Raw genomic sequence first — 230129 nt, 5'->3', positions numbered from 1 at the left:
GCGTGCAGCTGGAGTCTTATGCGGGCGTTGGTGAGGCGGTCGCCGCGGCCGCCGAGGACCACTCCGGCCACCACGCAGGACGTGACCCCGGAGGTGTGCGCGACCTCGGCCAGGAGATACGCGGCGTAGGGGGTGACCAGGGCTATCACGGTCTCCAGGACCGGTTCCTCGGTGCGCCGTCGGATCAGGGTCACCACCCCGGCCACCGCGCCGCCGATCACCGTGCCGCCGCCGGCCAGCAGCAGGAACTGGCCGCCGGCCGCGCCCCAGTTCGCCGCCGCCGACGCGATCGCGATGCCCGCCGCCACCCGGACCAGCACCAGGGAGGTCGCGTCGTTGAACAGGCTCTCCGCCTGGACGAGGACCTGCACCTTGGGCGGGAGCGCGAGTCTGCGGCCGAGTGCGGTCACGGCGACCGGGTCGGTGCTGGCCAGCACCGCGCCCAGGACCAGCGCCATCTGCCACGAGAGCGGTGTCACCGCCGCGGCCACCGCGGCCACGGCCGCCGCCGAGGCGAGGACCAGGCCGATGGCGAGGATCCCGACCGGTTTCCACACCGCCCGCAGCTCCCGCCAGGGCATGTCCTCGGCGCTCGCGTACAGCAGCGGCGGCAGCACGACGAGCCCGATGATCTCGGGGCTGATCTCGATCTGCGGGGTGCCCGGCAGCAGGGCCACGGCGAGGCCGGCGACGACGAGCAGGGAGGGCGCGGGGATGCGCCGGCGCTGCGCGAAGGTCGCGACGACGGTGGCCAGTACGACCAGTGCCAGAACCGTCCCTACGCCGCGCATGCCGTCCCCCTGGGGCTTCACGGAAGCCACACCGGCTCCCCGCCGACCAGACTTCCCGGCACACCGCTGTCACCCTATCCGGCCACCGCACGTCAAGACAGTGTCAAGGTCCCCCGGACCGGCGCCAAGGAAGCGCTAACGCGTGCACCCGCCCGAGCCCGGAAGCGCTTCCTTGAGAGCAGTGACCCGCCCTCCCGAGGGAGTCGAACCAGTGAGCGGAGCGCGTCGGCGGCGATGAGTGACGTACGGCCCGGACGACTGAAGGTCCACCTCGGCGCGGCCCCGGGGGTCGGCAAGACCTACCGGATGCTCGACGAGGGGCGGCGCCGTGCCGCCCGCGGGGCGGACGTGGTGGTGGGCTTCGCCGAGTGCCACGGGCGGCGGCCTGCCCATGGTCGTGTCGCTGCCCTTCGCCGAACAGCACGCGCATCCTCAGGGTGCGCAGAGCGTAGGAGGTGCCTGATGAGCACCGAGACCAGTACATTCCGTCCGCACCGCACCGGCCGGGCACGCCCGGTTCCGGGCGCGTGGCCGCTGCGGGACCGGCTCGCGCTCGCGGCGGGCGTCGTCGCCCCGCTCGTGGTGGCGGCGGCTCTCGTGCCGTTCCGTACGGACCTGTCGCGGACGAACGCCGCGCTGATCCTCGTGGTCGTGGTCGTCGCGGTGGCCGCGCTGGGCAGCCGTACGGCGGGCGTCGTGGCGGCGCTGTCGGCAGCGGCCTGGTACGACTTCTTCCTCACTCGGCCTTACGAGACGTTCGACGTCAGCGCGTCCGGCGACGTCGAGACGGCGGTCCTGCTGCTGGTGGTGGGCCTGATCGTGTCCCAACTCGCCGCCCGGGCCCGCCGCCTGGAGGTCGTCGCCGTGACCGACGCGGCGCACCTGGACCGGATCCACCGCACGGCCGCCCTCGCCCAGTCCGCCAACTCCGCGGACACCGTGGTCGACCACGTGCGCCGCGAGCTGACCGAGCTGCTCGGTCTGGGCGCCTGCCGCTTCGAGTACGGCACCCTCATCGGGCGCCCGCCGCGGCTGGAGAAGGACGGCACCCTGACGGTGGGCCGGCACACCTGGGACGTCGACACCGCCGGCTGGCCCGAGGACGAGACCGAGCTGCGGGCGTACGGCAACGGGCACTACCTCGGCCGCTTCATGCTGACCCCCGGCCCGGATCCCGTCCCCCCGCTCCAGGCCCGCCTGGTCGCGGTGACCCTGGCCGATCAGACCGGGGCCGCGCTGGACACCTCCGGCCCTCACCTGACCGCCCTGCCCTGTCGAGGCCGTCCGTCAAGGTCTCGTCAAAGTCGGACGGTTGGGCGCAAAGATGCAGCAAGGACCGGTCGGACCCGGTCGTGAACGGACACAACCTGGGTGCATCCGCGCACCGTTGGCCCTCGTGCGCGGCTGAAGGAAGCCGAAGCAAGAAGGAGCACGCACCCATGTCCGTCCTGACCCTGGAGCCGGGCGCCGCCCCCGCCGACGAAGAGCCCCCTGATGCCGGGGAACGGCATCGCCTCACCGCCGTCACCGGCCTCGCCGCGCTGTCGCTGGACGCCATGGCGTCGGTGGCGTACGGCCCGGAGGCGATCGTGCTGGTGCTGGCCGGCGCGGGCGCGCCCTGACGGCCGCCGCCTCCCTCGGCGACGAGGTGCGCGCGGTGACCGTCGGCTACCCCGACCCGGAAGACCGGACCCAGCTGCACGCCCTGGAGCGCGCCTGGGCCGAGTGGGACCCGGGAGTGCCCTTGGTCCGCCTGTCCTGCGAGCGGCGCAGCCTGGGGCGCCCCATCGCCGCGTACGTCCGCGAGGTGGTCGCCGCCGAGCCGGCCACGCGGGTCACCGTCCTGATCCCGGAGACGGAGCCCGAGCGGCTCTGGCAGCGGCTGCTGCAGAACCAGCGGGGCGCCGTCGTCGCGCACGCCGTACGGCGGGAGACGGACGCGGTGATCTGCCGGCTGCGCTTCCGGCTGCCCTGAGGGCGGCAGCCGTAAGAGACCCGTCAAAGGGATGCGGGCCGCCGTATGAGAGCCGTCAACGGGGGGTCGGATCCGGACAGCCAGGGGTTTTCCTCTAATCGTCCGTTTCCACCGAACCTCACTCCAGGAGTTCGCGATGGCCGATCTGGCCTTCGTCGTCACCGTGATCGCGGGATTCGCGCTGGTGGCTCTCGTCGCCAAGGGGGTGACCAAGCTGTGACCGTCGAGAACATCGTCGGCCTGGTCGTGGCCGTCGCCCTGCTGGGCTATCTCGTCCTCGCCCTGATCTTCCCGGAGAGGTTCTGAGAGCTGACATGGGTCCCGTACTGGCCGGCGTGCTCCAGCTCCTCGCGCTCATAGGCGCGCTGGCGCTCGTCTACGTCCCCGTTGGCGGCTACATGGCCCGGGTCTACTCCTCCGACAGGCACCTGCGTGTCGAGAAGTGGATCTACAAGGCCATCGGCGCCAACCCCGACGCCGAGATGACCTGGCCCGCGTACCTGCGCGGTGTCCTCGCCTTCTCGGCCGTAAGCGTCCTCTTCCTCTACCTGCTGCAGCGGCTCCAGGGCATCCTGCCCGGCTCGCTCGGCTTCTCCTCGGTCAACCCGGCGCAGTCGTTCAACACGGCCGTGTCCTTCGTGACCAACACCAACTGGCAGTCGTACTACGGCGAGCAGACCATGGGCCACGTCGTGCAGACGGCCGGGCTCGCCGTGCAGAACTTCGTCTCCGCGGCCGTCGGTATCGCCGTCGCCGTGGCCCTCGTGCGCGGGTTCGCGCGCTCGCGCACCGGTGAGCTGGGCAACTTCTGGTCCGACCTGGTGCGTGGCACGCTGCGGATCCTGGTGCCGGGTGCGGTCATCGCCGCGGTGATCCTCGTCGCCTGTGGTGCGATCCAGAACTTCTCCGGGATCCATGAGGTCGGTCAGTTCGTGGGTGGGTCGCAGCAGTGGAACGGTGGCGCGGTCGCCTCCCAGGAGGCCATCAAGGAGCTGGGCACCAACGGCGGCGGCTACTTCAACGCCAACTCCGCCCACCCCTTCGAGAACCCGACGCCGTTCACCAACCTCTTCGAGATCTTCCTGATCCTGGTGATCCCGTTCTCGCTGACCCGCACCTTCGGCCTGATGGTCGGCTCGGTGAAGCAGGGCTACGCCATCCTCGCCACGATGTTCACCATCTGGCTGGGCTTCGTCGCCCTGATGATGTGGACCGAGTTCGCCCACCACGGCCCGGCGCTGCAGGCGGCCGGCGGGGCGATGGAGGGCAAGGAGGTCCGCTTCGGGATCGGCGGCTCGTCGATCTTCGCGGTGTCCACGACGTTGACGTCGACCGGTGCGGTGGACTCCTTCCACTCCTCCTTCACCGGGCTGGGCGGCGGCATCACCATGCTCGGCATGATGCTGGGCGAGATCGCGCCCGGCGGTACCGGCTCCGGCCTCTACGGCATGCTGGTCATGGCGGTCATCGCGGTGTTCATCGCCGGTCTGATGGTCGGCCGTACGCCCGAGTACCTGGGCAAGAAGATCGGCGCCCGCGAGATGAAGCTGGCCGCCGCCTACATCCTGGTCACCCCGGCGCTGGTGCTCGTCTTCAGCGCGGCCTCCATGGCGCTGCCGACCCCGCCGCACTCGATGCTCAACCCGGGCGCGCACGGCTTCTCCGAGGTGCTGTACGCCTTCACCTCGGCGTCGAACAACAACGGCTCGGCCTTCGCCGGCCTGAACGCGAACACCGACTGGTACAACACGATGACCGGACTCGCGATGCTCTTCGGCCGCTTCCTGCCGATGGTGTTCGTACTGGCGCTGGCCGGCTCGCTCGCCGAGCAGAAGCCCGTCCCGGTCACCGCGGGCACCCTGCGCACCGAGAAGCCGCTGTTCACCGGCCTGCTGGTGGGCGCGATCCTGATCATCACCGGTCTCACGTACTTCCCGGCCCTCGCCCTGGGGCCGCTCGCGGAAGGACTGGCGTGATGAGCACCGACGTACAGAAGCACGAGGACTCGATGTCCACTCCCACTCTCGCGCCCCACCAGGACGCCCCCACCGGGCACAAGCCCGCCGAAAGCCGTGTCGGCGCGGGCCTGTTCGATCCCAAGGCTCTGGTCAAGTCGTTGCCGGACGCGTTCCGCAAGCTCGACCCGCGGGTGATGGTGAAGTCCCCCGTGATGTTCGTGGTGTGGATCGGCTCGGTGCTCACCACGGTGTTCTCCTTCAAGGACCCGGGCGACTGGTTCGGCTGGACCATCAGCGCCTGGCTGTGGCTGACCGTGATCTTCGCCAACCTCGCGGAGGCGGTCGCCGAGGGCCGTGGCAAGGCGCAGGCCGACACCCTGCGCAAGGCCAAGACCGACACGGTCGCGCGCCGGCTCGACGGCTCCGCGGAAGAGCGCGTCCCGGGCACCGAGTTGAGGATCGGCGACCTGGTCGTCTGCGAGGCCGGCGACATCATCCCCGGTGACGGTGACGTCATCGAGGGTGTCGCCTCGGTCGACGAGTCCGCGATCACCGGTGAGTCGGCTCCGGTCATCCGTGAGTCCGGCGGTGACCGCTCGGCCGTGACCGGCGGTACGAAGGTGCTGTCCGACCGGATCGTCGTCAAGATCACGACGAAGCCCGGTGAGACCTTCATCGACCGGATGATCAACCTGGTCGAGGGCGCCGCGCGTCAGAAGACGCCGAACGAGATCGCGCTGAACATCCTGCTCGCCTCGCTGACGATCGTCTTCCTGCTCGCGGTGGCCACCCTGCCGCCTTTCGCCGACTACGCGGGCACGCACCTGACGATGGTCGTACTGGTCGCCCTGCTGGTCTGCCTGATCCCGACCACCATCGGCGCCCTGCTCTCCGCGATCGGCATCGCGGGCATGGACCGCCTGGTGCAGCGCAACGTGCTCGCGATGTCGGGTCGTGCGGTCGAGGCCGCCGGTGACGTCTCCACCCTGCTGCTCGACAAGACCGGCACGATCACCCTCGGCAACCGCCAGGCCGCCGAGTTCGTGCCGGTGAAGGGCACCACGGAGGCGGAGGTCGCGGACGCGGCCCAGCTCTCCTCGCTGGCCGACGAGACGCCCGAGGGCCGCTCCATCGTCGTCCTGGCGAAGGAGAAGTACGGGCTGCGCGAGCGCCACCAGGGCGAGTTGGCGCAGGCCGAGTGGATCGCCTTCACCGCCCAGACCCGTATGTCGGGTGTGGACGTCGACGGCCGCCTGGTCCGCAAGGGCGCCACCGCCTCGGTCATCGCCTGGGTTCAGGAGCGGGGCGGCACGGTCGCCGAGGACGCCGACGCCATCGCCAACCGGATCTCCGAGGCCGGCGGGACCCCGCTGCTGGTGGCCGTCGAGGACGAGCGGGGCGCCCGCGTCCTGGGCGTCATCCACCTCAAGGACGTCGTCAAGGAGGGCATGCGGGAGCGGTTCGAGGAACTGCGCCGCATGGGCATCAAGACGGTCATGATCACGGGTGACAACCCGCTGACCGCCAAGGCGATCGCCGAGGAGGCGGGCGTCGACGACTTCCTCGCGGAGGCCACTCCCGAGGACAAGATGGCCCTCATCAAGCGGGAGCAGGCCGGCGGCAAGCTGGTCGCGATGACCGGTGACGGTACGAACGACGCCCCGGCGCTCGCGCAGGCGGACGTCGGCGTGGCGATGAACACCGGTACGTCGGCCGCCAAGGAGGCCGGCAACATGGTCGACCTCGACTCCAACCCGACCAAGCTGATCGAGATCGTCGAGATCGGCAAGCAGCTGCTGATCACCCGGGGCGCGTTGACCACGTTCTCCATCGCCAACGACGTCGCGAAGTACTTCGCGATCATCCCGGCGCTGTTCGCGGCGGTCTACCCGGGCCTGGACAAGCTGAACATCATGCAGCTGTCCTCGCCGAACTCCGCGATCCTGTCGGCCGTCGTCTTCAACGCGCTGATCATCGTCGCGCTGGTGCCGCTGTCCCTGAAGGGCGTGCAGTACCGGCCGGTGAGCGCGGACAAGATGCTGCGGCGCAACCTCGGGATCTACGGCATCGGCGGCCTGATCGCGCCCTTCGTCGGCATCAAGATCATCGACGTGATCATCTCCCTCATCCCCGGGCTGTAATTTTTTGAAAGCGTGCTGATCGCCATGAACAACTCCGTTACGAACACCGCCCGGTTGCTGGGGGCGGGCCTGCGGGCGCTGCTCGTGTTGACCGTGCTCACAGGCGTCATCTATCCGCTCGCCGTCACAGGTGTGGCGCAGGCGTTCTTCGCCAACAAGGCGAACGGCTCCGAGATCAAGGCGGACGGCAGGGTCGTCGGCTCGTCCCTGATCGGTCAACAGGGGTACGGCCTCAAGTACTTCCAGCCCCGCCCGGCGGCCGGACTGGGTGTGAACTCGGTCAACACCCAGTACAAGCTGATCCTCTCCGGCGCGACCAACCTGTCCGCCGACAGCAAGGTCCTGCTCAAACAGGTCGAGGACGCCAAGGCCAAGGTGGTCAAGGACAACTCGGTGCCCGGCTACGCCGTCAACCCCTCGGACGTCCCCGCCGACGCCGTCACCTCCTCCGGCTCCGGCCTGGACCCGGCGATCTCCCCGCAGTACGCCGAACTCCAGGTGCACCGGGTCGCCGCGAGGAACGGCCTGTCCGTCGCCGCGGTCGAGAAGCTGGTCAAGGACCACACCGAGGGCCGCACCCTGGGCTTCATCGGCGAACCGCAGCTCAACGTCCTCGAACTCAACATCGCGCTCAAGGACCTCGCGGCCGAGCAGTGACGGCCTCACGCGACCCGCACGGGAGCCGGCGGCCCGGGAGACATCCCGGCACCGCCGGCTCCCGCGGCCATGACAGGAGAGGCGTACACCCATGACCCGGGTGCTCGTGGTGGAGGACGACCCGCAGCTCGTACGGGCCCTCGTGCTCAACCTGCAGGCCCGCCGGTACGGCGTCGACGCGGCCCCCGACGGCGCCACCGCGCTCCGGCTGGCGGCGGCCCGCCGGCCGGACGTGGTGTTGCTCGACCTGGGGCTGCCCGACATGGACGGCGTCGACGTCATCAAGGCCGTGCGCGGCTGGACCCGGGTACCGATCCTGGTCCTGTCCGCCCGCCAGGCGTCCGACGAGAAGGTCGCCGCCCTCGACGCCGGCGCCGACGACTACATCACCAAGCCGTTCAGCATGGACGAACTCCTGGCCCGGCTGCGGGCCGCCGTCCGCCGCACCGAGGACCTGCCGCTCGTCCCGGAGACCACGCTGGTCCGGACGGACGGGTTCACCATCGACCTGCTCGCGAAGAAGGTCGTACGGGACGGCCGCGACGTACGCCTCACGCCGACCGAATGGCAGCTGCTGGAGATCCTGGTCACCCACCCGGGCCGCCTGATCACCCAGAAGCAGCTGCTGCAGGAGGTCTGGGGCGTCTCCCGGAGCAACAAGACCAACTATCTGCGGGTCTACATGGCCCAGTTGCGCCGCAAACTCGAGACCGACCCATCGAGCCCCCGTTACCTCATCACCGAGCCCGGCATGGGATACCGCTTCGAAGGGTGAGGCGGTCGGCCGCACGCTGCAACACGGCAGGGTCGGCCGTCCCGACACTGCCGGGATCCGCACAAGATCCGGCAGCGCACACGGACGGAAGCTGTGCACATGACGAACGCCCCGGAAGCAACCTGCCGTCCTCTTCACGAGCGCCCTCTGTGGTTCCTCGTCGTGCTCGGTGCGGCCGGCGCGGGCCTGGCGGCCGTCCGCCTGGCCGACCGGGGCGTGCCGGACGTATGGACGGCCGTCGGCCTGTCCCTCGCCCTGGCGGGCGTCGTCTCGCTCCACCACGTCACCACCCGGGTGAGCGCCGACGCGTACGGCGTGCACGCCCGGACCCTGCTGCGCCGCCGGAGCGTGGCGTGGGGTGACATCGCCGACGTGCGCGTCCTCCTGACGTACGCGCACACGTCCCGCGCCCATGAGAGCCGCCGGGTAGGCCTGGCCCTGCGGGGCGGACACCGGCTGCGCCTGCCCCTGCCGAGGAGCTGGTCGCCGGACGACCCGGACTTCGACGCGAAGCTGGACGCGTTCCGCGCACTGCACCGCCGGCACGGAAGCCCGGAGTCGAGCGACCTCCCGGTCATCTCGCACCGCACCGCGGGCGGCGGCTGGGCGGGGTCGCTCGCCCTCTGTGCGCTGCTGCTCGTGTCCGCGGGCGTGGCCGCGTGGTTCGTCCCGAACGCCGCGTCGGACGAGCAGGCCTGGCGCAGCGCCAGGCCCTGCACGGCCGAGACGCCCGCCGCCGGGCGCGACGACTGCCTGACCACCGCCTGGGCGGTGATCGCGCGCACCGACGCCAACCGGCCCAAGCAGCGCAGCTGGCTGTACTTCACGGACAGCCGGCCACTGCACCGGCTCGAGGTCTCACCCGAGGCCGCCCGGGACTTCCGGTCCGGCGACCACGTGGAACTGACCGTCTGGCGCGGGCAGGTGATGAAGGTGACCGGGGCGGGACACAGCTGGCACGAGCACATCACCACCGCCCGCTCCCTGGCCGTCGTAGCGGCGCTGCTGGCCCTGGCCGCGGGATACCCGGCGGCGAAGGTGCTGGTGCGCCTGCGGGGACGCCGGCTGCCCGACGACGAAGTCCTGCCCTCGGCCCTGCCGTTCGCGGGCGCGCTGGCGGGCACCGCCCTGTGGCTGCTGCCCCTCTGCTACCTCCGTCCCACCGCCCCGCTCTCCTCGCCCGCGCAGATCACCTGGGCGACCGCGGGCTCGCTGCTCACCCTGGCCCTGCTGATGGGGGCCTGGCGCGCGACCCGCGTCCGTACGCCCGAGGAAGCGGATGCGGCCGGACGGCCGGAGGAGGCCGAGGCCGGCGAAGCGGCCGAACAGCCCGAGCAGGGCGAGGTGTTCCTGTCCGCCCGGTTCCTGGAGCCCACCGACTTCAACCCGCACGGCTTCGGCACCCACATCGCCCTCGGGGACGGCGCCCCCGCGGTGACCCCCGGCCCGGGCCGCTTCGCGGCGAAGCGCATCCCGGTCGAGCGGCTCACCGTCACGAACGTACGACGGGCCCGGGGCAGCGACGGCGACACCGTCCCCCGAGGCTGGCACATCGCCGAACTCGACGACGCCGGCACCCCGATCCGGCTGGCCGCGGCCCCGGCCGACCTGACGCGCATCGTGCGCGCGCTGGGGTCGGCCAGGACCTGACCACGGTGCGAGAGCCGCTCAGCGCACGGTCACGGACGCCGTCGTGGCCGACCCGTTGGTCCAGCCGTAGCGGTGGGCGGTGACCTTGACCGTGATCTTCTGGCCCCGGTCGGCCTTCACCGGCACGTAGGTGGACTTGGTGGCGCCGGTGATGGTGTGGCCGTTGCGCTTCCAGGAGTACGTGTAGGAGGTGGCGGCCGGAGACCAGGTCCCGTGGGCCGCCGTCAGCTTGGCGCCGACCTTCGCGGTGCCGGTGACGGCCGGGGCCTTGGTGACCTTCAGGGCGGGGCCGACGGCGACCGTGAGGGCCGGTGAGGTGGAGCGCGTGGAGCCGGCACCGTTGCTGACCGTGATCCGGCAGGACACCTTGTGGGTGTAGTCGTCGGAGGTCAGGGTGCGGGTCTTGCCGGTGGCGCCCGAGATCGTCTTGCCGTCGCGCAGCCAGGACCAGGCGGCCGTCGTGTGGTAACCCGTCCAGGCCGCGTTGCAGGTGACCTTGGAGCCGGTGCGGGCGGTCCCGGTCACGGCGGCCTTGGAGGTGATCTCCGGCTTGGTCAGCAGCGTCTGGGACTGGGCGAACAGCTGGGAGGTGTAGCTGCCGGGGGACACGTCCACCGCCTTGCGCCACACCAGCGTGGCCCGGCCGTCGGGCCCGGCGGCGACGCCGCCCGTGAGCGCGTCCTCGTCGGGGACGTCGGCGACCGGCTCGCCGTTGAGGGCCGTCGCCTTGCTCCACGTGCCGTCGGCCCGGACCGCCCACTCCAGGTAGTGGTCGTCGCCGTTGTCGATGGAGGGCGTCTGCGGCCACACCACCTGGACGGTGCCGTCGGCGCCGATGGCGGCGGACACCTGCCAGTTGACGTACCCGGTGGACAGCGTCTTCGGCGCGGACCAGGTGCCGGTGGCCGCGCTGCGGGTGCTGGCCTGCACGACGGGGGTGCCGGCGCTGGTGCTCCAGCCCGCCCACACGTACGTCACGTCGCCGTTGGGGGCAGCCAGCGGGCCGCTGTCGTCGCGGTCGTCGATCGAGCCGACCGCGGTCTGCGCGGAGCCCCAGTCCCCCGTGGGCGACGTCCGGGTCGCGGACTTCAGATCGGTCTTGTTCGTGGTGGAGCTGCCGTCGTGCCACAGCACGGTGGTGCGGTCGTGGGCGTCCATCGATACCTGCACGCCGCTCGACGTGCCGGTGGTGCCGGGCAGGACCGCGGGGCTGCTCCAGTCGCCGCCGGCCGAGGAGCGGGTGACGGTGGAGACGACGTTCTTGCCGTCTTCGAAGCTGTTGCGGAACTCCCACACCGTGGTGGCCGTTCCGTCGGGAGCCACCGCGAGGTCGAGGTCCCAGACGGAGCCACCGGAGACGGAGCCCAGCGGCTCGGCCGCGGACCAGGCCGACCCGCCGGGGGCGAGGGTGGCGGTCATCACCTCGTAGTTGAGGGAGCCGTCGCCCTGGTTCCATACGGCGGTGACGGTGCCGTCGGCCGCCGCGGCGAGCCGGGGCGTGGACATGTACAGGCCGTCGTAGGCCGCGAGCGTGCCCGGGTCCGACCAGCTGCCCGTCCCCGCGTCCCAGGTGCTGAAGCGGGCGGCCACCGAGCCGTCGGCGCCGCTGCCGGTCAGCCAGGTCACCACGGCGCCGCCGTCGGCGGTCACCGCCAGCACGGCGTCGGCGCTCGCGGCCCGGTTCGTGACCAGCGCCTTGGGGGCGCTCCACGTCCCGCTTCCGGCGGGCCGGACAGCGGCCTGGATCTCCCAGCTGTCGGCCCCGGCCTGCTTGTCGCGCCACAGCGCGAAAGCGGTGCCGTCACCGGCCACCTTGACGTCGATCAGGCTCTGCTGGCCGTCGGAGCCGGTCAGGCCGACCGCGGTGCCCCACGGGCCCGCCGAGGCCGAGTACCCGGAAGCGGCGGCGGGCAGGGCGGGGCCCCAGACGACCGCGGCCGCCGCTGCTGCCGCGAGCGCCACGGCGGCGGCTCCCGGTCTCCGTATCTTCGATGCCACTACGACTCCTGATCCCCTGGACGACGGCGCCGTGCCCGGCGCCGGCTGGAGAATGACGGTATCCGGCCATGCTTGACATTGCCTGATCCCGGCAGTCTCGAGTGGATCAAGATTTCCGGATACTGCTACCCGGCAATGCGCACACGGGCGTCATTGCCGGGACGCGGACGCCTCGGGTATCGGGGTCAGCGTGCTGCCGTGGCGCGGAACCGCCGGTGGAGAACGGTTCCGCCGAGCAGCAGAGCCGCGCTCAGGGCGGCGGCGGGCAGCATGCCGTCCGTGCCGGTGTGCGCGAGCGGGATCGTGCTGTGGTGCGCGAGCGGGGTCATGCCCGCGTGCAGGGTGACGGTGCGACCCGGCCGCGGCTGCGGGTGGGTCGCCGGGGTGGGCGGCTTCTGCACCGGAGGCACGGTCTTGACCGGCGGCTGGTTCTTGACCGGCGGCTTGGGCTGCTCCGTCTTGGGCGGAGTGGGCTGCTCGGCATGGACGGAGGAGCCGGCGTTCACGGACGTGTTGCCGAACACCGGGTTGAGGACACCGCCCGCGTTCACCGTGTTGCCGCTGGCGTTCACCGGCAGATGCACGGGCAGCTGAACGCCGTTGCCGCTGATGACGCCCGGGGAGTCCTTGGCCTCGCCCACGGCCGTGGCCTCGCCGGACTTGCCGGCTCCGCCGCCCGCGTTGGCACAGGTGTTGCCCATGGCGGGGTTCAGCAGCCCCACCACGTTCACGGTGTTCCCGCAGACGTTCACCGGGAGGTGCACGGGGAGCTGGACGTTGTTGCCGGAGATCACACCGGCCGAACCGGCCGCGGAGCCGTTCGCCGTGGAGTCCGCCTGCGCCGACGCTGCCATGGCCATCGCACCCGAGGCGGCGACGACAGCGATCACGCTGTTTCGGGTAACCCGCTTCATAGGTTCCCTGCCTTCCATACATGGTCGCGGGCGCTCGCCCGCACAGGAAGAAACGGTGGTGTACCCGTCCGGGTTATGACGAATCAGCCTTTCGCACCGATGAACCGCACAACATGCACGTGGCAGGCCCGAACAGAATGTGCCGCCAAGTCGGCATCTCCTCGTACGTTCCTCTAGTAGCTTTGCTTCATGTTTCCGACGATTCCCCGGGACAGGCCTCCGGTCCGGCCGGCGGCGACGCATGACGCCGTCCTGGTCGTGCCCGGGATCATGGGCACGGAGTTATACGAGGCCGCCACGGGGCGCATGCTCTGGGGCATGCCCAAGGTGGCCGAGTACGCCGCCCGTTGGGACCTCGACAAGGGCATGGACGCGCTCGCGCTGACCGAGGACGAGCGCGCGGGCCGCCTCGGCCGGGTGGTGCCCGGCCGGCTGCTGCGCACGCCCGCCTGGATGCCGTTGACCGACGGGTTCGAGCCGTACACGCCACTGGTGAAGAGCCTGCGCAAGGTCGCCCATCCCGACGCGGTCGCCGAGTTCGGCTACGACTGGCGTCTGCCCGTCGAGCACAACGCCCGGTTGCTGGCCGACGCGGTCGACCGGCATCTCACCGCCTGGCGTGCCCACCCCGACTGCGTGGCGGCCCGCGACCGCGCCCCCGACCAGCGGCCCGCGCGGATCGTCCTCGTCGCGCACTCCATGGGCGGCCTGGTGACCGCGGCCCTCGCGCTGATCCCCGGCGCCGTCGACGAGGTGCGCGCCGTCCTCACCGTGGGCACGCCCTTCCACGGCGCCGTCAAGGCCACGGAGATCCTGAACAGCGGCCGCGGCATGCTGGGACTGCCCGCGAAGAACCTCAGCCGCCTGGCCCGTACCCTCCCCGGCGTGCACGACCTGCTCCCCAGCTACCGCTGCCTGGACACCGGGGACGACGTCGTGGCGCTCACCCCGTCCGACGTGGAGAGCATCGGCGGGGACCGCGAACTGGCCCGCGACGCCTTCGAGTTGCACGCCCGGCTGGACAAGGCCGTGCTGCCGGGCCACCGGATCGTGGAGGGCACGGCCCAGCCCACCACGCAGTCGCTGCGCATCCGCGCCGGGGTGGTCGAGGCCCGGCACGTCGGCTACGACCGTCACGACGACGGCGAACTCCTGCGCGACGAGATCGGCCGGCTGGTCGAGTACGACCACGGCGGCGACGGCACCGTCTACCGCTACTCGACCACGCACGGCGACGTGGACACGTACGCCGTGGCCCAGCAGCACGCCGCGCTCGCGGTCACCGGCTCGGTCGTCGACTTCGCCCGGGGGCTGCTCACCGGAGACCGGCGCGGCGCCCGGCTCGGCGGCACCGATGTGGGCCTCGACCTGCCGGACCGGGTCGCGGTGGGCACCGAGTTCGAGGTCGTGGTGCGCACCGGGCAGGACCCGGCCCGGGTCAGCTGCCTGGTGGAGGACGCCGGTGCCGAGACACTCCAGGGCCCGGTCCGCAGGCCCATGCTGATGCCCGTACCCGGTGCGGACGGTGTGCTCGGCGCCCGCGTCCTGCTCGACCGGCCCGGGCTGTACCGCGTGAAGGTGGGCGGCGGCAACGACCCGGTGACCCGGTTGGTCATGGTGGCCTGACCGGCCCGGGGACGCGCAGACGGTACGAGGCACGGGCACAGGCACGGGGGCTGGGGCTGTATGGACGGGGACGGACAGGACGAGGGCTTCGCCGTCGTCACGGTGGCGATGGACAGTTACGTCGACACCGACCGGTTCGCCGAGGTCCACGAGGTCGTGGCCGAGGCGGGCGGCGTCGCCGGGCTGCTCGGCGAGTGGGGCGGCGAGCACCGGGTCTGGAAGGGCGAGGAGCGCACCCTGGCCGCCACCCAGGTCCGGCTGCGGGAGTGGTCCGCGGCGAGCCCGCCGCGCAACTCCATGCTGCTGTGGTTCGGGCACGGCGAGTCGAACGAGGACGACGCCCTGCTCGCCGTGCGCGGCGCGGGCACCGACGGCGAGGACGACGCCCTCACGCCCGAGGATCTGGGCAGACACCTCGTACGCAACTTCCGGCACCGGGCACTCGCGGACCGCTGGGCGGTCGTGGTCGTCGAGGCCTGCGGTGCCGCCCGGTTCGTCGAGGAGCTGCTGGCCTACGTCCTGCGGCAGCGCGCCGCCGTCCGTCTGCTGCTCATCGGCTCGGGCGCGGACCAGGGCAGCGGGTACGTGGCCTCCTTCCGCGAGGTGCTCACCCGGGTGCTGGCCGAGTTCTCCGACAACTACAGCCACATCCGGCTTCGGGACCTGGCGCAGCGCATCCAGGACCTGCTGTCGCCGGGCCGGGTGCTGTGCCTGCTCGAAGGAGACGAGCAGGTGGTCCGCCGGCACCCGGCGGGCCGGCCCGTGATCATGACGCTGGAGGACTACGCCCGGCCGCGCGGGGAGCCGCTGCCGTCCCCGGAGCCGGCCGGGGCCGTGCTGCCCAAGCCGCGCACTCCGGTCGGGGCGGACGCCCCCACCGGCGAGCTGTCGTGGTTCTTCGTCGGCCGGACCGAGGAGCGCGGCCGGATCGCCGGCTGGCTGGCGACCGCCGACCACGGCCTGCTGGCGGTCACCGGACCGCCCGGCTGCGGCAAGTCCGCGCTGCTGGGCCACATCCTGTTACGGACCGACCGGTCCGCGGAGCCGCCCGCGGCCGGCGAGGCACCCCGGCACGAGCCGTGGCCCGAGGACGTCCCGCGTCCCCGGGCGGACACCTTCCTGAACCTCACCGGCGCCTCGGTCCGGCAGGTCGTCGGCCAGCTGGCCCGGGTGTTCGCCGTACCGGCCCCGCCCGACACCTCGGGCGACGACGAACGCATACGCGCCCTCCTGGACGCCGTCCGCCCCGACGGCCGGCGCAGGACCCTGTTCGCCGACGGGCTGGACGCGTCCGCCGACCCGAACCGGCTCGCGGACCTGCTGCGCCGGCTCGGCGCGCTGCCCGACGTACGGGTGGTGGTCGGCACCCGGCCGTCGTCCGCGGACAGCCTCGACGTACCGCGTGCCGTGACCGAGGACCTGCTCGACGGCCTGGGGTGCGTCGAGGCGAACACCCTGCGCCTGCGCCCGGATCCGCAGGATCTCGCCGTCTACGTGCACGAGGTCCTGCGCGCCGAACGCGCCGCGTTCCAGCACCTGGACATCGACCTCGAAGCGGCCGTGCAGCGCGTCTCCGTCCTCGTCTGCACACCGCAGCAGCCGGGCGCGGAGCGCGACTTCCTCTACGCCACGCTGGCCGTGCACGAGATCATCGCCGACCCGTCGTTGCTGCTGGACAGCAGACGGGCGGACCTGGCCGACCTGCTCGGCAAGGACCACCGCCGGCTGTTCGCCGCCGTCGTCCGGCGCCTGCAGGTCGCGCTGCCGGGCAGTACGGCGGTGCTGCGCGCGCTGGCCTTCGCGCAGGGCCACGGGCTCCCCTGGGCCGAGCGGATCTGGGCCACCGTCGCCTCGGCGCTGAGCGACACCCCCGTCGACGCCGGGCTCCTGGAAGCCGTGTCGCAGGCGGCGGCGCCGTACATCATGCTGGACGCCGAGGACGGGCAGGCCGTCTACCGCCTGGCCCACCGCACCTTCCGCGACTTCCTCCTCGGCGACGACACGCAGGACGGGGACGTCACCCAAGACACCGCCCGGACGCGCGACGACCGGCTCGGTGTCGTCACCGCCCTGGCCCGGCTCGCCGCGACGAAGGACGAGGGCATGACGGCCCTGCCCCGGCCGCACCCCTACCTGCTGCGCCATCTCGCCGCGCACGCCGCCGAGGCGGGCCCCAGGGGATGGCGGGTGCTGGCCGACCACCCCGGGGTGCTCGACCATCTCGACCCGGCGGCGCTGGCCGGCGCCGCGCTGCGGTCCGGCGCCGGGCTCGGTGCGCTGCCCCCGGCCGTCACCGGGGCGCTCGCCCTGCTGCACCTGGCCGTGACCGCGGACCCGGGCGACCGCAGGGGACTGCGCGAACTCGGCACCTGGCGGACCACGGGCGCCGCCCCGGCCCCGCCCGCCGAGGGTTACGACGGTCCCCTCGCGCCCTGGACCGTACGGTGGGCCGCGCTGCAGCCGCACGCCCCGCATGTGACCCTCGCCGATCTGCACGTTCCGATGCGGTCCCTGCGGGTGTTCGCCCGGCGCACGGACGGGCGGCAGCTGCTGGTCGGCGCCGGGGACGCCGGGGTGGTGCGGGCCTGGGACCTGAGCACCGGCCTGGAAACGGCGCCCGCGCTGCGCGGCGGGCCCCAGGACGGGGCCCAGTGGGTGCTCGCCCCGCTGCGCGGACCGAGCGGCCGGGACAGGCTCGCCGCCGCCGGGGTCGACCGGACGCTGCGGCTCTGGGACGTGCTGACCGGACGACCGGCGAACACGGCGTACTCGCTGCTCGGGGACGCCGTACGCGCCATGGCGCCGTTCGCGGGAAAGCTGGCGATCGGCGACCTCCAGGGCCGGCTCTGGCTGTTCGACCCGGCCGCGGGCCGGGAGGACCGGCCCCACCGGACCGGTCACCATGGCGCGGTGCACGGCATGACCGTCTACCCGCGGCCCGGCTCCGGCCCGGATCGCGAGCGTCTCGTCACGGCCGACGGCAAGGGCTGGGTCCTGGTGTGGCGGGCGGACCGCAGCCGCCCCGAGAACGAGTGGCGGGCCCACGACACCGGCGTGAACGCGGTGACGACGTTCACCGATCCGGAAGACGGAGTGGTGCTGGCGACGGCGGGCCAGGACGGGACCGTACGGCTGTGGGACCCGCGGAACAAGGACAAGGACCAGCGGGAGTTGGGCCGGTTGACGGGGCATGAGGGTCCGGTGCACGCGGTGACGGCGTACACGGATCCGGAGGACGGGGTGGTGCTGGCGACGGCGGGCCAGGACGGGACGGTACGGCTGTGGGATCCGCGCGGCGGGCGGGAGTTGGGCCGGTTGACGGGGCATGAGGGTCCGGTGCACGCGGTGACGGCGTACACGGATCCGGAGGACGGGGTGGTGCTGGCGACGGCGGGCCAGGACGGGACCGTACGCCTGTGGGGCCCGCGCGGCAGGAGCGCGGCCGGGCAGCCGGCGGCACCGCCGTCACCGGTGCGCGCCCTGGCCGAGGCCGCCGACCCGGCCGACGGCGGCCTGCTGTGCGTGGCGTACGCCGACGGCGGTGTCGCCCGCTTCGGCGCGTCCGACGGCGCCCGCCGCACCGCGCCGGACCCGGGCGGCCCCGTCGTCGCCATGGCGTCCCTGGAGGACGCCGAGGGCGGCTGGCTGCTGGCCACGGCCCACACCGACGGGAGCATCCGGATCGGCGGCGTCGCCGACCCGGGGGAGCGGATCGAGGTGGCCGTACCGCCAGGACCGGGGCCGGGTGACGGGCCGGTGACGTTCCTGGCCGGGCTCCGGCTCGCCGACGGGCAGCGGGTCTTCGCCGGGCTCACCGAGGCCGGCGCGCTGTGCTGGTGGGACGCGCGCACCGGCACCCCGCTGGGGTCCGCCGACACCGGGCTGCCCGGGCCGTTCACGGCGCTGACCGCGATCCCGTACGGCTCGACGACCGCCCTGGCCGTCACCGGCGAAGGCGGCCACCACGTCTGGTGGTCCGCCGGTCCGGACGGGCACTGGAACCCGCTGTTCCCCGGGCACACGGGTCGGCTGGTCGCGCCGGCCGTGGTCCGTGGCCCGACGCCCGGGGACCGGGCGCTGGTCACCGTGAGCCGCGAGGGCGAGCTGCGGGTGTGGGACCGCACGGGCACCCGGCTGCTGCACACCGTACGGCTGGGACTGCGCTGCCACGCCCTGAGCGCGCTGGGCGAGGGCGGGGTCGCGGTGGGGACGCAGGACGGGATCGTCGTCCTCGGCCTCGACCCGAACGCGTGGGAAGGCGCCGGCGAACCCGGCGGGGAGGACGCGGGGGCGAGCCGAGTCGTGTTGGGCGAACGAGCTGACAGGCCGTCGGGTGTCGCCTGAGAATGAATGGTGCGAAGTACGTCGAGGGGGACGGGCGCATTGAAGAACGTCGCAGAGTGCAAGGAACTCATCGACCGGCTCTTCTGCCGTGACGAGGCCCAGTTCGGGGGCTACACGCTGGTCGGGGACCCGGAGATCGTCGTCCCGGAACGCCTGGTGCGGGCGACCCTGAACCGCCGGACGGAGACCCACGGGCACGACGCCTACCAGCTCACCGTCTTTCTCCAGATCACCGGCCTGGCCGGGGAGTTATGGGAGCACACCGCCCGCAACCTGCTCCGGGTCGGAGCGCTGAACCACCCCGCCCTGCCGCAGATCGCCATGGGCAAGTTCGTCCCGAACGAGGACATCGCCTTCACCCTCACCCGGGAGCGCGGCAAACCGATCAACATCGACCACACCGTCGCCTGGGCCCGGCGCGCCCCGCGCAGGGCGCTGGAACACTTCAGCAAGCTGCTGGACGCCCTCAACGAGCTGCACTCGGCGGGCATCATCCACCGCAACCTCACCGCGGCCTCGCTCAACACCCATGTGATCGACGTCTGGGACCCGGACCGGGTCGAGATCGTGCTGTCGCGGTTCGAGATGAGCACCCTGATGGGGAACGTCATCCGGACCGTGGGCGCGGGCAGCAGCCCCGACACGGTGGCCGAGGTCCGCCAGTTCTACACGGCACCCTCCGGCATCCAGGCCGAACGCCATCTCGCCTTCCTCGCCCCCGAGTTGCACTCCTACCTGTTCGACGAGCACACCAGCGTGCGGCGGGACTGGGTGAGCACCGACGTCTACGGGCTGGGGGCCACGGCCTGGGAGTGGTTCTGCGGCCGTATCCCCGACGTCCTGCCCGAGCCGTACGCGGAGGTGAGACAGGCCGGCGCGGCGGACCGCAAGGACGCGCTGGCCAGGCTGCAGCGGGCCATGGTGTCCCACCTCGCCACCGCCAAGCTGCCCGAGGCCCTGGCCCACGTGCTGCGCCGCATGATGGAGCCCCACCCGGACAGCCGCTGGACCGCGTACACCGCGGCGAAGCACCTCGACGAGAACTGGCAGCAGATCCAGGCCCACTGGGCCGGGCCGGACGAGAAGACGCCCCGGCTGGTCGCCTTCATGCCGGACGAGAGCGTGCAGATGCTCTACGAGGAACGGCAGTGGATCCGGCGCTCCCCGGCCACCCCGGCCGGCCGGGACGAACTGCAGTTCTTCCTGGAGCGGGAACTGGAGGACGCCGAACTGGTCCACTCCGAGCGCGGGGCCCTGGGCTACGCCACCGGACCGGAGGACCGGCTCAAGGAAGCGCAGTGGGTGCTGATCGGGCAGCGCGCCGTCTGGTTCTGCGCCGTCCTGTACGACCCCGTCCCCATGACGAACACCCGCAAGCACTTCGAACAGGTCCTGGTCATCAAGTACCTGCGCGACAAGGACATCACCATGGAGCTGGTGACGGCCAAGCGCAGGCGCAGGATCGAGAGCCCGCTCCAGCTGATCCCCTTCCGGCCCGGACAGGACATGTCCAAGGTCGTCGAGGGCAGGCGCTCCTGGGCGGACCTGCAGGAGGAGGTGCGCGGGCACGCCGGCAGCGACACGCTCAACGAGATGTACCTGCGCTCCCTGCAGTTCCTCCTCAACTACCAGCGCGTGGTGCTCCAGGCCCGGTCCTACCCGTTCCGCGTGGTCGAGACCGCCCACCAACAGGGCACGGTGACCATCGAGTTCGACGAGGACGCGGACGCCGAACGCCGGCACGCCAACCCGATGCTGGCCGCCTACGCGCTCGACGAGCGGCGCCGGCCGCGGTTCGGGGACTTCTTCACCGGGCTCGACGGTGAACGCGAGGGCAAGGCCACCCTGCTGAACGTGGTGCGCCGCAGCTCCACCCGCGAGCCGTACTTCGGCGGCTCGGGGGTCACCGCGGTCTTCCGGGAGTACGTCGACCCCCAGACGATCAGGGTCACCGTGCAGGGTGCGGGCACCATCCCCAGGACGGGCTGGATCCGGCACGTCGACGACGGCGGCAGCGGCCCCCAGCTCGACCGGCAGGAACGCGGACTGGCCCTGCTGCGGGCGCAGCCGCTGCTCATCGAGTCGCTGCGCGCGCCGTTCTCGTTCGACCTGGGGCGCGGCCGCTGGATCGACCCCCATCCCAAGGAGGGCGAGGTCGACTTCGGCCCCACCACGCGCAAGCTCATCGAGCGGATGCTCGGCACCCACCCGCTCTTCGCCCTGCAGGGACCGCCCGGCTCCGGCAAGTCGACCCTCACCGCCGCCGCCGTACGCCGCAATCTGGCCGTGGAGCAGGGGGCCCGGATCCTGGTCACCTCGCAGTCCAACCACACCCTCGACGGCCTGGCCCGCAAGCTCATCCAGCAGCAGGGCCCGCGCACCCTCATCCTGCGCGAGACCCCCACGGACAGGGAGGACGAGGTACGGGACGAGCTGGTGCGTTCCCACACGCTCACCCACCTGACCCGATCGGTGCGGGACGCCTCGACCAAGCTGCTCAGGGCCAGGCTCGCCCGTAAGTCCTACGAGCACCCGCCCTACGCCGACGCCCCCTACCCCCGCGACCTCGTCGAGCTGGGCGCGCGCTGGTGGATCGACCTGCCGAACCTGCCCCCGCTGGAGGAGGCCCGCCGGGAGCTGGCCGAGCAATGGCTCAAGCACATCACCTCCAACCAGCTCGAACTCAGTGAGCGGATCCGCAGCGGGGCCAGCGTGGTCCTCGCCACCTGCTCCATCGCCGCGACGATCAACGACGGCCGCTGGGACCCGAGGGACCTGTTCGACTGGGTGATCGTGGAGGAGGCCGCCAAGGCGTGGTCGACCGAGGTCATCGTCCCGCTGGTCCTCGGGGTGCGCTGGACCCTCATCGGCGACCACCTGCAGCTCGGGCCGCACCGCGAGGAGGAGCTGGAGGCCTTCCTCGACTCGCTGCGCGGCCACCGGGACCCCCTGGTGGCCCTGGAGTACGAGCAGAAGGACGACCATCTCAAGGCGCTTCGGCTGTTCCAGCAGATCTTCGCGGACAAGACCGAGCGCGACTACCAGCAGATGGACTCGGCCGTGGGCCGGATCGAGAAGCAGTTCCGTATGGACAAGACCATCGCCGAGCCGGTCAGCCGGGCCTTCTACCCCCGCGTCCCGCCGCGCGAGGAGAACGGGCTGCCCGTCAGCTTCCTGGAGACCGAGTGGTACAAGCCGCACGACCTGACCGCCCCGCACTTCCTGCGCGGCCGCTCGCTCGTCTGGGTCGACACCAGCGGCTGCGAGGGGTTCGGTGACGAACCCCGCTGGCGCAACATGGGGGAGGTGGACCTGGTGGACCGGATCGCCCAGTGGATGCAGCCGTCCTCCGCGCCTCCCGACCGCCTCGACGACGACGGCAGCCTCGCCGTACTCACGCCCTACAAGGCCCAGCTGGACCTGCTGGGCGGCCGGGACTCGCTGCGCGGCCGCGAGTACACCGTGCACTCCTTCCAGGGCCGGGAGGCCGACCGGGTCATCGTGTCCCTGGTGCGCAGCACGGCCGACCCGAGCGGCCGCATCGAGCGGAACGTCGGCCATGTGGGCCGGCGTGAGCTGATCAACGTGCTGATGTCACGGGCCAAGCGGCTGCTCGTCGTCGTCGGCGACCTGCAGCACTTCGCCACGTACGGCGGTGAGCACTGGGCGACGGTCACCAAGGTGCTGCGGCACTACGGCACCGTCGTCTCGGCCGACGAAGTGGGGCGGTCCTGATGAACGACCTGGTCCAACTGGCGCTGCCGTGCCGCATGCTGACCCTCAAGATGCAGGTCGGCCCGGAGGACGGCGAGACCACCCTGGAGACCCTCGTCACCAAGGCGATCGGCACCGGGCTGACCAAGGTGCAGGACCTGGCCGACCTGTTCGTCCTGCCGTACCGGGTCGTGCTCGACGTGGTGACCTCGCTGTGGGCACGCGGGCTGGTCACCATCGACCTGCAGAGCGGCGACCTCGCATTGAGCGACGGCGGCCGCGACAGCATCGGCACGGGCTCCGGGACCGCCGACGAGAACGGGGTGCAGGAGAGCCGGTCGTACCTCTTCGAACCGATCACCGGCAGCTTCTACGCGGAGCGGGAGGGCACGGCCAAGGCACCGCCGGGGGCCCTGCGCGCCCCCGTGGACCACGGGCTGAAGGCCTCGGACCTGCCGCAGCGCGACCTGCTGGCCGCGGTCCGCGCGGCCACCCGGTACGGCGGCGGGGCCGGCTTCCGGCGCCGCATCCTCAACGTCAGCTTCGGCAACCCGCTGCTGCAGCCGCCCCAGGAGATCCGCTGGTACACCGTCGGGGTCCAGGTCCGGGCCGACGACGACAGCGGGCGGCTGACCGTGTCCGTCGCCGACCCGGGCAAGCGGTTCTGGAGCGCCCGTGCCGAGGCCCGCTTCCAGGAGTACTTCGCCCGGCTCGGCGACGAACAGCCGGACAGCGCTCTGGTGCAGGCGCTGCGCGGGCGGGCGAGCCGGGTCCTGCTCGAACCCGAGGGCGTCCCGCAGCTGCTGACCCGGCTGGCCGCCCAGGTCGAGAAGCTGCCGAAGGTCGAGGCCGTCCACGCCGGGCAGCACCAGCAGAAGCTGGAGGACGTCGGACGCCAGATCCAGCAGCGGCTCAGGGGACTGCTCCAGGCCCGCGCGCACGTGGAGCCGATCGAGAACGCCCAGGGCCACGAGTGGGCGCTGAAGCACCTGCTGGCCAAGGCGGGCAAGCAGGTCGTCATCGTCTCCCCGTCGATCCGCTACTCCACCCTGAAGGACCTGCTGCCCGACCTGCAGGACGCGCTCAAGCGCAGGGTCCGGCTCGTCTTCTCCTGGGGACGCACGATCGGCGACTCGATCGCCCCGGAGGTGCGCACCGCGCTCAGCGAGCTGGCCGCCAAGTACCCGGGGCGGGTGCTGCTGTCCGACGCGAGCGTGCGCACCGCGGCCTGTGTCGTGATCCAGGACAACGTGCGCGCCTACGTCAGCGCCCACGGCCCGCTCGACCTGGTGAGCGGCTCCGGCGGCCAGCTGACGGGACTGCTGATCGAACCGTCGAAGTACGGTCCCGAGCTGCCCGCGTGCGTCGCGGAGCTGCTGCTGTGGGTCCGCCGGACCGGGTTCGCCGGTCAGGAGCGGCTGCAGGTCCTCACCCACCAGGACGAGTTCCCCGCGGCCGACGACGTCGAGCCCGTCGGCGCCGAGATCGCCGAGACGCCGCTGCCGGAGGGGCCCACCGACACCACCCCCGAGATGATGCGGATCTGGGCGGCGAGCTGGCACGAGCACCGCGCCGCGCTCGCCGACGCCGTGCGGCAGGCCACGGACGAGGCGCCGAGCGTGGAACTGGTGGAGGACGGCGCCCACCAGGACTACCTGTGGCAGGCGCTGCACGGCGCCACCGACAGGCTCGTCCTCGCCGACGACCGGATCAGCGCCCGCGCCGCCACCGAACGGGTCGCCGGCGCGCTGCGGGAGTGCGCCGACCGGGGTGTCGCGGTCCACCTGGTGCAGCCCTCCCCGGGCCGCGACGCCGACGCCGTCAAGGCGTTCACCAAGGTCGTCGAGGGAACCCGGGGCATCACCGTGCACCGACGGCGCTCCGGCGTCCGGCTGGTGGCCCGCGACGACACCCTCCAGCTCGGCAGCTTCGCCCCGCTGGGGCGCAGCACCGCCCGGGTCGAGGGCACGGGCAGCGCCAGCCAGCTCGGGGTACGGGTGCACGGCTCCCGGTTCGTGACCGACCTGCTCTCCCGGCTGGGCGTCGAGCAGGACCCGTACCCCGCACCGCGGGACCAGGAGTCCGCGCCCCCCGCCCCGCCGGTCACGGACGGCGCGACCGCCGCTTACGGCGCGCTGGTGACGGCGCGTCAGGCGGATGCCGAGGGCCGGTACGGCGAGGCGCTGACGGAGATCCTGCGCGACCTCGACGACCCCTGGCGGGTCCTGGAGGTCTGGCAGGAGCGCAAGGTCTCCGCCACCGATCTGCGGCGCGGCGCCGCCACGCTGCTGCGCCTGGGCGATCGGGTGCCGTCCGCGCACCGCAGGCGCTGGTGCCGCTGGCTGGTCGCTGACGCCTGGAGCCGGCACGCCTACTTCGAGGCCGCGCTGGTCGGGCGCCTGCTGCCCGACAGCGGCGAGCGGCTGACGGCGGCCGTGTGCACGGCGGCGCTGCCGCTGGAGTTCGGCCCGGTCGGCATGGCGCTGGAGCACACCGCCCTGGAGATCGAGGACGAGGGCGACCGGGCCGTCGCGGCCGTCGGCGGGCTCGCCGAGACCCTGCTGTGGGGCGGCCCCTCCGGCGGCCAGGTGGTCGACCTGCACGGCGAGACGCTGTCGCCCCGATGGCGTGAACTGGCCGCCGCCGTGCGCGAACTGGGCCTGCCCGAGGGGCGTGGCCTGCCGCTGGACGCGTTCACCGCGGAGCTGGCCACGACCCTGACGGCCGCCGAGGCGGAGGAGCGCTGGGCCGTGCTGGCCCGCAGGATCGACGAGATCCGGCGGCGCCGCGGGCGCTTCAACTTCGGCGCGGGACAGGCCTGGCACGACGGGATGTTCGCCGCGGACGGCGTCCTCACCCGCATCGAGGCGGCGACCACGGACCTCGCGCTCCGCCCCGGGCTGGGCTCCGAGCTGCCCTCCGACGTCCGCCGCCACGTCGACCGGCTGGTCGCCGACGCCGGGGAGGAACCCATCCAGTGGCGCAAGCAGATGTCGCACCTCAACCGGATAGAGGAGCTGGTCCTGGAGGCGCGCCGGCTGTCCGCCGGCACCGTGCGCCGGGCCGACGCCGGTGAACCGGTCCTCGCCCCCTTCCGGAGCTTCGCCGCGCTCACGGCCCAGGCCTGGGACGGGCTGTTCAGCGAGGCCGACGTCCTTCAACCGCCGTACCGCCACCCCCCGCTGGCGCTGCTGGAGCGCCTGAAGCCGGTGGCCAACTGGGCAAGGGTGCACGCATGACCGACGACCCCGTGATCGAACTGCTGGGCCGGTGGCCGGGCCGCTTCCGCTTCGGCCGGCTGGCGGTGGAGCTGCGCAGGCCGGAGCGGCTGGACGACGCCTCCCTCACCGATGCCGTGCTGCGCGGCATCGCCGAGGACGAGGACGAGCAGTCGGTCTTCGAGAGCCTGCTGCGGGAGGGGGAGGTGGAGGCCGCCGAGTACCTGCTGGAGCACGGCCCGCTGCCGGACCAGGCCCACCTCTCCCGCCGCCTGCAGGCCATCACGGCCCGCCGGCAGGAGCTGCTGGACGAACTCCGCTCCCGTCGGGCGGCGCTGCAGAAACGGGCCCTGGAGGCGGACCTGCCCCTGCCCGACCTGGACCTGGCGGAGCTGGAGCGGCGGTGCGCCGTCTCCTGGCCGGAGACACTGCCGCTGCTGGAGCAGGCCGAAGCCGACTTCAGTGAAAGGCTGCGGGCCGGGCAGCAGGCGCTCCGGGACCGGCTGGCGGAACGGGAGGCCGAGGGCACGACCGACCCCGCGGGGGCGGAGTCGAGCCGCGCGCTGATCGAAGCGGGGCTGCTGCGGGCCGCGGCCCGGCAGATCGACGACGGTACGCGCAGCTCCGGCCCGGAGCGGGTGCCCGCGCTGCCCGCCTGGATGCCGGAGGTGTCCCCGGAGCAGCTCCTGGAGTGGCACCTCGATCCCGTTCAGCAGCAGCGGCAGGCGCGCTTCGTCCGCTGGACACCGGCCGACGACTCGGCCCGGCAGCTGCTGGAGGCGTACGCCTCCCTGGCCGACGGCGGCTTCGACACGGCCCAGCGCTTCGCCACGGCACTCAACTCCTTCCTGAACCGCGACGACGCCGAGGACATCAGGCCCGACGAGGTCACGGGCGGCTATCTCACCACCGTGTCGCGGGCGTTCGCCGATCCGGAGATCGCGCGGTTCCGGCCCCTGGACAACCTGGACCTGTTCATCGGCGGGCCCGAGACCCGGGAGCCGGAAGGGATGGAGAAGGTCGCCCCGTTCGTGGCCGCGGGCCCGGCCCTTCGGGCACCGGCCGGCCGCGGCGGGTACGCGGTGCTCGGCCTGCGCGCGCTGCTGCAGCTGGCCACCCTGCGCACGGGACGCTCCACGGCACTGCTGCGGGTGCTGGGCCCCCAGTGGCCGCTGGCCGCGTTCGCGGGCCGTACGCCGGACGAACTCGACGAGCTGCTGGGGCCTGACGAGTCCTCACGGTGGCTGACCCTGCGCTGGATGCTCGACCTGACCGGCCTGGGCGGCATCACCGTCGCCGACGCGCTCGCCTACGCGACCGGCTGGGACCCGGCGCTGCTCCACCTCTTCCTCCAGGCCCTGGCCGAGCGGCAGGGCCGGGCCGGGGGCGGCACGCAGTGGCTGTCCCAGTGGCGTCAGGACCGGCCGTTCACGGCGGCCGTCGAGGACACGGTGCTCAGGCCGCTCGGCCCGTCCCTCGTCGCGCGGATCGCGTTCTGGGCCGCGCTCGCGGCGGCGCCGCCCGGTGAGGAGGTCACGGCGGAGGAACTCCTGACGGAGGCGCAGTACGCGGCCGACGTGATCCCCGACGCCGAGGCGGTCAGGGCCGCCATGGCCGGGCTCGTCCGGCTCCGGTCGGCGAAGGAGGCGTCCGCCGACCGCGTCCGGTTCCGCCGCTGCGGTGTCCTGGCCGTCCTCGGCGACCAGGCGCAGCAGCGGCTGGAGGCGGCCCTGCGGGACTGGGAGGCCCGCCCGGAGGACGCGGCGCCCGAGGACGACGGCCACGCCGTACGCCAGTGGGAGGCCCGGCGGCACGGCCTCAGCCCCGGATACGACGACTACATGGCGGCCCTCGCCGGCTCCGCTCCCGCCGCCGACCTGGACACCCGGCTGGCCGAGCTGGCGGCGCGGACCGCCGAGAACACGGTGGACGGGCAGCGCGTCGAGGGCACCACGGACCTGGTCCCGCTGCTGCGGGAGATGGCCGGCATGTGGCAGCAGGCGTTCCCCGGCCCGCAGGTGGAGATCGGCGCTCCGGCCGCGGCCGTGGCCCGGATCGGCACCCGCGCCGCGCAGGTGCTGCTGTACGAGCTGCTGGCGAACGCGGGCGAGGCGCTGGCCGGTTCGGACACCGGACGCGTCGCGATCCAGGTCGAGCCGTCCGGCGGCGAGTGGGTCGTGGACGTCCGGGACAGCGGCCCGGGAATCGGCGCCACCTACCCGCAGGGCCGCGAGGACCTGGTCTTCCGTGCGGGCCGCTCGACCAAGGGAGAAGGCCGCGGAGACGGCCTCCACCGCGTCCGGCGCATCGCCGAGGCGGTCGACGGCGACGTCCTGCTGGCCGCACGCTCACACGGCCACCCCGTCCTGAAGGGGGCTCACTTCCGTCTGATCCTGCCGATGGGCTGAGCGGGTACGACCCCGCTCAGCCCATCGGTCACGGGTTCAGCGCAGACGCAGGGCCTCGCGGATCGTGGTGAACAGGTCGGTCTGGTTGGTGACGCCGAGGACGCGGTACGCCTGCGCGCCCTGGGCGGCGATGCGGACCTGGGTGCCGGTGTGCTCCTGGGACTGGCCCGGGGTGTTGGTCGAGTAGTTGACCTTCAGCTGCTGGCCCTCGTTGGTGACGAGGGTGGAGGACAGGCCGGGCGGGGTGGCCTCCAGCGGGACGATCTGGCTGGTGTGGCCGTGGTCGGCGGTGGTGACGACCAGGGTGTCGGGGTGCTTGGCCGCGTAGGCGCGGGCGACCTTCACCGCGCGGTCGAAGGCGGCGGTCTCTCCGATCTGGCCGCACGGGTCGGCCGCGTGGTCCTGCTTGTCGATCGAGGCGCCCTCGATCTGCAGGAAGAAGCCCTGGGTCGAGTGCTTCGCCTTCTGCTTGGCCTCCAGCAGCTGGATGGCCTTCGTGGCGGAGTCCGCGAGGCTCGGGGTGGCGGCCGGGCGGTTGGGGTTGGAGGTCACGCAGCGCTGCGGGTCGGTGCCGCCGACCGCGGCCGCCTTGCCGGTCCACTCGACGGGCACGTTGCCCGTGGCGAACAGGCCCAGGACCGGCTTGCCCGGCTTCACGCTCTTCAGGCCCGCCTTGTCGGTGACGACCTGGTAGCCGAGCTTCTGCGCCTGCTCGGTGACGGTGAGGCCCTTGTACCTGCCGTCGGTGACCTTCTGGTCGAACCGCTGCTTGCCGCCGCCGAGGAGGACGTCGACCTTGTGGTTGACGGACTGCTCGGCGATCGAACCGGGGCCGCCGGCCGCGAGGGTGTCGGTGGGGCACTTGGCCATGTCGGCCGGGCCCTGGCAGGAGCGGTCGGTGACGTGGGAGTCGAGCACCGCCGGGGTGGCGTCGGTGAGTTCGGCGGTCGTGACGTTGCCGGTGGCGTAGCCGTTCTTCTTCGCCGGCTCCAGCAGGGTGGGGACGGCCTTGTCGGTGCCGGGGGTCTTGGAGATGCGCCCGTTGACCGTCTTGACGCCGGTGGCCCAGCCGGTGCCGCTCGCGGCGGAGTCGGTGACATAGTCCGGCGTGCCGTCCGCGTGGACGGCGTACGTGGTGTAGGCGCCGGTGAGCGGGAACTTGTCCACGAAGGCACCGGCGGAGGTGGCGACCGCGACGGCCGTGGTGGCGGCGACCAGCGCGGTGGCGACGGGGGGCGCCCCGGGTCCCGGGGAGTCTTTAATGGTTGCGCAATCCGGGAACTATTAGACTCGCCAGTCCTCAACCGCAGTTCACGGGGGGACACATGTCGCGTGCCGGACCGTCGGTGCCGGAGACCGCCGTTGTCTTCGAGCGTGCGCTCGACCAGGCTCTGAACTCCCAGCAGGTCCTGGACGCCCTCGTCCGCGCCAAGGGAGTGGCCGACCGGGAGCAGCTGCGCACCCGGGCGGTGCGGGCGCGTACCGCCATCACCGCGGCGGCGGCCGTCGAGTACCAGGAATACCTCCGGGCCCGGACCGCGGTGGAGGGCGCGAACCGTGAGCCGGTGGCCCGCATCGTGCCCGGCTGGTCCGCCGCGAGGGCCGCCTTGCGGTGGGTGGCGGCGAAGCGTGACCGGGCCGGTGCGAGCGACGTCCCGGCCGAGGACGTTCCGGCCGACGACGTTCCGGACGTGACACGAGCGCGGGAGGCGTGGGAACTCGCCCTGCTGGAACGGGGGGTCGTGCCCTTCCTGCTCGGTCGCCTGGAGGAACTGCTCATGGGGCAACGGGGAGGGCGGGCCGCACGTTAGAAGGCCGCCCGGGTACCCGCCCTTACGATGGGCGGGCGCGTATGTGCGTCGGCTGTGGGCGGGACGGGAGAGGACTGTGACGGAGAGCGCCGGTGGCTTCGAGGACCCGCCCGCCGAGGTGCTGGCGGCTGCGGCCGCCGCGTTCGGGCTGCTCGCCTCGTCGGCCCGGCTCCACCTGATGTGGGCCCTCTCGCAGGGTGAGTGCGACGTGACGCACCTCGCCGACCGGGTGGGCGGTGCGCTGCCCGCGGTCAGCCAGCACCTGGCCAAGCTGAAGCTCGCCGGGCTCGTACGCTCCCGGCGCGAAGGCAGACGGCAGGTCTACTACATCGACGACCCCGACGTCGTCACGCTGGTCCGGGTGATGGTCGGGCAGCTGACGGCGCGGACGCAGCAGGCCTCCGCACCGGTACACCGGCTGCGCGGGATCGGTGGCTGAGAGCACAGCGCCCCCGGGCCCGGACGCCGAGGCGCCGGACGCCGGTGCCCCGGCGGCGTTCGGCGGCGACCGGGCCGCCGCCGCGCCGTCCCGTCCCGGGCGCTCCGCGCCGACCGTGCTCGAAGTGCTGCGCGAGCTGGACGCCGGTCCCCGGGGTCTGACGGAGACGGAAGCGCAGGAACGGCTGGCCCGGTTCGGCGACAACGTGCTTCCGGCCCGGCGGGAAGCCTCCTGGCCGCGGCTGTTCGTCCGCAGCCTGCGGGACCCGTTCACCGCGGTCCTGCTGTGCCTGGGACTGGTGTCCGCGGCCGTCTTCGCCTGGGGGACCGCATCGGTGATCCTCCTCCTGGTCGTGGTGAGCTGCGTGCTGCGGGCCACCGGGGAGCACCGGGCCGACCGGTCCACGGCCGCCCTGCGGCACCTGGTCGCCACCACCGCCACGGTGGTGCGCCGCGCCGACGCGGACGCGGCGCCCACGAGCCGGGAACTCCCGCTGGACGAGCTGGTCCCGGGGGACGTGATCCGGCTGGGTCCGGGCGACCTGGTCCCGGCGGACGTACGACTCCTGCGGGCCCACGGCCTGACGGTGCACCAGTCCGCGCTGACGGGGGAGTCGGCGCCCGTCGCCAAGTCCGCCTCGGACACCCCGCACCCCGTCGGCGGCGGGGTCTTCGAGCAGCGGCAGTACTGCTTCCAGGGCAGCAGCGTCGTCTCCGGAAGCGCCACCGCGGTCGTCACCGCGACCGGTGCGCGGACCCGGTTCGCCGCCGCCCACAGCCGTCCGGCCGAGCGGCGGGAAGCGAGCGCCTTCGACCGCTCAGTCCACGGCATCTCCTGGATCCTCATCCGGTTCATGCTGCTGACCCCGCCGCTGGTCCTCATGGCCAACGCGGCGCTGCGCGGACGCGGCCTGGAGACGCTGCCGTTCGCCGTCGCGGTGGCCGTCGGACTCACCCCCGAGATGCTGCCGGTCCTCGTCACCACCTGCCTGGCCCGCAGCGCCGCGCTGCTCGCCCGGACCCACGGGGTGATCGTCAGACGGCTGCCCGCGCTGCACGACCTCGGCGCCGTCGACGTGCTGTGTCTGGACAAGACCGGCACCCTCACCCAGGACCGGCCGGTGACGGACCGCGCCCTCGGCCCCGACGGCCGGGACGACACCGAGGCGCTCCGCTGGGCCGCCGTCAACGCGTGGTGGACCCTGCACCTCGCCGACCTGCCAGAGCCCGACGCACTGGACGAGGCGCTCCTGGAGGCCGCCGACGAGGACGACCTGATGGCGTACGACGGTGTGGCGGCCGTTCCGTTCGATCCGGTGCGCCGGCTCGCCACCGCCGTCGTCCGCACCCCGGGCCGCCTCGGCCGGCACACCCTGGTCGTGAAGGGAGACGTCCAGGCCGTCCTGGAGCGCTGCGCGCTGACGGACGAGGAGCGCGGGAGCCTGACCGCACACGCCGCCGCGCAGGCCGACGACGGTCTGCGCGTCCTGGCGGTCGCCACCGCCGAACGCCCGGCGCGCACCCGCGCCTACACCCCGGCCGACGAACGCGGCCTCACCTTCCGCGGCCTGATCACCCTGCGCGACGCGCTCGCGCCCACCGCCGCCGACGCGCTGAGGAACCTCACCGACCGCGGTGTCACCGTGAAGATCCTCACCGGCGACCACCCCGGCACCGCCGCCCGCGCCTGCCGCGACCTCGGCATTCCCGTCACCGGGGACGCCGTTCTCACCGCCGACCGCATCGACACCCTCACCGACGCCGACCTCCCCGCCCTCGCCCTCCGTACGACCGTCTTCGCCCGCTGCACCCCGGACCACAAGGCCCGGATCACCCAGGCACTGCGCACCGCCGGACACACGGTCGGTTTCCTCGGCGACGGCGTCAACGACCTCCCCGCGCTGCACGCCGCCGACGTCGGCATCGCCCCGCGCGACGCCGCCGACGTGACGCGCGAGGGCGCCGACGTCGTCCTCGCCGAGAAGGACCTCACCGCGCTCGACCACGCCATCGCCGCGGGCCGGCACGCGGGCGGCAACATCGCCACCTACCTGCGCATCACGCTCTCCTCCAACCTCGGCAACGTGATCGCGATGCTCTCCGCCGGCCTGCTCCTGCCCTTCCTGCCGATGCTCCCGGCCCAGGTCCTCACCCAGAACCTGTGCTTCGACGCCGCCCAGCTCACCTTCGCCCACGACCGCCCGCACCCCTCGGTGCTGCGCCGGCCGACGGAGCTGCGCCCACCCGACCTGCTGCGCTTCATCACCGGCTTCGGCGTGCTCAACGCGGTCGCCGACCTCGCCACCTTCGCCGTCCTCGCGCTCGCCCTGCACGGGCCGGGCACCGGGGACGACGAGGCGGTGTTCCACTCCGGCTGGTTCACCGAGAACCTCCTCACCCAGGCCCTGGTCATGCTGCTGCTCCGGGCCGGCCGCCGCGGTGCGCAGGGCCGCAGGCCGGGCCCCGTCACCTGGGCCGCGCTCGCCCTGGCCGTCATCGGCCTGGCGCTTCCGCCGTCACCCCTCGGCCCGGTGCTCGGCCTGACCGGCCTCCCGGTCCTGTACTACGCCCTGCTCATCGCCGTCCTGGCCGTGTACGCGGCCGGTCTCCTGGCGGCCGGGTCCCGCGCCGCGCGCAGGTGGGCGTCCCAGGAGACGCCTCACCTGTGAATTCTGTGTGGATCTGTGCTGCTCGGGCCACGGCTTTGTTAGATTGCGCAATCACGCAACCGAGGTGATGGATCCGACCGTCCATGGGAGTGGGTAGATGAGCGAGCCGTGGGACGGCCGGGGTGGCCAGGCCACGCGCGGTCGCACCGCCCGGGTGCCGGGACAGCGTACGGGCGGGCCCGACGGACCGCGCCCGGGCGGCCGGGCCGCGGCCAGGGCCGCCGCCTCCCGCTCACGCGGCGGCACCCGTTCGCACGGCGGCTCACGTTCGCGGCGCCGGGCCCGTCCCGCAGGGCGCGGCAAGCGGGTACTGAAGATCCTCGCGATATGCCTGTCCGTCCTCGTCGTGGTGACGGCCGGTGCGGGTTGGTGGTTCTACCAGCATCTGAACGGCAACATCCAGAGTGTGTCGCTGGACGGCAAGGGCGGCACGGAGAAGGCGGACGCGTTCGGCCGGACGCCGATCAACATCCTGGTGATGGGTTCGGACGGCCGGACCAGCAAGGCGGACTGCAAGCTCGGCGGCGGCTGCTCGAAGACCGGCGTGCAGACCGGCAGCAACGCGGACGTGCAGATGGTGGTGCACATATCCGCCGACCGCTCGAACGCGACCGTGATGAGCATCCCGCGGGACACGATGACCCGGGTCCCGGCCTGCAAGGACAGCGCGAGCGGCCAGTCCACGTCCGGGTACTACGGGCAGATCAACAGCGCGCTGCAGTACGGCCCGGCCTGCCAGGTGGCCACCGTCCACCAGCTCACCGGCATCCCCATCGACCACTTCGTCAAGCTGGACTTCTCCGGTGTGGTGAAGATGTCGGACGCGGTCGGTGGTGTCTCCGTGTGTGTGAGCGACGACGTGTACGACACCTACTCGCATCTGAAGCTGTCCAAGGGCGGCCACACCCTCAAGGGGGTCGCGGCGCTGGAGTTCGTGCGTTCCCGGCACGGTTTCGGGGACGGCAGCGACCTGGGCCGCACGGTCTCGCAGCACATCTTCCTCAGCGCGATGATCCGCAAGTTCAAGAGCGCGGGCACGCTCACCGACCCGACCGCGGTCTACGACCTGGCCGATGCGGCGACCAAGGCGCTGACGGTGGACGACGGGCTGGGCAGTGTGAAGAAGCTGATCTCGCTGGCGGCGGACCTGAACAAGGTCCCCACCAAGCGGATGACCTTCACGACCATGCAGACCGGCGCCGATCCGAACAACAGCGACCGGGTGGTGGTGGGCGCGGGCGCCAAGACCCTGTTCGCCACCATCGCCAACGACCAGTCCCTGACCACCGGCTCGGGCAAGAAGTCCGCGGCGGCCTCCGCGACGGCCAAGGCGACGGCGTCGGCGGTGCCCGCAGCGCAGATCGCGGTGACGGTGGCCAACGGCACCACGGTCACCGGCCGGGCGTCCGCGATCGCGACCGCGCTCACCGATCAGGGCTTCAGCCCGGAGACGACCACGGCCAACGCGCCCAGCCCCGCGACCACCACCACGCTCACCTACGGCACGGGTGAGAAGGCCCAGGCGCAGACGGTCGCGAAGGCGCTGGGCCTGTCCGCCGCGCATCTGAAGCAGGGCGCCGGCGGCGGCCTGACCCTGGTGATCGGCAGCGACTGGCCCAGCGGCACCAGCTACGGCGGCGGTACGTCCTCGCCCGCGCCCGCCGACACCAAGGCGGCGGTCTCCAACGCGCACGCCCAGACCGCCGACCAGGCCAAGACCTGCGCCAAGGTCAGCCCCTACAAGACGGTCAGCCTCAACGGTGTCCCCATGACCCCGGCCCAGGCCTACGCGGCGGCCCGCAGCAAGCCCGACTCCGACGCCTGATCCGACCTCTGGGTTGTACAGTTGCGCAAGGTAGCAATCATCGAGAAGGGGTGGGCGGCATGCTGCGCAACGGGCTGGAACCCTGGCACCTGCTGATCGTGGCGATCGTCGTCATCGTGCTGTTCGGCTCCAAGAAGCTGCCCGAGGCCGCCCGCGGGCTCGGCAAGTCGATGCGCATCCTCAAGAGCGAGGCCAAGGCCATGAAGGCCGACGACAGCGCCGGCGACACGGCACACTGAGGCTCGCTCGCCGCGTAGGTCAGGGGCTGGCGACGTCGAAGCCGTACCGCAGGGGCTCGCCGTCCACCGTGTAGACCCGGCGGTAGAGGTACACCGCGTCCGCCCGCACACCGGTCGACGACGCCTCCATCTGGCAGGGGTACGTCACCTGGATCACCCGCGGCCGGCCGGAGACCTTCATCCGCACTCCGTCCGCGGGCCCTCCGTCGAGCACCGCCGTCTCCCAGCCCGTCGTGTCGGTCGTCTCCATGGGGAACATTTTAGGTGTTGCGCAAGTAAGCGCAGAGGGGAGCGGGGCTTCGAGAGAAGTCGGTCGCGATCGCGGGTGAGTTCCGGCCTGTTGCCGTGGCCTGGATCACAGGGCACGGTGTGAGGGAGCATCAGACCGATTTCCGTACCCACCGGTGACCATGGAAGCGCGGATGCGAGGATGGGGCCGCCATGACTACAGGGTGGTGTTCTCGCACGGTACGGGCCGCGGTGTTCGCGGCCGTCTGCGTGCTGCTCGCCGCCCTGGGCCACATCGTCATGTCGGGAACCGCGGTGCCCTGGTGGGCCCTGGCCGCGGGTGTCGTCGCGACCGGCGCCACGGCCTGGCGGCTGTCCGGCCGGGAACGCGGACCGCTGCTCGTCGTCTCCGTCACGGTGGCCGCCCAGGCCGCACTCCACTCGTTGTTCGGTCTTGCCCAGGCCGTCGTGCAGCCGGCACCGTCCGGCGCGTCCGGCGGGGCATCGCTGGCCCGGCAGTGGCTCACCTACGTCCTGTGCGGCTCGCTGTCGTCGGGATCGGGGTCGGGGTCGGGAGCGGGCGCGGAGCAGCACGCGATGTCCGGGTCGACGGGCTCCATGGGCGCCATGCAATCCATGGGTTCGATGGACCACATGGGCGCCATGGACCACATGGGCGCCATGGACCACATGGGGTCCATGGCCTCCCTCGGCCGTGACATGGGCGGCATGTCCGCGACCGGCATGCTCGCCGCCCACCTCCTGGCCGCGCTGCTGTGCGGCCTGTGGCTGGCCCACGGCGAACGCGCCGCCTTCCGGATCCTGCGGGCCGTAGCAGGCTGGCTCTTCGCACCGCTGAGCCTGCTGTTCCGCTTGCCCGCGCCGCCGCACCGGCCGCGGGTCCGCGCCCGCCGAGCGAGGTCGGACCGGGCGCCGCGCAGCCTTCTTCTCTCCCACGCGATCACTTCTCGGGGTCCGCCCGCCGGGGTCGCTGTCGCCTGACGACAGCTGGTTCCCCGAGGCACTCCACCCAGAGCCGTCGAGCCGTCGAGCCGCCGGTTTCTCCGCCTCGGGCACCGGCCGCGCGCTCCCGCGCCCGGCCGTCCACCCCGGCACCGGTTCCGCCGTGCCGCCCGCTGCCCTGCGGCGCGCGCCGGCCGGACACCGGACACCTGATTCCCGAGAAGGACAGAACACAGGTGATCACTCCTGCCCTGGCGCCATCGCGCGAACAGTCGAGAACAGACTCGAAAACGGGCTCGAAAACGGACTCAAGGACGAACTCGAGGACGGACGCGAGAGAAGAGTCGATCACGGCCTGGGCGCTCGCCGCCCGCAACGGTGACCCCGACGCCGTCGACCACTTCGTACGCGCCCTGCACCGAGACGTCCGCCACTACGTGACGCACCTCGGTGCCGACCCCCAGAGCGCCGACGACCTGACCCAGGACACCTTCCTGCGCGCCCTGGGCAGCCTGCACCGGTTCGAAGGCCGCTCCTCGGCCCGCACCTGGCTGCTCTCCATCGCGCGCCGCGCGGTCGTCGACAGCATCCGCTACCACTCCTCCCGTCCCCGCCTGTCGGACACGGACGACTGGGAGTCGGCCGCCGAACGCACCCAGCCGCGCGACCTGCCCGGCTTCGACGACGGCGTCGCCCTCACCGAACTGCTGGACACGCTCCCCGACGACCGCCGTGAGGCGTTCGTCCTCACCCAGATGGTCGGACTGCCCTACGCGGAGGCGGCCCGCGTCAGCGACTGCCCGGTGGGCACGGTGCGCTCGCGGGTCGCCCGTGCCCGCACCTCGCTGATCGCGTGGCTGGACGAGGCCGAACACCTGGCCCCCATGGCCCCCATGGCCCCCATGGCCGCCGTGGCCTGACCGGTCGTACGGCGACGGCAACGGCCCGGATCACCGACCGATCCGGGCCCCGACGCGTAAGGAAAGTCAGAGATGACCAGGTGGTGCGCGGGCCGCATGGCAGCATCGGATGCCATGAGGGTCTCCCCGGCGGTACGGATGCTGCGTGCGACGGTGTTCGCCGTCCTGTGCGTGCTGCTCGCCGCCGGGGCACATGTGCTGGCCACGGGCCAGGCGCCGCCGGTGTGGGTGCAGATCGCCGCGGTCGTACCGGTCTTCGCGGCCGGCTGCCTGCTGGGCGGCCGCGAGCGGTCGCTGGCGGGCATCGGCGGGGGAACCCTGGCCGCCCAGTGCGGGCTGCACCTCGTGTTCCACGCCGCCCAGCCGCACCACCACACCACGATGGCCATGCAGGCCATGCACGGCATGTCGATGAGCCACCCGCACGCGCTCACCCCCCACGCCACCGCGGTCCACATCGGAGCAGCCGCTGTGCTGACCTGGTGGCTGCGACGCGGTGAGGCCGCGCTGTGGTCGCTGCTGCGCTGGGCGATCGCGCTCGTACCGGGGCTCGCCGCCTGGTGGCAGGTGGCCCGAGGCGTGCGCGTCGTACCGGCCGAGGCAGGTCTCCTACGGCGGGCCGCGGACGAGGCGTGGTCGCTGAGGCGGATGCGGCTGCGGTACGCCGTGCACCGGCGCGGACCGCCGGCGGGGATGTCGTACGCCGTCTGACCCGACATCCCTCCTCAGGTACGGAGATCCACTCACTCATGTCCACGACACGCACCCGCACCGCCCTGCGCCGCGCCGCGGCCGTCACCGCCCTCGCCGCAGCCGGCGTCCTCGCCGCCGCGGGCATCGCCTCCGCGCACGTCACCGTCCACCCGGAGAGCTACGCCAAGGGCGCCACGGACGGCGTACTGACCTTCCGCGTCCCCAACGAGGAGGACGGCGCGAGCACCACCAAGGTCCAGGTCTTCCTGCCCACCGACCACCCCGTCCTCGGCGTGCTCGTCTCGCCGCAGGACGGCTGGACCGCCAAGGTCACCGACACGAAGCTCAAGACCCCGGTCAAGACCGACGACGGCACCATCACCGACGCGGTCTCCGAGATCACCTGGACCGGCGGCAAGATCGACCCCGGCCACTACGAGGACTTCAACGTCGCCTTCGGCCAACTGCCCGACGACACCGACCAGCTGACCTTCAAGACGCTCCAGACGTACTCCGACGGCAAGACCGTGCGCTGGATCGAGGAGGCCCAGCAGGGCGGGGACGAGCCGGAGAACCCGGCGCCGGTCCTCAAGCTCACGGCGAAGGGCGCGGAGAGCGAGGGCAGCGGCGCCTCGACCGCCTCCTCGGCGGCGCCGGACAGCTCGGGCAACCCGGGCAGCTCCAAGTCCACCGCGTCCAGCAGTGACTCGACGGCCCGCGGGCTCGGGGCCGCCGGCCTGATCGTGGGCGTGCTGGGCCTGGCAGCGGCGGCTTTCGCCGTCGTGCGGGGCCGCTCCGCGGGATCCCGGGGCGAGTGATCCGGCCTGCCCTGCCGGTGTGTGTGAGGTGCCTGTCTCTCGTGTGACAGGCATCTCACACCTGTTCCGGAACTCGGCCTCTGGCCGGTCCGACCCCTGAATCGGTACGGCGCGATCTGAGCGATGCCGTACGACGTGACCTGGAGACGCGGTTGATGGACGAGTCCCGGCAATCCTTCCCCGCGGGCGCGAGCGCGGCCCTGCGGAAGATGACGCCCCCGCCTGCGCTCTGTGGCTTCCTCCTGCTCCTGGCCCTGATGTTCGCGGTGTCGTACACCGTCGGGTCCGCCGCCGGCCCGGTCGCGCCCGGTATGCACGGCACCGGCACCCCGGGGCAGGGCGGCGGGAGCGGGGACACGGGGGACGCGGGAGACATGGACATGCACGGGGGAGGCGACCATTGAACGCCGAACCGGCGACCGCCCTGATGACGACGGATCTGAGCGTCGGCGGCATGACCTGCGCAGCCTGTGTGAAGCGGGTGGAGAAGAAGCTCGGCAAGCTGGACGGAGTCACGGCGACCGTCAACCTGGCCACAGGGCGGGCCCGGGTCAGTCACCCGGCGCAGGTCAGCCCGGCGGAACTCGTCGCCACGGTCGAGAAGGCGGGCTACACGGCCGCCCTGCCCGAGCCGCCCAAGAAGCAACGGCGAGACGAGGACCAGGCAGACGAAGCAGGCGAGGAAGCCCGGCAGGAGCGCCACCGACTGCTGGTGACAGCGTTGCTCGCGCTGCCCGTCCTGGTGCTGTCGATGGCGCCCGCCCTGCAGTTCCGCAACTGGCAGTGGCTGTGCTTCGTGCTGGCCGCCCCGGTGGCCGTATGGGGCGCCTGGCCCTTCCACCTGCGTGCGGTACGCGCTCTGCGCCACTCCACGGCGACCATGGACACGCTGGTCTCGCTGGGCGTCGTGGCCTCCTTCTCCTGGTCGACGTACGCGCTCTTCCTCGGCGGAGCCGGTGACCCCGGAATGCGGATGCCGTTCACGCTCGTCCCCACCGCCTCCGACGGCGTGGCGCACATCTACCTCGAAGCGGCCGTAGGGGTACCGCTGTTCGTGCTGGGGGGCCGCTTCCTGGAGGCGCGCGGCCGGCGCGGCACCGGGGCGGCCCTGCGCTCGCTGGCCCGGCTCGCCACCAAGGAGGTGGCCGTACGGGACGGTACTGCCGAACGGCTCATCCCGCTGGAGGAGTTGCAGGTCGGGCAGGTCTTCGTCGTACGGCCCGGCGAACGGGTCGCCACCGACGGCGAGGTGGTGGAGGGCAGTTCCGCCGTGGATCTGTCCCTGGTCACCGGGGAGAGCGAGCCGGTGGAGGTCGGGCCGGGCTCGGCCGTGGTCGGCGGGGCCGTCAACGCCGGCGGCCTGTTGCTCGTACGGGCCACGGCAGTCGGCGCCGACACACAACTCGCCCGTATCACCCGCCTGGTGACCGAGGCCCAGGCCGGCAAGGCGCGCGCCCAGCGGCTGGCCGACTCGGTGGCCGGTGTCTTCGTACCCGTCGTGCTGGCGCTCGCCGTCACGACCCTCGGCTTCTGGCTCGGTGCCGGTGCCGAGCCACAGGCGGCGATCACGGCCTGCGTGGCCGTCCTGGTCGTGGCCTGCCCCTGCGCCCTGGGCCTCGCGACCCCGACCGCGCTGATGGCCGCGACCGGCCGGGGTGCCCAACTGGGCGTCCTGGTCACCGGCCCACAGGCGCTGGAGGGGCTCCAGCACCTCGACGCCGTCGTCCTCGACAAGACCGGCACGCTCACCTCCGGCCACATGAGCGTCGCCCGAGTCACCGCCGTACCGGACGGCCTCGGCCGCGACGCGGTACTGCGCCTGGCGGGGGCCGTCGAACAGGGCTCGGAACACCCGCTCGGCCGGGCGGTCTCCGCACACGCCCGGCGCGAACTGGGCGAGCGGCGACTGCCGGACGTGACCGAGTTCAGCGCCCTGCCGGGGCGGGGCGTGCGCGGCCGGGTCGAGGGCCGGCTGATCGAAGTCCTCGCCCCGGACGACGAGTTGACCGCCACGCTCGCGGACGCCCTGCCACTGGCCGAAGCCGCCGCCCACACCCCCGTACTGGTCCGAGTGGACGGAGTGACGGAAGCCCTGATCGAGATCGGCGACGTCGTACGCCCCGGCAGCTACCGGGCAGTCGACCGCCTACGACGCCTCGGTGTCCGCCCCGTACTCGCCACCGGCGACCGCGAGGCACCCGCCCGGGCCGTCGCCTCCGCCCTGGGCATCGACGAGGTGCACGCCCGCCGCACACCCGAGGACAAGGCTGCCCTCGTCCGGGACCTGCGCGAACAGGGCTACCGGGTCGCGGTCGTCGGCGACGGCGTGAACGACGCCGCCGCACTGGCCGGTGCGGACCTGGGCATCGCCATGGGCAGCGGCACGGACGTCGCCATCGGCGCAGCCGACGTCACCCTCGTACGCGGCGACATCGAAGCCCTCGCCGACGCGATCCGCCTCGCCCGCCGCACCCTCGGCACGATCCGCGCCAACCTCCTCTGGGCCTTCGGCTACAACGTCGTCACCGTCCCCCTGGCCATGGTCGGCCTGCTCAACCCGATGCTCGCGGCGGCGGCCATGTCGGCCAGCTCGGTGCTGGTGGTCACGAACAGCTTGCGGTTGCGGGCATGGCAGCCGTCGCGCGGGGCGGGGAGGGGGATCCGATGACCGACCAGGCCCTCTGGCGCCCCACCCGCCGCAGGCTCACCGACACCCTGCTCGCCGCGTTCGCGCCCGTCGCCGTATGCGGCCTCGCGCTCGGCGGTCTGAGCATGTGGACCGCGTACGGCAACGCGGGCGGCCCGGCCCGTATCGCGGTGGGCGAGAGCCGGGTGCTCCTGCCCTACGGAGACAACCGGGACACGGCGGCCTTCTTCCGGATCACCAACAGCGGAGGCTCGGCGGACCGGTTGCTGAAGGTGACGTCCGCCGAGGCGGCCGACGGCGCCCTCACGCTGAGCCGGCACCGCATGAGCGGCGCCGGCTCGGCCTCCGCGCGGACGGTGTCCTCGGCCACCGTTCCGGCCGGCGACAGCCTTGCCATGTCCCCAACCAGCCTCGACGTGATCGTGCCGGCGAAGGCAGGCTGGCAGTCCGGCGATCTCGTCGAGTTCACCCTGCACTTCGAGCACAGCGGGGCGGTGAAGACGCTGGCGGTGGTGGTACGTGCGGGCCAGGACGGAACGTGAGTCCTGCCAGACGTGGAACTGGCGGGAGGACCACGCACCACGCGCCCCCGTACAACCTTCCGACTCGACAGGTCGTCCAACTCGCGCCCGGTGCTGGTCACTGTGCCGGGGTCCCATCTGGGGGATGACATGAGTTCTGTCTCCGTCGGGCGTGTGCTGCGTCGCGGAGCCTGTGCCGGAGCCGTGGGGGCGTTGATCCTGCGCGCCAGCCGGATCCGGTTCCACTCGGTTTCGTCCTCGCCGGTCACCCGGAGCAGACCGAGGAAGAAGTCCCCCCTTCGCCCGCCCGCTGTACTTCAGGCTAAATCCCTCGGGGGCACACTGCCGGGCCGCGTACAGCGATGATCACGAAAGTCCCGGGGCACCTCGTCGCGGCGAGTGCCGGCCGACGGCTTGTCCTGCACGCCATGCACAGCGTCGTGGACTGGCTGGCGTTCGCCATATGGGAGGACGGGCGCCTCGTCCGCTCCCTGAGCCTGTCCCCGGACAGTGGCGTCATCGAGAACATCGGCGAACCACTCCCCTTTGAGCTGCCCTACTGGGCCGGAGACCGCCCGGCCGACATCGTCCCGTGGCCCGGCGAGGAGGAAGAGCCGTACGCTCTGCCCTTTCACCCTTTGGATCTGGGCGAAGACGCGCTGCGGGCGCTCTGCGGCTTCATCCAGGAGGGCCGTCCCGAGCCGGATGACGTCGACGCGGACGCCATCGAGCTGTACGGATTCCATGTGCGAGAGCCCCACGGGCCTGATCCTCCGGAACAGGAAGCGGAGCTGCGAAGGGCCGTGGAAGCGATGGATCCGCCGCGCTTCTACACACTGGGCCCTGATGGCTCGCTGATCGAGCGCGACAGCCTATAGCTCACGACCTCTTCGTCCCGAACAAGGTCCGGGGAAGTTCTGCGCCTGACCTCGATCACGTCTACGCAGGTCAGGCGCTTGGTTTGGTGGGGCTCAGGAGCAGAGATTCACGTGTCGGACGGCCAGGACGTGTCCCGCCGCGTCGATGAGTCGGCTGCGGGAGAGGTGTCCGCCGGCCACCGCGTTGGTGATCGCCGTTGCGATCGAGGACGTCTGGGAGCTGACATTGCTCCCCAGGTCGAACAGGACCATGTCGGCACCTGAGCGCAGGGCCTGGACGGCGGCGGCGGGGACGCTGAAGCCGGCGGCGGAGATTGCCTTGGCGCTGAGGGAGTCGGTGATCACCAGCCCCTTGAAGCCCAGCTGGCCGCGCAGCACGGTGTTGATGTCGGTCGGTGACAGGCTCGCCGGATTGGTGCCCAGGCCCGGAACGATGTTGTTGGAGACCATGACGGCCGGGGCGCCGGCCTTGATGGCCGCTGTGAACGGCGGGACAGCCACCTTTTGCAGGGTGGACCAAGGCAGGGTGCGGGCGGGGCCGAAGTCGGAGTTGTAGCTGGAGCCGCCGAGGCCCGGGAAGTGCTTGACGACGGGTATCACGTGTCCGGCGCGCAGCCCGTTCATGTACGCGACGCCGTCCTCGGAGACCACCGAGGTGGTGCCGCTGAAGGACCGCCATCCATCGGGGTTGGTCTTGCTGGGGGCCACGTTCCTGCCGTCGACGTCGATCACCGGTGCGAGGTCCATGTTCACCTGGGCGTCCGCCATCTTCGTGGCGACGGTGGTGACGTTCTGCTGGATCTGGGCCGGGGTCCAGTGCGCGCCCATGTACGCGGGCCAGGGCAGGGATCCGACGAGGTTTGCCATGCGCTGGATGCCGCCACCCTCCTCGTCGGTCATCACCAGCAGGCCCAGGTGGCCGGGTACGTGCGACTTCAGGGTGGTCAGCCGGGAGCCGAGGTCGGACGGTGCCTTGCTGCCGAACAGGATCACACCGCCCGCACCGGCGCTCACCTCGGAGGTGACGTCGGACACCGAGGTCTCCGACACCGGGACGGCGATCGTCAGCATGGCCAGCCGGCGGTTCGACCACCCGGCCAGCTTCGTGCTGTTGGTGCAAGCGGCGGCTGCCGCGCGGTCCGGAGCGAAGGACGCCGGGGAGTGGGAGGGCGGGGCGGGGGGCGCGCTGGGGCCACTGCGGTACGGGAACGCTGTGGGGGTGCCCGCACACCAGCCCGCCAGGAGCATCGCAGCCACGGCGGTAGCGCTCAGTCTTCTTGCGTTCCTGGCCCGGCTGGGGAGCCGCGATGGTGCTGTCGTGCTTCTGCGGTCACGGTACGACGGGAGGTTCATCGCTTGGCCTCCTTCGGGAAGTCGCGACGGTGCCCGTCGCGCTGAGGGCCGTAGGAGCTGAGGTGGGCTCTACGAAGCGTGAGATGCGCTTCGGCCCGTATTTGTTCGAGGCTCCGCCGTCGGCGTACTACCAGAATCTCGCGTCTCGGAGTCGGCGGAAACTCAGCCGGCGCGAGCGGGCCTCCCTCAACGAGTAGCCCTCGCTACGCCTACCGGCAGCTTTACAGCGGGCTAAGTCCGCTTCAGTGACCTGCAGGTTTGCCTCTGCATGCTGCTGCTGGGCGATGCCTGGGGGAATCGGCGTCTGTTCCAGGTCTGCTCTGTGTCGCGAACAGCCGGTGGCCGGGGTGGGTGCGCGGGTACGGTCGGGGTGCTGGATCCGACCGTGTTCGAGGGGGCTTGGGGTGGCGGGCGGGGAGGCGCGGTACGGCGCTGAGGGCGGGGACCACGTCGATTTCCGCGGTGGTGTGTTCATCGGCCCGGTCACGGGCAAGGGCGACCACCATCACTACTACGGGGCCCGGCGGCCTGCGGCCGTGTGGCCGCATCAGGTGGGGGTGATCCCGCCGCGGGCGGGCTGTTTCCAGACCCGCGCGGAAGTGGTTCGGCTGCGTGAAGCACTCACGGGTGGACAGGCCGCGGTCCTCGTGGGGCAGGACACGGTGCACGGTCAGGTGCTGGCCGGGATGGGTGGGGTGGGCAAGACCCAGCTGGCCGCCGACTACGCCCGCACGGCCTGGCAGGCCGGTGAGCTGGACGTGTTGGTGTGGATCACCGCGAGCAACGCCACCGCGGCCGCCTCCGGTTATGCGCAGGCCGCCGTGGAGATCCTGGGCGCCGACCCGGCGGACCGGGAAACGGCCGCGCGCGCGTTCCTGGCCTGGCTGGAACCCAAGGCGAACGCGACGCCGTGCCGGTGGCTGGTCGTCCTCGACGACGTCACCGACCCGGCCGACCTGAACGGACTGTGGCCACCGGCCGGCCCGCACGGCCGCACCTTGGTCACCACGCGCCGCCAGGATGCCGCCTTGGCCGGCCGTCTGATCAAGGTCGGACTGTTCACCGAGGCCGAATCCCTCGCCTACCTCACCTCAGCGCTGGGCGCCCGTGACCGTCGTGAGCCCGACGAACAGCTCACCGCGCTCGCCCGGGACTTAGGGCATCTGCCGCTCGCACTGTCACAAGCCGCCGCCTACCTGATCGACGCGGGCATCAGCGCCGCCGCCTACCGAGCCCTGCTGGCCGACCGTGCCACGCTGCTCGCCGACGCCGCCCCCGAGGTGCTGCCCGACGGTCAGACCCAGAGCACGGCGGCAGCCTGGTCGCTGTCCGTCGACCGCGCCGACACCCTGCGCCCAGCCGGCCTGGCCCGCCCGATGCTCCAGCTCGCCGCGTTCCTCAGCCCCAACGGCATCCCCGAAACCGTCCTGACCAGCACGCCCGCCCTCGCCCACCTGACCCGGCATCGCACCGAAAACGGCTCGCAGCCGTCGCCCCAGAACGCACCACGGTCAGAACAGCAGGACAAGACTCCCGCGCGCGTCTCTGCGGGCGAGGCGGTCGGTGCTTTGCGGGCGCTGGCTCGGCTCAGCCTCATCGACCACGCCCCCGCCACCCCCCACCAAGCCATCCGCGTCCACCAGCTGATTCAGCGCAGCGTCCGTGACACGCTCACCCCCGACCAGCACGACCAACTCGCCCGCACCACCGCCGACGCCCTCACCTCCGCCTGGCCCGCCATCGAACGCGACACCGAACTCGCCCAGGCCCTGCGCGCCAATGCCACCACCCTCACCCGAACCGCCGAAGATGCCCTGTACCAGCCCTACACGCATAGGGTGCTGTACTGGGCCGGAAGCAGCCTCGGCGATGCCGGTCAGGTCACCGCCGCCACAGCCCACTTCCATCACCTGACGGAAACCAACAGCCACCGCCTCGGCCCCGACCACCCCGACACCCTGACCGCCCGCAGCTACCTCGCCCGGTTGCGGGGGGAGGCAGGAGACGCGGCCGGCGCCGCAGCCGCCCTCGAGGAACTGCTGGCCGACTGGCTGCGGGTGCAGGGGGAGGACCACCCCGACACCCTGACCACTCGCCACGAGCTCGCCCACTGGCGCGGGGAGATGGGAGACGCGGCCGGTGCCGTAGCCGCGTACGAACAGCTGCTCGCCGACCAGCTGCGGATGCTGGGTGAGGATCACCCCCACACCCTGGCCGCCCGCCACGACCTCGCCCACTGGCGCGGGGAGACGGGAGACGCGGCCGGTGCCGCAGCCGCCCTCGAGCAGGTGCTGGCCGACCGAGTTCAGGTGCTGGGGGAGGACCATCCCGACACCCTGACCACTCGCCACGAGGTCGCCCACTGGCGCGGGGAGATGGGAGACGCGGCCGGTGCCGTAGCCGCGTTCGAGCAGCTGCTGGCCGACCAGGTTCGGGTGCTGGGTGAGGATCACCCCAACACCCTGGCCGCCCGCAGCAACCTCGCCCGGTGGCGGGGGATCTCGGGAGACGCGGCCGGTGCCGCAGCCGCGTACGAACAGCTGCTCGCCGACCAGGTTCGGGTGCTGGGTGAGGACCATCCCCACACCCTGGCCACCCGCAGCAACCTTGCGCGGTGGCGGGGGGAGGCGGGGGATGCGGCCGGTGCCGCAGCCGCGTTCGAGCAGCTGCTTGCCGACCAGCTGCGGGTGCTGGGTGAGGACAACGCTCACACCCGGGCCACCGGCATCCTCCTCCACTACTGGCAGTGGAAAGCGGGAGAGACGCCCCGCGCCTGAAGGCTGGCGGGGTCCGACGCCGTCCCCGAGCCCGACGCGCTGGTCGCATAGGACGGTCTACGACGAAATGGCTCTGCGCCCCGGCTGCGCGCACGTAGGAGCGGTTTTCAAGAGCGTTGCGGTATCGGACTACCCCTGCCACCTGACCTGCGCCGATTCCGCAAGATTTCCATGGGATCGGTACGTTGGCCCACAGATGGCCCACAGTAGGGCTCCGTTCACACTGCCCTGGAGACGAATCCCAAGATCTTCTCCAGGATTTCTCCAGAGAGCCCCCAACGAACAGGTCAAGGCCGGTCTCCTCAGCGGAGAACCGGCCCTGACCTGGTACTTCTCTGTCGGGGTGGCGGGATTTGAACCCACGACCTCTTCGTCCCGAACGAAGCGCGCTGCCAAGCTGCGCTACACCCCGATGCCGCTGCTGCTCGCGGCGACGTCGTTTACTTTAGCCCACCGGTGGCCGGAGACGAAATCCGGTTTAGGCGCCGTGGCGGACCGGGGTCGGGCGGGTGTGGTCCAGGGCGATCAGGAGGACCGCCAGGGCGTACATCGCCAGGCCGATGAGGAGGGCGTTCGCCAGGGTGCTGCGGTAGCCGTGGGCGTCGACGTCGAGGAACGGGTAGAGGTAGCGGGCGGGGGTGGATGGGGGGAGGACCGCTGCCCGGATGAGAGAGAAGGCCAGGTAGGTCAGGGGGTAGAGGAGCCAGGTCGCCGCCTGGCGGAGGTGCAGGCGGGCCGCGGGGGTCAGGAGGAGCCAGTCCAGGACGGCCGCCAGGGGGACCACCGTGTGGAGGACCTGGAGTGCTGCCCACTGGGCGTGCCAGCGGACGGGGGGTGCGGTCGCGTCCGTCATGGCGAACGGGGGTGTCGTGTGCGCCAGGAGCAGGTGGTAGACCAACGCGGTGATCACGGCGTAGAGGAGTGTGGCGCCTGTCACGGACGAGGGGAGCGGGCGGCGGGCCCGCCAGGCCCTGGATGCCGACAGGAGCATGACCACTGCCAGCAGGATGTTGGTCTGGACGCTGAAGTAGCTCAGGGTCCGGGCGGGGGTGCCCAGGAGGAGTTCCAGGGCGACACCGGCCGCCGCGGCCAGGGCGGTCAGGAGTCGGAATATCGCTACCAGGGGGCGACGGACCGGGGCCACCACCGCCGTGGCCGGGACCGGGGCGGGCAGCAGGAGGGGCGGGCCCGGGACCGCGGGCAGGTCCGGGATCTCCCTGGGTATGGGGGCGGTCATGCCCTCACGCTAAGCAAGAGGGAGGAAAGGGGCTATCCGGGGCAGTCCGGGTGGGTTACCCGGGTGGGTTACGTCGGTCCCGTCGCGCCCCCAGTCCTCTTACTCCCGCCCCACCAACGTCAGCAACGTCGCCTCCGGCGGGCAGGCGAAGCGGACAGGGGTGTAGCGGTTCGTTCCGCAGCCCGCCGACACGTGGAGGTAGGACGTACGGCCCTCCGCCGTGTGCGTGGACAGGCCCTTCACGCGGTCCGTGTCCAGGTCGCAGTTGGTGACCAGGGCGCCGTAGAAGGGGATGCACAGCTGGCCGCCATGGGTGTGGCCGGCCAGGATCAGGGGGTAGTCGTCCGCCGTGAAGGAGTCGAGGACGCGCAGGTAGGGGGCGTGGACGACGCCCATCGAGAAGTCGTACGTGCCGGAGGGGCCGCCCGCCACCCGGGCGTAGCGGTCGCGCTTGATGTGGGGGTCGTCCAGGCCGGTCAGCTCGATCGACACGCCCTCGACCTTCAGCACACCCCGCGTGTTCGTCAGGTTCAGCCAGCCCGCCGCGTCGAAGCCGTCCCTGAGGTCCTCCCAGGGGTTGTGGATCACGCCCACCGCCGGCGGGTTGCCGTTCAGGCCGTGGCGGCCGCTGGTCTTCTCCAGCAGGTAGCGGGCGGGGTTGCGGAGCCTGGGGCCGTAGTAGTCGTTGGAGCCGAAGACGTACGCGCCCGGGAACTCCATCAGCGGGCCGAGAGCGTCGAGGACCTCGGGGACGCCCTCGGGGTCCGAGAGGTTGTCGCCCGTGTTGATCACGAAGTCGGGGCGCAGGCCCGCCAGCGACTGCAGCCACCGCTGCTTCTTGCGCTGGCCGCCGACCATGTGGATGTCGGACACCTGGAGCAGGCGCAGCGGGCGCATGCCCGGCGGGAGGACCGGGACCGTCACTCGTCGGAGGCGGAAGGAGCGGGCCTCGAAGCCCGCCGCGTACGCCAGTCCGGCGGCGCCTGCCGCCATGATTCCCAGGGGTACTCCGTATCGCGCGCGCATATGACCATCGTGTCAGACCCCGGTGTCCCCCAAAGACCGGCGGCCACCTCCGGACAACCCCGGGACCGGCCGCCGGGTGACCACAAAGGCTCCCGAAGCCGGCCGCCCTGTAAATGCGCGGGCGCCCCCGGTGTCGTACCTGCGACAATCGACCCCATGACCACCACGCTCAAGGCGAAGCTGCACGACGACCTCAACGCCGCGATCAGGGAGCGCGACGAGCTCCGCTCCTCGACGCTCCGGCTGACGCTGACCGCGATCACCAAGGAGGAGGTCGCGGGCAAGGAGAAGCGCGAGCTCTCCGACGACGAGGTGCAGAAGGTGATCACCCGCGAGGCGAAGAAGCGCCGTGAGGCGGCCGACGCCTTCGCGCAGGGCGGTCGTCCCGAGCAGGCCGAGCGGGAGAAGGCGGAGGGCGAGATCCTTGCCGCGTACCTGCCCAAGCCGCTGTCCGACGACGAGCTGAACGCGATCGTCGCCCAGGCCGTCGAGGAGGCGAAGGCGGCCGGTGCCGAGGGGCCGCGGGCCATGGGTGCCGTGATGAAGATCGTGAACCCGAAGGTGGCCGGCCTGGCCGAGGGCGGCCGCGTCGCCGCCGCGGTGAAGAAGCTCCTCCAGGGCTGAGCCCGTTCGGTAGGAGTACTACTACTCAGGAGTACTCCCACTTACGGGTACTACTACGGCGGGGCCGCACCTCGGTGATGAGGTGCGGCCCCGCCGTCATGCCAGGAAGGTCCGGGCTAGCCCCGCGTGCCCCCGTTCCCGTTCCCGTTGTTCCCGCCGTTGGTCTGCCCCTCGACGAAGCCGCCGGGGAGGGAGAACGTCGGCGTGGGGAAGGTGCCGCCGGTGGTGTCACCCGTGGTGCCGCCGGTCGTGCCCCCGTCAGTGACGCCGCCGATCAGTCCGCCGATCAGCCCGCCCGTGCTGTCCCCGTTCTTCCCGCCGCCGTTCCCCCGTCCTTTTCCCCGGCCTTTCCCGTTGGTGTCGTCGTCGGGGATGTCGACCAGGTTGAAGTCCGGGGCCGCCTTGCCCGCCAGGGCGCCGGTCATGGCGTCCTTCCAGATCGGGCCGGGGACCTGACCACCGAAGACGAGGTCGTGGTAGACCCCGCCGATGGTGATCTGGGTCATCTTCACGTTCTGCTTGGCGCTGCCGACCCAGACCGCACCGGCCAGGTTGGGCGTGTAGCCGACGAACCAGGCGTTCTTGCGCTCGTCCGTCGTACCCGTCTTGCCCGCGCTCTCCCGGTCGCTCAGGCCCGCCTGCTGGCCGGTACCGGAGTCGACCACGCCGCGCAGCAGGGTGTTGACGGTGTCGGCGGTCTTCTCGCTCATCGCGCGCGAGCAGGTCGACTTGGGGACCTCGAGCGACTTCTGCTCGTTGCCGATCTTCTGGGTGATCGACTCGATGGCGATCGGGGTGCAGTACATGCCCCGCGCGGCGAAGGTGGCGTACGCGTTCGCCATGGTCAGCGGGGAGAGGCCGATCGAACCGAGGGCGATGGAGGGGGTCTCCGGGAGCTTCGAGCCGTCGCCCTGCACCACGTGCAGCGCGTCGGTCATCTTCACCACCGGGCACAGACCGATGTCGGAGATCAGCTGCACGAAGTAGGTGTTGATGGACTTCGCCATCGCCTCCTTCATGCGGTACGGGCCCCGCTCCGACTCGTTCTCGTTCTCGACGGTCTCGGCCTTGGTGTTGACGTAGGGGTTGCTGCTGCACCGCTGGACCGGGCTCGGGTAGTTCATCTTGTACGGCGCCGAGTACTCCTGGGTCGCCGGCTTGCCGCCCTCGATCGCGGCCGCCGCCACGAACGGCTTGAACGTCGAACCGGTCGGGAAGCCGTAGTTGGAGCCGCCCATGTCCCGGTTGACCGAGAAGTTGTACTCGGTCTCGTTGTTGCCGTAGCCGAAGGGCTTCGACTGGCCCATCGCCAGGACCTTGCCGGTGCCGGGCTCGACGAGGGTGGCGGCCGCGGCGACGCTGTCGGACTTGTAGACGTGTTCCTTCAGGGAGGCCTGCACGGACTCCTGCGCCTGCGGGTCCATCGTCGTACGGATGGTGAGGCCGCCGCGGTTCCAGAGCTTGGCGCGCTCCTCGCGGGTCTTGCCGAAGGTCGGGTCGGTCAGGAAGACGTTCTCGACGTACTTGCAGAAGAACGCGGCGCCCTTGGTGGCCGTGATGCAGCCGTTCTTCGGCTGGCTGACGTGCAGCCCGAGCGGCTTCTCCTTGGCCTGGTCGGCCTCCGCCTGGGAGATGTCGCCGACCTCGGCCATGCGCTGCAGGACGGTGTTGCGGCGCTTGGTGGCCTCGGCCTCGTCGTTCACCGGGTCGTAGCGGCTCGGGGACTGGACGATGCCGGCGAGCAGCGCCGACTGCTGCAGGTTCAGGTCCTTGGCGTGCTGGGAGAAGTAGCGCTGGGAGGCGGCCTCGACACCGTAGGCCTGCTCGCCGAAGAAGGTGATGTTCAGGTAGTTCTCGAGGATCTTCTTCTTGCCCAGCTTCTCCTCGATCTGGATCGCGTACTTCAGCTCGCGGACCTTGCGCCCGAGGGTCTGCTGGGTGGCCTCGGCGACCTTGGTGGGGTCGTCGCCGGCCTCCTCGATGAAGTAGTTCTTCACCAGCTGCTGGGTGAGCGTGGAGGCGCCCTGGGCGACCCCGCCGCTCTGCGCGTTCTTGTTCAGGGCGCGCAGCACGCCCTTGAGGTCGATCGCGCCGTGCTTGTAGAAGCGGGAGTCCTCGATCGCGACGATCGCCTTCTGCATGTACGGCGAGATGTCCTTGAGCTCCACCACCGTACGGTCGCGGGAGTAGACGGTCGCGAGCTGGTTGCCCCGGCTGTCCAGTATGGTCGTGCGCTGGCTGAGCTGAGGACTCTTGAGGTTGGCCGGGATCTCGTCGAAGCCCTTGACCGATCCCTTGGCCGCGAGTCCGAGCGCGCCGGCGGCGGGCAGCGCGATGCCCGCCATCACGGCTCCCGCGAGCACACTGACACCGAGGAACTTGGCGGCCTGCTGCGTTGCCGACAGGCCACCGCCCGAGCGCTTCTTTGGCATGGGGGCAGCCTAAACCGTTGTGATGAGCGGTCCATCACGGCACGGCAAAGCGGGTCGCGTACCTTCTCATTCGCCGGACACGCGCGCAGGCCTTGGCCTAAGCTGCTCTCAACTGTCACAGCAGTGCGGCCACGTATCAATACGTCCGGCGACCCCGAATCGTTCCGGAAGTACCCCGACTTTCTGGTGGGGGCGTGTCCGAATCCGCCTCGTGTGTCACTTGGCGCCCGGTGTGGCGCATCACAGCTGCCCCGGTTTGCCGGGATGATCACGCATGTCGCCAGCTCACTCCCGCGGGTGATCTGCCGCTTACCCATAGTCCGTTCGGGCCATTCAAGATTGGGCCCGAAGGGGGTGTTGCGCTGTCCCCACCTTCCGTAACGTCCTCAACTGGCGGCGGTGAATATGCCGCTGCCGCCGTGGGGGAGCCTCGATTCGGGAGAGGACGGCGCCGGTATGGGCTGGGTAACCGACTGGAGTGCGCAGGCTGCCTGCCGCACTACCGATCCGGATGAACTGTTCGTTCAAGGAGCAGCGCAGAACAGGGCCAAGGCGGTGTGCACCGGATGCCCGGTACGCACCGAATGTCTGGCTGATGCGCTGGACAATCGCGTGGAGTTCGGCGTGTGGGGAGGCATGACGGAGCGGGAGCGCCGCGCACTGCTGCGCAGGCGGCCCACCGTGACCTCCTGGCGCAGGCTGTTGGAAACCGCCCGCTTGGAGTACGAGCGCGGCGTCGGCATCGTGCCCCTCGACAGCGACGAGGTGTACGAGAACTACGCGGCGGTGAGCTGAGGGCATCGCCCTTGGCGCAGACCCGGAGCCACTCCGACCGGCCATGAGGCATGGGAAGCAACGGTCGGACGTGAGTCTTGGGGGCACACCCGCTGAACACCTGCCGTGCCGGGGCGCGCCCTTGAGGCGGCGCCCGCCGGGCAGGCGGGTACGCGCGGCGACCCGTCGGCGCACAGCTCAGTCAGCCGTGCGCCCGTATGCGACCGGGGCCATGACGGCCGAGCCATCCGGGGCGAGTCCTACGACAGCTCCGTTCGCCCCGCCGCCAGCCGGTCCCCGATGTCGCGCAGGCCCGTGAGGTCGTGCACGTCACCCGGCAGTGCGGGTACCTCGACGACCGCCACCTCGGGGTGGCGGGCGGTGAAGCGGTCACGCGTGCGCTGCTCGCGCGAGAGCAGTTGCATGCGCTCCGCGTGCAGCCTCAGCAGGCCTGCGGTCAGCTGGTCGACGGAACGCTCAGCGTCCGCGCCCGTGCCCGCGTTCGCGTCTGGGGAGCTGTCGTCCGGTGAGTCGCTCTCCACAGCCGGTGAGTCGTCGTCCGAGGCGGGGGAGCCGTCGTCCGGAGCCGCTGTGGCGGAAGCGGGAGATTCTGAACTGCCGTACGTGTCGGGAGAGTTACGAAGTCCAGCTTTCCCGCCCCCCTGATCCACAATGCGGGGCTCCTCAAGATTTTCCGCGGCGGCGAGCGCCCGCTCGGCCGACAGCCGGCCGGCGCCGCTGCCATGGACCCGGTTGAGCACCAGCCCCACCAGCGGCATGTCCTCCGCGGCCAGCCGCTCCACGAAGTACGCCGCCTCGCGCAGCGCGTCCCGCTCCGGGGCCGCCACCACCAGGAACGCCGTACCGGGCGCCTGGAGCAGCTTGTACGTGGCGTCCGCGCGCGTACGGAAACCGCCGAACGTGGTGTCCATCGCGGCCACGAAGGTCTGTACGTCCTTCAGCAGCTGGCCGCCCAGCAGCTTGCCCAGCGTGCCGGTCATCATCGACATGCCGACGTTCAGGAAGGCCATCCCCGCGCGGCCGCCGAGCTTCGCCGGAGCGGTCAGCAGACGGATCAGGCGGCCGTCCAGGAAGGAGCCGAGCCGCTTGGGCGCGTCCAGGAAGTCCAGCGCCGAGCGGGACGGCGGGGTGTCGACCACGATCAGGTCCCACTCGTCCCTGGCCCGCAGCTGCCCCAGCTTCTCCATCGCCATGTACTCCTGCGTGCCCGCGAAGCCCGCCGAGAGCGACTGGTAGAAGGGGTTGGCCAGGATCGCGGCCGCCCGCTCCGGGTCCGCGTGCGCCTCGACGACCTCGTCGAAGGTGCGCTTCATGTCGAGCATCATGGCGTGCAGCTCGCCGTCGCCCTCGGTCCCCTTCACCCGCCGGGGCACGTTGTCGAGGGAGTCGATGCCCATCGACTGGGCGAGCCGCCGGGCCGGGTCGATGGTGAGGACGACCACCTTGCGGCCCCGCTCGGCCGCCCTGAGGCCCAGCGCCGCCGCGGTCGTCGTCTTGCCGACCCCGCCCGAGCCGCAGCACACCACGATCCGGGTCTTCGGGTCGTCCAGCAGCGGGTCGATGTCGAGCACGCGCGCGGCGGAGAGGTGCGGGCGGGCGGCGTCCTGCGCCTTTGCCGGGTCCGGACTCATGACAACCCCTGCTTCCGCAGCTCGGTGGCGAGTTCGTACAGGCCCGCGAGGTCCATGCCCTCGGCGAGCAGCGGCAGTTCGTGCAGCGGCAGGTCCAGCTCGCCGAGGACCGCGCGCTGTTCCTGCTCCAGCGCGTGCCGCTCGGCGTACTCCGCGGCCTGCTGCAGCAGCGGGTCCACCAGCCGCTCGGCGTTCCCGCCCCGCCGCGCCCCGCCGAGCCCCGCGGCCGACAGGGCCTGTGCAACGGAAGAACGCGGCACGGTCCGTACGAGTTCCAGGTCGGTCGCGTCCAGCATCTGGGGCCGGACCATGTTCACGATGACCCTGCCCACCGGCAGCCGGGCCGCGTGGAGTTCGGCGATGCCGTCGGCGGTCTCCTGGACGGGCATCTCCTCCAGCAGCGTCACCAGGTGCACCGCCGTCTCCGGCGACTTCAGCACCCGCATCACCGCCTGCGCCTGATTGTGTATCGGGCCGATCCTCGCGAGCCCGGCGACCTCGTCGTTGACGTTGAGGAAGCGGGTGATGCGCCCGGTGGGCGGGGCGTCCATGACGACGTAGTCGTATGCGAACCGCCCCGACTTGTCCTTGCGCCGCACCGCCTCGCACGCCTTGCCGGTGAGCAGGACGTCCCGCAGGCCCGGCGCGACGGTGGTGGCGAAGTCGACCGCGCCGAGCTTCTTCAGGGCCCGGCCCGCGCCGCCGAGCTTGTAGAACATCTGGAGGTAGTCCAGAAGGGCCAGTTCGGGGTCGATGGCGAGGGCGTACACCTCCCCGCCGTCCGGAGCGACCGCGATCTTCCGCTCCTCGTAGGGCAACGCCTCCGTCTCGAAGAGCTGTGCGATGCCCTGCCGGCCCTCGACCTCCACGAGAAGCGTCCGCTTCCCCTCGGTCGCGAGGGCCAGCGCGAGTGCGGCGGCGACCGTCGTCTTTCCGGTCCCGCCCTTGCCGCTGACGACCTGGAGCCTGCTCACGCCTTCGAGACTAACGAGTCCGGCCGACGGCCACGCGGGAGGCTGTGGATAAACGGCGCTCACGGCCGTCCGCCGGTCCCGTGGGTGACAGCGGATACAGTCGCCACCATGACCAAGAAGTGGGAATACCAGACCGTGCCGCTGCTCATCCATGCCACGAAGCAGATTCTGGACACCTGGGGCGAGGACGGCTACGAGCTCGTCCAGGTCGTGCCCGGCCCCAACCCGGAGTCGCTCGTGGCCTACCTGAAGCGGGAGAAGCAGGAGAAGCACGCGTGAGCGCGGTCGAGGCCAAGCTGGCCGAACTGGGCCTGACCCTGCCGGAGGTCGTACCGCCGCTGGCCGCGTACCAGCCGGCCGTGCAGTCGGGCGTGTACGTCTACACCGCCGGCCAGCTGCCGATGGTGGAGGGCAAGCTGCCGGTCACCGGCAAGGTGGGCGCCGAGGTCACGCCGGAGGAGGCCAAGCAGCTGGCCCGCACCTGCGCGCTGAACGCGCTGGCCGCCGTGAAGTCCGTGACCGGCGACCTGGACCGCATCGCGCGCGTGGTGAAGGTCGTCGGCTTCGTCGCCTCGGCCGCCGACTTCACCGGGCAGCCCGGTGTCGTCAACGGCGCCAGCGAGCTGCTCGGCGAGGTCCTCGGCGACAAGGGTGTGCACGCCCGCAGCGCGGTCGGTGTCGCGGTGCTGCCGCTGGACGCGCCGGTGGAGGTCGAGATCCAGGTCGAGCTGGTTCCCTGAGTTCCCGCAGCCCCGCTGACCTCGGGTACCTCTCGAACATTCGCCCTACACGGGATAGCCTCCGGCCATGGCGAATGGGCAGTGGTACCCCCAGGAGTGGCCGGACCGCATCCGCGCGCTCGCGGACGGAACCCTCACCCCGGTGTCCCCCAGGCGCGCGGCCACGGTGCTGCTCCTGAAGGACACGGCGGCCGGCCCGGTCGTCCACATGCTGCGCAGACGTGCCTCCATGGCCTTCGCCGGAGGCGCGTACGCGTACCCCGGTGGCGGTGTCGACCCGCGTGACGACGACCGTCAGGTCCGCTGGGCGGGCCCCACGCGCGCGTGGTGGGCGAACCGGCTCGGCGTCGACGAGGCCGGCGCCCAGGCGATCGTCTGCGCGGCCGTCCGGGAGACGTACGAGGAGGCGGGCGTCCTGCTCGCCGGCCCCGACCCGGACTCCGTCGTCGGCGACACCACCGGGGACGACTGGGAGACCGACCGCGCCGCCCTCGTCGCCCGCGACCTCTCCTTCGCGGAGTTCCTCGACCGCCGCGGCCTGGTGCTGCGCTCCGACCTCCTCGGTGCCTGGACCCGCTGGATCACCCCGGAGTTCGAGGCCCGCCGCTACGACACCTGGTTCTTCGTGGCCGCCCTCCCCGAGGGGCAGCGCACCCGCAACGCCTCCACGGAGGCCGACCGCACGGTGTGGATCCGCCCCGAGGAGGCCGCGGCCGGGTACGACAAGGGTGAGCTGCTGATGATGCCGCCCACCATCGCCACCCTGCGCCAGCTGCTCCCGCACCCCACCGCCGCCGAGGCGCTCGCCGCCGCGCCCGCGCGCGACATGACCCCGGTCCTGGCGCGCGCTCGTCTGGAGGACGGCGAGATCGTGCTGTCCTGGCCGGGGCACGACGAGTTCACCAAGCACATCCCGACCGCTCCGAGCACCGGTGGAGGCCCCGCATGACGGATGCAGCAGCCCTGCCCGGCCAGCCCCGGGGCGGTGTGCTCTCGGGCCCCGCGACCGCACGGGCCGTCAACGTGCTGGCGCCCAACGCCTCCGCGATGACCCTGGACGGCACCAACACCTGGATCGTCACCGAGCCCGACTCCGAGTCGGCCGTGGTGATCGATCCGGGCCCGCTGGACGACGCCCATCTGCGCAACGTCGTCGACACGGCGGAGAAGGCCGGCAAGCGGATCGCCCTCACCCTGCTCACCCACGGCCACCCCGACCACGCCGAGGGCGCCGCCCGCTTCGCCGATCTGACGGGCACGCGCGTGCGTGCCCTCGACCCGGCGCTGCGGCTCGGTGACGAGGGCCTGGCCGCCGGGGACGTGATCAGCGTCGGCGGCCTGGAGCTGCGGGTCGTACCGACCCCCGGGCACACCGCGGACTCGCTGTGCTTCCATCTCCCGGCCGACCGGGCCGTGCTGACCGGCGACACCATCCTCGGGCGCGGTACGACCGTCGTGGCGCATCCCGACGGCCGCCTGGGGGACTATCTGGACTCCCTGCGCCGGCTGCGGTCCCTGACCGTGGACGACGGCGTGCACACGGTCCTGCCGGGCCACGGGCCGGTCCTGGAGGACGCCCAGGGCGCGGTCGAGTTCTACCTCGCCCACCGCGCCCATCGCCTCGCCCAGGTCGAGACGGCCGTAGAGGACGGCTATCGCACCCCGGCCGAGGTCGTCGCGCACGTGTACGCCGACGTGGACCGCTCCTTGTGGCCGGCGGCCGAGCTGTCGGTGCGGGCCCAGATGGACTATCTCAGGGAGCACGGGCTGATCTAGTCCGGCAGCGGGGCTTCCGCTGATCCGGCCGTGGGGCCTCCTCTAGTCCGGCCGTGGGGCTTTGACGCCGTGCACGCGCGCGTACTCCGCGGCGAGCCAGGGGCCGAGGTCGTCCACGTACGACCGCAGGACGTCCGGGTCGCCGGCGGGCTCGTAGCCGTACTCCGCCGCCCTGCGCAGCTCGGTGGCCCGCTCGGGGTAGTACGCGCCGAACACCTCGGCCATCTCGCGCAGCTCGCTGGTCCAGCCGTTCCAGCGGGGCATGACGAGCGTGAAGCCCGTGCGGACCAGGTGCCGGGACATGAAGCGCACCAGGCGCCGCCTGGCCTCCTCCGAATCCCCGGCGGCGGCGATCCGCTCCCGCCAGCGGGGGAGGAGCAGCGCGAGGTCGCCGTTGGTCTCCCGGGCGAGCAGGGAGCCGGGGCGGTAGCGGGGCAGGTACTCGGCGAGGTCGTCCCCGAGCAACGGGGTGCACAGACAGGCCACGAACCAGCCGAGGTCGTACGTCTCCAGGTCGCTCAGCAGCCGCGCCCGGCTGTACAGCAGCGTGCCCACGCCGTCGATCTGCGCGAACTCCTTGTCGAGCGCCTCGCCCAGGACACGGACGGTCTCCCGGTCGGCGTCGGCGGGCTCGTCGAGCAGGGCGACCAGCAGGTCCAGGTCGCTGCGCCCCACGCGCGCGGTGCCGCGCGAATCGACCCGTAGAGGTAGGCGCTGTGCAGCCGCGTCCCGAAGACGTCCAGCAGCCGGTCGCGCGCGGCGGCCACGACCGGACGGAACGCGTGCGGCACGCGCGCGAGGGAGCCCTCGCGCTCGATGAAGCCCTGAGCGTCGAGGCCGTGCGGGACGGGGGGTTCGGGCATGGGCTCACTGTGCCCTGAGGGGAGCGGTCGAGCCGCTTGTTTTTCGGCGCCGGTGAGCACGATCAGCCCGTCCGGCGATCGAGGACGAGGCCGTTCAGGCCGACAGCGGGGGCCTGGGGGCGGCAGCCCCCAGACACCTCAGCGGGAACGCTTGGCGAGCCGTTCGACGTCCAGCAGGATGACCGCCCGCGCCTCCAGGCGGAGCCACCCGCGCTGGGCGAAGTCCGCCAGCGCCTTGTTCACGGTCTCGCGCGAGGCGCCCACCAGCTGGGCCAGCTCCTCCTGCGTGAGGTCGTGGACGACGTGGATGCCCTCCTCGGACTGCACGCCGAAGCGGCGGGAGAGGTCCAGCAGGGCCCGCGCCACACGGCCGGGCACGTCGGAGAAGACCAGGTCGGACATGGCGTCGTTGGTCTTGCGCAGGCGGCGGGCGACGGCGCGCAGCAGGGCGCCGGCCACCTCGGGGCGCACGTTCAGCCAGGGCTGGAGGTCGCCGTGGCCGAGACCGAGCAGCTTGACCTCGGTCAGCGCGGTCGCGGTCGCCGTACGCGGGCCCGGGTCGAACAGCGACAGCTCGCCGATCAGCTCGCTGGGGCCGACGACGGCGAGCATGTTCTCGCGGCCGTCGGGGGAAGTGCGGTGGAGCTTGACCTTGCCCTCGGTGACGACGTACAGCCGGTCGCCGGGGTCTCCCTCGTGGAACAGCGAGTCGCCGCGTGCGAGGGTCACCTCACTCATGGAGGCGCGAAGCTCCGCGGCCTGCTCGTCGTCGAGAGCCGCGAAGAGCGGGTTGCGCCGCAGAACGTCGTCCACGAGTTCTCTCCTTGTCGACCTGCTCAGGGGATCTTGCTCCCCCTTGGTACCAGGGGACCGTGCTCCCCATTTTGCCGGACGGTCCAAACAGTGTGATCTGTCACAAGGATGCCGCACAGGTGTCCCAAGGTAAGCGGCAGGGGTCCAATCGGGGGCTGATCTTCCGGGTCCGGGGCGGATGTCAGTGCGTGGCTTTAGGCTGGCCGGGTGTCCAAAACGCCGGTGAGAGCACAGGCCAAGGGGGCTGGGCGGGTGGTTGTACGTCGGGATTCCGCCGTGGGCGAACAAGCCTCTGGCGGAAGTAATAAAAGCGTGAAATCAGGACAAAAGGTACCTCGCAAAAAACCGGCTGCCAACGAGTCCCGCACCGCACTGGTCCGCCGGGCCCGCCGGATCAACCGAGAGCTGGCCGAGGTCTACCCGTACGCCCATCCCGAGCTGGACTTCGAGAACCCCTTCCAGCTGCTGGTCGCCACGGTGCTGTCCGCCCAGACCACCGACCTGCGCGTCAACCAGACCACCCCGGCGCTCTTCGCCAAGTACCCCACCCCCGAGGACCTGGCCGTCGCCAACCCGGAGGAGGTCGAGGAGATCCTGCGCCCCTGTGGCTTCTTCCGGGCCAAGACCCGGTCGGTGATAGGGCTCTCCAAGGCCCTCGCCGAGGACTTCGGCGGCGAGGTGCCCGGAAAGCTGGAGGACCTGGTCAAGCTGCCCGGCGTCGGCCGCAAGACCGCCTTCGTGGTCCTGGGCAACGCCTTCGGGCGGCCGGGCATCACCGTGGACACCCACTTCCAGCGGCTGGTGCGGCGCTGGCAGTGGACCGACGAGACCGACCCCGACAAGATCGAGGCGGCTGTCGGCGCGCTGTTCCCCAAGAGCGACTGGACCGACCTGTCCCACCACGTGATCTGGCACGGCCGCCGCATCTGCCACGCCCGCAAGCCCGCCTGCGGTGCCTGCCCCATCGCCCCGCTCTGCCCGGCCTACGGCGAGGGCGAGACCGACCCGGAGAAGGCGAAGAAGCTCCTGAAGTACGAGAAGGGCGGCTATCCGGGTCAGCGTCTGAACCCTCCGCAGGCCTACCTGGACGCGGGGGGCAAGCCGGCGCCGCCGCTGGGGGCCGGATGACGGAACGATCTCGGGGCCCTCGGGCGTTGGACACGGCAGGACGGGGGTGGCGATGACGTACACGCACGACACGCACAAGGGTCCGGTCACGCTGAGCAAGAAGGGCCTGCCGGGCTGGCTGGACCCGGTGGTGCGGGCGGCGGAGACGATCGAGCCGCTCCAGCTCAGCCGCTTCCTGCCGCCGGAGAACGGCTCGGGCCGCCAGTCGGCGGTGCTGATCCTGTTCGGCGAGGGCGAGCACGGCCCCGAGCTGCTGCTCATGGAGCGGGCCGGCTCCCTGCGCTCCCACGCCGGCCAGCCGTCCTTCCCCGGCGGCGCCCTCGACCCGGAGGACGGCGACGCGCACGGCGAGGGGCCGCTGCGGGCCGCGCTGCGCGAGGCCGAGGAGGAGACCGGCCTCGACCCCGCCGGCGTGCAGCTCTTCGGCGTCCTGCCCGCCCTCTACATCCCGGTCAGCGGCTTCGTCGTCACGCCCGTGCTCGGCTGGTGGCGCGAGCCCAGCCCGGTCGGCGTCGTCGACCCGAACGAGACCGCCCGTGTCTTCACCGTCCCCGTGGCGGATCTCACGGACCCCGGCAACCGCGCCACCACCGTCCACCCCAGTGGTCACCGGGGCCCGGCATTCCTGGTCGAATCGGCTCTGGTCTGGGGATTCACGGCCGGAGTGATCGACCGCCTGCTGCACTTCGCGGGCTGGGAGCGCCCCTGGAACAGGGAGAACGAGGTCCCGCTCGACTGGCGGTCATGACAGGGTGTCGTCCGTGAACGTGCTGGACATCTTGTTGCTGGTCGCCGCCGTGTGGTTCGCGGTCGTGGGCTATCGCCAGGGCTTCGTCGTCGGCATCCTGTCGGTGATCGGGTTCCTCGGCGGTGGTCTCGTCGCCGTGTACACGCTGCCCGTCATCTGGGACGCCGTGACCGACAACGCGGAGGTCGGCACCACCGCCGCCGTCGTCGCCGTGGTCGTCGTCATCGTCTGCGCCTCCATCGGCCAGGCCCTGACCACCCACCTGGGCAACAAGCTGCGCCGCTACATCACCTGGTCCCCGGCCCGCGCCCTGGACGCCACCGGCGGCGCCCTGGTCAACGTCGTGGCGATGCTGCTCGTCGCCTGGCTGATCGGCTCCGCCCTCGCCCAGACCACGCTGCCGACCCTGGGCAAGGAGGTCCGCAACTCCAAGGTGCTCCTGGGCGTGTCGGAGGCGCTGCCCGCCGAGGCCGACACCTGGTTCAAGGACTTCACCTCGGTCCTCGCGCAGAACGGCTTCCCGCAGGTCTTCAGCCCCTTCTCCAACGAGCCGATCAAGGACGTGGAGCCGCCCGACCCGGCCCTGGCGAACAGCCCGGTGACCACCCGGGCCCAGCGGTCCATCGTCAAGGTCACCGGCACCGCCCAGAGCTGCGGCAAGGTCCTGGAGGGCACCGGCTTCGTCTTCGCCGACCGCCGCGTCATGACCAACGCGCACGTGGTCGGTGGCGTCGACGCACCCTCCGTGCAGATCGGCGGCGAGGGCCGCAAGTACAACGCGAAGGTCGTCCTGTACGACTGGAAGCGCGACATCGCCGTCCTCGACGTACCGGACCTGAAGGCGACCGCCCTCCGGTTCACCAACCAGGACGCGGCCGGCGGCGACGGCGCGATCGTCGCGGGCTTCCCGGAGAACGGCTCGTACGACGTCCGAGCCGCGCGCGTGCGCGGGCGCATCACGGCCAACGGCCCGGACATCTACCACCGCGGCACGGTCAGCCGCGACGTCTACTCCCTGTACGCCACCGTCCGCCAGGGCAACTCCGGCGGCCCGCTGCTCACGCCCGACGGCAAGGTGTATGGCGTGGTGTTCGCCAAGTCCCTCGACGACGCCGACACCGGCTACGCGCTCACGGCCGACGAGATCCGGCAGGACATCGCCCAGGGGCGTACGGCGAACGAGCAGGTGGGCACCGACAGCTGTGCCCTGTAAGGGGGTTGGGGAAGCGTCCCGCGAGGTTCAGCCGCGCGGGTGACGCAGGCGCACGGAGACCCAGCGGGCCCGGCGGCGCAGGATGCGCGGAATTCCCACCCTGAGGTCCGCCTCCGCGAGCTGCGGAGCGCCGCGCTGTGAGGAGCCAGGCCCTGCGGCCGAGCGGCGGTTGCGGGGTGCGTCACTGTAGTCGTGCGTCCAGCCCATACCCCGACGTGTGCCCCTGCCCCAAGGTCGATAACCGCCTCCGCGCCCCCCAATTGGCCTATGCGGCAGGCATGTGGCCGTTCGAGGGACAACTGTTCAGGAACCGGATACTCCACGCATCGAACCGGTCACCGATCGGGCTCGGGATCCTTGAGCCAGTTGATGAGTTCGGAGGAGAAGGCCGCCGGGTCCTCCTCGTGAGGGAAGTGCCCGAGGCCGTCGAACAGGCGCCAGCGGTACGGGGCTTCGACGTACTCGCCCGAGCCGGCCGCGCTGCGCGTCCGGGTCACCGGATCCAGTGAGCCGTGCAGATGGAGTGTCGGCACCCGGACCGGGCGCTTCATCCTGCGGTTGAACTGGATGCCGTCCGGGCGGGCCAGCGAGCGCACCAGCCAGCGGTACGGCTCGATCGCGCAGTGCGCGGTGGACGGGATGCACATGGCCCGCTGGTACGTCTCCACGTCCGCGTCCTCCGGCAGCCGTGGGCCGGACCACTCCCGGATCAGACGGCCCACCAGCGCGCCGTCGTCGGCGGTCAGCTGACGCTCCGGGATCCACGGCCGCTGGAAGCCCCAGATGTAGGAGCTGGCGGCCGTCTGCCGGGCGTCCCGGAGCATCGCGGAGCGCCAGCGCCGGGGGTGCGGCATCGAGACGACCGCGAGCCGTCGTACGAGCTTGGGCCGCATCGCCGCCGCCGTCCACGCCAGATAGCCGCCCAGGTCGTGGCCGACCAGCGCGGCGTCCGGCTCTCCGAGCGAGCGGATCACGCCCGTGACGTCCAGGGCGAGGTTGGCCGGGTCGTACCCGCGCGGGGTGCGGTCGCTGCCGCCGACGCCGCGCAGGTCCATGGCCACCGCCCGGTACCCCGCGTCGGCGAGCGCGACCAGCTGGTGCCGCCACGTCCACCAGAACTGCGGGAAGCCGTGCAGCAGCAGTACCAGGGGGCCGTCGCCGAGTTCGGCGATGTGGAAACGCGCGCCATTGGCGGCGACGTCCCGGTGCGTGACCTTCTCCCCGTGGGGGAGGTCGATCCTTACGGCCGATGCCGCGGCGGGCTCCGTCATGACGACGAGCGTGCCACAGCCTCGATGGCCTCGGGCGCCCGGTCCTGCGGCAGCTCCGGGCGCGGGTGCGGCTTGGCGTTCTGCAGGACGCCCGCCGTCTCCTTCATCGACGCGGCGACCATCTGCGGGCTCTGGCTCTTCTTGAGCTTCTTCGCGAACATCATGCCGATGAGCGCGAGCAGGCCGGCGACCAGAACGTTCGCCGCGAAGGACAGCACGAAGCAGATGGCGAGGTTCCAGCCGCTCCAGGTCCGAATGCCGTACGCCAGAGCGAAGTTGAGCATCGGCAGGGAGAACAGCAGCACCATGCCGGCCGCCGCGAACGCGCCGCCGCTCGTCGCGCCGCGCTTGACGTCCTGCTTGAGCTGGGCCTTGGCCAGCGCGATCTCGTCGTGCACCAGCGCCGACATTTCGGTCGTCGCCGAGGCGAACAGCTGGCCGATGCTGCGTTCGGCGCCGACCGGGCTGCCGTCGGGTGCGCTCATCGCGTTCTCCCTCTGAAGTCTTGTCTGCCGTCTTGACGGCCGTCTCGAAGGCCGTCTTGATTTGTACCGTCTCGTCAGATCATGCCGGACGACCGTCCTCCTCGCCTGCCCCGCCCGGCACTTCCTGAAGCCCGTGGCGCGCCGCGGCGGCCTTCTCGGCGGCGATACGGCGGTGCTCGGCGGCCTTGCGTTCGAAGATGTCCGCCATCCGCAGGTGGTAGGCCGGGTCGTCCTGCTCGTAGACGTCCGGGATGCCGTCCCGGTCGTCGTCGCGCTCCTCGTCCTCGCACAGCCTGCGGTAGCGGGCGTTGCGTATCTTCAGCAGCACCGTGGCACACACGGCCGCGATCAGCGATCCGGTGAGGACGGCCGCCTTCACCTCGTCGGTCAGCACCGCGTCGCCCGCGAAGGCCAGCTCGCCGATGAGCAGCGAGACGGTGAAGCCGATCCCGGCGAGGGCGGCCACCGCGAAGACGTCCGCCCAGGCCAGGTCCTCGCTGAGCGAGGCCCGGGTGAAGCGCGCGGTCAGCCAGGTGCCGCTGAAGATGCCGAGCGTCTTGCCGACGACCAGCCCGAGCACCACCCCGAGCGTCTCCGGCTTGGTGAACACATCCCCGAGCGCCCCGCCGGAGACCGACACTCCGGCGCTGAACAGCGCGAACAGCGGTACGGCGAGACCGGCCGACAGTGGCCGCACCAGGTGCTCGATGTGCTCGCCCGGCGAGCTCTCCTCACCCTCACGGGTGGTGCAGCGCATCATCAGGCCCATCGCCACGCCGGCGATGGTGGCGTGCACGCCGCTGTTGTACATCAGCGCCCAGACGACGACGGCCAGCGGCACGTACACGTACCAGCCGCGTACGCCCTTGCGCAGCAGCAGCCAGAAGACGACCAGTCCGGCGACGGCCCCGCCGAGCGCCGCGAAGTTGATCCGGTCGGTGAAGAAGATCGCGATGATCAGGATCGCGAACAGGTCGTCGACGACCGCGAGGGTGAGCAGGAAGGCGCGCAGGGCACTGGGCAGCGAGGTGCCGATGACCGCGAGGACGGCGAGCGCGAAGGCGATGTCGGTGGCGGTGGGCACCGCCCAGCCCTGGGTGGAGCCGTGCCCGGTGAGGTTGGTGAGGGTGTAGACGAGCGCCGGTACGGCCATCCCGCACAGCGCGGCCGCCACGGGCAGCGCCGCCGCCCTGGGGTCGCGCAGGTCCCCGGCGACCAGCTCGCGCTTGAGCTCGATACCGGCGACGAAGAAGAAGACGGCGAGCAGGCCGTCGGCGGCCCAGTGGGCGACGGACAGGTTCAGGCCGAGGGCGGCTGGGCCGAAGTGGAAGTGGCTGACCGCCTCGTAGCTGTGGTGCAGGGCGGGGATGTTCGCCCACACCAGCGCAGCCACCGCGGCGACGAGCAGCAGGACACCGCCGACGGTCTCGGTGCGCAGCGCGTCCGCGACGAAGGTCCGCTCGGGCAGGGACAGGCGTCCGAGGACCTTGCGGGCGGTGTTCGGGATGCGGGGCGCGGCCACGGCGGGGACCTCCGGTGGGTGGGCAGGCGGGAGCACATGCCGACCAGGCTTCCCGGCACACCTTGAGGATCGTTTCGCGTTGTGGGCTTTGTTTAGTTTACCTAAGGTTGACGCGGGATGCATCCGGTGATCTGCACGATATGCGCGTTATGTACAAAAGGGGCGCTCGGCGTGTGTGTTCCGCCGGGCGCCCCTTCCGCCGTAGGCCCTAGTCCTCGCTCGGCGCCGCCGGGAGCTTCGCCTGGATGAGGTCCATGACCGTGGAGTCGGTCAGCGTGGTGACGTCACCGAGCTGGCGGTTCTCGGCGACGTCCCGCAGGAGCCGGCGCATGATCTTGCCGGAGCGGGTCTTCGGCAGCTCGGCCACCGGCAGGATCCGCTTCGGCTTGGCGATCGGGCCGAGCGTGGCGCCGACGTGGTCACGCAGCTCGCCGATCAGCTTGTCGTCCTCGGACGCCGTACCGCGCAGGATGACGAAGGCGACGATGGCCTGGCCGGTGGTCTCGTCGGCGGCACCGACGACGGCCGCCTCGGCGACCGACGGGTGCGAGACGAGCGCCGACTCCACCTCGGTGGTGGAGATGTTGTGCCCGGACACCAGCATGACGTCGTCCACCCGGCCCAGCAGCCAGATGTCCCCGTCGTCGTCCTTCTTCGCGCCGTCACCGGCGAAGTACTTGCCCTCGAACCGCGACCAGTAGGTGTCGATGAACCGCTGGTCGTCGCCCCAGATGGTGCGCAGCATCGACGGCCACGGCTCGGTGAGGACCAGGTAGCCACCGCCGCCGTTGGGCACCTCGTTCGCCTCGTCGTCGACGACGGTCGCGGAGATGCCGGGCAGCGCGCGCTGCGCCGAACCGGGCTTGGTCTCGGTCACGCCGGGCAGCGGCGAGATCATCATCGCGCCCGTCTCCGTCTGCCACCAGGTGTCCACGACCGGCGTCCTGTCGGCGCCGATGTGCTTGCGGTACCAGACCCACGCCTCGGGGTTGATCGGCTCACCCACCGAGCCGAGGATCCGCAGGGACGACAGGTCGAACTGCGCGGGGATGTCGTCGCCCCACTTCATGAACGTACGGATCGCGGTCGGCGCGGTGTAGAGGATCGTGACCCGGTACTTCTCCACGATCTCCCAGAACCGGCCCTGGTGCGGGGTGTCCGGGGTGCCCTCGTACATGACCTGCGTCGCGCCGTTGGCCAGCGGCCCGTACACGATGTACGAGTGCCCGGTGACCCAGCCGACGTCCGCCGTGCACCAGTAGACGTCCGTCTCCGGCTTGAGGTCGAACACCGCGTGGTGCGTGTACGCCGCCTGCGTCAGATAGCCGCCGGAGGTGTGCAGGATGCCCTTCGGCTTCCCCGTCGTACCGGAGGTGTACAGGATGAACAGCGGGTGCTCCGCCTCGAACGCCTCCGGGCTGTGCTCGGCGGACTGCCGCTCCACCAGCTCGTGCCACCAGACGTCCCGCTCGCTGTTCCAGGCGACCTCCTGGCCGGTACGGCGGACGACGAGCACGTGCTCCACGTTGTCCACCCGGTCGATCGCGTCGTCGACGGCCGGCTTGAGCGCGGAGGGCTTGCCGCGCCGGTAGCCGCCGTCGGCGGTGATGACGACCTTGGCGTCCGCGTCCTGGATCCGGGTGGCGAGCGCGTCGGCCGAGAAGCCGCCGAAGACGACCGAGTGCGCGGCGCCGATACGGGCGCAGGCCAGCATCGCGATCGCGGTCTCGGGGATCATGGGCATGTAGATCGCGACCCGGTCGCTCTTCTGGACGCCCAGCTCCAGCAGCGCGTTGGCGGCCCTGGAGACCTCGTCCTTCAGCTCCGCGTAGGTGATCGCGCGGCTGTCGCCGGGCTCGCCCTCGAAGTGGATGGCGACCCGGTCCCCGTGCCCGGCCTCGACATGCCGGTCCACGCAGTTGTACGCGATGTTCAGCTCGCCGTCCTCGAACCACTTCGCGAACGGCGGGTTCGACCAGTCCAGCGTCTGAGTCGGTTCCTTGGCCCAGGTCAGCCTGCGGGCCTGCTCGGCCCAGAAGCCGAGCCTGTCAGCCTTGGCCTGTTCGTACGCCTCTGCCGTGACGTTGGCGTGCGCGGCCAGGTCAGCCGGCGGCGCGAAGCGTCGCTCCTCCTTCAAGAGGTTGGCCAGGCTTTCGTTGCTCACGACATCTCCCTTTCCCAGGGTGTCCGTTGTGTCCCAGGCCACAGCTCATCAGACACGGGGGGCCGATGACAAGGGTCGACGGCAAAATTGGTTTAGACCTGTCTGATGGGTGGCCGCTCACACCGGACTGCGCACCTCCTCCACTGCTCTTCCGTCCTCTCTCCCGTCCTCCCTCACGTCCTCGAACACCTGGCCGTCCCCGGTCCCGCCGAGCAGATACGCCTGCGCCTCGCCCACGTGGAAGTACATCCCGTGCAGCTCCAGCTCCCCGGCCGCCAGAGCCCGCGCGACCGAGTCGTGCGCCCGCAGGTGCTCCAGCTGCTGGACCACGTTGGTCAGGCACAGCTGCTCCACCGCGTCGGCGGGTGCCCGCCGGGCCAGCCGGGGCCGGGCGCGGCGGTCGCCGGCCATCCGGGCCAGGCTCGGCAGCCCGTGCCTCAGCCACCGCTTCAGCGGGGTCTCCGGCTCACCGGGCTCGGCGGTCAGCAGCGCCTGCATCGCCCCGCACCCGGAGTGGCCGCACACCGTGATGGACCGGACCCCGAGCACCTCCACCGCGTACTCGATCGCGGCCGCCACCGAGTCGTCCCCGTGCTCCTCCCCCGGCGGCGGCACCAGGTTGCCGACGTTGCGGACGACGAACAGGTCACCGGGACCACTGGAGGTGATCATCGACGTGACGAGCCGGGAGTCGGCACAGGTGAGGAAGAGCTGCGCGGGCCGCTGCCCCTCCCGTGCCAGCCGTGCCAGCTCCGCCCGTACCAGCGGGGCGGTGTTGCGCTGGAACGAGCTGATGCCACGGGCCAGTTCATGGGATGCCGGGGCGGCGGGGGCCGACGGGGTCCCGGCGAAGCAGGCCTGGTGGTTGCGCCAGGGCGTCCAGGGCCGGCACCGGCACACCGCGGGTAGGGCCGGGTCGGCGGTCCGGACTCCGCTGCGCCGGCCCGCCAGCTCGGCGGAACCGCCCCGCGCGGTGTGGGCGCTCTGCCAGTCCTGCAGTGACTCGTACGCCGCGTGGTCCATGAACGACCCGTCCAACTCCACGACGGCGTGGGCGCCTTGGGGTACGAGATGCAGGGCTCTGCTGAGCCGGGGCACCGCGAGGAACGTCAGCTGGCCTCGTACTTGTACGTGATGGACTCCTTCCTTCTCCTCATGCGTGATACGGGTGCGGGCGAGGCGGTGCAGGGCGAGGGCGACCGCCACGGCGACCCCGAGGGCCACGCCCTCCAGGACACCGAGGAACACCACGCCGAGTGTGGTGGCGGCGTACACCAGCACTTCGCGGTGGCGGGTCACCGTGCGGATGTGGTGCAGGGACACCATCCGGATGCCGACGGCCATCACCAGGGCGGCGAGCGAGGCGAGCGGGATCTGCTCCAGGAGCGGGACCATCAGCAGCGCGGCGACTACTACGAAAACGCCGTGCAGCATCGTGGAGTTCCGGCTCACGGCACCTGAATTCACATTCGCCGAACTCCGCACGGCCACCCCCGCGACCGGCAGTCCGCCGAGTGCCCCGGAGACGATGTTGGCGGCGCCCTGGCCGAGCAGCTCACGGTCGAGGTCCGAGCGCCCGACATGGGCCTGGGGCCCGGTCCGGGCGGCGACCAGCTTGTCCACGGCGACCGCACCGAGCAGCGACTGCACGCTGCACACCAGGGTGGTGGTGAGCACGGCGGCGGCGATGCCGAGCACCGGGCCCTCGGGCAGCCCGGCCAGGGCGTGGCTGCTCCAGGACGGCAGGTCGACCCGGGGCAGGGTCAGCTCGGTCAGCGCGGCGGTGGCAGTGGCCCCGGCGACGGCGACCAGGGCGGCCGGGACCCTGCGCAGCAGGCGGCCGAGGCGGCCGGGGATGCGCGGCCAGGCCAGCAGCAGGGTCAGGGTCAGCACGCTCATCGTCACGGCGGCCGGGTGCAGGTCGGCCAACTGGGCGGGCAGGGCACGCAGGTTGGCGAGCACGGAGCTGTCGGGACTGCCGCCGAGGACGATGTGCAGCTGGGCCACGGCGATGGTGACGCCGATGCCGGCGAGCATGCCGTGCACCACGGCGGGGCTGACGGCGAGCGCACCGCGGGCCACGCGCAGGCAGCCGAGGCCCAGTTGGGCCAGTCCGGCGAGGACGGTGATGCCGCAGGTCGCCTGCCACCCGTAGCGGTGGATCAGGTCGGCGGTGACCACCGTGAGGCCGGCGGCGGGGCCGCTGACCTGCAGCGGGCTGCCGCCGAGCCGGCCGGCGACGAGCCCGCCGACGGCGGCGGCGACCAGGCCGGCCTGGAGCGGGGCGCCGGTGGCGAGGGCGATGCCGAGAGACAGGGGCAGGGCGATCAGGAAGACGGCGACGGACGCGGACAGGTCGGCGCCCGCGACGAGGAAGCGGCGGCGCGGGGCCTGTGGGGGGCTGTGGGGTGGGTGGGGGTGCTGGGTGCGAGGGGGTGCGCAGGCTGACATGGTCCCGTCTCCTCCGGGCGGCGCGGTCGCGGACTGGGGGGTTCCCCGCGGGTTGGGGGCTCGATCGCGGCCGTGGGGTCACGGCGTGCAGCGGCGGGATGAAATCAACGCTTAGTAAATGAACCGTAATGCAGAGTAAAGGTCATACATAGCTTTTCGGGGCAAATGGCGCATTAGGTCACTCCGATGGGTGAAGCGATCATTTCATCGGCTTGTCGTACTAATTCCTTCTCGGCCCCGTGCGACCTTGGCGGCGCTGTCGGTTCAACCCGGCAGATCACCACAAAACGCCCTCGTCAGCGTTGGGCTGAGAGAAGGAAGAAGGTGGGCGGAATATGGCCGCCACCCAAAGGATCGCCGCCGGCGCCGTGGCCGCCGCGGCCTGTGCCGCGTCGCTCGCCGGTTGCGCGAGTTCCAGCGGCACGAAGGAAGGGGCGTCCGGCCCGAGAAAGGGAGCGCCGGCGCCCAACAGCGTGCTCCGTCTGATCGGCGACGGGTCCACCGCGTTCACCGGTGCGCAACCGCACCTGCCCAGCCCCGAGCGGCTGAAGCCCGGTGAAAAGCCCCCGCAGTTCGTGGTGTTCTCCTGGGACGGCGCGGGTGAGGACAGCCAGAAGCTGTTCTCGCACTTCCGCAAGGTCGCCAAGGAGAACCACGCGACGATGACGTACTTCCTCAGCGGCGTGTACATGCTGCCGGAGGAGAAGCGCGACCTCTACCGCCCCCCGCAGCACTCGCCGGGCAGCTCTGAGATCGGCTTCAACGACGAGCAGGGCATCGCCGACACCCTCAAGCAGGTGCGGCTGGCCTGGCTGGAGGGCAACGAGATCGGCACCCACTTCAACGGCCACTTCTGCGGCCCCGACGGCGGGGTCGGCGAGTGGTCGGTGAAGGAGTGGAAGAGTGAGATCGCCCAGGCCAAGGAGTTCGTGAAGACCTGGAAGACCAACACCGCCATGAAGAACGCGGCCCCCCTGCCCTTCGACTACGACAAGGAGCTGATCGGCGCCCGCACCCCCTGCCTGGAAGGGCAGAAGAACTTCATGAAGGCGGCCCGCCAACTGGGCTTCCGCTACGACTCCAGCGGAGTCAACGACCAGGTCTGGCCCAAGAAGAGGGAGGGCCTGTGGGACGTGTCCATGCAGCTGGTCCCCTTCCCCGGGCACACCTATGAGCAGCTGACCATGGACTACAACTTCATGGTCAACCAGTCCGGCACGCAGACCCAGGGCGACCCCGACAAGTACGACTACTGGGGCGACCAGATGCGCGACGGCCTGCTCAAGGGCTTCTACCGGGCCTACGACGGCAACCGCGCGCCCCTGATCATCGGCAACCACTTCGAGTCCTGGAACGGCGGCACCTACATGCGGGCCATCGACGAGGTGGTGAAGGAGGTGTGCAACAAGTCCGAGGTGCGCTGCGTCTCCTTCCACCAGCTCGTCGACTGGCTGGACGCCCAGGATCCGCAGACGCTGGCGAAGCTGCGCACCCTGGAGGTGGGCGAGGCGCCCCGGCAGGGCTGGGCGTCCTTCCTCTCCAGCCACCCGGCTCCGGCGCCGAAGGGAGTCCCCGGGGCGCCGGCGGTCAAGCAGTAGACGTCAGACGGGAGTTGCCACACTCTCGCCGAGCATGAACCCGGGGTCGACCTGCGCCGCCAGGTCGACCCCGGTGCGCTCGTTGCCCCACGCCTCGGCGTTCTTCAGGTGGAAGTGCACCATCTGGCGTGTGTAGCGCTCCCAGTCGCGCAGCTCGTACGTGGCGTCGGCGGCGGCCCGGAGGGTGCGCAGGGCACGGGAGTTGTCCTCCTCCAGGAGGTCGAACCGGGGCGGACGGCCCTTCTCCATCGCGCGCACCCAGTCGGAGTGCCCGACCGTCACGAGCAGGTCGTCCCCGACCTCCGCGCGCAGGAAGTCGATGTCGTCCGGTGCCTGGATCTTGTTGCCCACGACCTTCAGGGCGACGCCGAAGTCGCGGGCGTACTCCTTGTACTGGCGGTAGACGGAGACCCCCTTCCGGGTCGGCTCGGCGACGAGGAACGTCATGTCGAAGCGGGTGAACATGCCGGAGGCGAAGGAGTCCGAACCCGCCGTCATGTCGACCACGACGTACTCGTCGGGGCCGTCGACGAGGTGGTTCAGGAACAGCTCCACCGCTCCCGTCTTGGAGTGGTAGCAGGCGACCCCCAGGTCGGCGTCCGTGAAGGGGCCCGTGACCATCAAACGGGCGGCGCCGCCGTCGAGTTCCACCGGGCGCGCGCAGGCGTCGTACACCGGGTTGGGCTCCCGCACCCGGACCAGCCGCGAGCCCTCGCCGGGCGGGGTCGTCTTGATCATCGTCGCGGCGGAGGAGATGCGCGGGTTGGAGCCGCGCAGGTGGTCCTTGATCAGGGACAGCCGTTCGCCCATGGCGGGCAGCGCGGCCGCTGCCGCCTCCTCCAGGCCGAGCGCGGGGCCGAGGTGCTGGTTGATGTCCGCGTCGATGGCGACCACCGGGGCGCCGGAGGCCACCAGATGGCGGATGAAGAGGGAGGAGAGCGTGGTCTTGCCGCTGCCGCCCTTCCCGACGAAAGCAATTTTCATGTTCACCAAGGGTAGTCAGCTGATAGCTGTATGTGTCAGTCGGAGTGAAGAAGACCACTCCTTCGTGGGGTGAGGGGGAGGTGTGCGTAATGTCGTACTCATGAGTACGACAGGCGCGACCGCCGATCCGCTCGCGGCCCTGGGCTCGCTGCCCGGTGTGGCCGAGTCCGTGGAATCCGTGCGCAAGGCCGTGGACCGGGTCTACGGACACCGGGTCATGCGGCGCCGCAGCAACGAGATCACCTCCGAGGCCGCGCTGCGCGGCGCCCGCGGTTCGGCGGCGCTGTCCGGTGCGGACTGGGCCCTGGAGGAGGTGCGGCGGCGCACCGACTTCAGCGTCGACGCCGAGGCGCACGTCATGGGCGCGGCGCTGCGGCTGACGGCCGAGGCGGGGCAGCTGCTGTCCATCTGGCGGCAGACACCCCTCAGGGTGCTGGCCCGGCTGCATCTGGTGGCCGCCGCGGACAAGGGTGACGAGGTCGGCCGGCCGCGCCAGGCGGGCGAGCCGGTCGACGAGCCGCTGATCGAGCTGCCGCTGCCGGACGCCCGGGAGGTGTCCGGCCGGCTGGAGGGCCTGGCGGACCTGATCGTCGCGGGGACCTCCGCTCCCGCGCTGGTGACGGCTGCCGTGGTGCACGGCGAACTGCTCGCGCTGCGGCCCTTCACCTCGCACAACGGCCTGGTCGCGCGCGCGGCCGAGCGGATCGTCCTGATCGGCAGCGGTCTCGACCCGAAGGCGATCTGCCCGGCCGAGGTGGGCCACGCCGAACTGGGCCGCGCCGCCTACCTCGCCGCGCTGGACGGGTACGTCTCCGGCACCCCCGAGGGCGTGGCGGCCTGGATCGCCCACTGCGGCCGGGCGGTCGAGCTGGGCGTACGCGAGTCCACCGCGGTGTGCGAGGCGCTGCAGCGTGGGGCGGCCTGAGGGAACTCCCCGGACACGGGTTGCGGCGGTACGAGAACTCGTACCGCCGCTGGCATGTTCACCCGGTTACCAGGCGTCCTCGATATGTGCCCATCAGGTCGGGAACTTTGCCCGTCACCTGGTGCGGCTGGCCCGTAATCGACGGGTCGACGTCGCGTGGGTGCCCAGTGTTCATGCAAGGGTCCGTGGGGCCATGTGCGTAGCGTCAGGGAATCCTCTCGGATGGCCTTTGGTCTCGCGGGCCTAAATCCTTTCTACTGCAAGCGGGGAGTGAGCGGAACCCTCGCCTGCACTTCTTTACTTTCAGTATCAAACAGGGCAAATGGGTTACGAGGCGATGCTGCGGCGTCGGCTGGCGTACCAGACGAGGCCTGCGGTCGCGGCCGCCGCTCCTATGGCCGCCGCCGCGACCAGGGCCGGACGCGGCGGTACGGAGAGCGTGGGGAGCCGCTGCTTGAGCCGGACCGGCCGGCGGAACTCCAGGACCGGCCATCCGCGCGCGAGGGCCTCGCGGCGCAGTGCGCGGTCCGGGTTCACGGCGTGCGCGTGCCCGACCGCCTGGAGCATGGGCAGATCGGTCGCGGAGTCGCTGTAGGCGTAGCAGCGGTCGAGGTCGTACCCCTCGGACGCGGCCAGCTCCCTGATCGCCTCGGCCTTGGTCGGGCCGTAGGCGTAGTACTCGACCTCCCCGGTGAAGCAGCCGTCCTCACCGACGACCATGCGCGTGGCCACCACCCGGTCGGCGCCGAGCAGCTCGCCGATCGGCTCGACCACCTCGGCGCCCGAGGTGGACACGATCACGACGTCGCGGCCGGCCGTGTGGTGCTCCTCGATGAGGGAGGCGGCCTCGTCGTAGATGATCGGGTCGATCAGGTCGTGCAGCGTCTCGGCGACGATCTCCTTCACCTGCTGGACGTTCCAGCCGCGGCACAGTGCGGACAGGTACTCGCGCATGCGCTCCATCTGGTCGTGGTCGAGGCCGCCGACCAGGAAGACGAACTGGGCGTATGCGGTACGCAGTGCGGCCCTGCGGTTGATCAGACCGCCCTGGTAGAACGACTTGCTGAAGGTGAGCGCGCTCGACTTCGCAATGACCGTCTTGTCCAGGTCAAAGAAGGCTGCTGCGCGGGGCAAGGAGTGGTTTTCCACGCCCCTGAGCATAGGCGCCCACCATTCGGCGTAAGGTGGGACGCGTGGGTTTGCCTGAGAGGGCTCTCGGGTACACCATGGAAGTCACGGATCGTTCGCGACCGTGCTAACCCGGTCCGGCTCCTCCCCCCCCGAGTCGGCCGTGGAGACGACCCCCACTCTCCCCCCCGGTGGGGGTCGTCGCATGTCCGGGCGGGTTTTCTTCCTTCTTCAACGGTCGCGGGACCGGTAGCGGGCGGCATGGGCCGCCCCTTCGTCATGCCCGCGTTTCGTTACTCGCGGTAATCGCAGCGCTGCTCTGTGGAAGTCGCACAGGGGCCAGTACAGGGGTCACCGGTATGGGTGACGGCGATATTCACAACCACTGAGTTGTCCACGGTTTTCGACCAAGATCCACACGATTTCCCGGTTCGCTGCACCGTGATTCCTGCGCGCTCCGACCGCGGCGAGTTCATGGCCGGTTCTGATTGCCGGGGCGTGTATGGCCGGTTCCTATCGGCCGTTCATATGGAGGCCGGTTGCCGGTTCTTCACATCTTTGGGAATCGCGGGGCCGCAGAGGCTGCGCGGAAGACACAGCGAAGGGGGAGCACACGTGTCCGGAACCGTCACCCATGACCCGCCGCCCGCCACCGGAGGCCGGCCGGGACGGCCGCTCATCGTCACCGAGGACGCCGAACTGCTCGACGATCTGCTGCGCCTGTGCGCGGCCGCGGGCGCCACACCGGAGGTCCACCCCGGCGTGCCGGACCACGGAGGTGGCTGGGAAGCGGCCCCGCTCGTCCTGGTCGGCGACGACGCCGCCCGCCAGGTGCGCGGTGGCGCGCGCCGGCGCGGTGTGGTGCTGGTCGGCCGCGACCAGGACGACTCCGGGGTGTGGAAAAGGGCCGTCCAGATCGGCGCCGACCACGTCCTGATGCTGCCCGACGGCGAGCAGTGGCTGGTCGACCGGATCGCCGACGTCGCCGAGGGCGTCGGCCGCCCGGCCCTCACCGTCGGGGTCATCGGCGGCCGGGGCGGGGCCGGCGCGTCCACGCTGGCGTGCGCGCTCGCCGTCACCTCCGCGCGCGAGGGACTGCGCACCCTGCTCGTGGACGCCGATCCTCTGGGTGGCGGACTCGACGTCCTCCTCGGCGGCGAGAGCGCCGAGGGACTGCGCTGGCCCGCCTTCGCCGCCTCGCGCGGCCGGGTCGGCGGCGGCGCCCTGGAGGAGTCGCTGCCCCAGCTGCACTCCTTGCGCGTACTCAGCTGGGATCGCGGCGACTGCGTCGCGATCCCGCCCCAGGCCGTGCGCGCGGTGCTCGCCGCCGCCCGGCGGCGCGGCGGCACGGTCGTGGTCGACCTCCCGCGCCGCCTGGACGACGGGGTCGCCGAAGCCCTCGCCCAACTCGATCTGGCGCTCCTGGTCGTCCCGGCCGAACTGCGCGCGGTCGCGGCAGCGGGCCGGGTGGCCTCGGCGGTCGGCATGGTCGTACGGGACCTGCGCGTGGCGGTCCGTGGGCCGTACGCACCCGGCCTGGACGACCGCGAGGTGTCCCGGCTGCTCGGCCTGCCCCTGGCCGGCGAGGTGCCCGTCGAACCGGCGCTGCTGCGCCCCCGGGGAACCGCGAAACCGCCCGGCGCGACCGGACGCGGCCCCATGGCCCGCTTCTGCACCACCTTCTGGGAACAGGCGCTGGTCGAGGCGGGAGGCCCGCGATGACGCTCCCCGGGCTGGACCGGGCCGACGGCGCGGCCCTGCTCGACGGAGTCCGCCGCCGGCTGGCCGAGAGCGGCGCCGAACCCACCCCCGCGCGCGTGGCCCAGGCACTGCGCGAACAGGGCCGGGTACTGGGCGACGCCGAAGTGCTCGGCGCGGCCGAGCAGTTGCGGTCCGAACTCGTCGGCACCGGCCCCTTGGAGCCGCTGCTCGCCGACCCGGGCGTCACCGACGTCCTGGTGTCCGCCCCGGACCGGGTGTGGGTGGATCGCGGTGGCGGACTGGAGCGGGCCCCGGTGACCTTCCCCGACGCGGCCGCCGTACGACGCCTCGCGCAGCGGCTGGCAGCCGTGGCCGGACGCCGGCTGGACGACGCGAAGCCCTGGGCGGACGCCCGGCTGCCCGACGGGACCCGGCTCCACGCGGTACTGCCTCCGGTGGCCGTCGGCTGCACCTGTCTGTCCCTGCGGGTGGTGCGGCCCCGGGCGTTCACCCTCGAGGAACTGGTCGAGGCGGGCACCGTGCCGCCCGGCGGGGACCGGATCCTGCGGGCACTGCTGGCGGCCCGGCTGTCCTTCCTCGTCAGCGGGGGCACCGGCAGTGGCAAGACGACCCTGCTGAGCGCCCTGCTCGGCCTCGTCGGGCCCGGTGAGCGGATCGTGCTCGCCGAGGACTCGGCCGAGCTGCGACCGGAACACCCGCACGTCGTACGGCTGGAGACCCGGCCGGCGAACCAGGAGGGCGCCGGCCTGGTCACCCTGGAGGACCTCGTCCGGCAGGCGCTGCGGATGCGGCCCGACCGGCTGGTCGTGGGTGAGGTGCGCGGCCCCGAGGTGGTCCATCTGCTGGCCGCGCTCAACACCGGCCACGAGGGCGGCTGCGGCACCGTGCACGCCAACACGGCCACCGACGTACCGGCCCGCCTGGAGGCGCTCGGGACGGCGGCCGGGCTCGACCGGGCCGCGCTGCACAGCCAGTTGGCGGCCGCGCTGTCGGTGGTGCTCCACCTCGTGCGGGACAGGTGCGGGCGGCGCCGGATCGCCGAGGTGCACGTGCTGGAGCGGGATGCCTCGGGGCTGGTGCGGACCGTACCGGCACTGCGGTGGGGCGCGCGGGCCTTCGCCCGGGAACGCGGCTGGGAGCGGCTGCGGGAGCTGCTGCGCGGTGAGTTCGGGAGCGAGAGGAGCGACGGAAGTGAGCACTGAGATGTCCATGGGCGCGGCGGCGGCCTGCGCCGGGGCGGCGGTCTGGCTGCTGGGCGGACGGCACTACGGGATGCGGCGGGCGCGGCTGCTGCTGGCCGGCGGCGGAGTGGTGGAGGCCGGTCCGCCCTCGTGGGAGCAGGCCGTGGCCGAACTGCGGCGGCTGCGCGGGAGGGTGGGCGCCGAGTGGTGGTCACTCGCGGCCGGGCTGCTGCTCGCGCTGCTGGGTGCCTCGGTGATTCCGGCCGTCGCGGGGGCGGCCGGGGTGCCGGTGCTGCGCCGGATGCGGCTGGCCCGGCAGGCCGGGCGGGCCCGGGAAGGTCGCGCGGATGCGGTGATCGGCCTGTGCGGGGCGCTCGCCGGGGAGGTGCGTGCGGGGCGGCAGCCCGCAGAGGCACTGCTGTGGGCCGCGCGGGACTCCGGCGGGCTCGGGGACGCGCAGGCGGCCGTGGTCGCGGCGGCGCGGTTCGGCGGGGACGTGCCGGGCGCGCTGGCCGTCGCGGCTCGCCAGCCGGGTGCCGAGGGACTGCTGGGGCTCGCCGCCTGCTGGCGGGTGGCCGTGGACCAGGGCGCCGGACTCGCCGCCGGCCTCGACCGGCTCGACGCGGCCCTGCGTGCCGAACGGGACCAGCGTGCCGACCTGCGTGCCCAGTTGGCGGGCGCCCGGGCGACGGCACTGATGCTCGCCGCGCTGCCCGTCCTCGGGCTGCTGCTCGGCTCGGCCATGGGTGCCGATCCGCTGCGGGTGCTGCTGCACAGCGGGGCCGGGCTGGGCTGCCTGGTGGCCGGGGCGGTGTTCGAGGGCGCCGGGATGTGGTGGGCGGCGCGGATCGTACGGGGAGCTGAGGCGGTATGAGCGGAGAAGTCGTCCACAGGCTGGGGACGGCCACGGCCGTCGTGCTGGCCCTCGGCTGGGCGGTCCTGCGGCTGGACATGACCCGGCGCCGCCGTCGGGCGCGGCGTCGGGTGGCCGAACTGCTGGCCCTGGAGACGGCCGCGTCCGGGCCGTCCTTCGAGGCCGGCGCGGCGGTACGGCGGTGGCTGCCGGTGGCCGGAGCGGTGTGCGGTGCGTGGGTGCTGGTCGGCGGGGTCGCCGGTGCGGTCGTGGGGCTCGGTGTCGCCGCGGGACTGTGGCGATGGCGGCGCCGGCAGGCGCAGGCGGGCCCGGCGGAGGAGATCGACACGGGCCTGGCCGCCCGCCAACTCCCGCTCGCCGCCGACCTGCTGGCGGCCTGCATCGCGGCCGGCGCCGGTCCGGTGATCGCCGCGCAGGCGGTGGGAGAGGCCCTCGGTGGACCCGTCGGGGACGCCCTGGCGTGGGGTGCGGCGGAGGTACGGCTCGGTGGCGAACCGGGCGACGCCTGGCGGCGGTTGGCCGCGCTGCCCGGCGCCGGGGCCCTGGCCCGGCTGCTGGAGCGGGCCGACGAGTCGGGGCTGCCCGCGGCGGCGCCCGTCGCCCGCCTCGCCTCGGACGCGCGCGGGGAGTGGGCTCGCGATGCCACGGCCCGGGCCCGCCGGGCGGCCGTCATGGTCTCCGCGCCGGTGGGGCTGTGCTTCCTGCCCGCGTTCATCGCGATCGGCGTGCTGCCCGTGGTGATCGGGCTGGCGGGCGGAGTGGTGGGAGGGGGCGGGGGCTGACGAGGCGGCGACGAGCACGGGTGAGTCGGACATCGGACAACAGAGCTGGAACGAGAGGAGTTTGAGGTGCGGAACCTCAAGGTGTGGGACAGGGCCGGAAAGCTGTGGGTGCGCCTGCGGGAGCGGTGCCGCGGGGACGCGGGAATGGTGACCTCCGAGTACGCGATGGGGATCATCGCGGCGGTCGGGTTCGCCTTGCTGCTCTACGAGGTCGTCACCAGCGGCCAGGTCAAGGCGGAGCTGCAGGCCATCGTGAAGCGAGCCCTCAGTGCGCGGATGTGAGCGAGGGGTGGACCGGGGGTTCGTGACCGCGGAGTCGGCCATGGTGCTGTCCGTGCTGGTGGCGTTCACCATGGCGCTGGTCTGGGCGTTGCTCGTGGTGGCGGCGCAGATCCAGTGCGTGGACGCCGCCCGCACGGGCGCCCGGGCCGCCGCCCGGCAGGACCCGCCCGACGCCGTGGTGGAGGTGACCCGGGAGGCGGCCCCGCGTGGGGCGCGGGTGACGGTCGGCCGGGAGAACGACCAGGTCCGGGTGACGGTGGTGGCCAAGCCGCCGCTGCTGACCGGGGTGCCGTTCGAGGTGCGGGAGGAGGCCGTGGCGCTGGCGGAGGAGACCGTTGGGGCGGGCCAGGGCCAGGGTCAGGGCCCTGGCCCGGGTGCGGCGGCGGGGACGGGGGAGGTGGGGCGATGACGCGCCGGCCTCGCGATGGCTGTGCGGGCCTGAGAGGTGGGGCCGTGGATCGCGGCCCTGGCTGCGGGGACTTGGGTGGTGCGGCCGTGGATCGCCGCCGTGGTCACGGGGACTTGGGAGGTGGGGCTGTGGATCGCTGCCTCGGTCACGGGGACCTGGGAGGTGCGGCCGTGGATCGCAGTCCTGACCCCGGGGACCTGGGAGTTGGAGCCATGGATCGCCACCCCAGCCCCGCGGACCTGGGAGGTGGGCCATGAAGTGCCGTCGGCGAGAGCTTCGGTACTCGGATCGTGGGTCCGCCACCGTCTGGAGCCTCGGGGCGATTGCCGTGCTCTGTGTGGTCTTCGGTGCCGTGCTCGCCCTCGGGCAGGCCGTGGTCGTGCGGCATCGGGCGGCGGGCGGTGCGGATCTGGCGGCGCTCGCGGCGGCGGACCACTGGGCCGAGGGCGGTGCGGAGGCCTGTGCCCGAGCGGAGCGGGTGGCGGCCGCTCAGGGGGCCCGGTTGGTGCGGTGCGCGATCGTGGGCGAGACCTCGGACGTGACGGCGGCGTCGGGACGGGGGCCGTTCGCGGCGGAGGTCAGGGCCAGAGCGGGGCCGGCGGGGCCGGAGCCGCCAGGACCGGTGCCGTCCGCCCTGCGGTGAGGCACCTGACCCGGCCGCGGGTGAGGTACCTGCCCCAGGACGCGGGTGAGGCACCTGCTCCGGCCGCGGATCAGGCACTCGCCCCGGCCGCAGGTCAGGTACCTGCCCCAGACGCCGCGCCCCTCAGCCCTCGTCCGGCTTCTCCTCCGGCGCCCCTCGCAACAGCACCGTGAGGAGCCGTACGGCCCCCCGCTTGTGCAGCGGATCGTTGCCGTTGCCGCACTTGGGGGACTGGATGCAGGACGGGCAGCCGGACTCGCACTCGCAGCAGGCGATGGCCTCCCGGGTGGCGGCGAGCCAGGCGCGGGCGGTGTGGAAGGCGCGCTCGGCGAAGCCCGCTCCGCCGGGGTGGCCGTCGTAGACGAAGACCGTGGGCAGGAGCGTGTCGGGGTGGAGCGGCACCGACACGCCGCCGATGTCCCAGCGGTCGCAGGTCGCGAAGAGGGGCAGCATGCCGATCGAGGCGTGCTCGGCGGCGTGCAGGGAGCCGCCGAGGATCTCCGGGTTGATCCGGGCCTCGTCGAGCTGGTCCTCGGTGACCGTCCACCACACCGCGCGCGTGCGCAGCGTACGAGGAGGGAGGTCGAGTTTCGTCTCGCCCAGCACTTCGCCCGTGATGAGTCGTCTGCGAAGGAAGGAGACCACCTGGTTGGTGACTTCGACGGAGCCGTAGCAGAGGCGGCCGGCGCCCCAGGGCACCTCGATGTCCGTCTCCAGGACGGAGATGGACGTGGTGTCGCGGGCGACCGTCGAGTACGGCGGATCGGCCTGCTCGACCAGGGCGACCGAGTCCTCCAGGTCGAGGGAACGGACGAGGTAGGTGCGGCCCTGGTGCAGGTGCACGGCGCCCTCGTGGACCGTGGAGTGGGCGGCGGCCGCGTCCACCGTGCCGAGCAGCCGCCCCGTGCCCTCCTCGACGACCTGCACGGGCCGCCCGCCCGCGCCCCGGATGTCGGTCAGGTCGGCGGCCCGCTCCCGGCGCGTCCAGTGCCAGGCCTTCGTCCGGCGGCGCAGCAGCTTCGCGGCCTCCAGCTGCGGCAGCAGCTCTTCGCACGCGGGGCCGAAGAGGTCCAGGTCCTCCTCGGTCAGCGGGATCTCCGCGGCGGCGGCGCACAGGTGCGGGGCGAGGACGTAGGGGTTGTCGGGGTCGAGGACCGTGGATTCGACCGGTTGGTCGAACAGGGCCTCCGGATGGTGGACGAGGAAGGTGTCCAGCGGGTCGTCGCGGGCCACCAGCACCGCCAGGGCGCCCTGCCCGGAGCGGCCCGCGCGGCCCGCCTGCTGCCACAGGGACGCCCGCGTGCCCGGGTACCCGGCGATCACCACCGCGTCCAGCCCCGAGACGTCCACGCCCAGTTCCAGGGCCGTCGTGGCGGCGAGGCCGAGGAGTTCGCCGGAGTGCAGGGCGCGTTCGAGGGCGCGGCGCTCCTCGGGGAGGTAGCCACCGCGGTAGGCCGCGACACGCCGGACCAGGGAGCGGTCGACCTCGGCGAGCCGCTCCTGGGCGATCACCGAGATCAGCTCGGCGCCACGCCGGGAGCGCACGAAGGCCACGGAGCGCACGCCCTGCACGGTGAGGTCGGTGAGCAGGTCGGCGGTCTCGGCGGTGGCGGTACGCCGGACGGGCGCGCCCTTCTCGCCGTGCAGCTCGGTGAGCGGGGGCTCCCAGAGGGCGAAGACGAGTTCCCCGCGCGGGGAGGCGTCGTCGGCGACCTCGACCACCGGCAGGCCGGTCAGCCGGCGGGCGGCGACGGCGGGCTCGGCGGCGGTCGCGGAGGCCAGCAGGAAGACGGGCGAGGCGCCGTAGCGGGCGCACAGGCGGCGCAGGCGGCGCAGCACCTGGGCGACGTGCGAGCCGAAGACGCCCCGGTAGGTGTGGCACTCGTCGATGACGACGTACTTGAGCGACTTCAGGAAGGAGGACCAGCGGGGGTGGGACGGCAATATGCCCCGGTGCAGCATGTCGGGGTTGGTGAGGACGTAGTTCGCGTACTGGCGGATCCACTCGCGTTCCTCGAACGGCGTGTCGCCGTCGTACACGGCCGGGCGTACCGAGGTGCCCAGCGGTTGTGAAAGTTCCTTCACCGACCGGCACTGGTCCGCCGCGAGCGCCTTGGTGGGCGCGAGGTAGAGGGCGGTGGCGCCGCGGCCGTTGGGGGCCTCGGAGCCGTCCAGGAGGGCGGACAGGACGGGCACGAGGTAGGCGAGGGACTTCCCGGAGGCGGTGCCGGTGGCGACGACCACCGAGTCGCCGTCCAGGGCGTGCTCGGCGGCCAGCGCCTGGTGGGCCCAGGGGTGCTCGATGCCGCACGCCTGCACGGCCGCGATCACTTCCGAGCGAATCCGATCAGGCCAGACGGCATGCCGACCCGCGCGCGGGGGCAAGTGCTCCGTATGAGTGATGCGCGCGGAGCGGCTCGGCCCGGAGGCGAGCCGGTCCAGAACGGTGCCCGGAGACGGGCGGGACGCCGGGTCCGCCAGGGGTCGATCGGATCGGTGATTCTTGGCCATCGGCACCGAGTGTGTCACTGGCGTAGCGGACAATGGAGCCAAGGCGTCGTGCACGCCTGCCGGTAAGTGATTGAATGCCATCGCGGCTGGCGTTGCGTCCCGGGGGCCGCAAGCCGAGGTGTCCCGAGGGGCGACCGCTCGATAGCAAGGTGCTGGAGGATCCGTGGACCTGTCCCTGTCGACCCGTACCGTCGGCGATCGTACGGTCGTCGAGGTCGGTGGCGAAATCGATGTATACACCGCGCCCAAGCTGCGCGAGCAGCTGGTCGAGCTGGTGAACGACGGCAATTTCCACCTCGTCGTCGACATGGAGGGCGTGGACTTCCTCGACTCCACCGGGCTCGGCGTGCTGGTCGGCGGCCTGAAGCGGGTGCGTGCCCACGAGGGCTCGCTGCGCCTGGTCTGCAACCAGGAGCGCATTTTGAAGATCTTCCGTATCACCGGCCTCACCAAGGTGTTCCCGATCCACACCTCGGTCGAGGAAGCGGTGGCGGCCACCGACTGACACCGGGCCGATCGCCGGGTCCGGGCCGCCCATCGGTCCGGACGCCGGTCGGTCCCGCCCCGGGCCGGTGTGTCCGGGGCCCAGATGTTCATCAGGGGGTGTGGGCTTTCGGCGGCCCCGCCCCCGGACCGCACGCCCGTAGTCGTGAGGGGGATGCATGGCCACCGTGGAACTCCGCTTCAGCGCGCTGCCCGAGCACGTCCGGACCGCCCGGCTGGTGGCGGCCGCGGTGGCGCGCAGGGCCGGAGTGGACGAGGCCGTCCTCGACGAGGTTCGGCTCGCCGTCGGCGAGGCCTGCTCCCGTGCCGTCGGGCTGCATCAGAGCAGTGGCATCACGGCACCCGTGAAGGTCGCGCTGATCGAGGAGGAGAAACAGTTCTCCATCGAGGTCGGCGACGAGGCCCCGCATGCCGCCCCCGCCGAGCGGGTGGCCGGTGGTGCCGCCGCGGACGCGGATGTGGAGGCGGAGGAGGACGAGATGGGCCTCGCCGTCATCAGCGGCCTCGTGGACGACGTGGAGGTCAGCACGGGCGAGAACGGCGGGCTCATCCGCATGAGCTGGCCCACCGCCCCGCCGGCCGCGGCACTCGCCTGAACCCCCGCGCACAGCGCATCGAAGGGCCCTGCTGAACAGGGCCCTTCGTGTTGCTTCCAGCCCCGTTTCCGGCGACCCTGGAATTCGTGAAGCAATTCACGATCGATAGCCCGATAATTCGATCAAGCATCAATGTGGTCGTCAATGCCTTTGAGGCATTACCACTTTCGGGTTCCCTGGCGTGACCTCGATCATTTGCTGAAGAGCACAAGAAGGCCAATTTCGTTTACCGCGCCCTGTTTAGATCACGATCGGGTACCTACAATCCGTCCACATCTTGAGCTCAGCCCAAGCGTCAAGGAGGACGAATGGCGGGGCTTTCTACCCCTCATCAGTTGGGTCATCCCACAACCTTCGCAGCAGCGGTCCTGACCGACGACAACCGGATCATCGTGGCGGTGATCGCGGCCGTCGCCCTGGCCGCGCTCGTGGTCGCGGGCGTCCTGGTGCGCCAGGTGCTGGCAGCGGGCGAGGGCACCGAGAGCATGAAGCGGATCGCCGAGGCGGTCCAGGAGGGTGCCAAGGCGTATCTCGCCCGGCAGTTGCGCACGCTCGGCGTATTCGCCGTCGTCGTCTTCTTCCTGCTCATGCTGCTGCCCGCGGACGACTGGAATCAGCGTGCCGGACGGTCGGTGTTCTTCCTGATCGGTGCGGTGTTCTCGGCGGCCACCGGCTATATCGGCATGTGGCTGGCCGTGCGCAGCAATGTGCGGGTCGCCGCGGCGGCCCGGGAAGCGACCCCGGGCCCGGGTGAACCGCAAAAGGATCTCACCACCGTTTCGCACACCGCGATGAAGATCGCATTTCGCACCGGCGGCGTCGTCGGCATGTTCACGGTGGGGCTCGGCCTGCTGGGCGCCTCCTGTGTGGTGCTGGTGTACGCGGCCGACGCGCCGAAGGTGCTCGAGGGCTTCGGCCTCGGCGCCGCCCTGATCGCCATGTTCATGCGTGTGGGCGGCGGCATCTTCACCAAGGCCGCCGACGTCGGCGCCGACCTGGTCGGCAAGGTCGAACAGGGCATTCCGGAGGACGACCCGCGTAATGCCGCGACCATCGCCGACAACGTGGGCGACAACGTCGGCGACTGCGCCGGCATGGCGGCCGACCTGTTCGAGTCGTACGCCGTCACCCTGGTGGCCGCGCTGATCCTCGGCAAGGCCGCCTTCGGCGACTCCGGGCTCGCGTTTCCGCTGCTCGTGCCCGCCATCGGTGTGCTCACCGCCATGATCGGCATCTTCGCGGTCGCCCCGCGGCGCGCCGACCGCAGCGGTATGACGGCGATCAACCGCGGCTTCTTCATCTCCGCGGTGATCTCCCTCGCGCTGGTCGCGGTCGCGGTCTTCGTCTACCTGCCCGCGAAGTACTCCGACCTCGCCGGCGTCACCGACGCGGCGATCCGGGGCAAGAGCGGCGACCCGCGGATCCTCGCGCTGGTCGCGGTCGCCATCGGCATCCTGCTCGCCGCCGTGATCCAGCAGCTGACCGGCTACTTCACCGAGACCAACCGCCGCCCGGTCCGGGACATCGGCAAGACCTCCCTCACGGGCCCGGCCACCGTCATCCTCTCCGGCATCTCGCTGGGTCTGGAATCGGCCGTCTACACCGCCCTGCTCATCGGCCTCAGCGTGTACGGGGCGTTCCTGCTCGGCGGTACGTCGATCATGCTGGCGCTGTTCGCGGTCGCGCTGGCCGGCACCGGTCTGCTCACCACGGTCGGCGTGATCGTCGCCATGGACACGTTCGGGCCGGTCTCCGACAACGCGCAGGGCATCGCCGAGATGTCCGGCGACGTCACGGGCGCGGGCGCGCAGGTGCTCACCAACCTGGACGCGGTCGGCAACACCACCAAGGCCATCACCAAGGGCATCGCCATCGCCACCGCCGTCCTAGCGGCCTCGGCGCTCTTCGGGTCCTACCGGGACGCGATCACCACCAACGTCCAGGACGTCGGGGCGAAGCTCACCGGGCCGGGTTCGCCGCTGAGCCTGTCGCTGGACATCTCGCAGCCCAACAACCTGGTCGGCCTCATCGCGGGCGCCGCGGTCGTCTTCCTCTTCTCCGGACTCGCCATCAACGCCGTGTCGCGGTCGGCCGGTTCGGTGGTGTTCGAGGTGCGGCGGCAGTTCCGCGAGCACCCCGGGATCATGGACTACACCGAGAAGCCCGAGTACGGGCGCGTCGTCGACATCTGCACCAAGGACGCCCTGCGCGAGCTGGCCACGCCCGGTCTGCTCGCCGTCATGGCGCCGATCTTCGTCGGGTTCACGCTCGGCGTCGGCGCGCTCGGCTCCTACCTCGCCGGCGCGATCGGCGCGGGCACGCTGATGGCGGTGTTCCTCGCCAACTCCGGTGGCGCCTGGGACAACGCCAAGAAGCTGGTGGAGGACGGTCATCACGGCGGCAAGGGCAGCGAGGCCCACGCGGCCACGGTGATCGGCGACACGGTCGGCGACCCCTTCAAGGACACCGCGGGGCCGGCGATCAACCCGCTGCTGAAGGTCATGAACCTGGTCTCGCTGCTCATCGCACCCGCGGTGATCAAGTTCTCCTACGGCAGCGACAAGAACATCGGGGTACGCATCGCGATCGCGATCCTGGCGCTCGTGGTGATCGTCGTCTCGGTGTACGTCTCCAAGCGCCGCGGCATCGCGGTCGGCGACGAGGAGAGCAGCGAGCGGGTCTCCAACTCGGCTGATCCGGCAGTGGTTTCGTAGGCCCTCTCCACCGGGCCTGGTCAACGGGCGGGCGGGCGGCGCGTACTGACGCGCCGCCCGCCCGTCTCGCTGTGTGGGCTCGCCCACGTCGTGAGCCTTCTCTCCATGGTGTAAAGAGTCACAAAAGCTGACTTACAGGGCGTTCGGCATGTGGAGGGCGCGGGTCCGCGTGTAGATTCCGGGGGCCGAGAGCCATGGAAGGGACCAATCCGGTGAACAAGAAGCTCGCGGCCGCACTGTCCGGCGGTGCGGTACTGGTAGTGGCGCTGTCGGGATGCAGCAGCAAGAAGGACAGCGCACCCGATCCCAAGCTGGTGGCCTGGGCCAAGACGGTGTGCGACGCGGTACCCGCGCAGGACGCCAAGATCAGGTCTGCCAACGCGTCGATCGCCAAGATCGCCACGGACAGCGACCTGCCGCCCAAGACGGCCAAGGCGACGTACTCGCAGGCCTTCCAGGACATGGCCGACGGCTACAAGGCGCTCGCCGCCGCCATCAGCGGCGCCGGAGCGCCCCCCGGGGTCGACGACGGCGCCAAGCGGCAGCAGGACGCCGCCAAGAACCTGAGCGGCCTCTCCTCCTCGTACGCCGGCCTGAAGAAGCAGGTCGACGAGCTCGACACCAAGGACCAGGGCAAGTTCGCCCAGGGCCTGCGCGGGGTCGCCGACCAGACGAAGCAGATCGGCGAGCAGAGCAACAGCGGCACGGAGGCGCTGAAGCGGCTGGAGCAGGGCGACGTCAAGGCGGCCATGGCCAAGCAGCCCAGCTGCCAGGTCGCCGCGTCGGCGTCGGCCTCGGCCACGACAGGCTGACATCGGTCCACGGCTCGCGCTGAGGCAGCCTCCGGCAACCCGCGCGGGCCACAATGGGGGGCGTGACAGACTCCGGCCTCGCCCCCCTGCCCGCCACCGACCGGCCCGACGTCGCCGCACGCCTGCGCGACGCCCTGCTCGCCGCCTCCTTCACCGCCGACGGGCTGCTCGATCTGCTCGGCGCCCCCGCCTACGCGGCGCTGGCCCGCAGCGAGACCGTGCCCGCCCTGCGGGCCACCCGCGGCGACACGCCGCTGGAGACACTCGTACGGCTCTTCCTGCTCCAGCAACCGGCGCCGCACGCGCGCGTGGCGGCCGTTCTGCCGGTCGAGGAGGCCCTGGAGAGCGGGTGGCTCACCCGCGTGGGCGGCGACGAGGTGGCCGCCACCGTGGATGTACGGCCCTACGGCGGTCCCGGCGGCGAGGACTGGTTCATCGTGTCCGACCTGGGCTGCGCGGTCGGCGGTGCGGGCGGCATCGGACAACGGGACGAGGCGGTCGTCCTGGGCGTGGGCGGTGCCTCCACGACCCTGGCCGGCATCACCGTCCGTACGCCTGTCGCCGCCGCGCTCGACCTCGGCACCGGCTCCGGTATCCAGGCGCTGCACGCCTCCCAGCACGCCACGCGGGTGACGGCCACCGATCTCAACCCGCGCGCGCTGCACATCACCGCGCTCACGCTCGCGCTCTCCGGCGCGCCGGCCGCCGACCTGCGCGAGGGCTCGCTGTTCGAGCCGGTGCGGGACGACGAGACGTTCGATCTGATCGTGTCCAACCCGCCGTTCGTGATCTCGCCGGGTGCCCGGCTGACGTACCGGGACGGCGGCATGGGCGGGGACGATCTGTGCCGCTCGCTCGTTCAACAGGCGGGGGAACGGCTGAACGAGGGCGGGTTCGCGCAGTTCCTCGCCAACTGGCAGCACGTCGCAGGGGAGGACTGGCAGGACAGACTCAGGTCATGGGTGCCGCGCGGGTGCGATGCCTGGATCGTGCAGCGCGAGGTGCAGGACATCACACAGTACGCCGAGCTGTGGCTCAGGGACGCCGGCGATCACCGCGGTGACCCCGCGGAGTACCAGGCGCGGTACGACGCCTGGCTCGACGAGTTCGAGGCACGCAAGGTCAAGGCCGTCGGGTTCGGCTGGATCACCCTGCGCAGGACCGGGGCCGCCGAGCCCTCGGTCACCGTGGAGGAGTGGCCGCACCCGGTCGAACAGCCGCTCGGAGAGGCGATCCGGGCGCACTTCGACCGGCTCGACTTCCTGCGGGAGTACGACGACGCGGCCCTGCTCGAAGGCCACTTCAGGCTGGCCGCCGAGGTGGTCCAGGAGCAGGTCGGGCTGCCCGGCGCCGAGGACCCCGAGCACGTGGTGCTGCGTCAGCACCGCGGGATGCGTCGCGCCACGAAGGTGGACACGGTCGGCGCGGGCTTCGCGGGGGTGTGCGACGGCACGCTGAGCGCCGGCCGCATCCTGGACGCCATCGCCCAGCTCGTCGGCGAGGATCCGGTGCTGCTGCGCGACCGCACGCCGGCGCAGATCCGGCTGCTGGTGGAGCAGGGCTTCCTGGAACCGGTGGTGTGAGGCGGACCGGTGGTGTGCGGCGGGGTACGGCGGCCGGGCCGGGTGCCGTAGCCCGGCTACCCGAGCCGTCGTACCCGCGTCCGGATCGGCGTCGTATGCCGGTGGCACGGGCCGGGACGCGCCGCTGCCGGTAAAACGGCCGGAAAAGGACGGGTGCCGGGCCGGGGCGATCTTGTTCGAGTGTGTGTTCGAAGTCACGTCGACCTTCCGTTCACCCCGATGTCGCTCTCCCGTCTCTCACGCGTGCCACCCTCCCCGCGCTGGGTAGGGGCGGACGGCACGAAAGGGGCGGGCGGGCCATGGAGAGCGGGCCGGCGATCTTCGCGGGAGTGGTGTTCGCCCTGTTCGGGGGCGCCCTGCTGGTGTGGACGGGCGCCCGGGTGCGGCGTGGCGAACCAGTCGCGCAGGGTGTGAGCCAGGTCGCATCGGCCACCCTCGCCGGCGCTGCCGGCGTCCTCGCGCTGGGCCTCGGCGCGTACTGCCTCACCCGCCTCTGACGTCGGCGGCCGTACTGCCGTACGAGTAAGGGGAGTGTCACGCTCCGGACAGGGGACGGGGGTCGCCGGACACTCCGGGCGGCAGGAATGCCGGTAGTCGGGTTACCGTTCGAGTGGCCGTTGTGGGCTTTTCCCGTTTGACACGGGGGCGGGATGTACCGTCACACTCCGCAGCGTCACACGAGCCAGAAGCACGCCGCGAACCCCGGGACACAGGCCTGGGGAGGCCCCAGCGTCGACCGGAGAGAAGAGCGAAGTTGTCCCCGACCAGCGAGACCGCACAGGGCGGCCGCCGACTCGTCATCGTCGAGTCGCCTGCCAAGGCGAAGACGATCAAGGGCTACCTGGGCCCCGGCTACGTAGTCGAAGCGAGCGTCGGGCACATCCGTGACCTTCCCAACGGCGCCGCGGAGGTGCCGGAGAAGTACACCGGCGAGGTCCGCCGCCTCGGCGTGGACGTCGAGCACGACTTCGAGCCGATCTATGTCGTCAACGCCGACAAGAAGGCCCAGGTCAAGAAGCTCAAGGACCTGCTGAAGGACTCCGACGAACTCTTCCTCGCCACCGATGAGGACCGCGAGGGCGAGGCCATCGCGTGGCACCTCCTGGAGGTCCTGAAGCCCAAGGTCCCGGTCAAGCGCATGGTGTTCCACGAGATCACCAAGGACGCGATCCGCGAGGCCGTCGCCAACCCGCGCGATCTCAACCAGCGCATGGTCGACGCCCAGGAGACCCGCCGCATCCTCGACCGCCTCTACGGCTACGAGGTCTCGCCGGTCCTGTGGAAGAAGGTCATGCCCCGCCTGTCGGCAGGCCGGGTCCAGTCCGTCGCCACGCGACTCGTCGTGGAGCGGGAACGCGAGCGCATCGCGTTTCGTTCTGCCGAGTACTGGGACCTGACGGGCACCTTCGCGACCGGCCGCGCGGGGGATCCGTCGGACCCGTCGTCGCTGGTCGCCCGCCTGCAGACCGTCGACGGCCGCCGGGTCGCGCAGGGCCGCGACTTCGACTCCCTGGGACAGCTCAAGAGCGAGAACACCCTCCACCTCGACGAGGCGAACGCCCGCGCCCTCGCCGCCGCCCTGGAGAACACCCGCTTCTCGGTGCGCTCGGTCGAGTCCAAGCCGTACCGCCGCTCGCCGTACGCCCCGTTCCGTACGACGACGCTGCAGCAGGAGGCCAGCCGCAAGCTCGGCTTCGGCGCGAAGGCCACGATGCAGGTCGCGCAGAAGCTGTACGAGAACGGCTACATCACGTACATGCGTACGGACTCCACGACGCTGAGCGACACCGCGATCACGGCAGCCCGCGCCCAGGTCACGCAGCTGTACGGCGCCGACTACCTGCCCCCGCAGCCGCGCACCTACGCCGCCAAGGTCAAGAACGCCCAGGAGGCGCACGAGGCGATCCGCCCCTCGGGTGATCGTTTCCGCACTCCGGCGGAGACCGGCCTGACCGGCGACCAGTTCAAGCTCTACGAGCTGATCTGGAAGCGGACCGTCGCCTCCCAGATGAAGGACGCGACCGGGAACAGCGTGACCGTGAAGATCGGCGGCACCGCCGCCGACGGCCGGGACGTCGAGTTCAGCGCCTCCGGCAAGACGATCACCTTCCACGGCTTCCTGAAGGCCTACGTCGAGGGCGCCGACGACCCGAACGCCGAGCTGGACGACCGCGAGCGCCGCCTGCCGCAGGTCGCCGAGGGCGACCCGCTGTCCGCCGAGGAGATCACGGTCGACGGGCACGCCACCAAGGCGCCGGCCCGCTACACCGAGGCCTCCCTGGTCAAGGAGCTGGAAGAGCGCGAGATCGGCCGCCCGTCGACGTACGCGTCGATCATCGGCACGATCCTCGACCGCGGCTACGTGTTCAAGAAGGGCACGGCCCTGGTGCCGTCCTTCCTGTCCTTCGCCGTGGTCAACCTCCTGGAGAAGCACTTCGGGCGGCTCGTCGACTACGACTTCACCGCCAAGATGGAGGACGACCTCGACCGCATCGCCCGCGGCGAGGCCCAGGCCGTGCCGTGGCTGAAGCGCTTCTACTTCGGCGAGGGCACGGTCACGGGTGCGGCCGAGGCCGGCAACGGCGACGGGGACCACCTCGGTGGCCTCAAGGAGCTGGTGACCGACCTGGGCGCGATCGACGCGCGCGAGGTGTCCTCGTTCCCGGTGGGCAACGACATCGTGCTGCGCGTGGGCCGCTACGGCCCGTACATCGAGCGCGGTGAGAAGGACGCCGAGGGCCACCAGCGTGCGGACATCCCCGAGGACCTCGCGCCGGACGAGCTGTCCGTCGAGCTCGCCGAGGAACTGCTCGCCAAGCCGAGCGGCGACTTCGAGCTGGGCACCGACCCGCAGACCGGCCACCAGATCATCGCCAAGGACGGCCGCTACGGCCCCTACGTCACCGAGGTGCTCCCCGAGGGCACCCCGAAGACCGGCAAGAACGCGGTCAAGCCGCGCACGGCCTCCCTGTTCAAGTCCATGTCGCTGGACACGGTGACCCTCGCGGACGCCCTGCAGCTGATGTCGCTGCCGCGGGTCGTCGGCACCGACGCCGACGGCGTGGAGATCACCGCGCAGAACGGCCGCTACGGCCCGTACCTGAAGAAGGGCACGGACTCGCGCTCGCTGCAGACCGAGGACCAGCTCTTCACGATCACGCTGGAGGAGGCGCAGGCGATCTACGCCCAGCCGAAGCAGCGTGGCCGGGCCGCCGCCAAGCCGCCGCTGAAGGAGCTGGGCGAGGACCCGGTCTCCGCCAAGCCGGTCGTGGTCAAGGACGGCCGCTTCGGTCCGTACGTCACCGACGGCGAGACCAACGCGACCCTGCGCTCCGGCGACAGTGTGGAAACGATCACTCCGGAGCGTGGCTTCGAGCTGCTCGCCGAGAAGCGGGCGAAGGCGCCCGCCAAGAAGACGGCGAAGAAGGCCACGGCCAAGAAGGCTCCGGCGAAGAAGACCGCCGCCACCGCCAAGAAGACGGCGGCGAAGAAGACGACCGCGGCCGCGAAGAAGACCACGGCGAAGAAGACGACCGCCAAGAAGGCGACGGCTTCGAAGGCGACGGCTCCCGGCACCGAGGACTGACGCTCCTTCGGGTCGCGGGACCGCTCTCAGGCTTCGCGAAACGAACGCCCCGGCATCACTTTGGTGTCGGGGCGCGCGCATGTCCGGGCGGCCTGGGTGTGGTGTCGGTGGCTGCCGATAGGCTGAACGCATGACGCGAGCCGAGCAGCCAACGGCCCCCACCACAGAACCGGACGACGCCCTGGTCGCGGACTCCCGCGAGCGCGCCGTCCGCTCCCTGCTGCGCCGGCCGGAGCTGCGGCGCCTGTGGAGCGCGCAGCTCGTGAGCGGTGTCGGCGACACCCTCGCGCTGCTCGTGCTGGTTCTCCTGGTCCTCCAGACGGCCATCGCCGAGGGCTCCTTCGGCGGCGGCTACCGCGGCGTGGCGTTCGCAGTGGCGACCGTCTTCGCCGCGCGCATCCTCGCCGCCCTGCTCTTCGGCGCGGTGCTCCTCGGCCCGCTGACCACGCTCACCTCCCAGGACGGCCCGCTCGACCGCCGCTGGACCATGGTCGGCGCCGACGGCCTGCGGGCCGCGCTGCTGATCGTCGCGCCCCTGTGGATCGACTGGACCCCGGACAACGCGCTCGCCGTCCTGCTGGTCACCGTCTTCGTCACCGGCGTCGCCGAACGGCTGTGGACGGTGTGCCGGGAGAGCGCGGCCCCCGCCCTGCTGCCCGCCCCGCCCCGGAGGGGGCGACGGTACGGCCGCTCCCCGACCACCTGGACGCCCTGCGCCGCCTCGCGCTGCGCACCAGCTTCCTGGCGGTCCCGCTGGCGGCCGCCGCCCTGGTCGTCGCCGCGCTGCTGAACAACCTGCTCGGCACCGTGGTGGTCTGGTTCGACCAGCACCAGGCGGCTCTCGGTTCGTATGTGGCGGCTGGACTGTTCGCCGCGTCCCTGTCCGTGGTCACCTTCCTGGAGCTGCCCGACACGCGCACCCCGCGCCCGCGCTCCCCGCTGGAGGGCCTGCGCCGGCCGCGCACCGGCACGGGCGTCGACAAGGGTCGTACGGGCGCCATCCCGCTGCTCGTCCCGGCCTGCGCCGCCGTGGCCGGCGCCATCGCCGCCGCGGTCTCGGTGTGCGTGCTGCACGCCAAGGACCTGCGCGGCGGCCCGGTCCTGTACGGCCTGCTCGTGCTGGGCCTGACCGGCGGCGTCGCCGTCGGCATCCGTACGGCGTCCTCGGTGCTGCCCTCGCTCTCGCGCCGCCGGCTCCTGGCCCTCGCGATCGCCTTCACCGGCATCGCCCTGCTGGCCGCCGGACTGGTCCCGGACGTCACCACGGTGCTGCTGATCGTCACGCTGGCCGGTGTGACCGCCGGCGTGGCGGCCAACACCGGGCACGCCCTGCTCGACCAGGAGACCGAGGAGTACCGCAGGGCCCGCACCACCGAGCACCTGCACGCGGTCGTGCGGGTCTTCATAGCGCTCGGCGCCCTGATCGCGCCCGTGGTCGCGGGGCTCATCGGCCGGCACCGGCTGGAGAACGGCAGGTTCGTCTTCGCGCACGGCGGCGCCTCGTTCACGCTGATGCTGGTCGGCGCGCTGCTGCTGCCGGTGGCCGCGCTCGTCCTCGCCAAGGTCGACGACCGCTCCGGCATCCCGCTGCGGCAGGATCTCAAGGACGCGCTGCTCGGCGGCGACGACCCGGTCACGGCACCCGCGACGAACGGCTTCTTCATCGCCCTGGAGGGCGGCGACGGCGCCGGCAAGTCCACCCAGGCCGAGGCGCTCGCGGAGTGGATCCGGGACAAGGGCCACGAGGTCGTCCTCACCCGCGAGCCGGGCGCCACCCCCGTGGGCAAGCGGCTGCGCTCGATCCTGCTGGACGTGTCCTCGGCGGGCCTGTCGCACCGCGCGGAGGCGCTGCTCTACGCCGCCGACCGGGCCGAGCACGTCGACACCGTCGTACGACCCGCCCTGGAGCGCGGCGCGGTCGTCATCTCCGACCGGTACATCGACTCGTCCGTGGCCTACCAGGGCGCGGGCCGCGACCTGTCCCCGACCGAGATCGCCCGCATCAACCGCTGGGCGACCGACGGGCTCGTCCCGCACCTCACCGTCCTGCTGGACGTCTCGCCGGAGGCCGCCCGCGAGCGGTTCACCGAGGCGCCGGACCGGCTGGAGTCGGAGCCCGCCGAGTTCCACGCGCGCGTGCGGGCCGGTTTCCTCACGCTCGCCGCCTCCGACCCCGGCCGCTACCTGGTCGTGGACGCCGGGCAGGAGCCCGAGGCCGTCACCACCGTGATCCGGCACCGGCTCGACACCGTGCTGCCGCTGTCCGAGGCCGAGGTCAAGGCCCAGGAGGAGGCGCGGAAGCAGGCCGAGGAGGAAGCCCGCCGCAAGGCCGAGGAAGAGGCCGCACGCAAGGCCGAGGAGGAGCGCCTGGAGCGTGAGCGCCAGGAGCAGCTCGCCAAGCTGCGCGCCGAGGAGGAGGAGCGCAAGCGCCGCGAGCTGGAGGAGGCGCAGCGCCGCGAGGCCGAACGGCAGGCGGAGGAGGCCCGGCAGCGGGCCGAGGAAGCCGCGCGCCGGGCGGAGGAGGAGCGGCTGCGGCTCCTCGCCGAGGAGAAGGCCCGCGCCGAGGAAGAGGCCCGCCGCAGGGCCGAGGAGGAGCGGCGGCGCAGGCAGGCCGAGGAAGAGGCCCGGCTGCGCGCCGAGGAAGAGGCCCGGCAGGCCCGGCTGCGTGCCGAGGAGGAAGCACGTCGCCTGGAGAAGCAGCGCAAGGCCGAGGAGGCCCTGCTGCGCGCGGAGGAGGCCCGCCGTCAGGCGGCCGAGGCCGCGGCTGCCGCCGACGCGGCGGCGCTCAAGCCCAGCACCCCGCAGCCGCCGGTGCGGGGCGTGACCCCGGACGCGGCGACGACCGTGCCGACGCCGGTGGTCTCGCCGGGCGCGGAGGAGACGGTGCCGACGCCGGCCGTGTCTCCCGGCGCGGACGAGACGACGGTGCTGCGGCCGGTGCGCGAGGAGCGGGCCGGAGACACCCGCCCGGCCCAGGCCGGCCCCGACTCCGAGGTGACGGCCGAGCTGCCGCAGCCGCCGGTCGCGTCTCCGGGTGCGGACGAGACGGCGGTACTGCGGCCGGTGACTCCAGGTGCGGCGGACGAGACCACGGTGCTGCCGCCGGTGACCCCGGGTGCGGCGGACGAGACGACGGTGCTGCCGCCCGTGACCCGGGGTGCGGCGGACGAGACGGCGGTGCTGCCGCCCGTGTCCGCCGAAGAGACGGCCGTACTGCCGCCGGTGGCCCCCGGCGCCGCCGACGAGACCGCCGTACTGCCACCCGTGCGGGGCGACGCCCCGGCGGACCGGGTGCCGCCCGGCTTCTTCCGGGACGAGCGGCCGGCCGCGGGCCCTGACGGCTCCGAGGGCCGTACGCGCGAGATGCCCCAGGTCGACGCGGACGGCGCACCCCGCCGCCGGCCGCGCCCGGACTGGGCCGAGGAGACCCCGCTGGACGACCTGCCGTCGCTGGCGGACGAGCTGCTCGGGTCGTACGACGAGCAGCAGTACGGGGAGCCCGGCGAGGACCAGGGCCGGCGTGGCCGGGGTCGCCGCGGCTGAGCAGGAACAGCGGATCTCGGGCGGCGCCCGTCGGAGCACCTCGGTGCGCTGACGGGCGCCGCCCTCGTTGTCAGTGCGGACCCGCACAATGGATTCCGGAACGCGGAATGTGACGGAAGGGCGGCGTGACCCATGACCGTGTGGGACGACCTCGTCGGGCAGGAGAAGGTGAGCGCGGTGCTCGACGCCGCCGCGCGGGACGCCGACGCCCTGGTCACGGCCGCCGCGGCGGACGAGCCGCTGCCGGAGGCGTCGAAGATGACCCACGCCTGGCTGTTCACCGGCCCGCCCGGCGCGGGCCGGAACCAGGCGGCGCGGGCCTTCGCCGCCGCCCTGCAGTGCGTGAGCCCCGACCGCGCCCTCGGCGGATCCCCCGGCTGCGGCTTCTGCGACGGCTGCCACACCGCGCTGCTCGGCACCCACGCGGACGTCACCACGGTCGCCGCCGTGGGCGCCGAGATCCTGGTGAAGGACATGCGGGACACCGTCCGCAAGTCGTTCACCTCCCCGGCGAACGGCCGCTGGCAGATCATCCTGGTCGAGGACGCCGAGCGGCTGAACGAGAAGTCGGCCAACGCCGTCCTCAAGGCCGTCGAGGAGCCCGCCCCGCGGACGGTCTGGCTGCTGTGCGCCCCCTCGGTCGAGGACGTCCTGCCCACGATCCGCTCCCGCTGCCGCCACCTGACCCTGCGGACGCCCTCGGTCGAGGCGGTCGCCGACATGCTCGTACGCCGTGACGGCATCGAACCCGAGGTCGCCGCGGCCGCCGCCCGCGCCACCCAGGGCCATGTCGACCGGGCCCGCCGGTTGGCCACCGACCCGGCGGCCCGCGAGCGCCGTGCCGCCGTGCTCCGGCTCCCGCTGCGCCTGGACGAGGTGGGCGCCTGCCTCAGGGCGGCCCAGGAGCTGGTCGACGCGGCCGCCGAGGACGCCAAGCAGCTCGCCGAGGAGATGGACGGCAAGGAGACCGAGGAGCTGAAGGCGGCGCTCGGCGCGGTCCAGGGCGGCCGGCTGCCGCGCGGTACGGCGGGCGTGATGAAGGACCTCGAGGACATGCAGAAGCGCCGCAGAACCCGCACCCAGCGCGACAGCCTGGACGTGGCGCTCGGCGACCTCACCGGCTTCTACCGCGACGTCCTCGCCCTCCAGCTCGGCTCACGGGTCGCCATCGCCAACGGCGACACCGAGGACGCCCTGGAGCGGTTGGCCCGCGGCAGCTCCCCGGAGGCCACGCTGCGCCGCATCGAGGCGATCGCCGCCTGCCGCGAGGCCCTGGACCGCAACGTGGCTCCGCTGCTGGCGGTGGAGGCGATGACGATGGCACTGCGGGCGGGGTGAGCCGGGCGTACGGTGGTTGACGGACCGCGTCCCTCGTACGAGGCCACAGTCCGAACGCGCCGCACCCATCCCGTCGCTCAGCGTTACGCTCGTCCGATGCACACCTGGCCTTCCCCCCGCCGGAACCGCAGCACCCGGACCCGGATCGGAACTGGGACCCGAAACCGGACCCGGGCGACCGCGCGCGTCTCGGGCAGCCTGCTCGCGGCCGCCGCGCTGCTCGTGTCCGCCTGTTCCTCCGGTAGCTCGACCACGTCGTCCGGCAACGCGGCGGAGGCGGCGCTGGCCGCGCTGCCGCGGTCCACACCGCCGGCGCTGTCGTCGTACTACACCCAGCACCTGCACTGGCGCAGCTGCGGAGCCCCCGGCTTCCAGTGCGCCACGATGAAGGCGCCACTGGACTACGCCAAGCCCGGCGCGGGTGACATCCGGCTCGCCGTCGCCCGCAAGAAGGCCACCGGCAAGGAGAAGCCGATCGGCTCGCTGCTGGTCAACCCCGGCGGCCCGGGCGGCTCCGCGATCGACTACCTCCAGCAGTACGCGGGCATCGGCTATCCCGCCGAGATCCGCGCCCGCTACGACATGGTCGCGATGGACCCACGGGGCGTCGCCCGCAGCGAGCCCGTCGAATGCCTCGACGGACCCCGGATGGACACCTTCACGCAGACGGACAACACGCCCGACGACCAGCGGGAGACGAACGCGCTGGTGGGCGAGTACAAGACGTTCGCCGACAGCTGCGGGGCGCACTCGGCGAAGCTGCTGCGGCACGTGTCCACCGTCGAGGCGGCGCGGGACATGGACATCCTGCGGGCGGTGCTCGGCGACCCCCGGCTGAACTACGTGGGGGCGTCGTACGGCACCTTCCTCGGGGCGACGTACGCCGGGCTGTTCCCGGAGCGGGTGGGCCGCCTGGTGCTGGACGGGGCGATGGACCCCTCCCTTGACGCCGAAAAGCTCAACCTGGGCCAGACGGCGGGCTTCGAGACGGCGTTCCAGGCGTTCGCGAAGGACTGCGTACGCCAGCCCGACTGCCCGCTCGGCGGCAGGGGCACGACACCCGCCCAGGTCGGCGACCACCTCGAGGCCTTCTTCCGCAGGCTGGACGCGCACCCCATCCCCGGGGGCGAGGCGGACCACCGCATGCTCGGCGAGGCGCTGGCCACCACCGGGGTGATCGCGGCGATGTACGACCAGGGGACCTGGGAGCAGCTGCGCGAGGCGCTGACCTCGGCGATGGAGAAGAACGACGGCGCGGGCCTGCTCGCCCTCTCCGACAGCTACTACGAACGCGACGCGCACGGCCGCTACAGCAACCTGATGATGGCCAACTCCGCCGTGAACTGCCTCGACCTCCCGCCCGCCTTCAGCAGCCCCGAGCAGGTGGAGAAGGCCCTCCCGCAGTTCGAGAAGGCGTCCCCGGTCTTCGGCAGGAGCCTGGCCTGGGCCTCGCTGAACTGCGCGTACTGGCCGGTCAAGGCCACGGGCGGGCCGCACCGCATCGAGGCGAAGGGCGCGGCACCCATCCTCGTGGTCGGCACCACCCGCGACCCGGCGACCCCCTACCCCTGGGCCCAGTCCCTCGCCCGCCAGCTCTCCTCGGGCCGCCTGCTGACCTATGTCGGCGACGGCCACACCGCCTACGGCCGCGGCAGCTCCTGCATCGACTCGGCGATCGACACCTACCTCCTCCACGGCACCCCGCCGCCCCCCGGAAAGCGCTGCTCATAGCCCCTCCAGCCCGCCCCGGACCCCCGCGCTCCGGGGCGTGTACGAAGCACCTCCGGAAACTGTGTAGACTTACCGACGTTGCTGATCGCACCATAAGTGCGGACGGCGTGCCGCTTTAGCTCAGATGGCCAGAGCAACGCACTCGTAATGCGTAGGTCTCGGGTTCGAATCCCGAAAGCGGCTCTTCTGGACCCCAGGTCGGACAGTGTCTGACTTGGGGTTTTCTCGTTCATCGCGGTGTGTCCGGTGCTCTGCTGGCTAATCTTCAGGCGTGACCACCGAGTTGACGTTGTTGCCCCGAGTTTCCTGTCGTGGACAGGAGATAACGGCGCCTCGGCTGCGTGGACTGCTGGCGCTGCTCGCTGCGGATCTGCGGGCCGGGTGCAGTACGGGGCGGCTGGTGGAGGGGCTGTGGCCGGACGAGTTGCCGGAGCGGCCGGGCAAGGCCGTGCAGGTGCTGGTGTCGCGGCTCAGGGCTCAGGTGGGTGCCGGGCTGATCGTGAGTACGCCGACGGGGTACCGGCTCGCGCTGGGCGAGGCGCAGGTCGACAGCTCGGCGCTGCTGTCGTACGAGGCCGCGGGCGCCGAGCGGGCACGGGCGGGGGACCACGCGGGCGCTCTGGCGCGGGCAGAGGCGGGTCTGGCGCTGTGGGACGGCGGTCTGGGGGCCGGAGAGGGCGAGGAGCTGCGCGATCCGGTCACCGCGCTGCGTGCCGACCGGGTCCCGGTGTTCCGTTCGCTGGTCCGGTCCCGGGCGCTCGCGCTGGCCCGGCTGGGGCGGACGGAGGAGGCTGCGGCGCCGCTGGCCGAGCTGGTCCGCGAACTGCCGCGCGACGAGGAGGTGCTGGCGGAGCTGCTGCGCTGCGAGGCGGCCACGGTGGGCCGGGCCGCGGCGCTGACCCGGTACGACGGCTATCGGCGCGGGCTGCGCGATGAGCTGGGCATGGATCCGGGGCCCCGGCTCAGGGCCCTGTACCAGGAGTTGCTGCGCGCGGACACACCGCCCGTCCGGCACGGCGTGCCGCATGAGCCGAACCCCCTGCTGGGGCGGGACGCCGACGTCGCCGCCGTCGCCGGGCTGCTGCGCGAGGCGCGGGTGGTCACGGTCGTAGGCCCCGGTGGGCTGGGCAAGACGCGGCTCTCCCACGCGGTGAGCCGGGCGGCCGAGCAGCCCCTGGTGCACTTCGTCACCCTGGTGGGTGTCACCGCCGACGAGGACGTGGCGGGTGAGGTGGCCTCGGCGGTCGGCGCCGGGGAAGGCCGGCAGTTCGCCGGTGGCGGGGACGCGGTGAGCGGCGTCGTCGCCGCGCTGGGGCCCGGCCCCGCCCTGCTGGTGCTGGACAACTGCGAGCACGTACTCGCCGGTGCGGCCGCTCTCGTACAGGCGCTGGTGTCGCGGTCGAAGGAGCTGCGGGTGCTGGCGACCAGCCGGGCGCCGCTGGGGCTGACCTCGGAGTCCGTGTACGCGTTGCCGGAACTGTCCCTGGCCACGTCCGTCGAACTCTTCGCGCAGCGGGCGCGGGCGGCCCGGCCCGGCGTGGAGCTGCCCGCCGACCGCGTGGCCGAGATCTGCCGTCACCTGGACGGGCTGCCGCTGGCCGTGGAACTCGCCGCGGCCCGGGTGCGGGTGCTCTCCGTGGCCGACATCTCGCGCCGGCTGCGGGACCGTTTCGCGCTGCTGCGCGGCGGCGCCCGGGACGCACCCGAGCGGCATCGCACGCTGCGGGCCGTGGTCGAGTGGAGCTGGAACCTGCTGGAGGCCGACGGCCGGGCCGCGCTGCGCGCGTTGTCGGTGTTTCCCGGGGGCTTCACCGAGGACGCGGCGGAGTACGTGCTCGGTGAGACCGGGGGCGCGCTGGATCTGCTGGAGCAGCTGGCCGGTCAGTCCCTGATCAAGGTGAGCGAGGGCCCCTCCGGGAGTCCCTCCGGGAGTCCCTCCGGGAGCCCTTCCGGGGTGCGCTTCCACATGCTGGAGACGCTGCGGGAGTTCAGCGCTGCCCGGCGCGTGGAGGCGGGCGAGGGGGAGGCGGTGACCGGCCGGTTCCTCTCCTGGGCCCGGGACTTCGGCCGGGCGCACCACGACGTGCTGTTCAGCGGCGACGCGTCGGCCTCCTTCCACCGCGTCCGTGCCGAGCAGGACAACCTCGTCCTGGCGCTGCGGCACGCCCTGGCCCGCGCCGACGGGTCGGCGATCGCCGCCCTCACCGCCGCACTGGCCTCCCTGTGGTCCGTCGGCACCAGCTACACCCGGCTCGCCACCCTCGCCGCCGAGACCGGTGGGCCGCTGTCCCATTTCCGTCCGGGGCCGGAGGACGTCGAGGCGGCCCGGAGCGCGGCGGTGGTGTGCACGGCCGCTCTGTTCATGGGCCACGGCCCGCACGCCGTGCGCCAGCTCGCCACCCTGCGCCGACTGCCGCCCGCCCCGCCGGACACCGTGCCGCGAGCACTGGCCGTCGTGCTGTGTGCCGTCCCGGACATACGCGCGCCGCAGTACACGCGGCTTCAGGAACTCTGCGACGCCGACGAGCCCATCCTGGCGGGCATCGCCGCGGGCGTCGCCAGCTACGTGTGGGAGTCCGAGCACGAGACAGAGCGCGCGCTCGCGTGCGCCCGTCGGATGCTCGCCGCGCTGGGGCCGCTCGGCAATCCGTCCATGACGCTGCTCAGCCATGGGCGGATCAGCGAGTTGTGCCTCCAGTCCGGGCACGGCGCCGAGGCGTACGAGCATCTGCGCGCCGCGGACGCGCTCGGTGAGGTCGGCGGCTGGTCGGACTCGATGGGCGTCCGCTGGGGTCTGGTGCTCGCCTGTCTGCAGCGCGGGGAGGTCGACGAGGCGGAGTACTGGCTGGGCCTCGCCGCCCTGGAGCAGCAGCCGGAGTCCGCCCGGATCTACTCTCCCGATCTGTCGGCCCGCGCGGAGATCGCGTTGGCCCGGGGGCTGACCGAGGTCGGGCTCGGGCTGTGGCGGCAGGCGGTCGAGCGGATCCGGGAGGACAGCGTGCCGTATGCCGGCGATCCGTTCGTGGATCCGTGGTGGCTGCGGATTCAGTCGACCGCGCTGGCGGCGCACGCGCAGCACGGCCGGCTGGAGCCGGTGGCCGGGCTGGCCGGGCAGCTGCGGGAACGGCTGCTCGCGATGTTCTCCGGCTCCTCGGGCGACGGATCTCCGGTGGAACTGCCGGTGTACGGCACGGTGTTGCTGGCGCTCGGACTCACCCGGCTGGCCGGGGGCGACACGGCGGCCGTACGGCTGCTGGCGCTGGCGGAGCGGATGCCGGTGACGCGGGATTTCCCCACCCTGTCCGCGGCGCGGGCCCGGCAGGCGGCCGAGAACGCCGACAGGGCGGCGTACGCCGATGCGAGGTCGGCGTACGCCACCCTGGGGCAGGAGGAGTTGCGGGCCGCGGCGCTGCGCGAACTCACCGACGGGGCTCACGGTTGAACTTCGCCTTGGACCACAGGTAGCCCACCACGGTCAGCCCCAGGCACCAGGCGACGGCGAGCACCGCGTTCTTGGTGCCGATCTCGCTGCCCAGCAGCAGCCCGCGCAGGGTCTCGATGGTGGGCGAGAACGGCTGGTACTCGGCGAACCAGCGGAACCAGCCCGGCATGAGGTGCACCGGCACGAACGCGCTGGACAGGAACGGCAGCATCGTCAGCGGCGTCCCGAGGTTGCTGGCCCCCTCGGCGTTGGGGCTCACCAGGCCGATGCCGACCGCGATCCAGGTCAGCGCGAGGCTGGCCAGAGCCAGCAGCCCGGCCACCGCGATCCACTCCACCGGTGTCGCGTCGGGCCGGAAGCCGATGGCCAGTCCGATGCCCAGGACCAGCACCAGAGACATCAGCGTCTGGATCACGCTGCCGATCACGTGGCCGATCAGCACGGAGGCGCGGGAGATCGCCATGGTGCGGAACCGGGCCATGATGCCCTCGGTCATGTCGGTGGCCACGGACACCGCGGTGCCGAGCGAGGTCATGCTCATGGTCAGGAACAGGATGCCGGGGACGAGGTAGGCGACGTACTCGGCGCGGTCCGCGTGGCCGCCGTTGATGCCGGCGCTCATCACGTTGCCGAAGACGTAGACGAACAGCAGCAGCAGGATGACCGGGGTGAGCAGGAGTTGCAGGGTGAGGGAGGGGTAGCGGCGGGCGTGCAGGAGGTTGCGCCGCAGCATGGTGAGGTTGTCGCGGAAGGCGTAGGTGGCGGTACTCATCGGACGGTCTCCTTGTCGGCGGAGTCGGCGGAGTCGGCGGATCCGGTGGATCCGGTGGATCCGGTGGATCCGGTGGATCCGGTGGATCCGGTGGATCCGGTGGATCCGGTGGATCCGGTGGATCCGGTGGAACCGGTGGAACCGGTGGGCTGGGCGGGTACGGGGCTCCCGGTCAGGGCGAAGAACACGTCGTCCAGGTCCGGGGTGTGCACGGACAGCTCGTCGGCCTCGATGCCGGCGGAGTCGAGCCAGTCGAGGATGGCGCGCAGCTCGCGCTGAGTTCCGTCGCTGGGGATCTGGAGGGCGAGCGCCGTGTCGTCCCGGGTGGTCTCGCGCAGTGCGGTGGCCGCCTGTTCGTAGGCGACCGGGTCGGAGAAGCGCAGCCGTACATGGCCGCCGGGGACGAGCCGCTTGAGTTCCTCGGCGCTGCCCTCGGCGACGAGCCTGCCGCCGTTGAGCACCGCGATGCGGTCGGCGAGCTGGTCGGCCTCCTCCAGGTACTGCGTGGTGAGGAAGACGGTGGTGCCGCCGGAGACCAGCTCGCGGATGATCTGCCACATGGTGTGGCGGGAGCGCGGGTCGAGGCCGGTGGTCGGCTCGTCGAGGAAGATGATCCGCGGGCTGCCGACCAGGGTCATGGCGATGTCGAGGCGGCGCTTCATGCCGCCGGAGTAGGTGGAGGCGGGCTTCTTCGCGGCCTCGACCAGGTCGAAGCGCTCCAGCAGCTCGGCGGTGACCTGCCGTCCCTCGCGCTTGGAGAGGTGGTGCAGGTCGGCCATCAGGAGCATGTTCTCCTCGCCGGTGATCAGGCCGTCCACGGCGGAGAACTGGCCGGTCACCCCGATGGCGGCCCGTACCGCCTGGGCCTCGGCGGTGAGGTCGTGCCCGGCGATCCGCGCCTGTCCGCCGTCGGCGGAGATCAGCGTGGACAGGATGTTGACCGCCGTGGTCTTGCCCGCGCCGTTCGGCCCGAGGAGGGAGAAGATCGTGCCGGCGGGCACCTGGATGTCGATGCCGTCGAGGACGGTCTTGTCCCCGTAGGACTTGCGCAGCCCGGTGGCCGCGATCGCGAGTTCGTGGTCCGTCGTCATGCCGCAGAGCGTGCGGCCGAGGCGGTTCAGCGCGGTTTCAGCGTGGTTTCAGCCCCGGCCACGCAGCCCGTGACCTGGCCTTTCACATGGCCTACCGAGGGGCTCGGCCCGTGCTGCGGCGGACGATGAGTTCCACCGGGACGACTGGATCGACCGGGGAGTCCTCCGTACGGCCGATGCGGTTGACCAGGAGGTGGAGGGAGCGTCGGCCGATCTCGGCGAAGTCGGTGCGGACGGTGGTCAGGGGCGGGAGCAGGTGTGCGGCCTCGGGGATGTCGTCGTAGCCCACGACGCTGACGTCCTCGGGGACACGGCGGCCGGCTTCGTGCAGGGCGCGCAGGACGCCGAGTGCCATCTGGTCGTTGGACGCGAACACGGCGGTGACATCGGTCCGGTCGGCCAGTCGGCGGCCCAGGTCGTAGCCGGAGTCGGGGCTCCAGTCGCCGAAGAGCGGGGCCGGCACGGGGGCGCCGGCCGCCTTCAGGGCGGCGGTCCAGCTCAGCACACGCCGGTCGGCGGAGGTCCAGCCCTGAGGGCCCGCGACGTGCCAGACGGTCTCGTGTCCGAGAGCGAGGAGGTGGTCGGTGGCGGCGCGCGCGCCTGCCCAGGAGTCGGCCGTCACCCAGGGGGTGCCGTCCTCCAGGTCGTTCTCCAGCACCACGAGAGGGACGTCGAGGGCGGCCTCCGCCAGGGCCTTGCCCACCCAGAGCTGCGGGGCGATGGCGATCACGCCGTCCGCCCCCTCGGCCCCGAGGCCGTCCACCGCGCGCACCACCGTGTCCCGGTCGGCGGTGTCGAGGGCGATGGAGCTGACCAGGTAACCGGCCTCCTGCGCCGCGCCGTTGATCGCCGTCAGGATGGAGGCGGGACCGAAGCGGGCCGCGTCGAAGGAGATCACGCCGAGCATGCGGGTCCGGCCGCTGGCGAGCGAGCGGGCGCTGCGGCTGGGCCGGTAGCCGAGGGTGCGCATGGCCTCCAGGACCGCCTCCCGGGTCTCCGGGCGGACGGCGGGGTGGTCGTTGAGGACCCGGGAGACGGTCTGCTTGGAGACGCCCGCCAGTTTGGCCACGTCGTCCATCACGGGACGCGTTCCCGCGAAGCTGCGTCGGCTGCGGCCTCTGGGCGCCGGCCCGTCGTCAGTGCTGCGAGACATGACGCGCGTTTCCTTCGTGCTTGCCTGTTGTCGTCCTGGCGATCCTCCCGCACGGCGGTTCCGGGGGGTACGGCGGTCTAACCGAGGTGGCGTCCACACCGGACTCGGCGGGGATGCCGGTGACTGTCAGGCTGCGTTGAGGGTCAGGACCCGGGCGACGATCACCTCGGTGTCGTAGACCGCCCTCGTGTACGGCCGTCACGCCGCCCGCCTTCATCTTCAGCAGCTCCAAAGGGCTCAAGGGGCTCAGGGGGCTCAGGGGGCTCAAAGCGTTCAACGGACCCGAGTGGCGCGGATCAGCCAGAGCGTGGTGGCCAGGCACAGCGCCGACACGCCGCACAGCAGCAGCGGTACGGCCCTGATCCCGGACCACTCGATGGCCTTGCCGAGGGCGGGGCCCGCCACGACACCGCCGACCATGGACGCGGCGATGACCAGCGCGCCGGCCTGGCGGGCCCGTGGCGCCGCCCGGTTCAGCCACGGCAGGCCGGTCGGGAAGATCGGCGCGATGAACAGGCCGACCCCCGCGTACGCGTACGGGGCGATCCCCGGCACCACCGCAAGGAGCAGGCAGCCGGTCATGCCCGCGCAGGACACGGTGATGATGGACTGCGCCGAGAACCGCAGGGCGAGCGGTGCCACGAGGAACCGGCCCACCGTCATCATCAGCCAGTACACCGAGGTGGCGGTGGCCGCGGCCCCGGCGCCGTAGCCGACCGTCTCCAGGTGGGTGGGCTCCCAGCCGCCGACCCCCGCCTCGATGCCCACGTGCAGGACGTACAGCGTGACGAACATGGCGAGCACCGAGGCCAGACTGCGCCTCAGGGCCCCGTCCCCACCGGCCTGTTGAGCCTCCTCCGCCGGGTCCGGTGCCTGGTCGCGCACGCCCTTCAGGCACAGCAGCAGCGGCAGGTTGGCCGCGGCGAAGGCGAGGAAGACGGCCGGGTAGTGTCCGGCCCCGACCGCGCCGATCAGGGCCGGGCCGAGGATGGCGCCGACGCCGAAGTGCGCGTTGAGGACGTTCAGCATCGCGGCCGAGCGGCGCCCGAAACCGACGGCGAACAGCTGGTTGAGGCCGTAGTCGATGCCGCCGAAGCCGAGCCCCGCGAGCAGGGCCATGGCCAGCGCGACGGGCCAGTTCGGCGCGAGCGCGAACCCGACGGCACCGGCGGCCATCAGCACGTAGGAGCTGCCCAGGATCTGCCGGTTGCCGATCCGGCCGTACAGCCGGTTGAAGAGCAGCACCCCGGCGACCCCGCCGACGAAGTGCGCGCTCAGGCCGAGCCCGGCGACCGAGGGGGACAAGCCGAACTCCCGCCGCAGCGGCGGGATCGCGGGCCCGTACAGCGCCTGGAGCGCACCGATGAGGACGAAGCCGACGCAGGAGGCGACCACTGCGGCGGTACTGAAAGCGGGGGCCGCCTCAGCGGTCGGTGCTCGCGTTGCCTGCTCGCTCACGCCGACTCCGGATGACGGCCCACGATCTCGCGGGCGAAGGACCTGATCGTTCCCTGCGGGCTGATGCCCGGGGTGCCCGGCAGCACGCTCGCGTCGCACAGGCGCAGGTTGGTGAAGCCGTGCGGGCGGCCGGCCTCGTCGCAGACCCCGCCGCGCTCGGGCAGGGCCATGGGGCAGCTGCCCATGCCGTGCACCGACACCAGCTCCCGGTCGCCGGGCCGGACCCGGTCGCAGGTGTCGTCGGCGCTGCCGTCGTCGACGTGGATCAGCTCGCAGTCGAACGCGGCGAGCGAGGCGAGGACGCGGGTCGGGCGGGCGTGGGTCTGGGCGAGGACCTCCGCCTCGTTGGAGCAGGGAACGACCACGCTGAGCGTGGGGCGCTTGTGGTCGAAGACTCGAATGTTCCGCGGCACAGCACACCTTTCGCGCAAGGAACACGTAGGGAAATGAACTGGTGGTACGCGGTTCTCCGCGGCACCTCGGGCGCTGCGGCGTCGATGATTGTTACCGGTAACATCAACCTCGTCAAGATCTTCTACTCGCCTGTCGTGGAGGGCTGTTGAGGGCAGGTCCGCGCTGTGACGGGTCAGCGGTGCCTCTGTGACGCGTCACCGGGTGCGGCGGGGGCGCCCGGTGTGAGGATCGTCGGCGTGACAGACGGTGAGCGGGAACGGCAGGACTTCGTGGACGCCGAGCGGGGCTTCGTCGCCCGGCTGACCCCGGGGGTGGTGCGGGCGCCGGACGGCCGGGTGGTGTGGAACGCGGACGCGTACGGCTTCCTGGACGAGGAGTGCCCGGCCACCGCGCATCCCTCGCTGTGGCGGCAGAGCCGGCTCGTGGCCCGGCAGGGGCTGTACGAGGTCGTGCCCGGCATCCACCAGGTGCGCGGACTCGATCTGTCCAACATCACCTTCGTGGAGGGTGAGCGCGGTGTCATCGTCGTCGACCCGCTGATCAGCGAGGAGGTCGCGGCCGCCGCGCTCGCGCTGTACCGGGAGCACCGCGGCGCACGGCCGGTCACCGCCGTCATCTACACCCACTCGCACGTGGACCACTTCGGCGGCGTGCGCGGTGTCGTGGACGCGGCCGACGTGGCCGCCGGGCGGGTGCCGGTCATCGCGCCGGCCGGCTTCCTGGAGCACGTGGCCGGCGAGAACGTGTTCACGGGGACGGCCATGGCCCGCCGCGCCGCCTACATGTACGGCGCCGCGCTGCCCAAGGGCCCGGCCGGGCAGATCGGCTGCGGGCTCGGGCAGACGACGTCGACCGGTGGCGTCGGCCTGATCGCGCCCACGCTGGACATCACCGCCACGGGCCAGGAGGAGACCGTCGACGGGGTGCGGATCGTCTGCCAGCTCACGCCCGGCACCGAGGCACCCGCGGAGATGAACTTCCACCTCCCCGACCTGCGGGTGCTGTGCGTGGCCGAGAATGCCTGCCACACCCTGCACAACGTGCTCACGCTGCGCGGCGCGCTCGTACGGGACCCGAGCGCCTGGGCCCGCTATCTGACGGAGACGATCCGGCTGTTCGCCGACACCACCGACGTCGTCTTCGCCTCCCACCACTGGCCCACCTGGGGCCAGGGCCGTGCGGTCCGCTTCCTGGAGGAGCAGCGGGACGCCTACGCCTACCTGCACGACCAGTCGGTCCGGCTGATCAACGCCGGGTACACGGGCGCCGAGATCGCCGAGGAACTGCGCTTCCCGCCCGCGCTGGAACGGGCGTGGCACACGCGGGGCTACTACGGGTCGCTCAGCCACAACGCCAAGGCGGTCTACCAGCGCTACATGGGCTGGTTCGACGGCAACCCGGCCCATCTGTGGCAGCACCCGCCCGTCGAAGCCGCCCGCCGGTACGTGGAGTTCATGGGCGGCACGGACGCGGTGGTCGCCAAGGCCCGTACGTCGTACGACGCCGGGGACCTGCGGTGGGTGGCGGAGGTGCTCGGGCACGTGCTGTTCGCCGAGCCGGACCACGCCGCGGCCCGGGAGCTGCAGGCCGCGGCCTTCGAGCGGCTCGGACACGGCTCGGAGTGCGGTCCGTGGCGCAACTTCTTCCTCATGGGGGCGGCCGAGCTGAGGGACGGCATCCTCGGCACCCCGACCCGCAGCGCCCCCGACCTGCTCGCCGCGCTCACCGCCGGGCAGATCTTCCAGTCCATGGCCGTACGGATCAACGGCCCGCGCGCCGCCGAGGCCGGACTGCTGCTGCTGCGCTGGGAGTTCACCGACACCGGTGAGACCTGGACCCTGCTGCTGTCCAACGGGGCGCTCACTCCGATCTGCGGTGATGCCCCGCGCGGTGAGCAGCCCACCGCCACGCTCCGGCTGGCCCGCGCCACGCTCGACGCGGTCCTGGGCGGGCGGACGACGTTCGCCGACGAGATCGCGGGCGGTGCGGTGGCCCTCGACGGCGACGCCGGGGCGCTGCTCGCCTTCGGGACGCTGCTGGACAAGCCCGACCCTGACTTCGCCATCGTCACGCCTTGACGGGGGCGTCTTTGAGCAGCAGGGCCGCCAACGCCAGCGCCGTGTCGCGCGGGTCGGCCAGGTCCAGGCCGGTCAGCTCCTGGATGCGGGTGAGGCGGTTGTCCACGGAGTTGGGGTGCAGGCTGAGCAGGCGGGCGGTGGCCCGCCGGTCCTGACGCTGGGCGAGGTGCGTGCGCAGGGTGTCCAGCAGGTCGGGGCGGCCGGCGAGCGGATCGAGCCGGGCGGCGATCCGGCCGCTGCCCTCGCTCGGGCGGGAGAGGTGGTACTCCAGCAGGACGTCGTCGAGCCGGTGCAGCCCGGGCGGCCGGCCGCACGCGGCGGCGATCCGCACGACCTCCGCCGTCAGCCGCGCGGCACGCGGGATACCGGCGGTGTCCGGTACGGCATCGGCGGCCAGCCGCAGACCCGGCCCGGCCACCGCCTCGCGCAGCACCTCCCCGATCCGGTCGGGCAGTTGGGACGTCCCGGGTACGACGACGTGCCCGCCCGTGGCGTCGAGCAGGGCGAGGGCCTCGGTGCCGAAGGCGCGGTCGAGCGCGGTCTGGACGCGCCGGTGCAGCCGCCGTACGGCCACCGGTGACCGCGCGTCACGGGCGTCCGGGAAGCTCAGGTGGAGCACGAGGGCGGGCCCGTCGGGAGCGGAGGCGTCCGGGGCCGCCGTACCGTCGAGCAGGGCCCGGGCGCGGGAGCGGCGCCGTTCGTGGCGCTCGGCGGCGAGGGCGGCCTGCTCGTCTAGATAGCTCTCGGTGACCGCGCCGACGACGCGCTCCTCGGCGGCGAAGAGGGCCTCGGCCAGCTCGGCCAGCGCGGGTTCCTCACCCGGCCGGGCGGCGGAGCGCAGGGCCTGCCACAGCTGGTGGATACCGAGGCAGTAGGTGCGCAGCAGCAGGTGCAGCGGCATGCCCTCCTCGGCCCGTTGGGCGGCGCGCTCCTCGAAGAACTCCAGGCCCTCCGAGGGCGACCCGTGGACGGCGGTGCGCAGGAACAGCCGCAGGGCGTGCCGGGCCGTGGCCGCGATCTCCACGTCCTTGACGTCGGCGGGCAGTTCGGCATAGCCGCGCAGCTGCTCGAAGGCGCCCCGGGCCAGATGCCGGGCCAGCTCGTTCACCCGCGGTTCGCACTGGGCGGCCAGCGCCCGCGCGGCGGGGGAGAGGGCGGGCGCCCCGGGACGGCGCGGTGGTTCGTCTCGGGCCATGGATCACCTCGCGCGTTGTGATCCGTCACAGTAGCGGGCCGCCAGGACTGTGATGGCGACGGCTGTCCCGCCCTGCCCGCTGCCAGCAGGATCGACGCCACGCCGACGCCGCCGTCCTCTGGAGGAGCCCTATGACGCAGCACATGACGGGGTGGCGGACCACCTGGGCGCTGCTCGCCTTCATGCTGGTCGACTTCGCCGACAAGACCGTGCTGGGACTGGCCGCCCGACCGGTCATGGCCTACCTGGGGATCGGCCGGGAGCAGTTCGGCACCGCGTCGGCGGCCTTCTTCGCGCTCCTCAGCGTCTCGGCCCTGGCGGTGTCGTACCTGACCCGCACGGTGCGCACCACGGTGCTGCTGCTGGCCCTGGCGCTGCTGTCGTCCGCCGCCCAGCTGCCGATGCTGTGGCCGGCGGCCGGCTTCGGCACGCTGCCGGCCACCCGGGTGCTGCTCGACGCGGCCGAGGGCCCGGCCCCGCCCGTCGCCACCCACCATCTGCACGGCTGGTTCGAGCAGCACCGGCGCACCCTGCCCACCGCGGTGCTGCTGACCGGCGCGGTGCACGAGCGGGACGCGCTCGTACTCGCTGCCGAAGCCCCGAGGCTCAAGGAAAGGTGTGCACAAAACCGGAGCAAAGGGCCCGCAAAGTGAATCTGCGTCAGGTGAACCAGCGCACCTGAGGCAACATCTTGGTGAACGGCGAGCGCCGCGCGGTCAGGACGCCGGAGCCGCCGTTGGCCGGATGGGGTGAGGGACGTGGTGGAGCCGAGGATCGCCGTCGCCGTGGTGACCATGGGCAACCGGCCCGCCGAAGTCGACGCCCTGCTGGAGTCCGTGGCCAAACAGGACGTCGCCCCCGCCCGCATCGTGATCGTCGGCAACGGCTGCCGGCTGCCCGAGTTCGCCGAGCGGCTGTCCCTGCCGGGCGAGGTCACCACCCTCGACGTCGAGGAGAACCTCGGCTGCCCGGGCGGACGCAACGTCGCCCTGGCCCGGCTGCGGGAGTACGGCGACGTCGACATCGTCGTGGAACTGGACGACGACGGACTGCTCGTCGACCCCGACGTGCTGCGCCGGGTGCGCGAGCTGTACGAGGCCGACCCGCACCTCGGCATCATCGGCTTCCGCATCGCCGACGAGAACGGCGAGACCCAGCAGCGGCACGTGCCCCGGGTCGGCAAGTCCGATCCCCTGCGCGGCGGTTACGTCACGGGCTTCCTCGGCGGCGGCCACGCCTTCCGCATGGCGATGCTGGCCGAGACCGGGGACTGGCCCGCCGAGTTCTTCTTCGCGCACGAGGAGACCGACCTCGCCTGGCGGGCCGCCGACGCCGGCTGGAAGATCCTCTACGCCCCCGAGCTGCTGCTGCAGCACCCCAAGACCTCGCCGGCCCGGCACGCCATCTACTACCGCGTCAACGCCCGCAACCGGGTCTGGCTCGTCCGGCGCCGGCTGCCCCTGCCGCTCATCCCGGTGCATCTGGGGGCGTGGCTGCTGCTCACCCTCGCCCGCACCCGCTCGGTGGCCGGGCTGCGGGCCTGGTTCGGCGGGTTCGCGGAGGGGCTGCGGGAGACGCCCGGCGAGCGGCGGCCGATGCGCTGGCGGACGGTGTGGCGGCTCACCCGGCTCGGGCGCCCGCCCGTCATCTGAGCGAAGGGCAGCACAGGGCGCGGAGAGCCCGGAAGGGACGGGACAGGGCCCCGGTCGTTCACCTCCGCCGACCGGGGCCCTTGCGTCCCCGGATCAGGCCTGCGGCGACACTCCCCCGAGTTACGCGACACCGCGCGCGCCGTCGGGCCTGATCCGATGGAAAGATCACATCAGGGCCCGCCAACAGATCGCTAACATGTGGCCAACGGTTCGTCCGCAGGTCGCGGTTCGGTTGGCCGGAAGTCGCCGGGCGACCGGGGCAGTAGGCAGGAACCCTAACGGATTCCGGCCCCGGCCAACAGGTGCAGGCTGGCGGGAAACCATTGTGAATGGGGCGGAATTCCGCCAGGGACCGGCGGGCACACGCCCGCCGCGCAGCACGGTCGAAGGGGACCGCGCGGGAAGGCAGTGGAGCGGGATGCGGCGGTGCGAGCTGCGGTTCGGACTGCTGGGACCGCCCGTCCTGTACGACCGACACCCGTACGACATTTCGTACGACACCCATGTCGACCCCCGTGACGGCACCCATGTCGACCCCCGTGACGGCACCCATGTCGACGCCCCGGACGTCACCCCTGACGACACTCCCGACAACCACGTCCGAGCCATCGGCAGCCCCAAGGTCCGCGCTCTGCTCGCCGCGCTGCTGCTGGAGGCCGGCCGGGTCGTCTCGGTCGAGTCGCTGAAGGACGCCCTGTGGGGCGGGGCACCCCCCGTCTCCGCGCAGGCCTCGCTGCACAACCATGTCGCCCGGCTGCGTCGGCTCCTGGACGACCCCGAGCGGCTCAGGGCCGTGGCCCCCGGCTATCTGCTGCGCGTGGACGACGGCGAGTTGGACGTGCACGTCTTCGACACCCGGGTCGCCGAGGCGCGTGCCGCGCACGCCCGGCGGGACTGGGCGGGTGTCGTGCGCCCCTGCACGGCCGCGCTGGCGCTCTGGCGTGGCACCCCGCTGAGCGGACTCCCCGCCGACCTCGGCGGCTACGCCCTCGTGCAGCGCCTGGAGGAGGCGCGGCTGCTCCTGCTGGAGTGGCGGCACGATGCCGAACTCGCGCTCGGCGGAGCCCGGTTGGCGGGACTCGTCCCCGAGCTGGCGGCCCTGGTCGCCGAGCATCCGCTGCGCGAGGCGTACCACCGCCAGCTGATGCTCGCCCTGCACCGCACCGGCCGCCAGGCCGAGGCCCTGGCCGTCCACCGCGACCTGCGAGCCCGCCTGGTGGAGGAACTGGGCATCGAACCGGGCCCATCGGTCCGCGAGGCCCACGTGGAGGTCCTGCGGGACTCCTCGACGCCGGAGGCCGGGGGAGCGGCTCTGAGGGTCCCCGCACAACGCACGTACACACCCGCAGCCGCCGACGCCGAGCAACCCCCACAGGGGCCACCCGCACTCGACAACGAAAGCCGCACGGGCGGTACGGGCGGTACGGGTGGGAACCCAAACGCGGCCGAAGACCGGGTGCAGTCCCACACGCCCGCACCAGCCCAACTCCCGGCGCCCCCCGCAAACTTCACCGGCCGAGCAGCAGAAATCAACGCCCTGCACGACACCCTCGCCCACCGGCGGAGCCAAGTCGCCGTGATCAGCGGCATGGCCGGCGTAGGCAAAAGCGCCCTCGCCCTACACGTCTCCCACGAGTTGAGGGAACGTTTCCCCGATGGCCAGCTGTACGTCAACCTGCACGGCGCGACCCCCGGGATGACCCCGCTCACCTCGGCCCAGGCCCTCGTCGCCCTGTTGCGCGACCTCGGCGCCGAGCCCCGCAACATCCCCGAACACCCCGATGCCGCAGCCGCGTTGCTCCGCTCCCTGCTCGCCCCCGCCCGCATCCTGCTGGTGCTGGACGACGCGGCGAGCGCGGCCCAGGTACGGCCCCTGCTGCCGGCCGGGCCCGGCTGCGCCGTGATCATCACCAGCCGCTCCCCGCTGACCGCCCTGGACGGCGCCCGGCGCTTCCCGCTCCCCCCGCTGACCGGAGAGGACAGCGCGGCACTGCTGCGCGCGGTGAGCGGACGCGAGGGGCTCGACGCCGGCCACCCCCTGGTCGAGCTGACCGGCAGGCTGCCGCTCGCGCTGCGGGTCGTCGCCGCCCGGCTGGCCGCCCGCCGGGCCCTCACCCCGGACGTGCTGGCCGGTCAACTGGCCGCCACCGAAGGCCGCCTGCACCACCTGGAGTACGACGACCTGAGCGTCCGCCGGTCCCTGGCCGTCGCCCACGACGCGCTCGCCGCCGCCGAGCGCGAGGCCGACCGGGACGCGGCCCTGGCCCTGCGCCGCATCGGCGCGCTGGACCTGCCCACCTACGGCGCCCCGCTGGTCGCCCGCCTCACCGGCACCGACGCGCGCCGCGCCGAGGCCGCCCTGGACCGGCTGGTCGACGTGGCCCTGCTGGAGGAGACGGAGTACGGCCGCTACGCCCCGCACGACCTGGTCCGTGACTTCGCCCGCGAACTGGCCGGCCAGAGCCCCGAGCCGGCCGGCGGCGCCGATCCGGACCTCACCGCCCTGCGCTGGTACGCGGCCGCCGCCGAGCGCGCCCTCGTCGCCATCGTGGAGCCCGGTCTCGACCAGGAGGACCGCCTGCGGCCCACCTCCGCGCAGCCGCCGGAGCACGCGGCGGACGTGGCGACCCTGGGCACCTTCGAGTCCGCCGAGCGGGCGTTCGCCTGGGGCGATGTGGAGCTGGAGAACATCGTCGCGCTGGTGGAGCGCAACGCCGGCCCGGGCGACGACCTCCGGGCCGCCCATCTCTCCACGCTCGTCCGGCTGTTCTTCCCCTACGCGCAGCGCAGCGGCCGGGTCGCCGAGATGGAGGTGCTGGGGCGGGTCGCGCTCGGCGCGGCACGGCGGCTCGGGGACGCGGCGGCCGAGGCGTACGCCCTGGGCGACCTCGCGGGCCTGCACTTCCTGACCGGCCGCCAGAACGACGCCCTCGCCCTCACCGACCAGGCCCTCGTGATCTGGCGGCGGCTCGGCACGGTCTCCTGGATCCGGCGCTGCCTGAACAACCGCGGGCTGCTGCTGGAGGGGCTCGGCCGGTTCGAGGAGTCCGGGGAGGCGCTGCGGCAGAGCCTCGCCCACTCCCGGCAGCTGAACGACCCCTACGGCGAGGCCGTCACCCGCAGCCACCTCGGCAACCTCTACGAGCACACCGATCCGCGGGCGGCCATCGAGCAGCACCGGCGCTCGCTGGCGATCGGGGACGCGATCGGCGCGGTCATCGTGCAGCACTCGGCGCACTGCAACATCGGATACGCCCACCTCACCCTCGGCGAACCGGCCGCAGCCGCCGAGCACTTCCAGGAGAGCCTGCGCATCCTCGGCGCCCACGGAGACTGGCACGGCGAGTCGCAGACCCGGCTCGGCCTGGTCCGCGCGCTGCGCCGGCTGGGCGAGGCCGAGCGGGCCGCGGCGGAGTGCGCCGAGCTGCTGCGCCGGGCCGACGCCCGTGCCGACCGCTACATGGGCGGCCTCGCCCGCCACCAGCACGGCCTGCTGCTGCGCGAGCAGGGGCGGCGGCCGGAGGCACACGACGCCTGGCGCGCGGCCCTCGTGGCCCTGGACGGCACGGACGAGCAGGCGGTGCTGGAGGAGCTGCGCGAGCTGCTGGCCGAGGCCGCGGCTCCCTGAGGGGCGCTCACTTGGCGTCGGCATAGCACTCCACCACCGCCGTCGTGAACGGGAAGCGCACCGGGGTCTCGCCGAAGGTCAGCCGTCCGGCGAGTTCGGCGGCGTCCCGGATGGCCCGGACGACGGTCTCGGCCTCCTCGGCGGGACAGTGCACGATCACCTCGTCGTGCTGGAAGAACACCAGTTCGGCCGTCAAGCCCGCGCAGGACCGGCGCAGCGCGGCGAGCAGCAGCAGGGCCCAGTCGGCGGCGCTGCCCTGGACGACGAAGTTGCGGGCGAAGCGGCCCCGCGCGCGGGAGTTGGTGGAGGCGTAACCGGGGACCCATGCCTGGGCGTCGGGGTCGTCCTCGCCGACGGGGATGCCCGCCTCCTCCTCCGCGTCCTCGCCCGGCCGGGCGGCGGGCGGGCAGGTCCGGCCCAGCCAGGTACGTACGAGCCGGCCCTCCTCACCGGCCCGCGCGGCCTCGTCGACGTAGGCCACCGCCTTGGGGAAGCGGCGGCGCAGCGCGGCGAGGTTCTTCAGGCCGTCGCCCGAGGTCTGGCCGTAGACCGCGCCGAGCACGGCGAGCTTGGCCTGGGCGCGGTCGCCGGAGAAGGCGCGGTCGGAGACGGACTGGTAGAGGTCGCTCTCGCGGCCGGCCACCTCCATCAGGCCGGGGTCGCGGGAGATCGCCGCCAGCACGCGCGGCTCCATCTGGTCGGCGTCGGCCACGACCAGCCGCCAGCCGGGGTCGGCGACCACCGCCCGCCGGATCACCTTGGGGATCTGCAGCGCGCCCCCGCCGTTGGTCACCCAGCGCCCGGTGACCGTGCCGCCGGCGAGGAACTCGGGCCGGAAGCGGCCGTCGCGGACCCAGTCCTGCAGCCAGGACCAGCCGTGTGCGACCCAGATGCGGTACAGCTTCTTGTACTCCAGCAGCGGTTTCACCGCCGGGTGGTCGAGGGATTCGATCTCCCAGCGGCGGGTGGACTTCACCTTGATCCCGGCCTGGGCGAAGGCCTTGACGACGTCGGCGGGCAGATCGGGCCGGACCCGGCGGCCGAAGGCGGCGGACACCTCGTCGGCCAGCTCGGCCAGGCGGCGCGGCTCGCCGCCGCCCGCGTACCGCTCGCCCAGCAGGTCGTGCAGCAGCTCGCGGTGGACCTCGGCGCTCCAGGGGAGGCCGGCGTGGTTCATCTCGGCGGCCACCAGCATCCCGGCCGACTCGGCGGCGGTCAGCAGCCGCATCCGGTCGGGGTGGGCGGTCCGTTCGTGCCGCCGCTGCTGGTCGGCGTAGACGGCGAGCAGGTCCGCCAGCGGCAGCCGGGTGCCGGACGGCTCGAACAGCGGGGACTGGGCGCCCGGTTCGGCCGGGCGCAGCGGTGGATCGGGCGGTACGGGGCCGCCGCGGAGGCGGGCCAGGGCGGCGGCTGCCGAGCGCGGCTGGCCGGACCGGCCCTCGTGGCCCAGCAGAAGGGTCTCGGCGTCCTCGATGTCGTAGCACCGCTCCACTCGCACCCCCGTGGCGAGCAGACGCGGATAGACCTCGGGGGTCGACCGCCACACCCAGCGCGTCACCTCCGGACGGCTCCGCACCGCCCCGGCGAGATCGCTCTCCCGCCGCACCGGACCGGCGGGCAGCCCGTCCGGGCCGAGGGGGGCGACGTCCACGCCACCGTCCTCGGCCGGCGCGAGAGCCCACCGGTCCGTCATGACTGCGAGTGTGGCAGGCGGCACTGACAATGACCCTGACCTGCGCATTCGCCTCGCGGGGCAGAGTGCTCCCGGAGTGCTGTGCCGGCCCCGGCTCAGTCCGCCGGTCCGTCGGTCGCGGCCTCCGCCGCGTCCGAGGCCGCCTTCTTCTGCTCCAGCAGCAGCGCCAGCACCCTGCCGACGTACTCCTCGGTCCCCGCCTTGGTGATGCCGAGTCCGCTGAGGACGCCCGCGCCGTTCTCGTGCTCCAGCAGGGCCAGCAGAAGGTGCTCGGTGCCGATGTAGTTGTGGCCGAGCCGGAGGGCCTCGCGGAAGGTGAGTTCCAGGACCTTCTTGGCCTCCGGGCCGTAGGGGATGAGGTCGGGGACCTCCTCGGCGGCCGGCGGGAGCGCGGCCGTCGCGGCCTGGCGTACGGAGTCCAGCAGGACGCCCTGCGCGGTGAACGCCTTCGCGGCCAGGCCCTCCGGCTCGGCCAGCAGCCCCAGGACCAGGTGCTCGGGTCGGCCCTCGGGGTTGCGCGCGGCCACCGCCTCGTTGTGCGCGGCCATGACCACGTTCCGCGCGCGCGGGGTGTAGCGGCTGAAGCCCTGGCTGGGGTCGAGGTCGGCCGACTCCTTGAGCACGAACCGCTTCTGCGCCGCCTGCCGCGTCACGCCCATGCTCTTGCCGATGTCGGTCCAGGACGCCCCCGAGCGGCGGGCCTGGTCGACGAAGTGACCGATCAGGTGGTCGGCCACGTCACCGAGGTGATCGGCGGCGATCACCGCGTCCTGGAGCTGGTCGAGGGGTTCGGCGTGAACCTTCTTGATCGCCTCGATGAGGTCGTCGAGGCGTACGGATGCCGTGATGTTCGGATTGGTCGCCATGTGTCAACCGTAGGTTGCCACCCCCCTGCTGTCAACCGAAGGTTGACAGTCCAGTTCTCCTGCCCACAGCGGCTACTTGGGGACGGCCGCCAGACGCACCGCCAGCCCGGCGAACACCGTCCCGCTGAAGTAGTCGAGCCCCCTCGCCACCCGCCGGCTGCGCTGCAGCAGCGAGGCGAGCTTCCCCGAGAGCAGCCCGACCGAGCCGTCCACCAGCAGGCCCATCACGGTGATCGTGAACCCCAGGACCAGGAACTGCTCGCGTACGTGCCCGAGGTCCGGGTTCACGAACTGCGGCAGGAACGAGACGTTGAAGAGGATCACCTTGGGGTTGAGCAGATTGGTGACGGCTCCCCGCCAGAAGGCCCGCCGGCGCCCCGACCGCGGCGCGTCCTCCGCCTCGACGGAGCCGCCGTCGCCGCGGAACGCCCTGACCGCGAGGAACAGCAGATAGGCCGCGCCCGCCCAGCGCAGCACGTGATACAGCGTCGGCAGGGTCAGGAAGAGCGCCGACAGGCCGAGCGCCGCGGCGACCGCGTGCACGAACATCGCACAGGCCACCCCGACGGCGGCCGTCACGCCGGTCAGCGGGCCGCCCCGGCCGCCCATCGCCACGATGAACATCATGTCCGGACCAGGAGTGACACAGAGCGCGAAGGCGGCCACCAGAAAGGCCGCGTAGAGAGACATGTCCATCATGGGGTCATGCTCGGCGCGCTCCCGCGCGCGGGAGGCCGAATTCCGTGGAGTGAGACGCCGAAGCCCTGGAGCCGACCGCCCGCGCCGGAAGCCGTCTGTCCACAGGGTGTGGACGACCTCGGCCCGCTGTCACCGGCGCATGGCACGATCGACACCGTGACCAGCACCTCCAGCACCGTCGAGCGGGCCTTCCGGGCCGCCCTGTACGACGACACCGACGCCGGACTCGACACGGGCGCCTCCCTGCTCGCCGCCGACCTTGCGGCGGACGCCGAACTCGCGCGGCGGGGCGAGGAGTTCGTCGCCACGGCTTGGCAGCGCGGCTGGCAGCCCGCCGACGTCGTACGGCTCGTACGGCGCGAGCTGGAGGACGGCCACGTACACCTGGCCGCGGGGCTGATCCGGGCGCAGGCCGGGCAGGACCGCCCGCGCGGGCGCCGCTGGGCCGCCCAGCTGGAGGCCCTGCCGCAGGACCCCGCGCGCGGCAGCGACCGTTTCTCGCACGCCACCGCCGTCCTCCAGCTGTACCGCCTGCTGCTGCGGCTGCCCGCCCTGGAGCCCCTCGAAGAACCCCGCCGGGAGCACGGGCCCGCCGCCTCCCGCATGCTCACCCGTATCCGCGCCCTGCTCGCCAAGGCCGAGGCGACCGGCTATCCGGAGGAGGCGGAGGCGCTCAGCGCCAAGGCCCAGGAGCTGATGGCCCGGCACAGCGTCGACGAGGCGCTGCTCGCCGCCGGTGCCCCCGCGCCGGACGCGCCCGGCGCCTGCCGCATCGGCGTCGAGCCGCCGTACGAGCAGGCCAAGGCGGTGCTGCTGGACGCGGTCGCCACCGCCAACCACTGCCGCGCGGTGTGGAACGAACCGCTGGGCTTCTCCACGGTCGTCGGCTTCGAGGCCGACCTGGAGGCGGTCGAGCTGCTCTACACCTCGCTGCTGGTGCAGGCCACGCACGCGATGACCCGGGCGGAGGCCGCCCAGAGAGCCGGCGGCCGCAAGCGGACCAAGACCTTCCGGCAGTCCTTCCTCGCGGCCTACGCCCACCGCGTCGGCGACCGCCTCGCGACCGTGGCCGAGACCCAGGTGACCCAGGACCTGCTGCCCGTGCTCGCCACCCGGGAGATAGCCGTCACCGACCGGCTGGAGCGCATGTTCCCCGAGACCACCACCACCCGGCTGCGCGGCGTGACCGACGCGGCGGGGTGGACGGAGGGTGCCCGGGCGGCGGACGAGGCCCAGGTCAGGGCCCGCCCCAGGCTGCCGTGAGGGTCAGTCCCCGACCTGCTGGAAGGCGCTGACGGAGGCGTTCGGGGTGCCCTGGGCGCCGTTGGCGGCGATGGGCCCGTACGACCACGGGAAGCTCCGGGTGGCGGTGGAGCCGGGCAGGGCGATCTTCACGGTCTTCGCCGCCACGCTGCTCTTTTCGCCCGCCTTGCCGCGCACATAGCTGATGCTGAAGGTCGCCGAGTCGCCCTTGGCGAGCTTCAGCTTCTGGGCCTTCGCCCCCTGCTGCACGGGCACGGTGACCTCGGCGTTGCCCGTGTTCAGCACGGCGCTCGCGAACTTGTCCAGGGTGCAGGGCGCGCTCTGGTTGGTGATGCTGACGGGCACCTCGCCCGTGTCACCGGCGGCCGGGGCGACGCTCGCCGACCCGATCTGCACGGAGACCCCCCCGATCTCGCAGGCGGAGCTGCTCTTCCCGTTCTTGCCTCCACCGCCGTCGTTGCAGGCGGTCAGCAGCAGGGCGGCGGCGAGGGCGGTGACGGTGAGCGGAATGGCGCGCATGAGCAGATCCCCATCGAGGTCGTGACGGTCTCCCCGCATCATGGCCCCTCGGCCCGGGGCGCGATCACGCGCCCCGGGCGAATTCACTGCTTCAGGGGGCTCCTACTGCTTCACGGGCGCCGTCGGCAGCCCCGACGGCAGCTTGCCGCCCTCGGCCTTGGTGTAGGTCTCCTGGCCGAGCTTGCCCGACCAGGTCACCTTCATGGCGTCCTTGGTCGCCGAGTCGACCATGCCGGTGACCCGGTCCTTGCTGCCGTCGGCGCAGGTCAGATGAATCATCTGCATGCCCGCCTCGGTGCCCGCGGCGCCGCTGCACACGGCCCCGCCGGTCGCGAAGAGCCCGGCCTTCTTCCCGGTGATCACCAGGGCCACGACGGCGCCCTTGCTGGTGGTGATCCAGCTGCCCTGGAGCTTGCCGGAGGACCCCGTCACGGCGCCCGTACCCGTGGACGTCGGGGTCGCGCTCGGGGTGGGCGAGGAGTCGTCCTTGGAGCCGCCCCCGCTGCACGCGGTCAGCGCCAGCGCGCCCACCAGCCCCGCGGCCGCGGCCGCGGTCCGGACCCTTGCAGTCGCCGTAGTCACGTCAAGCTCCCAAGCTGTAGCGGGCCGGCCGCCCGGGGGCCGTCGGCCCGTCGCGGACGCCGTCCCCCGGACCGGAGGGACCGCCAGCAAGTTACCAGCCGTTACCAGGAGGACTTCCGGACGCCGGGCAGGAATCCGTTGTGAGCCTGCTCGCGCAGGTTCACCCGGGACAGGCCGAAGGTGCGCAGGTAGCCCCGGGGACGGCCGTCCACCTGGTCGCGGTTGCGGATGCGGGTGGCGCTCGCGTCCCGTGGCTGCCTGCGCAACTCCCGCTGCGCGGCCAGCCGTTCGGCCTCCGTCGTGGCGGGGTGCCGGATGATCTCCTTCAGCTCGGCGCGGCGCTCGGCGTACCGGGCGACGACCTGCCGGCGCTGCTCGTTCTTCGCGATCTTGCTCTTCTTCGCCATCAGACCCTCACCCCCCGGGCGCGGATCCGGGCCACGGCCGCCTCGACGCCGATCGTGTCCACGGTCCTGACCGCCTTCGCGCTCAGCCGCAGCCGGACGTACCGGCCCTCGCCGGGCAGCCAGTAGCGCTTGGTCTGGATGTTGGGGTCGAAGCGGCGGGAGGTGCGCCGGTGGGAGCGGGAGATGCGGTTGCCGAAGCCGGGGGCGGCCCCGGTGAGCATGCAGTGGGCGGACATGGTGACGTACCTCTCGCACTCAGTGATTGGTAATGGGATTCATTTTCAGTAACATAGCAGCATGGCACGCAACGAACTCCGCCCGGTCATCAAGCTCCGGTCCACCGCCGGGACCGGCCACACCTACGTGACCCGCAAGAACCGCCGCAACGACCCCGACCGCCTGACGCTGCGCAAGTACGACCCCGTCGTCGGCCGGCACGTCGAGTTCCGAGAGGAGCGCTGAGGCACCACCATGCGCAAGGGAATCCACCCCGGCTACGGGCCCGTCGTGTTCCGTGACCGGGCCGCGAACCACACCTTCCTCACCCGATCGACCATGACGAGCGAGAAGACGATCGAGTGGGAGGACGGCCACACCTACCCGGTCGTGGACGTCGAGATCTCGAACGTCAGCCACCCCTTCTACACCGGCACCGCCCGCGTCCTGGACACGGCCGGCCGGGTGGAGCGCTTCGAGCGCCGGTACGGGAAGCGGGGCGGGGCGTGAGCCTGTCGGTGGCCGTCGTCGGCGGGCTGCATGCCGAGGCCCGCCGGGCGGCCGTGGCGCGGTTGCTCGCCGACGTGCCCGGCAGTGTCGTACTCCACCACGACCTGGCGAGTGCCGTCGGCGGCACGGTCGTCCGCACCGTCCGCGACCGCTCCGGCATCCGCTCCGCCGGCGAGACGCCCCTGGTCAACGACTGCGCCTGCTGCGCCCTGCGGGAGGACCTGGTGCCGGAGCTGCGCCGCCTCGCCGAGGACGGCACGACCCGGCTCGCGATCGTCGAGCTGTGGGACTCGGTCGAGCCCAAGGCGATGGCCGAGGTGGTCACGGCCGGCGGCCTCACCGTCACGGGCGTGATCACCGCCGTCGACCCGGCGCTGGTGCTGCCGTACCTGGGCAACGGCGACGACCTCGCCGAAGTGGGCCTCGCCGCGGCCGCCACCGACCAGCGCACGGTCGCCGACACCTTCGCCCGGCAGCTGGAGTACGCCCCCGTCCTCGCCGTGGCGGACTCCCCGGAGGCCGACGACGAGGACCGCGAGCTGCTCGCGCAGCTCCATCCGACGGCCCGCCAGGTTCCGATCGGCCACGGTGGCCTGGCGGGCGCACCCGCGTCTGCACGTGCATCCGCTGCGTTCTCCCCGCTGGCCGCAGCCGCCCTCGCCGGCTTCGACGTGGAGGCCGCGGCGGCCGCCCAGCACCCGGCCTGCGCCCTGCTGCCCGCCGAGGCCGACAACCACGGCGTCTCCACGCTGGTCTGGAACCGGCGCCGCCCCTTCCACCCCGAGCGGCTGTACGCCGCGCTGGAGGACCTGACCTGCGCCGCGGCCCGCAGCCGGGGCCGGTTCTGGCTCGCCGACAAGCCCGACGTGCTGCTGCACTGGGACGCGGCCGGCGGCGCGCTGTGCGTCGAGAGCGCCGGGCCGTGGCTGGCCGCGCTTCCCGACGCGGCCTGGGAGATGGTCCCGCCGGTACGCCGGGCCGCCGCCGCGCTGGACTGGCACCCGGAGCACGGCGACTGCGGCAACCACCTCGTGTTCACCTCACCCGGCCTGGACCGCGACGGACTCGCGCACCTGCTGGAGTCCTGCCTGCTCACCGACGCCGAGTACGCCGCCGGGCGGGATGCCTGGAAGAGGCTGCCGCCCGCCTTCGACACCCTGCTGGAGGTCTGATGCCCCGCAAGATCGACCGCAAGCCCGCCAAGAACCGGCCCAACCCGCTGGACCAGGCCGGGATCACCTACATCGACTACAAGGACACGGATCTCCTCCGGAAGTTCATCTCCGACCGCGGCAAGATCCGCAGCCGCCGCGTCACCCGGGTCACCGCGCAGCAGCAGCGCCTGCTGGCCCGCGCGATCAAGAACGCCCGCGAGATGGCGTTGCTGCCGTACTCCAGCCGCTGAGGCACCGGACACCCCCGCCCCGGCCCCGACCCACAACCCCTCCGCGGGCGCACCACGCACCCCCACCGAACCCGCACATCGCCGCAGGCACCCCGGCCAAACCGCCGGAGGCACGGGCGGACACCGATCCCGCCCATCCCACGGACCGGACCCTCACATGGACGCTGGAACAGGAACGGCGCGGAACGCGTCTCTTCCTAGTGCACGAGGGATTCGATCCGGACGACCCGGCGCAGATGCCGGCGTGGAAGATCATGGACAGACGCTGGAACAATTTCGGTAAAGCGGGCGTCAAAGCTGTAATCGCGGGACCACCCCCCGTGCACGTGCATCTGCTCATGCAACTGCACGTGAACGGGGTTATGATCCGGGTCAGTTGACTACAGCATCCATGGCCACACCAGCCAGTGCACCACCGGGGAGCGACCTGTGGACCGCGACGTTGACGGCGTGTACGGGGGGTACGACGTGTACAACGACGACGTGTACAACGGCATGGCTGCCACGCAGCTGGCGGGAGTGGCCTGGCAGAAGAGCAGGCACAGCAACTCGCAGGGTTCCTGCGTGGAGTTCGCGCGCCTGCCGGGCGGCGAGGTGGCCGTACGCAACTCGCGCTTCCCGGACGGGCCCGCGCTCGTCTACACGCGCGCGGAGATCGAGGCCATGCTTCTCGGCGTCAAGGACGGCGAGTTCGACCATCTGATCGCCGGCTGAAACGACTCACCGGCCGGTTCGGCCGAGGCGGTCGCGACAGCCGGGTGACGGCCGGGCGAAGTCGGGGTGTACGCGCGTAGAAACGCGGCGTCGGTCGACGCCGCGTCGCGTCAGCCGGCGGTCCCGAGCCGGAACAGCGCCCAGACGACCTTGCCGTCGAGGCTGCCCGCGAGCGGGTGCCAGCCCCAGCTGTCGGCGAAGGAGTCGACCAGGAACAGCCCGCGGCCCGACTCGGCCGAGAAGTCGTCCGAGTCGCGCGGGGCGGGCGACTCGTGGCTGGGGTCGCGGACCGCGCACACCAGCCGCTCGGCCCAGCGCAGCAGGTGCAGCCGTACCGAGGGCGCGTGCTCGGAGCATGCCGCGTCCGCCGGCAGCGCATGCCGCAGGGCGTTGGTGACGAGTTCGGAGACGACGAGACATATGTCGTCGAAGCGGTCGCCCACGTCCCACTGGTCCAGGGTGGAGCGGGTGAAGCGGCGGGCCTCGCGCACCGCTTCGTAGCGGGCGGGCAGGGCGCAGGAGGCGGCATCGGACACGGCCGCGGGATCCAGCGGCGGAAGGCCCTGCCGTAACGGCTTGAGCATGGTCGATCCATTCGTTCCCATGCGGGGCACTCCCGGGAATTCGCGGTCGTTGCGATGCAGCGGTGGCGCTGCACCATGGTTTCGGATAGGGAGGGCAGATGCAAGGGCAGATGCACGTGCACGCGACCGAATTGAACCTGCCCGTACCGCTTCTTGGCCATTTTTTCCGCCAACTTGGATCGCTCGACTGCCAGAGGTCCTGACCTCTTCCTGCGGAAAACGGCTGACCTCTTTCCGTTTCCGTAACCGGATGAGTACTGCTCGAAGTGTTTTAGTGGCAGACTTCGGCCCCAAAGACGGTTGGGGAGGCTGGCGAACGTGAGCGCGGGAGAGCCCGGATCGGTGGTGCGGCGCATGCTGCTCGGCTCGCAACTCAGGCGACTGCGTGAAGCGCGGGGGGTCACGCGCGAGGCGGCGGGGTACTCGATTCGTGCGTCCGAGTCGAAGATCAGCCGGATGGAGCTGGGCCGGGTGAGCTTCAAGACCAGGGACGTCGAAGACCTGTTGACGCTGTACGGCATCAGCGACGAGGCGGAGCGCGAGTCGCTGCTCTCCCTCGCCCGGGAGGCCAACGTCGCGGGCTGGTGGCACAGTTACACCGACGTGCTGCCCAGCTGGTTCCCCACCTATGTGGGCCTGGAGGGCGCCGCCTCCCTGGTCCGGGTGTACGAGGTGCAGTTCGTGCACGGTCTGCTGCAGACCGAGGAGTACGCCCGCGCGGTGGTGCAGCGCGGTATGAAGGGCGCGAGCGCGGCCGACGTGGAGCGGCGGGTCGCGCTGCGCCTGGAGCGGCAGAAGCACCTGCTCGACGAGAAGGCGCCCGAGTTCCACATCGTCCTGGACGAGGCCGCCCTGCGCCGTCCCTACGGCGACCGTGACGTGATGCGCCGCCAGTTCCAGCACCTGATCGAGGTCTCCGAGCGGCCCAACGTACGGCTGCAGATCATGCCGTTCGGCTTCGGCGGGCACTCCGGCGAGAGCGGTGCCTTCACCATTCTCAGCTTCCCCGAGTCGGACCTGTCCGACGTGGTGTACATGGAGCAGCTGACCAGCGCCCTCTACCTGGACAAACGGGAGGACGTCGCCCAGTACGAGCAGGCGCTGAAGGAGCTGCAGCAGGACAGCCCGGGCCCGTCCGAGAGCCGGGACCTGCTGCGCGGTCTGCTGCAGCTGTCTTGAGAGGTCTCCTCCAACTCTCTTGAATCACAAGTACGATGACGAGCGATCAGACCGTGACCAGGATCTGGCATCGCTAGTGATTGAGGGATCACATGTCGTCCTACTTCAGCGAGCTGGCCCAGCAGTACATCGACGGTGAATGGCGCCCGGGCACCGGTTCCTGGGACGTCATCGACTTCAATCCGTACGACGACGAGAAGCTGGCCTCGATCACGGTGGCCACCGTCGACCAGGTCGACCAGGCCTATCAGGCGGCCGCTCGGGCCCAGAAGCAGTGGGCCGCGACCAACCCGTACACCCGCCGCGCCGTCTTCGAGCGGGCCCTGAGACTGATCGAGGACCGCGAGCAGGAGATAGCCGACCTGATCATCGCGGAGCTGGGTGGCACCCGCGTGAAGGCGGGCTTCGAGCTGCACCTCGCCAAGGAGTTCCTGCGCGAGTCGGTCCACCTGGCGCTGCGCCCCGAGGGCAAGATCCTGCCCTCCCCGGCCGACGGCAAGGAGAACCGCGTCTACCGGGTGCCGGTGGGTGTGGTGGGCGTGATCAGCCCGTTCAACTTCCCGTTCCTGCTGTCGATCAAGTCGGTGGCCCCGGCCCTCGCCCTCGGCAACGGCGTGGTGCTCAAGCCGCACCAGAACACCCCGATCGCCGGCGGCACCCTGGTCGCGAAGATCTTCGAGGAGGCGGGCCTGCCCGGCGGCCTGCTCAACGTCGTCGTCACCGACATCGCCGAGATCGGCGACGCCTTCATCGAGCACCCGATCCCCAAGGTCATCTCCTTCACCGGCTCCGACAAGGTCGGCCGGCACGTCGCCACCGTCTGCGCCTCGCACTTCAAGCGCTCGGTGCTCGAACTGGGCGGCAACAGCGCGCTGGTGGTCCTGGACGACGCCGACATCGACTACGCGGTGGACGCGGCGGTCTTCAGCCGGTACGTCCACCAGGGCCAGGTCTGCATGGCCGCGAACCGGGTGCTCGTGGACCGCTCGGTCGCCGACGAGTTCACCGAGAAGTTCGTCGCCAAGGTGAAGACCCTCAAGGTCGGCGACCCGCGCGACCCGCAGACGGTCATCGGCCCGGTGATCAACTCCGCGCAGGCCAACGCCATTTCGGGTGCCGTCGAGCAGGCGCTCGCCGAGGGCGCCACCGCCCTGGTGCACGGCACCACCACCGGCAATCTGGTCGAGCCCAGCGTGCTCACCGACGTCCCCGCCGACTCCGCCCTGCTCCAGCAGGAGGTCTTCGGGCCGGTCGTCTTCCTCGTCCCCTTCGACGGCGAGGAGGAGGCGGTCCGGATCGTCAACGACACCCCGTACGGCCTCAGCGGCGCCGTCCACACGGGTGACATCGAGCGCGGTGTGGCCTTCGCCAAGCAGATCGACACGGGCATGTTCCACGTGAACGACGGCACCGTGCACGACGAGCCGCTCGTGCCCTTCGGCGGCGAGAAGCACTCCGGCCTCGGCCGTCTGAACGGCGAGACGACCCTGGAGGCCTTCACCACGATCAAGTGGATCTCGGTGCAGCACGGCCGCAGCGGCTTCCCGTTCTAGGTCTCCTTCGAATGGCGGGCCCTTGCGGACAGAACCTGACCGCAAGGGCCCGTAGCTTCATCGGTGTCAGGGAAACGGACCCGATGAAAGGCGGCCGGTCATGGTCACTCATGTGGCGGCGGAGACGCAGGGCGACGAGCGCGGGGCGCTGCTGGCGTTCCTGGAGGAGCAGCGCGGCGGCATCCGCCGGGCACTGCTGGGGCTGACCGAGGAGCAGGCCCGCTCCCGCCCCAGCGCCAGCGAGCTGTCCCTGGGCGGACTGCTCAAGCATGTCGCCGAGGTCGAGCAGGGCTGGGTGGCCCGCGCCCGGCAGGAGCCGCCGGCGGTGCACCGCGACGAGTCGAACTGGCACGAGTGTTTCCGGCTGACCGACGACGAGACGGTCGCCTCGCAGCTCGCTTACTGGGCGGAGGTCGCCGCCGAGACGGAGAAGCTCATCCGCTCCGCGCCCAGCCTGGACGAATCCTTCCCGCTGCCGCCCGACCCGTGGTTCCCGCCGGAGGGCCGCGTCTCGCTGCGCTGGCTGTGCCTGCATCTGATCCGCGAGACGGCCCGGCACGCCGGTCACGCCGACATCATCCGCGAGTCCCTGGACGGGAAGACCGCGTTCGAGCTGGTGGCCCTGGAGCAGGCGGGCTAGTTCTGCGGCAATAACCTGGACCGCATGTCAGCGATCCGTCTTCTCGTGCTCGGTGCGGTCCGCCAGCACGGGCGGGCCCACGGCTACCAGGTGCGCAACGACCTGGAGTACTGGGGCGCGCACGAGTGGTCCAACGCCAAGCCGGGCTCGATCTACCACGCCCTGAAGCAGATGGAGAAGCAGGGGCTGCTGCACGCGCACGAGATCGCGCCGTCCACGGCCGGGGGCCCGCCGCGCACCGAGTACGAGATCACGGACCGGGGCGAGGAGGAGTTCTTCCGGCTGTTGCGCGAGTCCCTGGTCTCCTACGACCAGAAGATGGACATCCAGTCGGCGGCCGTCGGCTTCCTGGTCGAGCTGGAGCGGGCCGAGGCGCTGGCCCTGCTCCGGGAGCGGATCCGGCGGATCGAGGAGTGGCGGGCCGCCGTCACCGAGCACTACATCCCCGAGGGCGGCCCCGGACAGCTGGGCCACATCGGCGAGATCATGAACCTCTGGGTCCACACGGCCGACTCCGACGCGGCCTGGACCCGGGGGCTGATCGACCGCCTGGAGGCCGGCGCGTACACCTTCGCCGGTGAGGGCGAGCGCTTCGTGGGCGTGCTCGTCGAGGGCCAGGAGAACCCGTACGCGACGGGGGAGCGGCATCCGAAGGACGACCGCTAATCAAGTTTGACCAATGGGCCTGCTGCCGTTACTTTCGATGAAGTAGTCAAGTTTGACTAGCGAGGGAGCGGCACGTGGCCGACACGGCGATCACCGTCGAGGACGCACGCAAGACCTATGGCACCAAACCCGCCCTGGACGGGCTCGACCTGCACGTCACCCGCGGCACCGTGCACGCGGTGCTCGGCCCCAACGGGGCGGGCAAGACCACCCTGGTCCGGATCCTGTCCACCTTGCTCAGGCCGGACGGCGGCCGTATCGAGGTCGCCGGGCACGACGTGCTCACCGAGGCCCGCGCGGTACGGCGGCGCATCGGCCTGCTGGGCCAGTACGCGGCCCTGGACGAGCAGCTGGACGGTCGGCAGAACCTGGAGATGTTCGCCCGCCTGCACCACCTCGGCGCCCGCCACGCGCGCGTGCGCGCCGCCGAACTCCTGGACCGCTTCGACCTCACCGGCACCGGCCGCACCCCGGTCGCCGGCTACAGCGGCGGCATGCGCCGCCGCCTCGACCTCGCCGCCTCCCTGATCACCGACCCGGAGGTGCTGTTCCTGGACGAGCCGACGACCGGCCTGGACCCGCGCGGCCGCGCCGAGGTCTGGGCGGCCGTCCGCTCCCTGGTCGGCGGCGGTACGACCGTGCTGCTCACCACCCAGTACCTGGAGGAGGCCGACCAGCTCGCCCACCGCATCGCGTTCGTGGACCACGGCCGGGTCGTCGCCGACGGCACCCCCGACGAGCTGAAGAGCCTCACCGGCGGCGACCGCATCGACGTCGTCCTGCGCGACGCGGGCCGGCTCGGCGCGGCCGTCGCCCTGCTGCCTGTCACCGGCGTCACGGTGGACACCGACCGCCGACTGCTCAGCGCTCCGGTCACCGACCGCATGAGCGCGCTCTCCGGGGTCGTACGCGCCCTGGAGGCGGCCGGCATCGAGGCGGCGGACGTCGCCCTGCGCCGGCCCACGCTGGACGAGGTGTTCCTGCACCTGACCGGCGACGCGAACCGAGCGAAGGAGGCAGTGTGACCGCCCACGTCCTGACCGACTCCTGGACCATGACCCGACGCGAACTCGCCCACTGGGCACGGCAGCCCGGGCAGGCGCTGGTCGCCCTGGTCTTCCCGGTGATGCTGCTGCTGATGTTCGGCTACCTGATCGGCGGCGGCCGGGGCGTCGCCGGCGACTACATCGACTACCTGGTGCCCGGCATGCTCGCGCTCACCATGGCCTTCGGCCTGGAGGGCACGATGCTCAACGTCACCCAGGACCTCACCAGGGGCGTCATCGACCGCTTCCGTTCCCTGCCGATGACCAACGGAGCGGTCCTGGTGGGCCGTTCGGCGGCCGACATGCTCCAGTCGGCGGTGGCGCTCGCGCTGCTGACGGCAGTGGCGTGCGCGCTCGGCTGGCGGGCGCACGGCGGCCCCGGAGCCCTCCTGGCCGCCTTCGGTCTGCTCCTCCTGCTCCGCTTCGCGATGCTGTGGATCGGCATCCACCTCGCCCTGGTCGCCGGCCGGCCCGAGATGGTCCAGGCGGTCCAGATCCTCGTCTGGCCGGTCGGCTTCCTCTCCAACGCCCTCGCCACCCCGGACGCCATGCCCGACTGGCTGGGCACGGCCGTCCGGTGGAACCCCCTGTCCCAGACGGCGACGGCGGTACGGGACCTGCTCGGCGGCCAGGGCGGCGAGCCGGGCCACGCGGGGGCGGCCGTGGCCTGGCCGCTCGTCCTGCTGGCCGTGTTCTTCCCGCTGGCGGTACGGAAGTTCGCGCGCCTGGGCCGCTAGTGATGGAAGCCGGTGGCCGCCGCCTTGTCCCGGGTCAGGGGATGCGGCTGCCGGCGCAGCTCCGGCACCAGGCGGGTCAGGTCCTCCACGAACAGGTCGGCGAGGTCGTGGGAGAAGCCGTTGCGGCACACGATCCGGATCACGGAGAGGTCCTCCCGGTTGGGCGGGAAGGTGTACGCGGGCACCAGCCAGCCGCTCTCGCGCAGCCGCCGGGAGATGTCGAAGACGTCGTACGACGTCACGTCAGGAGCGGTGGTGAAGGCGAACACCGGCAGCTCGTCGCCGTTGGTGAGCAGCCGGAAGTCGTCCAGCGCCCCGATCTTGCCGGCGACGTAGCGCGCCACGTCCCGTGTCGACTGCTGCACCGCCCGGTAGCCCTCCCGGCCCAGCCGCAGGAACGTGTAGTACTGCGCCACCACCTGGGCGCCCGGCCGGGAGAAGTTGAGCGCGAAGGTCGGCATGTCGCCGCCCAGGTAGTTGACCCGGAAGACCAGTTCCTCGGGCAGCGCCTCCTTGTCCCGCCACAGGGCCCAGCCCACGCCCGGGTAGACCAGGCCGTACTTGTGGCCCGAGGTGTTGATCGAGGCCACGCGCGGGAGGCGGAAGTCCCACACCAGCTCCTCGTCCAGGAAGGGCGCCACCATGGCCCCGGACGCGCCGTCCACGTGCACCGGAACGTCCAGGCCGGTGCGCTCCTGGAGGTCGTCCAGGGCCGCGCACAGGTCCGCGATCGGCTCGTAGGACCCGTCGAAGGTGGAGCCGAGAATGCCGACGGCCCCGATGGTGTTCTCGTCGCACATCTCCGCCGCCGCCTGCGGATCCAGGTGGTACCGGTCGCCCTCCATGGGGACCAGCCGGGCCTCCACCTCCCAGAAGTTGCAGAACTTCTCCCAGCAGACCTGGACGTTGACGCCCATGACCAGGTTGGGGCGCGCTCCCGGGTAGCGGTCGGCGTTGCGCGTCGCCCAGCGCCGCTTGAGCGCCATCCCGGCGAGCATGCAGGCCTCGCTGGACCCCGTGGTCGAACAGCCCACGGCGGCCGACGGGTCCGGCGCGTTCCACAGGTCGGCGAGCATCGCCACGCAGCGCCGCTCCAGCTCGGCCGTGCGCGGGTACTCGTCCTTGTCGATCATGTTCTTGTCACGGCACTCCGCCATCAGCATCCCGGCCTGCGGCTCCATCCATGTGGTGACGAACGTGGCCAGGTTCAGCCGGGAGTTGCCGTCCAGCATCAGCTCGTCGTGCACGATCTGCGCCGCCGTGGTGGGAGGCAGGGGCGTGTCGGGGAGCCGGTGCTTGGGCGGGGCCTCGGCCATTTCGACGACCGGGTTCGCCTCCCCGAAGAACGGGTTGACCGACATCGGCCGCTCGTCGTGCTTCCCGGGACCTTTGTGCAGGGCCATTTACGTGCCTCCAGAGAGAGGGGGAGTGAGTCAGCGGATCGGTGTGCCGTCCGTCCGCAACTGCATCTGCGGCCGCCCGGTCACCAGCAGCCAGGCCGGCAGCGAGGCGATGCAGAGCAGGGCGAGGATGACGGGCGAGGCGACCAGGACGGCCGCGGTGAACAGGCTCACCCAGCCTTGCCGGGTGACGGCCAGGAGCATGCCCAGCACGCCCGCCGCCACCCCCACGGCGGGCGGGACAGCGGGCACCAGGGCGTGGGCGCACAGACCGAGGGCGGTGCCCACGAACACGGAGGGGAAGATCCGGCCGCCGCGGAAGCCGCAGGTCGCGGCGACCGTCATGGCGGCCAGTTTCACCACGGTCATCGTGGCGAACTGCCCGGCCGACCAGCCCTCGGGGTCGCGCGCCAGCTCCGCGACCTGGTCCAGCCCCTTGAAGAGCGTCAGCGGGCCGCCCAGGGCCCCCAGCGCCCCCAGAACGGCCCCGCCCACCGGAAGCATCAGCATCGGGTGCCGCAGCCGCTGGAAGGCGCGGTGGAGGTACGGGAAGGCGTGGACCGCGCACATGCCGAGCAGTGCGCCGACCGACGCGACGACGATCGCCGCCAGTACGTCGCCCGCGTCCGGCCGGCCGATCGGGGGCAGATGGAGGTCGAAGGTCGCGTGGTGGACCAGGTCGGTGGTCAGGGCGCCGGCCGCGGCGGCGGCGAGTGGGGCGAACAGGTTGTCCCAGAGCAGCCCCTTGATCCGCTGCCCGGCCAGCGCCTCCGAGATGACCAGGGCGGCGGCCACCGGGGTGCCGAACAGCGCGCCGAGCGTCGCCGCCTCCGCCAGTGCCATCCACAGCGGACCCGGCAGCTCGGGCAGGAACCGGCGGCCCAGCCACACCGCCAGCCCGACGTTGGTCGCGATGATCGGGTTCTCCGGGCCGAGGCTCGGGCCGCCCGCGAGCATCAGGGCCGCCGCCAGCAGCAGGCTGGGCAGCACGACGGGCGGCAGCGCGGGCGCGTTCAGCCCCATGGTGGCCGGGTCGGGCCCCGCGTGCCCCGGCACCTTCCACACCACCAGACCGACCGCGATACCGGTCGCGATGAGCATGACGAAGATCCACAGCACGGAGTAGCGGCCGATTCCCAGGGCGTCGGGCAGGTTCTGCCACAGCACGCCCTGGAGTTGTTCGGCCCCGACGCTCACCCCGACGAAGAGCAGGCTGGACACCACGCCCACGACGAGAGCGGGCAGGATCAACGGCAGCAGGGCGCGCGCGGGGGTCGCGGGAGCGGTGGTGGGCGCCTGCGCGCTGTCCTGGGCCACGGGCTCACCATAAGCGGAATAAGCGGACAAAAGATGTTGAACATCCCGAAGGGAAACCGGCTTGCACCTCACGTTGCGTGAGGCCTCAGCGTGAAGGGCGTACCGACGACAAGGAGCGGAAAAGTGAGTTACTCCGTGGGACAGGTCGCGGGGTTCGCCGGGGTCACGGTGCGCACCCTGCACCACTACGACGAGATCGGCCTGCTCGTGCCCAGCCAGCGCACCCACGCCGGCCACCGGCGCTACGGCGACGCCGACCTCGACCGGCTCCAGCAGATCCTGTTCTACCGGGAACTCGGCTTCCCGCTCGACGAGGTCGCCGCCCTGCTCGACGACCAGGCCACCGGCAGAGCTGACCCGCGCGCACACCTGCGCCGCCAGCACGAACTGCTGACCGCCCGGATCGAGAAGCTGCAGAAGATGGCGGCGGCCGTGGAGCACGCCATGGAGGCACGCACGATGGGCATCAACCTCACGCCCGAGGAGCGGTTCGAGGTCTTCGGGGACAAGGATCCCGAGCAGTACGCCGAGGAGGCGGAGCAGCGCTGGGGCGGCACGGAGGCGTACGCCGAGTCGCAGCGCCGCGCCGCCACCTACACCAAGGAGGACTGGAAGCGGCTCATGGCCGAGGCCGACGACTGGAGCGAGCGCTACGTCGCCCTGATGACCGCCGGTGAGCAGCCGTCCGGCGAGGCGGCCATGGACCTGGCCGAGGAGCACCGCCGGCACATCGGCACGTGGTACTACGAGTGCCCGCACGCCATGCACCGCTGCCTGGGCGCGATGTACGTCGCCGACGAGCGCTTCAAGGCGTTCTACGACTCCATGCGGCCCGGGCTCGCCGACCACCTGAGCCAGGCGATCACCGCGAACGCCGACCGGCACACCGCGTGACCCCTGGCCCGGGAGGGCTACTCCCGGGCCAGGACCACAGCCGTGCCGTACGCGCACACCTCGGTGCCCACGTCCGCGGCCTCCGTCACGTCGAACCGGAACGCCAGGACGCCGTTGGCGCCACGCGCGCGTGCCTGCTCCACCAGCCGCTCCATGGCCTGGGTGCGGGTCTGCACGAGCGTCTTGGTGCCCTTCAGCTCGCCGCCGATCATCGACTTCAGTCCGGCGCCGATCTGGCTGCCCAGGTGCCGCGAGCGCACGGTGAGCCCGAAGACCTCACCGAGCACCTGCTGCACCCGGTATCCGGGCACGTCGTTGGTGGTGACGACCAGCACGTCCGGCTGGGGCCCCTGGCCGCCGCCGTAGTCATCGAGTCCCATGGCTCACAGCTTTGCCCCAGTTGCCCCACAGTGCATCCTGGAGTCACCGGTGGAACCTGGGGCGGACACATCGCGTTGATAGCTTTGTGCGCCCGCACAAGGACGCCGTAGCCGCCCTCACCCCCACAGGAGCCCGGACCCGTGATGACACTCGCCCTCGGCCCGAGCTGGCTGGATCCCAACTACCTGCTCGACACGTACAGCATCTGGGGCCTGCTGCTCATCGTCTTCGCCGAGTCCGGTCTGCTCATCGGTTTCTTCCTGCCGGGCGACTCGCTGCTGTTCACCTGCGGCCTGCTGATCACGTCCGGGGACCTGGACTTCCCGCTGTGGGGCGCGATCGCCCTGATCTGCCTCGCCGCGATCCTCGGCGACCAGGCGGGCTACATGTTCGGCAAGAAGGTCGGCCCGTCCCTCTTCAACCGCCCGGACTCCCGCCTCTTCAAGCAGGAGAACGTCACCAAGGCGCACGAGTTCTTCGAGAAGTACGGCCCCAAGTCCCTGGTCCTGGCCCGTTTCGTGCCCATCGTGCGCACGTTCACGCCGATCATCGCCGGCGTCAGCGGCATGAAGTACCGCTCGTTCCTGACCTTCAACGTCATCGGCGGCGTCCTGTGGGGCGCGGGCGTCACCCTGCTCGGCTCCTGGCTCGGCAACATCGACTTCGTCAAGAAGAACATCGAGGCGATCCTCATCCTGATCGTCCTCATCTCGGTGGTCCCGATCGCGTTCGAGTTCCTCCGCGCGCGCGGCAAGGAGAAGAAGGCCCGGCAGGAGACGCCTCAGCCTCCCCAGCAGCCCCAGTACCAGCACCCCCCGGTCATGGACGACGCCACGACTCAGCTCCGCCGCATCGAGCCGGAGGAGCCCTACCAGCAGCCGTACCAGCAGCAGCCGTACCAGCCGCAGCAGGACCAGCAGCAGTACTGGAACCAGGGCTACGACAACCAGGGGCAGCAGGGCCACCAGGGTTACGACGACCAGTACTACGACCAGCAGCAGTACCCGCAGCAGCAGTACGACCAGAACGGGTACCCCCGGAACCACTAGGCGGCTCAGAACCCCCTGGTCCGCTTGGCGGCCCGGCGCTTGCCGGCGGAGCCGACCCGCAGGAACAGCCGGGAGATCTCCGAGCCGAGGTTGACCCCGATGGCGATGGCCATGGCCAGCGAGGCCGCCTTGGCCAGGGACACCAGCCCCTTGTCGACCTCGTTCTGCGCCATGGACAACAGCCCGAAGTACGTGGCCGAACCGGGCAGCAGCGGCCCGATCGCGGCCGTCGTGTAGGGCAGCGCCGACGCGAACCGGTACCGCGACAGCAGCTGCCCGAACAGCCCCACCAGCCCCGCCGCCACCGCCGTGGAAGCGACGGGGGAGATGCCGCCCGCGTAGTGCATGGCGCCGTACACCGACCAGGCCACACCGCCGTTGAGCGTCACCGCCAGCACGGTGGATCGTTCCTGCTGCAGCAGCACGGCGAACGTCAGCGACAGCAGCATGGACGCGGCGATCTGGATCAGCGGTCGCTCGGAGATGTTCAGCGCCGCGTCCGGGTTCAGCTTGCCGCCCACCTTCACACCGAAGTACAGGACGACCAGCACGCCGATGACGATGCCGACGAAGAAGTACATGACCTCCAGCAGGCGGGCGGCCGCGGTGATGTAGAAGCCCGTCAACCCGTCCTGCACGCCCGCCACCAGCGCCCGCCCCGGCAGCAGCGCGAACAGCCCACCGGTGACGACCGCGGACGCCGCCACGTCGACGTGCGCCAGCGCGAACGCCACACCGATCGCCGCAGGCGGCATCGCGGCGATCGTGAACTGGTAGAACTCCGGCAGCCCCCGCCCCGCGCACAGCCACGCCAGCCGGTCGCCGAGCATCGCGCCCAGCGCCGCCGCGACGAACACGATCAGATCACCGCCGACCAGCACTGAGGCCGCACCCGCGAGCAGCCCGCTCGCCAGGGTCAGGGCCCAGCCTGGGTAGGGGTGCCGGTTGCGGCGGATCTCCGCCAGGCGCCGGTAGGCCTCCTCCAGGGAGACATGGGCCTCCGGGTCGGTCAGGTCGTCCACCAGCCGGAACACGGCCGCGAGCCGGGTGTAGTCCGTGCCCCGCCGGCGTACCGTCCGCGACGCCGTGACCGGGTCCTCCACCAGGGACGGCTGGTGGGAGATCGACAGCAGTGTGAAGGTGACGGTCGGCTCACAGCGGTCCAGGCCGTAGGACCGGCACACCGCGAACATCGCGGCCTCCACGTCCTCCGCGCCCTCACCGCCCGCCAGCAGCAGTTCCCCGATACGCAGGGTCAGGTCCAGCACGCGCGGGATCGCGGGCCCGCCCTCCTCGGCCCGCTGCACCGGCTCGAGCGCCGGCCGTTCGGCCACCGGCATGCGCAGCATCGTGCGCATCCGGTCCTGCCAGGGCGCGTCCTTGATCAGGCTGACCGCCGGTATCCCGGTCGCCGGGGTGAACGCGGGCGGGGCGTCCTGGGCGCTGTAGGTGCTCGGCAGGGTGAAGGCCGACCCCTCCGGCTCGGCACCCGGCTGCTGCGGCGCCTCCAGCCCCTTCGGCACGGCGAACTCGGACGTGGTCTCCGGCTCACCGCCGCCCTCGGGGACCTCGATGCCCTGGGGAATGGCGAACTCGGACGTGATCTCCGGGTCGTACCGCGCCTCGTCGGACCGCGGCTTGCGGTCCTCCGCCTCCGTCACCTCGCACCGCTCCCTGAACGCAACATTCCGTCAGGGCTCAGTATGCGCATGGGTGCGCGAACGGGCCGCACGCGTGCGCGTGCGGCCCGTGGCAACAGGGAGCCTCAGTCAGTGGCCGCCCTGCTCCTTGAAGCGCTTGTAGGACCGCTCGATCTCGATCTCGGCGTCCGTGCGGCCCACCCAGTTGGCACCCTCGACCGACTTGCCGGGCTCCAGGTCCTTGTACACCTCGAAGAAGTGCTGGATCTCCAGGCGGTCGAACTCCGACACGTGGTGGATGTCGCGCAGGTGCTCCACCCGCGGGTCGGTGGCCGGAACGCACAGCAGCTTGTCGTCGCCGCCCGCCTCGTCCGTCATCCGGAACATGCCGATCGCGCGGCACTTGATCAGGCAGCCCGGGAAGGTCGGCTCGTCCAGGATGACCAGCGCGTCCAGCGGGTCGCCGTCCTCGCCGAGAGTGTTCTCGACGAAGCCGTAGTCGGTCGGGTAGGCGGTCGAGGTGAAGAGGCGACGGTCCAGGCGGATCCGACCGGTCTCGTGGTCCACCTCGTACTTGTTCCGCGAACCCTTCGGGATCTCGATCGTGACGTCGAACTCCACCGGTGGCTCCTCCATGATCAGCACATAGTTCTGGTGGTTAAGTGTCCCTCACGCAGGTGTGTGATCGCGAAAGGGGCTGGTGGTCGTGCCAGAGCTGAGGCCTTGGCGAGCCGCGAGGCCGCATGTGGTGCGGATCGCGAACGCCGTACGACCGCGACTGGCGCGCGCCGCGACGGCCGCGCAACCACGGATCGCGCGGCTGACGAAGGCAGTGCGCCCCGGGTTTGCACACCTCCCTGGGCCGCGAGCCGTCAGGACCTGGCAGTACACCGCGGGCGCGGCCACCGCCGGGCTGGCGCTGGCCGCCGGTGTGGTGACCGTCGCCGGTCCCTGGGACGCCAACGGTCAGCGTACGGCCGAGCGGGACCGCGCAACCGCTCTGGAGCGGTCAGGTGGCGCAGATCACGGCGACTCCGGCACGCGCGCGCAGGGGCCTCGGCCCGCACCGAGCGCCCCGGCCGTTCTTACGGGCCTGGGCGGCACCACGGGCACGGTCAGCACCAAGAAGGCCCCGCCGGGCCAGAAGGCCCTCGCGGACGTCCTGGGGCCGCTCCTGGACGTCCCCGCGCTCGGCGGCGGCCACGCGGCGGCCGTCGTCGACGTCAGCACCGGCAAGCAGCTGTACGGCACCGCCGCCGGCCGGGCCTTCACACCGGCCTCCACGACCAAGATCGCCACCGCCGTCGCCGCCCTGTCCGCCCTCGGCCCCGACCACCGCCTCACCACCCGCGCCGCGCTCGAACCCGACACCGGAGAACTGGTCCTGGTCGGCGGCGGCGACCCCACCCTCACCGCCCATCCGAATGCCGAGGGCTGGGCCAGCCTGCGCACGCTCGCCGCCGACACCGCCGCCGCCCTGAAGAAGCGCGGCATCCACAAGATCACGCTCTCCTACGACACCACGCTCTTCTCCGGCCCCGCCGTGCACCCCGTCGGCGTCAACGACAACCTCGCCCCGGTCAGCGCCCTGACCGCCGACGAGGGCCGCACCAACGACTCCACCAGCGGCCCGGTGGCCCGCGTGAGCGATCCGGCGGCGGACGCGGCCGGCAAGTTCGCGGACTACCTCCGCAAGGCCGGCGTCAAGACCACACCCCCCGGCCCCTCCAAGGCAACCAACCGCGCCGAGACCCTGGCCACCGTCTCCTCGCCCCCGCTGTCCGCCCTGGTCGAGCGCATGCTGACCAACAGCGACAACGACATCGCCGAGGCCCTGGCCCGCCAGACCGCCCTGGCGAGCGGCCGGGCGGCGAGCTTCGACGGCGGCGCGAAGGCCATCGCCACCCAGCTGACCAAGCTCGGCCTGCCGATGTCCGGCGCCGCCTTCCACGACGGCAGCGGCCTCAACCGCGACGACCGGCTCACGGCGAACCTCCTCACCGCTCTGCTGGTCAAGGCCGCCGACCCGGCCCGCCCCGGTCTCCGCCCGGTCCTCACCGGCCTGCCCGTGGCCGGCTTCACCGGCACCCTGGCCGCCCGCTACACCGACGGAGCCGCAGGAGTCGTACGAGCGAAGACAGGAACCCTGACCGGCGTGAACACCCTCGCGGGCACGGTCGTCGACCAGGACGGCCACCTCCTGACCTTCGCCTTCCTGGCCTCCAACACGACCAACGCCCAGGAGGCCCAGTCGGCCCTGGACAGGACGGCCACGGCGTTGGCGGCCTGTGGCTGCGGCTAGTTGAGAAACCGCACCTCACCCGACCCCCACTCCCTGCCCCAAGCGGGAGCGCTCACGTACCGTTGACACATGACGAGCTTCGGTGGCACCGCATCTCCCGGGATGGTCGACTGGAACCTCGCGGTGGCGACCGCGACACGGCTCGTACGACCGGGCCCCGAGGTCAGCCGCGACGAGGCCAGGGCCGTCGTGGCGGAGCTGCGCCGGCACGCGAAAGCCTCGGAGGAACACGTCCGGGGCTTCACTCGTATGGGCACCGCGGAAACCCACGACACCCCCGTCCTCGTCGTCGACCGCCCCGGCTGGGTCCGCGCGAACGTCGCCGGCTTCCGGGAGATCCTCAAGCCCCTCCTGGAGAAGATGCAGGAGCGCCGCGGCAGCAGCCCCGGCAACGCCGTCCTCGGCGCCGTCGGCGGCAAGGTGACCGGCGTCGAACTGGGCATGCTGCTGTCCTTCCTCTCCTCCCGCGTCCTCGGCCAGTACGAGACCTTCGCCCCCGCCTCCCGCGACCTCCCGGCCGGCGGCTCCCCTGATTCACCGAGTGGCGGCGGCCGCCTTCTCCTCGTCGCGCCGAACATCGTCCACGTGGAGCGCGAACTCGACGTCGAACCCCACGACTTCAGGCTCTGGGTGTGCCTGCACGAGGAGACCCACCGCACGCAGTTCACCGCCGTGCCCTGGCTCCGCGACCACCTGGAGGGTGAAATCCAGTCGTTCTTGGCGGAGACCGACGTCGACCCGATGACCGTCCTGGAACGCGTCCGGGAAGCCGCCCAGTCCCTCGCCGGCGGCCGCCCCGAGGGCGAGGAGGACGACGGCGGACGCTCCTTCGTGGAGCTGGTGCAGACCCCGGCCCAGCGCGAGATCCTCGGCCGCCTCACCGCGGTCATGTCCCTGCTGGAGGGCCACGCCGACTTCGTCATGGACGGGGTGGGCCCGAGCGTCGTACCGACCGTCTCCGAGATCCGCGAGAAGTTCCAGCAGCGCCGCGCCAGGGGTGCCTCCCGCCTCGACCTCGCCCTGCGCAAGCTGCTCGGTCTGGATGCCAAACTCAGGCAGTACCGGGACGGCGAACGCTTCGTGCGTGCTGTGGTCGACCACGTCGGCATGGACGGCTTCAACCGTGTGTGGACATCTCCCAACACCCTGCCCACCAAGGCGGAGATCGCCAAACCGGCGGACTGGGTCGCACGGGTGCACCGCAAGGCCGAGTCGTGAACCGCATGAGGAAGTCGTGAAACGAATCCGGCCGACGGCAGGCGAACGCCCCTTCAATCACCCGTCCGAGGGACCGTGAGCCATGGGTAGGCGTGCGATGCTCGGGGAACGGCCCGCTTCTGTCACCATCTACACACTCTGAGTGACCGAACCTCGGGCTCACCCCCCGAAAACTTCATGAAGGGAACCGGACATGGGTCCCCATCCTGCGGTCGCGGCGATACGCCTGGCGGTCCGCCGCGTCCTCCACGACCTCCTCACCGACCTCAGCCGCACCACCGATGAACCCCGCGAACCCAGCCGGCGCGAGCGCACCCCCTCCCCGCTCGTGCTCGTCGCGTGCTCCGGCGGCGCCGACTCCATGGCGCTCGCCTCGGCCCTCGCCTTCGAGGCTCCCAAACTCGGCATCCGCGCCGGCGGCATCACCGTGGACCACGGCCTTCAGCCCGGCTCCGACCTCCGGGCCGAGGAGGTCGTCCTCAGGCTGCGCGAACTCGGCCTCGACCCCGCCGAGTCCATCGCCGTGACCGTCGGCCGCGAGGGCGGCCCCGAGGCCGCCGCCCGAGACGCCCGCTACGCCGCCCTCGACGCCGCGGCCGAGCGCCACGGCGCCGCCGCGGTCCTGCTCGGCCACACCCGCGACGACCAGGCCGAAACCGTCCTGCTCGGCCTCGCCCGCGGCTCCGGCATCCGCTCCCTGTCCGGAATGGCCGCGGTCTCGGGGGCCGGCGGCCGTTACCGGCGGCCCTTCCTGCACCTCGACCGGCAGACCGCCCGCAAGGCCTGCATGGTCCAGGCCCTGCCCGTCTGGGACGACCCGCACAACGCCGACCCCGCCTACACCCGCTCCCGGCTACGGCACGAAGGCCTGCCCGCCCTGGAGAAGGCCCTCGGCAAAGGCGTCGTGGAAGCCCTCGCCCGCACCGCCCAGCTCTCCCGCGACGACGCCGACGCCCTCGACGCCTGGGCCGGCCAGGCCGAGGCCTCCGTACGCGACGCCACGGGCCTCCTGGAGTGCGCCAAGCTCTACGCCCTCCCGCCCGCCGTACGCCGCCGCATCCTGCGCCGCGCCGCCATCGAGGCCGGCGCCCCGGCGGGCTCCCTCTTCGCCCGTCACATCGAGGAGGTCGACCGGCTGATCACCGGCTGGCGCGGTCAGGGAGCCATCAATCTCCCGGGCAAAGTCGTCGCCCAGCGTCAGGGTGGCAGACTGGTTATCCGGCAAGGCTGAATCCCGACCCACGGAGCGACCCTCCGACGGGCCGGACAGCCGGTGGCCGTAAGAGCGGCCGTAAGTGCGGGACGACCGAAAGTGATGCGGGTGGACGCGAAAGACATGGGTGCCGACCTCAAGCAGGTACTCATCACCAAGGAAGAGATCGACGCGAAGCTGGTTGAGCTGGCCGCGAAGATCGACGCGGAGTACGCGGGCAAGGACCTGCTCATCGTCGGCGTCCTGAAGGGCGCCGTCATGGTCATGGCGGACCTGGCCCGGGCGCTGTCCACCCCCGTCACCATGGACTGGATGGCCGTGTCCTCCTACGGCGCGGGCACCCAGTCCTCCGGTGTCGTGCGGATCCTCAAGGACCTCGACACCGACATCAAGGGCAAGCACGTCCTGATCGTCGAGGACATCATCGACTCCGGTCTGACGCTGTCCTGGCTGATCAACAACCTCGGCTCCCGCGAGCCCGCCTCCCTCAAGGTGTGCACGCTGCTGCGCAAGCCCGACGCCGCCAAGGTCGCCATCGACGTGGAGTGGGTCGGCTTCGACATCCCGAACGAGTTCGTCGTCGGCTACGGCCTCGACTACGCCGAGAAGTACCGCAACCTGCCGTTCGTCGGTACGCTCGCGCCTCACGTCTACGGCGGCTGAGCCAACCGGGCCAGCCCTTGTAAGACGATCGGGAACCCCAGCGGGTTTCGCGCCGTTGGAGCAAGCAGAGACGGGAATGCCAGCCGTCCGTGCCACTCCGTGCGGCTTCGGGCAACAATGCTGGGGTACCGTCAGAAGAACTGTCTTATCAAACTCACTATGGCAGGAGGGACGGGGCGGCACCGCTCCGTATGGATGGACGTGAAGCGATACTTCCGTGGGCCGGTCATGTGGATCGTGCTGGCCGTCCTTGCCGTGGTCGTGTTGATGCAGGTCGTCGGCTCGTCCGGCGGCTACAAGACGGTGGACACCGGCCAGGTCGTGGCGGCGATCAACGAGAACAAGGTCGAGTCGGCCAAGCTCACCACCGGTGACGAGCAGACCATCAAGGTCACCCTCAAGGACGGCCAGAAGGTCGAGGGCAGCTCGAAGATCCAGGCGAGCTACATCGGCGACCAGGGCGTGGCCATCGCCGGCACATTGCAGACCAAGTACCAGGACAAGCAGATTCCGGACGGCTACACCGTTTCGCCGTCCAAGCAGAACCCGTTCCTCGGCGTCCTGCTCTCCCTGCTCCCCTTCGTCCTGATCGTGGTCGTCTTCCTGTTCCTGATGAATCAGATGCAGGGCGGCGGCTCCCGGGTCATGAACTTCGGCAAGTCCAAGGCCAAGCTCATCACCAAGGACACCCCGAAGACGACCTTCTCCGACGTCGCCGGCTGCGACGAGGCCGTCGAGGAACTCCACGAGATCAAGGAGTTCCTCCAGGAGCCGGCCAAGTTCCAGGCCGTCGGCGCCAAGATCCCCAAGGGTGTGCTCCTCTACGGCCGCCCCGGTACCGGCAAGACGCTCCTCGCGCGCGCCGTGGCCGGCGAGGCCGGAGTGCCCTTCTACTCGATCTCCGGTTCCGACTTCGTCGAGATGTTCGTCGGTGTCGGTGCCTCCCGAGTCCGTGACCTCTTCGAGCAGGCCAAGGCGAACGCCCCGGCGATCGTCTTCGTCGACGAGATCGACGCGGTCGGCCGCCACCGCGGCGCCGGCCTCGGCGGCGGTCACGACGAGCGCGAGCAGACGCTGAACCAGCTGCTCGTGGAGATGGACGGCTTCGACGTCAAGGGCGGCGTGATCCTCATCGCCGCGACGAACCGGCCCGACATCCTCGACCCGGCGCTGCTGCGCCCCGGCCGCTTCGACCGCCAGATCGCGGTCGACCCGCCGGACCTGCAGGGCCGCATGGAGATCCTCAAGGTCCACCAGAAGGGCAAGCCGGTCGCGCCCGACGTCGACCTGGCCGCCGTCGCCCGCCGCACCCCCGGCATGACCGGTGCCGACCTCGCCAATGTGCTCAACGAGGCCGCGCTGCTCACCGCCCGTGGCGACCAGAAGCTGATCGACAACAAGGCTCTGGACGAGGCGATCGACCGCGTGGTCGCGGGCCCGCAGAAGCGGACCCGGATCATGTCGGACAAGGAGAAGAAGATCACCGCGTACCACGAGGGCGGTCACGCCCTGGTCGCGGCGGCCTCGCCGAACTCCGACCCGGTCCACAAGATCACGATCCTCTCCCGCGGCCGCGCCCTCGGCTACACGATGGTGCTCCCGGACGAGGACAAGTACTCGACCACCCGCAACGAGATGCTCGACCAGCTCGGCTACATGCTGGGCGGCCGTGCCGCCGAGGAACTGGTCTTCCATGACCCGACCACCGGCGCCGCGAACGACATCGAGAAGGCCACCAACCTGGCCCGCGCGATGGTCACGCAGTACGGCATGACCGAGCGGCTCGGCGCGATCAAGTTCGGCGGCGACAACAGCGAGCCCTTCCTCGGCCGTGAGATGGCTCACCAGCGTGACTACTCGGAAGAGGTCGCCGCGCTGGTCGACGAAGAGGTCAAGAAGCTCATCGAGAACGCGCACAACGAGGCCTGGGAGATCCTGGTCGAGAACCGCGACGTGCTCGACCAGCTCGTCCTTCACCTGTTGGAGAAGGAGACCCTGGGCAAGGAGGAGATCGCCGAGATCTTCGCCCCGATCCACAAGCGCCCGCCGCGGCCCGCCTGGACCGGCTCCTCCCGCCGCACCCCCTCCACCCGCCCGCCGGTGCTCTCCCCGAAGGAGCTGGCACTGACCAACGGAGCGAACGGAGCGACGGCGGCGATCAGCACGGCCAAGTCGACGGCGTCGGAGTCCGCCCCGGTGACGGACAAGACCCCGGAAGACCGCCCCGAGAGCTGAACACTTTCAGCCACTAGGCCGGAATGAATGCCGCGGCCCTCAGGTTCTAGCCTGGGGGGCGCGGCATTTCGCATGTCCGCAGAGAGCGCGCGTGGACGCACGCGTGACAGGTACAGGAACGAGGAACCAGATGACCGACCCCGTGACCCTGGACGGTGAGGGCACCATCGGCGAGTTCGACGAGAAGCGCGCCGAGAACGCCGTACGGGAACTGCTCATCGCGGTCGGTGAGGATCCGGATCGTGAGGGCCTCAGGGAGACGCCGGCCCGGGTGGCGCGGGCGTACAAGGAGATCTTCGCGGGCCTGTGGCAGAAGCCCGAGGACGTCCTGACGACGACGTTCGACCTGGGGCACGACGAGATGGTCCTCGTGAAGGACATCGAGGTGTACAGCACCTGTGAGCACCATCTGGTGCCGTTCCGGGGCGTCGCCCACGTCGGCTACATCCCGTCCGTGACCGGGAAGATCACCGGCCTGTCCAAGCTGGCCCGGCTCGTGGACGTCTACGCCCGGCGCCCGCAGGTGCAGGAACGACTCACCACGCAGATAGCGGACTCCCTGATGGAGATCCTGGAGCCGCGGGGTGTGATCGTGGTGGTCGAGTGCGAGCACATGTGCATGTCGATGCGGGGCATCCGCAAGCCGGGCGCGAAGACGATCACCTCGGCGGTGCGCGGTCAGCTGCGGGACGCGGCGACCCGGAACGAGGCGATGAGCCTCATCATGGCGCGCTGAACGACCTGCGCCGAACGATCCCGCACGACCCCTCCGGAGCCGGTGGTCAGGCCGCCGGCTCCGCGCCCGTGTGGTTTTGGTCCTCGTCCTCGGGGAGCTTGCAGACGCGCTCCAGGAACAGGGCCGCCGCTATCACGCCGATGCCGGCCAGGACCGAGAAGCCGGCGTAGAAGGCCTGGTCGCGGCGGGCGGGGAGGTCGAGAAGTTCCAGCAGGAAGACGCCCGTGCCGCCGTACATACCGGCGACCAGGGCGGCCACCAGGGCGCTGGCCTGGCCGAAGACGACCGCTCGGGCGGCCATCAGGGGGTCGACGCCCTTGGCTCCGGGGCGGCGCTCGCGCTGGGCCTTGAAGCGGGCGCGCAACGAGAACGCCGTGGCGAGCAGGACCACCGCGATCAGGGCGAGGACGATGGGGGCGGCCAGGGGGACGCTGGGGAGTGTCCCGATCGAGTTCCAGAGGCGGGCGCCCGCCCAGGACAGGACGCCGGCCACGACGAACACGCCGGCCAGCACCCTGATACGCAGCTCTCTCACGGTGTCCCTTCAGCTCCCCCGGACCGGTCCCGGACTGTGGTCGTCTTGACCTTAACGACTACTCGGGCAGTCGGAGTTCCAGGTCCTTGCGGGCCTCGATGCCGTTGCGCGTGACGGCCGACAGGAGTTCGGCCACCGTGCCCCGGCCGGGCAGCTGGGCCTGCGGGTCGATGTCGTGCCAGGGCGCGAGCACGAAGGCGCGCTCGTGGGCGCGCGGGTGGGGGAGGGTGAGCCGCGGGTCGTCGGAGGTGACGTCCGCGTAGGCGACGATGTCGACGTCCAGGGTGCGCGGTCCCCAGCGCTCGTCACGGACCCGGTTGAAGGCCTCCTCGACGGCGTGGGCCCGCTCCAGCAGGGAGGACGGGGGCAGGGTGGTCTTCAGGACGACGACGGCGTTGAAGTAGGAGGGCTGGCTGCCCGGCTCGACGCCCCAGGGTTCCGTCTCGTAGACCGGCGACACGGCCTTCACGCGGACGCCGGGGGTGTCCTCCAGGGCGTCCACGGCTCCCTGGAGGGTCTCCAGGCGGTTGCCGAGGTTGGAGCCGATGGAGATCACGGCCCATTTCGGGTTGCTCAGTGTCGTGTCGGCGGCGTCCACCTGCTCGACGACCGACGCGGGCACCGGCTGGACGGTCGGGTCGCTGTGACCCTGGGCGAAAGGTCGGGTCATACTCGGCTCCGGGTGATGGTGACGGTCACGTCGTCGAAGGGGACGGTGATCGGGGCGTCCGGCTTGTGGACGCGGACCTCGACCTCCTGGACTCCTTCGTGCTTCAGGCAGGTCTGGGCGATCCGCTCGGCGAGAGTCTCGATGAGGTTCACCGGCTCGCCCTCGACCACGGCCACGACCTCTTCGGCCACGATGCCGTAGTGCACGGTCTTCGCCAGGTCGTCGTCGGCCGCGGCCGGCCGGGTGTCCAGGCCAAGGACGAGGTCCACGATGAAGGTCTGGCCCTCCTCGCGCTCCTTGGGGAACACACCGTGGTGCCCGCGGGCCTTCAGGCCGCGCAGCGCGACACGATCCACGCGAATCACTCCTGCAATCGTCGGGAACGGCCGGTCGGTGTCGCGTGCGGGCGGCACACCGGCCTCTGACGAATCTACCTGCGGGCGCCGACACAGCCGGGTGACGAGGGCGCGTGCCCGGGCGGGCACCCGGAGGCTTCACCGTGTGTTTCCCCTGGGGAACCCGGCCGCGTCATGGGCCGGTAGCCGCACATACCCCCGGGTAGGTGATTCCAACCACTTCTTGGTCCGTGTGGGGTGCGTACCCGGTCACCCGAGAGGGTTTTCATCCGGATCCATGCCGTTCGTTCCGTTCTGGTCGTTTTCTTCCTCCTCGTCGGTTTCGGCGAGCACGGGGGAGGCGTGGTGCGACCAGAGCTTCCAGCCGGCGGGGGTGCGCCGGAACACGTTCGTGGCGACGACGAGCTGACCGACCAGGGGGCCGAGTTCCGCGCCGTCCTCGGGGGCGGGGCCGCCGCTGAGGATGTTCTCGGTACAGGTCACGAGGGCCGTGTTACCCGTGACGGAGACGTGCACGTCGGTGAGGAAGAACTGGATGTAGTCGGTGTTCGCCATGATCAGCGCGTACGACCTGAGGACCTCGGAGCGGCCGGTGAGCACCGGCCAGCCGGGGTGGACGCAGGAGATCACGCCGGTGTCCGCCGGGTCGTGGTACTCCTCGTCGACGCCCAGGTCGGAGGGCGTGAGCCAGAGCGAGGACAGTTCCTCGAAGTCGCCGCGCTCCATCGCCTCGTAGAAGGCGGTGTTGGCGGCCTCCACCTGTTCGACGTCCGTGTGGGGGGCGCTCACCGGGCTCCTTCAACGGCTCGCGCGACCCGTACCGCGTCCGCGGTAGCGCGTACCTCGTGCACACGCACCGCCCATGCGCCGGCGTGCGCCGCGAGCGCGGAGACGGCGGCCGTGGCAGCGTCGCGCTCGCGGGCCGGCGGGGGCGCGGCCTCCGGGCCGGCGAGGACGCGGCCGAGGAACCGCTTGCGGGAGGCGGCGACGAGCAGCGGGTGGCCGAGGGCGTGCAGGCGGTCGAGGTGGGCGAGGAGGGTGAGGTCGTGTTCGCCCTCCTTGGAGAAGCCGAGGCCGGGGTCGACGACGATGCGGTCGGGGGCGACGCCGCCCTCGAGAACGGCCTCCACGCGCGCGTGCAGTTCGTCCATGACTTCGGCGACGACGTCCTCGTACACGCCCTCGACGTTGCCGCCCTGGAGGAAGCCGCGCCAGTGCATGACGACGAAGGGGGCGCCCGTGGCGGCGACCACGGGGATCATCGCGGGGTCGGCGAGGCCGCCGCTGACGTCGTTGACGAGGGCGGCGCCGGCGGCGAGGGCCTGTTCGGCGACGGAGGCGCGCATGGTGTCGACGGAGACGACCACGCCTTCGGAGGCGAGGCCGCGCACGACGGGGATGACGCGCCGGAGTTCCTCCGCCTCGTCGACGCGGGTGGCGCCGGGGCGGGTGGACTCGCCGCCGACGTCCACCAGGTCCGCGCCCTCGGCGACCAGGTCAAGGCCGTGCTTGACGGCGGCGGTCGTGTCGAACCAGCGGCCGCCGTCGGAGAAGGAATCGGGGGTCACGTTCACGACCCCCATGACCGCACACCGGTCCCATGCCGGAAGGCCTGTCACTCGGCCGCGCCCGCTGAGGTTGTTCATACGTTCAGCGTAGGCCCAGGGGGGTGCCCTCAACGCGCGGCGGCCCGGGCGGAAGCCCCCGGTGCTGGAGGGGGTGGGGCTTCCGCCCGGGCCGGTCGGGCGCCGGGCCGGGCTCTGCGGGTGGGCAGAGCCGGGGTCAGGCGGCTCGGACGTCGCGTTCCGCGACCGAGTGCGCGCAGGGGCGCTCGGCGGCCGCCCTGCGCCGGCGCAGGAAGCGCGGGAGCGGCAGGGCGAGATTGACGAAGCCCTCCGCCTGCATGGCGGCGAAGCCGATGCGGGGCAGGTCGGCGGAGGCGCGGTAGACGACGAAGCGCGGCTCCCAGCGGGGCTGGAACTTGGCGTTGAACTTGTACAGCGACTCGATCTGGAACCAGCGCGAGAGGAACACCAGCAGTCCGCGCCAGGCGCGCAGCACCGGACCGGCGCCGATCTTCTCCCCGCGCGCGAGGGCGGAGCGGAACATCGCGAAGTTCAGCGAGACCCGCGCGATGTCGAACTTGGGGGCGGCCTGCAGGGCGGCGACGATCAGCAGTTCGTTCATGCCGGGGTCGGCGGTGCGGTCGCGGCGCATGAGGTCCAGGGAGGCGCCGTCCTCGCCCCAGGGCACGAAGTGCAGGATCGCCTTGAGGTCGCCGTACTCGCCGGGCTCGTCGTCCTGCTTGTGGGCGGTGGCGATCAGGCAGTCGCCGTCGGTGGGGTCGCCGATGCGGCCGAGCGCCATGGAGAAGCCGCGCTCGGTGTCGGTGCCGCGCCAGTCCTCCGCCGCCCGGCGGATGCGCTCCAGCTCGGCCTCGCCGAGGTCACGGATGCGCCGCACCCGGGTTTCGTAGCCGGCCCGCTCGATGCGCTTGACCATCTGGCGCACGTTGCGCATCGCGCGTCCGGCGAGCGAGAAATCCGCCACGTCGACCACCGCCTCGTCGCCCAGTTCCAGGGCGTCCAGGCCGGTCTCGCGGGTCCACACCTCGCCGCCCGTCTCCGAGCAGCCCATGACGGCCGGGGTCCAGGAGTGGGCCTTGGCCTCGTCCATGAAGCGTTCGATGGCGCCGGGCCAGGCCTCGACGTCGCCGATCGGGTCGCCGCTGGCGAGCATCACGCCGGAGACGACCCGGTAGGTGACCGCCGCCTTGCCGCTGGGCGAGAAGACGACCGCCTTGTCGCGGCGCAGCGCGAAGTGGCCGAGGGAGTCGCGGCCGCCGTGCTTGTCCAGCAGGGCGCGCAGCCGGGCCTCGTCCTCCTCGGTGAGGCGGGCGGCCGGGTGCTCGGGACGGAAGGCCAGGTAGATGGTGGTGACCGCGGTCAGCCAGCCGAGGGCGCCGAGGGAGAAGGCGACCGTCCAGGAGGTGTTGCCGTCGTAGTCCAGGGGGCCCTCGAAGCCGAACAGGCCGTAGACGACGTGCGTCAGGCGGTCGGCCAGGCTCGGGTCGCCCATCATGCGGTTCGGGTGGACGCTGACGATGACCAGCCCGAGGGCGAGGGAACCGGCGGCCATGAGGACGAAGTTGGCGAGTGCGCGCCAGCGGCTGCGCGGGTCGGGCAGGGCCGCGAACTCGTCGCGGTGGCGCAGCAGCGGTACGAGCAGCGCCAGCGAGATGAGCATCCCGATGAGCGAGTGCCGGTACACGAACTCGGCGGCGGCGCCGGCCGGCAGCAGCGCGACCGCGGCGCGCCAGGCCCGGCGCTTGCGCCGTTTGAGCCCGTGCGCGAGCAGAAGCAGGAGCACGCCGGCGCTGAGCGAGAGCGCAGCGGCGAAGGGCCCGAAGGAGCCGGGCAGTACCTCGGCCAGGGTGTGCATCCGGCTGTGACGGAAGCGCGGGAACACGCCCGCGGCAATGTCCAGCACGCCCACGAGGGCGCACGCCCTGGCGACCAGAGCGGGGACGGCCTCGGGGCGCGGGCCGCGCAGTATGCGCCGCGCCCGGCTTGATCGGCCCGGAACCCCGCCCGACATTTCCCCATCTATCCTGACAGACATCGCATCCCGTAGTTCTGCGAGAGACCTTGAACCCGGTGCCGATCGGGGCATCCGGCGACATTGCGCCCTCTAGGACGGTGTCTCGGGGAGAGAGGTTCACTCCCCTCCGGAAAGTCGGGTCAAAGGCCAAGGAAAGCCCCGGGCAAGCCTTCGCAACGATGCTGGGCGGGCCAAGGGCAGAAAGCGCAGGCAGGAACAGCCCATGGGTCTCACGAGCAACAAGGTGCTGGCGCTTGCGGTCATGTTCGCCGCAGCGCTGTTCGTCGCAACGGTGTGGCTGTGGCCGCGGCTCGCCCGGCGGAGCTGGCGTGCCGTCAGCGGGCGTGTCGGCCTGCTCCTCGCCACCCAGCTCGCCCTCTTCACCTCCCTGGGGATCGCCGCCAACCAGGCCTTCGGGTTCTACGCCAGCTGGGCGGACCTGTTCGGCCGGGAGACCGACCAGGGTGTCGTGATCAACCACACGGCCAACTCCGGTACGGGCGGCCCGTTGCAGGTGCTCTCCACGTCCCTGGTCCAGGGCGTGAAGGGCTCGCGCCCGCAGACGGCAGGACAGGTCCAGAAGGTGGACATCGTGGGCCGTAAGACCCACATCGCCACACCGGCGTACGTCTATCTGCCGCCCGAGTACTTCCAGCCGCAGTACCGCACGCGTACGTTCCCCGCGGCCGTCGTACTGACCGGCTACCCCGGTACGGCCCAGGCGCTGGTGGACAAACTGCACTACCCGCGTACGGCGCAGGAGCTGGCCAAGGACGGGCGGATGCAGCCGATGATCCTGGTCATGCTGCGGCCGACCGTGGCGCCGCCGCGCGACACCGAATGCGTGGACGTCCCGGGCGGGCCGCAGAGCGAGACCTTCTTCGCCAAGGACCTGCCCGAGGCCGTACTCGCGCACTACAGGGTGGGCAAGCGGCCCGGCAGCTGGGGCATCGTCGGCGACTCAACCGGCGGCTACTGCGCGCTGAAGCTCGCCATGCACAACCCCAGCGTCTACGCGGCCGCCGCCGGTCTCTCGCCCTACTACAAGGCGCCGATCGACCCCACGACCGGTGACCTCTTCCAAGGTGACAGGAATCTGCAGAATCGTGCCGACCTGTGGTGGCTCCTCAAGCACGAGCCGGCGCCCGACACCTCACTGCTCGTCACCAGCAGCAGGATCGGCGAACACAACTACAAGGACACCCTCAAGTTCATAGAGGGTGTGCAGGCCACGAACCTGACCCGGATCTCGTCGATCATCCTGGACAGCGGCGGGCACAACTTCAACACCTGGCGCCGGGAGATCCCGCCGACGCTGCAGTGGCTCAGCGGGCGGCTCAGCGACCGCTGAGCCGACGGGTGCCCGATGCCGGGTGAAGCCTCCGGTGTGGCTGTGTTTTTACGGGGCGGGGGTCCACGATTCGCCTACGCGCGGTAAGTTTCTGGCCATGCCACGTGGACGCCACCGCCATTCACCGCCTCTGCACCGGCTGTTGCCTCCGTCGGCGATCGCCGGCGTCTCCGTCGTCTGCGCGCTGGGTCCCTGGGTGTTCTCCGAGGTCACGGTGTTGCGCACGCTCGCCGCGGCCGCCGCGGCGACCGCTGTCGTCGGCGCCGTCGTGATGCGCCGCTGGGACTCCCAGGCGGGCAAGCACGTCGCCGACCTCACGCGCGCGCGTGTCAGCGACGAATGGCGCTACGACGAGCGGGTCGCCGAACTGGAGACCGACCTGGAGGAGTCGCGCGAGCTGCGCACCAAGCTCGAACAGCGGCTGCGCGCCAAGCGCGCGGAGCTGGCCGGGCTGCGCAACGAGCACGCGGCCCTGCTGCGCCGGTACGCCACGGCGGAGACCGAGCGCGCGAGCGCCCTGGAGGGGCGCCGGCTGCTGGAGATCGAGGCGGCCGTGCCGTCCGGCGCGCCGGCGCTGCCGCCTGCGCGCAGCGGCGAGCCGGAGGCGGCCGAAGTCGCCGAGCCGGAGGCCGCCGAGACGGCCGGGTCCGCCGAGGCTGCCGAGGAGAAGCCGAAGGGCGGTCCGGTGTTCTCCGTCGAGGGCGCCCAGCTGTTCCTGCAGGCCGCGGTGGCGCTGTCCCGGCTCGACCGTGATGGGGCGTCAGGCAAGAGTGAGTCGGCCAAGGCTGGGTCCGGCGAGGTTGAGTCCGCTCAGGCTGAGTCCGCCAAGGTTGAGTCTTCCAAGGCCGGGTCCGTCGAGGCCGAGCCGGTCAGGCCCGAGGCCGCCAAGGTCGAGTCCACCAAGGTCGAGTCCACCAAGACTGGGTCCGCCAAGGCCGAGCCGGTCAGGTCCGAGCCCCTCACGTCCGCGTCCCGCGAGGCCGAGTCCCCGAAGGCCGGATCCCAGAAGGCCGAGGCCGCGAAGGTCGGGTCCGTCGAAGCCTCGGGTGACGGTGCGCACAAGCAGTCCGCGCAGAAGCAGCCCGCGCAGGAGGGCGAGGCGCAGGGGAAGTCCGAGGCGGCCGGTGGGCACACGCGCGCGGCCGCCACCTCTTCGACGCAGGACCAGCCCGCCAAGTCCGCGGGGCAGCAGCCCGCCGGTCACTTCACGGTGCCGACCGCGGTGGCCGTCGTACCGGCCACGCCCGTGCGGCGACCGGCGATCGAGGGCGGGTTCGACTTCTTCGGCACCCAGAAGCAGACGGCTTCCGCCGCGCTGGAGTCCGTGCAGAACGAGGACCTCGCCGATGTCGTCGGCCAGGAGGCCCTCGCGCTGCACAAGGCCGAGGCGGAGGCCGAGTTCAAGCCCGCCGACGAGGAGTCGCGCGGTGCCGGTCAGGTCATCGACCTGACCGCGCACGACGAGACGGAGCAGATCGACCTCCAGGGGCTGCGCACCGCGGCCTCCTGAGCCCGCGGCAGGCACCCGCCAGGCACCGAGCCCGGTTCACCCGCGAGGGGTGGGCCGGGCTCACGTCATCCAGCGGTCGGGGCGGGCGTCCCTGCGGCCGGTGCGGGATCGCTCCGCCTGGGCGCGCAGCAGCCGCGCGGCCTCCTCGGCGTCCCGCAGACGGGCCGTGACGGTCTTGTCGGCCCCGGTGTCCACATGGACGTCGGCGAGCCGCCACAGCCGCTCCCAGGGCCCCTGGGTGAGCCGTACGCTCTGCACCTTGGCGTGCGGGACCAGCGACAGGCGGCGGCGCAGCAGGCCGTGCCGGGCGGCGAACACCGCTTCGGTGACCGCGAGGCCGTGCCCGCGCCACCACACCGGCACGCGCCACCCGGCCCGCCGGGGCGGGCGGGACAGCGACGCCGGTACGGTCACGCCGGGCAGTATGCGCGCTATGACCGACTCGGCCACCGCGCGCGGGGCGACCGGCACCAGCACGGAGTTGTCGGACCCGGCCACGTCCAGCTCCACTCGCACCCAGCCGCGCCGTCGCCACAGCAGCGGCTCCACGATCCGCACGGTCTGCACCCGCCCCGGCGGCACCGTCTCGTGCGCGCGGTCGAGCAGCCCGTGGTCGATGCGCAGCCCGTCCGGCGACTCGCCCACCGTCCAGTCGTACTCGGCGACGAACCGCCCCGCACTGCTCGCGCCCGCCGCACCGAGCAGCGGCAGGGCGGCGGCGAGGACCGTCCACACGCTGTGGGTGGCGAGCCACAGCACGGGCGGTACGACGAGCGCGGCGGTCAGGGAGCCCCAGGTGGCGCCCGTCAGCACGAGGGAGAGCGCCAGCTCGCGCGGGGGCACGTGCAACAGCTCGTGCGCCGGCGCCTCGCCCACTTCTTGCGCTGTCTCGGGTGCGAAACCCGCTGCGCGCGCGAGCAGCTCCGCGCGCAGGGCGCGCGCCTCCTGCTCGCCCAGGAAGGCGAGTTCGTCCTTCTTGTCGGCCCCGACGACGTCTATCCGCAGCTTGGCGACACCCGCCACGCGCGCGAGGAGCGGACGCGTGACGTCGACCGCCTGGATGCGCTCCAGCCGGATGTGCGCGGTGCGCCGGAACAGCAGCCCGGTACGGATGCGCAGTTCGCTGTCGGTGACCGCGAAGTGCGTGAACCACCAGGACAGGAAGCCGTAGAGGCCGGCCGCCGGGACCAGCACGGCGAGCCCGATGAGCAGCATCGTGGAGGTCAGCCGCTGCAGCTGCTCCTGCGCGCCGTTCGGGTCGTGCCCGGCCCAGCCGGCGAGTACGGCGACCGGCGCCCACGCCCGCCGGAAGGGCGTGACGGGGTGCAGCCGTCGTTCGGCGACGGGCGGGCGCGCCGGTACGCCGTCCAGGTCCGATGTGGTCACAGGCCCGCCGATCGGGCCTCGCCCAGCTCGGTGAGCCGGTCGCGCAGCCTCTCCGCCTCGGCCGGGTCCAGACCCGGGATGGTCGCGTCGGTCGCCGCGGCCGCGGTGTGCAGCTGCACGCTCGCCAGCCCGAACCAGCGCTCCACGGGGCCCGAGGTGACCTCCACCAGCTGCATCCGCCCGTACGGCACCACGGTCTCCTCGCGCCACAGGACACCGCGGCTGATCAGCAGGTCGTCGGCGCGCTCGGCGTACCGCCAGGAGCGCCAGTTGCGGCCCAGCAGCCGCCAGCCCCACGCGGCCAGGGCCAGGGGGAGCAGCGCGAAGGCGGCCCAGACCCATCCCGCGAGCAGGCCGGGCAGCAGCCCCGCCGCGAGGGCGAGCACGCCCGTCCACACCGCCAGCAGCAGCCGGCGCATGCGCAGCAGGCCGGGCGGCAGCATCCGCCACACCGGCTCGTGCCCCGCCAGCCCGGTCTCCTCCGGGATCCCCGTTTCCATGGAGCAAGCGTACGTAGGGGAAACTGGGTCCATGACTGCGACGGAGACCACGGTCGGCATCGGCGGCGCCGCCGAGAGCACTGACATGGTGCTCAACATCGGCCCCCAGCATCCGTCCACGCACGGCGTGCTGCGGCTCAAGCTCGTGCTGGACGGGGAGCGCATCGTCCATGCGGAGCCGGTGATCGGCTACATGCACCGGGGCGCGGAGAAGCTCTTCGAGGCGCGCGACTACCGGCAGATCATCATGCTCGCCAACCGCCACGACTGGCTGTCGGCGTTCTCGAACGAGCTGGGCGTGGTCCTCGCCGTGGAGCGGATGCTCGGCATGGAGGTGCCTGAGCGCGCGGTGTGGACGCGCACGCTGCTCGCCGAGCTGAACCGGGTGCTGAACCACCTGATGTTCCTCGGGTCGTACCCGCTGGAGCTGGGCGGGATCACGCCGGTCTTCTACGCGTTCCGGGAGCGCGAGGTGCTCCAGAACGTCATGGAGGAGGTCTCCGGCGGGCGCATGCACTACATGTTCAACCGCGTCGGCGGCCTCAAGGAGGACCTGCCGGCCGGATGGACGGCACGCGCGCGTGCCGCCGTCGCCGCCGTGCGCTCCCGTATGGACGTCTTCGACGACCTGGTGCTCGGCAACGAGATCTTCCGGGGGCGGACGCGGGGCGTGGGGAAGCTCGCGCCGGAGACCGTGCACGCCTATGGCGTGAGCGGGCCCATCGCGCGCGCCTCGGGCGTCGACTTCGATCTGCGCCGCGACGAGCCGTACCTGGCCTACGGCGACCTCCAGGACACGCTGAAGGTCGTCACCCGGAGCGAGGGCGACTGCCTCGCCCGCTTCGAGGTGCTCCTGGAGCAGACCCACAACGCGCTCGACCTCGCCGACGCCTGCCTGGACCGGGTCGCCGAGCTGCCTCCCGGGCCGATCAACCAGCGGCTGCCCAAGGTGCTGAAGGCGCCCGAGGGGCACACCTACGCGTGGACCGAGAACCCGCTCGGCATCAACGGCTACTACCTGGTCAGCAAGGGCGAGAAGACCCCGTACCGGCTGAAGCTGCGCTCCGCGTCCTACAACAACATCCAGGCGCTGACCGAGTTGCTGCCCGGGACGCTGGTGGCGGACATGGTGGCGATCCTGGGGTCGATGTTCTTCGTGGTCGGGGACATCGACAAGTGAGCCGCAGGCCCTAGGGGAGTGGGTCCGGGATTCCAACTGGCTGGAGCAGCCAGCCGAAGTCGCCGAGGCCGCCCGGGGCGGTGAGCTCGGCGGCCTCGCCGGCGCTCGCGAGGGCGCGTACGTAGGCCGAGGGGTCCGTAGAGGCCAGCGCGAGCGGGGGGCGTGCGCCGGTGAGATCGAGGGCGCGCAGGGCGGCGCGTTGCGTGAGCAGGCGCGCGGCAGGGAGTGTGCGCGCTGTATCGGAGGGCGTGCGCGCCGTATCGAGGGGCGTGTGCGCCGTGCGAGCTGTCGTGCGGAGCGATGTGCACGCCGCCGCGCACGCGTCCAGTGCTACGTGTGCCGTGATGTCGCACGACCCGTCCGGCACGGGCGTCGTCTCGCGCCCCTCCCGGAAGCCGGTGAGCGTCCCGAACGGGGGGCGCGCGTCCGCGGTGTGCGCGTAGTCCACGGCCACCGCGAGCCCCCGCACCACCCGGTCCACCGCGGCCGCCCACGCCAGGTCCCTGGGCAGCCCGATCTCCGCGCGCAGCCCCTCCTCGCCCGGCAGCGGCCACCATCGTGCCAGCCAGTCCGCGCCCGCGCCCGACACCGGCTCCCCGAGCCGCTCGGTGCCGTCCGCCGCGACGAGCACCAGCCGGGGTACGCCTGCCGGGTCCACCTCGGCGACGTCCACGGGCACGTTGTCCAGCCACTCGTTGGCGAACAGCAGCCCGGTGATCGCGTCCGGGGGCTCGCTCAGCCAGGTGATCCGGTCGTCCAGGCCCGCCGGACGGCCCGCGATCTCGACGGCGTACCCGCGCGCGCGGGCGGCCACATCGGCCGGCAGCGCGGCGAGCACGCCGGTCACCAGCTCCCCGCGACCGGCGCCCATGTCGACGAAGTCCAGCGTCGGCGGCCGTCCGAGCGCCTCGTCGACCCGGCACAGCAGCCGGGCCACGGCGCCCGCGAACAGCGCGGACGCGTGCACGGAGGTACGGAAGTGACCGGCCGGGCCCTCGGGCCGCCGGTAGAAGCCCTCCGGGCCGTAGAGCGCCTCCTGGGTCGCCTCCCGCCAGCCGCGTCCCTCGCGGATGCTCTCCGCCGTCGCCTCATCCGTCACCGGGACAGACTAGGCGCACAGGTGATCACGGCATCCACCTTGCGGAGTACGCGTGCCCCGTGCGGATCGACCCTCCGGTTGACCCCTGCACGCATCTCGTTTCCCTACTCTGGGTTACGTGCAGCGCCTCTATGACTTCCTCCGCAGGCACCCGACGTGGGTCGACAGCTTCTGGGCCGTCGTCCTGTTCGGGCTTTCCGGCGTGAGCGTGGTGAGTCAGAGCCGCGTGCCCGACCACCACATGCCGATGGGCGGCGGGTGGGCGGTGTCCGCCGTCCTGTGCGTCGTCGTGGCGCTGCGCCGTCGCTACCCGGAGCCGATGCTCCTGCTGGCTCTCGCGACCGGGCTGGCCCAGCTGGTGCTGGACATCGAGACGACCGCGGCCGACTTCGCCATGCTGGTGATCACCTACACGGTCGCCGCGGTCGGCGCGCGCTGGGCCTCCCGGGTCGCGCTCATCGTCAGCCTGTCCGCAGCCGCCCTGGCGCAGATCCGCTGGCCGGACCACCAGTCCAGCGCGCTGGGCCAGCTGGCGATCGGGGTGTTCCAGACCGTGCCGTTCGCCCTGGCCTGGGTGCTGGGCGACTCCATGCGCACCCGCCGGGCCTACTTCGCCCAGCTGGAGGAGCGCGCCGCCCGGCTGGAGAAGGAGCGCGAGGCGCAGGCGAAGGTGGCGGTCGCCGCCGAGCGCGCCCGGATCGCGCGCGAGCTGCACGACGTCGTCGCGCACAACGTGTCGGTGATGGTGGTCCAGGCCGACGGCGCCGCCTACGTCCTGGACGCCGCCCCCGACCAGGCGAAGAAGGCCCTGGAGACGATCTCCTCCACCGGCCGTCAGGCCCTCGCCGAGATGCGCCGCCTGCTCGGCGTGCTGCGCACCGGCGAGCACCAGGAGAGCGGGGAGTACGTCCCTCAGCCGGACGTCGAGCAGATCGACGACCTCATCGAGCAGTGCCGCAGTTCCGGTCTGCCCGTCGACTTCAAGGTCGAGGGCACCCCGCGCCCGCTGCCCAGCGGGGTGGAGCTGACCGCGTACCGCATCGTGCAGGAGGCGCTCACCAACACCCGCAAGCACGGCGGGCCCAACGCGGGCGCGAGCGTGCGGCTGGTGTACTTCGACGACGGGCTCGGCCTGCTCGTCGAGGACGACGGCAAGGGCGCCCCGCACGAGCTGTACGAGGAGGGCGGCGCCGACGGTCAGGGGCACGGCCTGATCGGCATGCGCGAGCGGGTCGGCATGGTCGGCGGCACGCTGGACGCCGGGCCGCGCCCGGGCGGAGGATTCCGCATCAGCGTGCTGCTCCCGCTCAAACCGGCGCACTGACGCCGCCGCACGCCCCCTGTTGACACCTGTCACGCCCCCCAGAGCAACCCCCAGAGCCAACGGAAGAGGACCCGATGACGATCCGCGTGATGCTCGTCGACGACCAGGTGCTGCTGCGCACCGGGTTCCGGATGGTGCTCGCCGCCCAGCCGGACATGGAGGTCGTCGCGGAGGCGGGTGACGGGGTCGAGGCCCTTCAGGTGGTGCGGTCCACCGCCGTCGACGTCGTCCTGATGGACGTCCGCATGCCGAAGCTGGACGGCGTGGAGGCCACCCGCCGCATCTGCCAGGAGCCGAACCCGCCGAAGGTGCTCATCCTGACCACCTTCGACCTGGACGAGTACGCCTTCTCCGGGCTGAAGGCGGGCGCCTCCGGCTTCATGCTCAAGGACGTGCCGCCCGGCGAGCTGCTGGCGGCCATCCGCTCCGTGCACAGCGGCGACGCGGTGGTGGCGCCCTCCACCACCCGGCGCCTGCTGGACCGGTTCGCGCCGATGCTGCCCTCCGCCGGCCGGGAGCCCCAGCACAAGGAGCTGGAGCGGCTCACCGACCGGGAGCGCGAGGTCATGGTGCTGGTCGCGCAGGGTCTGTCGAACGGCGAGATCGCGGCCCGGCTGGTGCTGTCCGAGGCGACGGTGAAGACCCATGTGGGCCGCATCCTGACCAAGCTCGGCCTGCGCGACCGGGTGCAGGTGGTGGTGCTGGCGTACGAGACCGGACTGGTGCGGGCGGGCGGCCACGGCTGACGCCGGACCACCGCGGGCCCCGGCGCCTCAGCGCAGGACGCCCTCGATGAAGTCGCTGCCCAGGCGGGCCACCGCGGACAGGTCCAGCTGGTGCTGGACGTACCGGCCGCGGCGGCCGCTCGTGATCAGGCCCGCCTTCTTCAGCACCGCCAGGTGCCGGGATATCTCGGGGGCGGACATGCCGTGCGCGTCCGCCAGTTCGCTCGTGGTGTGCTGGGCGCGGGCCAGATGGCGGCACAGCCGCATCCGCACCGGGTGGGCCAGCGCCTCCAGGCGGCGCGTGAGCTGCTCGACGGACGGCACCTGCGGGTGGGAGCCGCTGGCGGGATAGGTGATCGTGGGCTGCCAGCCGTACCGGTGCAGGACCATCACATGGGGCCAGCCGAGGCTGGTCGGCACCAGGACCAGGCCGCCGCCGCCGATGGCCGTCCGCCCCACCAGGAGCTTGTCGACCGTGATGAGCCCGGCCTCCTCGTCCAGCGAGACGGCACCGGAGAGCGAGGCGAGGGCCTCGCCGAGGCCCTTGCGGCGCAGCAGTTCGGTCTTGTGCCGGGCGTCCGCCGCGAGCTGGGGCTGGAGCCGGGCCCAGGTGTCGGCGAAGAAGGCCTCGTCGCAGTCGAGCACGAGCTGCCGGAACCAGGAGCGGACGGCCGGCGGGTCGTCCAGCAGCCGCAGGGTGAACCGCTCTTGGACGGCACCGCGCGCGGCGGCCAGCTCCAGGGAGCGCCGGCGCAGCACCGGATCGTCGAGCGGGCCGGGCTCGGCGATGTCGTAGCGCAGCTGGCAGGTGAACTCCAGGGCCGCGTGGACGAACTGCTCGTCCGTCAGCTGGTCCAGCTGGTCCAGTTCCTCGGTGAGCGTGGCACCCGGTTGCGCGCGCCCGCCGGGGATCCCGGCGAACGGGGCGAAGACGTCGGAGAACGTCGTGCGCCACAGGAAGTCCGCCTCGCACAGCCGGTCGGCCAGGCCCGGGTCCAGCCGGGTCGACACGGCGGTCGCCCAGCCCTGCAGCTGCGGGTGGTGGCCGGGCTCGCTGAGCGCGTGCAGCGCCATCCCCAGCTCCGCCAGCGGGGAGGGCACGACGGATACCCGCTCCGGCGTCAGTCCGGCGATGTCGATGGTCACGCTCATGCCCTCCATGGTGCACCCGGCCACTGACAGCGCCCCGTGGATTGACGGCAGCCGTCAATCCACGGGACATCCGCTCCGAGCAGGAGCAACCTTGAGGACACCGGGGCAGCCGCGGAGCCCGATCAGTCACCGATCAGCCACGTCCCGAGAAGGCGATCCGCCATGAGCATCACGCAGCAGTACCTCCTCGACACCTACCGCGCCCGCCTACACGGCGAGCCCGAACCGCCCGCGCCGGGCCGCCACGACCTCGACCTGATGCGCGAGCTGCGCGACTACCGGCGCTTTCGCGCGGTCCTCGCCGAGCGCCCGGCCCGCGGGCGGCTGCGGCACGTCCTGGAGCGCTGGCTGCGCCCCCGCGCGCTGTAGCTGCGCGCTGTAGCTACGCCCGCTCCGGCAGGAGCGCCGCGAAGTCCGCGACCGCCGCCCGCACGTCGTCCGCCGCCCACTCCAGGCCGGCGGCGGTCACGGTCACCTCGATCGAGGACAGTCCCGGCCCCTTGGTATCCCAGGGCCCCACGAAGAGGTAGGTCCCGGTCTCCTCGGCCTGGCGCACGGCCGCCTCCAGCAGCACGTCGGTGTCGTACGGCAGCCAGACCTGGAACTGGTGGGTGTGCGGCTCCTCGGGGTGCACGCGCGCCCAGGGCACCCCGGCCCGGGTGAACCCCTCGCGCAGCGCGGCGGCCACCACGCGCGCGTGGCGCACGTATTCCGGCAGGCGGGGCAGCTCCCGCTCCAGGCCGACGAGTGCCGCCAGCGCGGTCGGGAACTGCTGGAAGATCATCCCGCCGTAGCGGTGCCGCCACGTCTTCGCCTCCTCGACCAGGGTCTTCGGGCCGGCCAGCGCGGCGCCGCCGAAGCCGTCGAGGGACTTGTAGAACGACACGTAGACGCTGTCCGCCAGGTCCGCGATCTCGTGCAGGGGGCGTCCGAAGCGGACGGTCGACTCCCACAGGCGCGCGCCGTCGAAGTGCACTACCGCGTCCCGCTCCCGCGCCGCCTCCACGACGTCCGTCAGCTCCTGCCAGGAGGGCAGCACGAAACCGGCGTCCCTGAGCGGCAGCTCCAGCATCAACGCCCCGAAGGGCTCCTCGAAGTCACGTATCTCCGCGGCCGTGGGCAGCCGGGGCTCCTCGGTCACGCGCACCGTGCGCAGGCCGCTGACCTCGCGGAACGCGTTGCGTTCATGCACCTCGGGGTGGGCGAGCCCGTGCAGGGCCACCGTGCCGTTGCCGGTACGGGCCGCCCAGCAGCGCAGGGCCACCTGCTGGGCCATCGTGCCGGTCGGGAAGAACGCGGCGGCCTCCGTGCCCAGCAGGGCGGCGACCCGCTCCTCCAGCGTCGCGACGATCCGGTCGCCGTACACGTCCACCGGTTCGTCCAGGTCGTACACCTCGGGCGCCGCCTCCTGGAGCAGCGCGAGCCGTTCGCGGATCGAGGCGCGCAGGCCCACGCGCGCGAGGACGCGCGTGGCCTTCCGGTAGGCGGTCGCGCGCCGCTCCCGCAACTGCTCCTGCGCCGTCCGCTCTTCGCCCTGCTCAGTCGCATCAGTCATGCCGTGGATGATGCCCCGCACGGTCGCGCGAGGCAGCGGAATTTCCCCGCGGCCGGAGCGTGGCGAAACCCACAGCCTGTGGACAACCGGCCGCCGTTCAACCCGATAGCGTTAACATGACGAGAAATCGTCCGGTACCCAGAGCGGACTGGAACGGGAAGGCCGCCGTCGCGTGAGTACAGACCACCAGCCAGACCTCAAGGACCGCCCCGCGCGGCTCACCGTCGGCGTCGTCGGCGCCGGACGCGTGGGCCCCGCCCTGGCCGCGTCCCTCCAGCTCGCCGGGCACCGCCCGGTGGCCGTCTCCGCGGTCTCCGAAGCCTCCCGCAGGCGCGCCGAGACAATGCTCCCCGACGTGCCGCTGGTACCGCCCGCCGAGGTCCTCCAGCGCGCCGACCTGGTCCTGCTCACCGTCCCCGACGACGCCCTGCCCGGCCTGGTCGCCGGCCTCGTCGAGACCGGCGCCGTACGGCCGGGACAGCTGCTCGTGCACACCTCCGGGCGGTACGGCGCGAAGGTCCTCGACCCCGCCCTGCGCGCGGGCGCGCTGCCCCTGGCGCTGCACCCGGCGATGACCTTCACCGGCACCCCGGTGGACGTCCAGCGCCTGGCGGGCTGCTCCTTCGGCGTCACCGCGCCCGAGGAGCTGCGCCTGGCCGCCGAGGCCCTGGTCATCGAGATGGGCGGCGAGCCCGAGTGGATCAGCGAGGAGAACCGCCCGCTCTACCACGCGGCCCTCGCCCTCGGCGCCAACCACCTGGTGACCCTGGTCGCCCAGTCCATGGAGCTGCTGCGCACGGCGGGCGTCGAGGCCCCCGACCGGATGCTCGGCCCGCTCCTCGGCGCCGCCCTGGACAACGCCCTGCGCTCCGGCGACGCGGCCCTCACCGGACCCGTCGCGCGCGGGGACGCCGGCACGGTCGCCGCGCACGTCACCGAGTTGCGCAGGCACGCCCCGCAGACCGTCGCGGGCTATCTCGCGATGGCCCGCGCGACCGCCGACCGGGCCCTCGCCCACGGCCTGCTGAAGCCGGAACTCGCCGAGGACCTGCTCGGCGTGCTGGCCGACGGATCCACCGGCACGAACGGCACCACCGGGACGAACAGCACCGAGGGGAACGCCTGATGACCACCGCCCTGCTGAGCACCGCCGAAGAGCTGCACGCGCGCGTGCGCCACGGCCGCCGTGCCGTCGTGATGACCATGGGCGCCCTGCACGAGGGCCACGCCACGCTGATCCGCACCGCGCGCGAGATCGCCGGCCGGGACGGCGAGGTCGTCGTCACCGTCTTCGTCAACCCGCTGCAGTTCGGCGCCGGCGAGGACCTGGACCGCTACCCGCGCACCCTCGAAGCCGACCTGAAGCTCGCCGAGCAGGCGGGCGCCGACGCCGTGTTCGCGCCCTCCGTGGACGAGGTGTACCCGGGCGGCGAACCCCAGGTGCGCATCTCCGCGGGCCCGATGGGCGAACGCCTGGAGGGCGCCTCGCGGCCCGGGCACTTCGACGGCGTGCTCACCGTCGTGGCCAAGCTGCTGCACCTCACCCGCCCCGACGTGGCCCTGTTCGGGCAGAAGGACGCCCAGCAGCTGGCCCTGATCCGGCGCATGGCGCGGGACCTGAACTTCGGCGTCGAGGTCGTCGCCGTACCGACCGTGCGCGAGGAGGACGGGCTCGCCCTGTCCAGCCGCAACCGCTACCTCTCGCCCGACGAGCGCCGTACCGCACTTGCCCTGTCCCGCGCGCTGTTCGCCGGCCGCGACCGGCACGCCGCGCAGGAGGCACTGCGCGCGCGGGCCCGCGAAGTGCCCTCCACGCACGCGCGTGCCGAGGCGCTGAGCGCCATAGGAGAGTCCCGCGCGGCGGCCGACGCGCACGCCGTGGCCACGGCCGCGCCCGGCGGCCCGGCGGCCGTCCGCGCGGCCGCCCGCCAGGCCCTGGACGAGGCCGCCCGCCTCGACCCGCCGCTCCGGCTGGACTACCTCGCCCTGGTGGACCCGTCCGACTTCACCGAGATCGGCCACGACTTCACCGGCGAGGCCGTCCTCGCGGTGGCCGCCCGGGTCGGCACGACCCGGCTGATCGACAACCTCCCTCTCACCTTCGGATCCCTCGGAGCCGCCTCGTGACCAGCACAGGCATACGACTGCACGCACCCGCCCCCGGGTGGTCCATCTCCGCGGACGTGGTCGTCGTCGGCTCGGGAGTGGCCGGCCTGACCGCCGCCCTGCGCTGCGAGGCCGCGGGCCTGACGACCGTCGTCGTCACCAAGGCCCGGCTGGACGACGGCTCCACGCGCTGGGCGCAGGGCGGCATCGCCGCCGCCCTGGGTGAGGGCGACACCCCCGAGCAGCATCTCGAGGACACCCTGGTGGCGGGCGCGGGCCTGTGCGACGAGGAGGCCGTACGGATCCTCGTCACCGAGGGCCCCGGCGCGGTACGGCGGCTGATCTCCACCGGCGCTCACTTCGACACCGACGACGAGGGCGACATCCAGCTCACCCGCGAGGGCGGCCACCACCGGCGCCGTATCGTGCACGCGGGCGGGGACGCGACCGGCGCGGAGGTCTCCCGGGCGCTCGTGGAGGCGGCACGCGCGCGCGGGGTGCGCATGATCGAGAACGCGCTGGTCCTGGACCTGCTCACGGACGCCGACGGCCGCACCGCGGGCGTCTCCCTGCACGTGATGGGCGAGGGTCAGCACGACGGCGTGGGCGCCGTGCACGCCCCCGCGGTCGTCCTCGCCACCGGCGGCATGGGCCAGGTGTTCTCCGCGACCACCAACCCGTCCGTGTCCACCGGCGACGGCGTGGCGCTGGCGCTCCGCGCGGGCGCGGAGATCGGCGACCTCGAGTTCGTCCAGTTCCACCCGACCGTGCTCTTCCTCGGCCCGGACGCCGAGGGCCAGCAGCCGCTCGTCTCCGAGGCGGTGCGCGGCGAGGGCGCCCACCTGGTCGACGCGGACGGGGTGCGCTTCATGGTCGGCCAGCACGAGCTGGCCGAGCTGGCGCCCCGGGACATCGTCGCCAAGGGCATCATGCGGCGGATGCAGGAGCAGGACGCCGAGCACATGTTCCTCGACGCCCGGCACTTCGGCGCCGACATGTGGGAGCACCGCTTCCCGACCATCCTGGCCGCCTGCCGCGCCAACGGCATCGACCCGGTCACCGAGCCCATCCCGATCGCCCCGGCCGCCCACTACGCCTCCGGAGGCGTCCGCACCGACGCACAGGGGCGGACGACCGTCCCCGGCCTGTACGCGTGCGGCGAGGTCGCCTGCACCGGCGTGCACGGCGCCAACCGGCTCGCCTCCAACTCCCTCCTCGAAGGCCTCGTCTACGCCGAGCGCATCGCCGCCGACATCGCCTCGGTCCACGCCGCAAACGGCCTCCACGCGCGCGTGCCCGAACCGGTCCCGGACCCGGAGAAGCCCGCGTACCCGCTGCTCGCCCCCGAGGCCCGGTTCGCCATCCAGCGGATCATGACCGAGGGCGCGGGCGTGCTCCGCTCGGCGGACTCGCTGGAGAAGGCCGCGGACCAGCTCCAGCGGTTGCACACCGAGGCCCGCGACGCCCTGGAGGAGAACGGCAAGACCGCCGAGCCGGGCGTCGACACCTGGGAGTCGACCAACCTCCTGTGTGTGGCCCGCGTCCTGGTCGCCGCCGCGCGGCTGCGCGAGGAGACCCGTGGCTGCCACTGGCGCGAGGACCGCGCCGAGCGCGACGACACGAACTGGCGGCGCCACATCGTCGTACGGCTCAATCCCGACCGGTCGCTGGCCGTACGCACCACGGACACCGCAGACTTCCCCCCGACCCGGCAACACCAGCGCCCTCAGGAGCAGAACAAGTGAGCACCGACGACCTTCCCCTCGCCTCGACCGGCGGCTGTGGTGACGGCTGCGCCTGCGGCGCCGAGGGTGACGAGGAGTACCTGGAGAGCGGGCTCGACCCCGCGCTCGCCGAGATGCTGGCCGCTGCCGGACTCGACCCCATCGAGGTCGAGGACATCGCCAACGTCGCCATCCAGGAGGACCTGGCCGGCGGCGTGGACGTGACGACCGTCGCGACCATCCCCGAGGATGCGGTCGCCACCGGCGACTTCACCGCGCGCGAGGCGGGCGTGGTGGCGGGCCTCAGGGTCGCCGAGGCCGTGCTCTCCGTGGTCTGCACGGACGAGTTCGAGGTCGAGCGGCACGTCGAGGACGGCGACCGCGTCGAGGCGGGGCAGAAGCTGCTGTCGGTCACCACGCGCACACGTGACCTGCTCACCGCCGAGCGCAGCGCCCTCAACCTCATGTGCCGCCTGTCCGGCATCGCGACCGCCACGCGCGCGTGGGCGGACGTGCTGGAGGGCACCACGGCGCGCGTGCGCGACACCCGAAAGACCACGCCCGGGCTGCGTTCGCTGGAGAAGTTCGCGGTGCGCTGCGGCGGGGGCGTCAACCACCGGATGTCGCTCTCCGACGCCGCCCTGGTGAAGGACAACCACGTGGTGGCCGCCGGCGGCGTCGCACAGGCCTTCAAGGCCGTACGGGAGGCCTTCCCGGAGGTGCCGATCGAGGTCGAGGTCGACACCCTGCACCAGCTGCGTGAGGTCGTGGACGCGGGCGCCGACCTGATCCTGCTGGACAACTTCACGCCCGACGAGTGCGCCGAGGCCGTCGGGATCGTCGGCGGGCGAGCCCTGCTCGAGGCCTCCGGGCGGCTCACCCTCGACACCGCGCGCATGTACGCCGACACCGGCGTGGACTTCCTGGCCGTGGGCGCCCTCACCCACTCCTCGCCGATCCTCGACATCGGCCTCGACCTGCGCGAGGCGGAGTAACGGTCATGCTGCTCACGATCGACGTCGGCAACACCCAGACCGTCCTCGGCCTGTTCGACGGCGAGGACATCGTGGAGCACTGGCGTGTCTCCACGGACCCGCGCCGCACGGCCGACGAGCTGGCGGTGCTGCTCAAGGGCCTGATGGGCATGCACCCGCTGCTCGGCGAGGAGCTGGGTGACGGCATCGACGGCATCGCGATCTGCGCGACCGTGCCGTCGGTGCTCCATGAGCTGCGCGAGGTCACCCGCAGGTACTACGGCGACGTGCCCGCCGTCCTGGTCGAGCCGGGCGTGAAGACGGGCGTGCCGATCCTCACCGACAACCCCAAGGAGGTCGGCGCCGACCGGATCATCAACGCCGTGGCGGCCGTCGAGCTGTACGGCGGCCCGGCGATCGTCGTCGACTTCGGTACGGCGACGACGTTCGACGCGGTCTCCGCGCGCGGGGAGTACGTCGGCGGCGTCATCGCGCCCGGCATCGAGATCTCCGTGGAAGCGCTCGGCGTCAAGGGCGCGCAGCTGCGGAAGATCGAGGTGGCCCGGCCGCGCAGCGTGATCGGCAAGAACACGGTCGAGGCCATGCAGGCGGGCATCGTGTACGGCTTCGCCGGACAGGTCGACGGAGTGGTGAGCCGGATGGCCCGGGAGCTGGCCGACGACCCCGACGACGTCACGGTGATCGCCACGGGCGGCCTGGCGCCGATGGTGCTGGGCGAGTCCTCGGTGATCGACGAACACCAGCCCTGGCTGACCCTGGTCGGCCTGCGCCTGGTGTACGAACGAAACGTCTCACGAATGTGAGGGGACCGGCGCCCGCGGAGGGCGCCGGTTTTTCGCGCTCTACGCGAGCGGTGATTCGCGGTCCACGCGCGGGGTGAGTTCGAGATCCACGCGTGCCGTGTGTTCCCGATTCACGCCCGCCCGGTCTCGCGGCCCGCGCCCCGCCCAGTCTTCGCGGTCCGCGCCCGCCCGGTCTCGCGGTCCATGCGCGCCCGGTGTCGCGTCCCGCGCCCGCCCGGTGTTCCCGATCCGCGCCCCGTGTCGCGCCCCGCGCGCCCAGCCTTCGCTGCGCAACTGCGCACGTGACCCCGGTCGGGCGAACCCTGGCGGCGACACGCGGCGACACAGCATCCCGATTCGTCACTTTTGTCCGATTAGCGGTAGCGTCGCCGCATGCCCACGCCATACGGATCCCGCGGCGGCATGGCGTTCGGTGCGGAGGAGCTGCGTGTGCTCCGCCGCGCTCTCGCCCTCGCCCTTCACCCCGGCCGAGCGTCCGCCGAGGACGTCAAGGACTGCTTCCGCCTCGCCGAGTCCCTCGACGAGGCGATGCGCGAGGGGGCCAGGCTGCGCGCCTTCCTGGTGGCCGACCTGGGCCGGTACCGCGCCGCCCTGCCGGGCACGGCCGCCGGCTACCTCACGCTGCTCGAGGAGGCGCTGGGTGCCGGGCACCGGCCGACGCCGGACGATCTGGCCGCGCTGCGGGCGCTGCGCGGAAACCCTGTCGCGGCCGCCCTGCTGGACCGCTGCCAGGCGCTCGCCGAGCAGGATGTGCGGGCACGCTTCGCCCAGGGTGCCCGCAAGGTCCCCGCACCCGCCGTACCGCCCTCCAGGACGCGCCTGCTGGCCCTCCCCGGCGGCGCGGGCGGGACCCTGGCCGCAGAGGCCGACGACCCGGAGAAGCCCGCCCAGAAGCCCGCTCCGAAGCCCGGCCAGACCCCTCCCTCGCGCCCTGCCGAGCGCCCGGCCCCGGAACCGGCGACCCCGAAGCGCCCCATCCCCACGCCGGGCGAGGTCTTCCCCCGCCGCAAGCCGCCGACGCCGTCCGCGGATCCGGCGGACCCGGCGGAGCCGGCCGAGTCGCGGCAGCTCGCCGCCGGCTGAGCGGCGTTCCGCCCACCCCGCCCCTTTCGCCCCGACCCCGCTGGCTACCCTGGAGCCATGGACTACGTCTCCGCGCTCGTGCCGCCGGTCGTCATGGCCGTGTTCTTCATCGGTCTGGTCAGGGTGATCGTGAAGACCCAGGGCGGGGCCGCCAAGGCCAAGGAGGACGCGGCCGTGGACGCCGCCCTCGCGCGCGCGGAGGGCGTACGCAAGGCCTCCGCCGGCAGCGACGCCTGAACCGTACGCCGCTGGGCGCACGACTCCTCGCACCCAGGTGCTTTCCGAGTCGAGCGCCCTTTTTGTTCACATTTGTCACCTAAGAGCACGTCCGGCACGCCATTGCCGGGATCTCCCACTATTGTTCTGAGCTGTGCCTCGCCCATTGGGAGAACTCGAAGACGCGGTCATGACGCGGGTGTGGAAGTGGAACCGCCCGGTGACCGTTCGAGAAGTCCTGGAAGACCTGCAGCAGGAACGGTCCATCGCGTACACCACCGTGATGACCGTTTTGGACAATCTCCATCAGAAGGGCTGGGTGCGCCGTGAGGCCGAAGGGCGTGCCTATCGATATGAGGCCGTCTCCACCCGAGCCGCCTACGCCGCCGCGCTGATGAACGACGCCTGGTCGCAGAGCGACAACCCCGCCGCGGCTCTTGTCGCCTTCTTCGGGATGATGAGCGAGGAACAGCGCCAGGCACTCAGGGACGCCGTACGCATCGTGCAGGGTCCGGAAACCCAGGAAGCCCCCCAAGCCCCGCAAGAGGAGAACCCCGGCGCGGCGGGGGAGACCGCCGGGCGATAGCGTCCGCTCATGTCAGCAGAGCGTCCCGAAGTCACCGCAAAAGCCATCACCGTCCGGCGGGCCCGGACCAGCGATGTCCCGGCCGTGCGCCGCCTCCTCGACGCCTACGTCCGCGGCCGCATCCTGCTCGACAAAGCCACGGTCACGCTTTACGAGGACATCCAGGAGTTCTGGGTGGCGGAACGCGACGACAACGCCGAGGTGGTCGGCTGCGGGGCGCTGCACGTCATGTGGGAAGACCTCGCGGAAGTCCGCACTCTCGCGGTGAAGCCCGGCCTCAAGGGCGCCGGTGTCGGTCATCAGTTGCTGGGGAAGTTGCTGGAGACAGCACGCTGGCTCGGTGTTCGGCGCGTTTTCTGTCTGACCTTCGAAGTGGACTTCTTCGGGAAGCACGGCTTCGTGGAGATCGGGGAGACACCGGTCGACACCGATGTGTACGCGGAGCTGTTGCGTTCCTATGACGAGGGCGTCGCCGAGTTCCTCGGTCTCGAACGAGTGAAACCGAACACCTTGGGCAACAGCCGGATGCTTCTGCATCTGTGATCGTCATTGCCCCGGTGCCCTATGTCCGAAACGCGCATGTTTCCGGGCCGGGGCGGGCCCCTGGGTCTCTCCCAGGGGTTTGTGTTTTTCCGGCAAAAGCGGTTTGCTTTCCGACGTACTGCAGTACTGCATATAACAGGGGCGGCGAAACGGCGGACGCCGCAACACCCCCTGGTCCTCACGTTATCGATGAAAGGAAATCCGGTGGCACAGAAGGTTCAGGTCCTTCTTGTCGACGACCTCGACGGCGGCGAGGCGGACGAGACCGTGACGTTCGCGCTGGACGGCAAGACGTACGAGATCGATCTCACGACCACCAATGCGGACAAGCTGCGTGGCCTTCTCGACCCCTATGTGAAGGGTGGTCGTCGTACCGGAGGTCGTGCTTCGGGTGGGCGTGGAAAGGCGCGTGCGGCTTCCGGCGGCAGCCAGGACACCGCGCAGATCCGCGCCTGGGCGAAGGACAACGGCTACGAGGTCAACGACCGCGGCCGTGTTCCCGCGTCCATTCGCGAGGCCTACGAGAAGGCCAACGGCTGATTTCGCCGGCAGGCGGGCGGCCGGGCGCTCGCGCGCCGCAGCCGGACCCGGTGGCACTGCGCTGCCACCGTGTCCACCAGTCGTACGAGATCGGGGGTGCCTCCCAGGCTCCCCATGGCCGGCAACGCCGGCAGCGAGGCCTCGACCTCACCCCCCGGCCCGGGGGGCCGCAGCCAGACGGCGGCCCCCTGCAGGGAATCGGCGGGGGATGATTCCTCGAGAAGCGGCCGAGTCCCTCTCCAGGCCCGCTCGGGCGGTACCGGCGCCTCCATCAGGCCGCCCGCGCCCAGGACCCGCAGGTCCAGCGCCAGCGCCCCCCATTCCAGCCAGTCCAGCAGCTCGGGCAGTTCCTCCGCGCTGCCGACGGCCAGCAGCAGCCGCATCCGGCCGCCCCACAGGGCCACCGGAGAGTCCGGCGCGAGATGCCTGAGCGCCGCGGCGCCCGCCTCCGCCGGCACCTCCAGGACGTCGAACCGCAGCCCCGTGACCAACCGCAACGGCCGTCCGGGCACTGTCGGCCAGCCCAGATCGTTCTCGTACCAGTGCCGGGCCCGTACTTCCGGGTCTTCGGGAAGATCGGAGCGCTCCGGGTCGAGCGGGCGGCGAGGAAGGGGGACAGTGGAGGTCATGGAGACCGAGCCAGCCATGCCAAGTGCAACAGCCAAACCGGGCCACAGGTTACGCTGGGTGCTCTGACGACTGCGCAGAGTGCCTATGAGGGGGGCGCGTGGGGCTCCGGGGAGGCGCAAGGTTGTTCGCCCATAGCGGAGGGAACCGGTGCGCGCGGCATGGAGTGTCAGCCCCTGCGGGTAAGACATGCCTAGTGGGAGGGGGCGACGCGCAGAACGGGCCGTCTCACGTTCGCCATCGGCGTAGTGGCGAGTGGGGTAACTGCCTGGCCTGCGGGAACATCGTCTCGCACCATCGGGTTGGAGCAGATGTCGGCGTTCGGGGTCAGGAGGCCAAGGACGGTGTCGGCAGTTGGAATGAGCGGTCCCCGCTTGCGGGACTAAGCTGCGGAAGGACAGGGAGGGGAAGTTCCCCCCACTGCCTGACCGCTCTGAGGAGCGATTAACGATGTTCGAGAGGTTCACCGACCGCGCGCGGCGGGTTGTCGTCCTGGCTCAGGAAGAAGCCCGGATGCTCAACCACAACTACATCGGCACCGAGCACATCCTCCTGGGTCTCATCCACGAGGGCGAAGGTGTCGCCGCTAAGGCCCTGGAGAGCCTCGGCATTTCGCTTGAGGCGGTCCGCCAGCAGGTGGAGGAGATCATCGGTCAGGGCCAGCAGGCCCCGTCCGGCCACATCCCCTTCACCCCCCGTGCCAAGAAGGTCCTGGAGCTGTCGCTCCGCGAGGCCCTTCAGCTGGGCCACAACTACATCGGCACGGAGCACATCCTGCTCGGCCTGATCCGCGAGGGCGAGGGCGTCGCCGCCCAGGTCCTGGTCAAGCTGGGCGCAGACCTCAACCGGGTGCGGCAGCAGGTCATCCAGCTGCTCTCCGGTTACCAGGGCAAGGAGACCGCCGCCGCCGGCGGGCCGGCCGAGGGCACCCCCTCGACCTCCCTCGTCCTGGACCAGTTCGGCCGGAACCTCACCCAGGCCGCTCGTGAGTCCAAGCTCGACCCGGTCATCGGGCGCGAGAAGGAGATCGAGCGGGTCATGCAGGTGCTGTCCCGCCGTACGAAGAACAACCCGGTCCTGATCGGTGAGCCCGGCGTCGGCAAGACCGCCGTCGTCGAGGGCCTCGCCCAGGCCATCGTCAAGGGCGAGGTGCCCGAGACGCTCAAGGACAAGCACCTCTACACGCTGGACCTCGGCGCCCTGGTCGCCGGCTCCCGCTACCGCGGTGACTTCGAGGAGCGCCTGAAGAAGGTGCTCAAGGAGATCCGCACCCGCGGCGACATCATCCTGTTCATCGACGAGCTGCACACGCTGGTCGGTGCGGGTGCCGCCGAGGGCGCCATCGACGCGGCCTCCATCCTGAAGCCGATGCTGGCCCGCGGTGAGCTGCAGACCATCGGTGCGACCACGCTGGACGAGTACCGCAAGCACCTGGAGAAGGACGCGGCCCTGGAGCGCCGCTTCCAGCCCATCCAGGTCGCCGAGCCGTCCCTGCCGCACACGATCGAGATCCTCAAGGGTCTGCGCGACCGGTACGAGGCCCACCACCGCGTCTCCATCACGGACGAGGCGCTGGTCCAGGCCGCCACCCTGGCCGACCGGTACATCTCGGACCGCTTCCTGCCGGACAAGGCGATCGACCTGATCGACGAGGCCGGTTCCCGGATGCGCATCCGCCGGATGACCGCGCCGCCGGACCTGCGCGAGTTCGACGAGAAGATCGCCGCCGTCCGCCGGGACAAGGAGTCCGCGATCGACTCGCAGGACTTCGAGAAGGCCGCCTCCCTGCGCGACAAGGAGAAGCAGCTCCTGGCCGCCAAGGCCAAGCGGGAGAAGGAGTGGAAGGCCGGCGACATGGACGTCGTCGCCGAGGTCGACGGCGAGCTGATCGCCGAGGTCCTCGCCACGGCCACCGGCATCCCGGTCTTCAAGCTGACCGAGGAGGAGTCCAGCCGCCTGCTCCGCATGGAGGAGGAGCTGCACAAGCGGGTCATCGGCCAGAACGACGCCGTCAAGGCGCTGTCGAAGGCGATCCGTCGTACGCGTGCGGGCCTGAAGGACCCGAAGCGTCCCGGTGGTTCGTTCATCTTCGCCGGCCCGTCCGGTGTCGGTAAGACCGAACTGTCCAAGGCGCTCGCCGAGTTCCTCTTCGGCGACGAGGACGCGCTGATCTCCCTCGACATGTCGGAGTTCAGCGAGAAGCACACGGTGTCGCGTCTCTTCGGTTCGCCCCCCGGCTACGTGGGTTACGAAGAGGGTGGCCAGCTGACCGAGAAGGTCCGCCGCAAGCCGTTCTCCGTCGTCCTGTTCGACGAGGTCGAGAAGGCCCACCCGGACATCTTCAACTCGCTGCTGCAGATCCTGGAGGACGGTCGCCTGACCGACTCCCAGGGCCGGGTCGTGGACTTCAAGAACACGGTCATCATCATGACGACCAACCTCGGTACCCGGGACATCTCGAAGGGCTTCAACCTGGGCTTCGCGGCCACGGGTGACACGAAGTCCAACTACGAGCGCATGAAGAACAAGGTGTCGGACGAGCTGAAGCAGCACTTCCGTCCCGAGTTCCTCAACCGCGTCGACGACGTGGTCGTCTTCCCGCAGCTGACGCAGGAGGACATCCTGCGGATCGTCGACCTGATGATCGGCAAGGTGGACGAGCGCCTGAAGGACCGGGACATGGGCATCGAGCTCTCCCAGTCCGCCAAGGAGCTGCTGTCCAAGAAGGGTTACGACCCGGTGCTGGGCGCGCGTCCGCTGCGTCGCACGATCCAGCGCGAGATCGAGGACTCGCTGTCGGAGAAGATCCTCTTCGGCGAGCTGCGCCCCGGTCACATCGTGGTCGTGGACACCGAGGGCGAGGGCGACGCCGCCACCTTCACCTTCCGGGGTGAGGAGAAGTCGGCACTGCCCGACGTCCCGCCGATCGAGCAGGCGGCCGGCGGTGCCGGGCCGAACCTGAGCAAGGACGCGTAAGCGTCACGGTCGAGTGAAAAGGGGCCGGTGCTTTCGAGCACCGGCCCCTTTCGCGTGCTCGGATTACGACAACTGCCCGTCGTAGTCCGGCAGTTTGAACGTCTTCTCGGCATGGCCGCCCGACAGGTCGGTGGCGCTGTTGCCGACGTTCGCGATGATCGTGTAGCCCTTGTTCTCGATGTCGACGCGCTGGGCGGTCTTGTAGGCGGCGACGTCCTTGAAGAGGTCGAACAGGCCGCGGACATAGAGACCGGAGACGTCGTAGCCGTCGTGCTCGAGGTTGTACTCGGTCGGCCAGTAGATGATGCCGGGGCGGGCCGTGACGAAGAACAGCGAGACGCCGTGCTCCTGGGCGTACTCGGCGACGCCCAGCACCGGCTTGTTGGCCGGCTGCGGGTAGCTGAAGCCGAAGTCGGTCTCCAGCGTGGTGTTGTCGATGTCGAAGACGATCGCCTGCTTCTCACCGGGCTTGGCGGCGGCGATACGGGCCTTCAGGTACGGCAGGGCCTGGTCCATGACCGACTGGCAGTCCTTCTGCCAGGTGGCGTAGTCGACCTTGGTGGCGGTGGCGGAGGCGCTGCTCGTGGTCGCGTCCGCGGCCTCGGCCGGGGCGGCCAGCGCGGTGAGCGCGGCCACGGAGACGGCGGTGGCGGATATCCGGCGCGCCCAGGGGCGTCTGGTCATCGGTGGGGGTCCTCTCACGTCCGTACGCTGCACGGCCTGAACGGTGAACTGTCAGGGGCATGATCTGTGGTGAGGGTGGCGCGAGGGGAACCGTAGGGTTACCGGCGGGTAGGTGCCTAGAGGTCTGCATCACATTTCTCGGGCCGCTGGTTTATGTGGCCGGTGATAAGCGGCACAGGCGAAATGTCCCTTACTAGCCCACATAGTGGGACTCACCATTCGGGCAAAAATGGATTTTCTCCGCGTAGCCGTGCGTGAAAAGCCGATGTCGTCGGGGCTGATGCCCGGCAAGTAGGGCTCTGTCAAGAAGTGGGTGTTTTTCCGCTCGTCTACTAGCTTGCGCCGTAGGTGGGGGGCATTGAGCGGAGATGGGGCGAACGGTTACCAATGACTGGCCCGTCCGGTGAACGTCTGAGCGCCGGGTGGCGGTTCTGTCCCCGAGCCCACGAGGTCCCCATGATCCAGCGCTTCACGTCCCGTTCTTCCCGTACGTCCTCGCTCCGCACCCGCGTGACCGTCCTGGCCGCCGGAGTGGGCGCCACGGCCGTGCTGGGGACCGGGATAGCGAGCGCCGCCGCTCCGTCGGCGACCGCCTGGGTCGACCCGGTGAAGACGTACACGCTCTCCGCCGGCTTCGACCAGGCCGGCAGCCACTGGGTCGCCAAGCACAGCGGCCAGGACTTCGCCGTCCCGACCGGCACCGAGGTCGTCGCCGCGCACGGCGGCACCGTCGTCAAGGCCGGCCCCAACGGCGCCGGTGACGGCCCCGCGTACGGCAACGCCGTCGTCATCAAGCACGGCAACGGCACCTACTCGCAGTACGCGCACCTGTCCCGGGTCGACGTCAAGATCGGTCAGATCGTCAAGACCGCCCAGCACATCGCGCTCTCGGGCAGCACTGGCAACTCCACCGGCCCGCACCTGCACTTCGAGATCCGCACGACCCCGAACTACGGCTCCGCGATCGACCCGGTCGCCTTCCTGCGGGCCAAGGGCGTGACTGTCTGATCCGGCCCTAGCTCTCCTTGCGGGCGCCCTGGTGCGCCTGCGTGACGAGGTCCATGGCGACTTCGAGAACGGCCTCGTGCTTCTTCTCGGAGTCGCCTTCCACGTCCTGCATCACGAACATCCCCGCGTGCAGCGTGAACATCGCGCTGATGCAGCGGACCTGCTCCACAAGGGGTGCGTCGGGGTCGATGAAGATGTCCCTGAGGTCGCGCATCCGGTCCTTGAAGGCGTCGCCGATGCGCAGTTCCCGTACCGTCGCCTGGTTCTCCTGCATGAACCGGAAGAGCGGTTCCGCGCCGACCAGCGCCTGGCTGTAGCGCCGCAGCATCTCGTGCTTGGTCTCCAGGGTGTGCGGCTGGCTGCGGCCCCACTCGATCAGGTCCTGGATCGGTTGCGTCAGGTCCTCGAAGAGGCTGACGATGATCTCTTCCTTCGTCTTGAAGTGGTAGTACAGGGCCGCCTTCGTGACGTCGAGATGCTCGGCGATCTCCCGCAGGGAGGTCTTCTCGTAGCCCTGCTCGGCGAAGAGTTCGAGCGCGACGTCCTGGATGCGCTGGCGGGTGTTGCCGCGGCGCTGCTGCTTGGTGCCGTCCATGGTGACGCCCATCCTCGTACTCCTCGCGCCCCGGCGGAAACTTACTTGACGCCCGGCTAGTAACAGGTCTATTTTCCCCAGTGTAGTGAACTAGCCGGGCGGCAAGTAAGTAGTCGTCAGGGGGAGTGGGAGAGATGGCGGACACACAGACGGCCGTGACGGCCCAGGGGGCACCCGGGAAACCGGAGAAACAGCCGAAGAGCGTACGGGTGGTCCTGCTCGCGCTCATGATCGCGATGATGCTCGCGATGCTCGACAACATGATCGTGGGTACGGCGATGCCCACGATCGTCGGCGAACTGGGCGGGCTGGAACACCTCTCGTGGGTCGTGACCGGGTACACCCTCGCGACTGCGGCGGCCACCCCGATCTGGGGCAAGCTCGGCGACATGTACGGCCGCAAGGCCACCTTCCTGACCTCGATCGTGATCTTCCTGATCGGCTCCGCGCTCAGCGGCATGGCCCAGAACATGGGGCAGCTCATCGGCTTCCGCGCGGTGCAGGGCCTCGGCGCCGGCGGTCTGATGGTCGGCGTGATGGCGATCATCGGCGACCTGATCCCGCCGCGGGAGCGCGGCAAGTACCAGGGCATGATGGCCGGTGTCATGGCGCTCGCGATGATCGGTGGCCCGCTGGTCGGCGGCACTATCACCGACAACTGGGGCTGGCGCTGGTCCTTCTACATCAACCTGCCCCTCGGCGCGGTCGCGCTGGCGCTGGTCAGCGCCGTACTGCACCTGCCGAAGAAGCGGTCCAAGGCCGGCATCGACTACCTCGGGGTCGTCCTGCTGACCGTCGGCATCACCTCCATCGTGCTGGTCACCACCTGGGGCGGCACCGAGTACGCCTGGACCTCCGCGCGGATCATGGAGCTGATCGGCATCGGTGTCGCCTCGCTGATCGGGTTCGTGTTCTGGCAGACCAAGGCCGCCGAGCCGGTCGTGCCGCTGCACATCTTCCGCAGCCGCAACTTCACCCTGATGTCCCTCATCGGCTTCATCACCGGCTTCGTGATGTTCGGCGCCACGCTCTTCCTGCCGCTGTACCAGCAGTCGGTGCAGGGCGCCTCCGCGACCAACTCGGGTCTGCTGCTGCTGCCGATGCTCGGCGCGATGCTGGTGACCTCGATGATCGCCGGGCGGGTCACCACCAACAGCGGCCGCTACAAGGTCTTCCCGATCGTCGGTGGTGTGCTGATGATCGTCGGCCTGTACCTGCTGTCGCTGATGGACACGGGGACGACCCGGCTGACCTCCGGCCTCTACATGGCCGTGCTCGGCGCGGGCATGGGCTGCCTGATGCAGATCACCATGCTGGTGGCGCAGAACAGCGTGGAGATGAAGGACATGGGCGTGGCGTCCTCGTCCACCACCCTCTTCCGTACGCTCGGCTCCTCCTTCGGTGTGGCCATCATGGGCGCCCTGTTCAACCACCGGGTCCAGGACGTCATGGCCGAGCGGGCCGGCGCGCTGGGCAAGGGCATCACCGAGAAGTCCGCCCAGCTGGACGCGGCGAGCCTCGCGAAGCTGCCGGCGGCCGCGCGGGAGGCCTACCAGCACGCGGTGTCCGCCGGTACCCACTCGGCGTTCCTGCTGGGCGCGGTGATCGCGGTACTCGTGCTGATCGCCTCGCTGTTCGTCAAGGAGGTGCCGCTGAAGGGCGGCCCGCAGAAGCCGTCTTCGGACAGCGCCGATGCGCTCCGGCGCCGGTGATCGAAGCGGTCTGAGCAGTCCCTGAGCCGAAGGCCCCCGGTAGGTGTCCGCCCCGGGGGTCTTCGCCTGCCCGGGACTGCCGCCACCAGGGTCACTGTCAGTGCCCCATGTCACGATCGGCCCATGGACAAGATGCGCCGGTTGCGCCTGGCCAAGGACGCCATGGACCGTGACTGGGCCGACCCTGCGCTGGATCTGGACGCGGTGGCCGCACATGCCGGGTACTCGCGATATCACTTCCTGCGCGCCTTCAAGGACGCGTACGGCGAGACGCCCGGGCAGTATCTGACCCACCGCCGGATCGAGCGGGCCGAGGAGATGCTGCGCGGGGCCAACCTCACCGTGACCGAGATCTGCACCCTGGTCGGCTTCAGCAGCCTCGGCACCTTCTCCGCCCGCTTCAAGGCCCGCACCGGGCTCGCCCCGAGCGAGTACCGCACGAAGCACGTGGGCCGCGGCGCCTCCCTCATACCCGGCTGCTACGCCATGCTCTGGGCCGGCGGCTTCAACACCGCAACTCCGAAGAAGCGCACCGGGCCTGCCCCTGCCTACGGTGACGAGCAGGAACAGCAGCCTGCCGACAGGAGAGCGGAGCCATGATCAAGGGCCTGGGCATCACCACCGTATGGACCTTCGACCAGCAGCGCACGAAGGCCTTCTTCACCGAGAAGCTGGACTTCGAGGTGCGCAGCGACCTCGCCATGGGGGACATGCGCTGGGTCACCGTGAGCGCCAAGGACCAGCCCGGCGTGGAGCTGGCCCTGATGAGCCTGGACGGCCCCGGCCTCGACCCGGAGTCCGCCGAGGCGCTGAAGAAGCTGGTGGCCAAGGGGGTGCTGGGGGCCGGGGCGTTCCGCACGGACGACTGCCGAGGTGACTACGAGCGGTTCAAGGCGCGGGGTGTGGAGTTCCTCCAGGAGCCGCAGGAGCGGCCGTACGGCATCGAGGCGATCTTCCGGGACGACAACGGCAACTGGTACTCGCTGACCGAGCGCAGCGAGGAACTCGACTTCTCGAAGGACTTCGGCTGATCCGGCAGGGAGGGAACGGCATGCAGGAGCAGGAGGCCGCGGCGGACCACACGGCCGTACGGGTCGCCCTGTGGCGCGCCCTGCACGTCCAGGCCGATCCGCCGCCGCATGTGATCGACGACGAGATCGGGCTGCAGCTGGCGGCCCCGGACGAGGACTGGCGCGGCCGCCCGGACATGGACGTCGAGGCCACGCGGCGCACCCGCGCGTCCATCGCGGCCCGCGCCCGCTTCGTGGAGGACCTCGTCGTGGACCAGGCCGCGCGGGGCGTCGGCCAGTACGTCCTCCTCGGGGCCGGACTGGACAGCTTCGCCCAGCGGCGGCCGGAGATCGCGGCCACGCTCCGGGTGTTCGAGGTCGACCGGCCCGGGCCGCAGGCCTGGAAGAGACAGCGGCTGGCCGAGCTGGGGTACGGCGTCCCCGAGTGGCTGCGGCTGGTGCCGGTCGACTTCGAGGGGGACTGGTGGGGGCAGCTGGTCACGGCCGGCCTGGATCCCGGCCGGCCGGCGGTGGTGGCCGCCACCGGCGTCACGATGTATCTCACCGGGGACGCGGTCGAGTCCATGTTCCGCCTCGTCGCCACGCTTGCCGCGGGCTCCACGCTGGCCACGACCTTCCTGCGGCCTTTGGAGGACGTCGAGCCGGACCAGCGTCCGCAGCTCCAGGCCGCCGTGAACGGCGCCCGCGCCGCCGGAACGCCGTTCCTGAGCTTCTTCACACCGCCGCAGATCCTGGCCCTGGCCCGCGAGACCGGCTTCCGCGAGGTCCGCCATGTCACGGCCGAGGAACTCGGCGAGCGCTACTTCGCCGACAGAACGGACGGCCTGCGGCCGTCACGCGGGGAGGAACTGCTGGTCGCGACCACGTGAGGCGACCACGCGAAGGCGCCGCCTCCACCAACGTCGCTCCCTGCTCAGCCCGCGCCCCCGGACATCGGCAGCATCGGATGGCTTCCCGTGCTCGTGGGAGCGTGTTCCGGGAGCCAGAGGACGGCCACCGCGCCCTCCGACGGGATGTGGTCGGGGAGGCCGACGGGGCGTACGTTGCGGAAGGTCAGGCGGGCGCCCAGCACCCGGGCCTGGCCGGCCGCGATGGTCAGGCCCAGGCCGTGGCCCTTGCCCGCGCGGTCCGCGCTGCCGGTGCGGAAGCGGCTCGGGCCCTCGGCCAGGAGCGCTTCGGGGAAGCCGGGGCCGTGGTCGCGGACCCGGATGACCCGGCCCTCGACGGTGACCTCGATCGGTGGCTTGCCGTGCCGGGCGGCGTTGGCGAGCAGGTTGAAGAGCACGCGTTCCAGGCGGCGCGGGTCGGTGGTGACCTCCGACTCGTGCACCACTCGTACGACGATGTCCGGATCCTTGGCAGCCACGCGCCGGGCCACGAAGTCGCCCAGCATGATGTCCTGTAGCTCGGCCCGCTCGGAGGCGCTGTCCAGGCGGGCCACCTCCAGGACGTCCTCGACGAGCGTGCGCATCGCCTTCGCACGGTCCAGGACCAGTTCGGTGGGGCGGCCGGGAGGCAGCAGTTCGGCTGCGGTGAGCAGGCCGGTCACCGGGGTGCGCAGCTCGTGCGCGATGTCGGCGGTCACCCGCCGCTCGGCCTCCAGGCGCTGCCGCAGCGCGTCCGCCATCGCGTCCACCGCGCGCGCGAGATCGTCGGTCTCGTCCCGTACGACCCCGCCGATGGCCTCCCGCACCCGGACATCGGTCTCGCCGTTGGCGACCCGGCCCGCCGCGGCCGCCGCCTTGCGCAGCCGCCGCGACAGCTGCCCGCCGATCAGCACGCCGAGCGCGCTGCCGCCGAGCACCACCGCGATGGACCCGATGACCAGGGCCTGGTCGAGGTCCTTCATCACGTCGGTGGAGCGGTCCGGGAAGTGGGTGTGCAGGGACAGCACATGCCCGTTCTTGACCGGTACGGCCGCCCAGATGTCCGGCACACCACCGCGGTGGTCGCTGACGTAACTGGCCCGGCGGCCCTCCTCGACCTTCTCCCGCAGCGGGGGCGGCAGCTCGGGGTCGTCGAACTTGATGTTGGGGAAGTTCATCCGCCCGTACCGCTCGTAGGTGCCCTGGGCCACCTGCACCCGCTCGTTGGCCAGGTCACGCGCGTTGTCCAGCATCGAGACCCGGGCGGCGTTGTGCACGACCAGGCTGAGCGCCACGGCCACCAGCCCGGCGACCAGGGCGATCGCCGCGCTGAGCTTCCACCTGAGCCCGGTCTTCAGGCCCGCGCGCTCCATGCCCCCCACCGAGCGCCGAATGATCCCCCGCATGTCCGCCCCGCTCAAGCCTTCAACTTGTAGCCGAAGCCCCGGACCGTCTCGATCCGGTCCTGGCCGATCTTCTGCCGCAGCCGCTGCACATGGACGTCGACGACCCGGGTGTCCCCGCCCCAGCCGTAGTCCCACACCCGCTCCAGCAGCTTGTCGCGGGAGAGCACGGTGCCCGGCGAGGTGGAGAACTCCAGCAGCAGCCGCATCTCGGTCGGGGTCAGCGCCACCGGTTGCCCGGCCCGGTGCACCTCCATGCCCTCGGTGTCGATCTCCAGGTCACCGAAGGTCAGCGGGCCGCCGTTCACCTGCGCCGGGGACTCCTCCAGGTGCGCGGCCCCGCCGGCGTGTCCGAAGCGGCGCAGCACCGCGCGGATCCGGGCGACCAGGACGGCACCGTCGAACGGCTTGGTCACATAGTCGTCCGCGCCCGCCTCCAGGCCGAGGACGACGTCGATGGAGTCCGCGCGCGCGGAGAGCATGATCACCGGCACGGTCGACTCGTCCCGGATACGACGGCACAGGCTGACGCCGTCCAGACCCGGGACCATGACGTCCAGCAGCGCGATGTCGGGCCGGTTCGCCCGGAAAGCCTCCAGGCCCGACAGCCCGTCGGGCATGGCGGTCACCGCGAAGCCGTCCCGCTCCAGGGCGAGCTGGGTGGCCTCGCGGATGACGTCGTCGTCCTCGACGAACAGGACGTGGGTCTGGTCTGCCATCCCGGTGCTCTCAGTTCTCCGTCATGTGATCGGTCAGTTGTCCTCCGGCGCGGTCGTGGCATCCCCGCCGACTCCGCTGCCGTATTCGTTGTGGACGACCCGCCCCTGGACGAACCGTCCCGACCTCCAGGTGTAGGGGATCACGTCCTCGCTGGAGGGGTTCGAGATCGGGTCGCCCTTCTTGTACACCTGTTTGGTCAGGGTCAGGACGCCCTGTTCGATGTCCGCGACGACCGGGGACTCCTCGTTCTTGAAGACATTCTTGAACGTGCCCCCTTCTTCCCGGTACACGTACGAGCCGAGGCCGATCCAGTCGCCGCACGTGAGCACGTTGACGACGACGTCGTCCACGGAGCCGCCGGTCAGGTCGCCATAGGAGACGTCGACCGGATAGTCGTCGCCGTCGCACGGCTTCAGGTCGCGCTTGACGGTCGCCGAGACCGCGGGGTCCTTCTTGAGCAGGGCCACGGCGTCCACACGCCGGTACCGGTCGGTGGGACTGGGCGCCGGAGAGGCGACCGCGCCCGCCACCGCGGAGGCGTGCGCCGGGCCCTCGTCCCGCGCGCCGGTCCCCTCGGTGCCGCACGCGGCGACGAAAAGGGCGAGGGCGGCGAGCACGACCGCAGCCGTGATCACCGCCTGTGTACTGCCTCGGGCCTCGCTGGGCCCGGCCCCGGTCAGGCCGCGCAACGCTCCCGCTCCTCACGCTCCAGCGCGCGTGCGTCCAGATCGCGGGCCTCCAGCTCCTCGCGGAGCCGGGCGAGCGCCCGGTGCAGCGTGCTCTTGACCGTACCGGCCGACATGCCGAGGGCCGCGGCCGTCTCCTCAGTGGACATCTGCTCCCAGTGTCGCAGCACCACGACGCTGCGCTGTTTCGGAGCGAGCACTTTCATGATGTCCATCAGCAGGGCGCGATCGGCGTGCTGCTCGGTGGAGTCGTCGACCGAGGCGTCCGGCAGCTGCTCGGTCGGAACCTCCTCCAGCTTGCGCGCCCGCCACCACTCGGTCCGCGTGTTGATCATGACCCGGCGCAGATAGGCGTCCGCGAGCCGCTTGTCGGCGATGCCCTCCCAGCGGCCGTACGTCCGCACGAGCGCGGTCTGCAGCAGGTCCTGGGCGTCCACCGGGTCCGGGACCAGCCGGCGGGCGCTGCGCAGCAGCGCGTCCTGCCGGGTGCGGACGTACTCCTCGAACTCGAGCACCTCGCCCTGCGCCATGATCAACCGCCTCCGTTATCCCCGTGTACTCCGGCTCGCGCCAGAAGTCCCGCTGTCCCGCTGTGCCGTGGTCTGCCGGGCACGAGAAAAAACTACGGAGCTGTTGTCACGGGGCTGTGCGGAGCAGCCTGCGGCTAGCAATCGGCTGTCCGTCGGTTGTGTAACGGAAGTAGGTCCGGGGTAAAGAGGCTGACTCTTACGTCCCTTTATGAGGCGGTTTGTAGGGCGGGAGGGTCCGTAACGAAGGCCCGCACGCCGTGACTTGGCTGTGTGTCAGGTCAGCGGCAGCCGGTACAGGCCGCCGGGCAGCGGCTCCACCAGACCGTCCGTGACGAGCCCGTCGAGCGCGCGGGCGCGCTGCACCGGCTCGTGCCACACCCGGTCCAGCGCCACCTGGGGCACCGGCGCGTGCGCCTCCCGCAGCACGGCGAGCAGCTTGCCGCGCACCTGGCGGTCCGTGCCCGCGTACGTCTGTCCGCGGCGCGGCGGCCCCTCGTGCTCCGGCTTGCCCGCCAGTCGCCAGGCGCACTGCGCGGCGATCGGGCAGCGGTGGCAGCCCTCGTTCTTCGCCGTGCACACCAGTGCGCCCAGCTCCATGGACGCGGCGGCCCAGCGGGCGGCCGTCCTCTCGTCCTCGGGCAGCAGTTCACGGGCCAGCTTGCGCTCGGCGGCCGTGGTGGCGTTCGGCGGGTACTGCACCCCGCTCACCGCCCGCGCGAAGACCCGGCGCACATTCGTGTCCAGCACCGGGTGGCGCTGCCCGTACGCGAAGGAGGCCACCGCGGCGGCCGTGTACTCGCCGATGCCGGGCAGCGCCAGCAGCTGGGTGTGATCCGTCGGTACGTCCCCGCCGTGCCGCTCCGTTATGGCGACCGCGGCGCCGTGCAGCCGCAGGGCGCGGCGCGGATAGCCGAGCCGGCCCCAGGCGCGCACCGCCTCTCCGGGCGCCTCCTCGGCGAGGTCGGCGGGGCGCGGCCAGCGGGCGAGCCACTGCTCGTAGACGGGCAGGACCCGGCTGACGGGGGTCTGCTGGAGCATGAACTCGCTGACCATCACGCCCCAGGGGCCCGCCTCCGGGCGGCGCCAGGGGAGGTCGCGGGCGTGGGTGTCGAACCAGGCGATCACGGGGGCGTGGAGCTTCTCAGTCATGGCATTCCGATCCTGCCACGGGTCGGGCGGGCGGGGCCGATAACAGGCGGTTGCGGAGCGTTGCGTCTGGTCGCGGTGTGTGAAGGACCCTTTCTCCTGCGACAGTTGCCGGGATGATGATCCGGAAAAGTTGGAGTCCGGGCGGCGGGTGGCGCAAGCAAGCGCGCCGATCTCTCGTACAGTTTGCGCCGTGGGATCTCTGCGCAATCCGGTCGGGCCGCTTCCCTCCTCCATCTACTGGCGACGGAGGGTCGTCATCGTGTCTGTGGTCGCCGTGTCGGCGCTGCTGATCACCTGGATCGTCACGGCCGGCGGCGGGGGCGGCAAGAAGAACACCGACGCCTCCAACGGCAAGAATCCCGTGTCCACGATCACGCCGGGGCCCTCCTCGTCCGAGTCCGCGATCACCCAACACCCGGGCGGCCGCGACGAGTCGAGTGGCGGCGGCGACGCCGGCGGGAGTTCCGGGGCGGACGGCAAGGGCGACTCCGGCTCGACGGGGTCCGACGGTGGCTCGGGCGGTGGTTCGGGCGGCGGCTCGGGCTCGGGGTCCGGCGGGGGACATGTCGGTACGGGTGACACGCTGCCGGCGTCCTCCTCGCTGCCCAACTGCACCGCCGGGGCGGTCACGTTGAGCCTGCGCAGCCGGCACAACTCGTACTCACCTGACCAGGTGCCCACGTTCGAACTCACCGCGAAGAACGCGTCGTCCAGTGACTGCAAGGTCGACCTCGGGCCGAAGCGCGCGGTGTTGACCATTACGCCGGCGGACAGCAGTGACGCCTACTGGTCCTCGGCCGACTGCCCGAAGGGCGCGGCGAGCCTGGTGTTCCGGGTGCCCGCGGGGCAGAGCATCACGTACGCCGTGACGTGGGACCGCAAGCCGAGCGCCCCGCAGTGCGGGACGCCTCCGGCGGGGGTGGCGAAGACGGGGACGTATTTGCTGGAGGCGGAGGCGTCGGGGTTCGCGAAGGCTCAGGCTTCGTTCGTGCTGTCTGCTGATTAGCGGGGCTGTCGGGTCCGTCGTGCGAGTGCGGGGGTGTGGGGGCTGGTCGCGCAGTTCCCCGCGCCCCTTAAGTACTCACCGCACCGCACGCAGCTATGCACGGGTGCGTTTGCGGTCGACTGTGCTGCGACTCCCTAGGGGCGCGGGGAACTGCGCGACCAGCCCCCGCCGGCCCGCGCCTTACGACGGACCCAGCCGCCCCCACATCAGACGTACCGCTCCAGGATGGAGGACTCGGCCAGCCTCGAGAGGCCTTCGCGGACGCTACGGGCGCGCGCCTCGCCAACCCCGTCCACCGCCTGAAGGTCGTCCACGCTCGCGGCGAGCAGCTTCTGCAGGCCACCGAAGTGCTCCACCAGGCGGTCGATGATCGCGCCCGGCAGACGCGGCACCTTGGCCAGGAGCCGGAAGCCCCGCGGGGACACCGCGGAGTCGAGGGTCTCGGGGGAGCCGGTGTAGCCCAGCGCACGCGCCACCGTGCCCATCTCCAGGAGTTCCGCGTGGGAGAGGGCGTCCAGCTCGGACAGTGCCTCCTCGACCGTGCGGGAGCGCTTCGCCGTGGGCTCGGGGACGTAGTCCCGGACGACCAGCTCACGGTCGGGCTCGACGCCCGCGATCAACTCCTCCAGCTGAAGCGCCAGAAGACGACCGTCCGTGCCCAGTTCGACCACATATTCGGCGATTTCGGTGGCGATGCGCCGGACCATCTCAAGGCGCTGGGCGACCGCCGACACGTCCCGGACCGTCACCAGGTCCTCGATCTCCAGCGCCGACAGCGTGCCCGCGACCTCGTCGAGGCGGAGCTTGTACCGCTCCAGGGTGGCCAGCGCCTGGTTCGCGCGGGACAGGATTGCCGCCGAGTCCTCCAGCACGCGCCGCTGCCCGTCGACGTACAGGGCGATCAGCCGCATGGACTGGGAGACGGAGACCACGGGGAAGCCGACCTGCTTCGAGACGCGGTCCGCCGTGCGGTGCCGCGTGCCCGTCTCCTCCGTGGGGATCGTCGGGTCCGGGACCAGCTGCACGCCGGCCCTGAGGATCTTCGACAGGTCGGAGGAGAGCACTATGCCGCCGTCCAGCTTGCACAGCTCTCGCAGACGGGTGGCGGTGAACTCCACGTCCAGGACGAAGCCGCCCGTGCACATCGCCTCGACGGTCTTGTCGGAGCCGAGGACGATGAGCCCGCCGGTGTTGCCGCGCAGGACCCGCTCCAGGCCGTCACGCAGGGGCGTACCCGGAGCCACGGCGCTCAGCGAGGCGCGCATCAGGCCATCGGTACCGGCACTCCCACCGGACTTTCCGGGAGCTGCTGCCCGGTCGTTGGCTGCCACTGCACTCCTCCGGTCGCAGGTTCTGGGGCGCTGCCGTCGTGCGCACTCGGTTCGTACGGACGGGCGAGACCTGGGCAAAGTCTACCGGCGCTCCTCCGCCTCCCGTGGGGCCTCTCGGCGACGGGAGCGCGGCAGAACCCTGAGCGCGTCTCCCATGTCGGCGACTTCCAGGACCTTCATCCCGGGCGGGACCTTGCCCGGGTCGCCCGGGACGAGCGCGTGCGTGAAGCCCAGCCGGTGTGCCTCGGCGAGCCTGCGCTGCACGCCCGTGACCCGTCTGACCTCGCCTGCCAGACCGACCTCGCCGATCGCGACGAGGTTCTTGGGCAGCGGGGTGTCGCTGGCGGCCGAGGCGAGGGCGAGGGCGATCGCGAGGTCGGCGGCCGGCTCCGACAGCTTCACGCCGCCCACCGTCGCCGAGTAGATGTCCCGCTTGCCGAGCGCGCTGATCCGGCCCCGCTGCTCCAGCACCGCGAGCATCATCGACACCCGGGAGGTCTCCAGGCCCGAGGTGGTCCGGCGCGGGGAGGGGATCTGGGAGTCCACGGTCAGCGCCTGCACCTCCGCCACCAACGGGCGGCGGCCCTCCAGGGTGACCGTCAGGCAGGTGCCGGGGACCGGTTCGTCACGACGGGTCAGGAAGAGTCCGCTGGGGTCCGCGAGGCCCGTGATGCCCTCGTCGTGCAGTTCGAAGCAGCCGACCTCGTCGGTGGCGCCGTAGCGGTTCTTCACGCCCCGCACCAGGCGCAGGCGCGCGTGCCGGTCGCCCTCGAAGTGCAGGACGACGTCCACCAGGTGCTCCAGCAGCCGGGGGCCGGCGATCGCGCCGTCCTTGGTGACGTGGCCCACCAGCAGCGTGGACATGCCGCGCTCCTTGGAGGCGCGGATCAGGGCGCCGGCCACCTCACGGACCTGGGCCATGCCGCCGGGCGCGCCGTCGATCTCCGGGGAGGCCACCGTCTGCACCGAGTCGAGGATCAGCAGGGACGGCTTCACCGCGTCCAAGTGACCGAGGACGGCGGCCAGATCGGTCTCGGCGGCGAGATACAGGTGGTCGTCGATAGCGCCGATGCGGTCGGCGCGCAGCCGGACCTGGCTCGCGGACTCCTCGCCGGTCACATAGAGGGTCCTGTGCTCCTCGCTCGCCGACTTGGCGGCCACGTCCAGCAGCAGGGTGGACTTGCCGACCCCGGGCTCGCCCGCGAGCAGCACGACCGCGCCGGGCACGAGACCGCCGCCGAGCACCCGGTCCAGCTCCGGCACGCCGGTCGTGCGGGCGGTGGCCTGGCGGCCGTCGACCTGGCCGATGGGTACCGCGGAGCTGGTGACCCGGCCCGGCGCCGTCGTACGGACCGCGGGCGCGCCGTACTCCTCGACCGTCCCCCAGGCCTGGCACTCGGGGCAGCGGCCGAGCCACTTGGCCGTCTGCCAGCCGCACTCGGTGCAGCGGTAGGACGGTCGGTCCTTGGTGGTCTTGGTACGGGCAGCCATGCGGAAACCGTAGCCCGCGGCACTGACAGCGCCCGCTCGGGGCGCATGTGGGTGGACTGGTATTGGCCACCGCCCGTCCGGTTCGAGCCACGGAATAAAGGGTTCCTGTCCCCTTATGAGGGATCGTTTCACCCGTACGGATTAAAAGTGCTCAAGGTGCGAGAAGGGGCACTCCGCCGCCGCCTACGGTCGCACGGGTGATGAGCAGCAGTCCTCAGACCACGACCCGCACCACCGGCGCACACCGGGCGCACCGGGAGGCGCGCGACCGAGCCGCCGCGCGCACCCTCGCCCAGCGGCCGCCGGCGCGCTACGAGCCGTACCTGGACGGCCTGTTCACCTACTGCCTGTCGGTGCTGTGCGACCACGACGCGGCCACCGCCGCCCTCGGGGACGTCCTGGCGCTGGCCGAGCGGCGTGGGCAGCGTGTCCCGGACGCCGCCGCCGACCGCAGGGCCTGGCTGTACGCGCTGGCCCGCTGGGCCTGCCTACGGGGGCTCGCCGAGGCCAAGCAGAAACGTCAGGCCACCCATGCGGCGGGGCGTCCCGCGGCCACGAAACAGGTACCCGATCCGCCCGTCGCCCCCGAGGTCCAGGAGCAGCGCCGCCGCGAACTCGCCCTGCTCGCCTGGCCGGAGGCGGCCGGCACCACCCCCGAGCAGCGCGAGGCCCTGGAACTCGCCGTCCGCCACCACCTCGCCGCCCACGAGGTCGCCGCCGTCCTCGGCATGGAGCCCACCGCCGCGCGCGAGCTGCTCGCCACGGCGGCCTGCGAGGTCGAGCGCACCCGCGCCGCGCTCGCTGTGGTCGAGACCGGCGGCTGTCCGAGCGTGGCCCACCTCACCGGAGACAGTCAGCTGGTCCTGAGCGCGGCCCTGCGCCGCGAGCTGGTCCGGCACGTCGACGACTGCCCCCGCTGCCGCCGTACCGCCGAGCGCGCCGTGCCCGGCCGCTGGCCCGGCGCCACGGTCACCCCGGCCGAGCTGCCCGTTCTGGAGGCGCCCCGCGCGGCCCTGCACGTCGCCCTCGCGCACCAGCCACGCGCGCGGGGCGCGGCGGTACCCCGTTTCGACCGGCGCGGCTTCCCGATGGACCCCAAGGACCGCGCGGCCCGTCGGGACCGCCTACGCGCGCGTGCCGTCACCACGACCGTCGTCGCCACCGTCGTCGCGGCCCCCGTGCTCGCCCTGTGGGCCGCCTACCGGGGCACCCCGGCGGCCGAGGACGGCCGCGCGGCCACCGCGCGCGAGGCGCAGGGCCCGGACGCGCTCGGCAGCGACACCACCGGCGGTTACGAGAACGCGGGGAACGCCAGCGTCAAGCCCGGCGGCCCCGGCAAGGACGGCGCTTCGGACGTCTCCGTGGAGGTCATCAGCGTCTCCGGAGGAGACGAGAAGGGCGCGGGACAACTCGCGGTCAGCGCCGCCAACGACGGCGACACCACGCTGATCACCCTCACCGCCTCCGGCTCCGCCCCGGTCCGCTGGTCCGCCGCCACCTCGGCGGCCTGGCTCTACCTCAGCCAGTCGTCGGGAACCCTCGCCCCCGGCGAGACGTTGACGATCAAGGTGTACGTCGACCATCTGCGCGAGCCCTCCGGCCACTGGCGCGCACAGGTGGCGGTCTCCCCGGCCGGCGCCGTGGTCACCATCGACGGCTATGGCACCGCCCCGAGCCGCCCCTCGACCCCGCCCCCGACCCCCAGCAGCCCCGACCCGACCCCCTCGTCCTCGCCCCCGACGGACCCGCCGTCCAGCCAGTCCCCGACCCCGACCGACCCCAGCCCCAGCCCCACGGACCCGACCCCGTCCGACCCACCGAGCCCGTCCCCGTCCCCGAGCGACGACGGGACCCCGAGCCCGTCGGACAGCTAGGGGGCAGGCGTTGCGGCCGGGTGCCGGAGGCAGTGTGCCGCGGCCGCATGGTTCACCGGCCTGACCCTCAGGTCCTCGCGCCTCGGCTGGGGCTGGCCGGTATCAGGTCCTCGTGCCTTGGCCGGGGCTGGCCGGTATCGCGGTCGAGTGCCGCTGGCAGCGTGGCGCGGCCACACGGCTCACCGGCCCGATGCTCAGGTCCTCGCGCCGCGGCTGGGGCTGGCCGGCATCGCGGCCGAACGGCCCAGGCAGCGCGGCGCGGCCGTACCGCTCACCCGGCGCGACCTCAGGCCCCCTGCACGCGTCCTCCGGCAGCCGACGCGCCCCGGAGGCGCCCTCCGCTGCCCTACGCCGGATCCGCCGGATGCGGTGCCACCAGCGGCAGCTGCGACGCCAGTCGCTGTTCGCACAGCTCGACCAGGCGGTCGTAGCCGGCCTTGCCCATCAGTTCGGTCAGCTCGGCCCGGTAGGAGACGTACACCGGCTCGCCCGCGCCGTGCGCCGAGGTCGCCGACGTGCACCACCAGTGCAGGTCATGGCCGCCCGGACCCCAGCCCCGGCGGTCGTACTCGCCGATGGAGACCTGGAGGACCCGCGTGTCGTCGGGGCGGTCGATCCAGTCGTACGTCCGCCGGATCGGCAGCTGCCAGCACACGTCCGGCTTGGTCTCCAGCGGCTCCCGGCCCTCCCGCAGGGCGAGGATGTGCAGCGAGCAGCCCGCGCCGCCCGCGAAACCGGGCCGGTTCTGGAAGATGCAGGAGCCCTGGAAGGGGCGGGTCTGGCGGGAGCCCTCGTCGTCCTCCGAGACCCAGCCGTTCCGCACGCCCTCGTCGTGGTGCTGCCAGATCTCCGGCGTCAGCCGCGCCACGTGCTCGGCGACCCGCTTCTCGTCGTCCTCGTCGGAGAAGTGGGCGCCCAGCGAGCAGCACCCGTCGTCCGCGCGGCCCGCCTGGATGCCCTGGCAGCCGCTGCCGAAGATGCAGTTCCAGCGCGAGGTCAGCCAGGTCAGATCGCAGCGGAAGACCTGCTCGTCGTCCGCCGGGTCCGGGAACTCCACCCACGCGCGGGCGAAGTCCAGCCCCTTCTCGTCGCTCATCTTCGGGGCCTTCCTGGACGTCGACGCCTTCACCTGCGAAGGATCCTTCGATCCCTTGGAGGATTTGGCCGCCTTGCCCGACTTGGCACCCTTGGCGTTCTTGGTGCTCTTGTCGGAGTTAGCCTTTTTCGTCTTTGGCACCCGTCCAGGGTAAGTGGCCCGAGGCCGCTTCGGGGACCGAGGACAGTGGATCTGGCAGTAGCGTTCCGTACATGAGACTCGGTGTCCTGGACGTGGGTTCGAACACGGTGCATCTGCTGGTGGTGGACGCTCACCCCGGCGCGCGCCCGTTGCCCGCGCATTCGCACAAGGCCGAACTTCGGCTCGCCCAGCTGCTCGACGACAGCGGTGCCATAGGAGATGACGGCATCGAGAAGCTGATCGCCGTCGTACGGGACGCGCTCCAGGCCGCCGAGGACAAGGGCGTCGAGGACCTGCTGCCGTTCGCGACCTCCGCGGTCCGCGAGGCCACCAACGCCGACGACGTCCTCGCGCGCGTGGAGGACGAGACCGGCGTACGACTCCAGGTCCTCACCGGCCCGGAGGAGGCCCGGCTCACCTTCCTCGCCGTCCGCCGCTGGTTCGGCTGGTCCGCCGGAAAGCTGCTGGTCCTGGACATCGGCGGCGGCTCCCTGGAGATCGCCTTCGGTATCGACGAGGAGCCGGACGCCGCCGTCTCCCTCCCGCTCGGCGCCGGCCGCCTCACCGCCGGCTGGCTGCCCGGCGACCCGCCCGACCCAGAGGACGTCCGCGCCCTGCGCCGCCACGCCCGCGCACAGATCGCCCGGACCGTCGGCGAATTCAGCCGCTTCGGCGCCCCCGACCACGTGGTCGCCACCTCCAAGACCTTCAAGCAGCTGGCCCGCATCGCCGGCGCCGCCCGCAGCGCCGAGGGCCTCTACATCCAGCGCGACCTCAAGCGCGAGTCCCTGGAGGCCTGGGTCCCCCGCCTGGCGGGCATGTCCGCACAACAGCGCGCCGAACTCCCCGGAGTCTCGGAAGGCCGGGCGAACCAGCTTCTGGCGGGCGCCCTGGTGGCCGAGGGCGCGATGGATCTGTTCGGCGTGGAGAGCCTGGAGGTCTGCCCGTGGGCCCTGAGGGAGGGCGTCATCTTGCGGCGCCTTGATCACATGGGGAACGGCTAGTCACCCAAGGGGCGCGGGCCGTATCGACATGCGGCCCCGCCGCGTGGGCGCGACAAGCCACAGCGAACCCGCACCCGCAAATGACGCATCTCACAACGGCGAATAGGCACCCGACTCCCTCACCACTCAACCCCTTAAGGTGACTGCGTGGCTGAACCAAGGGACGTGCCCGTCGCGCTGTCGACGGCCTCCGTGTACCCGGAGTCGACGGCGACGGCCTTCGAGATCGCCGCGCGCCTCGGGTACGACGGCGTCGAGGTCATGGTCTGGACCGACCCGGTCAGCCAGGACATCGAAGCCCTGCGCCGCCTGTCCGACTACCACGGCATCCCGATCCTGGCCGTCCACGCCCCCTGCCTGCTGATCACCCAGCGGGTCTGGTCCACGGACCCCTGGGTCAAGCTCCAGCGGGCCAGGGCGGCCGCCGAGAAGCTGGGCGCGTCCACCGTCGTCGTACACCCGCCCTTCCGCTGGCAGCGGCAGTACGCCCGTGACTTCGTCTCCGGGATCTGGCGGATGGCGAACGAGACGGACGTACGGTTCGCCGTCGAGAACATGTACCCGTGGCGCTACCGCGACCGCGAGATGCTGGCCTACGCGCCCGAATGGGACGTCACCAAGGACGACTACCGGCACTTTACGATCGACCTCAGCCACACGGCGACGGCCCGCACGGAAGCGCTGGACATGATCGACCGCATGGGCGACCGCCTCGGTCACGTCCACCTCGCCGACGGCCGGGGTTCGGCCAAGGACGAACACCTGGTCCCCGGACGCGGCACCCAGCCCTGCGCCGAGCTGCTGGAGCGCCTCTCGCGCACCAACTACGACGGCCATGTCGTCATCGAGGTCAACACCCGGCGGGCCATGTCCAGCGCCGAACGCGAGGCCGACCTCGCCGAGGCCCTGGCCTTCACCCGCCGGCACCTGGCCTCCGCCGTGAAGGTGCCCCGGCGATGACCGGGGCGACCGCGCGCCGAAGGGGACGGCCGCCGCGCGCCGAGTCCGCCGACACCCGCGACCGGATCCTCACCGCGGCCCGCGAGGAGTTCTCCGAACGCGGGTACGAGAAGACGTCCGTGCGCGGTATCGCCAAGGCCGCCGGGGTCGACTCCGCGCTGGTCCACCACTACTTCGGCACCAAGGAGCAGGTCTTCGAGGCGGCCATCGAGGTCGCCTTCGCACCCGCGCTCAGCGCGCCGAACGCGGTGGCCGAGGGCCCGCTGGAGGGGGTGGGGGAGCGGCTGACCCGCTTCGTCTTCGGCGTCTGGGAGAACCCCACGACCCGTACGCCCCTCCTCGCGATCCTCCGGTCCGCCGTGAACAACGAGACCGCCGCCGCCGTCTTCCGCCGCCTCGTCGCCACCCAGCTGCTGCGCCGCATCGCCGCCCAGGTGGACCTGCCGGACCCGGAGCTGCGGGCCGAGCTGGCGGCAGCCCAGCTGGTGGGCGCGGCGATGATGCGCTACGTGATCAAGCTGGAGCCGCTGGCCTCGGCGGACCTGGAGCAGATCATCGCGCGGGTGGCACCGGTGGTGCAGGGGCATCTCACGCAGCCCTGAAGCCGACGCAGCCTTCAAGCCGACGCAGCCTTTCAAGCCGACAGCCTTTCAAGCCGGAGCAGCCCTGAAGCAGGCGATCCGTGAAACTCGCGTCCCGCATTCCGGACAACCTTGTCCAGCCCTTGGAGGGGCGGCGTACGCTCGTAGGGAGTCAGAGGTCTCTCTGATCGCAAGTCTCTTTGATCGCAGTCTCTGAAGGAGCGAGCGACGATGCCCGAGCTGAGGTCCCGCACAGTCACCCACGGCCGCAACATGGCGGGCGCCCGCGCCCTTATGCGCGCCTCCGGTGTACCCGGTGCGGACATCGGCCGGAAGCCGATCATCGCCGTCGCCAACTCCTTCACGGAGTTCGTGCCGGGCCACACCCACCTGCAGCCCGTCGGCCGGATCGTCAGTGAGGCGATCAAGGAGGCGGGCGGCATCCCGCGCGAGTTCAACACGATCGCCGTCGACGACGGCATCGCCATGGGCCACGGCGGCATGCTGTACTCCCTCCCCTCCCGCGACCTGATCGCGGACTCGGTGGAGTACATGGTCGAGGCCCACTGCGCCGACGCCCTGGTCTGCATCTCCAACTGCGACAAGATCACCCCGGGCATGCTGATGGCGGCCCTGCGCCTGAACATCCCGACGGTCTTCGTCTCCGGCGGCCCGATGGAGTCCGGCCGCGCCACCCTGGTCGACGGCACGGTCCGCACCCTCGACCTGGTCGACGCGATCTCCGACGCCGTCAACGACAAGATCTCCGACGAGGACATCCTCCGGATCGAGGAGAACGCCTGCCCGACCTGCGGCAGCTGTTCCGGCATGTTCACCGCCAACTCGATGAACTGCCTGACCGAGGCCATCGGCCTCTCCCTCCCCGGCAACGGCTCGGTCCTGGCCACCCACACCGCGCGCCGCGCCCTGTACGAGAACGCGGCCCGTACGGTCATGGACCTCACCCGCCGCTACTACGAGCAGGACGACGACTCGGTCCTCCCGCTCAACATCGCGACCTTCGCGGCCTTCGAGAACGCCATGGCCCTGGACATCGCGATGGGCGGCTCCACGAACACGATCCTGCACCTGCTGGCCGCCGCCGAGGAGGCGGGCGTCCCGTTCGGCCTGGAGCAGATCGACGCCGTCTCCCGCCGCGTCCCGTGCCTGGCCAAGGTCGCGCCCAACGTCGCGAAGAACCGCACGTACTACATGGAGGACGTGCACCGGGCCGGCGGCATCCCCGCCCTCCTCGGCGAACTGCACCGCGCGGGCCTGCTGAACGAGGACGTCCACGCGGTCCACAGCCCCTCCCTGTCCGACTGGCTGAAGACCTGGGACGTCCGTGGCGGCTCCCCGTCCCCCGAGGCCGTGGAACTGTGGCACGCGGCCCCCGGCTGCGTCCGCTCCGCCGAGGCCTTCTCCCAGTCCGAGCGCTGGGAGTCCCTGGACGACGACGCCGAGAGCGGCTGCATCCGCTCGGCCGAGCACGCGTACTCGAAGGACGGCGGCCTGGCGGTCCTGAAGGGCAACCTGGCGGTCGACGGCTGCGTCGTGAAGACCGCCGGCGTGGACGAGTCCATCTGGACCTTCGAGGGCCCGGCCGTGGTCTGCGAGTCCCAGGAGGAGGCCGTCCAGCGGATCCTCACCCAGGAGGTCAAGGAGGGCGACGTCGTCGTCATCCGCTACGAGGGCCCCAAGGGCGGTCCCGGCATGCAGGAGATGCTCTACCCGACCTCGTACCTGAAGGGCCGCGGCCTGGGCAAGAGCTGCGCCCTGATCACCGACGGCCGCTTCTCCGGCGGCACGTCCGGCCTCTCCATCGGCCACGCGTCCCCCGAGGCGGCCTCCGGCGGCACGATCGCCCTCGTCCAGGACGGCGACCGCATCCGCATCGACATCCCGAACCGCACGATCGAGCTGCTGGTCGACGAGGCCGAACTGGCCCGCCGCGAGCAGGCCCTGAACGGCGTCTACGCCCCGAAGAACCGCGACCGCAAGGTCTCCGCGGCCCTCCGCGCCTACGCGGCGATGGCGACGAGCGCGGACCGGGGCGCGGTGCGCGACGTGACCAAGCTGGGCTGACAACTCACCCGAACCCGAGGGGCCGCCTCCACCCGAGGCGGCCCCTTTCGCATGTCACCAGGCCCCAGTCACCAGGCCGACGGGTCGCGTCCGTCCAGGGCGAAGACGGTGCCGTCGGGGGCGGTGGCGTAGACGCGGGCCGGAGTGAGCACGGGCGCGGACAGGCCGGAGGCCACCCCGTCCGGCTGGGCGTCGAGCCGCGGGGGTGTCTGGCCGGCGAGGTCTCCACGACGGGCGTCCACGGCGAGCAGTCGGCCGTCGGCCGCGGAGAAGTACACGTAGTGATCGTGGGCGACCAGGGCCGAGCCGCGGCTCACCGAGGTCTCCAGGTGCCAGATCCGTTTGCCCGCGCCGGTGTCGACGGCGTCCAGGGCGCCAGTCGAGCCGAGGAGGAAGACCACGCCGCCGTGCACGGTGGCCTGGGCGTCCTGGCGTGCAGTGGGCAGCACGACGCGGCGCGACGTCCTGGAGTTCGCGGTGTAGCGGACCACGGCGTCGGTGTCGCCGTAGACCGGGTCGGCGGAGAGGAAGTAGACGGATCCGCCTTCCGCGCCGACGGGCTCGAGCGTGCCTGTCAGCAGTGTGCTCCAGCGCACGGATCCCGAGCCCGGGTCGATGGCCGTCACGCGCGTGCTCTTCCCGTCGTTCGACGTGGTCGTCGCGTACGCCGAGGCGTCCGACGGGAACGAGTCGATACGCGGCCGGTGGTGGTTCGGCAGATGCCGGCTCCACTTCGTCCGCCCCGACGCGCTCTCGACACCCGTGATCAGGCCGTCCGCACGGGTGAGCAGGAGCGTCTTCGCCGTGTACTGCGTTCCGGTGTTCGCGGCCAGGTCCCGCTGCCAGCGGGTGGCGCCCGAACCCGGATCGAGTGCCTCCACTTGACCGGCCTGGTCCCTCACCTGCAGGAGCCCGCCCGACACAACCGGCGCTCCGCTCCACCGTGCCCCCGCGAAGGCACGCCGCCACAACACGGTGCCGTCCTTCGGATCGAGCGCGAAAGCCTGCTCGGGTCCGGTGCACAGCAACTTCTGGACGCCGAAAGCACAGTGGGCCATGCCGGCACCCTTGGTGACCGGCTTGGCCCGCCACGCGCTGAACCCGGCTGCGGTGGTCCGCGGGCTCCCGTGAGGTTGTGGCGTGGGGTCCGCGCCGAGCCACTGCACCGAGGCGAGGATCCCGCCCACGGCCAGTGCCAGGGCGCCCGCCGCGAGAACTACGCGCCTGCGCGGCCGGTGCCACCTCCCGGAGCGCTTCTCCGGCTCCGGTGCGGCGGGCTTCGGCGACGGCGGAGTGTTTCCCGTCCGCTGCGCCGGTATGAACGCCTGCGTGTCGTACGAGGCCGCCACCGACCGCAGCTCCCGCATCAACTCATCGGGAGTCGGCCGGTCCTCGGGCTCCTTGGCGAGACACCGCAGCACCAGCGGGGCGAGGTTCTCCGGCACCCCGGTCAGATCCGGCTCGTCGTGCACCACCTGATACGCGACGACATACGGACTGTCGGAGTCGAACGGCCCCCGCCCGGTCGCCGCATGCACCATCACCGACCCCAGCGCGAAGATGTCCGCGGCCGGTCCCACCTCCCGCGGCCGACGGAACTGCTCGGGCGCCATGAACGGCGGCGTCCCGATCAACTTCCCGGTCTCGGTACGCAGCTCACTGTCCTTGGGCCGCGAGATGCCGAAGTCGATGACCTTCGGCCCGTCCTCGGCGAGCAACACGTTGCTCGGCTTCAGATCCCGGTGTACGACCCCCACCCGATGGATGTCACGCAGCGCCTCCGCGAGCCCGGCCATGAGCCGACGCAACTGGGCAGCCTCCATGGGCCCGTTCCGCTTCACCTGATCGGAAAGCGTCGGGCCGGGAATGAACAGCGTGGCCATCCAGGGCCGTTCGGCCTCCGGATCGGCATCCACGACCGGCGCGGTGAAGGCACCGCTCACCCGCCGCGCGGCCGCCACCTCCTGCCGGAAACGGCCCCTGAACTCCGGATCCCGGGCGAACTCGGCATGTACGACCTTCACCGCGAGCTTCATCCCCGAGGTGCTCCGGGCCAGGTGCACCACGCCCATGCCGCCCGACCCCAGACACGACTCCAGAGGGTAGTGACCGGCGTACTCGGGAAGTTCCGCTTCCGCGCCCGCTCCGGTGTTGCGCTGTGGCGTCATGGACCACCCCCGTGCTGTTCGTCCGCGCGCGCGACGCACGGAGCCTAGTCGATGACTCGTACGAGACAGAGGCGGCTTGCTAACCTCCGCGTTCGAGTCGCACACACACGTTTGACGACTCACCCAGAAGGAATCGATGGGACCCCATGGACGGCCATGGGGTGCTACGGGGGAGGTTTCTCATGTCCGTCGACCGCGTCGAAGAGGCCCAGAGCGGGGAAGAAGGCACCGCTACGGCCCTGACCGCGTCCGTCCGCTACTACTCCGTCGCCCCGGGCGTCCGCCTGAACGTCCGCAGCGGCCCCGGCACCGGATACAACATCACCCGGGTCCTGCCCGAAGGCGCCAAGGTCCCGGTCTACTGCCAGACGCCGGGTACGGCCGTGACGGGTCCGTACGGCACCTCGAAGATCTGGGACAACATCAGCAACGGCGAGTTCGTGTCCGACGCTTACGTGGAGACGGGCAGCGACGGCTACGTGGCCGACCGCTGCGCCGTCTGACCCCGCCCGGAGCCCGCCCCCGCCCGGAGCCATAATCGTCCCGTGAGCGACGAAACCGGCACCCCAGGCACCCCGGCGGGCTCCGCGGCCCAGGGCGGCGGCCCCCGCCCCGAGCCCCTCCGCTTCTTCGGCACCTCCTGGGTGAACCACGACGACGGATACGCGGCCCGCCGAGCCGGCGTGGCCGTCGGCTCCCTCGCCGCGGCCGCCGTCTCCTGCCTGATCCTGAACTTCGCCTACGAGGGCATCCAGATCGCCGACACCGGCGCCTTCGTGACCGTGCTGGTCGTCGCCATGTTCGCGATCTGCAGCGCGCTCGCCTTCCGCAACACCTGGGAGGGCTTCGGCAAGCGCCACGACCCCCAGCGTCAGGCCTCCCTGCGCGGCCTGCTCGCCATCGGCTTCGTCGGCTCCCTGCTCGCCTACTTCTTCCGCTCCCTCACCGAGGCCCCCGGCGAGAAGCTGCACCGCGAGGAGTACGAGAAGGCCCGCGAGGAGTACGAACGCCGCTCCTCCCGACGCACGGGCGACCCGTCGAAGAAGAAGCGGCGCCGGTAAGCCGTAAGGCCGGTAAGCCGGTAAGCCGAAAGGAAGCGGTGTGTCTGCGCAGAGCAGCGTGCCTGCGGGGAGCAGCGTGCCCGCGTAAAGCGGCTGCGCCCGCGCACAGCAGCGCGCCCGCGCAGAACACCGCGCCTGGCCGAAACGCGCTGCCCCCGCCCGCAAAACCCGCTGTCCCCTCCCGCCCCACCCCGCGCACCATGGCGGCATGACCACGACCTCAGCCTCCCCGGAACCGGCCACCCCGTCCCTCGCCCTGCGCGCCCACTCCTTCAACGCCGCCGCGGCCCAGTACGCCGCGAACCGCCCCTCCTACCCGCCCGCCCTCTTCGACACCGTCGAGGAGCTGGCCGGCCGGCCGCTGTCCGGGGCCCGGGTCGTGGACGTCGGTGCCGGGACCGGGATCGCGACCGCCCTGCTTGACGCCCGGGGCGCCGAGGTCCTCGCGGTCGAACCCGGTGCGGGCATGGCCGCCGAGTTCCGCCGCGCACTGCCGCACATCCCGATCGTGCGCGGCAACGGCAACGCCCTCCCCGTCGCCGACGCGCACGCCGACTTCCTCACCTACGCCCAGGCCTGGCACTGGACCGACACCGCGCACTCGGTGCCGGAGGCGCTGCGCGTGCTGCGGCCGGGCGGTGCGCTGGCGCTGTGGTGGAACACCGACGCCCTCGACATCGAGTGGATCGCCGAGGCCGCCGACCGCACCGGCAGGTTCCTGGGTGTGGACATCGCCGCGGAGAAGCGCAAGGCCGGCGACGGCAGCCAGGCCGCCGACCCCAGCGGCCGCCTCCGCTTCACCCGCCGCGAGGTCCGCTGGAGCCGCCGCGTCCCGCTCGACACCCACCTCGCCAACATCGGCAGCCACTCGGCCTTCCTCGTCACTCCCGAGGAGCGCAGGAACGCGTTCCTGGAGGAAGAGCGCGGCCATCTGCTGAAGGTCTTCCCGGACGGCATCGTCGAGGAGACGTACGACGTGCTCCTGCTCGTCGCGACCAAGCCCTGACCCGACATCCCGTCAACCTCCCCCGCAGCGGCGGCGGCCCGGTTCCTCCCCGGGCCGCCGCCGCTTTCGTGTGCGGCACACCGATCCCCTCCCCTTGACGGCACCGGCCGTCGGGAAGATTATTCATCACATGATGAATTACGTGCCCGATCCACCCCACCCCACGGCACCGGACGCCGTCCACGCCGAAGACCTCACCGTCGTACGCGGCCCCCGCACCGTCCTCCACCACCTCCGCTTCACCGTCCCCCGCGGCCAGATCACCGGCCTGCTCGGCCCGTCCGGATGCGGCAAGTCCACCCTGATGCGCTCCGTCGTCGGCACCCAGGCCAAGGTCACCGGCACCCTCGACGTCCTCGGCCGCCCCGCCGGCCACCCCACCCTGCGCAGCCGCATCGGCTACGTCACCCAGGCCCCCTCCGTCTACGACGACCTGACCGTCCGCCAGAACCTCGACTACTTCGCCGCGATCCTCGACCCCGGCCGCGCCCCCGCCGAACGCCGCCACGACGTCGCACGCGTCCTCACCGACGTCGACCTCACCAGCCACGCCGACGCCCTCGCCGGCAACCTCTCCGGCGGCCAGCGCAACCGCGTCTCCCTCGCCGTCGCCCTCCTCGGCACCCCCGAACTCCTCGTCCTCGACGAGCCGACGGTCGGCCTCGACCCCGTCCTGCGCCGAGACCTGTGGAACCTCTTCCACGACCTCGCCGCCCGCGGCGCCACCCTCCTCGTCTCCTCCCATGTCATGGACGAGGCCGAGCGCTGCCACCGCCTGCTCCTCATGCGCGAAGGCCGGATCCTCGCCGACGACACCCCGGCCGCCCTGCGCACCCGTACCGGCACCGACACCGTCGAGGCCGCCTTCCTCCGCCTCGTCGACCAAGCCAACGAAGCCGACGCCGTGGACCGCACCAAGGAGACGACCCGATGAGCACGACCACCACACCGGCAGCGCCCGCCGCCCCCGCCGTACCCACCGGCGCCCTGAACGCCGCCCGCACCACCGCCACCGCGGCCCGCGTCCTGCGCCAGCTCCGCCACGACCCGCGGACCATCGCGCTGCTGATCCTCATCCCCTGCCTGATGCTGATCCTGCTGCGCTACGTCTTCGACGCCAGCCCGCGCACCTTCGACAACATCGGCGCCTCCCTGCTCGGCATCTTCCCGCTGATCACGATGTTCCTGGTCACCTCCATCGCCACCCTGCGCGAACGGACCTCGGGCACCCTCGAACGCCTCCTCGCCATGCCCCTCGGCAAGGCCGACCTCATCGCCGGCTACGCCCTCGCCTTCGGCGGCCTCGCCATCGTCCAGTCGGCCCTCGCCACCGGACTCGCCGTCTGGCTCCTCGGCCTGGACGTCACCGGCTCACCCTGGTTGCTCCTGCTGGTCGCCCTCCTCGACGCCCTGCTCGGCACGGCCCTCGGCCTCTTCGTCTCGGCCTTCGCGGCCTCGGAATTCCAGGCGGTCCAGTTCATGCCCGCGGTGATCTTCCCCCAGCTCCTCCTCTGCGGCCTCTTCACTCCCCGCTCCGACATGCACCCCGCCCTGGAGGCCGTCTCCGACGTCCTCCCGATGTCCTACGCCGTCGACGGCATGAACGAGGTCCTCCACCACACGGACATGACGGCGACGTTCGTACGGGACGTCCTGATCGTGGCGGGCTGCGCGGTGCTGGTGCTGGCCCTGGGAGCCGCGACGCTACGACGCCGTACCGCGTGAGCCCCCAGGCCGGCCGGCACGGCGAGTCCGTCCACCGGACAACTCGCCCGCACCCCTCCTCAGCGGTGCCAAACTGAACCGCATGAGCCAGAAAGTCGCAGTCCTCGGCACCGGCAAGATCGGCGAAGCCCTGCTCAGCGGAATGATCCGGGCCGGCTGGGCCCCCGCCGACCTCCTGGTCACGGCCCGCCGCCCCGAACGCGCCGAAGAACTCCGCGCCCGCTACGGAGTCACCCCGGTCACCAACCCCGAGGCCGCGAAGACCGCCGACACCCTGATCCTCACGGTCAAGCCGCAGGACATGGGCACCCTCCTGGACGAACTGGCCCCGCACGTCCCCGCCGACCGCCTGGTCATCAGCGGAGCCGCCGGAATCCCCACCTCCTTCTTCGAGGAGCGCCTCGCCGCAGGCACCCCGGTCGTCCGCGTCATGACGAACACCCCCGCCCTCGTCGACGAGGCCATGTCCGTCATCTCCGCCGGCAGCCACGCCACCGCCGAACACCTCGCCCACGCCGAGGAGATCTTCGGCGCCGTCGGCAAGACCCTCCGCGTCCCCGAGTCCCAGCAGGACGCCTGCACCGCACTGTCCGGCTCCGGCCCGGCCTACTTCTTCTACCTGGTCGAAGCCATGACCGACGCCGGCATCCTGCTCGGTTTGCCCCGCGACAAGGCCCACGACCTCATCGTCCAGTCCGCCATCGGCGCCGCCGTGATGCTCCGCGACAGCGGCGAGCACCCGGTCAAGCTCCGCGAGAACGTCACCTCCCCGGCCGGTACGACGATCAACGCCATCCGCGAACTGGAGAACCACGGAGTCCGAGCCGCCCTCATCGCCGCACTCGAGGCCGCCCGCGACCGCAGCCGCGAACTCGCCTCCGGCAAGAAGGACTGACACTCACGACACCGCGAAGGCGGCGGGTCACCCCGCCGCCCCACGGCTAGCGAGCGGCGCTCAGCGAGGGCTCCGACACGGGCGGCAGCAACCCGATGGCCCGATAAGCGGTATCGACGATCGGCCGGGCCATCGCCCGAGCCTTCTCCGCACCATCCCGCAGCACCCCCTCCACATAGGCAGGATCCGCGCACAGCTCCCTGTGCCTGGCCTGCACGGGCCCGAGAACCTCCACCACGGCCTCTGCGGTGTCCTTCTTCAAAGCACCGTACGAGTCGTAAACGGCCGCCAGTGACTCAGGGGTCCCGCCCGTGCACGCTGCGAGAATCTCCAGCAGATTCGCGACGCCCGGACGGGCCTCCCGGTCGTACTCCACATCCCGCCCGCTGTCGGTCACGGCCCGCATGACCTTCTTGCGCACCACGTCCGGCTCGTCCAGCAGATAGACGATCCCCGGCCCCGAGTCGTCAGACTTCCCCATCTTCGACGTCGGGTCCTGCAGGTTCATCACCCGTGCGGCCACCTTCGGCGGAGTGGCCTTCGGCACCACGAACGTGTGCCCGTACCGCTGGTTGAACCGCACCGCCAGATCCCGCGTCAGCTCGACGTGCTGCGTCTGGTCGTCCCCGACCGGCACCTCGTCCGCCCCGTAGGCCAGGATGTCCGCCGCCATCAGCACCGGATACGTCAGCAGCGACAGCCGCACACTCCCACCGCGCTCACGCTCCCGCGCGGACTTCTCCTTGTACTGGATCATCCGCCGCATCTCGCCGTCCGTCGCCACGCACTCCAGCAGGTACGACAACCGCGTGTGCTCGTCGACATGGCTCTGCAGGAACACGGTGCACAGCTCAGGGTCGAGCCCTGAGGCCAGCAACAACGTCGCCGCCTGCCGACTGAGCCTGCGCACCCGCGCCGGATCGTGGTCCACGGTCAGCGCGTGCAGATCGACGATGCAGAACAGCGAGTCCGCCCGGTGCTGGTCCACCGCGGCCCACTGCCGCATGGCCCCCAGGTAGTTCCCCAGCGTCAGATGCCCGGTCGGCTTGACCCCACTGAAGACCCGCGTCATCTCTACTCCACCTCCTGGTCGAGACCGCCGTCCCGGTCGGCCGGCTCCCGGAGTCCTGGAGGGAGATACGAGAACGGCCGCCGAAGCGGCGGCCGTTGAGTGCATACGTGAGTACGGCCGCCGTCAGGCGGCCCACCAAAGCTGGGTGCACGTACGCGTCGTCATCACGTCGGCCAGCGTACGCCCGCAGGGGCCCTCCCGCAGCGAGTTGACACACCCCGGCCCGATCCGTAGGGTTCTCCGAGTTGTCCGACGTGAGCGCCGACTCCGGTCGGTCCCCGGACAGCCATTCCGCAAGTACCAGCCAGCAATCGGCGATCCATCGTCGTGTGCTTTGGCGCGCGCATTTGCGAAATGTGGAATCCGCGTTCGAAAGGACGCAGCCCCCGATTAGCTCGGGAGCCGGGAATCCGCTAAAGTCTCACTCGTCGGAACGGCCCAACAGCCGCGAAGACAAACCCGCCGACCGGGAATCGGACGCCGAAAGGATCTGATAGAGTCGGAACCGCCGGAAAGGAAACCGCGAGAGCGGAAACCTGGAAAGCACCGAGGAAATCGGATCGAGAAAAGATCTGATAGAGTCGGAAACGCAAGACCGAAGGGAAGCGCCCGGAGGAAAGCCCGAGAGGGTGAGTACAAAGGAAGCGACCGTTCCTTGAGAACTCAACAGCGTGCCAAAAATCAACGCCAGATATGTTGATACCCCGTCTCCGGCCATCACGGCTGGGACGAGGTTCCTTTGAAATAACACAGCGAGGACGCTGTGTCCGAGAGGATCATTCCTCCTCTTGGACCGCTCTCGTGATGTGTGCACCGGATTACCGGTAAACATTCACGGAGAGTTTGATCCTGGCTCAGGACGAACGCTGGCGGCGTGCTTAACACATGCAAGTCGAACGATGAAGCCCTTCGGGGTGGATTAGTGGCGAACGGGTGAGTAACACGTGGGCAATCTGCCCTTCACTCTGGGACAAGCCCTGGAAACGGGGTCTAATACCGGATACGAGCCTCCAAGGCATCTTGGGGGTTGGAAAGCTCCGGCGGTGAAGGATGAGCCCGCGGCCTATCAGCTTGTTGGTGAGGTAATGGCTCACCAAGGCGACGACGGGTAGCCGGCCTGAGAGGGCGACCGGCCACACTGGGACTGAGACACGGCCCAGACTCCTACGGGAGGCAGCAGTGGGGAATATTGCACAATGGGCGAAAGCCTGATGCAGCGACGCCGCGTGAGGGATGACGGCCTTCGGGTTGTAAACCTCTTTCAGCAGGGAAGAAGCGAAAGTGACGGTACCTGCAGAAGAAGCGCCGGCTAACTACGTGCCAGCAGCCGCGGTAATACGTAGGGCGCAAGCGTTGTCCGGAATTATTGGGCGTAAAGAGCTCGTAGGCGGCTTGTCACGTCGATTGTGAAAGCCCGAGGCTTAACCTCGGGTCTGCAGTCGATACGGGCTAGCTAGAGTGTGGTAGGGGAGATCGGAATTCCTGGTGTAGCGGTGAAATGCGCAGATATCAGGAGGAACACCGGTGGCGAAGGCGGATCTCTGGGCCATTACTGACGCTGAGGAGCGAAAGCGTGGGGAGCGAACAGGATTAGATACCCTGGTAGTCCACGCCGTAAACGGTGGGAACTAGGTGTTGGCGACATTCCACGTCGTCGGTGCCGCAGCTAACGCATTAAGTTCCCCGCCTGGGGAGTACGGCCGCAAGGCTAAAACTCAAAGGAATTGACGGGGGCCCGCACAAGCGGCGGAGCATGTGGCTTAATTCGACGCAACGCGAAGAACCTTACCAAGGCTTGACATACACCGGAAAGCATTAGAGATAGTGCCCCCTTGTGGTCGGTGTACAGGTGGTGCATGGCTGTCGTCAGCTCGTGTCGTGAGATGTTGGGTTAAGTCCCGCAACGAGCGCAACCCTTGTTCTGTGTTGCCAGCATGCCCTTCGGGGTGATGGGGACTCACAGGAGACCGCCGGGGTCAACTCGGAGGAAGGTGGGGACGACGTCAAGTCATCATGCCCCTTATGTCTTGGGCTGCACACGTGCTACAATGGCCGGTACAAAGAGCTGCGATACCGTGAGGTGGAGCGAATCTCAAAAAGCCGGTCTCAGTTCGGATTGGGGTCTGCAACTCGACCCCATGAAGTCGGAGTCGCTAGTAATCGCAGATCAGCATTGCTGCGGTGAATACGTTCCCGGGCCTTGTACACACCGCCCGTCACGTCACGAAAGTTGGTAACACCCGAAGCCGGTGGCCCAACCCCTTGTGGGAGGGAGCTGTCGAAGGTGGGACTAGCGATTGGGACGAAGTCGTAACAAGGTAGCCGTACCGGAAGGTGCGGCTGGATCACCTCCTTTCTAAGGAGCACTTCTAGGCCGCCTAGCGGTCCAGAGGCCAGTACATCGGCGAATGTCTGATGCTGGTTGCTCATGGGTGGAACGTTGATTATTCGGCACGGTCCAGGATGGACCAGGCGCTAGTACTGCTCTTCGGGGCGTGGAACGCTGATCTGGTCGGCTGATCGTGTCGGGCACGCTGTTGGGTGTCTGAGGGAATGGATTTCCTCAGTCGCCGGCCCCAGTGCACTCGAATCTTGTGGTTCGGGGTGATGGGTGGCTGGTCGTTGTTTGAGAACTGCACAGTGGACGCGAGCATCTGTGGCCAAGTTTTTAAGGGCGCACGGTGGATGCCTTGGCACCAGGAACCGATGAAGGACGTGGGAGGCCGCGATAGTCCCCGGGGAGTCGTCAACCAGGCTTTGATCCGGGGGTTTCCGAATGGGGAAACCCGGCAGTCGTCATGGGCTGTCACCCACTGCTGAACACATAGGCAGTGTGGAGGGAACGAGGGGAAGTGAAACATCTCAGTACCCTCAGGAAGAGAAAACAACCGTGATTCCGGGAGTAGTGGCGAGCGAAACCGGATGAGGCCAAACCGTATGCGTGTGAGACCCGGCAGGGGTTGCGCATGCGGGGTTGTGGGATCTCTCTTCTGTCGTCTGCCGGCGACAGGACGAGTCAGAAACCGTTGATGTAGGCGAAGGACATGCGAAAGGTCCGGCGTAGAGGGTAAGACCCCCGTAGTCGAAACGTCAGCGGCTCGTTTGAGAGACACCCAAGTAGCACGGGGCCCGAGAAATCCCGTGTGAATCTGGCGGGACCACCCGCTAAGCCTAAATATTCCCTGGTGACCGATAGCGGATAGTACCGTGAGGGAATGGTGAAAAGTACCGCGGGAGCGGAGTGAAATAGTACCTGAAACCGTGTGCCTACAAGCCGTGGGAGCGTCGGAATGTGCTTGCACATTCTCGTGACTGCGTGCCTTTTGAAGAATGAGCCTGCGAGTTTGCGGTGTGTTGCGAGGTTAACCCGGGTGGGGAAGCCGTAGCGAAAGCGAGTCCGAATAGGGCGATTTTAGTAGCACGCTCAAGACCCGAAGCGGAGTGATCTAGCCATGGGCAGGTTGAAGCGGAGGTAAGACTTCGTGGAGGACCGAACCCACCAGGGTTGAAAACCTGGGGGATGACCTGTGGTTAGGGGTGAAAGGCCAATCAAACTCCGTGATAGCTGGTTCTCCCCGAAATGCATTTAGGTGCAGCGTCGTGTGTTTCTTGCCGGAGGTAGAGCACTGGATAGGCGATGGGCCCTACCGGGTTACTGACCTTAGCCAAACTCCGAATGCCGGTAAGTGAGAGCGCGGCAGTGAGACTGTGGGGGATAAGCTCCATGGTCGAGAGGGAAACAGCCCAGAGCATCGACTAAGGCCCCTAAGCGTACGCTAAGTGGGAAAGGATGTGGAGTCGCACAGACAACCAGGAGGTTGGCTTAGAAGCAGCCACCCTTGAAAGAGTGCGTAATAGCTCACTGGTCTAGTGATTCCGCGCCGACAATGTAGCGGGGCTCAAGCGTACCGCCGAAGTCGTGTCATTGCAGCATATAGCCCCAACGGGTGCTGTGATGGGTAGGGGAGCGTCGTCTGCCGGGTGAAGCAGCACCGGAAGGTAGTTGTGGACGGTTGACGAGTGAGAATGCAGGCATGAGTAGCGATACAAACGTGAGAAACGTTTGCGCCGATTGACTAAGGGTTCCTGGGTCAAGCTGATCTGCCCAGGGTAAGTCGGGACCTAAGGCGAGGCCGACAGGCGTAGTCGATGGATAACCGGTTGATATTCCGGTACCCGCTGTGAAGCGTCAAACATCGAACCTATTGATGCTAAGGCCGTGAAGCCGTTCCGGACCCTTCGGGGAAAGGAAAGTGGTGGAGCCGCTGACCCAAGATGGTAGTAGGTGAGTGATGGGGTGACGCAGGAAGGTAGTCCATCCCGGGCGGTGGTTGTCCCGGGGTAAGGGTGTAGGACGTGAGGTAGGCAAATCCGCCTTGCATGTAGTCTGAGACCTGATGCCGAGCCGATTGTGGCGAAGTGGATGATCCTATGCTGTCGAGAAAAGCCTCTAGCGAGTTTCATGGCGGCCCGTACCCTAAACCGACTCAGGTGGTCAGGTAGAGAATACCGAGGCGTTCGGGTGAACTATGGTTAAGGAACTCGGCAAAATGCCCCCGTAACTTCGGGAGAAGGGGGGCCATTCCTGGTGAGAACACTTGCTGTTCGAGCTGGGGGTGGCCGCAGAGACCAGCGAGAAGCGACTGTTTACTAAAAACACAGGTCCGTGCGAAGCCGTAAGGCGATGTATACGGACTGACGCCTGCCCGGTGCTGGAACGTTAAGGGGACCGGTTAGCTCCATTTCGGTGGGGCGAAGCTGAGAACTTAAGCGCCAGTAAACGGCGGTGGTAACTATAACCATCCTAAGGTAGCGAAATTCCTTGTCGGGTAAGTTCCGACCTGCACGAATGGCGTAACGACTTCTCGACTGTCTCAACCATAGGCCCGGTGAAATTGCACTACGAGTAAAGATGCTCGTTTCGCGCAGCAGGACGGAAAGACCCCGGGACCTTTACTACAGTTTGATATTGGTGTTCGGTTCGGCTTGTGTAGGATAGCTGGGAGACTGTGAAAGCCATACGCCAGTATGGTGGGAGTCGTCGTTGAAATACCAGTCTGGTCGTGCTGGATGTCTAACCTGGGTCCGTGATCCGGATCAGGGACAGTGTCTGATGGGTAGTTTAACTGGGGCGGTTGCCTCCTAAAGAGTAACGGAGGCGCCCAAAGGTTCCCTCAGCCTGGTTGGCAATCAGGTGTTGAGTGTAAGTGCACAAGGGAGCTTGACTGTGAGACCGACGGGTCGAGCAGGGACGAAAGTCGGGACTAGTGATCCGGCGGTGGCTTGTGGAAGCGCCGTCGCTCAACGGATAAAAGGTACCCCGGGGATAACAGGCTGATCTTCCCCAAGAGTCCATATCGACGGGATGGTTTGGCACCTCGATGTCGGCTCGTCGCATCCTGGGGCTGGAGTCGGTCCCAAGGGTTGGGCTGTTCGCCCATTAAAGCGGTACGCGAGCTGGGTTTAGAACGTCGTGAGACAGTTCGGTCCCTATCCGCTGTGCGCGTAGGAGTCTTGAGAAGGGCTGTCCCTAGTACGAGAGGACCGGGACGGACGAACCTCTGGTGTGCCAGTTGTTCTGCCAAGGGCATGGCTGGTTGGCTACGTTCGGGAGGGATAACCGCTGAAAGCATCTAAGCGGGAAGCCTGCTTCGAGATGAGGACTCCCACCCACTTGATGGGGTAAGGCTCCCAGTAGACGACTGGGTTGATAGGCCAGATATGGAAGCCCGGTAACGGGTGGAGTTGACTGGTACTAATAGGCCGAGGGCTTGTCCTCAGTTGCTCGCGTCCACTGTGTTGGTTCTGAAACCACGAACAGCCCCATGTGGCCACGCATGGTCTGGTTGTCAGTTTCATAGTGTTTCGGTGGTCATAGCGTGAGGGAAACGCCCGGTTACATTCCGAACCCGGAAGCTAAGCCTCACAGCGCCGATGGTACTGCAGGGGGGACCCTGTGGGAGAGTAGGACGCCGCCGAACAAATTTTGGGAAAACCCCCGCATCTTCGATGCGGGGGTTTTCTGCGTTCGGGGTCCTTTAAAGTCGAGACATGCGCTATGACCTGATCATCTTCGACAACGACGGTGTCCTCGTGGACAGCGAGCCGATCTCCAACCGGCTCCTGGCCGCATATCTCACCGAGTTGGGGCACCCGACGTCGTACGAGGACTCCATCCGGGACTACATGGGGTCGGCGATGCACCGGATCCATGAGCTGGTCCTGGAGCGGACCGGGCGGCGGCTGCCCGAGGACTTCGACGATGTCTTCCATGCGCGGGTGTTCGCCGCGTTCGAACGGGAGTTGAAGCCCGTGGCCGGCGTCGACGCCGTGCTGGAGAAGCTGGCCGGGGAGCAGGTGCCGTACTGCGTTGCCTCGTCCGGGAGCCATGAGCGGATTCGGGTGGGGCATCGGACGACCGGACTCGACCGGTGGTTCGCGGAGGAGACGGTCTTCAGCTCGCAGGACGTGGGGCGTGGGAAGCCGGCGCCCGATCTCTTCCTGTACGCGGCCGAGCGGATGGGTGTGGCCCCGGAGCGGTGTGTGGTCGTGGAGGACTCTCCGCTGGGCGTGCAGGCGGCCGTGGCGGCCGGGATGGACGTGTACGGGTTCACCGCGATGACGCCGGCCGAGCGGCTCACGGGGGCGAACCAACTCTTCTCCAGCATGGGCGAGTTGGCTGACCTGCTGATATGACCCGAGCCATCGGCTCGGCGCTGACATTTGTCATGCGGACGTCCGGACGATCGTTTCTACTGGCGGACCCCCTCCGGCGGCGAAGCTGAGGGCATGACGAAGAACACGGGGATCCAGGGCCGGGGCAACGACCAGAAGCAGAGCCCGAGCGTGCTCGACAACTTCAAGCCGCTGCTCGTGGACGTGGCGGTGCCGCTCGGCTCGTACTACCTGTTCAAGGACGGCTTCGGGATGAGCACCTTCGCGGCGCTCGCCTGGAGCAGCGTGGTGCCGGCGGCGCGGACCGTCTGGGGTCTGGTGAAGGAGCGCAAGGCGAACGGCCTGGCCGGGCTCATCCTGGTCGTCAACATCGTCTCGCTGCTGCTGAGCTTCGTCTCCGGCGACCCGCGGCTCATGCTCGCCAAGGACGGTGGGGTCAGCAGCACGGTCGCCATCGGGATCCTGGTGTCCGTCCGGCTCGGGAAGCCGATGATGACCGCCGGTATGAAGCCCTTCCTGGTGAAGGGGGACGCGGCCAAGGAGGCCGCCTGGGAGCGGCTGATGTCCGGGGCGGCGGCCGGGTCCGCGGCCTTCCTGCGCAAGGAGCGGGCGTTCTCCGTCGTCTGGGGTGTGGCGCTGCTCGCCGAGTGCGTCGCGCGGGTCGTGGGCGCGTACACCGTCCCCGTGGACACCATGGTGTGGCTCGGCACGGTCTTCCTGATCGGTGCGATGGCGATCGCGTTCGTGGTCGGTGGCGGCCTGGCCGTCGAGCCGATGGAGAAGATGCTGGCCGCCGAGGCCGAGGCCGGAACGGCCGAGGCGCCCGCGGCCGCTGTTGCCGCCTGACCCTCCGCTCGGTAAAGCTGAAGGAAATTCATCTTTGGCTGGATCTACCCACAGGTAGCCCGGGGCCCTACGCTCGCCGCCATGACCGATGTGCTGCGGCGCGGTAGGGCCTCGCTGGCGTTCAGCTTCTTCGCGCAGGGCGCCACCTTCGCTCTGCTGGTGACGCGTATCCCGGCCATCCAGGACCGGTACGGCGTCTCCGACGCGCTGCTGCCGCTCTTCCTGGCCGCCGTACCGATCCTCGCCGGGGTCGGCAGCGTGACGACCGAGCAGCTGGTGAAGCGCGTACGGCCCAGCCGGCTGCTGCGCTGGTCCCAGCCGGTGGTGCTGCTGGCGCTGCTCGGGGTCGGGGCGGGCGGGGTGATGGGCGAGCTGGGGCTCGCCCTGGCCGCGTTCGGGCTGGCCGTGGGTGCGCTGGACGCCTCCATGAACATGCTCGGGGTGAGCCTGCAGCGCACGTACGGGCGCAGCATCATGCTGAGTTTCCACGCCGCCTACAGCCTGGGCGGGATCGTCGGGGCCTCGCTCGCCTGGGTCGGGGCGCACTGGCATCTCGCGCTGTGGGTGTCGTATCTGCCGGTGGTGGCCGTGCTGCTGCCGGCGGCGCTGGTGGGGAGCCGGTGGTACGTCGACGGGGATCCGGCGCCCGTGGCCGGGGAACAGGGCGGTGGCACGGTCGTCTTCAAGCTGCTGCTGCCGCTGTGTCTGGTGATGACCTTCGCCTATATCGGGGACTCGACCGTCTCCAACTGGAGCGCCAAGTATCTGAAGGACGTGCTCGGGAGTTCGGAGCAGCTGGCGACGGTGCCGTACAACGTGTACATGGTGACCACGCTGCTGGGGCGGGCCATCGGGGACTTCGGGGTACGGCGGTTCGGGGCGGCCGCGGTCGTACGGCTCGGGGCGCTGGTGGCGGCCGGGGGGTTCGCGGTGGTGTCCGTGGCGCCGGACGCGTGGGTCGGGATGCTCGGGTTCACCCTGCTGGGGCTGGGGCTGTGCGTGCTGGTGCCGCAGACGTTCGCGGCGGCGGGACGGTTGTTCCCGGGGGCCTCGGATGCGGCGATCGCCCGGCTCAACATCTTCAACTACGTGGGGTTCCTGATCGGTTCGCCGTTGGTGGGGGCGCTCGGGGATGCCTGGAGCTATCGGGGCGCCATGCTCGTGCCGATGGTGTTGGTGCTGGTGACGATGGTGTACGCCAGGTCGTTCGCTGCTCAACCGGACCGATACGGTGGCGGGCATGAGCGGCCGCGCACAGCTGATGTGGGACGAGGCAGTAACGGGCTATGACTTCGGCCCGGACCATCCGATGGATCCGGTCCGGCTGGAGCTGACCCGGAAACTGGTGGGTGCCTTCGGGCTCGACCGGGAGATGGAGGTCGTCGCGGCGAAACCGGCCGGGGAGTCGACGCTGCGGCTGGTCCACCGGGAGGACTACATCCGCGCCGTGAAGGCCGCGTCGGCGAATCCCGGGTCGGCGCAGGGGGCGTACGGGCTGGGGACGATGGACGATCCCGCCTTCGCCGGGATGCACGAGGTGTCCGCGTTGATCGCGGGGCAGTCGGTGGGGGCCGCGGAGGCGGTGTGGCGGGGGGACGCGCTGCACGCCGTGAACTTCGCGGGTGGGCTGCATCATGCGATGCCGGGCGGTGCTTCGGGGTTCTGTATCTACAACGACGCGTCGCTGGCCATCGCCCGGTTGCTGGAGTTGGGGGCCGAGCGGGTCGCGTACGTGGATGTGGATGTGCATCACGGGGACGGGGTGCAGGCCGCGTTCTGGGAGGATCCGCGGGTTCTGACGATCTCGCTGCACGAGCATCCTCGTACGTTGTTCCCGCAGACCGGGTGGCCGGAGGAGACCGGGGCCGGTGCGGGCGAGGGGGCCGCCGTGAACGTGGCGCTGCCGGCGGGGACCGGTGACGCGGGGTGGGTACGGGCGTTTCATGCGGTGGTGCCGGAGCTGCTCGCGGAGTTCCGGCCGCAGGTGATCGTTTCGCAGCACGGGGCCGATACGCACTTCGAGGATCCGTTGGCGCACCTTGCCGTGTCGTTGGATGCGCAGCGGGCTGTGCAGGTGGCTTGTCATGAGTTGGCGCATGAGTACGCGGACGGGAAGTGGGTCGCGCTGGGGGGTGGCGGGTACGCGGTGGTGGAGGTGGTGCCGCGGTCCTGGACGCACCTGGTGGGGATCGCCGCGGGGCGGGAGGTCGCTCCTGAGGCGGTGATTCCTGAGGGGTGGCGGCAGGAGGTGTTTGCTCGGACTCGGCAGTTGGCTCCGCAGCGGATGACTGATGGGCGGTGGCCGGTGTCCTTTGCTTCCTGGGAGTCGGGGTACGACCCTGCTGATCGGCTGGATCAGGCTGTGCTGGCTACTCGGCGGGCTGTGTTTCCGATGCGGGGCCTGCTGCCGTGAGCGACCAGGGGGCTCCGCCCCCTGGACCCCCGTTTCCCACCCACCCGCCCGTCTCGGTAAGTCGACAGGGCACCGGACAGGGAACCGTTACGCCAACCGTGCGGTCTTTCGTCGTTCCGTGAGCGGTCCCGCCCCCCAATGGGTCAGCATCGCAACCGTGTTGACCGCCGATGCCCTCCGTGCGCATCTGCTGGCTGTTCGGATGGCCGGGGAGGTGGCCACCTCTCGGGAGGACAGTCTTCGTAGTTATCGGCTCTTCGCCGCTCGGGATCCGCGGGTGTTGATCGGGATCGATCCCGAATGGTCCTGGGGGCAGGCGGAGTTGCTGGCTCTGATGGCCGAGAAGTGTGGGGTGTCGGCCGATCCCCGGCACACGTCCGGGCCGGATGTGATCGATCCGGAGCGGACGCTGGCCGCGCTGGACGCCTTCGCGGAGCGGATCCGGAGCGTGGTCGGGCGGGGTGCGCCGGTGCTGCTCGGGACCGGGCATCCGCATCGGCTGCTCGGGTTCTACGGCGGCTTGGCGGACGCTCTGTCGGCGGCGGGGTGTGAGGTGCTCACCCCTGCGCAGGGTCGCTGTGTCGACATATTGACCCGGTTCGGTCTACGTACGTATCACCTGGACTACGTACGAGGTGTTGCCTTGGTGCGAGAACCGGAGGCCGAGCGCCCCGGTTGTGAGCCGGGCGTCCATTGTCATTCACCGCTCCCGGTTCGGGTCGCGCTGGCGGCCGCCGCCGACGCCGGCGGGCCGCTGCCCGAGCTGGTCATCGGTGACCATGGCTGGGTCTGCGGTGCAGGTCAGCTGGGGTTTGAGGCCATTGGTCTGGCGGATACGGATGATCCCGCGCTCTTTGTGGGGGAGGCGGAGGGGGTCGTGTCCGTCGCCGTTCCGGTTGATGACGCTGTGCGGTCTGATTACTACCGGCCGCTTACCCGCTACGTACTCAATCGAGCGTGTCTGTCACAGTAGGCCGCCGATGGGTGCACCTCTTCCCCACTCGCATCACCCGCCCCTACATTGGGGAGTGAGCACGCAACGACGAAGAGTCACCGGAAGGGGAAGCCGGTGGCCGTCGAGTGCGGAAGGTTCAGGTGTGTCATGGCTGCAGCTGGCGAGAGGCCTCTGAACGAGGTTCAGTTCCTTACCGTGGCGGAGGTTGCCTCGGTGATGCGAGTGTCGAAGATGACCGTGTACCGGCTGGTGCACAGCGGTCATCTGCCCGCGATCCGGGTGGGGCGTTCGTTCCGTGTCCCGGAGCAAGCGGTACACGAGTACCTTCGCGAGAGTTATGTGGGGGTGGAGACAGCCTGACGACGCCTCCGGTAACCCCGGAGGACCCCTCGATTACGACCTCGGCGCTCGGACGGGTAGGCTAGCCCCTCGTAGGTCGTGTGGGCCCATGGCGCCCAAACAACCGAGTGATGAGAAGTGAGCGAGGGTAGTCGTGGGCTCTGTTATCAAGAAGCGGCGCAAGCGGATGGCCAAGAAGAAGCACCGCAAGCTGCTCAAGCGCACGCGCGTTCAGCGCCGCAACAAGAAGTAAGCGGCGCCGCGAGAGCGCGTCCCTGTGGCCTCCCGTCCGGAAGGGCGGGGGGCCACAGGCATGTCCGGGGGGCTCGGTCATACCCGGGGTACTCGGTTCAGGGGTACTCGGCATATTCCGATTAGGGAATTTTCGTCACCTCGTGCATCGGGCGGTCATCACAGCGCAACATCGACCCGCTAGGTTGGCCGTACACGGGTAACGCGGGAAGGAAGGCGCTGATCTTGGGGAAGGTCGTGCTCGTCACCGGAGCGGCCCGGCAGCTGGGCGGCCGGTTCGTGCGGCGGATCCAGCGGGACCCCGAGGTGGATCGGGTGATCGCCGTGGACGCGGTGCCGCCGGCGCACCATCTGGGCGGGGCCGACTTCATCCAGGCCGACATCAGGCAGCCCACCATCGCCCGGGTGCTCGCCGAGACGGGCGCCGACACGGTCGTCCACATGGACGTGACCGGCACCGCGCTGGGCGGCGGCAGCCGGGCCACGGTCAAGGAGACCAACGTCATCGGCACCATGCAGCTGCTGGGCGCCTGCCAGAAGTCGCCGACCGTGCAGCGGCTGGTGGTGAAGTCCAGTACGAACGTGTACGGGTCCGCGCCGCGGGATCCCGCCGTGTTCACCGAGACGATGCCGCCCAAGTCGCTGCCGAGCGGCGGGTTCGCGAAGGACGCGGTGGAGGTCGAGGGGTATGTGCGCGGGTTCGCCCGGCGGCGGCCGGACGTCGCCGTGTGCGTGCTGCGCTTCGCCAACATCCTCGGGCCGACCGCGGACACCCCGCTCGCCTCGTACTTCGCGCTGCCGGTCCTGCCGACCGTGTTCGGCTACGACCCCCGGCTGCAGTTCGTGCACGAGGACGACGTCATCGAGGTGCTGCGGATCGCCTCCCACGAGCCGCGCCGGGGCACCCTGAACAGCGGCACCTTCAACATCGCCGGCGACGGCGTGCTGCTGCTCTCGCAGTGCTCGCGACGGCTCGGGCGGCCCATCGTGCCGCTGCTGCTGCCCGCGGTCACCTGGGCCGGTTCCCTGGTGCGTACGCTGGGCATGACGGACTTCTCGCCGGAGCAGATCCGGTTGCTCACCCACGGCCGGGTGGTGGCCACGGACCAGATGCGCGAGACGCTGGGCTTCACGCCCAAGTACACGACGGCGGAGACGTTCGCGGACTTCGCGCGCGGCCAGGGCCCCGGGCTGCTGCCGCCGGAGACCCTCGCGGGGGCCGTCGACCGTATCGCCGCGCTGGCCGCGAAGGGCGGCGGGCACCTCCCGACGCAGAGCGCCAACTGAGGAGCGCAACAACGATGGCGGACGCCAAGGTCATTCCGTTCGACGACGACCGGTCCCGCGGGGGCACCGCCCAGCGGCCGTCGCGCCGCCGGAGCGCGGGCAGCAGGCGCGGCGCGGTCGGTGAACCCGCGCCGGTCCGGGAGGTCCAGCCCCTGCCCACCAGGGCCGTTGTGCAGGATGATGTCTCTGTGACCGGGGAGGAACAGCCGCCTGCCGGGCCGCGGCACGACGGTGGGCTCGAACGGCGCGTCGCGAGCGGCCTGGCCTTTCTGCGCCGCCGGCTCACCGGGGACTACGAGGTCGACGACTTCGGTTACGACGAGGAGCTGACCGACCAGGTCCTGATGTCGCTGCTGCGGCCGGTGTACGAGAAGTACTTCCGGGTCGAGGTGAAGGGCATCGAGAACATCCCGGCCGAGGGCGGGGCGCTGATCGTCGCCAACCACTCCGGGACGCTGCCGCTGGACGGCCTGATGATGCAGGTCGCCGTGCACGACAACCACCCGGCCGACCGGCATCTGCGGCTCCTGGCGGCCGATCTCGTCTTCGTCCTGCCGGTGGTCAACGAACTCGCCCGCAAGCTGGGGCACACCCTCGCCTGCGCGGAGGATGCCGAACGGCTGCTGGGGCAGGGCGAGCTGGTCGGGGTGATGCCGGAGGGCTTCAAGGGCATCGGGAAGCCGTTCAGCGAGCGCTACAAGCTCCAGCGGTTCGGCCGGGGCGGTTTCGTCTCCACGGCACTGCGGCAGGGCGCGCCGATCATCCCGTGCTCGATCGTCGGGGCCGAGGAGATCTACCCGATGATCGGCAACTCCAAGACCCTCGCCCGGGTGCTGGGCTTCCCGTACTTCCCGCTGACGCCGACGTTCCCGTGGCTGGGCCCGCTCGGGGCGATCCCGCTGCCCACCAAGTGGACGATCCAGTTCGGCGAGCCGATCCCGACGGAGGGTTATCCGCCGGAGGCGGCCGAGGACCCGATGCTGATGTTCAACCTGACCGACCAGGTGAGAGAGCAGATCCAGCACACGCTCTACAAGTTGCTGGTGCAGCGGCGGTCGGTGTTCTTCTGACCGGCTCCTGCTGACGCTCTCCGACGCTCGTACGGCGACGGGGGCACCCCTGCTCGGAAAGGGGTGCCCCCGTCGCCGTGTCCCGCGGCGCTAGTTCGCGTCCTCGCCGTCGATGCCCAGGCCGGGCAGCAGGCCCGGGAGGAGCGGAGGCAGGGTGACGTCCGGCTCGGTCACCGGGGGCTTGGTGGTGGACGGGGTGCCGCCGTCGTCGCCGATCTTCGGCGGGTCGAGCAGGCCGCCCGTGTCACCCCCGATCAGGCCGCCCCCGCTGGTGCCCGTGGCCGAGCCGCTGGGGCTGCCGGAGCCCGCGTGCTTGCCGGACGTGGGAGTGTTGCCGGAGCTGGGTGCGGTCGCGCGGTGGGTGCCGGAGGAACCGGTCGATGCCGAGCCGGAGCCCTGTCGGGCGCCTCCGCCGGTCTGGGCGGGCGGAGCCGGGAGCAGGGACTGCAGCGGGGCGACCTCTTCGTCTATGGCCTCGAACACCGACGACACCTGCTGTTTGACGTCTCCCAGCTGCACGGGCAGCTTGTTGCTCAGCAGGCTCCAGGCCTCGCGGTGCGACCGGGAGAAGGTGTCCAGGGCCTGGATGGGGCCCAGGGACTCCGGGTCGCGTTCATAGGCCGCGTGCAGCAGGCGGTGGCCTTCGGTCACGTCGTGCTGCATGCCGGACAGGGTGCGGCGGATCTCGCCGATGGACTCGTGGTCGAGGTGGCCGCCCCGGCCGCGCTCCATCAGCCGACGGGCCTCGTTCAGCCGGGTGGAGGCCTGGTCGAGGTAGGTCTGGCCGCGCTCGTCGTCCCCGTCGCTCAGGTAGTTGAGTTTGATGTCCTCGATGCCGCGTTTGAGTCCGTACAGCGAGTCGCCGGGCAGGGCGTCGGAACTCGCGGCGGCGACTCCGCCGAAGGCCCCGGCGGCCACACCGACGCTGAGCCCGCCCGCGGCGAGCCCCTTGGTCAGCCTCGAACGCGGGCGCAGTTTGCCCAGCGGGCTCGCCCGGTGCGCACCCCGGCCGCGGCTGCGCTGCTCGGGCACGGACGCTTCCGCCGCCCCGGTCCCCTCCTGGAGCATGGCCTCCATCGCGGCCACCAGCTGGGCGCGCTGGACGACCTTGACCTCCGGGTCGAGCTTGGGCCTGGGCAGTGCGCCGAGGCCCGCCGCGAGGGTCAACAGCTCGCCCCGCTCGGTGCGTTCCTCGGCGGTCGGCGGCGGACCCGCCGCCGCTGCGGACTGCTCGGCCGCCGTGTCCCGGTCGGACTGCTCCTCCAGGGCCTGGGCGAAGGCGCTCGCCCGCCGGTGGGCCGATACGTTCGCGATCACTGGCGGCACCTCCTCTCGTCATCACCGTCGACTCCCCAGGGGGTCCTGAGGGTTGCACGCCCACGACCACTTCCACACGATCGAGTGATCAGGGTCGGCCGGGACGTGACCACAGGGAGCCTGTATCCCGCACAACGAGCGGCTCGGCACTTGGGTTACGGACGGCTGATGATCGGGTCAGAAAGGCAACGCGCTTTCACGGAACGTGAGTTGGATGTCGCCCACCGTTGCCCTGAGTGGCCGTCGTCAGCGGGTGTCAGCGGGCGTCGTCCGGCAGGAGCCGGGCGAGGGTGCGCACGGCCCGGTACTGGAGGGTCTTGATGGCGCCCTCGTTCTTGCCCATTACGCGGGCGGTCTCGGCGACCGAGAGGCCCTGGAGGAAGCGGAGCGTCACGCACTCCTGCTGCTGGGGGTTGAGCCGGCGTACGGCGTCGAGGAGCGCGGCGTTGGAGAGGGACTCCAGGACGGAGTCCTCCGGGGAGCGCTCGACCTCGTTGGCGTCGAGCATCTCGCCGGTGGTGACCTCCAGGCGGAACCGGCTGGACTTGAAGTGGTCCGCCACGAGGTTCCGGGCGATCGTCACCAGCCAGGCGCCGAAGTCGCGGCCCTGCCAGGTGAAGGTGCCGATCCTTCTGAGCGCCCGCAGAAAGGTCTCACTGGTCAGGTCCTCGGCGGTCGCCTTGCCGCCTACCCGGTAGTAGATGTACCGGTACACCGTGTCGCTGTACTGGTCGTAGAGGCGGCCGAAGGCCTCGGCCTCTCCTCCCTGGGCGCGCTCGACGAGGTCCATCATCCGGGCGCTGTCGCTGTCGGCGGCCGGCCGGCGGGTGGTGGCGGCGCCGGACGTGCGGCCGCGTCTGCCGACCGCCGCGCTGCTCTCGGCCAGTGCGTAGCACGGGCCGGCGGGTGCGGCGGTGGCGAAGGCGGGGACGGCGTACGCGGTGGGGACTAGGCCGCGCAGCGTCTCTTTGACCGCCGCGACTGTTGCGCGCAGCGTAGCCAGGCCCGAGGCGTCAACCCCGACGTGTGGGTACACGGGACTCCCAGAGGCAGAGCTTCCATCACGTGCAGTACGGGACCGTTCACCCGTCGTAGCGACGGAGGGGTACCGGTTTGCGTCTGAGGAGAATAACGCTTCGTGCAGGCACTGCTACACCGAGTTGCTCAAATCATCGATTGCGTCGCTTCTGTAACCGATTGACGCCCCTTCAAGTGCCGCAGAGTGATCGGTTGTTGATCGGAAAAGGGTGGGTTTCGGCGAAGTGGGGGGCGTGTTGGGAAAGTGCGGGCATAATCCGGCGGCAGACGACACGTTTCGGCATCGTTGGGCACATGACAGATGGACCCGTGCCGCCCAGCGGCACGGGTCCATCTGTCATGTGGGTGAGCGTTACCGACGACGCCGGCTCAGGGCGATCGCTGCCGCAGTGCCACCGGCAACCGCGCCGACGCCCGCCGCCGCCGGAATGCCCACCTTCGCCGCCTTGCGGCCCGTGCGGTAGTCGCGCAGGCGCCAGTCCTTCTCACGCGCGTGTTTGCGCAGTTTGGTGTCGGGGTTGATCGCGTAGGGGTGGCCGACCAGGGACAGCATGGGGATGTCGTTGTGGCTGTCGCTGTAGGCGGCGCAGCGGGAGAGGTCGAGGCCTTCCGCCGCGGCCAGGGCTCGTACCGCCTCCGCCTTGGCCGGGCCGTGCAGCGGTTCCCCCACCAGCTTGCCCGTGTAGACGCCGTCGACCGACTCCGCCACCGTGCCGAGTGCGCCCGTCAGGCCGAGGCGGCGGGCGATGACCTGGGCGATCTCGACGGGGGCCGCCGTGACCAGCCACACCTTCTGGCCCGCGTCCAGGTGGGCCTGGGCGAGGGCCCGGGTGCCCGGCCAGATGCGGTCGGCCATGTACTCGTCGTAGATCTCCTCGCCGATCGTCTCCAGTTCGGCGACGCGGTGGCCCTTGACGATGGAGAGGGCGGAGTCGCGGGCTTCCTGCATGTGCTCGGGGTCCTCGACGCCGGCCAGCCGGAACCAGGCCTGCTGCCAGGCGAACCTCGCCAGGTCGCGGGTCTCGAAGAACTTCCGCTTGTACAGGCCCCGTCCGAAGTGGAACAGCGCGGCGCCCTGCATCACGGTGTTGTCGAGGTCGAAGAAGGCGGCGGCCCGGTCGTCGCCGATCACCGGGAACTCCGGTTCCTGCTCGGCGGCCTGTGCGGCCTGCGCGACCTGTGCGGCCTCCTGCGCTTCCTGCGAGGACTTGCGGGCGGCCTCCGCCGAGGCCTCGCCTGCCAACACGCTCCGCGCCGTGGCGGAGCGCCTACGGGGAGTGAGCCATCCGAGAGCGGCCATGGCGTGAGCATAGCCAGTTTGTTCGGTGGTTCCGGAGTCGAGAGGTTGGAAGGGTGTGAACTCTCCGCGTCCGCGTCGTTAAAGAAGCGCGAGAATGGCCGACATGAGTCCCCTCTTCCGGCGTAAGGCCGCCCCTCAGGAGCGATTGGTCACGCTCATCCGCAAGTCCGGCTGTCATCTGTGCGACGACGCGCAGGTGGTGATCGAGAAGGTCTGCGGCGAACTCGGCGTCCCCTGGGAACAGAAGGACATCACCGAGGACCGGCAGCTCCACGACCAGTACTGGGAGCAGATCCCCGTCGTCCTCGTCGACGGCCGGCAGCACACCTTCTGGCGGGTGGACGAGGGCCGTCTCCGCAAGGAACTGACCGAGTAGTACAAGACCGCGCCGAACGTCCCTTAGGATCGACGGCGGTTTGGTCTCGGGGGCGGGATTCACGAGGAGTGTGTCGGTTTTGCCCCCAGGAAGGGCCCAGTGATGACGCGCGTGACCCCGGTCACGTTGGCCGGGCAAATCGGACACCATCTTTGTGCACGCGTTCACAAAGACATAGCCTGCTGTCGACGGGGCGGTCTGGGGACGTATGACCGCCTGCAGCCCCGCTCTACCCGCAGGAGCACCGTGGCAACTGGCCGAACACACCGACCGGCGACCCGTAGCCGAGGGATTCCCGAGGCCACCGTCGCCCGGCTTCCGCTGTACCTCCGAGCCCTGACCGCACTGTCGGAGCGCTCGGTACCCACGGTCTCCTCCGAGGAACTGGCCGCGGCGGCGGGGGTCAACTCCGCCAAGCTGCGCAAGGACTTCTCGTACCTGGGCTCCTACGGAACGCGCGGTGTCGGCTACGACGTGGAGTATCTCGTCTACCAGATCTCCCGTGAACTCGGCCTGACCCAGGACTGGCCGGTTGTCATCGTCGGTATCGGTAACCTCGGCGCCGCCCTGGCCAACTACGGCGGCTTCGCCTCCCGTGGCTTCCGGGTCGCCGCGCTGATCGACGCCGACCCGGCGATGGCCGGAAAGCCGGTCGCGGGCATCCCCGTCCAGCACACCGACGACCTCGAGAAGATCATCAGCGACAACGGGGTCTCCATCGGCGTCATCGCCACCCCGGCCGGTGCCGCCCAGCAGGTCTGCGAACGGCTCGTGGCCGCCGGGGTGACCTCCATCCTGAACTTCGCGCCGACCGTGCTGTCCGTCCCGGACGGCGTCGACGTGCGCAAGGTCGACCTCTCCATCGAGCTGCAGATCCTCGCCTTCCACGAGCAGCGCAAGGCCGGCGAGGAGACCGCCGAGGGCGGCCCGCTGCCCGCGGCCGCCTCCCGGGGCGCGGCCGCCGACGATTCCGCCGACCAGGGGCCCGACGGGGACGTACCCGCCGTGATGCCGGCATGAGTCTCCTCGTCGTAGGGCTGAGCCACCGCAGCGCCCCGGTCAGCGTGCTGGAGCGGGCCGCGCTGAGCGCGGACGCCCAGGTCAAGCTGCTCCAGGACACGGTCGCCGCCGAGCCCGCCACCGAGGCCGCGGTGCTCGCCACCTGCAACCGCATCGAGCTGTACGCCGACGTGGACAAGTTCCACGCCGGTGTCGCCGAGCTGTCCACGCTGCTCGCCCAGCACAGCGGGGTCGGCCTCGAGGAGCTGACTCCGTATCTCTACGTGCACTACGAGGACCGGGCCGTCCACCACCTGTTCTCGGTGGCCTGCGGGCTGGACTCGATGGTCGTCGGCGAGGGGCAGATCCTCGGGCAGATCAAGGACTCCCTGGCCCGCGCCCAGGAGCTGCACACCGCCGGCAAGCTGCTGAACGACCTGTTCCAGCAGTCCCTGCGGGTCGGCAAGCGGGCCCACTCCGAGACCGGCATCGACCGGGCCGGCCAGTCCCTGGTCACCTTCGGCCTGGAGCAGCTGGCCGCGGGCGGCGACGTCCAGGAGTGGGCAGCGGGCAGGAAGGCGCTGGTCATCGGCGCCGGGTCGATGTCGTCCCTGGCCGCCGCCACGCTCGCGCGGGCCGGCGTGGCCGAGATCGTCGTCGCCAACCGCACCTTCGAGCGCGCCGAGCGCCTTGCGCAGATCCTGTCCGAGGGCGACGAGACGGCGGTGACCGCCCGCGCGGTACGGATGGATGCCGTGCCGGGCGAGCTGACACGTGCCGACGTCGTCGTCTCCTGCACCGGGGCGACGGGTCTGGTCCTGACGTGCGAGTCGGTCGCGCAGGCGGTAGAGGGCCGCACCGGGGAGCCGGTGGCCGACCTCGCCGACAGCGCTCGTACGACCGTGAAGGCCCCGCTGCCGGCCGCCGGTGTCGGCACCGAGGAGAACTGCCCGCTGGACCTGGCCGCCGTACAGGGCGCGACCGGCTTCTCCGTGCTCGGCGAGGCCGCCGTGGCCGGGATGGACGCGGCCACCCTGGAGCAGCACGCGGCCTGGGTCGACAACGGGACCGTGGACCGGCGCTCCGTGGGCCGCGGCCCCGAGGCCGACGCCAAGCTGATCAGCGCGCTCGCCGCGACCGCGGCCACCGTCGGCCGTATCCCCGAGCACCGCAAGCCGGAACCGGTCGCCGTGATCCCGCGCCCGGCCCCGGCCGTGTTCCTCCTCGACCTCGCCATGCCCCGCGACATCGACGCGGCCGTGCACCGGCTGACCGGGGTACGCCTGGTCGACATCGAGTCCCTCGCCGAGGCCTCCGCCGACGCGCCGATGGCGGCCGACGTGGACCAGGTCCGGCGTATCGTCTCCGACGAGGTCGCGGCCTTCGGCGCGGCACAGCGGGCGGCGCACATCACGCCGACCGTGGTCGCGCTGCGCACCATGGCCGCCGACGTCGTCGCCGGTGAGATCGCGCGGCTCGACGGCCGCCTGCCCGACCTGGACGAACGCCAGCGCGGCGAGATCCGGCAGGCCGTGCACCGGGTCGTCGACAAGCTGCTGCACGCGCCGACCGTACGGGTCAAGCAGCTCGCGGCCGAGCCCGGCGGCACCGGGTACGCGGACGCGCTGCGCACCCTGTTCGACCTCGACCCCGAGACGGTGGCCGCCGTCTCCCGGGCCGAGGACAGCACAGACAAGAAGGACCGACCGGCATGACTGAGAGAGCACTGCGGCTCGGGACCAGGCGGAGCAAGCTCGCCATGGCCCAGTCCGGGCAGGTGGCGGAAGCCGTGAGCCGGGTGACCGGCCGGCCCGTCGAGCTGGTCGAGATCACCACGTACGGCGATGTCTCCCGTGAGGCGCTCGCGCAGATCGGCGGCACCGGTGTGTTCGTCACGGCGCTGCGCGACGCGCTGCTGAAGGGCGAGGTGGACTTCGCGGTTCATTCGCTCAAGGACCTGCCGACCACGCAGCCCGAGGAGCTGGTCCTGGCCGCCGTTCCGGTGCGCGAGGATCCGCGGGACGTGATCGTCGCCCGGGACGCGCTCAAGTTCACGGACCTGCCGCGGGGCGCCCGCATCGGTACCGGCTCCCCCCGCCGCATGGCGCAGCTGAACGCGTACGCGCGCGCCCACGGCCTGGACATAGAGACGGTCGCGATCCGCGGCAACGTCGACACGCGGATCGGATACGTCCGCGACGGCGAACTCGACGCCGTCGTACTGGCCGCCGCCGGACTGAACCGGATCGGCCGGATCGACGAGGTGACCGACTTCCTGTCGGTCGACACGGTTTTGCCCGCCCCCGGCCAGGGGGCCCTGGCGATCGAGTGTGCCGCGGACAACGCGGACCTGATCGCGGCGCTCGGCGAACTCGACGACCCGCTCACCCGGGCCGCCGTCACCGCCGAACGGTCACTGCTCGCCGCCCTGGAGGCCGGCTGCAGCGCCCCTGTGGGCGCGCTGGCCGACCTCCTGGCCGACGGGCAGATTGTCAAGGAAATGCGCCTGCGTGGCGTCGTCGGCACGACCGACGGCACCCGCATGGTGCAGCTGTCCACCACCGGTCCCGTGCCCCAGACGCACGAGCAGGCGATGGCACTCGGTCGCGAACTCGCCACCGAGATGCTCGCCCAGGGCGCGGCCGGTCTGATGGGGGAGCGAGCACAGTGAGCCCCACCACCCTTCCCGCCGGTCCGGAACACGGGCACGTCACCTTCCTCGGTGCCGGACCCGGGGATCCGGGACTGCTGACTCTGCGCGCGGTCGAAGCGCTGTCGAACGCGGACGTCCTGATCGCCGAGCACGACGTGCTCGACGTGATCCGGACGCACGCCCGACAGGGTGTCTCCGTCGTGCCGATGGACGCGGACTCCTCCTCGGTGTCGCCGCCGGGCACCGGCACGCCACAGCTCACGGTCGTTGACGGCACGTCAACAACCGCCGCCGCTCCGGCCGCTGCCCGGGATGCCGCTCATCTTGTCATGGAGGCTGCGCGGGGCGGCAGGCGGGTCGTCCGTGCGGTGTCCGGGGACCCGGGACTTGATACGTACGCGGCCGAGGAAATGCTCGCCTGCGCCGCCGCCGGTGTGTCCTTCGAGGTCGTACCGGGTGTGGCGGCCGCGGTCGGCGTGCCGGCGTACGCCGGTGTGCCGCTGCGGGACGCGCAGGGCGCGGACGTCCGGTTCGTGGACGCCCGTACCGCCTCCGGCCGGTGCTGGACGGAGGTGGGCGCCTCCGACGGCACGGTGGTCGTGTCGACGACGCTGGACTCGGTGGCCGCGGCGGCGGGTGAGCTGGTGTCCGCGGGCCGTAAGCCGGACACCCCGATGACGGTGACGGTCGCCGGTACGACGACTCGTCAGCGCACCTGGACCGCGACCCTCGGCACGATCGCGCAGACGCTGAAGCAGGCGAAGGTGCTGCCGTCGCCGGACGGCGGCAAGCCGGTGATAGCCGTGGTCGGCGAGCGTTCCGCCGCCGCCCAGCGCGACCAGTTGTCGTGGTTCGAGTCCAAGCCGCTGTTCGGCTGGAAGGTGCTCGTGCCGCGGACGAAGGAGCAGGCGGTGTCGCTCTCCGACCAGCTGCGCTCCTACGGCGCCGTGCCGCACGAGGTGCCGACGATCGCCGTCGAGCCGCCGCGGACGCCCCAGCAGATGGAGCGGGCCGTGAAGGGGCTCGTGACCGGGCGGTACGAGTGGATCGCCTTCACCTCGGTGAACGCGGTCAAGGCCGTGCGGGAGAAGTTCGAGGAGTACGGGCTCGATGCCCGGGCCTTCGCGGGCATCAAGGTGGCCGCGGTGGGTGAGCAGACGGCCAAGGCGCTGGTCGACTTCGGTGTGAAGCCGGATCTGGTGCCCTCGGGGGAGCAGTCGGCCGCGGGTCTGCTGGAGGACTGGCCGCCGTACGACCCCGTCTTCGACCCGATCGACCGGGTGTTCCTTCCCCGTGCCGACATCGCCACCGAGACGCTGGTCGCCGGGCTCATCGAGCTGGGCTGGGAGGTCGACGACGTCACGGCCTACCGGACGGTGCGGGCCTCGCCGCCGCCGGCGGAGACGCGGGAGGCGATCAAGGGGGGTGGCTTCGACGCCGTTCTCTTCACGTCGTCCTCGACTGTCCGGAACCTGGTGGGTATCGCGGGCAAGCCGCACAACGTGACCGTGATCGCGTGTATCGGTCCGGCTACGGCCAAGACCGCCGAGGAACACGGTCTGCGGGTCGATGTCATGGCTCCGGAGCCGTCGGTGCTGAAGTTGGCGGAGGCTTTGGCCGACTTCGGGTTGAAGCGGAGGGCTGCCGCCCTGGAGGCGGGGGATCCGGTGACTCGGCCGAGCGAGCGCCGGCCGGGGGCGCGTCGGCGCCGTACGACGACCTGAGGTACCAGGGGGCTTGCCCCCTGGACCCCTGTTCGCCCACCCCCAGTCGAAACTGTTGGCTGGGGGTGGGCTACGGGACCGCGCTCAGCCTGTTACGCCGGTGTGCCTCCCGCGTAGTCGCTGTTGAACGTCGTCTCGATGGTGGAGGCCACCGGCTGGGCCACGCCCGTGCCGGTGAGGATGATGCCCAGCTCCCTGTTGTTGCTCAGGGAGTTGCTGCTGATGTTCATGGAGCCTGCCTCCACCTCCTGCGTGGACAGGCCGTAGTCGCCGACCATCGCCTTGGCGTGGATGTAGAAGCCGTTGGGGTCGGAGTAGCCGACCACCTTGCCGCCCGCGGACTTGATGGCGGAGACCTGGCTGGA

General features: G+C 71.3%; 195 protein-coding genes, 2 tRNA genes, 3 rRNA genes and 5 pseudogenes (2 of these 205 cut by a window edge). 135 read left to right on the top strand and 70 right to left on the bottom strand.

What is annotated here, in order from left to right; translation table 11 throughout:
- Positions 1-791, bottom strand: the 5' portion of a protein-coding gene (locus CRP49_RS11305) for a Na+/H+ antiporter (protein ID WP_097257307.1). It extends 784 nt beyond the left edge of the window; the window shows 791 of its 1575 coding nt (coding positions 1-791); it begins with the start codon at positions 789-791; its stop codon lies off the left edge, out of view.
- 234 nt (positions 792-1025) lie between these two features.
- Here CRP49_RS11305 and CRP49_RS11300 point away from each other — a divergent pair.
- The 10 genes and pseudogenes from CRP49_RS11300 to CRP49_RS11255 form a co-directional block, all read left to right on the top strand.
- A pseudogene (locus tag CRP49_RS11300) lies at positions 1026-1241 on the top strand (hypothetical protein); the annotation flags it as partial.
- 12 nt (positions 1242-1253) lie between these two features.
- Complete coding sequence (locus CRP49_RS11295) at positions 1254-2147, top strand: DUF4118 domain-containing protein (RefSeq protein WP_097257306.1); 894 nt, start codon at positions 1254-1256, stop codon at positions 2145-2147.
- 83 nt (positions 2148-2230) lie between these two features.
- Positions 2231-2413 carry a hypothetical protein gene (locus tag CRP49_RS11290; RefSeq protein WP_097253252.1) on the top strand — a complete coding sequence of 61 codons (183 nt, stop codon included), beginning with the start codon at positions 2231-2233 and terminating at the stop codon, positions 2411-2413.
- Positions 2407-2766, top strand: a pseudogene (locus tag CRP49_RS46785) (amino acid permease); the annotation flags it as partial. The gene CRP49_RS11290 and the pseudogene CRP49_RS46785, both read left to right, overlap by 7 nt.
- Before the next feature lie 216 nt (positions 2767-2982).
- Positions 2983-3072: a K(+)-transporting ATPase subunit F gene (kdpF, locus tag CRP49_RS11280; protein WP_067057375.1), complete on the top strand. Its 90-nt coding sequence runs from the start codon at positions 2983-2985 to the stop codon at positions 3070-3072.
- Positions 3073-3080: 8 nt separating this feature from the next.
- A complete protein-coding gene (kdpA, locus tag CRP49_RS11275) occupies positions 3081-4742 on the top strand; it encodes a potassium-transporting ATPase subunit KdpA (protein WP_097253251.1) in 1662 nt (553 codons plus the stop codon).
- The gene (gene kdpB / locus CRP49_RS11270; protein ID WP_097253250.1) at positions 4742-6865 is read left to right on the top strand and encodes a potassium-transporting ATPase subunit KdpB; all 2124 of its coding nucleotides are present in this window, start codon (positions 4742-4744) and stop codon (positions 6863-6865) included. The genes kdpA and kdpB overlap by 1 nt, the downstream gene beginning before the upstream one ends.
- Positions 6866-6889: 24 nt before the next feature.
- The gene (locus CRP49_RS11265; RefSeq protein WP_179851583.1) at positions 6890-7522 is read left to right on the top strand and encodes a potassium-transporting ATPase subunit C; all 633 of its coding nucleotides are present in this window, start codon (positions 6890-6892) and stop codon (positions 7520-7522) included.
- 91 nt (positions 7523-7613) lie between these two features.
- A complete protein-coding gene (locus tag CRP49_RS11260; protein WP_097253248.1) occupies positions 7614-8297 on the top strand; it encodes a response regulator in 684 nt (227 codons plus the stop codon).
- 99 nt (positions 8298-8396) lie between these two features.
- Positions 8397-9947, top strand: coding sequence for a PH domain-containing protein (locus tag CRP49_RS11255; protein ID WP_097253247.1), 1551 nt, complete (start codon positions 8397-8399; stop codon positions 9945-9947).
- Between the two features lie 18 nt (positions 9948-9965).
- Here CRP49_RS11255 and CRP49_RS11250 read toward each other — a convergent pair whose 3' ends face one another.
- Both CRP49_RS11250 and CRP49_RS11245 read right to left on the bottom strand, forming a co-directional pair.
- Positions 9966-11945 (bottom strand): hypothetical protein, encoded by a 1980-nt coding sequence (locus CRP49_RS11250; protein WP_143669978.1) that lies wholly within the window; start codon positions 11943-11945, stop codon positions 9966-9968.
- A 185-nt stretch (positions 11946-12130) separates the two neighbouring features.
- Positions 12131-12859, bottom strand: coding sequence for a chaplin (locus CRP49_RS11245; RefSeq protein WP_097253245.1), 729 nt, complete (start codon positions 12857-12859; stop codon positions 12131-12133).
- A gap of 189 nt (positions 12860-13048) precedes the next feature.
- Here CRP49_RS11245 and CRP49_RS11240 point away from each other — a divergent pair, with 189 nt between their 5' ends.
- The 5 genes from CRP49_RS11240 to CRP49_RS11220 are packed head-to-tail and all read left to right on the top strand — an operon-like array spanning position 13049 to position 28169.
- The gene (locus CRP49_RS11240) at positions 13049-14485 is read left to right on the top strand and encodes a triacylglycerol lipase (RefSeq protein WP_097253244.1); all 1437 of its coding nucleotides are present in this window, start codon (positions 13049-13051) and stop codon (positions 14483-14485) included.
- A 60-nt stretch (positions 14486-14545) separates the two neighbouring features.
- Complete coding sequence (locus CRP49_RS11235; RefSeq protein ID WP_097253243.1) at positions 14546-18829, top strand: NACHT and WD repeat domain-containing protein; 4284 nt, start codon at positions 14546-14548, stop codon at positions 18827-18829.
- 39 nt (positions 18830-18868) lie between these two features.
- On the top strand, positions 18869-22564 hold the full coding sequence (locus CRP49_RS11230; protein WP_101924639.1) for an AAA domain-containing protein: 3696 nt from the start codon (positions 18869-18871) through the stop codon (positions 22562-22564).
- Positions 22564-25782, top strand: a complete 3219-nt coding sequence (locus CRP49_RS47465) for a hypothetical protein (RefSeq protein WP_097253241.1) — start codon at positions 22564-22566, stop codon at positions 25780-25782. Before CRP49_RS11230 ends, CRP49_RS47465 begins: the two co-directional genes overlap by 1 nt.
- Positions 25779-28169 carry an ATP-binding protein gene (locus tag CRP49_RS11220; protein WP_097253240.1) on the top strand — a complete coding sequence of 797 codons (2391 nt, stop codon included), beginning with the start codon at positions 25779-25781 and terminating at the stop codon, positions 28167-28169. The genes CRP49_RS47465 and CRP49_RS11220 overlap by 4 nt, the downstream gene beginning before the upstream one ends.
- Positions 28170-28205: 36 nt before the next feature.
- Here the strand turns inward: CRP49_RS11220 and CRP49_RS11215 are convergent, their stop codons facing one another.
- Positions 28206-29387, bottom strand: a complete 1182-nt coding sequence (locus CRP49_RS11215) for an alkaline phosphatase (protein WP_257033663.1) — start codon at positions 29385-29387, stop codon at positions 28206-28208.
- 107 nt (positions 29388-29494) lie between these two features.
- Between CRP49_RS11215 and CRP49_RS11210 the strand changes: the two genes are divergently transcribed.
- The 5 genes and pseudogenes from CRP49_RS11210 to tatA all read left to right on the top strand — a co-directional run.
- A complete protein-coding gene (locus CRP49_RS11210; RefSeq protein WP_101418177.1) occupies positions 29495-29980 on the top strand; it encodes a hypothetical protein in 486 nt (161 codons plus the stop codon).
- Between the two features lie 76 nt (positions 29981-30056).
- A complete protein-coding gene (locus tag CRP49_RS11205) occupies positions 30057-30419 on the top strand; it encodes a metalloregulator ArsR/SmtB family transcription factor (RefSeq protein WP_097253237.1) in 363 nt (120 codons plus the stop codon).
- Complete coding sequence (mgtA, locus tag CRP49_RS11200; RefSeq protein WP_097253236.1) at positions 30412-33087, top strand: magnesium-translocating P-type ATPase; 2676 nt, start codon at positions 30412-30414, stop codon at positions 33085-33087. The genes CRP49_RS11205 and mgtA overlap by 8 nt, the downstream gene beginning before the upstream one ends.
- A gap of 97 nt (positions 33088-33184) precedes the next feature.
- The gene (locus CRP49_RS11195) at positions 33185-34912 is read left to right on the top strand and encodes an LCP family protein (RefSeq protein ID WP_179851582.1); all 1728 of its coding nucleotides are present in this window, start codon (positions 33185-33187) and stop codon (positions 34910-34912) included.
- 59 nt (positions 34913-34971) lie between these two features.
- Positions 34972-35142 (top strand): annotated as a pseudogene (gene tatA / locus CRP49_RS11190) (Sec-independent protein translocase subunit TatA); the annotation flags it as partial.
- A 28-nt stretch (positions 35143-35170) separates the two neighbouring features.
- On the opposite strand, the gene CRP49_RS11185 reads toward tatA, so the two are convergent.
- Positions 35171-35401 (bottom strand): hypothetical protein, encoded by a 231-nt coding sequence (locus CRP49_RS11185; RefSeq protein WP_097253235.1) that lies wholly within the window; start codon positions 35399-35401, stop codon positions 35171-35173.
- Between the two features lie 191 nt (positions 35402-35592).
- Between CRP49_RS11185 and CRP49_RS11180 the strand changes: the two genes are divergently transcribed.
- From CRP49_RS11180 to CRP49_RS11145, 8 genes and pseudogenes are all read left to right on the top strand, one after another.
- Positions 35593-36381 (top strand): hypothetical protein, encoded by a 789-nt coding sequence (locus CRP49_RS11180; protein WP_097253234.1) that lies wholly within the window; start codon positions 35593-35595, stop codon positions 36379-36381.
- A gap of 197 nt (positions 36382-36578) precedes the next feature.
- Complete coding sequence (locus CRP49_RS11175; RefSeq protein WP_097253233.1) at positions 36579-37262, top strand: sigma-70 family RNA polymerase sigma factor; 684 nt, start codon at positions 36579-36581, stop codon at positions 37260-37262.
- 114 nt (positions 37263-37376) lie between these two features.
- The gene (locus CRP49_RS11170; protein WP_179851581.1) at positions 37377-37973 is read left to right on the top strand and encodes a hypothetical protein; all 597 of its coding nucleotides are present in this window, start codon (positions 37377-37379) and stop codon (positions 37971-37973) included.
- Between the two features lie 38 nt (positions 37974-38011).
- Positions 38012-38773, top strand: coding sequence for a YcnI family protein (locus tag CRP49_RS11165; RefSeq protein WP_097253232.1), 762 nt, complete (start codon positions 38012-38014; stop codon positions 38771-38773).
- Between the two features lie 155 nt (positions 38774-38928).
- Positions 38929-39177 carry a hypothetical protein gene (locus CRP49_RS11160; protein ID WP_097253231.1) on the top strand — a complete coding sequence of 83 codons (249 nt, stop codon included), beginning with the start codon at positions 38929-38931 and terminating at the stop codon, positions 39175-39177.
- Between the two features lie 23 nt (positions 39178-39200).
- On the top strand, positions 39201-41441 hold the full coding sequence (locus CRP49_RS11155) for a cation-translocating P-type ATPase (RefSeq protein ID WP_097257301.1): 2241 nt from the start codon (positions 39201-39203) through the stop codon (positions 41439-41441).
- Positions 41438-41962, top strand: coding sequence for a copper chaperone PCu(A)C (locus tag CRP49_RS11150; protein WP_097257302.1), 525 nt, complete (start codon positions 41438-41440; stop codon positions 41960-41962). The genes CRP49_RS11155 and CRP49_RS11150 overlap by 4 nt, the downstream gene beginning before the upstream one ends.
- Before the next feature lie 347 nt (positions 41963-42309).
- Positions 42310-42819: pseudogene (locus tag CRP49_RS11145) on the top strand (hypothetical protein); the annotation flags it as partial.
- 93 nt (positions 42820-42912) lie between these two features.
- Here CRP49_RS11145 and CRP49_RS11140 read toward each other — a convergent pair.
- Positions 42913-44067 (bottom strand): glycoside hydrolase family 3 N-terminal domain-containing protein, encoded by a 1155-nt coding sequence (locus CRP49_RS11140; protein ID WP_257033661.1) that lies wholly within the window; start codon positions 44065-44067, stop codon positions 42913-42915.
- 509 nt (positions 44068-44576) lie between these two features.
- Here CRP49_RS11140 and CRP49_RS11135 point away from each other — a divergent pair.
- A complete protein-coding gene (locus CRP49_RS11135) occupies positions 44577-46949 on the top strand; it encodes a tetratricopeptide repeat protein (RefSeq protein ID WP_257033362.1) in 2373 nt (790 codons plus the stop codon).
- 338 nt (positions 46950-47287) lie between these two features.
- Here CRP49_RS11135 and CRP49_RS11130 read toward each other — a convergent pair.
- From CRP49_RS11130 to CRP49_RS11120, 3 genes are all read right to left on the bottom strand, one after another.
- Positions 47288-47361, bottom strand: a tRNA-Pro gene (locus tag CRP49_RS11130).
- A 66-nt stretch (positions 47362-47427) separates the two neighbouring features.
- Positions 47428-48186, bottom strand: coding sequence for a Pr6Pr family membrane protein (locus CRP49_RS11125; RefSeq protein WP_097253227.1), 759 nt, complete (start codon positions 48184-48186; stop codon positions 47428-47430).
- A gap of 99 nt (positions 48187-48285) precedes the next feature.
- Positions 48286-49212, bottom strand: a complete 927-nt coding sequence (locus CRP49_RS11120) for a metallophosphoesterase (RefSeq protein ID WP_097253226.1) — start codon at positions 49210-49212, stop codon at positions 48286-48288.
- A gap of 156 nt (positions 49213-49368) precedes the next feature.
- Between CRP49_RS11120 and CRP49_RS11115 the strand changes: the two genes are divergently transcribed.
- Positions 49369-49836, top strand: a complete 468-nt coding sequence (locus CRP49_RS11115) for a GatB/YqeY domain-containing protein (protein WP_097253225.1) — start codon at positions 49369-49371, stop codon at positions 49834-49836.
- 116 nt (positions 49837-49952) lie between these two features.
- Here CRP49_RS11115 and CRP49_RS11110 read toward each other — a convergent pair whose 3' ends face one another.
- Positions 49953-52268: a transglycosylase domain-containing protein gene (locus tag CRP49_RS11110; RefSeq protein WP_097253224.1), complete on the bottom strand. Its 2316-nt coding sequence runs from the start codon at positions 52266-52268 to the stop codon at positions 49953-49955.
- Positions 52269-52724: 456 nt separating this feature from the next.
- On the opposite strand from CRP49_RS11110, the gene wblA reads away from it, so the two are divergent.
- Positions 52725-53063, top strand: a complete 339-nt coding sequence (gene wblA, locus CRP49_RS11100) for a transcriptional regulator WblA (protein WP_179851885.1) — start codon at positions 52725-52727, stop codon at positions 53061-53063.
- 239 nt (positions 53064-53302) lie between these two features.
- Here the strand turns inward: wblA and CRP49_RS11095 are convergent, their stop codons facing one another.
- Both CRP49_RS11095 and CRP49_RS11090 read right to left on the bottom strand, forming a co-directional pair.
- Complete coding sequence (locus CRP49_RS11095; protein ID WP_097253222.1) at positions 53303-54694, bottom strand: ArsA family ATPase; 1392 nt, start codon at positions 54692-54694, stop codon at positions 53303-53305.
- Entirely contained in the window at positions 54691-55668 is a 978-nt protein-coding gene (locus tag CRP49_RS11090) for an ArsA-related P-loop ATPase (protein ID WP_097253221.1), read from the bottom strand. Before CRP49_RS11090 ends, CRP49_RS11095 begins: the two co-directional genes overlap by 4 nt.
- Positions 55669-55776: 108 nt before the next feature.
- Here CRP49_RS11090 and CRP49_RS46780 point away from each other — a divergent pair, with 108 nt between their 5' ends.
- The 4 genes from CRP49_RS46780 to CRP49_RS11070 all read left to right on the top strand — a co-directional run bounded on the left by CRP49_RS46780 (position 55777) and on the right by CRP49_RS11070 (position 58184).
- Complete coding sequence (locus CRP49_RS46780) at positions 55777-55947, top strand: hypothetical protein (protein ID WP_094218406.1); 171 nt, start codon at positions 55777-55779, stop codon at positions 55945-55947.
- The gene (locus tag CRP49_RS11080) at positions 55944-56408 is read left to right on the top strand and encodes a RidA family protein (protein WP_097253220.1); all 465 of its coding nucleotides are present in this window, start codon (positions 55944-55946) and stop codon (positions 56406-56408) included. Before CRP49_RS46780 ends, CRP49_RS11080 begins: the two co-directional genes overlap by 4 nt.
- Positions 56409-56475: 67 nt before the next feature.
- Positions 56476-57357 carry an NUDIX domain-containing protein gene (locus tag CRP49_RS11075; RefSeq protein ID WP_097253219.1) on the top strand — a complete coding sequence of 294 codons (882 nt, stop codon included), beginning with the start codon at positions 56476-56478 and terminating at the stop codon, positions 57355-57357.
- Entirely contained in the window at positions 57354-58184 is an 831-nt protein-coding gene (locus CRP49_RS11070; protein ID WP_097253218.1) for an MBL fold metallo-hydrolase, read from the top strand. Before CRP49_RS11075 ends, CRP49_RS11070 begins: the two co-directional genes overlap by 4 nt.
- Before the next feature lie 42 nt (positions 58185-58226).
- Here CRP49_RS11070 and CRP49_RS11065 read toward each other — a convergent pair.
- A pseudogene (locus tag CRP49_RS11065) lies at positions 58227-58975 on the bottom strand (nucleotidyltransferase domain-containing protein).
- Here CRP49_RS11065 and CRP49_RS47795 point away from each other — a divergent pair.
- Positions 58901-59065 carry a hypothetical protein gene (locus CRP49_RS47795; RefSeq protein WP_257033724.1) on the top strand — a complete coding sequence of 55 codons (165 nt, stop codon included), beginning with the start codon at positions 58901-58903 and terminating at the stop codon, positions 59063-59065. The pseudogene CRP49_RS11065 and the gene CRP49_RS47795 sit on opposite strands and share 75 nt — an antisense overlap.
- A gap of 120 nt (positions 59066-59185) precedes the next feature.
- Here the strand turns inward: CRP49_RS47795 and CRP49_RS11060 are convergent, their stop codons facing one another.
- Positions 59186-59860, bottom strand: a complete 675-nt coding sequence (locus CRP49_RS11060; protein WP_094218401.1) for a Crp/Fnr family transcriptional regulator — start codon at positions 59858-59860, stop codon at positions 59186-59188.
- 312 nt (positions 59861-60172) lie between these two features.
- On the opposite strand from CRP49_RS11060, the gene nth reads away from it, so the two are divergent.
- The 3 genes from nth to CRP49_RS11045 are packed head-to-tail and all read left to right on the top strand — an operon-like array spanning position 60173 to position 62949.
- A complete protein-coding gene (nth, locus tag CRP49_RS11055; RefSeq protein ID WP_097253217.1) occupies positions 60173-60988 on the top strand; it encodes an endonuclease III in 816 nt (271 codons plus the stop codon).
- Between the two features lie 52 nt (positions 60989-61040).
- Complete coding sequence (locus CRP49_RS11050) at positions 61041-61736, top strand: CoA pyrophosphatase (protein ID WP_097253216.1); 696 nt, start codon at positions 61041-61043, stop codon at positions 61734-61736.
- Between the two features lie 13 nt (positions 61737-61749).
- The gene (locus tag CRP49_RS11045; RefSeq protein WP_094218444.1) at positions 61750-62949 is read left to right on the top strand and encodes a MarP family serine protease; all 1200 of its coding nucleotides are present in this window, start codon (positions 61750-61752) and stop codon (positions 62947-62949) included.
- A gap of 27 nt (positions 62950-62976) precedes the next feature.
- Here CRP49_RS11045 and CRP49_RS47790 read toward each other — a convergent pair whose 3' ends face one another.
- The 6 genes from CRP49_RS47790 to CRP49_RS11015 form a co-directional block, all read right to left on the bottom strand.
- Positions 62977-63156, bottom strand: a complete 180-nt coding sequence (locus tag CRP49_RS47790; RefSeq protein WP_097253215.1) for a hypothetical protein — start codon at positions 63154-63156, stop codon at positions 62977-62979.
- Between the two features lie 128 nt (positions 63157-63284).
- Positions 63285-64220: an alpha/beta fold hydrolase gene (locus CRP49_RS11035; RefSeq protein WP_097253214.1), complete on the bottom strand. Its 936-nt coding sequence runs from the start codon at positions 64218-64220 to the stop codon at positions 63285-63287.
- Positions 64217-64705, bottom strand: a complete 489-nt coding sequence (locus CRP49_RS11030) for a phage holin family protein (protein ID WP_097253213.1) — start codon at positions 64703-64705, stop codon at positions 64217-64219. Before CRP49_RS11030 ends, CRP49_RS11035 begins: the two co-directional genes overlap by 4 nt.
- A 79-nt stretch (positions 64706-64784) precedes the next feature.
- Positions 64785-66227, bottom strand: a complete 1443-nt coding sequence (gene nhaA / locus CRP49_RS11025; RefSeq protein ID WP_179851579.1) for a Na+/H+ antiporter NhaA — start codon at positions 66225-66227, stop codon at positions 64785-64787.
- Positions 66228-66435: 208 nt separating this feature from the next.
- Complete coding sequence (gene acs / locus CRP49_RS11020) at positions 66436-68391, bottom strand: acetate--CoA ligase (protein WP_097253211.1); 1956 nt, start codon at positions 68389-68391, stop codon at positions 66436-66438.
- A 117-nt stretch (positions 68392-68508) separates the two neighbouring features.
- Positions 68509-70842, bottom strand: a complete 2334-nt coding sequence (locus CRP49_RS11015; RefSeq protein ID WP_097253210.1) for a bifunctional SulP family inorganic anion transporter/carbonic anhydrase — start codon at positions 70840-70842, stop codon at positions 68509-68511.
- Between the two features lie 335 nt (positions 70843-71177).
- Here CRP49_RS11015 and CRP49_RS11010 point away from each other — a divergent pair, with 335 nt between their 5' ends.
- Entirely contained in the window at positions 71178-72440 is a 1263-nt protein-coding gene (locus tag CRP49_RS11010) for a hypothetical protein (RefSeq protein ID WP_097253209.1), read from the top strand.
- A gap of 3 nt (positions 72441-72443) precedes the next feature.
- Here CRP49_RS11010 and CRP49_RS11005 read toward each other — a convergent pair whose 3' ends face one another.
- Entirely contained in the window at positions 72444-73424 is a 981-nt protein-coding gene (locus CRP49_RS11005; protein WP_179851578.1) for an ATP-binding protein, read from the bottom strand.
- Positions 73425-73524: 100 nt separating this feature from the next.
- Here CRP49_RS11005 and CRP49_RS11000 point away from each other — a divergent pair, with 100 nt between their 5' ends.
- Positions 73525-74349: a Fic family protein gene (locus CRP49_RS11000; RefSeq protein ID WP_097253207.1), complete on the top strand. Its 825-nt coding sequence runs from the start codon at positions 73525-73527 to the stop codon at positions 74347-74349.
- Between the two features lie 327 nt (positions 74350-74676).
- On the opposite strand, the gene CRP49_RS10995 is transcribed toward CRP49_RS11000, so the two are convergent.
- Positions 74677-75510 (bottom strand): HAD family phosphatase, encoded by an 834-nt coding sequence (locus tag CRP49_RS10995; RefSeq protein ID WP_097253206.1) that lies wholly within the window; start codon positions 75508-75510, stop codon positions 74677-74679.
- A gap of 582 nt (positions 75511-76092) precedes the next feature.
- Between CRP49_RS10995 and ssd the strand changes: the two genes are divergently transcribed.
- The 7 genes from ssd to CRP49_RS10960 all read left to right on the top strand — a co-directional run bounded on the left by ssd (position 76093) and on the right by CRP49_RS10960 (position 81370).
- The gene (gene ssd / locus CRP49_RS10990) at positions 76093-77199 is read left to right on the top strand and encodes a septum site-determining protein Ssd (protein WP_097253205.1); all 1107 of its coding nucleotides are present in this window, start codon (positions 76093-76095) and stop codon (positions 77197-77199) included.
- Positions 77196-78401, top strand: coding sequence for a TadA family conjugal transfer-associated ATPase (locus tag CRP49_RS10985; RefSeq protein ID WP_097253204.1), 1206 nt, complete (start codon positions 77196-77198; stop codon positions 78399-78401). The genes ssd and CRP49_RS10985 overlap by 4 nt, the downstream gene beginning before the upstream one ends.
- Before the next feature lie 7 nt (positions 78402-78408).
- The gene (locus CRP49_RS10980) at positions 78409-79254 is read left to right on the top strand and encodes a type II secretion system F family protein (protein WP_257033660.1); all 846 of its coding nucleotides are present in this window, start codon (positions 78409-78411) and stop codon (positions 79252-79254) included.
- On the top strand, positions 79251-80036 hold the full coding sequence (locus tag CRP49_RS10975; RefSeq protein WP_097253202.1) for a type II secretion system F family protein: 786 nt from the start codon (positions 79251-79253) through the stop codon (positions 80034-80036). The genes CRP49_RS10980 and CRP49_RS10975 overlap by 4 nt, the downstream gene beginning before the upstream one ends.
- 81 nt (positions 80037-80117) lie before the next feature.
- Positions 80118-80318, top strand: a complete 201-nt coding sequence (locus CRP49_RS10970; RefSeq protein ID WP_094218443.1) for a DUF4244 domain-containing protein — start codon at positions 80118-80120, stop codon at positions 80316-80318.
- Positions 80319-80340: 22 nt separating this feature from the next.
- A complete protein-coding gene (locus tag CRP49_RS10965) occupies positions 80341-80727 on the top strand; it encodes a TadE family type IV pilus minor pilin (RefSeq protein ID WP_373560340.1) in 387 nt (128 codons plus the stop codon).
- A gap of 253 nt (positions 80728-80980) precedes the next feature.
- Entirely contained in the window at positions 80981-81370 is a 390-nt protein-coding gene (locus CRP49_RS10960; protein WP_097253200.1) for an Rv3654c family TadE-like protein, read from the top strand.
- Positions 81371-81493: 123 nt separating this feature from the next.
- Here CRP49_RS10960 and CRP49_RS10955 read toward each other — a convergent pair whose 3' ends face one another.
- Positions 81494-83962: a DEAD/DEAH box helicase gene (locus CRP49_RS10955; protein ID WP_179851577.1), complete on the bottom strand. Its 2469-nt coding sequence runs from the start codon at positions 83960-83962 to the stop codon at positions 81494-81496.
- 82 nt (positions 83963-84044) lie between these two features.
- On the opposite strand from CRP49_RS10955, the gene bldG reads away from it, so the two are divergent.
- From bldG to CRP49_RS10895, 12 genes are all read left to right on the top strand, one after another.
- On the top strand, positions 84045-84386 hold the full coding sequence (gene bldG / locus CRP49_RS10950; protein WP_010986038.1) for an anti-sigma factor antagonist BldG: 342 nt from the start codon (positions 84045-84047) through the stop codon (positions 84384-84386).
- Between the two features lie 157 nt (positions 84387-84543).
- The gene (locus CRP49_RS10945) at positions 84544-84981 is read left to right on the top strand and encodes an ATP-binding protein (RefSeq protein WP_097253198.1); all 438 of its coding nucleotides are present in this window, start codon (positions 84544-84546) and stop codon (positions 84979-84981) included.
- Between the two features lie 308 nt (positions 84982-85289).
- A complete protein-coding gene (locus CRP49_RS10940) occupies positions 85290-87695 on the top strand; it encodes a sodium-translocating pyrophosphatase (protein ID WP_097253197.1) in 2406 nt (801 codons plus the stop codon).
- Positions 87696-87889: 194 nt separating this feature from the next.
- On the top strand, positions 87890-88507 hold the full coding sequence (locus CRP49_RS10935; protein WP_179851576.1) for a small secreted protein: 618 nt from the start codon (positions 87890-87892) through the stop codon (positions 88505-88507).
- Positions 88508-88560: 53 nt separating this feature from the next.
- Complete coding sequence (locus CRP49_RS10930; protein WP_373560339.1) at positions 88561-90090, top strand: methyltransferase; 1530 nt, start codon at positions 88561-88563, stop codon at positions 90088-90090.
- A 299-nt stretch (positions 90091-90389) separates the two neighbouring features.
- A complete protein-coding gene (locus tag CRP49_RS10925) occupies positions 90390-90587 on the top strand; it encodes a hypothetical protein (RefSeq protein WP_097253195.1) in 198 nt (65 codons plus the stop codon).
- Positions 90588-90844: 257 nt separating this feature from the next.
- The gene (gene topA, locus CRP49_RS10920) at positions 90845-93676 is read left to right on the top strand and encodes a type I DNA topoisomerase (protein WP_097253194.1); all 2832 of its coding nucleotides are present in this window, start codon (positions 90845-90847) and stop codon (positions 93674-93676) included.
- Positions 93677-94300: 624 nt separating this feature from the next.
- Positions 94301-97219: a dTMP kinase gene (gene tmk, locus CRP49_RS10915; RefSeq protein WP_373560338.1), complete on the top strand. Its 2919-nt coding sequence runs from the start codon at positions 94301-94303 to the stop codon at positions 97217-97219.
- A 132-nt stretch (positions 97220-97351) separates the two neighbouring features.
- Positions 97352-98557, top strand: a complete 1206-nt coding sequence (locus CRP49_RS10910; RefSeq protein WP_097253193.1) for a DNA polymerase III subunit delta' — start codon at positions 97352-97354, stop codon at positions 98555-98557.
- A 96-nt stretch (positions 98558-98653) separates the two neighbouring features.
- Complete coding sequence (locus CRP49_RS10905) at positions 98654-100288, top strand: alpha/beta hydrolase (protein ID WP_097253192.1); 1635 nt, start codon at positions 98654-98656, stop codon at positions 100286-100288.
- Positions 100289-100397: 109 nt separating this feature from the next.
- Positions 100398-100471, top strand: a tRNA-Thr gene (locus CRP49_RS10900).
- A gap of 88 nt (positions 100472-100559) precedes the next feature.
- Positions 100560-103730: a BTAD domain-containing putative transcriptional regulator gene (locus tag CRP49_RS10895; protein ID WP_097253191.1), complete on the top strand. Its 3171-nt coding sequence runs from the start codon at positions 100560-100562 to the stop codon at positions 103728-103730.
- Here CRP49_RS10895 and CRP49_RS10890 read toward each other — a convergent pair.
- The 5 genes from CRP49_RS10890 to CRP49_RS47460 form a co-directional block, all read right to left on the bottom strand.
- Positions 103708-104502: an ABC transporter permease gene (locus CRP49_RS10890; RefSeq protein ID WP_097253190.1), complete on the bottom strand. Its 795-nt coding sequence runs from the start codon at positions 104500-104502 to the stop codon at positions 103708-103710. The two genes, CRP49_RS10895 and CRP49_RS10890, sit on opposite strands and share 23 nt — an antisense overlap.
- Positions 104499-105593 (bottom strand): ATP-binding cassette domain-containing protein, encoded by a 1095-nt coding sequence (locus CRP49_RS10885; RefSeq protein WP_257033361.1) that lies wholly within the window; start codon positions 105591-105593, stop codon positions 104499-104501. The genes CRP49_RS10890 and CRP49_RS10885 overlap by 4 nt, the downstream gene beginning before the upstream one ends.
- Positions 105594-105684: 91 nt before the next feature.
- Entirely contained in the window at positions 105685-106746 is a 1062-nt protein-coding gene (locus tag CRP49_RS10880; RefSeq protein ID WP_097253189.1) for a LacI family DNA-binding transcriptional regulator, read from the bottom strand.
- 273 nt (positions 106747-107019) lie between these two features.
- Positions 107020-108204: a sugar MFS transporter gene (locus tag CRP49_RS10875; RefSeq protein WP_097253188.1), complete on the bottom strand. Its 1185-nt coding sequence runs from the start codon at positions 108202-108204 to the stop codon at positions 107020-107022.
- Complete coding sequence (locus CRP49_RS47460; RefSeq protein ID WP_218892958.1) at positions 108201-108617, bottom strand: GMC oxidoreductase; 417 nt, start codon at positions 108615-108617, stop codon at positions 108201-108203. Before CRP49_RS47460 ends, CRP49_RS10875 begins: the two co-directional genes overlap by 4 nt.
- A 237-nt stretch (positions 108618-108854) precedes the next feature.
- On the opposite strand from CRP49_RS47460, the gene CRP49_RS10865 reads away from it, so the two are divergent.
- A complete protein-coding gene (locus CRP49_RS10865) occupies positions 108855-110696 on the top strand; it encodes an alkyl/aryl-sulfatase (RefSeq protein ID WP_097253187.1) in 1842 nt (613 codons plus the stop codon).
- Here the strand turns inward: CRP49_RS10865 and CRP49_RS10860 are convergent.
- Entirely contained in the window at positions 110686-111891 is a 1206-nt protein-coding gene (locus CRP49_RS10860) for a CdaR family transcriptional regulator (RefSeq protein WP_097253186.1), read from the bottom strand. The genes CRP49_RS10865 and CRP49_RS10860 overlap by 11 nt on opposite strands.
- 131 nt (positions 111892-112022) lie before the next feature.
- Here CRP49_RS10860 and CRP49_RS10855 point away from each other — a divergent pair, with 131 nt between their 5' ends.
- From CRP49_RS10855 to CRP49_RS10845, 3 genes are all read left to right on the top strand, one after another.
- On the top strand, positions 112023-112544 hold the full coding sequence (locus tag CRP49_RS10855) for an MFS transporter (protein WP_097253185.1): 522 nt from the start codon (positions 112023-112025) through the stop codon (positions 112542-112544).
- 105 nt (positions 112545-112649) lie between these two features.
- Positions 112650-113543: a glycosyltransferase family 2 protein gene (locus CRP49_RS10850; RefSeq protein ID WP_097253184.1), complete on the top strand. Its 894-nt coding sequence runs from the start codon at positions 112650-112652 to the stop codon at positions 113541-113543.
- Between the two features lie 418 nt (positions 113544-113961).
- Complete coding sequence (locus CRP49_RS10845) at positions 113962-117171, top strand: BTAD domain-containing putative transcriptional regulator (protein ID WP_097253183.1); 3210 nt, start codon at positions 113962-113964, stop codon at positions 117169-117171.
- A gap of 7 nt (positions 117172-117178) precedes the next feature.
- Here CRP49_RS10845 and CRP49_RS10840 read toward each other — a convergent pair whose 3' ends face one another.
- The 3 genes from CRP49_RS10840 to CRP49_RS10830 form a co-directional block, all read right to left on the bottom strand.
- The gene (locus CRP49_RS10840) at positions 117179-118864 is read right to left on the bottom strand and encodes a bifunctional 3'-5' exonuclease/DNA polymerase (protein WP_097253182.1); all 1686 of its coding nucleotides are present in this window, start codon (positions 118862-118864) and stop codon (positions 117179-117181) included.
- Between the two features lie 95 nt (positions 118865-118959).
- Positions 118960-119730, bottom strand: a complete 771-nt coding sequence (locus CRP49_RS10835; RefSeq protein WP_097253181.1) for a Clp protease N-terminal domain-containing protein — start codon at positions 119728-119730, stop codon at positions 118960-118962.
- 72 nt (positions 119731-119802) lie between these two features.
- Positions 119803-120429, bottom strand: coding sequence for a LysE family translocator (locus CRP49_RS10830; protein ID WP_097253180.1), 627 nt, complete (start codon positions 120427-120429; stop codon positions 119803-119805).
- Positions 120430-120585: 156 nt separating this feature from the next.
- Between CRP49_RS10830 and CRP49_RS10825 the strand changes: the two genes are divergently transcribed.
- On the top strand, positions 120586-121692 hold the full coding sequence (locus CRP49_RS10825) for a DUF2786 domain-containing protein (RefSeq protein WP_179851574.1): 1107 nt from the start codon (positions 120586-120588) through the stop codon (positions 121690-121692).
- Positions 121693-121695: 3 nt separating this feature from the next.
- On the opposite strand, the gene CRP49_RS10820 is transcribed toward CRP49_RS10825, so the two are convergent.
- The 4 genes from CRP49_RS10820 to rpmB form a co-directional block, all read right to left on the bottom strand.
- Positions 121696-122211: a DUF4232 domain-containing protein gene (locus tag CRP49_RS10820; RefSeq protein WP_097257295.1), complete on the bottom strand. Its 516-nt coding sequence runs from the start codon at positions 122209-122211 to the stop codon at positions 121696-121698.
- 102 nt (positions 122212-122313) lie between these two features.
- On the bottom strand, positions 122314-122793 hold the full coding sequence (locus tag CRP49_RS10815) for a hypothetical protein (protein WP_097253179.1): 480 nt from the start codon (positions 122791-122793) through the stop codon (positions 122314-122316).
- 101 nt (positions 122794-122894) lie between these two features.
- Positions 122895-123200 carry a 30S ribosomal protein S14 gene (rpsN, locus tag CRP49_RS10810; RefSeq protein WP_097253178.1) on the bottom strand — a complete coding sequence of 102 codons (306 nt, stop codon included), beginning with the start codon at positions 123198-123200 and terminating at the stop codon, positions 122895-122897.
- Positions 123200-123436: a 50S ribosomal protein L28 gene (rpmB, locus tag CRP49_RS10805; RefSeq protein WP_097253177.1), complete on the bottom strand. Its 237-nt coding sequence runs from the start codon at positions 123434-123436 to the stop codon at positions 123200-123202. The genes rpsN and rpmB overlap by 1 nt, the downstream gene beginning before the upstream one ends.
- Before the next feature lie 61 nt (positions 123437-123497).
- On the opposite strand from rpmB, the gene rpmG reads away from it, so the two are divergent.
- The 5 genes from rpmG to CRP49_RS10775 all read left to right on the top strand — a co-directional run bounded on the left by rpmG (position 123498) and on the right by CRP49_RS10775 (position 126045).
- Positions 123498-123662 carry a 50S ribosomal protein L33 gene (rpmG, locus tag CRP49_RS10800; RefSeq protein ID WP_094218350.1) on the top strand — a complete coding sequence of 55 codons (165 nt, stop codon included), beginning with the start codon at positions 123498-123500 and terminating at the stop codon, positions 123660-123662.
- Positions 123663-123671: 9 nt separating this feature from the next.
- On the top strand, positions 123672-123926 hold the full coding sequence (locus CRP49_RS10795; RefSeq protein WP_097253176.1) for a type B 50S ribosomal protein L31: 255 nt from the start codon (positions 123672-123674) through the stop codon (positions 123924-123926).
- Positions 123923-125098 (top strand): GTP-binding protein, encoded by a 1176-nt coding sequence (locus tag CRP49_RS10790; RefSeq protein WP_097253175.1) that lies wholly within the window; start codon positions 123923-123925, stop codon positions 125096-125098. The genes CRP49_RS10795 and CRP49_RS10790 overlap by 4 nt, the downstream gene beginning before the upstream one ends.
- Complete coding sequence (gene rpsR / locus CRP49_RS10785; RefSeq protein WP_097253174.1) at positions 125098-125331, top strand: 30S ribosomal protein S18; 234 nt, start codon at positions 125098-125100, stop codon at positions 125329-125331. Before CRP49_RS10790 ends, rpsR begins: the two co-directional genes overlap by 1 nt.
- 429 nt (positions 125332-125760) lie before the next feature.
- Entirely contained in the window at positions 125761-126045 is a 285-nt protein-coding gene (locus CRP49_RS10775) for a DUF397 domain-containing protein (RefSeq protein ID WP_097253173.1), read from the top strand.
- Positions 126046-126155: 110 nt separating this feature from the next.
- Here the strand turns inward: CRP49_RS10775 and CRP49_RS10770 are convergent, their stop codons facing one another.
- A complete protein-coding gene (locus CRP49_RS10770) occupies positions 126156-126650 on the bottom strand; it encodes an ATP-binding protein (protein ID WP_244201926.1) in 495 nt (164 codons plus the stop codon).
- 333 nt (positions 126651-126983) lie between these two features.
- Between CRP49_RS10770 and CRP49_RS10765 the strand changes: the two genes are divergently transcribed.
- From CRP49_RS10765 to CRP49_RS10740, 6 genes are all read left to right on the top strand, one after another.
- Entirely contained in the window at positions 126984-127808 is an 825-nt protein-coding gene (locus tag CRP49_RS10765; RefSeq protein WP_097257294.1) for a helix-turn-helix transcriptional regulator, read from the top strand.
- Between the two features lie 92 nt (positions 127809-127900).
- Entirely contained in the window at positions 127901-129361 is a 1461-nt protein-coding gene (locus CRP49_RS10760; protein WP_097253172.1) for an aldehyde dehydrogenase family protein, read from the top strand.
- A gap of 100 nt (positions 129362-129461) precedes the next feature.
- Positions 129462-130001, top strand: a complete 540-nt coding sequence (locus CRP49_RS10755; RefSeq protein WP_097253171.1) for a DinB family protein — start codon at positions 129462-129464, stop codon at positions 129999-130001.
- A 24-nt stretch (positions 130002-130025) separates the two neighbouring features.
- Positions 130026-130667 (top strand): PadR family transcriptional regulator, encoded by a 642-nt coding sequence (locus CRP49_RS10750; protein WP_097253170.1) that lies wholly within the window; start codon positions 130026-130028, stop codon positions 130665-130667.
- A 74-nt stretch (positions 130668-130741) separates the two neighbouring features.
- Positions 130742-131692, top strand: coding sequence for an ATP-binding cassette domain-containing protein (locus CRP49_RS10745; protein WP_097253169.1), 951 nt, complete (start codon positions 130742-130744; stop codon positions 131690-131692).
- On the top strand, positions 131689-132450 hold the full coding sequence (locus tag CRP49_RS10740; RefSeq protein WP_257033360.1) for an ABC transporter permease: 762 nt from the start codon (positions 131689-131691) through the stop codon (positions 132448-132450). Before CRP49_RS10745 ends, CRP49_RS10740 begins: the two co-directional genes overlap by 4 nt.
- On the opposite strand, the gene CRP49_RS10735 is transcribed toward CRP49_RS10740, so the two are convergent.
- Together CRP49_RS10735 and CRP49_RS10730 are read right to left on the bottom strand one after the other, a co-directional pair.
- Positions 132447-133853, bottom strand: coding sequence for a glutamate decarboxylase (locus CRP49_RS10735; protein ID WP_097253168.1), 1407 nt, complete (start codon positions 133851-133853; stop codon positions 132447-132449). The two genes, CRP49_RS10740 and CRP49_RS10735, sit on opposite strands and share 4 nt — an antisense overlap.
- Before the next feature lie 30 nt (positions 133854-133883).
- Positions 133884-135167, bottom strand: coding sequence for an ion channel protein (locus CRP49_RS10730; protein WP_097253167.1), 1284 nt, complete (start codon positions 135165-135167; stop codon positions 133884-133886).
- A 123-nt stretch (positions 135168-135290) separates the two neighbouring features.
- On the opposite strand from CRP49_RS10730, the gene CRP49_RS10725 reads away from it, so the two are divergent.
- Positions 135291-136061 (top strand): MerR family transcriptional regulator, encoded by a 771-nt coding sequence (locus tag CRP49_RS10725; RefSeq protein WP_097253166.1) that lies wholly within the window; start codon positions 135291-135293, stop codon positions 136059-136061.
- A gap of 17 nt (positions 136062-136078) precedes the next feature.
- Here CRP49_RS10725 and CRP49_RS10720 read toward each other — a convergent pair whose 3' ends face one another.
- Positions 136079-136441, bottom strand: a complete 363-nt coding sequence (locus CRP49_RS10720) for a YbjQ family protein (RefSeq protein ID WP_097253165.1) — start codon at positions 136439-136441, stop codon at positions 136079-136081.
- A gap of 141 nt (positions 136442-136582) precedes the next feature.
- Here CRP49_RS10720 and CRP49_RS10715 point away from each other — a divergent pair, with 141 nt between their 5' ends.
- On the top strand, positions 136583-137491 hold the full coding sequence (locus CRP49_RS10715) for a DedA family protein (RefSeq protein WP_097253164.1): 909 nt from the start codon (positions 136583-136585) through the stop codon (positions 137489-137491).
- 5 nt (positions 137492-137496) lie between these two features.
- Here the strand turns inward: CRP49_RS10715 and CRP49_RS10710 are convergent, their stop codons facing one another.
- Positions 137497-139152 carry a threonine/serine exporter ThrE family protein gene (locus CRP49_RS10710; RefSeq protein WP_097253163.1) on the bottom strand — a complete coding sequence of 552 codons (1656 nt, stop codon included), beginning with the start codon at positions 139150-139152 and terminating at the stop codon, positions 137497-137499.
- 108 nt (positions 139153-139260) lie between these two features.
- Positions 139261-139752, bottom strand: coding sequence for an inorganic diphosphatase (locus tag CRP49_RS10705; protein ID WP_010044289.1), 492 nt, complete (start codon positions 139750-139752; stop codon positions 139261-139263).
- Between the two features lie 79 nt (positions 139753-139831).
- Between CRP49_RS10705 and dacB the strand changes: the two genes are divergently transcribed.
- From dacB to folE, 6 genes are all read left to right on the top strand, one after another.
- Positions 139832-141433 (top strand): D-alanyl-D-alanine carboxypeptidase/D-alanyl-D-alanine-endopeptidase, encoded by a 1602-nt coding sequence (dacB, locus tag CRP49_RS10700; protein WP_257033359.1) that lies wholly within the window; start codon positions 139832-139834, stop codon positions 141431-141433.
- 69 nt (positions 141434-141502) lie between these two features.
- Positions 141503-142651 (top strand): zinc-dependent metalloprotease, encoded by a 1149-nt coding sequence (locus tag CRP49_RS10695; RefSeq protein WP_094218333.1) that lies wholly within the window; start codon positions 141503-141505, stop codon positions 142649-142651.
- A 193-nt stretch (positions 142652-142844) separates the two neighbouring features.
- Positions 142845-143882: a tRNA lysidine(34) synthetase TilS gene (tilS, locus tag CRP49_RS10690; protein WP_097253161.1), complete on the top strand. Its 1038-nt coding sequence runs from the start codon at positions 142845-142847 to the stop codon at positions 143880-143882.
- Between the two features lie 84 nt (positions 143883-143966).
- Positions 143967-144527 carry a hypoxanthine phosphoribosyltransferase gene (hpt, locus tag CRP49_RS10685; protein ID WP_094218331.1) on the top strand — a complete coding sequence of 187 codons (561 nt, stop codon included), beginning with the start codon at positions 143967-143969 and terminating at the stop codon, positions 144525-144527.
- Between the two features lie 195 nt (positions 144528-144722).
- Positions 144723-146762, top strand: coding sequence for an ATP-dependent zinc metalloprotease FtsH (gene ftsH, locus CRP49_RS10680; protein WP_094218330.1), 2040 nt, complete (start codon positions 144723-144725; stop codon positions 146760-146762).
- Between the two features lie 130 nt (positions 146763-146892).
- Positions 146893-147498 carry a GTP cyclohydrolase I FolE gene (gene folE, locus CRP49_RS10675; RefSeq protein ID WP_094218329.1) on the top strand — a complete coding sequence of 202 codons (606 nt, stop codon included), beginning with the start codon at positions 146893-146895 and terminating at the stop codon, positions 147496-147498.
- A 46-nt stretch (positions 147499-147544) separates the two neighbouring features.
- Here folE and CRP49_RS10670 read toward each other — a convergent pair whose 3' ends face one another.
- The 6 genes from CRP49_RS10670 to CRP49_RS10645 all read right to left on the bottom strand — a co-directional run bounded on the left by CRP49_RS10670 (position 147545) and on the right by CRP49_RS10645 (position 152656).
- Complete coding sequence (locus tag CRP49_RS10670; RefSeq protein ID WP_097253160.1) at positions 147545-148033, bottom strand: DUF3180 domain-containing protein; 489 nt, start codon at positions 148031-148033, stop codon at positions 147545-147547.
- A 58-nt stretch (positions 148034-148091) separates the two neighbouring features.
- The gene (gene folK / locus CRP49_RS10665) at positions 148092-148703 is read right to left on the bottom strand and encodes a 2-amino-4-hydroxy-6-hydroxymethyldihydropteridine diphosphokinase (RefSeq protein ID WP_097253159.1); all 612 of its coding nucleotides are present in this window, start codon (positions 148701-148703) and stop codon (positions 148092-148094) included.
- A complete protein-coding gene (gene folB, locus CRP49_RS10660) occupies positions 148700-149059 on the bottom strand; it encodes a dihydroneopterin aldolase (RefSeq protein ID WP_094218326.1) in 360 nt (119 codons plus the stop codon). Before folB ends, folK begins: the two co-directional genes overlap by 4 nt.
- Positions 149060-149308: 249 nt before the next feature.
- Positions 149309-149848, bottom strand: a complete 540-nt coding sequence (locus CRP49_RS10655) for a nuclear transport factor 2 family protein (RefSeq protein ID WP_097253158.1) — start codon at positions 149846-149848, stop codon at positions 149309-149311.
- A complete protein-coding gene (gene folP / locus CRP49_RS10650) occupies positions 149845-150705 on the bottom strand; it encodes a dihydropteroate synthase (protein ID WP_097253157.1) in 861 nt (286 codons plus the stop codon). The genes CRP49_RS10655 and folP overlap by 4 nt, the downstream gene beginning before the upstream one ends.
- A gap of 136 nt (positions 150706-150841) precedes the next feature.
- Complete coding sequence (locus CRP49_RS10645; RefSeq protein ID WP_097253156.1) at positions 150842-152656, bottom strand: phosphatidylglycerol lysyltransferase domain-containing protein; 1815 nt, start codon at positions 152654-152656, stop codon at positions 150842-150844.
- A gap of 226 nt (positions 152657-152882) precedes the next feature.
- On the opposite strand from CRP49_RS10645, the gene CRP49_RS10640 reads away from it, so the two are divergent.
- Complete coding sequence (locus tag CRP49_RS10640) at positions 152883-154010, top strand: esterase family protein (RefSeq protein ID WP_097253155.1); 1128 nt, start codon at positions 152883-152885, stop codon at positions 154008-154010.
- 97 nt (positions 154011-154107) lie between these two features.
- Positions 154108-155520 carry a hypothetical protein gene (locus CRP49_RS10635; protein ID WP_097253154.1) on the top strand — a complete coding sequence of 471 codons (1413 nt, stop codon included), beginning with the start codon at positions 154108-154110 and terminating at the stop codon, positions 155518-155520.
- Between the two features lie 60 nt (positions 155521-155580).
- On the opposite strand, the gene CRP49_RS10630 is transcribed toward CRP49_RS10635, so the two are convergent.
- Both CRP49_RS10630 and CRP49_RS10625 read right to left on the bottom strand, forming a co-directional pair.
- Positions 155581-156918, bottom strand: coding sequence for a PH domain-containing protein (locus CRP49_RS10630; RefSeq protein ID WP_097257292.1), 1338 nt, complete (start codon positions 156916-156918; stop codon positions 155581-155583).
- A complete protein-coding gene (locus tag CRP49_RS10625) occupies positions 156903-157406 on the bottom strand; it encodes a PH domain-containing protein (protein WP_097253153.1) in 504 nt (167 codons plus the stop codon). The genes CRP49_RS10630 and CRP49_RS10625 overlap by 16 nt, the downstream gene beginning before the upstream one ends.
- Positions 157407-157437: 31 nt before the next feature.
- On the opposite strand from CRP49_RS10625, the gene CRP49_RS10620 reads away from it, so the two are divergent.
- The gene (locus CRP49_RS10620; protein ID WP_097253152.1) at positions 157438-158586 is read left to right on the top strand and encodes an NADH-quinone oxidoreductase subunit D; all 1149 of its coding nucleotides are present in this window, start codon (positions 157438-157440) and stop codon (positions 158584-158586) included.
- A 10-nt stretch (positions 158587-158596) separates the two neighbouring features.
- On the opposite strand, the gene CRP49_RS10615 is transcribed toward CRP49_RS10620, so the two are convergent.
- A complete protein-coding gene (locus CRP49_RS10615; protein ID WP_179851573.1) occupies positions 158597-159685 on the bottom strand; it encodes an SAM-dependent methyltransferase in 1089 nt (362 codons plus the stop codon).
- 118 nt (positions 159686-159803) lie between these two features.
- Between CRP49_RS10615 and CRP49_RS10610 the strand changes: the two genes are divergently transcribed.
- Both CRP49_RS10610 and CRP49_RS10605 read left to right on the top strand, forming a co-directional pair.
- The gene (locus tag CRP49_RS10610) at positions 159804-161009 is read left to right on the top strand and encodes a sensor histidine kinase (RefSeq protein ID WP_097253151.1); all 1206 of its coding nucleotides are present in this window, start codon (positions 159804-159806) and stop codon (positions 161007-161009) included.
- 74 nt (positions 161010-161083) lie between these two features.
- Positions 161084-161755 carry a response regulator transcription factor gene (locus tag CRP49_RS10605; protein WP_097253150.1) on the top strand — a complete coding sequence of 224 codons (672 nt, stop codon included), beginning with the start codon at positions 161084-161086 and terminating at the stop codon, positions 161753-161755.
- Positions 161756-161782: 27 nt separating this feature from the next.
- Here CRP49_RS10605 and CRP49_RS10600 read toward each other — a convergent pair whose 3' ends face one another.
- On the bottom strand, positions 161783-162886 hold the full coding sequence (locus CRP49_RS10600) for a DUF5937 family protein (protein ID WP_097253149.1): 1104 nt from the start codon (positions 162884-162886) through the stop codon (positions 161783-161785).
- A gap of 162 nt (positions 162887-163048) precedes the next feature.
- On the opposite strand from CRP49_RS10600, the gene CRP49_RS10595 reads away from it, so the two are divergent.
- Positions 163049-163255 (top strand): hypothetical protein, encoded by a 207-nt coding sequence (locus CRP49_RS10595; RefSeq protein ID WP_097253148.1) that lies wholly within the window; start codon positions 163049-163051, stop codon positions 163253-163255.
- 13 nt (positions 163256-163268) lie between these two features.
- Here CRP49_RS10595 and CRP49_RS10590 read toward each other — a convergent pair whose 3' ends face one another.
- Positions 163269-164441, bottom strand: a complete 1173-nt coding sequence (locus tag CRP49_RS10590; RefSeq protein ID WP_179851572.1) for a low specificity L-threonine aldolase — start codon at positions 164439-164441, stop codon at positions 163269-163271.
- A 172-nt stretch (positions 164442-164613) separates the two neighbouring features.
- On the opposite strand from CRP49_RS10590, the gene CRP49_RS10585 reads away from it, so the two are divergent.
- The 10 genes from CRP49_RS10585 (at position 164614) to CRP49_RS10540 (ending at position 173037) form a co-directional block, all read left to right on the top strand.
- Positions 164614-165567 (top strand): Rossmann-like and DUF2520 domain-containing protein, encoded by a 954-nt coding sequence (locus tag CRP49_RS10585; protein WP_097253146.1) that lies wholly within the window; start codon positions 164614-164616, stop codon positions 165565-165567.
- The gene (panC, locus tag CRP49_RS10580) at positions 165567-166568 is read left to right on the top strand and encodes a pantoate--beta-alanine ligase (protein WP_097253145.1); all 1002 of its coding nucleotides are present in this window, start codon (positions 165567-165569) and stop codon (positions 166566-166568) included. Before CRP49_RS10585 ends, panC begins: the two co-directional genes overlap by 1 nt.
- The gene (locus CRP49_RS10575) at positions 166565-168292 is read left to right on the top strand and encodes an L-aspartate oxidase (protein ID WP_097253144.1); all 1728 of its coding nucleotides are present in this window, start codon (positions 166565-166567) and stop codon (positions 168290-168292) included. Before panC ends, CRP49_RS10575 begins: the two co-directional genes overlap by 4 nt.
- Positions 168289-169266, top strand: a complete 978-nt coding sequence (nadC, locus tag CRP49_RS10570; protein WP_097253143.1) for a carboxylating nicotinate-nucleotide diphosphorylase — start codon at positions 168289-168291, stop codon at positions 169264-169266. The genes CRP49_RS10575 and nadC overlap by 4 nt, the downstream gene beginning before the upstream one ends.
- A gap of 5 nt (positions 169267-169271) precedes the next feature.
- A complete protein-coding gene (locus CRP49_RS10565; protein ID WP_097253142.1) occupies positions 169272-170069 on the top strand; it encodes a type III pantothenate kinase in 798 nt (265 codons plus the stop codon).
- Between the two features lie 402 nt (positions 170070-170471).
- The gene (locus tag CRP49_RS10560) at positions 170472-171152 is read left to right on the top strand and encodes a hypothetical protein (protein ID WP_097253141.1); all 681 of its coding nucleotides are present in this window, start codon (positions 170472-170474) and stop codon (positions 171150-171152) included.
- Between the two features lie 57 nt (positions 171153-171209).
- Positions 171210-171389 carry a hypothetical protein gene (locus CRP49_RS10555; protein ID WP_097253140.1) on the top strand — a complete coding sequence of 60 codons (180 nt, stop codon included), beginning with the start codon at positions 171210-171212 and terminating at the stop codon, positions 171387-171389.
- A gap of 145 nt (positions 171390-171534) precedes the next feature.
- On the top strand, positions 171535-171954 hold the full coding sequence (locus CRP49_RS10550; RefSeq protein WP_094218307.1) for a BlaI/MecI/CopY family transcriptional regulator: 420 nt from the start codon (positions 171535-171537) through the stop codon (positions 171952-171954).
- A 9-nt stretch (positions 171955-171963) separates the two neighbouring features.
- Entirely contained in the window at positions 171964-172497 is a 534-nt protein-coding gene (locus tag CRP49_RS10545) for an amino-acid N-acetyltransferase (RefSeq protein ID WP_097253139.1), read from the top strand.
- A gap of 204 nt (positions 172498-172701) precedes the next feature.
- Positions 172702-173037 carry an Lsr2 family protein gene (locus CRP49_RS10540; protein ID WP_097253138.1) on the top strand — a complete coding sequence of 112 codons (336 nt, stop codon included), beginning with the start codon at positions 172702-172704 and terminating at the stop codon, positions 173035-173037.
- Here the strand turns inward: CRP49_RS10540 and CRP49_RS10535 are convergent.
- Complete coding sequence (locus CRP49_RS10535) at positions 173016-173666, bottom strand: SCO3374 family protein (RefSeq protein WP_257033357.1); 651 nt, start codon at positions 173664-173666, stop codon at positions 173016-173018. The two genes, CRP49_RS10540 and CRP49_RS10535, sit on opposite strands and share 22 nt — an antisense overlap.
- A 448-nt stretch (positions 173667-174114) precedes the next feature.
- Between CRP49_RS10535 and CRP49_RS10525 the strand changes: the two genes are divergently transcribed.
- Complete coding sequence (locus CRP49_RS10525) at positions 174115-176640, top strand: ATP-dependent Clp protease ATP-binding subunit (RefSeq protein WP_097253136.1); 2526 nt, start codon at positions 174115-174117, stop codon at positions 176638-176640.
- A 63-nt stretch (positions 176641-176703) separates the two neighbouring features.
- Here CRP49_RS10525 and CRP49_RS10520 read toward each other — a convergent pair whose 3' ends face one another.
- Positions 176704-177324, bottom strand: a complete 621-nt coding sequence (locus tag CRP49_RS10520; protein WP_097253135.1) for an HAD family acid phosphatase — start codon at positions 177322-177324, stop codon at positions 176704-176706.
- 456 nt (positions 177325-177780) lie between these two features.
- Between CRP49_RS10520 and CRP49_RS10515 the strand changes: the two genes are divergently transcribed.
- Complete coding sequence (locus tag CRP49_RS10515) at positions 177781-178332, top strand: M23 family metallopeptidase (RefSeq protein ID WP_097253134.1); 552 nt, start codon at positions 177781-177783, stop codon at positions 178330-178332.
- A gap of 7 nt (positions 178333-178339) precedes the next feature.
- Here CRP49_RS10515 and CRP49_RS10510 read toward each other — a convergent pair whose 3' ends face one another.
- On the bottom strand, positions 178340-178939 hold the full coding sequence (locus CRP49_RS10510; RefSeq protein ID WP_097253133.1) for a TetR/AcrR family transcriptional regulator: 600 nt from the start codon (positions 178937-178939) through the stop codon (positions 178340-178342).
- A gap of 122 nt (positions 178940-179061) precedes the next feature.
- Between CRP49_RS10510 and CRP49_RS10505 the strand changes: the two genes are divergently transcribed.
- From CRP49_RS10505 to CRP49_RS10490, 4 genes are all read left to right on the top strand, one after another.
- Positions 179062-180639, top strand: coding sequence for an MDR family MFS transporter (locus CRP49_RS10505; protein ID WP_097253132.1), 1578 nt, complete (start codon positions 179062-179064; stop codon positions 180637-180639).
- A gap of 132 nt (positions 180640-180771) precedes the next feature.
- Entirely contained in the window at positions 180772-181239 is a 468-nt protein-coding gene (locus tag CRP49_RS10500; RefSeq protein ID WP_097257290.1) for a helix-turn-helix transcriptional regulator, read from the top strand.
- Positions 181236-181670, top strand: coding sequence for a VOC family protein (locus CRP49_RS10495; RefSeq protein WP_097253131.1), 435 nt, complete (start codon positions 181236-181238; stop codon positions 181668-181670). Before CRP49_RS10500 ends, CRP49_RS10495 begins: the two co-directional genes overlap by 4 nt.
- A 20-nt stretch (positions 181671-181690) precedes the next feature.
- Positions 181691-182539: a class I SAM-dependent methyltransferase gene (locus CRP49_RS10490; protein ID WP_097253130.1), complete on the top strand. Its 849-nt coding sequence runs from the start codon at positions 181691-181693 to the stop codon at positions 182537-182539.
- Between the two features lie 44 nt (positions 182540-182583).
- Here the strand turns inward: CRP49_RS10490 and cseC are convergent, their stop codons facing one another.
- The 5 genes from cseC to CRP49_RS10465 all read right to left on the bottom strand — a co-directional run bounded on the left by cseC (position 182584) and on the right by CRP49_RS10465 (position 187024).
- Complete coding sequence (gene cseC / locus CRP49_RS10485) at positions 182584-183942, bottom strand: two-component system sensor histidine kinase CseC (protein ID WP_097253129.1); 1359 nt, start codon at positions 183940-183942, stop codon at positions 182584-182586.
- Positions 183943-183953: 11 nt separating this feature from the next.
- On the bottom strand, positions 183954-184658 hold the full coding sequence (gene cseB / locus CRP49_RS10480) for a two-component system response regulator CseB (protein WP_094218295.1): 705 nt from the start codon (positions 184656-184658) through the stop codon (positions 183954-183956).
- A gap of 33 nt (positions 184659-184691) precedes the next feature.
- Positions 184692-185348, bottom strand: coding sequence for a hypothetical protein (locus CRP49_RS10475; protein WP_179851570.1), 657 nt, complete (start codon positions 185346-185348; stop codon positions 184692-184694).
- Positions 185336-185875, bottom strand: a complete 540-nt coding sequence (locus tag CRP49_RS10470; RefSeq protein WP_067006350.1) for a SigE family RNA polymerase sigma factor — start codon at positions 185873-185875, stop codon at positions 185336-185338. The genes CRP49_RS10475 and CRP49_RS10470 overlap by 13 nt, the downstream gene beginning before the upstream one ends.
- 273 nt (positions 185876-186148) lie before the next feature.
- Positions 186149-187024: an A/G-specific adenine glycosylase gene (locus CRP49_RS10465; RefSeq protein WP_097253128.1), complete on the bottom strand. Its 876-nt coding sequence runs from the start codon at positions 187022-187024 to the stop codon at positions 186149-186151.
- 190 nt (positions 187025-187214) lie between these two features.
- On the opposite strand from CRP49_RS10465, the gene CRP49_RS10460 reads away from it, so the two are divergent.
- Positions 187215-188030: a hypothetical protein gene (locus CRP49_RS10460; RefSeq protein ID WP_179851569.1), complete on the top strand. Its 816-nt coding sequence runs from the start codon at positions 187215-187217 to the stop codon at positions 188028-188030.
- Positions 188031-188236: 206 nt separating this feature from the next.
- Here the strand turns inward: CRP49_RS10460 and disA are convergent, their stop codons facing one another.
- Together disA and radA are read right to left on the bottom strand one after the other, a co-directional pair.
- Entirely contained in the window at positions 188237-189361 is a 1125-nt protein-coding gene (gene disA / locus CRP49_RS10455) for a DNA integrity scanning diadenylate cyclase DisA (protein ID WP_094218292.1), read from the bottom strand.
- An 81-nt stretch (positions 189362-189442) separates the two neighbouring features.
- Entirely contained in the window at positions 189443-190852 is a 1410-nt protein-coding gene (gene radA, locus CRP49_RS10450; RefSeq protein WP_097253126.1) for a DNA repair protein RadA, read from the bottom strand.
- A gap of 200 nt (positions 190853-191052) precedes the next feature.
- Here radA and CRP49_RS10445 point away from each other — a divergent pair, with 200 nt between their 5' ends.
- Positions 191053-192726, top strand: a complete 1674-nt coding sequence (locus CRP49_RS10445) for a hypothetical protein (RefSeq protein ID WP_373560337.1) — start codon at positions 191053-191055, stop codon at positions 192724-192726.
- A 346-nt stretch (positions 192727-193072) separates the two neighbouring features.
- Here CRP49_RS10445 and CRP49_RS10440 read toward each other — a convergent pair whose 3' ends face one another.
- Complete coding sequence (locus tag CRP49_RS10440; RefSeq protein WP_179851568.1) at positions 193073-193963, bottom strand: hypothetical protein; 891 nt, start codon at positions 193961-193963, stop codon at positions 193073-193075.
- Positions 193964-194034: 71 nt separating this feature from the next.
- Here CRP49_RS10440 and CRP49_RS10435 point away from each other — a divergent pair, with 71 nt between their 5' ends.
- The 4 genes from CRP49_RS10435 (at position 194035) to ilvD (ending at position 198593) form a co-directional block, all read left to right on the top strand.
- Positions 194035-194967 (top strand): Ppx/GppA phosphatase family protein, encoded by a 933-nt coding sequence (locus CRP49_RS10435; RefSeq protein ID WP_094218289.1) that lies wholly within the window; start codon positions 194035-194037, stop codon positions 194965-194967.
- 147 nt (positions 194968-195114) lie between these two features.
- Complete coding sequence (locus tag CRP49_RS10430) at positions 195115-195927, top strand: sugar phosphate isomerase/epimerase (RefSeq protein WP_097253124.1); 813 nt, start codon at positions 195115-195117, stop codon at positions 195925-195927.
- On the top strand, positions 195924-196529 hold the full coding sequence (locus tag CRP49_RS10425; RefSeq protein WP_094218287.1) for a TetR family transcriptional regulator: 606 nt from the start codon (positions 195924-195926) through the stop codon (positions 196527-196529). The genes CRP49_RS10430 and CRP49_RS10425 overlap by 4 nt, the downstream gene beginning before the upstream one ends.
- A 210-nt stretch (positions 196530-196739) precedes the next feature.
- Positions 196740-198593: a dihydroxy-acid dehydratase gene (ilvD, locus tag CRP49_RS10420; protein ID WP_097253123.1), complete on the top strand. Its 1854-nt coding sequence runs from the start codon at positions 196740-196742 to the stop codon at positions 198591-198593.
- A gap of 68 nt (positions 198594-198661) precedes the next feature.
- Here the strand turns inward: ilvD and CRP49_RS10415 are convergent, their stop codons facing one another.
- A complete protein-coding gene (locus CRP49_RS10415) occupies positions 198662-200761 on the bottom strand; it encodes a serine/threonine-protein kinase (protein WP_097253122.1) in 2100 nt (699 codons plus the stop codon).
- Between the two features lie 182 nt (positions 200762-200943).
- On the opposite strand from CRP49_RS10415, the gene CRP49_RS10410 reads away from it, so the two are divergent.
- From CRP49_RS10410 to proC, 6 genes are all read left to right on the top strand, one after another.
- Positions 200944-201264 (top strand): SH3 domain-containing protein, encoded by a 321-nt coding sequence (locus CRP49_RS10410; protein WP_097253121.1) that lies wholly within the window; start codon positions 200944-200946, stop codon positions 201262-201264.
- 42 nt (positions 201265-201306) lie between these two features.
- Complete coding sequence (locus CRP49_RS10405) at positions 201307-201822, top strand: hypothetical protein (protein ID WP_097253120.1); 516 nt, start codon at positions 201307-201309, stop codon at positions 201820-201822.
- Between the two features lie 208 nt (positions 201823-202030).
- Complete coding sequence (locus CRP49_RS10400) at positions 202031-202828, top strand: class I SAM-dependent methyltransferase (RefSeq protein ID WP_097253119.1); 798 nt, start codon at positions 202031-202033, stop codon at positions 202826-202828.
- 130 nt (positions 202829-202958) lie between these two features.
- Entirely contained in the window at positions 202959-203762 is an 804-nt protein-coding gene (locus tag CRP49_RS10395; protein WP_097253118.1) for an ABC transporter ATP-binding protein, read from the top strand.
- Entirely contained in the window at positions 203759-204553 is a 795-nt protein-coding gene (locus CRP49_RS10390) for an ABC transporter permease (protein ID WP_097253117.1), read from the top strand. The genes CRP49_RS10395 and CRP49_RS10390 overlap by 4 nt, the downstream gene beginning before the upstream one ends.
- 82 nt (positions 204554-204635) lie before the next feature.
- A complete protein-coding gene (gene proC, locus CRP49_RS10385) occupies positions 204636-205448 on the top strand; it encodes a pyrroline-5-carboxylate reductase (protein WP_097253116.1) in 813 nt (270 codons plus the stop codon).
- Positions 205449-205494: 46 nt separating this feature from the next.
- Here the strand turns inward: proC and trpS are convergent, their stop codons facing one another.
- On the bottom strand, positions 205495-206520 hold the full coding sequence (gene trpS / locus CRP49_RS10380; RefSeq protein ID WP_097253115.1) for a tryptophan--tRNA ligase: 1026 nt from the start codon (positions 206518-206520) through the stop codon (positions 205495-205497).
- A gap of 831 nt (positions 206521-207351) precedes the next feature.
- Between trpS and CRP49_RS10370 the strand changes: the two genes are divergently transcribed.
- The 12 genes from CRP49_RS10370 to CRP49_RS10315 all read left to right on the top strand — a co-directional run bounded on the left by CRP49_RS10370 (position 207352) and on the right by CRP49_RS10315 (position 220357).
- Positions 207352-208876, top strand: a 16S ribosomal RNA gene (locus CRP49_RS10370).
- A gap of 302 nt (positions 208877-209178) precedes the next feature.
- Positions 209179-212299, top strand: a 23S ribosomal RNA gene (locus CRP49_RS10365).
- An 85-nt stretch (positions 212300-212384) separates the two neighbouring features.
- Positions 212385-212501 (top strand): 5S ribosomal RNA (gene rrf, locus CRP49_RS10360).
- Together the 16S, 23S and 5S rRNA genes form the textbook arrangement of a ribosomal RNA operon.
- Before the next feature lie 70 nt (positions 212502-212571).
- A complete protein-coding gene (locus CRP49_RS10355; protein ID WP_097253114.1) occupies positions 212572-213216 on the top strand; it encodes an HAD family phosphatase in 645 nt (214 codons plus the stop codon).
- A gap of 93 nt (positions 213217-213309) precedes the next feature.
- Complete coding sequence (locus CRP49_RS10350) at positions 213310-214041, top strand: VC0807 family protein (RefSeq protein WP_097253113.1); 732 nt, start codon at positions 213310-213312, stop codon at positions 214039-214041.
- Between the two features lie 81 nt (positions 214042-214122).
- Positions 214123-215331, top strand: coding sequence for an MFS transporter (locus CRP49_RS10345; RefSeq protein WP_097253112.1), 1209 nt, complete (start codon positions 214123-214125; stop codon positions 215329-215331).
- Positions 215282-216454: an acetoin utilization protein AcuC gene (locus CRP49_RS10340; RefSeq protein ID WP_097257287.1), complete on the top strand. Its 1173-nt coding sequence runs from the start codon at positions 215282-215284 to the stop codon at positions 216452-216454. Before CRP49_RS10345 ends, CRP49_RS10340 begins: the two co-directional genes overlap by 50 nt.
- Before the next feature lie 157 nt (positions 216455-216611).
- Positions 216612-217427, top strand: coding sequence for a phosphatase (locus tag CRP49_RS10335; RefSeq protein WP_097257286.1), 816 nt, complete (start codon positions 216612-216614; stop codon positions 217425-217427).
- Positions 217428-217556: 129 nt separating this feature from the next.
- Entirely contained in the window at positions 217557-217769 is a 213-nt protein-coding gene (locus CRP49_RS10330) for a helix-turn-helix domain-containing protein (RefSeq protein ID WP_004984898.1), read from the top strand.
- A 133-nt stretch (positions 217770-217902) separates the two neighbouring features.
- Positions 217903-218001 carry a 30S ribosomal protein bS22 gene (locus CRP49_RS10325; protein WP_003948845.1) on the top strand — a complete coding sequence of 33 codons (99 nt, stop codon included), beginning with the start codon at positions 217903-217905 and terminating at the stop codon, positions 217999-218001.
- A 224-nt stretch (positions 218002-218225) separates the two neighbouring features.
- The gene (locus CRP49_RS10320) at positions 218226-219287 is read left to right on the top strand and encodes an NAD-dependent epimerase/dehydratase family protein (RefSeq protein ID WP_097253111.1); all 1062 of its coding nucleotides are present in this window, start codon (positions 218226-218228) and stop codon (positions 219285-219287) included.
- Positions 219288-219301: 14 nt separating this feature from the next.
- The gene (locus CRP49_RS10315) at positions 219302-220357 is read left to right on the top strand and encodes a lysophospholipid acyltransferase family protein (RefSeq protein ID WP_097253110.1); all 1056 of its coding nucleotides are present in this window, start codon (positions 219302-219304) and stop codon (positions 220355-220357) included.
- Between the two features lie 90 nt (positions 220358-220447).
- Here CRP49_RS10315 and CRP49_RS10310 read toward each other — a convergent pair whose 3' ends face one another.
- The 3 genes from CRP49_RS10310 to CRP49_RS10300 all read right to left on the bottom strand — a co-directional run bounded on the left by CRP49_RS10310 (position 220448) and on the right by CRP49_RS10300 (position 224012).
- Positions 220448-221674: a DUF5667 domain-containing protein gene (locus CRP49_RS10310; RefSeq protein WP_097253109.1), complete on the bottom strand. Its 1227-nt coding sequence runs from the start codon at positions 221672-221674 to the stop codon at positions 220448-220450.
- 256 nt (positions 221675-221930) lie between these two features.
- On the bottom strand, positions 221931-222710 hold the full coding sequence (locus CRP49_RS10305; RefSeq protein ID WP_097253108.1) for an ECF subfamily RNA polymerase sigma factor, BldN family: 780 nt from the start codon (positions 222708-222710) through the stop codon (positions 221931-221933).
- Positions 222711-223064: 354 nt separating this feature from the next.
- The gene (locus CRP49_RS10300; RefSeq protein WP_094215704.1) at positions 223065-224012 is read right to left on the bottom strand and encodes an HAD family phosphatase; all 948 of its coding nucleotides are present in this window, start codon (positions 224010-224012) and stop codon (positions 223065-223067) included.
- A gap of 94 nt (positions 224013-224106) precedes the next feature.
- Between CRP49_RS10300 and CRP49_RS10295 the strand changes: the two genes are divergently transcribed.
- From CRP49_RS10295 to CRP49_RS10275, 5 genes are all read left to right on the top strand, one after another.
- The gene (locus CRP49_RS10295; protein ID WP_094215703.1) at positions 224107-224388 is read left to right on the top strand and encodes a glutaredoxin family protein; all 282 of its coding nucleotides are present in this window, start codon (positions 224107-224109) and stop codon (positions 224386-224388) included.
- 246 nt (positions 224389-224634) lie between these two features.
- Complete coding sequence (locus CRP49_RS10290; protein ID WP_097253107.1) at positions 224635-225408, top strand: redox-sensing transcriptional repressor Rex; 774 nt, start codon at positions 224635-224637, stop codon at positions 225406-225408.
- Positions 225405-227102, top strand: coding sequence for a glutamyl-tRNA reductase (locus tag CRP49_RS10285; protein ID WP_097253106.1), 1698 nt, complete (start codon positions 225405-225407; stop codon positions 227100-227102). The genes CRP49_RS10290 and CRP49_RS10285 overlap by 4 nt, the downstream gene beginning before the upstream one ends.
- Entirely contained in the window at positions 227099-228058 is a 960-nt protein-coding gene (hemC, locus tag CRP49_RS10280) for a hydroxymethylbilane synthase (RefSeq protein WP_094215700.1), read from the top strand. Before CRP49_RS10285 ends, hemC begins: the two co-directional genes overlap by 4 nt.
- The gene (locus CRP49_RS10275) at positions 228055-229764 is read left to right on the top strand and encodes a bifunctional uroporphyrinogen-III C-methyltransferase/uroporphyrinogen-III synthase (RefSeq protein ID WP_097253105.1); all 1710 of its coding nucleotides are present in this window, start codon (positions 228055-228057) and stop codon (positions 229762-229764) included. The genes hemC and CRP49_RS10275 overlap by 4 nt, the downstream gene beginning before the upstream one ends.
- A gap of 92 nt (positions 229765-229856) precedes the next feature.
- On the opposite strand, the gene CRP49_RS10270 is transcribed toward CRP49_RS10275, so the two are convergent.
- A protein-coding gene (locus tag CRP49_RS10270; protein WP_097253104.1) for a phospholipase D-like domain-containing protein crosses the window boundary here: on the bottom strand, positions 229857-230129 show its 3' end. 720 nt of this gene lie beyond the right edge of the window; the window shows 273 of its 993 coding nt (coding positions 721-993); its start codon lies off the right edge, out of view; the stop codon is at positions 229857-229859.

Source organism: Streptomyces sp. Ag109_G2-15, from assembly GCF_900215565.1.
GTDB classification, from domain to species: Bacteria; Actinomycetota; Actinomycetes; order Streptomycetales; family Streptomycetaceae; genus Streptomyces; species Streptomyces diastatochromogenes.
This window is presented reverse-complemented; position numbering and strand designations above follow the sequence as displayed.

Bases quoted from the DNA above. Each gene is read 5' to 3' on its own strand.
- CRP49_RS11160 (WP_097253231.1), top strand. From the start codon at position 38,929: ATGGACGAGTCCCGGCAATCCTTCCCCGCGGGCGCGAGCGCGGCCCTG.
- CRP49_RS10995 (WP_097253206.1), bottom strand. From the start codon at position 75,510: ATGCTCAGGGGCGTGGAAAACCACTCCTTGCCCCGCGCAGCAGCCTTC.
- CRP49_RS10590 (WP_179851572.1), bottom strand. From the start codon at position 164,441: ATGACTGATGCGACTGAGCAGGGCGAAGAGCGGACGGCGCAGGAGCAG.
- CRP49_RS10765 (WP_097257294.1), top strand. From the start codon at position 126,984: ATGCTGCTCGGCTCGCAACTCAGGCGACTGCGTGAAGCGCGGGGGGTC.
- CRP49_RS10525 (WP_097253136.1), top strand. From the start codon at position 174,115: ATGTTCGAGAGGTTCACCGACCGCGCGCGGCGGGTTGTCGTCCTGGCT.
- CRP49_RS11005 (WP_179851578.1), bottom strand. From the start codon at position 73,424: ATGAAAATTGCTTTCGTCGGGAAGGGCGGCAGCGGCAAGACCACGCTC.
- CRP49_RS11030 (WP_097253213.1), bottom strand. From the start codon at position 64,705: ATGAGCGCACCCGACGGCAGCCCGGTCGGCGCCGAACGCAGCATCGGC.
- CRP49_RS11155 (WP_097257301.1), top strand. From the start codon at position 39,201: ATGACGACGGATCTGAGCGTCGGCGGCATGACCTGCGCAGCCTGTGTG.
- CRP49_RS10400 (WP_097253119.1), top strand. From the start codon at position 202,031: ATGACCACGACCTCAGCCTCCCCGGAACCGGCCACCCCGTCCCTCGCC.
- CRP49_RS47465 (WP_097253241.1), top strand. From the start codon at position 22,564: ATGAACGACCTGGTCCAACTGGCGCTGCCGTGCCGCATGCTGACCCTC.
- CRP49_RS11035 (WP_097253214.1), bottom strand. From the start codon at position 64,220: ATGACGGAGCCCGCCGCGGCATCGGCCGTAAGGATCGACCTCCCCCAC.
- tilS (WP_097253161.1), top strand. From the start codon at position 142,845: ATGGGTCCCCATCCTGCGGTCGCGGCGATACGCCTGGCGGTCCGCCGC.
- trpS (WP_097253115.1), bottom strand. From the start codon at position 206,520: ATGACGCGGGTCTTCAGTGGGGTCAAGCCGACCGGGCATCTGACGCTG.
- rpmG (WP_094218350.1), top strand. From the start codon at position 123,498: ATGGCACGCAACGAACTCCGCCCGGTCATCAAGCTCCGGTCCACCGCC.
- CRP49_RS10500 (WP_097257290.1), top strand. From the start codon at position 180,772: ATGCGCCGGTTGCGCCTGGCCAAGGACGCCATGGACCGTGACTGGGCC.
- CRP49_RS10295 (WP_094215703.1), top strand. From the start codon at position 224,107: ATGGCCGACATGAGTCCCCTCTTCCGGCGTAAGGCCGCCCCTCAGGAG.
- CRP49_RS11050 (WP_097253216.1), top strand. From the start codon at position 61,041: ATGACGTACACGCACGACACGCACAAGGGTCCGGTCACGCTGAGCAAG.
- CRP49_RS11120 (WP_097253226.1), bottom strand. From the start codon at position 49,212: ATGCGCGCGCGATACGGAGTACCCCTGGGAATCATGGCGGCAGGCGCC.
- CRP49_RS10840 (WP_097253182.1), bottom strand. From the start codon at position 118,864: ATGACGGACCGGTGGGCTCTCGCGCCGGCCGAGGACGGTGGCGTGGAC.
- CRP49_RS10595 (WP_097253148.1), top strand. From the start codon at position 163,049: ATGAGCATCACGCAGCAGTACCTCCTCGACACCTACCGCGCCCGCCTA.
- CRP49_RS10445 (WP_373560337.1), top strand. From the start codon at position 191,053: ATGAGCAGCAGTCCTCAGACCACGACCCGCACCACCGGCGCACACCGG.
- CRP49_RS10520 (WP_097253135.1), bottom strand. From the start codon at position 177,324: ATGACCAGACGCCCCTGGGCGCGCCGGATATCCGCCACCGCCGTCTCC.
- folK (WP_097253159.1), bottom strand. From the start codon at position 148,703: ATGACCCGACCTTTCGCCCAGGGTCACAGCGACCCGACCGTCCAGCCG.
- CRP49_RS10760 (WP_097253172.1), top strand. From the start codon at position 127,901: ATGTCGTCCTACTTCAGCGAGCTGGCCCAGCAGTACATCGACGGTGAA.
- CRP49_RS10925 (WP_097253195.1), top strand. From the start codon at position 90,390: ATGGAGAGCGGGCCGGCGATCTTCGCGGGAGTGGTGTTCGCCCTGTTC.
- CRP49_RS10330 (WP_004984898.1), top strand. From the start codon at position 217,557: ATGGCTGCAGCTGGCGAGAGGCCTCTGAACGAGGTTCAGTTCCTTACC.
- CRP49_RS11095 (WP_097253222.1), bottom strand. From the start codon at position 54,694: ATGAGTCCGGACCCGGCAAAGGCGCAGGACGCCGCCCGCCCGCACCTC.
- CRP49_RS10880 (WP_097253189.1), bottom strand. From the start codon at position 106,746: ATGTCTCGCAGCACTGACGACGGGCCGGCGCCCAGAGGCCGCAGCCGA.
- CRP49_RS11235 (WP_097253243.1), top strand. From the start codon at position 14,546: ATGGACGGGGACGGACAGGACGAGGGCTTCGCCGTCGTCACGGTGGCG.
- CRP49_RS10755 (WP_097253171.1), top strand. From the start codon at position 129,462: ATGGTCACTCATGTGGCGGCGGAGACGCAGGGCGACGAGCGCGGGGCG.
- CRP49_RS10435 (WP_094218289.1), top strand. From the start codon at position 194,035: ATGAGACTCGGTGTCCTGGACGTGGGTTCGAACACGGTGCATCTGCTG.
- kdpB (WP_097253250.1), top strand. From the start codon at position 4,742: ATGAGCACCGACGTACAGAAGCACGAGGACTCGATGTCCACTCCCACT.
- CRP49_RS11290 (WP_097253252.1), top strand. From the start codon at position 2,231: ATGTCCGTCCTGACCCTGGAGCCGGGCGCCGCCCCCGCCGACGAAGAG.
- CRP49_RS10555 (WP_097253140.1), top strand. From the start codon at position 171,210: ATGGACTACGTCTCCGCGCTCGTGCCGCCGGTCGTCATGGCCGTGTTC.
- CRP49_RS10835 (WP_097253181.1), bottom strand. From the start codon at position 119,730: ATGGCGACCAATCCGAACATCACGGCATCCGTACGCCTCGACGACCTC.
- CRP49_RS10300 (WP_094215704.1), bottom strand. From the start codon at position 224,012: ATGGCCGCTCTCGGATGGCTCACTCCCCGTAGGCGCTCCGCCACGGCG.
- CRP49_RS11210 (WP_101418177.1), top strand. From the start codon at position 29,495: ATGTCGCGTGCCGGACCGTCGGTGCCGGAGACCGCCGTTGTCTTCGAG.
- folP (WP_097253157.1), bottom strand. From the start codon at position 150,705: ATGAACAACCTCAGCGGGCGCGGCCGAGTGACAGGCCTTCCGGCATGG.
- rpsN (WP_097253178.1), bottom strand. From the start codon at position 123,200: ATGGCGAAGAAGAGCAAGATCGCGAAGAACGAGCAGCGCCGGCAGGTC.
- rpmB (WP_097253177.1), bottom strand. From the start codon at position 123,436: ATGTCCGCCCACTGCATGCTCACCGGGGCCGCCCCCGGCTTCGGCAAC.
- CRP49_RS10395 (WP_097253118.1), top strand. From the start codon at position 202,959: ATGATGAATTACGTGCCCGATCCACCCCACCCCACGGCACCGGACGCC.
- CRP49_RS10605 (WP_097253150.1), top strand. From the start codon at position 161,084: ATGACGATCCGCGTGATGCTCGTCGACGACCAGGTGCTGCTGCGCACC.
- CRP49_RS11245 (WP_097253245.1), bottom strand. From the start codon at position 12,859: ATGAAGCGGGTTACCCGAAACAGCGTGATCGCTGTCGTCGCCGCCTCG.
- CRP49_RS11240 (WP_097253244.1), top strand. From the start codon at position 13,049: ATGTTTCCGACGATTCCCCGGGACAGGCCTCCGGTCCGGCCGGCGGCG.
- CRP49_RS10885 (WP_257033361.1), bottom strand. From the start codon at position 105,593: ATGACGACGGACCACGAACTCGCGATCGCGGCCACCGGGCTGCGCAAG.
- CRP49_RS11000 (WP_097253207.1), top strand. From the start codon at position 73,525: ATGAGTACGACAGGCGCGACCGCCGATCCGCTCGCGGCCCTGGGCTCG.
- CRP49_RS10415 (WP_097253122.1), bottom strand. From the start codon at position 200,761: ATGACGCCACAGCGCAACACCGGAGCGGGCGCGGAAGCGGAACTTCCC.
- CRP49_RS11125 (WP_097253227.1), bottom strand. From the start codon at position 48,186: ATGACCGCCCCCATACCCAGGGAGATCCCGGACCTGCCCGCGGTCCCG.
- CRP49_RS10340 (WP_097257287.1), top strand. From the start codon at position 215,282: ATGAGCGGCCGCGCACAGCTGATGTGGGACGAGGCAGTAACGGGCTAT.
- CRP49_RS10975 (WP_097253202.1), top strand. From the start codon at position 79,251: ATGAGCGGAGAAGTCGTCCACAGGCTGGGGACGGCCACGGCCGTCGTG.
- CRP49_RS10465 (WP_097253128.1), bottom strand. From the start codon at position 187,024: ATGACTGAGAAGCTCCACGCCCCCGTGATCGCCTGGTTCGACACCCAC.
- CRP49_RS11255 (WP_097253247.1), top strand. From the start codon at position 8,397: ATGACGAACGCCCCGGAAGCAACCTGCCGTCCTCTTCACGAGCGCCCT.
- CRP49_RS11150 (WP_097257302.1), top strand. From the start codon at position 41,438: ATGACCGACCAGGCCCTCTGGCGCCCCACCCGCCGCAGGCTCACCGAC.
- CRP49_RS10620 (WP_097253152.1), top strand. From the start codon at position 157,438: ATGACTGCGACGGAGACCACGGTCGGCATCGGCGGCGCCGCCGAGAGC.
- CRP49_RS11110 (WP_097253224.1), bottom strand. From the start codon at position 52,268: ATGCCAAAGAAGCGCTCGGGCGGTGGCCTGTCGGCAACGCAGCAGGCC.
- CRP49_RS10390 (WP_097253117.1), top strand. From the start codon at position 203,759: ATGAGCACGACCACCACACCGGCAGCGCCCGCCGCCCCCGCCGTACCC.
- CRP49_RS10930 (WP_373560339.1), top strand. From the start codon at position 88,561: ATGGGGGGCGTGACAGACTCCGGCCTCGCCCCCCTGCCCGCCACCGAC.
- CRP49_RS11070 (WP_097253218.1), top strand. From the start codon at position 57,354: ATGACGGATGCAGCAGCCCTGCCCGGCCAGCCCCGGGGCGGTGTGCTC.
- CRP49_RS10560 (WP_097253141.1), top strand. From the start codon at position 170,472: ATGGCGTTCGGTGCGGAGGAGCTGCGTGTGCTCCGCCGCGCTCTCGCC.
- CRP49_RS10720 (WP_097253165.1), bottom strand. From the start codon at position 136,441: ATGGGACTCGATGACTACGGCGGCGGCCAGGGGCCCCAGCCGGACGTG.
- CRP49_RS10845 (WP_097253183.1), top strand. From the start codon at position 113,962: ATGCGGCGGTGCGAGCTGCGGTTCGGACTGCTGGGACCGCCCGTCCTG.
- CRP49_RS10350 (WP_097253113.1), top strand. From the start codon at position 213,310: ATGACGAAGAACACGGGGATCCAGGGCCGGGGCAACGACCAGAAGCAG.
- kdpA (WP_097253251.1), top strand. From the start codon at position 3,081: ATGGGTCCCGTACTGGCCGGCGTGCTCCAGCTCCTCGCGCTCATAGGC.
- CRP49_RS11075 (WP_097253219.1), top strand. From the start codon at position 56,476: ATGGCGAATGGGCAGTGGTACCCCCAGGAGTGGCCGGACCGCATCCGC.
- CRP49_RS10625 (WP_097253153.1), bottom strand. From the start codon at position 157,406: ATGGAAACGGGGATCCCGGAGGAGACCGGGCTGGCGGGGCACGAGCCG.
- CRP49_RS10910 (WP_097253193.1), top strand. From the start codon at position 97,352: ATGACCGTGTGGGACGACCTCGTCGGGCAGGAGAAGGTGAGCGCGGTG.
- CRP49_RS10345 (WP_097253112.1), top strand. From the start codon at position 214,123: ATGACCGATGTGCTGCGGCGCGGTAGGGCCTCGCTGGCGTTCAGCTTC.
- CRP49_RS10410 (WP_097253121.1), top strand. From the start codon at position 200,944: ATGTCCGTCGACCGCGTCGAAGAGGCCCAGAGCGGGGAAGAAGGCACC.
- CRP49_RS10820 (WP_097257295.1), bottom strand. From the start codon at position 122,211: ATGCGCGCCATTCCGCTCACCGTCACCGCCCTCGCCGCCGCCCTGCTG.
- CRP49_RS11010 (WP_097253209.1), top strand. From the start codon at position 71,178: ATGGCCGCCACCCAAAGGATCGCCGCCGGCGCCGTGGCCGCCGCGGCC.
- CRP49_RS10985 (WP_097253204.1), top strand. From the start codon at position 77,196: ATGACGCTCCCCGGGCTGGACCGGGCCGACGGCGCGGCCCTGCTCGAC.
- radA (WP_097253126.1), bottom strand. From the start codon at position 190,852: ATGGCTGCCCGTACCAAGACCACCAAGGACCGACCGTCCTACCGCTGC.
- CRP49_RS10510 (WP_097253133.1), bottom strand. From the start codon at position 178,939: ATGGGCGTCACCATGGACGGCACCAAGCAGCAGCGCCGCGGCAACACC.
- CRP49_RS10640 (WP_097253155.1), top strand. From the start codon at position 152,883: ATGGGTCTCACGAGCAACAAGGTGCTGGCGCTTGCGGTCATGTTCGCC.
- CRP49_RS10355 (WP_097253114.1), top strand. From the start codon at position 212,572: ATGCGCTATGACCTGATCATCTTCGACAACGACGGTGTCCTCGTGGAC.
- CRP49_RS11295 (WP_097257306.1), top strand. From the start codon at position 1,254: ATGAGCACCGAGACCAGTACATTCCGTCCGCACCGCACCGGCCGGGCA.
- CRP49_RS10945 (WP_097253198.1), top strand. From the start codon at position 84,544: ATGGCCACCGTGGAACTCCGCTTCAGCGCGCTGCCCGAGCACGTCCGG.
- CRP49_RS10545 (WP_097253139.1), top strand. From the start codon at position 171,964: ATGTCAGCAGAGCGTCCCGAAGTCACCGCAAAAGCCATCACCGTCCGG.
- CRP49_RS10515 (WP_097253134.1), top strand. From the start codon at position 177,781: ATGATCCAGCGCTTCACGTCCCGTTCTTCCCGTACGTCCTCGCTCCGC.
- CRP49_RS11115 (WP_097253225.1), top strand. From the start codon at position 49,369: ATGACCACCACGCTCAAGGCGAAGCTGCACGACGACCTCAACGCCGCG.
- rpsR (WP_097253174.1), top strand. From the start codon at position 125,098: ATGCCCCGCAAGATCGACCGCAAGCCCGCCAAGAACCGGCCCAACCCG.
- CRP49_RS11185 (WP_097253235.1), bottom strand. From the start codon at position 35,401: ATGGAGACGACCGACACGACGGGCTGGGAGACGGCGGTGCTCGACGGA.
- CRP49_RS10750 (WP_097253170.1), top strand. From the start codon at position 130,026: ATGTCAGCGATCCGTCTTCTCGTGCTCGGTGCGGTCCGCCAGCACGGG.
- CRP49_RS11180 (WP_097253234.1), top strand. From the start codon at position 35,593: ATGACTACAGGGTGGTGTTCTCGCACGGTACGGGCCGCGGTGTTCGCG.
- CRP49_RS10935 (WP_179851576.1), top strand. From the start codon at position 87,890: ATGGAAGGGACCAATCCGGTGAACAAGAAGCTCGCGGCCGCACTGTCC.
- CRP49_RS47790 (WP_097253215.1), bottom strand. From the start codon at position 63,156: ATGGGCTGGACGCACGACTACAGTGACGCACCCCGCAACCGCCGCTCG.
- CRP49_RS10600 (WP_097253149.1), bottom strand. From the start codon at position 162,886: ATGAGCGTGACCATCGACATCGCCGGACTGACGCCGGAGCGGGTATCC.
- CRP49_RS11260 (WP_097253248.1), top strand. From the start codon at position 7,614: ATGACCCGGGTGCTCGTGGTGGAGGACGACCCGCAGCTCGTACGGGCC.
- CRP49_RS11170 (WP_179851581.1), top strand. From the start codon at position 37,377: ATGAGGGTCTCCCCGGCGGTACGGATGCTGCGTGCGACGGTGTTCGCC.
- CRP49_RS11015 (WP_097253210.1), bottom strand. From the start codon at position 70,842: ATGTCAGCCTGCGCACCCCCTCGCACCCAGCACCCCCACCCACCCCAC.
- CRP49_RS11140 (WP_257033661.1), bottom strand. From the start codon at position 44,067: ATGCTCCTGGCGGGCTGGTGTGCGGGCACCCCCACAGCGTTCCCGTAC.
- CRP49_RS10960 (WP_097253200.1), top strand. From the start codon at position 80,981: ATGAAGTGCCGTCGGCGAGAGCTTCGGTACTCGGATCGTGGGTCCGCC.
- CRP49_RS11165 (WP_097253232.1), top strand. From the start codon at position 38,012: ATGTCCACGACACGCACCCGCACCGCCCTGCGCCGCGCCGCGGCCGTC.
- CRP49_RS10315 (WP_097253110.1), top strand. From the start codon at position 219,302: ATGGCGGACGCCAAGGTCATTCCGTTCGACGACGACCGGTCCCGCGGG.
- CRP49_RS10735 (WP_097253168.1), bottom strand. From the start codon at position 133,853: ATGGCCCTGCACAAAGGTCCCGGGAAGCACGACGAGCGGCCGATGTCG.
- ilvD (WP_097253123.1), top strand. From the start codon at position 196,740: ATGCCCGAGCTGAGGTCCCGCACAGTCACCCACGGCCGCAACATGGCG.
- hemC (WP_094215700.1), top strand. From the start codon at position 227,099: ATGACTGAGAGAGCACTGCGGCTCGGGACCAGGCGGAGCAAGCTCGCC.
- CRP49_RS10855 (WP_097253185.1), top strand. From the start codon at position 112,023: ATGACGCAGCACATGACGGGGTGGCGGACCACCTGGGCGCTGCTCGCC.
- CRP49_RS46780 (WP_094218406.1), top strand. From the start codon at position 55,777: ATGACCAAGAAGTGGGAATACCAGACCGTGCCGCTGCTCATCCATGCC.
- wblA (WP_179851885.1), top strand. From the start codon at position 52,725: ATGGGCTGGGTAACCGACTGGAGTGCGCAGGCTGCCTGCCGCACTACC.
- CRP49_RS11195 (WP_179851582.1), top strand. From the start codon at position 33,185: ATGAGCGAGCCGTGGGACGGCCGGGGTGGCCAGGCCACGCGCGGTCGC.
- CRP49_RS10955 (WP_179851577.1), bottom strand. From the start codon at position 83,962: ATGGCATTCAATCACTTACCGGCAGGCGTGCACGACGCCTTGGCTCCA.
- CRP49_RS10535 (WP_257033357.1), bottom strand. From the start codon at position 173,666: ATGACCTCCACTGTCCCCCTTCCTCGCCGCCCGCTCGACCCGGAGCGC.
- CRP49_RS10505 (WP_097253132.1), top strand. From the start codon at position 179,062: ATGGCGGACACACAGACGGCCGTGACGGCCCAGGGGGCACCCGGGAAA.
- CRP49_RS10890 (WP_097253190.1), bottom strand. From the start codon at position 104,502: ATGAGTACCGCCACCTACGCCTTCCGCGACAACCTCACCATGCTGCGG.
- CRP49_RS10645 (WP_097253156.1), bottom strand. From the start codon at position 152,656: ATGTCGGGCGGGGTTCCGGGCCGATCAAGCCGGGCGCGGCGCATACTG.
- CRP49_RS11220 (WP_097253240.1), top strand. From the start codon at position 25,779: ATGACCGACGACCCCGTGATCGAACTGCTGGGCCGGTGGCCGGGCCGC.
- CRP49_RS10695 (WP_094218333.1), top strand. From the start codon at position 141,503: ATGACGAGCTTCGGTGGCACCGCATCTCCCGGGATGGTCGACTGGAAC.
- CRP49_RS10285 (WP_097253106.1), top strand. From the start codon at position 225,405: ATGAGTCTCCTCGTCGTAGGGCTGAGCCACCGCAGCGCCCCGGTCAGC.
- CRP49_RS10770 (WP_244201926.1), bottom strand. From the start codon at position 126,650: ATGGGAACGAATGGATCGACCATGCTCAAGCCGTTACGGCAGGGCCTT.
- CRP49_RS10470 (WP_067006350.1), bottom strand. From the start codon at position 185,875: ATGGCGCAGGGCGAGGTGCTCGAGTTCGAGGAGTACGTCCGCACCCGG.
- CRP49_RS10565 (WP_097253142.1), top strand. From the start codon at position 169,272: ATGCTGCTCACGATCGACGTCGGCAACACCCAGACCGTCCTCGGCCTG.
- cseC (WP_097253129.1), bottom strand. From the start codon at position 183,942: ATGCGGGGGATCATTCGGCGCTCGGTGGGGGGCATGGAGCGCGCGGGC.
- CRP49_RS10940 (WP_097253197.1), top strand. From the start codon at position 85,290: ATGGCGGGGCTTTCTACCCCTCATCAGTTGGGTCATCCCACAACCTTC.
- hpt (WP_094218331.1), top strand. From the start codon at position 143,967: ATGCGGGTGGACGCGAAAGACATGGGTGCCGACCTCAAGCAGGTACTC.
- CRP49_RS10635 (WP_097253154.1), top strand. From the start codon at position 154,108: ATGCCACGTGGACGCCACCGCCATTCACCGCCTCTGCACCGGCTGTTG.
- folE (WP_094218329.1), top strand. From the start codon at position 146,893: ATGACCGACCCCGTGACCCTGGACGGTGAGGGCACCATCGGCGAGTTC.
- panC (WP_097253145.1), top strand. From the start codon at position 165,567: ATGACCACCGCCCTGCTGAGCACCGCCGAAGAGCTGCACGCGCGCGTG.
- CRP49_RS10980 (WP_257033660.1), top strand. From the start codon at position 78,409: ATGGGCGCGGCGGCGGCCTGCGCCGGGGCGGCGGTCTGGCTGCTGGGC.
- CRP49_RS11265 (WP_179851583.1), top strand. From the start codon at position 6,890: ATGAACAACTCCGTTACGAACACCGCCCGGTTGCTGGGGGCGGGCCTG.
- CRP49_RS10905 (WP_097253192.1), top strand. From the start codon at position 98,654: ATGCACACCTGGCCTTCCCCCCGCCGGAACCGCAGCACCCGGACCCGG.
- ftsH (WP_094218330.1), top strand. From the start codon at position 144,723: ATGGACGTGAAGCGATACTTCCGTGGGCCGGTCATGTGGATCGTGCTG.
- CRP49_RS10490 (WP_097253130.1), top strand. From the start codon at position 181,691: ATGCAGGAGCAGGAGGCCGCGGCGGACCACACGGCCGTACGGGTCGCC.
- proC (WP_097253116.1), top strand. From the start codon at position 204,636: ATGAGCCAGAAAGTCGCAGTCCTCGGCACCGGCAAGATCGGCGAAGCC.
- CRP49_RS10860 (WP_097253186.1), bottom strand. From the start codon at position 111,891: ATGGCCCGAGACGAACCACCGCGCCGTCCCGGGGCGCCCGCCCTCTCC.
- CRP49_RS10425 (WP_094218287.1), top strand. From the start codon at position 195,924: ATGACCGGGGCGACCGCGCGCCGAAGGGGACGGCCGCCGCGCGCCGAG.
- CRP49_RS10495 (WP_097253131.1), top strand. From the start codon at position 181,236: ATGATCAAGGGCCTGGGCATCACCACCGTATGGACCTTCGACCAGCAG.
- CRP49_RS10830 (WP_097253180.1), bottom strand. From the start codon at position 120,429: ATGATGGACATGTCTCTCTACGCGGCCTTTCTGGTGGCCGCCTTCGCG.
- CRP49_RS10795 (WP_097253176.1), top strand. From the start codon at position 123,672: ATGCGCAAGGGAATCCACCCCGGCTACGGGCCCGTCGTGTTCCGTGAC.
- cseB (WP_094218295.1), bottom strand. From the start codon at position 184,658: ATGGCAGACCAGACCCACGTCCTGTTCGTCGAGGACGACGACGTCATC.